This window comes from Afipia dichlorophenoxyacetatis (assembly GCF_055386385.1).
In genome coordinates, this window is sequence record NZ_AP029250.1 from 1,479,141 (window position 1) to 1,709,826 (window position 230,686).

Consider the following 230,686-nt stretch of genomic DNA (forward strand, 5'->3'; position numbering starts at 1 on the left):
TCAACGAGACCCTTGCGTTCGAGCTTACCGCCTTCACTGATGGGGCGGGTGACGGACGGAATATCCGCAATGCTGGCGGGCGGATACAGCAGGCCGTTGGATGGCACACCAAGCCCGGTGGCGTTGGCGACAGCGGTGCATTCGATCGACGGCTTTGAGCCATCGAGAAAGCTGTTGAACATTTTTGGATTCAGCCCGCCGCGCTGCGCCTGCTCGGGTGTGAGGCCATAGTTCTCCCAGACCGTTTCCGGCGTGGAATCGCAGAAATGCGGAAGCCATTTATGTCCGCGTCCGGCGGCGACCACGGGAAAGCCGCAGGTGCGAGCCCAATCGACCAGACCGCAGATCAGCGCCGGCTGGTCGCCGAAGGCCTGGGAGTAGATCACGCCGGCCTCGCTGGCTTTGCGTGCGAGCAGCGGGCCGCAAAATGCATCGGCTTCCACAGTCACGTTCACGACGTGCTTGCCGTTAGCAAAAGCCTTCAGGCAGTGATCGACAGCCGCGATCGGATGGCCGGTGCACTCAACGATCACGTCGATGGCCGGATGCTGCACGAGGGCCTGCCAATCATCTCCGATGTGCGTGGTGCGGGTTTTGATGGCGTCATCAATCGAGATTGCAGCGAATTGCGGTGCTGTCCAGCCCACGCGTGCGAGGTTCGCGCGCGCTCCGTCCGGTGACAGATCGGCGATGCCGGCAAGATGAACACCCGGCGTTCGCGGGATTTGCGCCAGATACATCGAGCCGAATTTGCCCGCACCGATGAGGCCGACAGTAATCGGTTTGCCCTGGCTCTCGCGTTGTTGGAGCTTCGCGTAAAGGCTCATCGGGCTTCCCTTCCTGTTATCTGCTCGCCAGCTTCAGCGGCTTCCTCGGCACAGTAGTCTTATGCATTGGGAATCCAATCGTTAGATTCCGAGATAAGCGCTGCGGACCCGGTCATTGGTTTTCAGGTCCGCGCTGTCGGCACTCAGCACGACGCGCCCGGACTCGAGCACATAGCCGCGGGTTGCGACCGAGAGAGCGAGCGCGGTATTTTGCTCGACCAGCAGGATCGCGGTCCCGGCCTTGTTGATCGATGCGAAGGTCTCGTGAAGCTCATCGACGATCTTGGGCGCCAATCCGTGGCTCGGCTCATCGAGCAGCAACAGCTTCGGGGACATCATCAGGGCGCGCGATAGCACCAGCATTTGCTGTTCGCCGCCGGACAGCGTTCCGGCGAACTGTGACAAGCGCTCCCGAAGCCTTGGAAACATTATCAGCATCTGCTCGCGGCGCTGCCCGAGATCTTGCGCCTGTCGTGTCGAGAACCCGCCGAGCATGAGATTCTCCTCGACCGTCATGCCCGGAAACACGTGACGGCCTTCCGGTACATGGGCGACGCCGAGGCCTGGGATCTCGTGCGCGCTCATTTGCCGCAAGTTGTGGCCATCGAAAACGATGTCGCCGCTGGAATTTGGAACAAGCCCTGAAATGGACCGGAGCAGCGTGCTCTTTCCGGCAGTGTTCGCACCGATGACGCAGACGAATTCGCCTGGATTGATGTCGATATTGATGTCGTGAAGCACGTTGCCGGCGTCATATCCGGCGGAGAAGTTCTTGATCTGGAGCAAAGGTGTCATGGCGCCGCGCCCTCGGCGAAGGATTTTCCGAGATAGGCAGCGACCACTTCCGGATGCCGGGCGACCTCGGCGGGAGCGCCTTCCGCGATGATCTTCCCGAAATTCAGAACGATGATGCGGTCACACAGCGACATGATGGCGCGCATGTGATGCTCGATGATGACGACCGTCAGGCCTTCGCTCCGCAGGGTGCGTACGAGGTTCATGAAGTCGTCCATCTCGGCGTGGTTTAGCGCGGCCATAGCTTCGTCGAGCAGCAGGGCTTTCGGCTCGGTGCATAGCGCGCGGGCAACTTCGACGCGAGCCCGCTCCGGGAAAGACAGATCCCTGGCGATCTTATCTGCGATGGACAGCATGCCGACGCGTTCGAGGCAGGTCTTGGCGAGATCGCGCGCATGCGGAATGTCATGCCGCATCAATCCGCCGATCAGCACATTGTCGAGCACCGTCTCCTCAAGAAACAGGGCGACGTTCTGAAATGTCTTCACCATTCCAGCCGCGGCGATGCGATGCGGCTTGAGGCCGACGATATCCTTGCCATCGAAGATAATCCGGCCGGATGTGGGCTTGTGCAGCCCCACCAGATGGCTGAACAGCGTGGTTTTGCCGGCGCCGTTCGGGCCGATCACGCCGACGATCTCGCTCTGATTAATAGACAAGCTAACATCCGACAGCGCGCGGAGGCCGCCGAAGTTCTTGGTGAGGTCCTTGGTCTGCAGGAGAGGGGCCGTCATGCCGCTTTCCTCCGCGACAGCTTCGTCATGATCGTCTTGCCGAGAGCGATTAGGCCGCGCGGCTCGAGCAGGATCACTGCGATGAGAAGCAGGCCGTACACGACCTGCGAGACACCGGCAGCTTTATTGGACAGCAATGAATTAGTCAGTTCTTCAAAGGGAATAATGAAGAACGCGCCGATGATCGGTCCCGCGACCGTACCGACGCCACCTATGATGGCGATGAGGGCCGCGCGGACCGAGATGGACGCGAGGCCAAAGGCGGTATCCGGATCGAAGAAGAACTGGAACTGGGCGTAAAGCGTGCCGAGGCTTGCGGTGAGTGCGCCGGATACAACGGCCGCGATGACCTTTGTTCCAGAGGTGTCGATACCGATCGTCTCGGCGGCATCGACATTTTCGCGAATGGCGCGAAGCCGATAGCCGATCTTGCTGGATCGAATCGCCATGAACGTCAGTGTCACCACCACAAGCGCGCCCAGCATGATCCAGAAATAGGGACGCGGGGTCTTGAACTGAAGCATCAGGAGCGAGTCCGGCCTGAACGGCACTGAGAGGCCGACCGGGCCGCCGGTGACGCTGCTCCACGAGTTGGCGATGACACGCATGACCTCGGCGAAGGCGAGGGTCGCCAGTGCGAAATAATGTCCGCGCAGCCGCATGGTCGGCAGTGCGATCAGCAGCGCCATGATGCCTCCGATGATCGCGGCAGCGATCATGCCAAGCCATGGCGAGATGCCGAAGTTGATCAACAGGAGTGTCGATGTATAGGCGCCGGTCCCGAAGAATGCAGCATGGCCGAGGGAAACCTGTCGCGCGAGGCCGCCGACGATGTTCCAAGCTTGCGCCAGCGCTGCAAATAGCAACGTGATGCACAGCACCCGGACGATGTAGCCCTTTGGCGTAAGTAAGAATGGCACACAGGTCGCGGCAGCAACGATGGCGGCTCCGATGAGAAAGCGCTTCACCGCACGTCTCCCAGCAATCCCTGGGGCCGGACAATAAGCACCGCGATAAACACGACGAAAAGAACGAGGTTTTGCAGCTGGATCGGAAAGGCAAGCGCGGACAGGGACTGGATCACGCCGACAGCGAGGCCACCGACCACGGCACCGGCAACCGAGCCTAACCCACCAAGTACGACCACGGTGAACATGAGAATGACGAACTGCCCGCCGACGGTAGGAGATGCGGTGAGATAGGGCAGGATCACAGCTCCGCCGAACGCGGTCAGGCCAACGCCGAGGCCGAACGCCAGCATGTGCATCCGGTCGGCGTTAATGCCCATCAGCGTCGATGCCATGGGATCCTGAGCGGTGGCGCGCATCGCCCGGCCGAACCAGCTCACGCGAAGAAACAGCCACAACGCCGTTCCGCAGACCGCCGACATCAGGAATGCAAAGAGATACGGCACGTTGATGAAAATCGGACCAAGGCTCAGCGACGACGTCTGATACGGCGTGGTCACGGAGCGATAGTTCGACCCGAACATCCACAACGCTGCATTCTCCAGCACGATGAGAAGCCCAACCGTGAGAAAGATTTGGGAAATTTCCGGGGCCTTCAGGAGGCGGCGGAACAGCAGGCGTTGAAGAACGCAGCCGAGGCTAAACACAATGACGAACGACAGTGGTGCGGCCAGCAGCGGATCGAGGCCAAGCCATGCCCACGCGTAGTAGGCAATGAACATCCCGAGCATCAAGAACTCTGCATGTGCAAAGTTCACGATGCCCATGATGCCGAACACGAGGGTGAGACCGATGGAGATCATGGCGTAGACGCCGCCAATCATGATCCCATCGATCAAGGCTTGAATAAAAGCCATCAGAGCGCGCTTCTAATCAGAGCTTCCAGACGGGTTTCGACTTGGCGAACGAATCCGGCCAGACCGTTACGAGGTCCTTACCGTGCCACTGCACCATCACCGGTACAGACAGGACGTTGAGGCCCGTTTTGTCGAACTCGACGGCGCTTCCGGTCATGGCTTTGGTCCAGCCGCCGGTGAACTTGGTGCCATGCAGGACCTTGCGCAGCGCGTCGAGATCGGTCGACTTGGTCATCTCAAGCGCCTGGGCGAGCACATCCACAGCTGCTGCGAACTCCACGGCTTCATGAACCATGAAATAGCCGAAACGTTTGCGGAAGCGCTCGGTTAAGTCAGGCGCGAGATCGTAGGTCGCAGGCGAAATCGACATCACGTTTTCCGCGAACGGGCCAAGGCCCTTCTCAAAATCCGGGATGATGTAGCCCGCGGCGCCGCCGATGGTCGGAATCTCGAGTTTCTGCTGGCGCATGCCACGGACGATCTGAAGACTGTCGTTCAGATACGAGACCGGAAACACGGCTTGTGCGTTCGACGCCCGCAGCTTGTTGATCAACGGCGTCACGTCGGTGATGCCGAGTGGATAGCCTTCGTCCATGACGATTTCAATGCCAGCCGCCTTTGCCCCGGCGCGGAGACCACCTGCCTGCGACGTGCCGTAGGCAGTGTCTTCAAACATGATCGCGATGCGCTCGAGCTTCTGACCGTTCGCTTTGGCGATCTCAATACATCCGTCGAGCTGCGCTTTGCCGAGCACCGAGCCCTTGGCGACGACCTGGAAGATGTTCTCGAAGCCGCGGCCGGTGAGCTGGTCGGAGAAGGATTGTGTAAACAGCGGAATGCCTGCGCGTTCCGTGACTTCCGATACGGCAAGGGTGAGGGCGGATGCAAAGCAGCCGAAGGCCGCAACGATTTCGTTCTGCGAGACGAGGCGCTGGGCAACGCTAGCTGCAGTGGTCGGTGTGGAGGTGGCGTCTGCGACAATCAGATTGAACTTCGCGCCGCCGAGAGCCTTGATGCCGCCGGCCGCATTGATCTCATCGACAACGAGTTCGATGGCATTGCGCGAATTGATGCCGAACTGCGCATTCGCGCCGGAGAGCGGCAATATGGCGCCGATATTGATGGCTTTTCCCTGCGCATGACCGACGCCGGAAAACCCTGACGCCACGGCCAATCCTGCGGCGGAAGCCAGCAGGCTGCGGCGTGTCAGAGCTGTCTCGCTGCCAAATGCGGAATGCGCGTTCTTTTTCGAACCCATTTGAATCCTCCCCTTTGATGTTTTGTTTTTTGTGAGCTTTCACTGAACAGCTTCCGCAGTCAAGCAGATTGACAGATTGTCCGACAAAGACGAAGTTATCGGCATGAGCGAGATGGACCTCAATGTCAGCAGGGAAGCGGTCACGCTGCGCATGCGCGTGGAAGACAAGCTTCGCAGCGCTATTGCCAGCGGCATTTTCAAGCCGGGACAGCGTCTGATCGAGCGTGAATTATGTGAGTTGACCGGTGTTGGGCGCACGTCGATCCGCGAAGCGGTGCGACAACTTGAGGCAGAAGGACTGATCACATCGGTGCCGCATCGCGGTCCGGTGGTGGCGCGAATCTCCGTCGACGAAGCAAAACAACTTTATGCCGTGCGTGCGTTGCTCGAAGGGGCGGCCGGCCGCGCATTTGCGGAAAGGCGCCCGGCGGACATGCTGGCGCAGATGTTTGAGGCGGTGAGCGCACTTGAAGGCGCAGCCAAGGCCGGTGACCGCGATGCTCTTATCAAGGCAAAGACACGTTTTTACGATGCGCTGATGCGGGGATGCGGCAACATCTACATCCAGCAGATGCTGACCAATCTGCATAACCGCGTCACCATGCTGCGTGCGACGTCGATGACGCACCCGGGTCGGTTGCCGAAGAGTCTCAAGGAAATACGCAACATCGCGGAGCTGATCCGCGCGGGTGATGCACTGGGCGCGGAACGCGCGTGCATCGAACATATTCACGCCGCGGCCGCGATCGCGCTCGCGGTGCTCTCGGATACCGAACAAGAATCAAAAACGGAGACTGCGCATGTCCGCAAAACGACCCCGCTCGGAAAAATTTGAAAAAGGCTTGAAGACCCGCACGGCGGTGCTCGGCTCGGACTATGTGGAGAAATCGCTGGCGAGCGCCGATGATTTCAGTTGGTCAATGCAGCAGCTCTCCACGGAATATTGCTGGGATGAGATCTGGAATCGTCCGGGCCTTGATCGCCGCAGCCGCAGCATTCTCAATCTGGGAATGATCGCTGCGCTTAACCGGCCACATGAACTGAAGCTGCATATTCGCGGTGCGATTCAAAACGGTCTCACCAAGGATGAGTTGAAAGAGATCTTCCTTCAGATTGCATGCTACTGCGGCATTCCCGCTGGTATCGACAGTTTCCGGCTGGCGCGCGAAGCTTTCAAGGAGATGGGCATTGACTAAGATCGTCACCCCTCCCGACGTTGTTGTTTTCCTTGGCCTTGGCCAAATGGGCTTGCCCATGGCGAAGCGTTGCCTTGCGGCCGGCTTTGAGGTGCGGGGCGCGGATCCGTCCGCATCGGCGCGCGAAGCTTTTGCCGCAGCTGGCGGAAAGGTGTTTGAGACAGGGCGCGAGGCTGCGAAAGGCGCCCCGCTTCTGATCACCATGCTGCCCGACAGCAAGGTGGTGCGCGAAGCGGTGCTTGGTCCTCAGGGCGTCGCGGACGTGCTGGCAAAGGATGCGCTCATTATCGACATGAGTTCGTCGGTGCCGGTCGAAACCCAGGCGTTGGGTAAGGAATTGGCCGAGCGCGGCATCGGATTGATCGATGCGCCGGTATCCGGTGGCGTTCGTCGAGCCGTTGACGGCACGCTGTCCATTATGGCCGGTGGTGACGCTCAGCTGGTCGAGCGCGCACAGCAAGTGTTGCAGGCGATGGCAAAGTCGGTCTTCGCAACGGGTCCGCTTGGCTCGGGTCACGCGATGAAGGCGCTCAACAACTATGTCTCCGCAGCCGGGCTCGTCGCTGCGTGCGAAGCATTGCTCGTGGGACGGCGATTTGGCCTGCAGCCTGATACGATCATTGATGTTCTCAATGCATCGACCGGCAAGAACAATTCGACCGACGTCAAGATGAAGCAGTTCGTAATTTCGGAAAGCTTTGCGTCCGGGTTCTCGTTGGCCTTGATGGCCAAAGATCTTCGTATTGCTGCTGATCTGTCGAAATTCGTCGGGCTGGATGCGTCGAATGCCGAGACTGTCGCCACAATCTGGGAGCAGGCGAGGGGCGAGCTGGACAAGAACGCGGATCACACCGCGATCTACCGCTACATCGCGTCGGCGGTTGAAGATTAAGGACGGCTGAGTGGCGGACACCGTTGAACATCTGCGGGCGAGATTGACATCTATTCTGGACGATGCGGAATATCAGCGTCTCGGCCCGAGCTTGTCGTTCAACCTTGCTCTTCGGGTGGATGACGCAGACGTCCGGCTGGCGTTCGAGAACGGCCGCTTCGCATTCGTGGATCAGATCAGGCATGCGCAGATCAGCATGAAGGCTGCGGCGGAAGCCTGGGACAGGGTTCTTCAGACTCCGTCACCGCCGACATTCCACTCGTTCACAGCTCTGGATTTCGTGAATCCGGAGTTCAGCATCGAGGCCGAGCCTCTGCTTCTCGCACAGGCGCGTCCAGTGCTGGAAAGGCTTGTCGAGCGCCTCGTTGCAGTACAGCCCACAATGAGCGCATCGCCTCCGAGACGCTTGTCGCAAATTGAAGGGCGATGGCATGAGGTTACGATCCGCGGCGTCCTACACGAGGTTTATGCGGAGACCGCAGGCGAGGGCACGCCGATCCTGTTCCTGCACACGGCTGGAGCGGACTCTCGACAGTTCCTCGCTCAGTTGAGCGATACTGAGTTGGCGCAGCGCTTTCAGATGATCGCACCGGACCTGCCATTTCACGGGCGGTCGATGCCGCCGCGGACATGGAACGGCGGCGACTACAAGCTCGATCTCGCCACCTATCGCGACTGGTGTGTGGCCATCCTCGAACAAATTGTTGGCCGTCGCGCAATCGTTGTCGGTGGTTCCATGGGCGCTGCGATGACCTTGGTCCTTGCAGCAGAGAGGCCGGATCTGTTGCTGGGCGTCGTTGCTGTCGAGCCTCCGCTCTTGTCGAAGGGACGGCGCAATCCCTTTCAGCATCATGTCGCGGTCCACGGAGCGCTACATAATGCAAGCTATGTGCGAGGCCTGATGAGCCCGCTCAGTCCGGAAAGCGATCGCCGCCGCACAGCCTGGATCTACAGCCAGGGAGCGCCCGGCATCTATGGCGGCGATCTTGCATTCTATTCCGACGAATTCGACGGCGGGCTCGTTGCAGGCAGGATCGACGGCAGACGAATGCCGGTTGCGCTGCTTTCCGGTGGTTATGATTATTCGGCAACGCCGGACGACGGCCGCAGGCTCGCAAAGTTCATTCCGGGATCATTCTTCAAGGAGATGCCCGGTCTTGGTCATTTTCCGATGTGCGAGAACCCGGATCTCTTCAGGCCCTATCTGCGGGAAGCGCTCGATCACGTAATGGCCGGAAAGTAGTCGCGGTCTCGTCGTCAGGACAGGTTTCCCTTGATCTTCTTGCAGGGCGTCGACGCGGTCGACGACATCTGAATGATGCGGGAGACCGTTGGTGTGGTGGCCAAATCCCTGCGCGTGAGAAAACGCAGCGTTCCAGCTGGATAAACGTCGCAGAATGCGGACAGCGTCGCCGCGGTTGCCGCGATGCTGTCTTGCTTGGGAATGACCGCGATGCCGCCATCCCTGAGAATATAGGCGTCCTTGACGTTCGAGATCGATGTGGTGGCGATACACATTTTGAACAGGCTTTGGTAACCTTCCGGTGGCAGTAGCAGATCCCCGCCGAGACTGCCGAGCAGATAATCGCGGCTCTTGCTGCAGCTTTCCGCGTGGGCCGTCGAAGCGCCAAGCGAAACCAGAATGACCGTAGCGGCGAGGTATTTCACTCAGTGGCCCATCGATGCAGTTGGTGGCGCAAACTTGGCGTTCAATGATCCGATTGCAGCAGCTCCGTGATCTTCCGACCGTGTGAGACCATAAGTCTCTGCTGCACAACGTTCCCATGACAATGCACGGGCATGTGACGATGCCCCCGCAGCGAGGATCGAGCGGGTGTCACTGTCGTCCACCATCTCCATGATTGCCTCAGTGACCGCTTCAACATTCGGTTCGACAAGCAACCCTGTCTCATCAGAGAGGACGGCGTCGGGAACGCCTCCAATCGCAGTGGCGATGCTGGGCAGACCGCCAGCGCCGGCTTCGAGATACACCAGGCCAAACCCTTCGACGCGACCTGAGGGATCAGGCACGCCGGTCAGACAGAAGAAATCGCTCGCGCCGTAGATGTCACGGATCTGCTCATTGGTCAGCGAGCCGAGCAGATGGATCTCGCAATCAGATTTCTCCACCATCTCGCGCACTTCGGCGACATAGTCGGATTCGCCGTTGGGGCCGATCACCAGCCAAGTGATGCGTTGACGCAATTCCCGCGGCAAGCGCTCCAGCGCCGCCAGCGTCAAATGATGCCCCTTGCGACGGGTCAAGCGGGAAACAGTGACCATGACGATCTTGTCCTGGTCGATGCCGAAAGCTTTGCGCACGTCTTTTCGTCTTCCGCGTGTGCCGAACCAGAAATCCGAGACGCCGAGCGGAATCGCGCTGACGCGCTCTTCATCGATGGCAAATCGCTCGCGGAAGAGCTCACGGGTAAACCTGCTGTTGGCAGCCACTTCGGTTCTTGGACCGAACACGCCCGTTGCGCGAATGGCGGCACGCTTAAGTGGCGTCTGAGTTTCGTTGATTTCGGTGCCGTGAACCGTCATCAGCAACCGAGCATGGGTCCGATGCCGCGCGAGCGCGAGTGGAATGAAGAACGGCCAGTCCGCTGCATGAATGACGTCGAAATCTTCAATCCGGACTTTGCTCTGGGCCAGCAAGATTTTTGCGGGAAGATTCTTCATCGAATGCAGACCGCCGCGAAAACGAACGAGTCGGAAGGGGAGGGCCTGATCTTCCGCAGCTGAATCTTTCGCGTAGTCCGGAGCGATGACTGTGACCCGTGCACCAAGATGGGAGGCGGCAACCGCGATCTCTCGCGCATAAGTTCCGATGCCGCCGGTTGCAGGCGCGAACTCGCTCGTCAACATGAGGATATTCATGGATGACCTCAGTGGATTGGCGGGCTGACCATGCCTCGCATGTTCTGGATTTCCTGGTGATAACGGAATACGCGCGCAAGCTGCGTTCCAGGCGTGAACGTCCTGATGTTGCTTGCGATACGGGACGGCTCCATCTCACCGGTCGCTATGGCGTTGCGCGCATCGATGAAACGATGGGCAAGGCGTTCGACCATGTCCATCCGCGAGTCACTGCGTTGCACCAGAAAACCGCTCTCACCATCGCGAACAGCTGATTCAAGTTGCGGCAGATGCATCGCGACCACGGGACGTCCGACGGCCAACGTTTCGAGTACGAACCGCGGCATACCCTCGAATTCGGAGGTGAGAATGCCGGCGTGCACCGAGGCAATGGTCGCTGCCATACCTGCAGCGTCTTTGAACCCGTGGCGAACGGTAACGTCTTCGATCTTGGCGAATTCCTCAAACCGGTGCGGATCGCTCGTCCCGATATAGTGGAACTCGACACCGCCCGGCATCAGTTGCTTAAGACGACTGATGGTTTCGAACATCAGCGGCGGATCTTTGAACTCGTCCAGCCGGCCTGCAAACACAATCCGAAACGGTCCTGCATCGAGCGCGAGCGGCTGCGGTTTGAAGATGTCCGTGTTGACCCACGTCCACAGCGTGTCGATCTTTTCTTTCTGCCGCGGATAGGTCTTCTGAAGACGTTCGGTGATGAACGGATTGACGCAAAGGAACTTTGCACTCGCGGCCACCGCGAAACGTTCGCCGGCATTGTGAACAAAGGAGTACTTGCGGAGAAGAGAATCCATCTGAAGCTTTGGCGCGCCTTCGCCATGAAGCATCTGGATAAACGGCAGGCGCAGAACGACCGGCAGCCACGAAAACTCCACGCGACGGAGGTCAATGGAGCACCGGCGCTCGCGGATGTGCTTAGAGATTGTGCCAAAATGCCGAAGTAGTGCGATAAAGAACTGCCCGGTGAGGGACGAACGGATCGTGCGCGCGGCTTCGCGCGCCTGTTGGTCGGTGTAGTGAAGAATGGGCAGGAAATCGAAGGTGCGGCCTCGGAATGTGAGTTGGTGAATCTCACCGAGGGTGAGGTCGCCAACAGAATCCACACCTATAAAGAGCAGATCCGTGTCAGTCGGATGGAACGTGATGAAATCACGAATATAGGTTTCCAACCCTCCGACCTTTTGGCCGCGTGGGTCGAATGGATGAATCAAGCAGATCTGATACCTCTGCCGGGCATGCGCTTCATTCCGGGCGCGCTGTGCGAGCGTCAATGTTGAAGTCATGCCGCTTTCCTCATCCGTGCACTTACAATTTGGGGAATGTTGCGGAACACCAGGCTCGGAATCACCGCCATGCATCGTGCGTAGCGCGGCCCCATCCGGCGCGGGTTGCTCACCATGCGCCATGCCCACTCAAGGCCGACCTTCTGTGTGAAAGAAGGAGCGCGAGATTGGGTATTCGCAATGAAATCGAGACCTGCTCCGATGCAGAGCAGGCCGGTCCCCGACAGTTCATCGAGGCAGCGAGCCGAAAATATCTCCTGGCGAGGAGCTCCGAGGGCGACAAAGCAAAGTTTGGCGCCTGAGGCTCGTATTCTTGCGATCGCTTCGTCGGCCTCCTCCGAATACGGATCGAAGTTCGGGCCGGGAGCATATGAGCCGACAACCTCAAGGCCCTTGTATCTCTTCGATAGACGCCTTGCTGCGCGATGAAGCGAGAGATCGCTGGAGCCAAGAAAAAAGACGGGAACTTTTCGCTGTCCCGCTTGCTGGCAAATGGGCGCCACAAGGTCTGCACCGGTTGTTCTGCTGATCCTGGTGCCGGCGAGCCGACCAAGGATCACAATTGGAAAGCCATCGGCGGTCACGAAGCGCGCACGGCGATACGCCGCGCGAAAATCAGGCTGGCGTTGAAGCTGCACAACGTGGTCGAGGTTCAGCGTGCAGACGGAGAAATTCTCTCCTCGTTCAGCGGCCGACACGATTGAAGACACTGCTTCTGGCATCGAGAAGACGTTGATGGAAATTCCATCAACCACGAGATCATCTGTAGGTAGTGTTTGCGGATCCAGCACGTCCATCCCCGTGGCGATTTGGTCGGGTAACACTTGCATAAGATTCCATCGCGTCGCGATGAAATCACATCGAACAATTTCGTGTTCGACGAGAAGCGTCACGAAAACGCACTATTGCGTCGCAACGATGGCGTCGTGCTTGCACAATGATGAAATAAGAAAAGTTGTTCACCCCTCTTGATGGAGATCTGCCATGCATGTGATGCGGACGCGACGACAAGTCATGTCAATGATCGCGGGAGCAACCATCGCAACTCGAAGCAAAATCGTCCGCGCGGCCGCAACTGACAATCTTGGCGCGATTGCCGCATCAAACGGATTTGTCTTTGGTGCTGCTGCAGGTCCCGTGATTGACAAGGATCTCGCGTATCGCGAGCTCTATCAGAAGCATACGCGGATCATCACGACCGACGTCGCCATGAAAATGGGCACGATTGCGCCTATGGATGGGCCGAAGCGTTTCGAAAGCGCGGATCGTTTGTTGCAATTTTGTGCAAGCAATAAGATCCCAATGCGCGGGCACTGCCTCATTTGGAATGAGTGGGTGCCTGCATGGATCAAGAACAAGAGTAGTTCCGAGCGACAGGCATTCTTTGACGGCTACATCGAAGATGTTGTGAGCCGTTACGTCGGGAAACTCCATTCATGGGATGTCGTCAACGAGCCATTCTGGCCGGGACATAAGGCTCCGGGGGGCTATCGCGTGGGGCCCTGGTACGACACATTCGGAACCGACTATATCAAGCGCGCTTTTCAACGCGCAGGAACGGTCGACAAGACAACGAAATTTGTTCTCAACGAAGCGCAGACGGAACGTGACGATGATGTCGGTCGCGCGGTTCGCGAAGGTCTGTTACGTCTCGTCGATGAGTTGAAGCAAGCAGGAGTTCGGCTCGACGCTGTCGGTCTGCAAGGTCACCTTCAGCCACGATATCCCCATGATCCAGCGCGATTTGCTGATTTCGTCCACGCGCTCGCCGAGCGAAAAGTCGACATCTACATCACGGAATTTGACGTTCGGGACGATACCTTCCCGGATGATGTCAAAACCCGCGACGACATGATTGCAGACACGGGAGAGAAATTCCTGACCAATGTCCTGCGCATTCCGGCGGTGAAGATGGTGATCGCGTGGGAGCTCTCCGACAATTATTCCTTCTATACCGACGCCGCTAAGAAGAAAAATCCTCTCGCGGAGCGGCTGCCCCGGCCGTTGCCGTTCGATCAGGATATGAAGCGAAAGCCGCTCTGGTTTGCTATGGCGCGTGCCTTCGAGAATGCGAAGAAAGCGTGACGTCTAGAGATATCCGGTTCTGATTAAATCAGAACCGGAGCTCTCGAAATTGCTCTAGCCAGTTTGTTGCGGACGGGCGCTGAGCAGCTTGAAGATCGACGGTGCATAAAGAATGGCCAAAGTGACCATATAGACACAGGCGCCACCCGCGATGTGGGTGGCAAGCGCGACAAAATTGGCGGCTTCCGGCAGCGTCTGGAGCAACGTGCCCATCGCAACCGTTGCAACGGCGATGCGCACGAGGTGAGTGAGCGGCAACGTCAATCCAAACTTGGTGAAGCCGATCGCGAAGCTCGCAATGGCAGCGCACGCCGCTGCGGCAACTGTTGCAATCGCGCCACCGACAATGCCGGAATACCAAATCGCGGCGAAACTGAGTGCGATGGTGACGGCTGCATCGATGCTTGCGACCACGATCATGAGCCGGGTTCGGCTATGGAGCAGAAACACCTGATCGCCGAAATGCGCGCGCAGATTGCGAATCGCACCCGCAAGGACCGACAGCGGGAGGACGGCAAGCGTGACTTGCTGGAACGGGGCCGCAATGAGCAGGTGAACGATCTCCGCCCGCAGCATGAAGATGCCGACGATGCTTGGTGCAAGAATGGCGATCAGAAGTGCGCTGTTTTCGGAAAGCTGCCGCATCGCGGCTTTGCTGCCGCTTTCTTCCATCTGCTTGACGGCGATGGGAAATGCGGCGGCTGTCACCAGCATCGCGGCCACAGCCGCGGCGCGCTGGCCGAGGCCATATCCGACGGCGAACAGACCAGCCGCGGCGACACCAAGCATGTCGTTGACGATGAAACGCGACGCATTAAGGCCGACCCAGCCAAGCGCCCCCCCGACAATGAGCGGAATGCCGTAGTGCAGCGCGTGCCTGACGATTTCACGGTCGACCGGCCACAGGCTGTGGCCATAACGGATTCTTGGAAGAACGATCAGCGTCGCAACGAGCTGTGCGACAGCATAACCGGCAAGCGGCCATTCGGGATCTTGCCCCAGGAGCTTGATCATCAACAGACCGATGAGAAAGCCGATAGCCGGTCCGATGACCTGCTGAATGGAGTAAACCGCGATCTGCTGCTGCACGCGGGCGCGCTCGCCGATATAGAGATTGAGAGAGCGGGTGATGACATAGGCGACCGTCGCAATAAGAAGCCCGGTGAGAGCATCCGGCGCGATAACCCAAAACAGTATTGCGATAACGGCCGCGCTCTGAATCACGACCGAAGCCAGCAGGATTGCATTTTCAGTCCGGTAGAAACGCTTTGCTTCCTCGCCATTCTGGAACCGGCCGAAAAAGCGCAAGGCATATTGCGACCACCAGGCGAGAAAGCCGATCTGCAGAAGTTCGTGGGTTGCCGTGACCAGGGTGATAATGCCTAGCGTGTGCTCGTTCACCACGTGGGTCCACACCACCATAGCGATGAGCTGAAACAGCGGGCCTATGAGCTGCGCCGGCATATAAAGAAGCGTGTGTCGCAGCAGCATGGTCAGGCTCCCAACCAACGGGATACGCGCGCAGATGCAACACGGCGGATGATCAACAAGGCCAAGACACTGATCACGGTAGTTGTCGCATAGATGATTGCATAGTCGATGACAGCACCGGATTCACGCAGGGAAAAATGGTCTCTCAGGATCATGATCACGAAGATGTGCCAGAGGTAGATGAAGTAACTGCCCGATCCGATCGTCGCCAGGAACTGGCTTCGCGGATGAAGGCCGAGCAGCAGGATGGCAAGAAGCGCGGCATAAGCAAAGAACGCCACCGAATCGTAGTCAGCGGCATCGCCGATGCCAGAAACTCTGACGGCCGCATAGATGATGTATGCGCAGAACGCGGCGACCGCGACGAGAAGCCGGCTGTCCCTTAACGCGAGTCCTGCGCTCGAGATTCCCACAAGCGCACCCAATGCAACGAAGGAAAACCAGAACGGAATATCGCGCAGACGGACTTCCTGTACGAATGATTCTGAGAATCCTTTGTGAAGGAGCAGGGGATCGATATAGCTGCCGGCGACAATTCCGATCAAAATCGCCAGTGACAGCAGAATAGCCAGGCGCGGCTGAGATTGATCAGAACCGGAATCGGAAATACGGAAGACAAGCCAGAGGCAAACCGTGCAGCCGATGTAGACGAAGACATAATAATAGACAAACACATAAGCGAGAACGAAGCGGGCAATGGTTGTCGTGATCCGATGATCCATCGCCGGATTGTGCCAGGCCATATAGATGTAAGCGGCAACGAACGCGATCGCGTACGGGATCAAGGCCGTATTGACCCGCCTCGACAGCACGACGCGCCCTGATAAGGCGGTCAGATAGCCCGACGCGAAGAGAAATATCGGGACACAGGGTCGCAAAGCCGCGTCAACAATTTTTCCCCAGAAAGGGTCTAGCGGCTGCGGCATCGAGTGGATCCCAATCACCATAAGGATCGCGATACCGCGCATGGTGTCGATACCAAGATCGCGGCCAGCGACCCGGGTTTGCGCGTGAGAGTTCTGGATCCAGTCCGCCGAGATTTGAGTCTGCGTGACCGCTGTCATCTCAATCTCTCTTGTTGGAGAGCCGTTGGAGCAGGAATCGCAGGCGTGGCGTTACGGTCGAATACGCCGTTGAGGTATCGGCGCAGCGGCGTCTCAAAAAAATGATAGGACAAGATGCTGGCAACGGCGAGTACCAACACGGCAGCCGGCAGCAGCGCCAGTTTTCCGCCCGGGATTGCGTGCTCCGCGAAGCGTGCGCCAAACGTCAGCACGATGGTCGCGATCGGGATGTGCAGCATGTAGCAGGAATAGGTATAGGCGGCGCCGCGATCGAGATGAAGGCGCGTGAGAAGGCTCGACCGGTGTGCGCTGTCATATTGGACAGCGAAAACGGCTATGGCGTACACCGCAATCAAGCCTGCCATTTCGGGTAGCAGCCAGCCGAACAGAATGAATCCCACAAGTGCGATAACCAGCACACCGGGCACAGCCGGCCAGCGCGCAATCTCGTGGCGATAGAGATAACAAGCGATCCCGAGACTAAATCCCGGGAAGGCTCGGAAGACGCCGCCTTTGTTGATCCATTCCGCCCATGGTCCGGTTCCCGTGGCGGATGCATAGATGGTGTTGGCAAGCATCAGCAGGATGACCAGCGTGGTGACCATTCGTCGTCGCGGTGCGAGCAATAGCGCAACGATCGGAAAGGCCAAATAGCAGAACATTTCTGCCGACAGGGACCAGCTGGGGAAGTTAAATGTCAGCCGCTCTCCATCGAGCGCGTGCAACAGCAGGAGTTGGGCTGGGATGTCGTGCAGGGGATAGCGCGCTGGATTGTCAGTCTTGGCCAATCCAAGATATAGCGCGATAGCGATCACCACATAAAACGCGAGCGTCGCCAGATGCAGCGGATAGATCCGTGCGAGTCTGCGCCAGAGGAAGCGCATCACCGCGCCTGGCGTATCCACCTTCCCAAGATATTGGCTGGCGATCACAAAGCCTGACACCACGAAAAACAGGTCGACAAACAGATTGAGATGCTGGGTGTGGGCAACCATGAAACGGCCGGCGGGATGGTCTTTCACATAGTCGCAATAATGCAGGACGACGACGGCGCAGGCGGCAATGATCCGCAGGCTGTCGAGATTATCCATCGTGTCCTTGTTGGTCTGCAAGAAACGTATCCTGGGTTTCTGTTTCGATCGATGCGGTCAACAAGAACGGAGGGAGAGAGATTTCGAAGGCGATTAGGACACGTTCCGATCGCCATGACTTGTTTGTGCAGAGTGGCTTGCTCGTGCGGATGGACTTGTTTGTGCAGATATCTGTGTCATCTCTGTGGGAGACCGAGACAATCGTCCGATAAGATCGATGACTGTCTTGCGATCCGATGCTGCAAGCGAGTTCCAACGCGAAAGGTTTGTGTCGCCGCGCTCGATATGAGATCGGCGCCAATCGCTAGCGCTAATCGCGTGACAGATTGCGGCAGCGGCCTGGGCAGGATCGGTGGGATCGATGAAAATCCCAGAGTCGCTCAGCACCTCCCGGAAAACAGAGTCATCCGGCGCGACAATGGGAAGACCGGCATATTGGGCTTCGAGTAATGGTAACCCGAGACCTTCTTCGTGCGACGTGCAGATGAAAATATCCGAATCGCGAATGATCTGTTTGACGTGCTCTGTGGATTGGTAACCGTGAAGAACGACGCCGGGGTACTGTTCGAGCGTCTGCCAGTCATCGCTCCAGCCACGGCGGCCGACGATGTCGAGCGTTGCGTTGATAAATCCCTGTTCGCGCAAGGCGGATACGATTTTCGCCGCGGCCACGAAATTCTTGCGCGGCTCAACGGTGCCAAGTGTCACCAGGCGAAGAGATGAGCTTTTGGCCTTTCGTTCGGCCCGGTCACCAGGCTCAAGATCGAAAACATTGCGGACCGGAGGCCGATATAACGTGATCTCAGCATCGGACCGGCAATATTCAAGAAGCTTTCGTTTGGTGTCGGCGGAGTTCACAAAGAAGCGCGGATACTTCTGGACGGCAAGCTTGAAGCGTGGCGCCATATAGAGCTTTGCCCGAACATTTAGATCCTGTCGCCGCGAGATGAGAAAGACGTCGTGAATATAAGGAAGAACGCGCGAAGCGAACGGGCGCAGGAGCGGGCTTGGTGGAAAGCCGGGGCACAACAGGAGGGACGATGAGCTGGCCATACGCCATGGCAAGCCAAATGTCTGAGTCGCGATCATGTCGCTTGTGCCGGTTGCTTCCACCGGAACGATTTCGAGCGGGGCAAGCGAAGCCGATGAGAACAACTCGACGGTGATGCGCTCAAGGCCGGTCACATGGCGCCCCAGGTGCGTATGATCAACGTAAATGGGCATAGGACCTGACCTGACCTTACGTCACCGGCGCAAGCTTGTTCGTGGAACGAAGCTGCGCTGGTCTTATTGCGGATGCCTGCTCTTTCGGCAGCAGGAGTGTGATCAGAATGATGAATTGGGCGAGCTGGATGTTCTTTGATGAAAAGCTCACCGAACTCGCGGCAATCATCAGGATCAGCAGGATGATCGCCCAGATGGCAGGCACCGATCGCTTTATGATCTCAGTAAACAGGCCGATCAGTCCTAAAGTCAGAACGGTCGTGTGAATGATGCCGAACTGGACAATCGACGAAATCCAGAAGTTCTCGATGCCGTAGTTCAGGCCAAGCTGCGACTGCAACGCATTCACCCGCACCGGGTTAGGTCCCAGCAGCAATTCATGCCAATCGAAGTGATTAAGCATGTCGAACGTCGCGAAGCGCGCGAGCGCGCTGCCTTTGTCGGACGAGAAGCGCAGCAGCATTTTATCGAAAATGCCAAGGTCGAGCGCGGCGAATATGACAGCGCCTGCGGCAGCCAAAAGGCACATGGCGCCAATGACAGCGAGAAGCGGGGCCTGGCCGCCACGCAGCATCCGCAACAGTTCTCGTGCGACAAGCAAACCAATGACGGCCAGGACTGTGACCAGCGCCGTGCGGCCGCCAAACGCCATCAATGATCCCAGGCTGAACGCGATCAATGGAAGGCGCACGACAATGGGAGGGCAAAGCGACGGCCGGAGAACGAGCGCAAGAACATAGGCGGCGATGATGCCGGAGGCTGTCAGCGGGTGGCCGAGCAGGGCCGACGAGCGCCATTCGCCAACGACAATAATGTCGCCCAGCGTGAGCGGAATCAGGCGGTGGCCAGAGAAGTACTCATAATAACCGATGATGATGTTGACCATGAGCGTGAGATGCACGGCCCAGACCAACGGCTTCTTCTGCTGCGGTGTCAGTTGCCACATCACAAGGCAAAGCAGGACCGGCAGCAGGAAGGTGTCGATGATCACCGTGAAGGGACGCTCCAGGTGCACGACCTGAATAAAAAGGAAGGCCCAGCATAAAAGGTAGGCGATCAGGAGCTTCGATTCCGAGAACATCCGATCGATTTCTCTTACTGGATTGCCATTGCGGATCAACAGCAGGAAATATGCGAGGCAGGTGAAATAGGTGGTCGGATGCAGCTTTTCGTAGAAGCCACCGCCATTGGTCAGGTAGTGAATCTTCCAATTGGTCAGCATTCCCGCTGAAAGCGTGAATGTCGAAATGACGGCGAGCAGCATCAACCCAATGATCAGAGTATTGATGGACAAGCCGGTTCGTGCTGTTGGCGCATGAAAAGACGCCGGCGGTCGAAATGTGTTCAGCGCGGAGTATTTCACGCGCGGCGGCAACGCGCGTTGATTGCCCGGAAGCACGCGCGCGCGTCCCATGGCTGGCGGATAAGACCTCATTCCGCGGCCCCGGGGGTCAGCGCGGCGGAGCCATAAGGTTTGAGATATGCCGAGCTGCGATAATAGTCGTAGAAGCGTAGACGATTAAGGTCGACGCGAGTCAGAACCGTTCCGAGGATGCGGTCGTACACCGGCCCCAGCAGATTGATGGTGTGGGAGACGACTTCTTCAGGCGTCTGGTCCCAGGCGAGCGCAAGCACGATCCGGTCGGAAAGCTCAGCAAGCGCACGGCCATCCACCAGTGGAACCAGAGGCGGCGAGTCGATGATGATCAGCTCATACCGCTGGCGTAAATGGTCGAGCGTGTCGACGATCTGTTCCGAGAACATGAGCTCGGTAATGATATCGACATCCTTGATGGCCGGTGAGGGCAAAATCGAAAGTCCGGTGCTGCGGTCGAGCAGCAGCGCGCGTTCCAGTGAGACTTGTCCCGTGGCCACTTCAAGCAGTCCGGCATCCGCATGAGGGCACAGTGCGCGGGTCAATGCCGGATTGCGAAGATCGCCGTCAATAAGAAGGGTCTTGATCCCGAGAGTGGCAAGTGACAGCGCGAGGTTCGCAGCCAGCGTTGTCTTTCCTTCGCCATCGAGAGCCGAAGTCACGAGAACGACTTTGATCGGCTGAAGTCTCAACGTGCGCTGGACGGCCAAGCGAACAGAACGAATGGCCTCAGCGAAAAAGGTGCCGGGCTCTTCAAGCGCGTAGCGCATCAGTGGCGGCTGCAGGGCGGGAGGAAGCAATCTGGCGCTGCGGGGATCGTAATGATCGAGCTCGCTATGTCCGCGCTTGGCGCGAGCTGCGAGTTCGCGGGCGCCGATCAACGGCACGGCCGCAAGGGCCGGAACACCGGAAATAGACTCAGCCTGCTCAAGGGTCTTAACGCGCCGGTCGAGATAATCGGCCAGAAAGGCGATTACGCATCCGCCGCCCAGACCCAGCATCAGCGCAAGGCCGAGGATCAGCATCGTCTTGGGCGACGATGGACGGATTGGAATGCTGGCGCGGGTCACGACCCGCGAATCCGGCATCTCCAGGCTTTCCTGAGCCGAGGTTTCTTTGTAGCGGGCGAGATACGATTCATAGAGAGTCCGGTTGGCCTCAGCCTCACGCTGCAACTCGTGCAAACGGACTTGCGCCTGGCCGGACGTTGTCGACACGCCCTGTAGCTGATCCAGACTTTGCTGCAACGACGCTTCCCGCGACTTGGCGACATCATAGTCGTGCTGCGTGCTGTCGACGATGCGCTTGATCTCTTCATTAATCAGGCGCTGGGTGTCCTGCAGCTGGGCCCGGACATTGGTCACCAAAGGATGACGCGGTCCGTATTTGCTGGAGAGATCAGCCACATTCTTCGCGATGTCGGCGTACTGCGTGCGAAGCTTGGTGATCATGTCCGAAGAAATCGCAGCGCTGATGCTGCCGGGATCCGCGCCCGATTTGGCAAGGTCTTTGACCTGATCGCTCTTGGCTCGGGCTTCGGCCGTCTGCACGCGGGCGGCGATCAGCTTGTTGTTGAGATCGGTGATCTGCTGATCGTTGACCGTTACGCCTTGAGCGACAGAAAGATTGTTGTCGGCGCGGAATTTCTCAACCGCCTGTTCCGAGGCGAGGACGCGCGACTTCAATCCTTCGATCTGGCTGTTCAGCCAGCCCGCGGCGATCTTTGTGGCGTCGTACTTGGCGCGAACCTGTTCCTCGAAGTAGCCATCGGCGATGGCGTTGGCGATTTTGGCCGCTTTCTGAGGCGATTCCGAGCTGATATTGATGTCGACAAGGAAGGTCGTTCCCTGTCGCGTGACCTTCATGCGCTTCTGAAGAATTTCAATAGATTTTGCTATTGCAGCATCTTCTGCGCTTGCGCCGGACGAGGGGCCGCTGCTGGCGAACAGCAGCTTGATTGGATAGAGGATCGGATCGAGCAGGCTCGGTTGCGGTATGAATTCCGGATCCGCAGTCAACTTCAGCTTCTCAACGACACGCTGCAGAATCGCGACCGACTGGATGAGAAGAGTCTGGCTCTCGATGGTCGCATCGTCGGTGCCGAAGTTCGTCAGCACCTGCTGATTGTTGGTACTATCAACAACATTCGCCCGTCGCGGATCGACCAGAACCGTTGACGTCGCTGTATACCGCGTCGTCGCGACCACGACATAGGCCAGCGAAAGGGCAAGCAACACTGCCGGCGCTGCTGCCAGAATTCTCCATCTCCGCCGCAGGATGCGGACAAGCTCTCGGAGGTCCACCGTGGGCTGCTGCCAGCCTCCGATGGTTGATCCGATTGGATTGTCTGGGAGTTGATGATCGTAGTCAGAACTGCGCTGTAACATTTATTCCGACCTGATGTTTGTCATAGCTGAAGGTGGGAATATTGCTGTTACGTTCTGAATATCTATGGAAGAGCGAAATCGCTCCGTATCGATTGATGAGATACTTGATGCGTGCGTCGGTCGTGGTGACCTTGTCCGTGCGTGGCTGTCCAAAAAACCGGTCATTCTCATAACCGGCCGCAAGAGAAATAATGACGTTGCGGCGCAGTTCGTAGTCCGCGCCGAGTTGGACGGCGTTTGCCAGGACGCCTGTCGAGCTCGTATCTGACGTTTCCGTGACAAGCTGTTCGGCCTTGAGGTGAACGTCGACAAGAGGTGTCGGGCGCCAGGTCAGCATCGCACGATAAGTCGGCCCCTGGATTGTCCCGATCGTAGGATCGACAAAGCTCTGATTCACGTAACCGCCGCCGATCTCACCACTGATCAGATTAGTAATGCCGATGGTGAGGCCTGTAAGCGCTCGATACCCTTGTGAATCGAGCGGCTGGCCGGGGTTGCCGCGAATGTTACGCTGATTGCCTTCGACGGAAGTAAACCAACCGAGTCTCGACCCGAATGCATAATCGACCCGGCCGTGAACAGTGTAAATCTGACCATCGCGGCTATCCTGATTGATCACGGAGCCATCCTGCGCTCGCGTGGACCCGAAATTGTAGGAATCAATACTCGTGCCAAACGACGTGGTCAGGCGATTGAATTGCTTGCGGATGGTGACATCGCCCGACAGCAAGTCGTACGGCGTCGGCGCGATGGCATTGGCCGGCGAACTGACTGTTCCAACGCCCTCATTGAGATGTGCGACCTGAAAGCTCGTGAGAACCGCGAGATCATGGGCGATATCGAACCAGGAAGCGCCCTTGATGCTGGCATTGGTCTGATTCAGGCTCGAGTTCTCATTATATACAGTCGATTGCGCGTCGAGCTTGAGGTCGATGCCATGTCGCTCCCAGAGCGTATGCGCACGCAAGCTTGGCTCAAAGACCGCAGCAAAGTCAGACTGTTTATTGGTGTTTGATGAGAAGACGTTGCTGTCGAAGAACCCGCCGGAGATCAGCGATGGGTTGAACATCCACGATCCTGCGCGGATTCCCACTGGTTCGTATCCGGGCTGCTGTCGATTTTTCACAGGCATATCCTCGGGTTGAACTTGTTCGCGTACGTTCGGATCGGTCAGGTCCGGCAGCACGTTCGGTTCGAACACCTGCTGCGCGTTCCAGGGTGGCGCGACCTGGTCAGTGGTGGATTGGATCACCTGTGCGTTTGATGGTGACGCTAGGCCGAGCGCAAGAGCAGTCGCTGGCCAGCTTGCGACTCTTAATCCTCGCAGCAGAACGGAATTTGCACCTGCTGCTGATGGTCGTTCTCGCATCAAATCCAACATTACTAACGCAGTACGATTCATTACTCGTCCCTTGCGGGAGGCACATATGTTGGATGGAAACAGCGAACGTCCGATATCTCTCCGTTGCCCCCAAAATCATCACTCTCGCCCATAGAGACAGCAGCGTCGGACTTTTTCTTAATCAGTCGCTTCGTAAATCATCATCATGACTCGTGTGTCTGATTCAGATTTGCATCTTAGAACGCGCGACGTTGCGATTTGTTTCCGCGTTGCAAAACATTACGCATTGCAAAGAGACGAGACTAAGGCGGAACGGACAAGATGAGATGTCACAGCGTTAGCTGTGCGTGAGGAGCACTGTGGCTGCGCGCAGTGTTAGAAGTAGCGTTCCGGAATTCGAATGTTGTCACCCGGAAAAATCAAAACAGGTGCATCAAGTGCGTAGGTCTCTTCCACAGTGCTGCCGGAACGACGCAGATAAACTTTGCTTTCGTTGGCGCGGTATGTGAAGCCGCCGGCGCTTGCGATAGCATCAAGAACCGTCATCCCGACGCGATAAGGATACTCACCGCTCTTCTTGACTTCGCCCAGGATGTAGAAGGGGCGATAGAGCGCAACCTCAACGTTTACGCGCGGATCTTTCACGATGCCCCTTGCAAGAGCGCTCGTAATGGCTCGCTCGAGCTGCTGGGTCGTTAGGCCGGATGCTTTAACGCGGCCCGCGAGCGGAATTGAGACGTATCCATTGCTGTCGACATCATATTCGCCAGTCACGTCGCCCTCGCCGTAAACCTTGACGCGAACTCTGTCCGTAGGGCCGAGGATATAAGTACGTGCAGCCGAGCCCGCTGATACGCCCTTTGTTTGGGCGTTTGCACTTATAAGTATCGCGGATGTGCTGTTGAAGACGACGAGAGCTGCACACAAGGCAAGCGCAGCAGATTTGCGATAACGAAAACACGACATGAACTTCACCCCGCCTGATTAACAACGTCTTTCGCATAACTGATGTCGCGGTCATGCCCCCAGTTTCAGGCGGGATGATGGTCGAGCAAAGGAGGCAAAAGAATGTGAGGTGAGTTCCAGTGTGTTGTTGATGTCGACTTCATGCGTCGAAAGAGTGTCAAACAAGGATCAAAGAATGACGATACGATCACCTTCAATGGCGATGCATGTCAAAACACCTGTTCTCCATGCACCGGTATCGATGTTGATTCTGTTATGCAGAATTTCCGCATGATCGACCGGCGTGTGGCCGTGTACGACGACTTTACCGTGATCGAGTGTTGAGTTGAGGAATTCATCGCGAATCCAGAACAGATCTTCGGTCTGTTGATGAGCAAGGGAAATGCCTGGCCTGATGCCCGCGTGCACGAACAGAAAATCGCCGCATATGAAACTATTGCGAAGGCAGCGGAAGAACAACTCGTGCGTGCGAGGGAACACATGAAGCAGAGCCTGCTGTAAATCGTAAGGCGATGTTTTGAGTTGTGAATAGCCGATCCCGTAGGATGCGAGCGTGTGTAACGCTCCTAATTGTATCCAGTGATCGATGATTGTGGGTTCGTAGAAGAATGTTTCGAGGAACGTCTCATGGTTTCCCCGTAGGCAGATGGCATGCTGCCGCACCATCCGGACTGCAAGTTGATCAATCACGCTTTTCGAGTCGGGGCCTCGATCGATGTAGTCGCCAAGATAGATTTCTTGTGCGTATCTGATTGGCCTGCGTCGAAGGTCGTCATCAATGCGTTCAGTAATTTCGCTCAACAGATCCGCTCGACCATGAATATCGCCAACCGCATAAATGCGTGTATCCGGTGGCGCCGATGCGGATGAAAATCCTTGAAGGTGGGCGGGGCGGGGGTGCATAGGCTCTAGGAGCTGGGGTGAAGCGACTAGACAACGCAAGATGTTGTCTAAAATCAAACTGTCAAAAGATATTTGATGATTGTGGCGGGCAAAGCTGCCGGCTCAATCGATGTCAGAAGAAAATCGCCCGGACTGCGATGATGATGAGGACCCAGGCCGCCACATTCGCGAGGATGAGTCCATTTCTTAGCCGGCGATTGGAACCCTCGGCTGGCAGCGGTGATGGAGGGATGTTCGCACGTTCAGCGATCATCAATGGCTCCGCCGAAGGCTGACGTGACGAAAATGAATCGTCGCGTACCGTGTTATCGATCTTTTGCAGCCTGACAATCATCTGATGGCTCGATAAGAGCTGCGCTCGAATGCTTTGAAAAATGTGCTTACAAGTTCTGGTTTAGTTTTTAGTGAACAGAACTGCCAAAAATTTCATCGCCTGAATGGCGCATTCCTCATCGAACCAAACATGCACCTGTTGGATTCGATAAGCGACTCCAATTTTTGAAGTTGCCACCGTTTCTCATCGTGCATGGCAGCATCAACAAAAGCGCAGCGCATTATTTCAGCAATCGGCGTAACCGCCTTTGATCATGAAGCTATTCTGCGTCGCACAATTGTCGCATCACGACGCGCTATCTATTTGCGCTAACTTTCCTTTTTCACGCCTAAATTCGTACAAAACTTTAGGAAAAGTTTAAGTACGGAGCGCGGATGGCGTCTTACTGGTAATTTGAGCCTCGCTGATGCGAGACAGCGAATTGCTCACGTGAATGCTGATTGCTTCGAATGTGCGTTGAGTTCCATCCGGCCGAATGCCGCAATTCAGCAGAGAGCAAAAGCTATGGCGTCAGTGACAGCCCGGTTTGTTCAGGACAACAACGCATCCTTGTGGAAGGGCTCGCGGTTCATTTCTGTGCGCCCTGTTGAGAACGCGGGTCGCAGCACCGTTTATCGCAACCGCCGCGCTGTCCGGGTCCCTGATGGCGAGCCGGCTTCCTCCGTCGGAAAGCGTATGTTCGATGTTGTTGCCGCTGGTAGCGCATTGCTGTTCTTTGCACCGCTCTTCATCGCAATTGCAGTGGCAATCAAAACCACTTCGCGCGGGCCGGTGTTCTTTCGGCAGAAGCGATACGGCTATCGCAATCAGATGTTCACGATCTACAAATTCCGTTCGATGTACACGTCGCTTGGAGACAGGTCAGGCGTGCAGCAGACGGTGAAGGGTGACGCGCGAATCACGGTCGTGGGTCGAATTCTTCGCAACACAAGCCTCGATGAGATCCCTCAGCTCATCAATGTCGTTAAAGGCGATATGTCCCTCGTCGGCCCGCGCCCGCACGTTCCGGGAATGCTGGCCGCAAATATCATTTATGAAGACCTCGTTCCTTACTACTTCCAGCGCCATGCGGCCCGACCTGGTATTACCGGGCTTGCACAGGTGAGCGGTTGCCGTGGAAGCACGGCAGAGGCTCGCCTTGCAATCGCGCGGATCAACTACGACCTCGACTACATCGAGAAGTGGTCGCTTGGGATGGATATCTCCATCATCGCAAAGACCGTGCGCCGCGAATTCCTGTCCGGCAGCGGGTCCTAAGTCGGACAAACGCATTCAGAGCTGTCTTTTTCTTTCCGAATTTTCCCGAAACTTTGGTCACTATCAGGGAGGACAGCCATGAATGCTGTGCGACAGGCTAAGAACATGCTGAAAGAGGCGTTTCCGTCACTTTGGCTGCAGTGGCATCTCATGCATCGGCCGAAGACGGCGGAAATTGAGTTGTCGTTCCTGCAGAAGATCATTCCGAATGATGCGCTGACGATCGACGTCGGAGCAAATTGCGGGCTTTACACCCGCGAGTTGGCGCGTCTTTCAAAGAACGTTCACGCGTTCGAGCCGTCGCGGCAGATGGCCGATGTGCTGCGGCAAACGTCGTCGGCGAATGTCGAGGTTCACGAGATTGCCCTGTCCGATCGCGAGGGAGAGGCAGAGCTGCTGATTCCTCAAGGAGAGCAGGGATCAATTCACGGCCTTGCGTCTCTTGAACCGCAGGTCGCGCAATCGGCTGAGTCATGCCTGGCCATGAATGTCCCGATGGCACGTCTTGATAACCTCGTTCAGGGCGATGTGGCGTTCGTTAAAGTCGATGTCGAAGGCCACGAACTGAACGTTCTCAATGGCGCAGTTGGATTGATCGAGCGAAGCCGCCCGGTATTTCTGGTTGAAGCGGAGGACCGGCATCGGGAGGGGGCGACAGCCTCCGTTTTCAACTTCTTTGACGACCACGGCTATGACGGCTTTTTTATCGAGGACGGCGACATCATGACTGTTGAGGAGTTCGATGCCAGGATCTTCCAGGATCCGACTTCATTGCTGCCGAACGGCGGTCGCAAAGCAGGTCGCGCCTACATCAACAATTTCTTTTTCTTTCCGGCGAACATGGATGGATTGGCGATTCTGAGCGGCTAGGCACGTCCGCGTTTTTGTTTGTGCGTTAGTATCCCGATTCCGAAGTCCGCATTCCAGGCTTGCTGCACAGATGATGCGGACTTCTGAAGCGCCACACTAGCCGCCTGCGACTGACTTCGCGATCATGCAGTGAATGCCCTTGGAGCCATTCACCGTCTGCGTCACGCGAAGATCAGCGGCAAGGCTGCACAAGGTATAAGCATCCTCGCGGGACAGCTTGGCGGTTTCTCCCAACAGGACAATCATGTCGCGGAGCGCCCGGACCGCGCATTGATCGAGATCGGGGTCCATCGCCATCGTCATATAATGTGTCGGCGTCTCCGCGCGTGGATAGGTAAAACGCAGGTCCTTTCGCACTCGAAATGCGAAGCGCCCCTGCAGCGCAGTTTCGATTGCGGTGACGCAAACCTCGCCGTCGCCCTGAACAGCATGACCGTCTCCGCAGGAGAACAGCGCGCCAGGGACGAAGACGGGAAGATAGAGCTTCGCGCCGGGCACGAGCTCCTTGTTATCGAGGTTTCCTCCCATGGCGCGCGGGACGAGAGAGCTGATCCGGCCCCACGCGGGTGGAGGGGAGACCCCCATCACGCCGAAAAACGGTGAAAGCGGCAGTTCGAGGCCCCACGGCAACTTGCCGACCATGCGCTTCTGATCAAGCGGAATGTTGAGCAGCCGCATTTCGTGGAAATCATCCGGCAGCGTGCCGCTGAGGGGACGGATCATATTCCATCCCCAGTCCGTCAGTAGCTTGATGTCGAGAATTTCAATCTCAAGCACGTCGCCGGGCTCCGCGCCTTCAACTGCGATTGGGCCGGTCAAGATATGACCGGGCAGCATCCGCTCGTTCTTCTCGTGAATTTCATGCATTTCCGGCGGAATGAAAAACTTATTCTTGTCCGGCAGCATGTCCGGACCGCCGCTTACCGTATCGACGGTGACTTCATCGCCGCTTGCGATGGTGAGGACCGGCTTCAGCTTGGATTCGAAAAAGCCCCAGTGGCAGTTTTCTGAGCTGGGGCGAAGGTGATGATGGGCCACGATGAACTTCCGTTGGAGTAAGGGAGGCGAGTTAAGGTCGGGAGGTCGTATAAATCAGACACGCGCTTCTAGCATCGGAGTGTCGACTTTCCGATGTATGCGAAAGGCATGCCATCATTGTTCAACAGGATGACCAGCGCCAGCAAGTGTGATCGCGCGCGCATCCGCATATGTGGCCATCTCGCGCAGGCGAGGTTCGGGGTGCTCTGAAAGCACCGTTGCCATCTCGCGGCAGAGCTCCACATGCGACTGGTCGATGGCGAGACGAAGCCAGGGCAGAGCCTCGTCCAGCCTGCCTTGCTCGATCAAAACTTGAGCATAGCTGTACTGCCCGCGGAAATCGCCGGCTTCAGCCGAGCGGAGAAACCACTGAACGGCCTCGGTCATGTTCTGCGGGCACCCCCAGCCGTTTTCGTAGCAGCGCCCAACCATGTTCAGGGATTTGATGTGCCCTTGCTCGACGGCACTCATAAAAAGGCGAAATGCTTCATTGGTGTCGCGCGCGACGCCTTTGCCTTCGAGCAAGAGGCATCCGAGATTGAAGCGTGCCCAGTCGGACGATTTTGCCGCGGCCTCGCGATAGTGCTCGGCGGCTTTGTCAAAATCGACAGGCGTGCCCCAGCCAAGCTCGTGGCAGCGCCCCAACATATTCATGGCATCGGCACGCTTGCTCCGAGCTGCGATGCCGAACCAGCGAAATGCTGCCTCAGGATCACGGGCGGCCCCAATGCCGTCCAGCAGCATCTGCGCCCAATGAAGTTGTGCATCGATATGGCCGTAAGTGGCCGCCGCATAGATCCACCGTGCGGATTCGATCGGGTCTTTCGAGAGAATCGCCTCCCATTCCTCCTTGCTCAGGCTCTCAAGCTGGCTGAGGTAAATCGTCTCATCGGAATTTTTTTTCAGGCGCTTTCGCTTTGCAAAAAGTTTTGAGGGCAAAGAAAGCATGGATCGGATGAAGCGCATAAGGTTCTTTATCTCAGATCAAGTCAGCCACGCCGACAATGCTTTAACACATTGAGTGTGTGAGCGATTGTCGAAATCCAAGTTCGTGTTTTGCAAATCAGACCACTTGGTCATTCTTTGCTTCTTACGTGGTTCGTTGTCTCCCGTCGCTACTGCATTGCACGATATTTGATGCATTGCCTCTAAACTCACCGTTGGTTGCACAACCTTTCCGCGAGCAGTTAACTAGATAACTGGTAGACTAGTTATGCCGGATTTACTGGAGGGGTTGCTATGGCGATCTTCGGCCGACATCTGTGTCTGTTGCTGCTGTTTGTTTTGTTCAGCGTCCTACCTGCGTCCGCGCAAACCAAAATTCGATATCTGCTGACCTCGCCAACACCGAATGTCGCGGAAGCCGCGCATTCCTCCGTTCCCGACAAACTTGGCTACTGGAAAAACGCCGGGCTGGATGTCGAGGTTAAGCCTTTCGCTGGCTCGACCGGTGCCACGCAGGTGGTGATCTCCGGCAGTGCCGAGTTCACCATGGCAAGTCCTGAGGCATTGCTTGTTGGCCGTCAGGAAGGCGCAAACATCAAGGGTGTCTATAACCACACGCGAGAGTCGATCTATACGATCGCTGTTCTGAAGGACAGTCCGATCAAGAAGCTCGAGGATCTCAAGGGGAAGACGATCGGTGTTGTCAGCCTTTCCAGCGGGGCGACGGCTGTCGCCAAAGCCATGCTGCGCGGTGTCGGCTTCGATCCGGAAAAAGATGTGAAGTGGTTGCCGATCGGCCTCGGCCCGCAATCGGCCAACGCGCTCAAGGCCAATCAGGTCGATGCGATTGCCATGTGGGATTGGGCCTACGCGATCCTCGAAAATTCAGGCTTCCAGTTCAGGCAGTTTGAAACACCGGCGACGTCGAAGCTCCTGGCGCTCATGCTGATCAGCAATGGGGATTTCCTGAAGGCCAATCCCGGCGCGGATATGAAGTTTGCGCAAGGCATTGCCAAGGGCGTGTTGTTCACGTTGACCAATCCTGAGGCCGCCGTACGCATCCACTGGGAGAAGTATCCGGCATCCAAGCCCACGAATATTCCGGAAGAGCAGGCGCTGAAGGAGGCGGTGCACGTGCTCCAGGCACGTCTCGCCAAGTACCGCCTTGAAGGTCGGGCAGATCCCCGCTTTGGCGCGTTTACTCGCGATGAATGGACGGACACCCAGAACTTCTTCTTCGATGTGGGCGTGATCAAGAGCAAGCCTGACGTCGGCGAATACTACACCAACGAGCTTATCGATCAGGTGAATGCCTTCGATAAGGCAGCGATCATCAAGCAGGCGGAATCCTATAAATGAGTGCGTCAATGCGCCCGCTGATTGATGTCTGCGACGTTCAAAAGCAATTCCGCTCCCGGTCAGGGACGCTCCTGCAAGCGCTTTCGGATACGTCGCTCGCCGTTCAGCCCAAGCAGTTCGTTTGCATCGTCGGGCCGTCCGGCTGCGGCAAGAGTACGCTGTTACGGATGATTGCCGGTCTCGAGACGGCGTCGAGTGGGACAATCCTGATCGACGGTGTTCCGGTTTCGAGCCCGCGCCGGGATATCGGGCTGGTGTTTCAAAGCCCGGTCATGCTGCCGTGGCGGACCATCCTCAAGAACGTTCTTGTCCCGGCCGAGGTCATGAAAAGCGATCGGGCAGCATCCCTGCAGCGCGCACACGATCTGCTCAAGCTGGTTGGTCTCGAAGGCTTCGCCGACCGCTATCCGGATGAACTATCGGGCGGTATGCGTCAGCGCGCGGCGATTGCGCGTGCGCTGATGCATGATCCCGAGATTCTGTTGATGGACGAGCCGTTCGGCGCACTGGACGCTCTCACGCGTGAGGCGATGAACCTCGAATTGCTGCGGATCTGGCAGGCGAGCATGAAGACCGTGGTCCTGGTCACGCACTCGATCGAGGAAGCATTGTTGCTCTCCGACAAGGTCGCGGTGTTCGCGCCCCGGCCGGGATATGTCCGCGATTTGCTCGATGTGCCGATCGCGCGGCCGCGATCCGCAGCCTCAAGGTCCGATCCGACTTTCATTCGCCTTGCTGAAAAACTACGCAGCTACTTCGAAGCAGAGACAGCACATGCAGGTTGAGAAGGACAGCGTGAAGAATGCCCGGATGGCGGCGCTGTTCGCCCGATACGCTCCGCCGGTGGTGGGTGGAGCTGTTCTGCTGCTGGCGTGGGAGTTCATCCCAAGGCTGTTGAACATCTCAAAGCTTCTGCTGCCGCCTCCGTCGTCGGTGCTTCGTGCGCTCTGGGTGATCTACGACAGGGGACTCCTGGTCGACAACTTCCTCATCACCCTTGCCGAGGCTCTGTTGGGCTTTGCCATCGGTTCGATTGCGGCAATCTTCTTTGCGTTCATCGTGACGCGTTCTCTCCTTATTGAGCGGACCCTGATGCCTTATCTCGTCGGGCTTCAGGCGCTTCCGAAAGTCGCGCTGGCACCGCTGATCGTGGTCTGGGTAGGTATTGGGATTGAATCGAAGATCCTGATCGCCGCGATCATTTCGTTCTTCCCCGTTCTCATCAACGCCATCGTCGGTTTCTCGACGGTCGAAGCTGAGAAGCTCGATCTGATGCGTTCGCTGGTAGCCTCGAGCTGGCAGAAATTCCGGATCGTGATCTTTCCGAACTCGCTGCCTTTCATTTTTGCCGGTCTGAATGTTGCCATCGTACTCAGCATCACCGGCGCGCTGGTGGGTGAATTCATCGGCGCGGACCGCGGGCTCGGCAACCTGCTGATGCAGCTCAACTATAACATGGACATCTCGGGCATGTTTGCGGTGCTCGTCGTGCTCGCGCTGCTCGGCATCATTCTCTATGCGCTCGTGCGCTTTCTCCACGTTCGTTTCGTGTTCTGGGCCAAGCCGGACAATTTACGTTCCGGTTCAAACTAACTTATTTCCAACTGGAAGGAGTCAATCTTGTCAGAGTCTCTCGTCCGTCTTGAAAAGCACGGTGCCATTTCCATCATCACGCTCGACAACCCTCCGGTGAACGCGGCGTCAACGAAGTTGATGAACGCTCTGCACGCGCGCCTCGATGAAGTCGAGAAAGATAAAGAAGCGCGTTGCGTCATCCTCACCGGTGCAGGCGAAAAGGCATTCTGCGCTGGAGGCGATCTACGGGAAGAAAAGGATTTCGGCAGCCCGGAGGCCTCAAAAGCATTCCGTGCGCTGGGGCGAAAAACGCTTAACCGCCTTGAGCTGTTTCCAATTCCGATCGTGGCGGCGATCCACGGCTATTGCATCGGTGGCGGTACGGCCATCGGATGGGCCTGCGACATTCGCCTCGCTGCGGACAACACAGTCTTCCGCGCCGGTGATGCCTATATCGGAATGGTGCCGAGCTGGGGCATGGGTCTGACGCGGTTGCCGCGTTATGTCGGCCGTAACCGTGCTCTCGACATCCTGCTGCTGGGCCAGGATTTCGATGCGAAGACTGCTTACGACTTCGGCCTGGTCACACGCGTTGTGAAGAAAGAAGACCTTGCGAAGGAGGCCATGAGCGTGGCCGAACGTATTGCCACAGCATCGCCGACGGCGATCAAAGCCACGCGCGATGCTATTGCCTTCAATTCGCGTGAGACCTGGGAAGACATGGTCGAGTTCGAAATCGAGGTTTGTGAGAAGGTCTTTGCCCATCCGGATGCGCATGAGGGACCAAAGGCATTCTCCGAGAAGCGCAAGCCAAAGTTCGGAGCCCTTTGATGGGTATTCAAAGCCTGCTCAGGCCAAAATCAATTGCCATCGTCGGAGCTTCGGAGAAGGTCGGTCCCGGATTCAACGCCGTCAAAGCGCTTGAATTCGTCGGTTACGAAGGCGAGGTCCATTTCGTCAATCCGAAGTCACCGGAACTGTTCGGTCGTCGCACTTACGCGTCGCTGGACGATATCCCGGGAAACGTCGATGCCGTTTTCGTTGCCGTCGGTGCGGATGCGGTCGTCGATGTCGCCAAGCAGGCGGTTCGCAAGGGCGCCGGCGCCATGGCGATCCTGTCGAGCGGCTTCGGCGAGACGGAAGATGGCAAGGTGGCCCAGCAGGCTTTGATCGACGTCGCAGAAGCCAATGACATTGCGGTCTGCGGACCGAATTGCCTTGGCTTGCTGAACTTCGTTGGACGTGCCGCGTTGTTCGGTACGTCCTTGCCGGATGACGTCAAGCGCGGCGGTGTCGCGGCGATCGTTCAGAGCGGCTCTGTGGGCATCGCGTTGCTCAATTCGGCCAGAGGTGTCGGCTTCAGCTACCTGATCACCACGGGGAACGAAGCCGTCACGGCCGCAGCGGACTACATCGACGCGGTGATCGACGATCCGAATGTCACAACGATTCTCGTGTTCGCCGAACAGATCAAGAAGCCTGCAGCGTTCATGAAGGCGCTGCGGCGTGCGCGGGAAGTTGGCAAGCCGGTCATCGTTCTCAAGAGCGGCCGCTCGCAATCGGGCAAGGCCGCTGTGATGGCCCACACCGGTGCCATTGCGGGAAGCGATGAAGCTTGCGACGCGGCGTTGTTAGCCGCAGGCGCGATGCAGGTTCATTCCATCGACGAACTGATTGAGACCGCATTGCTTGCTTCAAGCATTCGTGTGCGCCCGACAGCTACGCAAATTGGTGGATTGTCCCTTTCCGGCGGCGAAATCGCGTTGGTGCTGGACGCCGCTGAAGAGCTCGGCGTGGAGTTTGCTCCGCTTGGTGCGGCGAAGCCGAAGGTGAAAGAGCTGCTTCCGCCATTTGCGCATCTCTCCAATCCATTGGATCTGACCTGGGCTGGACTGTACGACCCCAATGTTGCGCGGGATTGCGCGCACGCCATCGCGTCTCAAGCCGATGTCGGTATGCTCGTTCTGATCCAGGATGCGCCGAGCCGGCTCGGCCTGCAGCAGGCGACCCGCTACTCGAAATTGCTCGACGCAGTCGCAAGCGGTGCGGCGGCGGCGAACACGCCCGTTGTGGCGCTGTCGAACGTCTCGGACCAGCCGCATTCCGCGCTTCAAGAGGTCGCTGACAAGGTAGAGATTCCGTATCTTCGCGGGACGCGGGTGGGGCTCTCCGCAATTTCTCACTATCTCAAGTGGTCGGCGGATTCGGCGCGGGCGCCTGCCGTAGATTCAACGGGGGCAGCACGTCTCGCCAAGTCTGGCCTCGATCTGGTGCCGTCGCATCGGTTGGCGGCGGAGCACGAGGCGCGCGACGTTCTCAAGAGCTACGGCGTCGAAGGACCGCGGGAAACATTCGTCGCCACGGTCGCTGAGGCTGTCGCGGCTGCAGAGGAGATTGGCTTCCCGATCGTGTTGAAGGGACTTGTCGAGAACATGGTTCATAAGTCCGACGCAGGACTTGTGAAAGTTGGCCTCGCGTCGGCTGAAGCTGTGAAAAGCGCAGCCGAAACGATGCTGGTGTCTGCCGCCAAAGTGGAAGGCAAATTCCTCGGCTTCCTGGTTCAGAAGAAAGTCTCGTCGCTTGGTGAGATCTTCATCGGTGCAAGAATGGATGCCGATTTCGGCCCGCTGATCGTGGTTGGTGCCGGCGGAGTTCAGGTTGAACTCTACAAGGACGTCGCCATCCGGCTCGCGCCGATCGACGAGGCGGCGGCGCGGGAAGCGATTGCGTCCACAAAAGTCGCTCAGCTTCTGAGTGGTTTCCGCGGGGCGCCGATGGGTGACATTCAGGCGGTAGCTAAAACGGTGAGTGCGCTGTCGCGGTTCATGGCGGATTTCTCCGATCAGATTCATGAGATCGAGATCAATCCGCTTGCTGTGCTGGAAAAGGGAAAAGGATGTGTTGCGTTGGACTGCGTGCTGATTCCGAAAGGGCACACGCACTAGCGGGACTCGATGCATGATAGGCAACACTCTGAACAACGATCTCGGGAGGGCGGGACTAGCCTATCGCGAGATCAAGCGTCGCATTACCGAGCTGGTTTACAACCCGGGTGACAAATTATCTGAAGTCCGGATTGCCAACGAACTCGGATATGGCCGTTCGCCGGTGCGAACCGCTTTTTCCCGTCTCCAGAGCGAGGGCTGGATCGAGATTTCACCGCAGAGCGGCACTTTCGTTCGTGGTCTCTCTGATAGCGAGATCACGGAAATTCTCGAAACCCGGCTTGTTCTGGAATCTTATCTCGCCGGCCGTGCTGCCAAGAAGATCACGGAAGCCGAACTGGCAACTCTCCAGGCTGCATTTGCTGCCTTTGGTGAAGGGGTCGCCAGTGACAAGCTGGAAGACTATCTTGAGCTCGATCTGCAGTTTCACCTTGCGATCTACAAAGCCGCCGGCAACCAGCTCATTACGGGCATTCTCGTCAACCTGATCGACAAGATCCGCTGGATCCGGCGCGGCAGCGCCAACTCACCTCACCGCATTCAGGATGCGTTTGGCGAGATTCTTGCAGTGTTCAAGGCGCTTGAAGCGCGGAACGAGAAGGCGGCTGCTGCCGGGATGCAGAAACACATCCAGTCAACACTCGATTTCAGAAAACGTGGCGAAATCGCGGATAGCAAGCGTCCTTCGCCAACACCGCAAGAGTCTCCGACAACGCTGAAGAAAATTGCAAGGTCCCAAAAGTAAGGCGCACGATGACGACGCTTCCAAGTACTGCGGAAATCTTCCTTCGATCGCTAGGCCGGCTGGGCGTTGAGTATATTTTCGGCAACGCGGGCACCGATGCGGCGCCAATCATCGAAGCGTATGCACGGAGTCGGACGGATGGCGGCGAGAGTTTGCCTGTTCCTGTTCTGGCAACTCACGAAAATCTCGCGCTGACGATGGCTCATGGCTACGCGATGGTCTCGGGCAAGCTCCCAGCGGCCTTTGTCCATGTGAGCGTAGGTACCGCGAACGCTGTGTGTGCGATCATGAATGCAGCGCGCGAGAGCGTTCCTATTCTGCTCACCGCGGGGAGGACGCCGATATACGAGGACGATCATGTCGGATCGCGTGACTCCTATATCCACTGGGGGCAGGAGATGTTTGATCAGGCATCTTTGCTGCGCGAGTTCGTCAAGTGGGATTACGAACTGCGCGGACCAGCCCAGGTCGAAATGGTTGTGCAGCGGGCCGTGAGCATAGCCATGACCGAGCCACGCGGCCCGGTTTACCTCTCCTTGCCGCGTGAGGTTTTGGCAGAGTCGATGCCTGAAGCATACGACGCTAAAAAGTCTTCCTCGCTTACTCCGGCGCTTCCGTCACGACCATCCGCCGAGGGCGTCAGAGTTGCGGCGGACATCCTCTCCACGGCACAAAAGCCGTTGATCATTGCGGGGAATAGCGGTCGTGATCCAAGCGCAATCCCTGAACTCGTCGCATTCGCGGAAGACTTTCAAATTCCTGTCGTCCAGCATCGCCCCCGCTATATGCAGTTCCCGTCGGGGCATCCAATGAGTCTAGGCTTCGAACCAACGGGCCTCGTGGAGCAAGCGGACGCGGTTCTGGTGCTTGATTGCGACGTGCCGTGGATCCCGAAATTGTCGCCGTTGCGGTCAGATTGTCGTGTCATTCACGCGGGTCCGGATCCGCTGTTTGGCGCAATCCCGATCCGTGGCTTTCAATGCGACCTCGCATTGAGGTCAAACATTGCTGCCCTTCTGATCGATCTGACCTCAGAAATGGAAAAACGTAGCGCCGATCTTTCGGCCCGGCGAACGTGGGTGCAGGAAGAGCGTCAGAAACGGATCGAAAATCGCGCATCCAAACTGGCAAGCGCTCGCGCGATGCACCCGATACATCCCGCCTGGGCCAGCCATTGTATCGAGCAAGTCAAGGGTGATGCGATTGTCATCAATGAATACACACTGATGCTGGATCACTGCAGCTTTAGTGAGCCGGGAAGCTATTTTGGATCGAGCTCCGCTTCAGGTCTGGGTTGGGGCATGGGAGCGGCTCTGGGCGCCAAGCTCGCTGAACCTGACAGTCTCGTCATCGCCACGCTGGGCGATGGCGCTTATCTCTTCGCCAACCCGGTGGCTGGGCATTATGCCTCGCATCAACACAAGCTGCCGGTGCTCTTCGTCGTCTTCAACAATGGGATGTGGGACGCGGTGCGCCAAGCGACGCTGAAGGTCTACCCGGATGGTGTCGCGTCCACCGCTAACACGCACGTATTGACCGAGCTCGACGGCCTACCGGCATTCGAGCAGGTCTGCATCGCGGCAGGAGGATATGGCGAGCGCGTCGAGAATGCTGCGGATCTTCCCGCTGCGCTCGGACGAGCGCTGAATGTGGTGCGAAATGAGAAGCGCCAAGCCTTGCTTAACGTCATCTGCCAACCCCGCTGAAACCGGACACTGCGTGAATGGAGCTGCAATGAAACTGTCGCGTCGCCATTTTCTTGTGTCTGGTGCAGCGCTGCCTTTCGCGGTCCAATCAAAATCTGCCCGGTCAGCAACGACGAAGGTTCGCTATCTTCTGACCTCACCGGTGCCGGACGTGGCATCGGCGGTTCATGCGTCGATTCCGAAACAATTGGGATACTGGAACGCGGCGGGAATCGATGTGGAGGTTGCCCCGTTCAGTGGATCGAGTGGGGCGACCCAGGTCGTGCTCGCCGGCCGCGCAGACTTTACCATGGCGAGTCCAGAGCCGCTGCTGGCCGCTAAACAAGAGGGCGGGGAGCTTCTTGCTGTCTACAACCATACGCGCGAGGCGATCTACGATATCGCCGTAGAGGAATCTTCGCCGATTAAAAAGCTGGAAGACCTCAAGGGCAAAACGATTGGCGTCACGAACCTCAGCAGCGGTGCATATCCGTTCGCGAAAGCGATGCTATCGACAGCCGGTATTGATCCCGACAAAGACGTCAAATGGCTTCCTGTCGGATTGGGGCCACAGACCGCTAACTTTTTGCAATCCAAGCAGGTCGATGCACTTGCCCTATGGGACTATGCTTACGCCGTTCTCGAAAATCTCGGATTCAACTTTCGTCATTTTACGACACCGGAAATGTCATCGCTCCTCTCTTTTATGTTGGTCGGTAACGAAGCTTTCATAGCCAAGAATCCAGAAGCGGCCATGAAGATGGCACAAGGCATCGCGAAGGCCGTGATCTTCACACAGACAAACCCGGAAGCCGCCGTACAGCTACACTGGAAGGCATTTCCAGCTACAAAGCCGACCAACGTTCCGGAAGATGTAGCCCTCAAACACGCTGTACATGTCCTGAATTCGCGGCTCGACAAGTATCGCATCGAAGGCCGAAAGACGCCGAAGTGGGGCTTCTTCGAAAAGGAAGATTGGGAAAACACGCAGAATTTTTATGAGAAGATCGGGCTCATCAAAAAGAAGATCGACGTGAATCTCTATTATACCAATCGCTTCGTTGAGCAGATCGCTGATTTCGATCCCAAAGAGATTGTTGCCAGCGCCAAATCATTCAAGTTGTAAACTTTGCTAAAGGCACCCCTCGCGAACTGCCTCAGACAATGTGTTCCGGGGCGAGTGCGCATTCCGACGTGAGGTCCGTTTCCACCTGGATGGTCGTATGGTGGATGCCGAAATTGTCTCGGAGTTGCCGGCAGATCTCGAATAGAAATGCATCTCCCGGCTGACCGCTGGGCATCACGAGATGACACGTCAACGCGATCTCCGTGGTGCTCATCGGCCAGATGTGAAGATCGTGAATCTGCACAACGCCGGGACGGCGACCGAGATAATCTCGCACGGCCGTGGGATCGATCGCCGCAGGCACCGCGCTGAGCGACATGGCCATGCTCTCGTGCAGCAGGCCCCACGTCCCCCAGACGATGACCACCACGATCACGAGGCTCGTCAGCGGATCGAGCCAGAGCCAACCGGTGGCCATGATCGCAAAGCCGGCAAGGACAACACCGGCTGACACGGCAGCATCAGCAGCCATATGCAGATAGGCCCCGCGGATGTTGAGATCACTCTTGCGTCCCGAAGCAAACAGCCATGCCGTTACGCCGTTGATGACGATGCCCGCTGCCGCGACCGCAATGACGGTCCATTCTGCAACGGGCTCCGGATTGAAGAGGCGCAGCACGGCCTCCCAGGCAATGGCGCCGACAGCCAGCAGCAGAAAGACGGCATTAAAGAGTGCCGCGAGGATCGAGGAGCCACGAAGTCCGTAGGTATAACGCGGCGAAGGCGGCCGTTTGGACAGGATCACGGCAATCCAGGCGACCACCAGTCCAAGCACGTCGGACAAGTTATGGCCGGCATCGGCGATCAAAGCCATCGAGTTGCTGATATAGCCGAAGACCGCCTCGGCCACGACGAAAGCCGTATTGAGGCCTATACCAATGGCAAAGGCCGCGCCGAAATTTGCAGGCGCATGGACGTGGCCGCCCGGACCGTGAGCATGGCCTGCGTGGCTGTGGCCGGCGTGATCATGCGAATGCGTCATCAGCGTTCCCAGGTCTCGGCTAGGTAGAATCATACTCGCCAGATATGTCTTGCCCGCAGAGTGAATACTATCACGCTCATGCAACGGTCTGATCTCGCATGCAGCAGCCGGCATGCTCTAGGGCCATCATGACCGCCGGTTTAGTCATGAAAGATTTGCAATTTACGCGACGTTATTCATTTCCCGTTATGACATGCCCTAAGGCCGGAAAATCCCGGTCATTTTTGTATGCGCGGTTCGTTTGGGGGAATTGCATGGGCTGGTTCAAGGGCGCTGGGGCACCGAAGCAGACAAAGGCGGGCTTCCTTTCAAACATGAGGTTTCGAGCCAAGATCATGCTCGGCTTTGCCGTCGTGCTTGGCATTTCTGCCATCAATATGGGCGTGGCCTATTTCGGCTTTGAACGCATTTCGACTGGCGTACAATCTTACCAGGGCATCGTGGCCGAGACGGACGGCGCACGCGATATCGATCGCGAGCTGACGGCCTATCAGTTGCTGGCCCGCTATTATGCGGTGACCGGTGCAGAGGCGGATGAGAAAGCCGCTCGTGCTGCTGAAGCGCAGCTTGGCAAGGCGATTGAACGGGCGACTAAGGTCGCAAGCGGCGACAACCGCGAAAAGATCCAGCGGCTGTCTGAGAAGTTCAACGAGTTCGCCAAGCTGTTTGCAAACGTCGTTCAGCTCAAGAACGACAATGCCTCCCTGGCATCGAACCAACTGCTGCGCGTTGGAAATACCTTGCGTTACAAGTTTGATGATCTTGGGGACACTGCCGTCCTCGCTGGTCTGGATGTTTTGCAGGCGACGGTGAAAGAACTCGCCACGCAGTCGGCGGCTATCACCGCAGCCGTCAGCAATTTCGTCGCAAGACCCGATAAGGCCGTCGCAAGCAGCGCGGGCGCTCGCATGCAGATGCTCAAGAACAGCATCGGCTCCATGAATGTCGGAGATGACAAGCTTGCGCCGAAGGTCAAGGAGATCGTTGATCAGCTCGGCGCTTACCAGAGCAATTTCGGGAAGTTCGTTCAGAATACGGCGACGATCGATGACCTGACGGCAAAGATGAATGACGCAGCCGCGGCGATCACGCAGGAGGCGCAGACCATCAAGGAAGGACTGCTCGGCCGTCAGACCAAACTCGCAAGCGAATCCGCAGCGGCAGCGCACACGACCGGGAGCTTCGTGACGTATCTCGGTCTTGGTGGTCTTGTTCTCGGCGCAATCCTTGCGATGACGTTGGGCACCGGGATCTCGCGTCCGATGGTTGGCATGTGCGTAGCGATGCGTGAACTGGCAAGCGGCAATTTCGACGTCGTTCTGCCGGGGCTCGGGCGCAAGGATGAGATCGGCGAAATGGCCAGCGCCGTGGAAGAATTCAAGACACGCGCGATCGAGCGCGCGGAACGCGATGCGGCAGAACGCGAAGCCCAAAACAAGGCAGCCAGCGATGTCCGCGGCGCGGAGCTCCGTCGCTTTGCCGACAATTTCGAACAGGCCGTTGGCGGCATTGTGTCGAGCGTATCGTCTTCGGCCAGCCAGCTCGAAGCGTCCGCAACGACGATGACGCGAACGGTCGAAGCTGCTCAGGAATTGTCGGGCAGGGTGGCCGGCGCGTCTGAAGAAGCCTCCGCTAACGTGCAGTCGGTTGCCGCCGCAACGGAGGAACTGTCGGCGTCGGTTCATGAGATCGGTCGGCAGGTCAAGGAATCCAGCCGCATCGCGGCAGATGCGGTGGCGCAGGCCGAGCAGACCGACGCGCGGATCATGAAGCTGTCGCATGCGGCTCAGCAGATCGGCGACGTGGTCAAGCTGATCACAGCCATTGCCGAACAAACCAACCTGCTGGCACTAAACGCAACCATCGAAGCCGCCCGAGCCGGTGAAGCCGGACGCGGCTTTGCGGTGGTGGCGTCGGAAGTAAAATCACTCGCGAGCCAGACTGCGAAAGCAACCGACGAGATTTCCTCTCACATTGCCGGCATGCAGGATGCAACGCAGGAGTCGGTTGCTGCGATCAAGGAAATCGGACAGACGATCGGCCAGATTTCGAAGATTGCAGGCAATATCGCAGCGTCCATCGAGCAGCAAAGCTCGGCCACGCATGAGATATCCAAGAACGTACAGAGCGCCGCTGCTGGGACCCACGAGATCGCCGAGAGCATCTCGGAGGTCAATCGCGGTACGAGCGAAACCGGCATCGCTTCCGGAGAAGTGTTGAATTCGGCCCAGACGCTGTCCGTGGAAAGCACGCGGCTTCGTCAGGAGCTGGATCGCTTCATGGCGAATATCCGCGCCGCCTAAAAATATCGCACCGGGCTTCACGCATGGTGCACCCGGCGTATGCCGGTGGATGCTTCAAAATAAATGTGCTTATACCTGCAACGTCGCCGGTTTCCCGGCGGCGTTTCGGGCGTTCGCGATTTGGCTTCCTAGCCTCTGACTGGCGTCCCTAGTGGAGTGGATTTGACATTCGCTGCGCACCCGGCAGCGAGTCCGTCAAGCGAATGTCAAATCCAAAACTCCACTAGCAATTTATATTTGCTAGTGGTCCTTTGATTCTAACATTCGCAGGGATGCCTGCCGAAACGGGATGCGAATGTTAGAATCGGACCACTAGGAGCGTTTTCGAGGGAGCGAAGTCACATGGATAAAGTCGTCGGTGTTGTCGGCATCGGGATTATGGGCACGGCCATGGCGCGGAATCTGCGCGAGTCGGGCTTCACGGTTGTGGGATATGACCCGGTTCCCGCAGCCTGCGCGCGTTTGCAGGAGATGGGCGGCAAGGTCCTGGGCTCGCCGCGCGCGGTCGCAGAAGCCGCCCCCATCATTTTGATGTCTCTTCCGAATGCGGGGGCGCTGACGGACACGATCAGCGGTACGGACGGCATCGCAGGGGCAACCGGAACTGGCCAGATCGTCATCGAATGCTCGACGCTGCCGATGGATATCAAGCGTGCGGCGCTTGAGGCGATGGAGAAGGGCGGCAAGATCCTGCTCGATTGCCCGATCAGCGGCACGGGCGCGCAGGCCGTCAACAAGGATCTTGTTATTCTCGGCAGTGGTGACAAGGCGGCATTCGACCGTTGCGCAGACGTCTTCACCGGTATGTCGCGCGTTCAGCACTATCTCGGGCCATTCGGCAATGGCAGCGTGATGAAGTACATCGCCAATCATCTGGTCACGATCAACAACGTGGCGGCGGCAGAGGCGATGGTCCTCGGCATGAAGGCCGGGATCGACCCAGGCGTCGTCTACAACACGCTGGCCGACAGCGCCGGGACGTCGCGCATGTTCCAGATGCGCGGACCTTTGATGCGCGATGAAAACTACGACGCGCCAACGGCGACGATCCGGATGCAGCTCAAGGATATTTCGATCATCGATGCTTTCGCGGCCGATCTTGGTTGCGCGTTGCCGGTCTATGCTGCGGCGTCACAGATCTATCACGCCGGGAAAGCCCTTGGACGCAAGGAGCAGGACACCGCTGCCGTCTGTGCTGTGCTCGAGACGATGCACGGCTTCGAGCGCAAGAAGCCTGCGTCGTAGTGCGCAGGTTTCTCATTCAAATCCCACTCTGACTTTATAGCTTATGGAGACAAGCCGATATGGCTGATCTGGCAATCATGGTGGCGCCGAATGGCGCCCGCAAAGGCCATGCCGAACATCCCAATCTTCCGATCACGATTGAAGCCACCGTGAAGGATGCGCTCGAATGCCAGGCTGCCGGCGCGCAAGCCATTCACTTGCACGTGCGCGACGATCAGGGCAAGCACGCGCTCGATGCTTCGCGTTACCTCGCGGCAATAGAAGCGGTGCGGAAAGCGGCGGGGCCGGATTTTCCCATCCAGATCACCACTGAGGCGGTGGGCATGTTCAAGCCGCACGAACAGATCGCGGTGGTCAAGGCTGTGAAGCCGGAGGCCGTCAGCATCGCGACGAAGGAGCTGATTCCTGGGGCAAGCGAAGAGGCCGCGGCCGCAGAGCTCTATCGCTGGGCTTACGACAACAAAATCGCCGTACAGCACATCGTCTACATTCCAAGGGAATTCGATCTTCTGCTTGATCTGATGAAGCGCGGAATCGTGCCGGGAGAACGTCATTCTGTCATCTTTCCGCTCGGACGTTATGCGAGCGATCAGGAAAGCGATCCGGCGGAACTCGTGCCTTTCGTGTCCAGGGTTCAGGACAACGGCGGTGTAGCGCGGTTCGATTGGTGGACCTGCGCTTTCGGCGCCTCGGAAACGGCGTCGCTGGTTGCGACCGCTGCGCTCGGCGGCCACTGCCGCATTGGCTTTGAGAACAGCTTCATCAATTCCGATGGCAGCCGCGCGGCAAGCAATGCTGAACGCATCAAGGACCTGCAGGCAGGGCTCCACAGCATCCGTCGCCCGCGCTCCTCGCGGGCTGACATCATGCGGGTGCTCGGTCGGCCCCAGTAAAGTGAACTAAGTCTTTCCGAAGCTGCTCGAAAATTGAGCTAATGACCGGCGCTGCCCCGCACGAGAATTGTGCGCCGCATCGCCGGTCATTTTGCTTGCATTCCCTCTCATATCGCATTATTTATCAGGTGATAAAATAAGCGGTATCCGCTAACGTCTGGGAGTGCAGATATGAAAGTCCTCGGCTTTAATCATCTGTCCATTGGTGCCAAAGATCTGGAAGAGTCGTCGCGCTTTTATCAGGCCGTGCTGGGCATGGAGCTGATTCCGACGTACAATTTCGGCTTCAAAACCAAGTATCTTCGCTGCGGAAATTTGCAGCTTCATCTGTTTGAACTTGAAGACAGTATTCCAGTTTATCAGCATTTCGCGGTCGACGTGGACGACTTCCATGCGGTTTACGAGAAGGCGAAGGCCCTCGGCGTACTGGATTCCAAGGCTTTCCGTAATCCGGTGAACGAGTTGCCGGATGGTTGCGTGCAGATGTACCTGCGTGATCCCGCAGGCAACCTGCTCGAAGTCGATTGGCCGGACGTGACTACGCTGGATCGGTCGCGTATCTCGGAAATGAAGCTGTTGTCCGAGTTCGCGACGCAGGATGATGAGGGACTGAAGGCGTCTCTTTACCTCGACCGTCCGCACATGAAGCCGGACATCGCGAAGAAGACTACGGCGAGCTGAGGCTGAGGGAGAGATTGATGTCAGGGACCATCCACAAGCTCGATCTCGATCGGCGCGCCAGCGGCCAGGATGCTGCATACGCCGAGATGCTCGAGCGTGCTCACGCCCTTGTTCCGAAGCTGCGTGAACGGGCATCCGTCACCGAAGAGATGCGGCGGTTGCCACCCGAGACCGAACGCGAGCTTCACGAGGCAGGACTGTTCAGGATCCTTCAGCCCAAGCGCGTCGGTGGATCGGAATTCGATTACGTCGCGCTGGTAGATTTCGCTGACGTCATTGCCTTGGCGGATGCCTCGGTGGCCTGGAACCTCGTCAATCTTGCGAGTCATCACTGGATGCTCGGCATGTTTGACAAACGCGCGCAGGACCTGATCTGGAATGAGGACGTCAATGCGCTGATCGCATCGTCTTTCATTTTCCCCGCAGGCCGCGCCAAGAAGGTTGCGGGTGGCTATACCCTTTCCGGGCGCTGGCCGTTCTCGTCGGGCGTGAACTCCAGCACGTGGAATATGCTGGCGGGTATCGTGTCATCCGATGATGACGCGGATGGCGTCGAATACCGCATCTTCCTCCTCAAGCAGGACGATTACAGGATCATCGACACCTGGAATTCGACCGGCCTCAAAGGGACAGGCTCCAACGACGTCGAAGCCAAGGACGTGTTCGTTCCTGATCACATGACGCTGGCGGTGCGGGATGTTGCCGGCGGCCCCACGCCGGGAAGCGCTGTGAACCCCGGTGCGCTCTACGCATTGCCGGTCTTCGCACTGTTCGCCTTCGTCCTGTCCGGAGCGGGTCTCGGCAACGCGCAGGCCTGCCTGGATGATTATATCGACATCGCGAAACATCGGGCCTCGACTTATAACCGTGCGAAGCTCGGCGACCTGCAGACGACGCAGATCAAGATCGCAGAAGCCTCGGCGAAGATCGACGCGGCGCGGATGATCATGCGCCGCACCTGCATCGACGCCATGGCGGATGCGCGCAAGAGCTACATCCCGAAGATGCCCGAGAAGACGCGCTATCGGCGCGACGGCGCCTTCAGTGTTAATCTTTGCACGGAAGCCGTATCACTGCTGTTCGCGGCCAGCGGTGCGCGTGGGCTCTACACGACCGGCGCGCTGCAGCGTCAATTCCGCGATGCGCACGCCATCAACGCGCACATCGCCTTCAGCTTCGACGCCGCAGGCACGAATTACGGCCGCGTGGCGCTTGACCTTCCGTCCGAAAACTTGACGTTGTGAGGAGGGTGGATGGCAGTCAAACCGCAACATCCAACCGAACCCGGCAACGAACTGGCGAGCGATAATTCGTCCATCGATCCCCGGGATTTCCGCAACGCGTTGGGATCTTATGCAACGGGGGTGACGGTGATCACCGCCGCGGCTGAGGATGGCACGCTGGCGGGCCTTACCTGTAACTCCTTTGCATCGGTATCGCTGAACCCGCCGCTGGTGCTGTGGAGCCTTGTGACCTTTTCGCCGAGCATGAGCATTTTCCAGAACGCCAGTCACTTCGCGATCAACGTCCTGGGGGCGTCCCAGCAGGCACTGGCCAAGCAGTTTGCAACTCCTTCCAACGACAAGTTCTCGGGGGTGAGCTGGCGGCCGGGGTTGGGCAATGCGCCGGTGCTGGCCAATGCCGTTGCTACCTTTGAATGCCGTAGTGCCGACCGTTATTACGGGGGCGACCACGTAATTTTTCTTGGTGCTGTCGAAAGCTATGCTTACAACCGTACCGAACCGCTGCTGTTCGCGCAGGGGAGATTCGGGCACTTTGTATCCGAGGCATAACTTCAACGGGTCTTCATGAAAAAGAAATCATCGTCGACGGTTGCGCGTGTCAAACAGAAACGACTGTCGCCTGAGGACCGGCGCCAGGAGTTCGTGCGCAAGGCGACGGAGTTCTTTTCGGAAGAGGGTTTTAACGGCGGCACCCGCGAACTGGCCCGCCGGCTCGGTGTGACCCAACCGCTCCTTTATCGCTACTTCCCGAGCAAGGAAGAGCTGATCAAGGAAGTCTATAACAAGGTCTACCTCGAGCCGCTCGACAGCGGTTGGGAGAAGCTTCTCACTGATCGTTCGCGACCAGTTCGGGATCGGCTGCTGCAGTTCTACGAGAACTACACCAACGTGATCTTCACCCGGAAGTGGCTACGGATCTATCTGTTCTCAGGCTTGAAGGGCCTGGATATCAACCGTTGGTACGTCGGCGTTGTGCGCGACAAGATCCTCACCCGCATCATCAAGGAATGCAGGTTCGAGGCAGGACTCCCAACCCAAGCCAAGCCGTCAGCCGCCGAGCTGGAAATGGCGTGGGTTTTCCACGGCGGTATCTTCTATTACGGCGTACGCCGGTTCATCTACGAGATGCCCGCACTTCAGGAGAAGCACGAGGTCATCGCCAACGCGGTCGACGGCTATCTGGCCTCGTTTCCGCGTGCAAACGGAAACGGGACCAAACGTGTTGCCGCGAAATCAAATCGCCTCAATGCGACCGCTGACCGCTGATTTCTGGATCGCCTCGAACGTTCGTACATTCGCAAGCATCTGCTCGTAAGGCACGGGATACGTTCCCTGACCTTGAGCAGCCCGGGCAAAAGCTTCCAGGTTGTCACGTACGGCCGGGTGCGGCTGATAATACGCCGTTTCCGGAGCCTGATTGCGAAGAACGCGGGTCACGTCCCAACCCGTCGGGTTTTCAGGATGAGTGCGGTCGCGAATTTCCATCCAGCCTTTCGAGCCCAATAGCGCCAAGCGCCCCATGAACGGCGTTGCCAGCACGGCGTTCAGCGTGGCGGTCGCGCCGCTCTGAAAGCCGATGGTGATCGAGAGCGTATCGCCATTGGCGAAGTGACTGCCGAGGGTGGCGAGCCGCGCCCAGACATGGGTCGGCGTGCCGAGCATCGAGATCGAAAGATCGACCAGATGAATGCCGGTGGCGGACAATGGTCCGACCGGATTCACGTCCTTTGACAAGCGCCAATTGTCAGCAGGCAGGCTCAGGAATTTGTCCTGGCTGAAGTTTCCTTCCAGCACGAGCGCGTTGCCGAATTCACCGTCAGCGAGGCGCTTCTGCATCTCGATGACCGCTGGTTCGAAGCGGCGTTCGTGGCCGATGGCAAGCTGCACCTTTGCCTGATGGACGGCGCCGATGGCACGCTCCGCGTCGGCTGCGGTGGTGCACAGCGGCTTTTCGCAAAACACGTGCCGACCGGCTTTCGCCGCGGCTTCGATTTGTCCGGCGTGATGCTCTTGCGGGGTGCACAGGATAACGGCCTCGATATCCTGCCGCGCTAACGCATCTTCAAAACGGGACGCGGTCTCAATGCCAAGTTCTGCAGCTTTGGCCCGCATGGGTTCGAGAGGATCGATGCCCAGCACAGGCTTGATGACGTCGCTGGAGGCGAGGCTGCGGGCAATGGTTTGCCCCCACCAGCCCAGCCCGACGATAGCGGCCCGGATCATGACTTGTTACTCCACGAATTTTTAGATCTTGGCCATCTGGCCACGATACCAGTCGCCGATTTCGCTCGCGGTCATCAGGGCAACGCCCTCATGGCTAACGACGTAGTCGAGTAACTGCTCGAGATATTTGATCCGGTGCGGCACGCCCGTGATGTAAGGGTGGATCGAAATCGCCATGACGCGGGCATTGTCGTTGCCTTCGAGATAGAGCCGGTCGAACTGGTCCATGCTCCGCCGCAGGAATTGATCCGAAGGCATGTGGTGCAGGGCATGCACGACGATGTCGTTGGTCTCGACCGTATAAGGGATCGTGGTGATCGTGCCGTGCGGCGTCGCGATGTCCTGCGGAAGATCGTCGATCACCCAGTCCGCGACATATTCAATACCGTTGAGGCGAAGTAGATCGAGCGTCTCTTCGGTCTCAGTAAGACCAGGGCTTTCCCATGACCGCACCGGCTTGCCTGCGAATTCCGCGATGGTGTCGACGGCGCGCTTGATGGCGTCGCCCTGATTTTCAACCTTGTGCATGGGGCCCTGCAGGAAGCCGTGTCCCATGAACTCAAAGCCTGCATCGCGGGCAGCTTCAGCGACGCGCGGATAGGAGTTGCAGACGTTGCCGTTGATGGCGAGCGTCGTCGGAATGTTTCTGTCGGTCAGCGCCTTCATCTGCCGCCAGAAGCCGGCGCGCATTCCGTATTCATGCCACGACCAGTTCGGCACGTCGGGCAGCAGCGGCTGTCCCATCGGTGGGCTCAACACGGTGCGCGGCATGTTGTTTTCGATCCGCCACTCCTCAACGTTGAGGATGACCCAGACGGCAAGCTTCTTGCCGCCCGGCAGAGTCAATTTGGGACGATCGATGAGGGCTTGATAGGGAACGCGGTCAGAGAGAGCCAAGGGGAAATTCCTGTTTGTTCTTGTCGTTACTCTGCGGCTTTCTGCTTGGGCGAACCGGCATTGACCAGCGGCAGAACCTTCTCCGCCGCGAGGATCATGGATTTGCGTCCAAGATCCCGGTCTTTCCAATCCTTGCCTGCGTAGAGCAGCGTGCCAAATGTGCCGACTTCTTCCTGGAAGGCAAGTATCTGATCCGCGACGCTGTCCGGCGTTCCATAAATGATCAACTTTTCGCAGATCATGTCGAGTGTCACTTCATCGTCAGGTTGATCGCGGCGCGTCTTGAAGAGTTCGATGCGACCGTTCTTTTTCAGTTTTGTGAACAGTGAGCGGTAGTAGTTCACGTACGGACCGTTCGGGTCGAGCGCGTAGGCCTTGGCGGTCGGGGCATCGTCCGCCACGAACACGCTCTTGGCCACGCGCCAATTAGCTGGATCAGCGGCGCGTTTGCCCAGTTCGCAGCCCTCGACATACTTCGGCCAGTGGCTCTTCACCCACGCTGGCATCAGGAAGTTCGCCGAGATCGGGTCCCAGCCGCGAATGGCGGCTTCAGTGACACCCTTGGAGAAGGGCGCGACAGCCGTCACGACAATCGGAGGATGTGGGCGCTGTAGTGGACGCGGGATGTAGCCCTGGCCGATCTCCGGCATCTGCGTCCGCTCGGTCGACACCGTCCAGTACTTGCCCTTCAAGTTATAGGGCGGCTCGCCCGACCAGATGTTGAGCACGTGATTGATGGCTTCAACGAACATTTCGTTGCGGTTGGCGTCAAGGTTGCCGAACAGTTCCGCGTCCGAAAGCAATCCACCGGGGCTGATGCCGAAGATGAAGCGCCCATCGAGCATGTGGTCGAGCATCGCGATATTGGCGGCGATGGCAGCCGGATGCTGGTTCGGCATGTTGACTGTGCCGGTTCCAAGCTTGATTTGCTTGGTGGCTGCAGCGATCCAGGCGAGGAACGTGACACAAGAGGTGATGTTCTCGGCCTTGTCCGTGACGTGTTCGCCGACATAGGCCTCGGTGAAACCCAGCTCGTCCGCCAGCAAGAACGCCTCGCGATCCTCCGCCAGGGTCTGACGCCAGTCCTTGTCGAGGGGGTGGATCGGCATGGTGAAGAAGCCAAGTTTCATAATGCATTTCCCACGTTGAGTGCCTGTTACCCCAAGAGTAGCGATTGTGAGCTATTAGAAAAATGATTATTCCTACTTGTTTGCATTACAAAATTTGATGGGAAAAATGGTCTCTCTGCGCCAAATCAATTCGTTCGTTGCCGTGTACGAGGAAGGCTCGTTCACCTCGGCCGCCGCACGCGAGGGGGCGACGCAGTCCGGGATCTCCCAGCACATCAAGCAGCTCGAGACCGAACTTGCGGTGCTGCTGTTCGAGCGGAACGGCCGTGATGTCGAGCCGACCCTGGCGGGCAAGACCTATTATCGTGAATGCGTCGAGGTGCTGAAGAAGCTCGAGGCCGCGCACCAGAGCGTCGCCATCAATCGAGTCCATGGCGCTATACGGGTCGGCCTGATGCCGACTTTTACCCGATCGATCCTTGCGCCGGCGCTCGATAAATTTCTCAGCACCGCGCCGGGATCGGAGATCAGCGTCACCGAGGCTTATTCCGGTGTCCTGACCGACATGATCCTGAAAGGCGACCTGGACTTTGCGGTGGTGCCCGCTTTCGAGGGCGCGGTCGGCATCTCCCATCGCCTTCTCGCGCGGGACCGGGAGATGTTGGTCCGCGCCAGGAAGGGCAAGCGCAGCCGCCATGATTTAACGCCGGTGAGGTTGTCCGAGGCTGGACCGCTGAAGGTGGTATTGCCGGGCCTGCAGAACACGCGCCGCCGCAATATCGAGACCTACTTCGCCACCAATGGCGTTACCGTCGCGCAGCGGCTGGAGCTCGATGCCATGATGGGCACGCTGCAATTTGTCGCAGCGAGCGATTGGGTCGCAATCCTTCCATTCCTGATGATGGTGTCGGATTTAGATAGCAGCGAATTCGATGTGAGGCCGCTGGAAGATCCGCCTTTCTTTTCCGAGTTCGTTTTGATTGAACCCGCGCGGAAAGTGATGTCGCCGGCCGCGGCACTCTTTGCCGACATCCTGAAAACCGAAGCAGAGCAGGCGCAGCGGATCTTTCGCGAACGCTTTGGCGCGCCTCGTATCTCCCGAAAATAGTGGTCCCCAAAAAAAAGACCGATGGGTCTCTTTTCATGGTGCAATGCGGTAACTTTCAAATTGGTAATTTGTCGCAGAGCATTCATGCAGATAATTTGCTTTGAATCCCTGCGAGTTGCGTCGTGCGGGCAATGCGGCAAAGAGTTTGTTTGTCGTTCGGAATTCATTCATCGTATCGGTGTTTGGAGCCGGATCACGAAATAATCGTTCGATAAACAAGCTTGACCTTTTGGGTCCGGCACCGTCTAATCCGCGCCGAAGCCCTAAGAGTTAAAACGAGGCGAGGGAGGCCTGCCGGAATGAAAGCTTCGGCTTTCAGCTATACGCGTGCATCGAGCGTGACTGACGCTTTGAACTTGCTTGCACAGTATGGTGACGATGCGAAGGTTCTGTCCGGCGGGCAGAGCCTGATGCCGGCGTTGAACCTTCGGCTGTCTGCCCCTGCCTGGATTGTCGATATCGGGGCGATTCCTGAATTGCAGGGCGTTTCCGTGTCCGGTCAGGTCCTGCGGATCGGCGCGCTGACGCGCCATGTCGACATCCTCAAGTCGCACGAGATTGCGCAACACGCGCCGTTGTTGAGCGAAGCCATGGCACATGTCGCCCATCCGGCCATCCGCAACAAGGGCACGCTCGGCGGAAATCTGGCGCACGCCGATCCTGCTTCCGAAATGCCGGCCTGCGTCATCGCGCTCGATGCGACGATCGTGGTTCAGGGACAATCGGGCGAGCGGCGCATTCCCGCGGCGGATTTCTTCACCGGGATTTACGAGACGGTGCTCGCACCGGGTGAGCTGCTTGTTGCGGTCGAAATACCAGTAAAGCGGCCGCATTCCGCGCACTTCTTCCATGAATACGCGCGACGAAAGGGTGATTACGCCATCGTTGGCCTTGGGGCGTCCGCCGTTCTTGATGGAGATCAATTTGCCGAGCTTCGTCTCGGCTTTTTTGCTGTCGGCGAGAAGCCATTGCTCGCGACGGCCTCGAAGCATCTCATCGGCAAGCCGGTGACGCCTGCGGTGCTGGCGGAGGCGCAGTCCGCGCTCGACGACGAGCTTGATCCGCAGGAGGATCAACAGGCGACAGCCGGCATGCGCCGCTACCTTGCCCGTCAACTGATGGCGCGATGCGTCGCGGAGTTGCTCGGTCGTCCGGAACTCAATGCGGGAACCGCCGCATGACAGCTCCGGTGGCGATCTCGCTCACGGTGAATGGCGAGCGCGTTGATGCGCAGGTCCTCCCGCGGCTTAATCTTGCAGATTTTCTGCGCGAGCAGCTCAGTCTCACCGGTACTCATGTCGGCTGCGAACACGGCGTGTGCGGTGCCTGCACCGTTCGCGTCAACGGCGACATCGTGCGCGCCTGTCTGCTGTTGGCCGTGCAGGCTGAAAACGCCACGGTGGAGACGATCGAGGGATTGTCTGACAGCGGCGAGATTGCAGACCTTCAGACCGCGTTTCGCGAGCGCAACGCGCTGCAGTGCGGCTACTGCACGCCGGGCATGTTGATGGCCGCGCAAGATATTCTGGCGCAGAACCTTGATGCTGATCGCGATCAGATTCGGGAGCATCTCTCTGGCAATTACTGCCGCTGTACCGGCTATCATGCGATCGTCGATGCTGTGGAAGCGACGGCGAAGGCGAGAAAGGAGTTGCGTAGATGAGCAATTCCGATCTTCGGCCCGGCCTGTCAGTGCTGGACCGTCCGAATTCCTATATTGGCAAGACCGTTCCGCGGCCCAATCTCGAGCGGTTGACGCAGGGGCGCGGCGAATACGTCAGCGACATGGTGCTGCCGCGGATGGCGCACGTCGTTTATCTGCGCTCGCCGTATGCGCACGCGAAGATCCTTGGTATCGACGCCACTGAGGCAAAGACAATGCCGGGTGTCATCGCGGTGGTGACCGGTGTGGAACTCGCGAAGGTGATTTCGCCGTGGGTCGGTGTTCTCTCGCATCTGAAGGGACTGAAGTCCGCGCCGCAGCATGCCATCGCCGTCGATCGCGCGTGCTGGCAGGGCGAAGCGGTCGCGGCGATCATCGCGACCAGTCGCGCCTTGGCCGAGGACGCCGCTGAACGAGTCGTTGTCGATTATGAAGAGCTGGCGCCGGTTACGAACATGCGCACCGCGCTCGATGCCGAGACGCCGGTGATCCACGATGTGCTCGGCGATAATCTCGCTTTCGAGCGTAACCTTGATGCGGGCACCGTCGATCAGGCTTTCGCGGCTTCGGATGAAGTCCTCGAAGCGGAGTTCGTGTTCGGCCGGCACACCGGCGTGACGCTCGAACCGCGCGCCGTGATTGCTGATTGGAATCCCGGCAGCGAACGCCTGACGATTTATCTCGGCACCCAGGCGCCGCATATGATCCAGAACATCGCCGCGAAGCATCTGGAGCTCGATGAGGCCCAGGTTCGTGTGGTCTGCAAGGACGTCGGCGGGTCGTTCGGCATCAAGGTCCACATCTATGCGGACGAAATGGCGACTTGCGCGCTGTCGAAGCTGCTGCGCCGTCCGATCAAGTTCGTTGCCGACCGTGTCGAGAGCTTCAACACCGACATTCATGCACGCGATCACGTCTGCAAGGGCCGCATCGGCGTCAGCAAGGACGGCACGATCAACGCGTTCGAGATCGATGATCTGACCGGCATCGGTCCGTATTCGATGTATCCTCGCACCAGCGCGATCGAGGCCAATCAGGTCGTCAACCTGGTGGGTGGTCAATATACCACGCCGAACTATCGCGCCCGCGCGCGCGTTGTGTTCCAGAACAAGAATGTCACCTGCCAGTATCGCGCCGTCGGTCATCCGATTGCGTGTTCGGTCACCGAAGGGTTGGTGGATCTTGCCGCGCGGCGGATCGGCATGGATCCTGTTGAAATCCGCCGCCGTAATCTGATCCGCGATGACGCGTATCCCTGCGGTTCGCCCTCGGGCTTGAAGTTCGAGGCGCTTTCGCATCACGCCTCCCTCGACAAGCTGATATCGATGATGGACTACAGCGCGCTGCGGGCCGAGCAAGCTGAGCTGCGCAAGCGTGGCATCTATCGCGGAATTGGATTGGCCAGCTTCATCGAAGTGACCAATCCAAGCGCTGCATTCTATGGTGTCGGTGGTGCGCGCATTTCTTCGCAGGACGGCGTCGCGGTTCGCCTGGATGCGACCGGCCGCGTAATTTGCCAGACCAGCCTCACCGAACAGGGGCAGGGATCAGAATCGCTCACAGCGCAGATCGTCGGCAGTGTGCTCGGCGTCTCGATGGAGCGCGTGCGCGTGATCCTGGGTGATACCGACAACACGCCATACGGCGGCGGCACGTGGGCGTCGCGCGGTGCGGGCATTGGCGGTGAGACAGCGTTGCAGGCCGCCAAGGTGCTGCGCAAGAACATCCTCGATGTGGCTGCGGCCATCCTGCAATCAAAGCCCGAAGCGCTGGATATTGTCGATAATTCGGTGGTCGATGCCGCAGGCGGCCAGCAGCGCATTGAACTGAACGAACTCGCGCGGATCGTCTACTTCCGTCCCGACACCTTGCCGCCCGGTTTCCAGCCCGAATTGATGGCCACGCGCCACTTCGTGCCGCGTGAATATCCGTTCGCTTTCACCAACGGCGTTCAGGCTTCCTACCTTGAGGTCGATGTGCAGTCGGGCTTCGTCAAGCTGTTGAAGCATTGGGTGGTGGAAGACTGTGGCACGATCATCAACCCGCAGCTCGTGGACGAACAGATCCGCGGTGGCGTGGTGCAAGGCCTCGGTGCCGCTCTTTATGAGCACTGTATCTATGACGAGCGCGGCCAGCTGACCAACGCCAACATGGCGGATTATCTTGTGCCGATGGCGGGCGAGATGCCGGACATCGCGGTTGGCCATGTCATTTCCCCGACGCTCGAATCAGAGCTAGGTGCGAAGGGAGCTGGCGAAGCGGGCACGGCTGGCGCTGCAGCGGTGGTGACGAACGGCGTTAACGATGCACTGTCGCCGTTCGGCGTTGAGATCACTGAAATCCCGTTGACACCACGGGTCATTCTGACCGCGCTTGGGCGCATCTGAGAAGTTTCACAGGACAACGAGCAATCACTTACGGAGGAAGAATATATGACGAAAAGAAACGGTTCTAAGCTTATTTCGCGCCGCCGCCTGCTGACGACTGCAAGCGCTGGTGCTGTTCTTGCGGCATCGCCGTTCCGCATCAACCTGCTTCAGGCGCAGGAAGCCACCATCAAGGTCGGCTTCCCCGTGCCGCTGACGGGCCCGTACGGCACCGAGGCGCAGGATCAGGTGCGCGCTGCCGAAGTCGCGATTGCCGAGTTCAACGAAAACGGCGGTCTGAACGGCCGCAAGGCTGAACTTCTGGTCCGTGACGACAAGCTCAATCCAGGTGAAGCCGCGACCCGCACGCTCGAACTGATCGAAAAGGAAAAGGTCAATTTCGTCGTCGGCAGTCTGTCGGCCGCTGTGCAGCTCGCGGTGAACAACATCACCAAAGAGCGCAAGGTTATCTTCAATTCGATCAGCCAGTCCGACACCATCAACGAAGCGTCGGATTTCAGCCGCTATACCTTCCATGAAGCGCTCAACCCGCACCTCACCGCAGGCGCGGTCGGCCGTTACGCGTTCCCGAAGTTTGGCAAGAAGGTTGCGTTCCTCACCGCTGACTACGCCTACGGCCACGAAATGGTCCGTGGCTTCCAGTCCGCAGGCAAGGCCTTCGACGTCGAAACGCTGGTCGACATCCGTCACCCGCTCGGCATGACCGACTTCTCGGCGCTGCTGCCGCGTATCCAGGCGCTCAAGCCTGACATCCTCTGCATCAGCAACTTCGGCCGTGACCAGCAGATCGCGCTGAAGCAGGCCACCGACTTCGGCATGAAGAAGTCGATGAAGATCGTCGCTCCGATCCTGCTCTACACCGGCCGCGTCGCAGCGGGTGCACAGGCGTTCGATGGCGTCATCGGCGGCACCTCGTATTACTGGGGCATCGAAGACAAGATCGCATCGGCGAAGGCGTTCAACGATCGCTTCCGCAAGCTGCATAACGGCAAGGTTCCGTCGGACTACGGTGCGCTCGGTTACGGCGGCGTGCGGACGCTGCTGGAAGGCGCGAAGGCTGCCGGCAGCCTGGACGCGGACAAGGTGATCGAAGCTGTGGAAGCCCTCAAGTACGACTACTACAAGGGCCCGCAGTACTATCGAAAGTGCGACCACCAGTCGGTGCAGTCGGTCCTCATCATCGAGTCGAAGGCGACCCCGCAGAAGGGCGACGCCGACGTGTTCAACGTTATCGAGACCGAAGCTCCGAACGACGCCAACCTGCGTTCGTGCGAAGCGCTGGGTCACAAAGCCTAATACTGAAAGACGCGCGTCCCTCGGGGACGCGCGTTCCATTTGGAGATATCTATGGCCGGCCTGAGTTTTGATCTAATCGCGCTGCAGCTGTTCACGGGAGTGGCGCTCGGTGCGATCTATGTGCTGTTCGCCATTGGCTTGTCGCTGATCTTCGGCATGCTGACCGTGGTGAACTTCGCACACGGTGCGTTTTATATGGTCGGAGCTTACGTCGGCCTCTTCCTTGTTTCGCTGGGCGGCAACTTCTGGCTCTGTCTGGTCACTGTTCCGCTTGTTGTCGGAACGATCGGTCTCGTGGTCGAGCGGTTCCTGATCCGGCCACTGTACGGGCGGGGCATTGACTATCCGTTGCTGCTGACGTTCGGCCTCAGCTACGTGATGGTGGAACTGATCCGCATCGCGTTCGGCAAGAGCGGCTACCCGTTCGACACGCCGGAACTGCTGCAAGGTGCGGTCAACATCGGCGTCGGCTATTTCCCGATGTACCGTTTGTTCATCATCGGCGTTGCCGTTGTCGTGCTGCTCGGGCTCTGGTTGTTCCTTGAGCGCACCAGCTTCGGTCTCATTATCCGTGCCGGCGCCCGCGATCCGCAGATCGTGCGCGTGCTCGGAGTCAACGTCGCTCGGGTCTGGCTGTTTGTGTTCGGTATTGGCACCGGCATCGCCGGGCTGGCAGGGCTGCTCGCGGCCCCGCTGCAGGGCGTCATTCCGGAAATGGGATCGACCATCCTGGCCGAAGCTTTCGTCGTCACCGTGGTCGGCGGCATGGGCTCGATCGGCGGTGCCGTTATCGCGGGCCTTCTTGTCGGCGTGGTCGTCAGCATGACCTCGCTCTTCGCACCGGAAATGGCCAAGGTTTCAATCTTTGCCTTGATGGCAATTGTTCTCCTCATCCGTCCGCAAGGCTTCTTCGGCCGTGCCGGACTCATGAGCTGAGACGAGTATCAGACCATGAACGACGTTTCTCAGACTTTGACGCAACCGAGCGCCGCGCAAGGCAATTGGTTCGAGTTCGCCAAGCGCCACCGCTCGCTGCTGGCCAGCCTCTTCGTGCTGGTGTTCCCGCTGATCATGCCGTTCACCGCGCTGGCGGTGAACATCCTGATCTACGGGCTCTACGCGCTCGGCTTCAACCTGCTGTTCGGTTATCTCGGCCTGCTGTCGTTCGGACACGCAGCCTTGTTCGGCACAGGGGCGTATCTCTGCGGTATTGCGATCGTGCACTTCGCGTTGCCTTGGTACGCAGCGATTGCCATTGGTGTTCTCGGCGGTGCCCTGATGGCGGCCGCTATCGGTGCCCTGGCGATCCGTACGCGTGGCATCTACTTCGCCATGGTGACGATGGCTCTCTCGCAGTGCGTCTACTACCTGTTTTATCAGGCGGTGGACTGGACCGGCGGTGAAAACGGTCTGCGCGGCATCAACGTACGCGATATCAACATCTTCGGCCTGAAGTTCGACTTCATCAATCCGATGACACGTTATTACGTGGTCGCAGCGTTCGTGATCATGGCCTTCTTTGTGCTGTCGCGCATTCTGGCGTCGCCATTCGGCGCCGTCATCGAGGCTGTGCGCGAGAACGAGGCGAGAGCGCGTGCGTCGGGCTACAACGTGATGCTGACCCGTCTCGTCACGTTCATTCTGTCAGGCGCTTTCTGCGGTCTCGCAGGTGCACTGGCGGCATTGCACCTCTCCATCGTTCCGATCGAGATCATGCACTACGAGACCTCCGGCATGGCCGTGATGATGTCACTGTTGGGTGGCATGGGCACGTTCTTTGGTCCCTTCGTCGGCGCAGCGGTGTACCTGCTCCTGGAAAACCTCGTTTCGCTGTGGACTGTGCACTGGCAATTGATCGTCGGCGCGGTCTTCGTGATCTGCGTCCTGTTCTTCCCAGCCGGCATCTGGGGAACCATTTTGAAGCGGATGAAGCAATGACGGCCTCGGCAAATCAATCTTCGCAGGTGATCCTGCGAACCAACGGCGTGAGCAAGTCGTTCGGCAAGTTCAAGGCCCTCTCCAACGTCTCCGCGGAGTTCAACCGCGGAGCCATCACCTCGATCATCGGCCCGAACGGCGCCGGCAAGAGCACCTACTTCAATGTGTTGTCGGGTGCCTTTCCTCCGTCAGCCGGCAAGGTCGAGTTCGAAGGGCGTGACGTCACCAATGTGCCGCAGCATCAGTTCGCGCATATGGGCATCGCCAAGTCGTTCCAGATCACGAACGTGTTTCCGCTTCTGACGACGCGGGAAAATGTCCGTGTCGGCCTGCAGGCGTTTGTCTCGCGTTTCGACATGTGGCGTCCCCGCGCCAAGCTGCCTGGTTTGGTCGAGAAGGCCGATGAGCTGCTTGCACTCGTTGGTCTCTGGGATCGGCGCGAACGGCTCGCCAAGGAATTGGCTCACGGCGAACAGCGCGCGCTGGAAATAGGCATGGCGCTGGCGGCCAATCCCCGGCTGTTGCTGCTGGACGAGCCGACAGCGGGCATGAGCCCCGAAGAAACGCGCGTGATGATGGATCTCATCGTCAAGCTCGCGAAGGAACGAACCGTCATTCTGGTCGAGCACAAAATGAAACTGGTGATGGGAATCAGCGATCGCATCCTGGTTCTTCATCACGGGGAATTGCTTGCACAAGGCACGCCGACCGAAGTACGTCAAAACGACCAGGTCAAGCGCGTCTATCTTGGCCAGCGGGAGCACTGAAGCAATGTTGCGCGTCGAAAACCTCAATGCCTGGTACGGTGCCAGCCATGTGCTTCAGGACATCAACTTCGAAGTCAAACAGGGCGAAATCGTCTGTCTGATCGGCCGCAACGGCGCCGGCAAGACCACGACGCTGCGCTCCATCATCGGCCTGCTCGACAAGACAAGCGGGAAGGTGGAGTTCAAGGGACAGCAGGTGCTGGGCCAGCCCGCCCACATCCGCTTCGGTCTTGGACTTGCCTACGTGCCGGAAGAGCGCCGCATCGTGCAGGGGCTGACCGTGCGCGAGAACCTGCGCCTCGGACTTGTTGCATCGCCTGACAAGAAGAATGAAGCCCGGCTGATCGACGAAATCGCTGAAATCTTTCCGCGTCTGAAGGAGCGTCTCGACCAAGAGGCGGTCACGATGTCCGGCGGCGAGCAGCAGATGCTTGCCATCGCGCGTGCCACGATCGCGAAGCCGAGCCTCATCATGCTCGACGAGCCGTCAGAAGGCATCATGCCGGTGCTCGTCGACGAAATGTTCGAGTTGTTTCGCAAGATGAAGTCGGAAGGCACGACCATTCTTCTGGTGGAGCAAAACGTCGAATTAGCGCTCGGTATCGCCGACCGCGCCTATGTGCTGGATCAGGGCTCTATCGTTCACCATGACACCGCAACGGCGTTGCTTGCCGACGAGGAAGTCAAGGAGCGTTACTGCTCGGTCTGATCAAAATGGGGCGGTTCACGCCGCCTTGCGCCGTTTAAATTATCGTTCGATAAATAAAAGAGGATCGAAAATGAAAGTCGACAGAGCTGCAATCTACGAAGCTGCCAAGAAGCTCTCCAACTGGGGACGCTGGGGTGCCGATGACCAGATCGGAACGCTCAACAACGTTTCGCCCGAAGACGTCATCAACGCCGGCAAGCTGATCAAGAAGGGCAAGGTGTTTGCACTTGGCCTCGACCTGAAGGAACCAATCCAGTCGGGTCTGTTCGGCGGCCGTTGGAACCCTATCCACACCATGCTGGCAACCGGCACCGACGCTGCAGCCGGCAATCAGGACGTTCCGTCGCCATATCTTCGTTACGCGGATGACGCGATCAACATGCCTTGCCAGGCGTCGACCCAGTGGGACGCGCTCTGCCACATCTTCCTCGATGACAAGATGTACAACGGTTACGACGCGAAGCTGGTCGATGCGCGCGGCGCAAAGAAGCTCGGCATCGAACACACACGCAACAAGATGGCCGGCCGTGGCGTTCTGCTCGACATCGCGCGCTTCAAGGGCGTGGAGTCGCTCGATGACGGTTACGCGATCACCAATGCCGACCTCGATGCCTGCGCCAAGGCGCAGGGCGTTGAAATCCGCAAGGGCGACTTCGTCATCGTCCGCACCGGTCATCAGGAGCGCTGCCTGAAGAAGAAGGACTGGAGCGGATACGCCGGCGGCGACGCGCCGGGCTTGGCATTCGAGACCTGCTATTGGGTCCGCGAAAAGGACATTGCTGCGATCTGCACCGACACTTGGGGCTGCGAAGTGCGTCCAAACGAGACCAAAGAGGCCAACCAGCCCTGGCACTGGGTCGTGATCCCGGCCATCGGCATTTCAATGGGCGAAATCTTCTATCTGAAGGAACTGGCCGAAGACTGCGCCCAGGATAAGGTCTACGAATTCTTCTTCACGGCGCCGCCGCTGCATCTGCCGGGTGCCGCTGGTTCGCCGATCAATCCTCAGGCCATCAAGTAATCGCGGAGAACAACAATGGCAAAATTTCTCAAGCGCGGCCGTGACGCCGCACAGCGGGCCGAGGACGACACCAAGGTCCGCAACACAGTGGAAGGTATTCTCGCGGACATCGAGAAGCGTGGCGATGCCATGGTTCGCGAACTGTCGGTGAAGTTCGACCAGTGGGATCGCAAGGACTATCGGCTCACCGACGCCGAGATCAAGGACTGCGTGTCCCAGCTCTCGCAGCGAAACATCGAGGACATCAAGTTCGCGCAGGAGCAGGTGCGCAACTTTGCGCAGCATCAGCGCGAGTCCATGAAGGACATCGAAGTTGAAACGCTGCCGGGCGTCGTGCTTGGCCACAAGAACCTCCCGGTCAACTCGGTTGGTTGCTACGTGCCGGGCGGCAAGTATCCGCTGCTGGCCTCTGCGCATATGTCGGTGATCACCGCCAAGGTGGCGGGCGTTCCGCGCATCATCACCTGCGCACCGCCGTTCCAGGGCAAGCCGGCACCGGCCATCGTCGCCGCTCAGCACCTCGCAGGCGCCGACACGATCTATTGTCTCGGCGGCATCCAGGCGGTTGGCGCCATGGCGCTCGGCACCGAGACCATTGCCCCGGTCGATATGCTCGTCGGTCCGGGCAACGCGTTCGTCGCTGAAGCCAAGCGTCAGCTCTACGGCCGCGTTGGCATCGACCTGTTCGCAGGCCCGACAGAAACGCTGGTCATTGCGGACGAGACTGTCGACGGCGAAATTTGCGCAACCGACCTCTTGGGGCAGGCTGAACACGGCGCGAATTCGCCGGCCATTCTGCTGACCAACTCCGAGAAGCTCGCCCGTGACACCATGGCCGAGATCGAGCGCCTCCTGAAGATCCTGCCGACCGGTGCTGTTGCCGCCAAGGCGTGGGAAGACTACGGCGAAGTCATCGTCTGCGACTCTGAGGAGGAGATGGTGAAGGAAGCGGACCGCATTGCCTCCGAGCACGTGCAGGTCATGACCCGCGATCCAGATTACTTCTTGAAGAACATGACCAACTACGGTGCATTGTTCCTCGGATCGCGCACCAACGTCGCTTACGGCGACAAGGTCATAGGCACCAACCACACGCTGCCAACCAACAAGGCGGCGCGTTACACCGGCGGTTTGTGGGTCGGCAAGTTCCTCAAGACCGTGACCTATCAGCGCGTGTTGACCGACGAAGCATCCGCCAAGATCGGCGAATATTGCTCGCGGCTGTGCATGCTCGAAGGTTTTGTGGGCCATGCTGAACAGGCCAACGTGCGCGTGCGCCGCTACGGTGGACGCAACGTGCCTTACGGGAGTGCTGCGGAATGAGCGCGCAGCCGCTACCGAAAACGCCGGCTTTCCGGCTCGACGGGCGGCGGGCTCTCGTCACGGGGGCGGGCCGAGGAATCGGTCTCGCTGCCGCGGCGGCGCTGGCGGAGGCGGGAGCGCATGTGACGCTCTGCGCCCGCACGGCCAGCGAAGTTGAGGAAGCATCAGAAGCCTTGCGTGCGAAGGACTTCTCGTCCGACGCACTTGCTCTCGACGTCACCGACGTTGCGGCGTTCCGCGCCGCGATCGATGGGCGCGAGGCTTACGACATCTTCGTCAACAACGCCGGCACCAATAAGCCGAATCCGTTCACCGACGTTCCGGTGGAGGATTTCGATCTGGTCATGAACCTCAACGTGCGCGCGGCTTATTTCGCGGCACAATCGATCGCCCGCCGATTGATCGCGGCTGGAAAGCCCGGTTCGATCATCAACATGTCCTCACAGATGGGACATGTAGGGGGCGTGAACCGCTCGCTCTATTGCGCCTCGAAATGGGCAATGGAGGGATTTTCGAAGGCGATGGCGATCGACCTTGCGCCGAAGGGCATCCGCGTCAACACGCTGTGTCCGACCTTCATCGAAACGCCGATGACGAAGCCGTTCTTCGAAAATGCTGCGTTCAAGGAAAGCGTGCTGTCGAAGATCAAGCTCGGCCGCCTCGGCACGGTTGAGGACTTGATGGGCGCGATCGTCTTCCTCGCCAGCGATGCATCGTCGCTGATGACGGGATCATCGCTGGTGATGGACGGCGGCTGGACCGCTGACTGACACTTTAATACTGCGTCACGCCTCTGCTTTAGCCAGAGGCGTGCGCGACTTTTTCAGATTGAGCAGATTTCCGGTCAGGATCAGTGCTGCACCAGCGATGGTCGCGAGATCGAGCCGCTCGGCATACAGCAGCCAGCCGACCGTTGCGCTGAGCGGAACGCGCAGAAAATCCATCGGGACCACCACGGTCGCATCGGCAAAGCGCATCGCTTGCGTCATGCAATAGTGCGAATAGGTGCCGAAAAACGCGATGACGATGATCCACGGCCAGACATGGGCCGAGGGCCAGTGCCAGACATAAAGAGCGGGCAACAGGCCAATGGCCGATTGGATGATCAACATCCAGAAGATGATGACGGCGCCGGAATCGGTTCGGGTCAGTGACTTGACCATGACGACGGAGGCGCCGAAGCCGACCGCCACGGCCAGCATCAACAGTTGCCCCGGGCTGACCTGCGCCGCACCGGGATGCACGATGATCAGCACGCCAATCAGTCCAAGAACGATGGCGAGAATCTTGAACGCATTCAGCCGTTCGCCAAGGAAAGAGACCGCAAGCAGGGCAGTCCAGATCGGCATGGTGAATTCGATGGCGACCACCTGCGCGAGCGGGATTAACGTCAGCGCCAGAAACCAGCCGTATTGCGCGGCGTAGTGAACGATGTTGCGGCCGATATGCATCATCGGACGTGCCGTCTTCATGCTTGCGAAGCCGCCACTCCATCGGATCAGCGGGTAGAGCATAAAAAGGCCGATGACCGATCGCATTTCCATGAGTTGGAAAACATCGAGCTCACGCGTGATCTCGCGGCCGGCCACCATGAGAACCAGCATCGACGTGAGCCAACCGGCCATCCAGGCGGCCGCCTTCACGTTGGAAGGGGGCAGAGTCGTGATGGGGGTCAACGGCGCACCTGCCTTGCGATGCGCAGTGAAGTCGACTGCACGTGGGAGCCGAGAAGCAGAGCCGGGTCGCGGTTCGACAAAGGGGTGAACATATCCGTCGCCGATATCAGGCCCGTCAGGACCACTGGGTTAAACGTTCGGCCTCTCCCGAAACGGAAACAGGCCCCTCATTGTTGAGGGGCCTGCTTACGAAATGTGCATGTCCTCCGCAACCGGAGGTTTTTCGCATCAGCTATCGCGTTTCGCTAGTGTCCCGAATCCAAAGTCCGCCTCATCGTGCAGTGCGCTCCGTAGCGGACTTTGGATTCGAGAGGACACTAGCAAATCTATGATTCTAGTGCGGTTTAGGTTCAGAAGTTCGCTGAAAGGACTCGCAGAAAAATCAGGCGAACTTCTGAACCACCACACCAGTTAGTCGACCTTGTCGATGTTCCAGAACACCGGGGTGGCGGGACCATCGACCACGCCGCTCAGCTCCTTCCGCCAGGCGGAAGGGATCGTGTATTGACCCAGCGGCAGGTAGAACACCTCGTCGTAGGTGTGCTTCTGGATTTCAACGGCCAGCTTCTTCTGTTCGTCGACAGACGTCGCGCGGGCGAACGCATCGCGCAGCTGCTCCATCTTGGCGTCCTCCGGCCAACCGAACCAGCCACCATTCTTGCCCTTGCCGTTGAGCGTGACGTGGACGATCGGATTCAGAATTTCCGGGCCGGCCCAGTTGGTGAAGAACATGTTCCAGCCGCCTTCCTTCGGAGGCTTCTGGCTGGCGCGGCGGGTCACGACGGTTTGCCAGTCGGTGGCTTGCAGGTCGACCTTGAAGCCGGCTTCACGCAGCAACTGAGCGGCGACGACCGGTTGAGCCTTGAGGGTGATGACGTCGGTCGGTCCCATGATCACGACCGGCGTGCCGTCGTAACCGGATTCAGCCAACAGCTTCTTGGCTTCCACCATGCCGTTGCCTTTCACCAGGGACTCGGAGCCAACATCGGTCTCAAATGGGCCGCCGCAGCCGAAAATCGCGCCACAAACTTTGTAATAATCCGGATTACCGACGAGTGCGTCGAGCACATCCTTCTGACGCATCGCCAGTAGGGCCGCGCGCCGCACCTTCACGTTGTCGAAGGGCGGATAGAGGAAGTTCATGCGGCCAAGAGTCTGGTAGCCTAGCTTGCTCAGGACCTTGACCTCGATGTCCTTGTCGTTGGCGAGCGTCGGGAGAAGATCGAAAGACGGATTCTCCATGAAGTCGATGTCGCCGGATTGCAGCGCGTTCATCGCGGTCTGCGCGTCAGGCATGGTCACCCATTCGACGCGATCGACCTTCACCACCTTGCCGCCGGAGGTCCAGTTCGCCGGCTCCTTGCGTGGGACGTAATCCGTGTTCTTGACATAAACGGCTTTCACGCCGGGCTGGAATTCGGATTGTACGAACTTGAAAGGACCGGAGCCGATCTGCTCGGGGATTGGCGTGCCCTTCGGTGTGTCCGCAAGGCGCTTCGGCATCATGAACGGCACGAGCGACGATGGCTTGCCGATCGATTCCAGAACGAGGCTGTAGGGCTCCTTGAGCTTCAGCGTGATGGTCTTTGCATCGGTGGCTTCCAGGCTCGCGGTGAAGTCCATGAGCTTCTGGCCCATGCCGTCGCTTGCGCCCCAGCGCTTCAGCGACGCCACGCAATCTTCCGCGGTGACGGGTGTGCCGTCGTGCCATTTCAGGCCATCGCGAAGGGTGAACGTGTACGTGAGTTTGTCGTCGGAGACTTTCCAGTCCGCCATCTGCGGCTGGACTTTGAAGTTGGAGTCGGTTGCCAGCAACGTGTCATAAACCATGTAACCGTGATCACGTGTAATATACGCAGTTGTGAGCAGCGGATCGATCACGCGCAGATCGGAATGCATGACAGCTGTGATCGTCTTGGTCTTTGCCAGCGCCATTGTTGGAAGCGCTGCCGCCGCGGCGAGAAGAACGCCAGGCAGAACTCGTTTGAGTAGCGCAGTGGAAGCCCATCCACGCGAATTAACCGACATCATGTCTCTCCTGACTTTAAACTCATCATCGGTCGATGATTGCTTGTGCATTCCGACAATTTATTAGGCTTATTAGGCGCCGTTTGACGAACTAAGCCTTTGTCAGCTTGTCGATTTTTGAGACTTGCATCAAGCCGTCGAGCCGTCAATGCGGTTTTCATTTTGACTTAACGACCGAACTTGCATCAGATGCGCTGCCCGCATCTCGTGATGCGGTGAGAACAAGAAACGATGAAGATGAAAAGGAATATCCCTTGATCAATGCAGCCTCACTTCCGTTCGACGTTGAAACGATGTTGCAGGGTCTGCGCCCATGGATTGAGTGCGAAAGCCCGACATGGGATGCGGCGGCTGTGGATCGCATGCTCGCACTTGCAGCACGCGATATGGCGATCGCGGGAGCTTCGATCGAATTCATCGCGGGCCGTCAGGGATTCGGTGGATGTGTCCGTGCACGTTTTCCTCATCCACGGCAGGGCGAGCCCGGTATTCTGATCGCGGGGCATATGGATACGGTGCATCCGGTCGGCACGCTGCAAAAGCTGCCGTGGCGCCGCGAAGGCAACAAGTGTTTCGGCCCCGGCATCCTTGACATGAAGGGGGGAAATTTTATTTCGGTGGAAGCTATCCGTCAGCTTCAGAAAGCGGCGATTGCGACGCCGTTGCCGATCACCGTGCTGTTCACGCCGGATGAGGAAGTCGGCACGCCAAGCACTCGCGACATCATCGAGGCTGAAGCCGCGCGTAATAAATACGTCCTCGTCCCCGAACCTGCGTTCAAGAATGCCGGTGTGACGACGGGTCGCTATGCGATTGCGCGCTTCAATCTGGAAGCCGTCGGCAAGCCGAGCCATGCGGGTGCGACACTTGCAGCGGGACGGTCGGCCATTCGCGAAATGGCAAAGCAAATTCTGACCATTGATGGAATGACGAGCGAAGACTGTACCTTCAGTGTCGGTATCGTTCACGGCGGACAATGGGTGAACTGCGTGTCGTCGGTGTGCCATGGCGAAGCGCTCAGCATGGCGAAGCGTCAGGAAGATCTCGATCGCGGTGTCGAGCGCATGCTCGCGCTGTCCGGTACCTCCAATGATGTCACATTCAACGTGACGCGCGGTGTGACACGTCCGGTCTGGGAGCCGAGTGCCGGCACCATGGCTCTGTACGAGAAGGCGCGCGCGATTGGAAAATCGCTCGGTCTCGACCTGATCCATGGCAGCTCGGGCGGCGGTTCCGACGGCAATTTCACCGGTGCGATGGGAATTCCGACCCTCGACAGCCTGGGTGTTCGCGGCGCCGACTACCACACGCTCAACGAACATATCGAGGTTGATAGTCTCGTAGAGCGCGCCCGCCTGATGGCCGGGCTTCTGTTCACGCTCGACTAAAAAGCCGGCTATTTGAGGCTATTCCGACTAGCGGAATAGCCTGCGGGATCCATCTCTTGTGCCTTGCATGTTTGGCATTGATGCCTTGTGCCCAGACCCCTGAGAAGTCGGGGGGGCTGGCACGGGTCTTGCTGACAATTTGGCAGAGTTCGCAAGCAAAGAGCAGGTGTTAAAGTGGGTGTGGACGGGCAGAGACAAATTCATTGGCCTGGACCACTAGCTGTTCTTATTGTGGTCGAATAACGAAGAGGTCCAATGTTCGGCTATCTTGTCCGCCGCGTACTTGCAGCCATCCCCGTCATGGGCGTGGTTGCGGTGTTTGTGTTCCTGTTGTTGCGTCTGACACCGGGAGATCCCGCCGCCATTATCGCCGGCGATAATGCGACCCCGGAACAGCTTGAGAGAATCCGCACTTCGCTCGGATTGAATGAGCCGATCTACACGCAGTTCATCACCTGGATCGGCAAGGTGCTCCACGGCGATTTCGGCACCTCGCTGATTTCCAACGTTCCGGTCGCGACCATGATCGGGCAACGTATCGAGCCGACCATCAGCATTGCGTTAATGACCATTACGCTCGCGATCATTGTCGCGGTGCCGCTCGGTGTCATTGCCGCATGGAAGCATGGCACCTGGATCGATCGCTTCGTGATGGGCCTTTCCGTTCTCGGCTTCTCCATCCCCGTGTTTGTGGTCGGCTATGTGCTGATCCAGGTTTTCGCCATCGAATTGCGGTGGGTGCCGGTGCAGGGCTTCCGCAGTATCTCGCGCGGGTTCGGACCGTTCTTTGAGCGCGCGATCCTGCCGACGCTTGCGCTGTCGTTCATCTATATTGCGCTGATTGCGCGCATGACGCGGGCGTCGATGCTGGATGTGCTCGGTGAAGACTATGTCCGCACCGCGCGGGCCAAGGGCATCGCGGAGCGTGCAGTATTGCTGAAGCATGCGTTGAGGAATGCGGCCGTTCCCGTCATTACGGTGATCGGTACCGGTTTTGCGCTTTTGATCTCCGGCGTGGTCGTGACGGAAAGCGTCTTCAATCTGCCGGGCATCGGGCGATTGACGGTCGATGCCGTGCTGGCGCGCGACTATCCCGTCATTCAGGCCATGATCCTTTTGACGAGCGGGCTTTACGTTGCGATCAATCTGTTGATCGACGTCGCCTATACAATCCTTGATCCGAGGATCCGTTACTGATGGCGATGGAATCTCTCGAACAGTCCGCGGTCGCTTTTGAAACCCGGAAACCGGGCTCAAAGCTGAAATATCTGACGTCCAGTCCGATTATCGCCGTTGCGACCATCTGTCTGCTGTTGGTGATTGCTTCCGCGATTTTCGCGCCATGGCTTGCGCCACATGATCCGCAGCAGCTTTTGCCGGCATTGCGGCTAAAGCCGCCGAGCGAAACGTTTCCACTCGGCACTGACGCCTATGGCCGAGATTTGTTATCCCGTGTGCTCTATGGCGGCCGTATCTCGCTGGTCATTGGCCTGGGCGCTGCGATCATCAGCATCGCCATTGGCTTGATGATCGGCCTTGTGTCCGGCTTCTTCAAGTGGGTCGACGCGATCGTCATGCGCATCATGGACGGCTTGATGGCGATCCCCAGCATCCTGCTCGCCATCGCGGTGGTGTCGCTGTCCGGCGCAAGTCTCAAGACTGTGTTGATTGCGATCATTATCCCTGAGATTCCACGCGTCGTGCGTCTGGTGCGCTCGGTGGTGCTGTCCGCTCGTGAAGAGCCCTATGTCGAAGCTGCCATCGCCATGGGAACGAGCCTGCCGAAAATCCTGTGGCGGCACGTGATGCCCAACACCATCGCGCCGTTGATCGTGCAGGGGACTTATATCTGCGCATCGGCGATCTTGACCGAAGCGATCCTGTCGTTTCTGGGCGCGGGCATCAGCCCCGAGATCGCGACGTGGGGCAACATCATGGCCGAGGGCCGGGCTTATTTTCAGATCAAGCCGTCTCTCATCTTCTGGCCCGGATTGCTTCTGTCGATTTCCATCCTGTCGATCAATCTGATTGGTGATGCCACACGCGATGCGCTCGACCCGCGTATGAAACAGCGGGAGAGCGGCAAGTGAGTGACGCATCGGGCAAATTGGGCGATGTCGTCCTCGACATCCGCAACCTCGCCGTGGCGCTGAGCAAGAAGCCCGGCAGCCGACGCATTCTTGACGATATCTCGCTGAAAGTGCGCGCAGGCGAGACGGTCTGTCTGGTTGGCGAAAGCGGATCGGGCAAGTCGGTCACCTCGCTGACCACCATGGGATTGCTGCCGAAGAAAACGCTGTTTCCCGTCGGCGGCAGTATCAAGCTCGCAGGCGAGGAAATTCTCATCGCAAGTGACCGGCGTTTACGCCAGCTGCGTGCCACCACCATGGCGATGATCTTTCAGGAGCCGATGACGGCGCTCAATCCTGTCGTCCACGTTGGCCACCAGATCGACGAGGTGCTGCGTACGCATACGTCATACGATGCGAAGGAGAGACGGCGCCGGATTCTCGCGATGATGGAGCAGGTGCGCTTGCCGGACGTCGAGCGCATCTTCGCGTCTTATCCGCATCGCCTGTCCGGTGGCCAGCGCCAGCGCATCATGATCGCGATGGCGTTGATCCTCGAGCCGAAGCTGCTGATCGCGGACGAGCCGACCACAGCGCTTGACGTCACGACGCAGAAGCAGATCCTCTCGCTGATCCGCGATCTTCAGAAGGACCACGGAACGGCGGTGCTCTTCATCACCCACGATATGGGTGTGGTGGCGGAAATCGCCGATCAGGTTGCCGTCATGCGCCACGGCCATATTGTCGAGAGCGGGCCGCTTAAAGACGTGCTTGAGAAGCCGGTGCAGGATTACACCCGCAACTTGTTGTCGTCGGTGCCGAGCCTCGTGCCGCGTCCACCACGCCCGGAAACCGATGCACCGGTGGTGCTGGATACGACAGAGCTCGGAATGGTCTATCGCGAAAAGTCGATGTTCGGCGGTGGCCGCGAGGTGCATGCCGCGCAGGATGTGACGCTGACGCTCCGTAAAGGCCGCACCCTCGGCATTGTCGGCGAAAGCGGCTCGGGCAAATCAACTGTGGCGCGCTGCATCGTCCGTCTGATCGATCCGACATCGGGTGCGATCCGGCTGATGGGGAAAGAAATTTCGTTCCTATCGCGCCGCTTGCTGCAGCCGCACCGCAAGCGCATCCAGATGATCTTCCAGGATCCCTATCGTTCGCTCAATCCGCGGGTCACGGTCGGTGAAACCATTGCGGAGGGGCCGATCAATTTCGGAATGTCGCGCAAGGACGCGCTGAAGCGGGCGGGCGAGTTGCTCGAGCTGGTCGACCTTCCGGCCGACGCGGTGTCGCGTTATCCGCATCAGTTCTCCGGCGGACAGCGGCAGCGCATCGCCATTGCGCGCGCGCTCGCGATGGATCCCGACGTTCTGGTGGCCGATGAAGCAGTGTCCGCGCTCGACGTCTCGGTGCAGGCCCAGGTGCTTGATCTGCTTGACGATGTGCAGAAACGCCTCGGCATCGCCATTCTGTTCATCACGCATGATCTGCGTGTTGCGGCGCAAATTTGCGACGAGGTCATGGTGATGCAGCATGGCAAGATCGTCGAGCAGGGACTGGCGGCGGATATTCTGACCAATCCGCAACAGATATATACGCGGCAATTGTTGGAAGCAGCTCCCGGCAGGGACTGGGACTTTGCCAATTTTCGGCCTATTGTCGGCGCCTCCCTGCCGCAAGGACCATCCGCTTCCGCGATGTGAACTCAGGTAAATATGTCGATGACGCGCATCGCCGTTGGTGGATTTCTCCACGAGACCAATACTTTTGCTCCAACGAAGGCAACGTACCAGGACTTCGTCAACGGCGGCGGTTGGCCCGCCATGTCCAAAGGGGCGGAGCTTTTTAAGGCCACTCACAATATCAATGTCGGCATGTCCGGCTTCGTGGCCGAGGCGGAGAAGGCCGGCTGGGAGATGGTGCCGACGGTCTGGTGCGCTGCAAGCCCGTCGGCGCATGTGCGCGAAGACGCATATGAGCGCGTCGCTTCGATGATCGTGGACGGTATTGCCGCCGCGGGCGATATCGACGGCGTCTATCTCGATCTGCACGGCGCAATGGTCACCGAACATTTCGATGACGGCGAGGGCGAAATCCTTGCTCGCGTACGAAAGGTTATCGGTAAGGATTTGCCGCTGGTGGTCAGCCTCGATCTCCACGCCAATGTCACGCCGGCCATGGTGGAGCATGCGGATGCGCTGATCGCCTACCGCACCTATCCGCATATCGACATGGCCGACACTGGTCGCGCTTCCGCGCGCCACATGGCGTTGCTGCTGGGCTCGCGTCAGCGCTTTGCGAAGGCTTTTCGGCAATTGCCGTTCCTGATCCCGATCAGTTGGCAATGCACCGACATGGAGCCCTGCAAGGGCATCTATCAGAAGCTTGCGGCGATCGAGTCAGAAAATGTCCCGACGCTCTCCTTCGCGCCGGGCTTTCCGGCTGCGGATTTTCCCGATTGTGCGCCTGCGATTTTCGCTTACGGAAAGACCCAGGCCGATGCGGATGCCGCTGCCGATACCGTCGCAGCGCTCGTTGCGTCCCATGAATCGGACTTCGACGGGAAGATTTTCACGCCCGATGAGGGCGTGTGCTACGCCATGGATGTCGCGACACGTGCGAGCAAGCCGATCGTCATTGCGGATACGCAGGACAATCCTGGCGCAGGCGGTGACTCAGATACGACGGGCATGCTCCGCGCGCTGCTCGCCAACGGTGCAACCAAGGCCGCCATGGGTGTGATCGTCGATCCCGCATCGGCTGATGCTGCGCATGCCGCTGGCCAAGGCAAGACGATCACACTCGCGCTGGGTGGGAAGTCCGGTATTCCGGGTGATGCACCGTTCCAAGGCGACTTCGTTGTCGAATCTCTGTCAGACGGGCGCTTCATTGCGCCGGGACCGTACTTCGGCGGCAGCCAGATGGATCTCGGTCCCTCGGCATGTTTGCGCATTGGAGATGTTCGGGTCGTCGTCGGATCGCGCAAGGCGCAGCTTGCCGATCAGGCGATGTTCCGTTTCGTCGGGATCGAGCCGACCGAGCAATCGATCCTCGTCAACAAGAGCTCGGTGCACTTCCGCGCCGATTTCGATCCGATCGCGGAGGAGATTATTGTCTGCGCCGCGCCCGGAGCGATGCCAGCCGATACCGCGGCGTTGCCGTGGACGCGGCTGCGGCCGGATATGCGTATCAAGCCGAATGGTCCGACATTCGGTGACGTCAGCAAAACCTCAAAAACTTGAAACTCAAAAACTGGATTGCTTAGCCCATGCCCAATATCGAATTGATCGACAGCTACGCCGACGAACTCACCGCCATCCGCCGTGATCTTCACGCGCATCCGGAGATCGGATTCGAAGAGAAGCGGACATCGGGCATTGTCGCCGAGAAGCTTCAGCAGTGGGGCATTGAAGTGCATCGCGGCCTCGGGGGCACCGGCGTTGTCGGCATCTTGAAAGGCAAGGGCAACGGCACCAAGCGCGTTGGCCTTCGCGCCGACATGGACGCGCTGCCGATGGAAGAGAATACCAACGTGAAATGGCGATCGACCATTCCCGGCCGCTTCCATGGCTGCGGCCATGATGGCCACACCACCATCTTGCTGGGCACTGCGCGCTATCTTGCCGAAACGCGCAATTTCGACGGCAGCGTGGCTTTCATCTTCCAGCCAGCGGAAGAAGGTCTTGGCGGCGCCCGCGCCATGCTGAAGGATGGCTTGTTCGATAAATTCCCGTGCGACGAAGTTTATGGCATGCACAACGCGCCGGACCTCGATCCGCGTCAGGTCGCGATCTTCCCGGGCCCCGGTATGGCGGGCGCGGATTTCTTCGACATCACCATCACCGGCTATGGCAGCCACGGTGCGATGCCGGAACGGTCGAAAGACCCGGTGGTGATCGCCATGACGCTCGGGCAGGCGCTGCAGTCCATCGTTAGCCGCAATGTCGACCCGCTGCAGTCTGCGGTGCTGTCGATTACGCAGATCCATGCAGGTTCGGCTTATAACGTGATCCCGAACGAGGCGAAGCTTGCGGGCACCGTGCGCGCGTTCTCGGACGACGTTCGCAATCAGATCCGCGATCGCATGCGCACCATTGCAGCGGGCATGGCCGCGGCATTCCAGGTTGAGATCAATGTCGATATCCGTGACATCTTCTCGGTGTTGATCAATCACGAGGAACATTCGGCAGCAGTTGCCGATGTCGCACGCGAAATCGTCGGCAATGAGAACGTGCTGACCGCGTCACGCCCGAAGATGGGTAGCGAGGATTTCGCCGACATGCTGCTCGCCGTGCCGGGCGCTTATCTCTGGCTCGGCCATGAAGGCTCCGTCCCCGTGCACAACCCGGGCTTCATTCTCGACGATGCCATCCTGCCGGTTGGCGCGAGCTTGTTCTCGCGGATCATCGAGACCCGCCTGCCGCTGGCTGCGGCATAATCGGGACCGCGGCTCAATCTAACAACGACGAACCGACGTCCACTCAGTGGGCGTCGGTGATCCGCTGGGCAAGCTGCCGCACAAGCGTCGTCATCCGACCTGATGGCGAACTCAACGCTTCCATGATCGTGAAGTGATTGGCGCCGGGAATTTCTTCATAGACGACCGGTAGCCCATGTCGTGCACGATGCGCCGCGAAATCCGCGGACTGCTTGCGCAGCAGTGGCAGTTCTCCGCTTCCAACGACAATCGCGACAGGCTTGTCCGCGCCGCCGTGCTGCTTCATTGGCGAATTGCGGTCCGCCATGGCTTTGTCGAGGCGCAGCTTCTCGTTCAGATAAGTGTACTGGATGGGCTCCAGGTCATAGATGCCGCTGATCAGCAGCCCGGCCTTGATGCGGGGATGCGCGAGCATCATGGACGACAGGTGCCCGCCAGCAGACCAGCCCGAGACGATTATCCGATCCGAATCACCGCCAAGTGCAGTGAGTTCAGTGGCGAGGAAATCGATGCTGGTACGCACCTCGCTGACAATCTGGTCAAGCGTGGCATCAGGCGCAAGCGTATAGCCTACGAAAGCGACATTGATGCCGTGCGCCATCGGGCCCGCGGCACAGAAGGTGAAACTCTCTTTCGCGCGCGCCTGCCAATAGCCGCCATGAATAAAGACCAGTGTAGGTCCTTTTGCGCCGGCATTCAGAAAGTCGATGCGGTTGCGTTCGCGGGGGCCATAGCGAAGATCGAGATGTTGCGGATGGCTCGCTCGCACCTTGGCTGACTGCAGTTCCCACCCGGCCAGAATGGCGGGTGAGTCTTTCACCGCAAGGCTGTTGTTGAAACCGGCGTCGCGGTCGTCCTGGGAGAGGGAGCGCCAGTCCGGCGCGTCGATGGGTGCACTCATGAGATCATTCCAGGCAAGTGTGTAACTTTAACCAGATGATCGCAGTTACCGTGTGCTGCTGCAACTAGCGGGGGCGCGTTATTACTCACGCAGCGCAGGGATGACGAGAAATGGGATCATGCCGAGGATCACGCTGACCAGCGAGAAAGCCAGCAGGGCATCATAACTGCCGGTGAGATCGTGGATCAGGCCGCCGGCCCATGAGCCCAGAGCCGTGCCCAACCCGCTGCCGATCATGATCGTGCCGAAAATGGTGCCGACGCGCTTGCCGCGAAAGATTTTCATGGCGGTTGCGCTGATCAGCGGACCACGCGAGCCAAGCATGCTGCCGAAGCAGACGACGAAGCCGGTCAGCAACCAGATATTGGGATGCCGCTGCAGCAGCCAGAGCAAGCCGATGCCGATGATCGAGATGGCGTAGCTCAGCAACACCGATCGCCGCCGTCCGATAACACCATCGAGCCAGGTGACAGAGAGCATGCCGAACAGCACGACAACGCCGCTGAAACCCCATGCGGTCGCTGCCTGAAGGGGCTCGAACCCAGCGTCCACCAGATAGGCGACAACCTGCGTGGAAATGGAGAACATGCTGACTGAGGTGAAGAAGAACGTCGAGAACAGCGCCCAGAACGCGTGATGACGCATGGCACTGAGCAGCGTCCAGCCTTCGTCGATCAGGTCCTCGGTCACGGTCTTGCGGAGGGTTGGCGACCCGGCGGAGAACAGTTTCCAGGGCAGCAGCAGCAGCGGTACCAGCAAGACCAATGTCGTGCCGCCGAAGATTTCGTAGACTTTCTGCCAGCCCAGTCTGTCGATCAGCCATTGCGACAGCGGCAACAGGAGCAGGACCCCGGCGCCCATGGCGGAATAGACCACGGCCATGGCGGTGGAGAGTTTGGGGCCGAACCAGCGCCCCAGCATGATCGAGTTGGAGACGTTGCCGAGGCAGGCTGCACCCAATCCAACACAAAGCCCGAGGCTCACCTGAAATTGCCAGAGCCTTTGCGAGTAAGCCGCGGCGAGAAAGGCGCTGCCCAGGAGGAACAGTCCCAACGCATAAACGATACGCGGACCGACATGATCGAATAGCCGGCCCACGAACGGGGCGGCAAGTCCGGTGGTCAGTGCGGCAAGCGAGTAGATCGAAATGACCTGGGCGCGATCCCAGCCGAAACCCTGCGAAATCGGCAGCAGAAATACCGTGAAGGTTTCATTGAGGCCCCGCCCGAGCATGGCGAACACGAAGCAAAGGGCGAGCACATAAAGCGCAATGGTAACGTGCTTTTTTGCGTAGCTCTGCTGGGACATCTGATCCATAGGGATCATGAACCCCAATTCCGATGCAAAGAGCAGGTGCAGTTTGCGAATGCGCCTATGCAGTCAGGTCGGGCTTGCTTCTACCGGCGTCAGAGATGCTTCATGCCGAACTGCTCCAGCAGGGGCAGAAGTTCGTCGCGTGCTCGCCGCCTATGAAGCTGGGCCTGGTTGCATGCCAGTGCCGCGTCGCCGCTTTTGATCGCCGCGACAATCGATTGATGTTCCTTAGTGGATTTGGTCGGCTTGGCGCGCAGACGCAAAGTCATCATGCGGGCGCGGTGCGACTGATCCATGATGGTGTGGACGAGGCGGGCGAGGCGGGCATTGCCGCTGCGGTCGATTAGCAGGCGATGAAAGTTGTCATCGGCGCGCGCCCAGACATCGAGTTCCTCGCGCTGCAGAGCAGCCTTCATCTCGGCGTTGATCGATTCAAGTTCGGTCACGATCGGGCGGCGCAGTGGCGTATCCATCGCCGCGATCAGTTCGGCAGCCATGCCCTCTAGCGCGATGATGACGTCATACACCTCACGCATGTCGTCCGGCGACAGCGCCAGGACCACCACGCCGCGTTTGGGAAGAATGCGGACCAGTCCTTCTTCTTGCAGCCGGATCAGTGCCTCGTGAACCGGGGTTCGGCTCATGCCGAGCCGCAGCGCGATTTCCTGTTCCGATCCCTGATAGCCCGGCGCGAAAACGTTATCGCGAATCGCGTCCTTCATCGCCCGATAGGCATCGGACACGAGCGAAGGCGCCTTGGGGATAAGCGAATCCGGCGATTTCAAACGGTTCATGCCTCACTCCTACCGGAATGCCGCCAAAGCGCAAATTGCCTGCGCTCAATCTTCGGGTTGACATCCGTGCATGCTTCCATGGAAGATCGAGTGTATCAAGGCCGTTGATACGAGGAGCCGGAACCCGGAGCCCTGTTCGGATACGGCGTCTCTCTGCTTACTGATCGGACGGTTCAACGTGAAAACCTATCGAATTGCAGCCATTCCTGGCGATGGCATCGGCTCAGAAGTTATCTCCGCGGGCGTGGAAGCGCTGACCGCGTGCGCCAAGCGCGATGGCGGCTTCGCCTTTACTTTTGACCATTTCGATTGGGGATCGGAGCGCTACAAGAAGACCGGCGCGTTCATGCCCGAGAACGGGCGTGACCTGATCAAGAACCATGATGCGATTCTGTTTGGTTCAGCGGGTGCGCCGGACGTGCCGGACCATGTGACGCTGTGGGGATTGCGGCTTGCGATCTGCCAGCCATTCGACCAGTACGCCAACGTGCGCCCGACGCGCATCTTGCCGGGCATCACCAGCCCGCTCCGCAACGTGTCCGGTCCGGAGCTCGACTGGGTGATCGTGCGCGAGAATTCGGAAGGTGAATATGCCGGCGTTGGCGGCCGGGTGCATCGCGGATTACCCGAAGAGGTTGCGACCGATGTGTCGATGTTCACACGGGCAGGTGTTGCGCGCGTCATGCGCTTTGCGTTTGCTTTGGCACGGTCGCGCCCGCGCAAGTTTCTGACCGTCGTCACCAAGTCCAACGCGCAGCGCCACGCCATGGTGATGTGGGATGAGATCGCAGCAGAAGTTGCGACCGAATTCCCCGACGTCACCTGGGACAAGATGCTGGTCGATGCCATGACCATGCGTATGACGCTCAAGCCCGAGACTCTGGATACGATTGTCGCCACCAATCTGCACGCGGACATTTTGTCGGATCTCGCCGCTGCATTGGCAGGATCGCTTGGCATCGCACCGACCGCCAATCTCAATCCTGAGCGGCAGTTTCCATCAATGTTCGAGCCTATTCACGGCTCAGCCTTCGACATCATCGGCAAGGGTATCGCCAATCCGATCGGCACGTTCTGGTCGAGCGTGATGATGCTGGAACATCTCGGCGAGAAATCCGCTGCGGACCGCTTGATGCGCGCGATCGAGCGCGTGACGGCGGACAAATCCCTGCACACGCCGGATCTCGGCGGCAAGGCGCGAACGGCAGACGTCACAAAGGCGGTGTGCGACGCGTTGGCTGGAGACAACCAAGAAAACTAATTCGGAGGAGGAACGCGATGCGGAAGTGGTTTGTCGGACTCTCACTGACTGTTGCGGCAACGTTGTTGTGCGTTGCTAGTATCAGGCCGGCAACGGCGCAGGACTTCCCATCGCGTCCCATCACTTTGATTGTCCCGTCCGCAGCGGGCGGGCCGACAGACGCTGTATCCCGGTTGGTTGCAGAGTCGATGAGCCGGACGCTGGGTCAGCAGATCGTGGTCGAGAATGTCGGTGGTGCGGGTGGCACGATCGGTATGACGCGTGTCGCGAAATCGCCCGCCGACGGTTACATGGTGACGGTCTGGCATATCGCGCAGGCGACAGCTCCGTCGCTCTACGACAATCTCCGCTATAATGTGATCGACGATTTCGACTCTATCGGGCGTATCGCCGATGTGCCGATGACCATCGTGGGCAAGACTGGCCTCGAGGCCAAGGATGCCAAGGAGCTGATCGCCTGGATCAAGCAGAAGAAGATGGCCGTCACGTATGCGCACGCCGGCATCGGTTCAGCGTCGCATCTCTGCACACTCATGCTGATGAGTGCGATCGACACCCAGATGACTGGATTGTCCTATCGCGGTACCGGACCCGCGATGACCGATCTTCTCGGCGGTCAATTCGATGTGATGTGTGACCAGACCACGACGACAACGGCGCAGATCAAGGAAGGCAAGATCAAGGGCTACGCCGCAACGACCAAGGAACGGCTCAAGGTGCTGCCGGAACTGCCGACCCTCGATGAAGTCGGCCTTAAGGGGTTTGAGGTGACGGCTTGGCATGCGATGTGGGCGCCGAAGGGATTGCCGCCGGACGTCCATAAGAAGCTTAGCGACGCACTGAAGGCTGCGTTGAAGGACCCAAAGGTGATCGAGCGCCTCGCGGCGCTGGGTACGGAGCCGGTGAAGCCGGAGCAAGCAGGGCCGGAAGCATTGGCCGCACACCTCAAGGCCGAGGTGGCAAAGTGGGCGCCGGTAATTCAAGCCGCGGGCGTCAAGGCGAATTGAACTTATCGCCTACTGTAATCACGCAGATGAGCTAGCCGCACCTGCAATTGTCGGATATGCGGACGGTGTTAAGGTGTGGCCCATCAACAGGGCTCTAAGTTTGGAGAACGTCATGAGCGGCGAAAGCGAACAATTCAAAAAAGGTCTGGCTGTCCGACGGGACGTTCTGGGCGCGGAATATGTCGACGGCAGCATCGCCAAGGCCGACGATTTCATGATGGCGTTCCAGAACATCACCACGGAGTGGTGCTGGGGCTATGCCTGGACGCGTCCAGGTCTCGATCTGAAGACGCGCAGCATGCTCAATCTCGCCATGCTGACCGCGCTGAGCAAGCCGGCTGAACTGCGCCTGCACGTCAAGGGTGCGCTGAAGAACGGCGTCACCGTGGAAGAGATCAAGGAAATCCTGCTGCACGCCACGGTGTACAGCGGTATTCCTTCGGGTCTCGAAGCCTTCAAGGCCGCGCACGAAGTGCTCAAAGCCGAAGGCGCGATTAAGTAAAGACGTCTTGAAATAACAATGGCGCGGTGGAAACGCCGCGCCTTTTTGTTTTTTGATCTAGGCCGCGAGGAACTTAAACGCCGAGATAAACTTGGCGGATGTGTTCGTCCCCGGCGAGTTCGCTCGACTTGCCTTCACGGATGGTGCGGCCGTGCTCCAGCACGTAAACGCGATCGGTGATGCGCAATGTTGAGACGGCGTCCTGTTCGACAATCAGGATCGCCGTGCCGTCCTTCCGGATCTGCTGGATTGAATCGAAGATCAGCCCCTTCAGGCGCGGCGCGATACCGACCGACGGCTCATCGAGCAGCAACAGCTCCGGGCGCCCCATCAAAGCGCGGCCGATTGCCACCATCTGCTGCTCACCGCCTGACAGCGTGCTCGACTGCTGCCATTGCCGTTCGCGAAGAACGGGAAACAACGTGAACACACGTTCGAGATCGGCGTCGATCTCGGCGTTGTTTTTGCGCAGATAGGCGCCGAGCTGCAGGTTTTTCAGTACCGAGAGCTCGGAGAACAGCTTGCGTCCTTCCGGACAGTGGCAGATGCCGCGCGCCACCACATCGTAAGGCGCGACGCCATCCAACGTCTGTCCCTTGAACATCAGCGTACCCTGCGAAGGGATCGTGCGCGAGATCGCTTTCAGTAGCGTGGTTTTACCCGCACCGTTAGGGCCCAGAACGCCGACGAGTTCGCCTTTGTCGACCTTGATCGAGACGGACTCGATGGCAAGCGCTTTGCCGTAGCTGGCGCGGAGGTTGGACACCTCAAGCAGGGGCATGGGCGTCCTCCGTCTTTCCGATATAGGCTTCGATCACCTTCGGGTTTTTCACGATCTCTGCTGGTGGCGCGATGTCGATGACCTCGCCGAAGTTCATGGCGATGACGCGCGAGACCAGCGCCATGAACTCGCGCAGCTTGTGTTCGATCAGCAGGATCGTGAGGTGCTCCTCGCGATGCAGCCGCTTGATCAGTTGCGCAAGCGGTTCAATCTCGCTGCTGCCGAGGCCGGCGAAAGGTTCGTCCAGCAGCAACAGATCGGGTCGTGTCGCCAGCGCGCGCGCGATTTCAAGTCGCCGCAAGTCGCCGTAGGGGAGTGTCTCCACCGGCTCGCGGTCGCGGCCGCCGAGCCCAACCTGTTCGAGAAGGTGCCGTGCGCGTTCTTCCTTGTCCGTGTCGTTGTGCGCGCGCGGCGAGAGACAGGCCACGAGAACGTTCTCGAGAAGGTTCATGCCGACGAACGGACGGGTGAGCTGAAACGTTCGCGCCATGCCGCGATTGACGATCTTGTAGGGCGCGAGGCCGGCGAGCGGTTCACCGTTGAACTGGATGGTCCCCGAGGTGGGCGCCATGAATCCGGTCAACAGGTTGAATAGCGTGGTCTTGCCGGCGCCATTGGGGCCGAGAATGCCGGTCAGCTCGCCTTTTTCCAGCGTGAAGGTCACGCCTTTGACCGCGGTAAGGCCGCCGAAGCGCTTGGTGACGTCGTTGACTTCGAGACGCGCTGTCATCGGAAACGCTCCGTCATGCGGCGCCAGAGCGGAGCGATCAGTCCGTTCGGCAGGAAGAATAGGATGAAGATCAGCGTCAGCGTGTAGATCCAGAGACGATACTCGCCGAACCCGCGCAACATCTCGGTGAGCAACGTCAGCAGGATCGCCGCTACAGCCGCGCCATAGATCGAGCCGATACCGCCGACATAGACCATGATGATGACGGTGATCGACACCACGACGGAGAACAGCGGCGGGCTGACCTGGAGCTGGTAGTGTGCATAGAGCGCACCGCCGAGCCCCGCGAAGGCCGCGCTGATCATCAGCGACGCGATCTTGTAGAACGTCACGTTGATGCCGGCTGCCTGACAGGTGGCCTCATCGCCGCGGATCGCGCGGAGCAACAGGCCCCAGTGCGAATGCGCCAGCAGCATCAGAACGATCACCGTGACCACAAGGATCGCGAGCACAAACCAGTAGTAGTGCAGGGGTGAGGTCATCAGCGGATCGAGCCCGTACAGGCCTTCCTCGCCGCCGGTGTATTCCCAGAAGATCAGGCAGAGCCGTTGCAGGATCGCCGAGGCCGAAAGCATCGCCAAAGCGAAGTAAGGCCCGCGTAGGCGTAGCGTCGGGAAGCCGACGATCAGGCTGAACAGCACAGCGATGACGACCGCGAACGGCAGGCTGTACCAGGGGTTTGTAAACCAGATGGTCGCCATGAAACCTGCGGTGTACGCGCCAGCACCGATGAAGAGCGAGTGTCCGAAGTTTTCACGGCCGGTCAGGCCGGACATGAAATCCCAGCTTGAGGCCCAGATTCCGTAGATGACGCAGACGGTGAGCACGCCGGTGAGATAGCTGCTCGAGATGAACACCGGAGCCAGCGCGAGGATCGCCACGACAACGATGCCACCGGCGATATCGATCATTGAAATGTTGCGCATGTCAGAACGCCGCCCGCCGACCGAGAATTCCGGACGGTCTGATCATGAGGGTGATGACGACCGCGACCAGCGACACCAGTTCGGTCCACGATGTGGAGATGAGGTAGGCCACGATGGTCTCGGAGTAACCAAGAATGAGTGCGGCGATGATGCTGCCCGGGATCGATCCGAGGCCGCCGACGATGACGATGGCAAAAGCCTTCACCATCGGCAGCAGGCCCATGGTCGGCTGCACGGTGAGGAACGGCGACACCAGGACACCGGCAAGAGCGGCAGTGCCGGCGGAGATCGCCATCACGATGGAGAAAATGCGGTTGGTCGGAATACCCATATATTGCGCGGCTTCCGGATCCTGCGACACGGCGAGAATTGCCGCACCTAGTCGCGTGCGCTGGATGAACAGCCACAAGATCAGCAGAACCAGAACACCTGCAACGAGTGCTAGCAACCTCTGACCGCCGATGTCGACGCCGCCGATCGAAACCTTGTCGGCTACGAAAGACGGGACGTTGCGGTACTCGGAGCCGAAGATGATAAACAGCGCCTGTTCAACCGCGAGCGAGACGGCCAGCGTGATCATCAGCACCGCCAACTGCGAGTGCCGCAGCGGCCGTACCAAAAAGCGCTCCATCAGCACGCCGAACAGCGCGACCAGTAACACCGCGATCGGGGCTGCGAGGAACAGCGGCACATTGAGGAGGGAGGTCAGCACATAGGCTGCATACGCGCCGAGCGCATAGAAAGAGCCGTGTGCGAGATTGAGGATTCGGGCGACACCGAAGATCAGGGTGAAGCCGACCGCGAGCATCGCATAGATTGCGCTCGAAACCGCGCCGTAAATCAGAATTTGAAGCATGTCCGCCTGCTGTGCTCGCCCGGCCGGTGAAAACCGGGCATCGAAGCTCAGCGGCCGGTATGGTGTTTACCGGCCGCACATTGCATCGCGACGATAGAGCTCAGTTGCTCATCCAGGGCGGGGGAATCATCTTCCCCGTCTCGGACTCCTTCGGCCACACGACCACGCGCTGGCCATCCTTCTGCCACTGCACGAACAGCAGGTTCTGCAGGCCGGGGCCTGTCTTCACGTCGTGCATTTCGTCGAACACCATCTTGCCGGCGATACCGGTGTGGTCGGTCTTCTCCAGCTCCTTGATGACCGCGTCCGGCTCGATCGAATTGGCGCGCTTCACAGCATCGGCATAGACGTAGACCGCGTCATAGGCGCCGATACCGGTGTAAACCGGGGCGGTGCCGTAACGCTTCACGAATTCATCCCAGAACGGAATGGTCTTTTCCGTCAGCGCAGCGCGGATTGCGAACAGTCCGACGGTCTCGGCATTCGCCTTGCCGCCGACGCGGGTGAAGAAGTCCGCATCCTGGCTCTTCACGTCGATGCCGCCGATCGGAACGGGTACCTGCGCGTCATGCCATTGCTTCACGAAGATGTCGGAGGAGGCATGCGACAGAATCACGATCAGATATTGCGCACCGCTTTCCTTGACTTTGGCGAACAGCGGCGAGAAGTCCGAGGTTGAGGTGTCGAAGAACTCCGCCATCTTCACGTCGGTGCCGCCGTCGGTGGCGCCCTTCTTCAGGATCGGAACGAGATCCTGCACCCACTTGGCGTTCTCGCCGACGATGGCGATCTTGGTGAGCTTCATCTCGCCTTTCAGCTTGCCGTTGATGAAATCCACCAGCGCGCGGGCTTGGTGCGCGGCGTTTATCGGGAAGGCGCGGAAGATATATTTGTAGTTGTTGTAGTCCGCCTTCACCTTCGCGGTGATCGCGGGCGATGCCGCGCCAACGCCGATGTAGATCGTCTTTGCTGCCGAGATGTGCGGCAACTGAGCGAGGGTGACGCCGCTGGTGTAGCCGCCGATCAGCACGTTCACCTTGTCGTCGGCGGTCAGCTTCTTGATCGCCGCGATGCCTTGTTCCGGATTCTCGGTCTCGTCTGCGACCACGATCTCGAGCTTGCGTCCGAGCACGCCGCCCTTGGCGTTGATTTCCTCAATCGCCAGTTTCGCGGCGTTTTGCGTATCGCGCCCGACCTGAAGCTGGATCGATGTCGGAATGCCGATCTTGATCGGAGCTTGTTGGGCAAATGCTGGAGCAGCGATAGTCCCTGCGCCTACGATACTGGCAGCCGCCAGTACCCTCAGAAATGAGTTCATTGACGTTCCTCCTGAAATGCATCTGGGTCGTTGCCCGATGCTTATTATTTGCTTTGACAGACTGCCTAAGGAGACGAGAGCAAGTCAAGAAAAGATCGGATGAATGCGCCAAGGCGTCGCGCGCGAATGCACACGTTTAACTGCCTTTCAGGAGCAGCTTTGTGATCGCGTTAAAAATGCTGCGTCGCCGTAATGTTGCGTTTCAAACGCATTCGCTTCCGAGATGGGCACAGAACCGGGACGTAAAATCCGGCTCATTATTATTTCGCTTCTGACGTTTCCGACGGTTGATTATTACCGGAACAGGTGGTTTGACAGGCACCGAAACATGTTGATGCGCGGCATAGGCTTCTGATCAGGAAGCAATAAGAACAATGCCGATCAAGGAGGAAGCCTCATGACGATTTCACGCAGAACCTTGCTCAAAACCTCGGCCGCGGTCACCGCGATGGCAGGCGTCGGTGCCCCATTCGTGGCGCGTGCCCAGCAGGCCGAGTTCAATTACAAGTTTGCGAACAACCTTCCCGACACGCACCCGATCAACGTCCGGGGCCGGGAGATGGCCGAGGCGATCAGGAAGGAAACCAACGGCCGCGTCGACGTGCAGCTTTTTCCGAGCAGCCAGCTTGGCTCCGACACGGATACGCTGAGCCAGCTCCGCTCGGGCGGTGTGGAGTTCTTCACGCTGTCGGGCCTCATTCTCTCGACGTTGGTTCCGGCCGCTTCGATATCCGGCATCGGTTTTGCGTTCCCCGATTATCCGGCGGTGTGGAAGGCGATGGACGGCGACCTCGGTGCCTATATCCGTGGCCAGATCAACAAGGCCAATCTGGTGGTGATGGAGAAGATCTGGGACAACGGCTTCCGTCAGACCACCTCGTCCACCAAGCCCATCGCTACTCCCGCGGACTTCAAGGGCTTCAAGATCCGCGTGCCGGTGTCGCCGCTCTGGACCTCGATGTTCAAGGCGTTCGATGCATCGCCGGCCTCCATCAACTTCAACGAGGTCTATTCGGCGCTGCAGACCAAGATCGTCGAGGGCCAGGAGAATCCGCTGGCACTGATCGCGACCGCAAAGCTCTACGAGGTGCAGAAGTATTGCTCGCTGACCAACCACATGTGGGATGGCTATTGGTTCCTTGCCAATCGCCGTGCGTGGGAACGCATTCCGGCGGACATCCGTCCCATCGTCGAGAAGAACATCAATGCGGCCGGCGTGAAGGCCCGCGAAGACACCGAGAAGCTCAACGCCAACCTGCAGACTGAGCTCACCACAAAAGGCTTCGTGTTCAACAAGCCGGACCTTCAACCGTTCCGCGAGAAGCTGCGCCAGGCCGGCTTCTATGCCGAGTGGAAGAAGAACTACGGTGAGGAGGCCTGGGCCATCCTCGAAAAGAACGCTGGCAAGCTGACGTAATCGCCGGTCATGAGCGAAGCCAGAGTTGCGCATCCGGGTGACGTGGCGGCGAACGGGGACAGCGTGGCTGTTCCCCTGACGTCGCTTGGGCGGATCGAAGGCATTCTCGGCCTGCTGGTCGAGATCCCGGCGGCGCTACTGGTGGTTGCCGAAATCGTTATCCTGTTCGCGGGCGTGGTGTCGCGGTATGTCTTTCGCAGCCCGTTGATCTGGTCCGACGAACTGGCCTCGATCCTCTTTCTCTGGCTTGCGATGTTCGGCGCGGTGGTGGCGTTCCGCCGCGCGGAGCACATGCGCATGACGGCGGTGGTGGCGAAGTGCTCGCCATCGATGCGCGCGTTTCTCGGCGTGGTCGGCACCTGTGCTGCGCTTGCGTTTCTTTTGATGATTGCCATGCCTGCCTACGAATATGCGTATGAGGAAAGCTTCATCACCACGCCCGCGCTGCAGATCCCGAATTCGTGGCGCGCCTCGGCGCTGCCCATCGGCATCGGCTTCATGGTGTTGTTTGCTCTCCTGCGGCTCGCTCGTGAGCCGGACAAGAAGCGCGTGCTGCTGGCGGTGGTGACCGTTGGCGCCATCATTGCAGCGTTCTGGTTCATGCAGCCGGTGCTGCGGCCACTCGGCAATCTCAACCTCGTTATCTTCTTTGTCGGGCTGGTGGCGCTCTGCGTCTTCGCTGGTGTGCCGATTGCCTTTGCGTTCGGACTGGCGATCTTCAGCTATCTCGTGCTGACGACGCACACGCCGCCGATGGTGCTGGTCGGGCGCATGGACGAAGGTATGAGCCACCTCATTCTGTTGGCCGTGCCGCTGTTCGTCTTCCTTGGCCTGCTGATCGAGATGACGGGCATGGCACGGGCCATGGTCGCATTTCTCGCGAGCCTGCTCGGCCATGTGAGGGGCGGTCTCCACTATGTGCTGATCGGCGCGATGTATCTTGTCTCCGGCATCTCCGGCTCCAAGGCGGCAGACATGGCGGCTGTCGCGCCGGTGCTGTTTCCCGAAATGAAAGAGCGCGGTGCCAAGCCCGGCGATCTGGTCGCATTGCTGTCGGCCACCGGTGCGCAGACCGAAACCATTCCGCCGAGCCTCGTGCTGATTACGATCGGCTCGGTGACGGGCGTCTCGATCGCAGCGCTGTTCACCGGCGGTCTGCTGCCGGGCCTTGTGCTGGCGGCAACGCTGTCCGCACTGGTGTGGTGGCGCTATCGTGGTGAGGATCTCAGCCACGTCGAACGCGCGACGCCGAAGCAGATCCTGCGCACCTTCGTCATCGCGCTTCCGGCACTTGCATTGCCGTTCGTGATCCGCGCCGCGGTGGTCGAAGGCATTGCGACCGCGACGGAGGTCTCAACCATTGGCATCGTGTTCGCGATCTTTGCTGGCCTGCTGATCTATCGTCAGTTCGACTGGGGCAGGTTGATCCCGATGCTGATCGAGACGGCGTGCCTCTCGGGCGCGATCCTCTTGATCATCGGCACCGCCACCGGCATGGCGTGGGGCTTGACCCAATCGGGCTTCTCGCGTGCGTTGGCATCCGCCATGACGGGTCTTCCCGGCGGCCCCGCGAGTTTCATCGCGGTTTCCATCGTCGCCTTCATGATCCTCGGCAGTGTGCTTGAGGGCATTCCGGCCATCGTGCTGTTCGGCCCTCTGCTGTTTCCGATCGCACAGGCCGTTGGCGTGCATGAGGTGCACTATGCGATGATCGTCATTCTCGCTATGGGGATCGGCCTGTTCGCACCACCATTTGGCGTCGGATACTACGCTGCGTGCGCCATCGGCCGTGTCGATCCGGCGGAAGGCATCAAGCCGATCTGGGGCTACCTGCTGTCTTTGCTGATCGGGTTGATTGTCGTTGCCGCATTCCCGTGGATCTCGATCGGCTTCCTGCGCCAATAAGGGGGCACTGTACGTTGGTTACGGTGTCTGCATCTGTTCAGCCATGAAGGCTTCAAAGCGCGGATCGCCCACGTGCGCAATGTTGACGCGCATCGCCGGGCGCGATGGTGAACCATCCGGGCTGAACGCCGATCCCGGTGCCAAGAGAATGCTGCGTTCGGCAGCAATACGCGAGAGCTGCTTGTCGTCGATGTGCTCGGGCAATTCGCACCACATATAGAAACCGCCGCGCGGCTGGCCGAACACCTGCAGCTTTTGCCGTGACAGGCTGTCGTAAGCCTGCCGCGTCGCAGCCTCGATACGGCCGGTCAGGCGCTTCAGGTGGCCGCGATAGCGCCCGCTGGAGATCAGATCGGTGATGATCTGTTCGATGTAACCCGAACTGTTGGCGCGCGTGATCATCTTGAGATCGGCGAGGGCGCCGACAATGTCGGCGCGCGCGGCGATATATCCGGAGCGCAGACTCGCCGACAATGTCTTGGCGAAGGTGCCGACATAGATCACGCGGTCGAGCTGGTCGAGCGCCGCAAGACGCGGGCTGGTCACCGGAAGAACATCGGCAAACGGATCGGAATCCACGATCATCAGATTGTGCTCAGTGGCGATCCGCATCAGGCGATACGCCACCGGAAGCGTGATCGAACAGCCGGTCGGATTATGCGCCAGCGACTGCGTGAAGAAGACGCGCGCGCCGGTGCGCGCGGCTTGTGCTGCGAGGCCGTCGAGGTCTGGTCCGTCGGGCGTACGGCGCACGCCGATGAGTTGAGCCTTGGCGAGACGCAACTTGCCGAACAGCGGATAGTAGCCGGGATTGTCGACGAGCACGGGATCGCCGGGCTCGATGAAATGGCGCACGATCATATCGAGCGCATCATTGGCGCCTTGGGTGAGAAGCACCTGCTGCGGCTCGACGTTGATCGAGCGTTCTGCCAGCATCACCGCGATGCGTTCGCGCAGCGAGGGCAGCCCATAGGGACTGCCGTAGCTTTCGGGCAGGGTGCGCTTGCCGGGGCGGCTGACCGGCTTCAGGTAGGGACCGACTTCCGAGCCTTCCATCCACGCGGCCGGCGGGCGGCCATCGCCGACCCGCACCTCATAGCGCTTCTCCAGTTGCTCGCGCAGCAGCCACACGCTGTCCACCGCTTCAACCTTTGTGGGCGTGATGTTCTCGGCACGCTTGGGCCGGTGCACCGAGACATAGAAGCCCGAGCCTGGCCGGCTCTCGATCTGTCCTGATGCCACCAGACGCTCGTAGGCCTCCACGATGGTGTTCTTGGAAACACCGAAGACCGTTGAGGCCGTGCGGATCGACGACAGCCGCTCGCCAGGACGAATGAGCCCGCGCTCAATGCGCTCGATGATCGTCGTGACCACGGTTTCGACCCGGGATCGGGAGTGGTCGGTGTGGATCTGATGAACTGTACCCATGAGATGGATGGTACGGACCTTCCTGAAAATGTGCAAAGCGTTCCTTGTGCGTACCCCTCGCTTCATACAGTTTGGCGGCCGGACAGCCCCGCAGAGGGCTTGGAAGAACCTGGGTTCCGGAGACGCATATGACTGAGCTAAAGCACGGGGCAAACCGCAGTTCGCGGATCGGCGGTTTCCACCGCAAATCGCCGCAGGAGCGGCTCGATCTCGTAGCGGCCTTCGCCGGCCTCGATCAGGACACCGTCAGTCATCTCGCCAACATGGGCAACCTGTCGCCGCAGCTCGCCGACAAGATGATCGAGAACGTCATCGGCACGATGAACATCCCGATCGGCATCGCCACCAATGTGCGTGTAGACGGCGAAGATGTGCTCATTCCGATGGCGACTGAAGAGAGCTCGGTGGTTGCGGCGGTTTGTAATGCTGCGCGCCAGAACTACGCGACCGGTTTCACGACCTCGGTCTCCGGAACGCTGATGATCGCGCAGGTGCAGGCCGTCGATGTGGCGGACCCGCATGCGGCGCGGCTGCGTCTTCTCGACAAGCGCGACGATATCAAGGCGATCTGCGATGCCTGCGATCCGCTGCTGGTTAAGCTTGGCGGCGGCTTCCGCGATATCGAGGTCCGCCTGCTCGACACCCTCGGCGGCACCATGGTGATCACGCACCTGATCGTGGACACGCGCGACGCCATGGGTGCGAACGCTGTGAACACGATGGCGGAAAAGATCGCGCCGCATATCGCCACATGGAGCGGCGGGCGGGTGTTTCTGCGCATCCTGTCCAATCTCGCGGACAAGCGCGTCGCCCGCGCGCACACAGTGTGGAAGCTGGATGATATCGGCGGCGCCAACGTGCGCGACGGCATCATCAGCGCCTATCAATTCGCGGAAGCTGATCCCTATCGCGCGGCCACTCACAATAAGGGCATCATGAATGGCATCAGCGCCGTCATTCTTGCCACCGGCAATGACACCCGAGCGGTGGAAGCAGGCGCGCATGCCTATGCAGCGCGTAGCGGCCGTTACAGCAGTCTGACGCGTTATGAGATCAACAGGGACGGCGATCTCAGTGCGTCGATCGAACTGCCGCTGGCAGTTGGTTTGATCGGCGGCGCGACCAAGATCCATCCCACCGCGCAGGCGTGCCTGAAGATTCTCGGCGTCACCACGGCTGAGCGGCTTGCACGCATCATCGCGGCTGTTGGCCTCGCGCAGAATTTCTCCGCGCTCAAGGCGCTGGCAACTGTCGGCATCCAGTCGGGCCACATGGCATTGCATGCACAGAATATCGCGATCATGGCCGGTGCCGTCGGCGATGAAGTCGAAGCCGTCGCGAAAGTGCTGGTGGAGAGCAAAACTGTCCGCATCGACGTGGCGCAGGAGGTTCTGGCGAAGCTGCGAGGTTAGGAACGCTTTCAAGTCTAACAAACAGAAAAATTCAAACGGGAGGACAACATGCTTTTCAAATCAAGAGCGCAATTGTTGGCGGGGGCTGCCGCGCTGCTGTTGCTGATCAACCCTGCTCAGGCTGAAATTCCAAACAACACCATCAAGCTCGGCGTGCTGACGGACCTCAGCGGCTTTGCAGCCGACTCGACCGGGCCGGGATCTGTGGTCGCCGCGAAGCTCGCCATCGAGGATTTCAAAGCCGAGAAGCCCGATCTGAAGGTTGAGCTCATTCAGGCGGACCATCAGAACAAGGCGGACATCGGTGCGTCTCTCGCGCGGCGTTGGGTCGACATCGAGAAGGTCGATGCCATTCTCGACGTACCGTTCTCTTCGGTCGCACTTGCGGTGCAGGAAGTGGTGCGCGGATCGAAGACCGCATTCATCGCGTCAGGTCCCGGCACCTCGCTGCTCACCGGCGAGAAGTGCTCGCCAAACACTGTGCACTGGACCTACGACACCTGGGCGCTTGCGCACGGCACGGCGTTGGCTTTGCTTCGGGCCAAGAAGGACACGTGGTTCTTCCTCACGGCTGACTATGCGTTCGGTCATGCGCTGGAGAAAGACGCGGCTGACGTTGTGAAGGCCGATAACGGCAAGATCCTCGGTAGCGTGCGCCATCCGACCGGCACTTCGGATTTCTCGTCGTTCCTGCTGCAGGCACAGTCGAGCAAGGCGAAGATCGTCGCGCTCGCCAATGCGGTAGGCGACACGGTGAATTCTGTGAAGCAGGCCTCCGAATTCGGTTTGCAGAAAGGCGGGCAGGAGCTTGCAGCGCTGCTGATGCAGGTCTCTGACGTCAATGCGATCGGACTGCAGGATGCAAAGGGGCTGTACCTGACGGAGGGTTTCTACTGGGACAGCAATGACGGCACGCGGAAGTTTGCTGACCGCTTCGCAGCTCAAATGAACGGCAAGCGTCCGACGGCCAACCAGGCCGGGGTCTACGCGGGCACGTTGCACTATCTGCGCGCGGCAGCGGCTGCGAATACGTCAGACGCTCAGGCTGTGGTCGCCAAGATGAAAGAGATGCCTTCAAAGGACCCGCTGTTCGGGGAAGGCCTCGTTCGGCAGGACGGCCGCCACATCCACAACATGTATCTCTTCCAGGTGAAGACGCCGGCCGAGTCCAAGGGGCCATGGGACTTCTACAAGTTGGTGGAAACGATCCCGGCGAAGGAAGCCTTCCGCCCAATCGAAGAAGGCAACTGCCCCCTGGTCAAGAAATGAACCGAGCCGGGAGGCCAACGGAGTGACCCGCCGGCCTCAGGGTTAACCAAAGTGATGGTATTTTCTTTCTCCTGCCGTGCGAGCGGCGGGAGAAAATTTCTCCTTTAGAACGAAATTCTGGAATGCAGAACGGTTCTAACCTGAGAGCATAACGCAGGCGCGGTATCTCATTGACCCTAAAAGAATATTCTACTATCTGAGGCTCGTCATGAACGTAGCCAACGTCTGCGCCCACTAAGGGCTAATCAGCAAAATTCTTTGGCTAGAGAAATTTTGCGTGAGGCATGTTTGCCCGGCATCCGGTCAATCATGCCGCCGCCAATCGCGAGCATGGGACGGTAATGAGCAATTTCAATCAGGAAACAGTACTGAGCGTCCATCATTGGACGGACAATCTGTTCAGCTTCACCACCACACGGGATTCATCGTTCCGCTTCCGCAATGGCGAGTTCACGATGATTGGCCTCAAGGTCAACGAGAAGCCGCTGCTACGGGCTTACAGCGTTGCCAGCGCCAACTATGAAGAGAACCTGGAATTCTTCTCGATCAAGGTTCAGGACGGTCCGCTGACGTCGCGCCTCCAGCACCTGAAGGAAGGCGATGAGATCATCGTCAGCCGCAAGGCCACCGGCACGCTGGTGATCGACAACCTGAAGAGCGGTCGCAACCTCTACCTGATCGGCACGGGCACCGGCCTGGCGCCATTCCTCAGCGTCATCAAGGATCCGGAGACCTACGAGCGTTTCGAAAAGGTCGTCCTGCTTCATGGCTGCCGCCGCGTCGCCGAGCTCGCCTATGGCGAGCTGATCACCGAGAAGCTCCCGCAGGACGAGATGATCGGCGAGATGGTGAGCTCTCAGCTCATCTACTATCCGACCGTGACGCGCGATCCGTTCCGCAACCGCGGCCGAATCACCGACCTGATCAACTCAGGCAAGCTGTTTGAAGATATCTCGCTGCCGAGCCTGGAAGCCGACAAGGACCGCGTCATGATCTGCGGCAGCCCGGCGCTGCTTCAAGACACCAAGGATCTGCTCGAGGAGCGTGGCTTCGTTGAAGGCAACCACGGTGAGCCGGCCGACTTCGTGGTCGAGAAGGCATTCGCCGAGCGCTGATCGCGGCACTGCTCGTTTCTTACTGGTAAAAAAATAACGGCTGAGAATTCTCAGCCGTTATTTTTTTGTGCCGATCAGAGGGAGTGCGGCGAGGATTATTCCGCCGCTTCCGACACCGGATCCTGTTTGATCGCCGGCGGTTGGCCATGCGAGCCCTTGCCGCGGCCCTTGCCCGACAGGAAGTTCGAGAGCTTGTCGAGATAGAGATAGACAACCGGCGTCGTGAACAGCGTCAGCGCCTGGCTAACCACAAGACCACCGACCATCGCGTAGCCGAGCGGCTGACGGATTTCCGAGCCGGTGCCGGTGCCGAGCATCAGCGGTACGCCGCCGAGCAGGGCGGCCATCGTCGTCATCATGATCGGACGGAAGCGGATAAGCGCAGCCTTCCGGATCGCTTCTTCCGGCTCCAGACCTTCGTCACGCTCCGCCGCAATGGCGAAGTCGACGAGCATAATGCCGTTCTTCTTCACGATGCCGATCAGCAGGACGATGCCGATGAGGCCGATCAGACTGAAATCGAACCCGAACAGCATCAGCATCGCCAAAGCGCCCACGCCGGCCGATGGCAGGGTCGAGATGATGGTGAGCGGATGGATGTAGCTTTCGTAGAGAATGCCCAGGATCAGGTACACGACGATCAGCGCCGCGAGGATGAGCAGCGGGACGGTGCCGAGCGACTGTTGGAACGCCTGCGCCGTGCCCTGGAAGCTGCTGTTGACCGTTGGCGGAACGCCGAGATCGGAGACGGCTTTCTGAATGGCATCGGTGGCCTGTCCAAGCGCAACGCCCTGCGCGAGGTTGAAGCTGATCGTCGTCGCCGGGAATTGTCCCTGGTGGCTGATCGACAGCGGTCGCACGGGAACGGTGGTCCACTTTGCGAAAGTCGACAGCGGAACCTGGTCACCGGTCGTCGGTGATTTCACGTAGATCTTGTTCAGCGTGTCCACGTCGCCTTGCAGCTCAGGCAGGATTTCCAGGATCACGTGGTAGCTGTTCACCTGAGTAAAGTACTGCGTGACCTGCCGCTGGCCGAACGCATCGTTGAGCGTATCATCGATCAGCTGCGGCTGGATGCCATAGCGTGACGCGGTGTCGCGATCGATGGTCAGCGTCAGCGTGGTGCCGGCCGTCTGCTGGTCGGTTGCCACGTCACGCAGCTCCGGCAGCGTCTTCACCTTTTCGAGGATCTTGGGCGCCCAGGTGTTCAACTCGTCAAGGTTGGCGTCCTGCAGGGTGTATTCGAACTGGGTACGCGTTGCGCGGCCACCGAGGCGTACGTCCTGCGCGGCCTGAAGGAAGACGCGTGCGCCAACGAGACTGTCGAACTGCGGCCGTAACCGCGCGATGATCTGCTGCGCGCTCACATCACGCTCGTCGCGCGGCTTTAGCGTGATGTACATGCGTCCGTTGTTCAATGCATTACCGCCACCACCGATGGCCATGGCAATGCTGGCCACCGCAGGATCTTTTTGGATGATCGCCCCGATTTGCTCCTGAAGACGCGACATTTCCTTGAAGGAAATATCCTGTCCGCCTTCGGTGATGCCGGTAATGAGGCCGACGTCCTGCTGCGGGAAGAAGCCCTTCGGAATGATCACGAAGAGATAGCAGGACAGAGCGATGGTGGCGAAGAACGTGCACAACGTCACAAAACGCCAGCGAAGAACGAAGTCGAGGCCACGTTCATAGACCGCTAGCATGCCGTCGAAGAAGCGCTCACTCATCTGATAGAGCTTGCCGTGCTGGGCGTCGCCGGTGTGCGCCTTTAGGAAGCGCGACGCCATCATCGGCGTGAGCGTTAACGACACGATCAGCGAGACGAAAATCGTCATTGCAAGCGTCACGGCGAATTCGCGGAACAAGCGGCCGATGATGCCACCCATCAGCAAGAGCGGAATGAGCACGGCGACCAGCGAAATACTGATCGAGACGATGGTGAAGCCGATCTCGCCCGCGCCCTTGAGCGCTGCCGCGAACGGCTCTTCGCCTTCTTCGATGTAGCGGCTGATGTTTTCGAGCACGACAATCGCGTCGTCGACCACGAAGCCGACTGAAATCGTCAGGGCCATCAACGACAGGTTGTCGAGCGAATAGCCGAACGCCCACATCAGCGCGCAGGCGCCCAAAAGTGCGAGTGGAACCGTGACGCTGGGAATGATCGTGGCCCAGACGCTTCGCAGGAAGACGAAGATCACCATGACCACCAGGGCGATGGTGAGGAGCAACGTAAACTGAACGTCCTCGACCGCTGCGCGAATGGTTTGCGTACGATCGCTCAACACTCCGACCTTGATCGAGGGTGGGATCGCCGCAACCAGGCGCGGCAGTTGCGCTTTGATCTTGTCGACAGTGTCGATAACGTTGGCGCCGGGCTGTTTAAACACCACGAGGAATACGCCGCGCTTGCCGTCCGCCCATGCCGCCTGCTTGGCGTCTTCAGGACCGGCGATAGCCTGGCCGATATCGCGGATGCGCAGCGGACCGCCGTTGCGATAGGCGATGATCACGTCGTTCCAGTCATTGGACTTTGGCAACTGGTCGTTGGCGTAGATCGTGTAGCTGCGCGTGGTGCCGTCGACGTTGCCCTTCGGGCTGTCGACGGTGGTAATCGCGATCTGGTTGCGAACATCCTCAAGCGAAATGCCCTTGGCGACCAGTTTCGCAGGATCGATCTGGATGCGGATCGCAGGCTTCTGCTGGCCGCCGATGGTGACCTGGGCAACGCCGGAAATCTGACTGATCTGCTGCGCCATTTGCGTGTCGGCGTAGTCGTCGACATCGATCAGGGGCAACGTGTCGGAAGTCACCGACAGCAGCAGGATGGGCGAATCCGCCGGGTTCACCTTGCGATAGGTCGGCGGGCTTGGGAGCGTTTTCGGAAGCTGACCGCCTGCTGCGTTGATCCCGCCTTGAACGTCGTTGGCGGCACCATCGATGCTGCGGTTGAGATCAAACTGAATGGTGACGGATGTCGATCCCAGCGAACTGGTCGACGTCATCTGCGCGACGCCGGGGATCTGCGCGAACTGCCGTTCCAGCGGCTGCGCCACCGACGATGCCATGGTTTCCGGGCTCGCACCGGGAAGGCTGGCGGAAACCTGGATGGTCGGGAAGTCGACCTGCGGCAGCGGCGCCACCGGCAGCATCGGATAAGCGACAAGGCCGACAAATAGAATCCCCGCCATCAGCAGGGAGGTCGCGATGGGAAGTCGGATAAAGGGAGCCGAAATGCCGCCGTTGCTCATGACTTAGTCCGCCTTCACCGATGTTTGCCCGGAACTTGCGACAGTGGTTGTCAGCAGGGATCCCGGCTGAACGCGGTATTGGCCGCTCGTAATGACATGCTCACCGAGCTTCAATCCGCTCTCGACGAGAGTTCGGCCCTCAGTGGATTGTCCGACCTTGACCTCACGAAGTTCGGCCTTATTGCCGTCGCCGACTGCGTAAACGTACAACCCCTTCGGGCTATGCTGGATAGCGTCATCAGGGATCACGACCGCGTCCTTAACAGTATTGACCAGGAGCCGCGTCGAGACCGACAGACCCGGCCACAAGGCGTGATTCTTGTTGGCAAACTCTGCCTTGAGGCGGATTGTTCCGCTCGTGGTATCGACCTGATTGTTGATGAGCGACAAAGTTCCATCGGACAGTACCTTGCGTCCGTCTGTCGTCAGCGCTGTGACCTGCAGTTCATGCTGGCTAAGCGCCTGCTTGATTTCCGGGAGCTGGGTTTCAGGCGCAGTGAAGATCACGGAGATCGGTTCGATCTGAGCGATAGTCACGATACCGGTCTGCGTTGCCGCATTGACAATATTGCCGACGTCGACTTGGCGAATACCAGTCACGCCAGAGATCGGGGCCCTGATGCTCGCGTAGTCGAGCTGCGTGCGTGCATTGAAGATGGCCGCGTCGTCAGCCGCGAGCTGTGCCGTGATCTGCTGTACGTTTGTCGTCTGGGTGTCGACGGTCTGCTTCGTCGCGAACTCGCCGAGCTTGGTGGAGCGCTGCAGGTCGAGCTTGGCGTTGCCGAGGCCCGCTTCATCCTGGTTCTTCTTCGCGATCGCTTGATCGAGTGCGGCCTGGAAGGGGCGGGGATCGATCTGAGCGATCAAGTCGCCCTTATTAACGAACTGACCTTCCTTGAAGTTGATCGTGTCGATCTGTCCGTCGACACGGGTTCGCACGGTGACGGTGTTGAAGCCTTGCACGGTTCCAAGTCCCGTGAGGTAGACAGGGAAGTCAGCCTTGGAAACCTGTGCGACGGTCACCGGGACGGTCTGCGCGGCGGCCTTCGGTTTGTCGTCCTTGTGCTTCGGCCAGACAGCATAGCCGCCGACAGCGACAACGGCTGCCAAGCCGAAATAACCCATAAAAGAAATGCGACCCTTTGCCATGCCTAACCCAATTGCTTTTCCGACAACGTACCCAATATGTCTTTTATAGTTGATAAGCGTGCAAATAGTATGCAGGCTCACCATTAATTGTTTGAAAGGTCTCGGATAGCCGGATCATGAGCCTGGATCTCAAGCGGCAGTTTGTTGCGCAACTTATTGAAAGTTCGAGACTCTTGCGCAACTATATCGACCACCGCGCCAAAGGGCGTGGGACCACGCGCGCCCAGTGGATAGTACTCTTCCGATTGCGGCAGCAGGAGGGGTTATCTCAGGTCGATCTCGCAGATGTGCTTGAGCTTCAGCCGATTTCGCTGGTCCGCTTGCTGGACCGTCTCGTCGAGTCGCAGCTGCTGGAGCGCAGGCCAGACCCGAATGATCGGCGCGCCAATCGGCTGTTCCTGACCCCGAAGGGCCGTCAACTGGTCGACGACCTCGATAGCCTGCGCGACGACATCGCGAGCGATGTGCTGCACGGCGTTTCAGAAAGTGCCATTGAATCAGGGCTGGAGACGCTCGCTGCGGTTAAGTCGCACGTCAAGGGAGGCACGGAACCTGCCCCCGAAGTCGAGCATCAATCCAAAGTTCGGCGTAACCGGGCAAAGGCCTGAAGACAGGTTTCTGGCTGGTCCCGACATATCGGATCGCGAGATAGGATTTGTCACAGTCGTCCCGTGAACATGAGGGCGTGACGAGAATCTCACACTTCGCTTTTGCAGTGCACAAAGCCGTGCAACCCAGTGGTGGTGTCATTCAACCTTCAAGGTAAACGGTCATTAAAGACGCCTCTCATTTATAAAGGGGGCGTTAATGAGTGATATTTCGATCAATCAAGTCGACGGCGGGATTATTGAACCCGCGTCCAAGCCAAACCTCGATAAAGGCTTCAACCCGCTGACAATGCTGATTTTCTTCGGCATCCTCGCAGCCGGACTGCTCTTTGTCGCCTACAGCATCTACGAAGACGTCGAAGCCACAGGTGTGAAGACCACCACGTTTCTTCCTTACATCCTGCTCTTCGTTGCCCTGCTGATCGCCCTCGGCTTTGAATTCGTCAACGGCTTCCACGATACCGCCAACGCGGTTGCAACCGTCATTTACACCCATTCGCTTCCGGCGGAAGTCGCCGTGATGTGGTCCGGCTTTTTCAACTTTCTCGGCGTTCTCCTTTCGACTGGCGCGGTCGCATTCGGCATCGTCTCGTTGCTGCCCGTTGAGCTGATCCTGCAGGTCGGCAGCAGCGCCGGTTTCGCGATGGTGTTCGCGCTGTTGATCGCCGCCATCGTCTGGAATCTCGGCACTTGGTACTTCGGTCTGCCGGCGTCCAGCTCGCATACGCTGATCGGTTCGATCATCGGTGTCGGCGTCGCCAACGCGCTGATGCGCGGCCGCGACGGCACCTCAGGCGTTGACTGGAGCAAGGCCACCGAAATTGGCTACGCATTGCTGCTGTCGCCGCTGGTTGGTTTCGTCTGTGCCGCGATTCTTTTGGTCGTGCTGAAGTTCGTCATTCGCAATCCGGCGCTTTACGCTGCGCCCGATGGTAACAAAGCGCCGCCGCTGTGGATCCGCGGTCTGCTGATCCTGACCTGCACCGGCGTCAGTTTCGCGCATGGTTCGAACGATGGTCAGAAGGGCATGGGCCTGATCATGCTGATCCTGATCGGCACCGTTCCGACGGCATATGCGCTGAACCGCACGTTGCCTGCTCAAATGGTGCAGCAGTTCCAGCAGACCTCGGAAGCGGCCTCGAAGGTGATCTCCGCCAAGGGCGCCGGCCACAGCATCATCGGTGATCCGCGCCCGGCTGTGACGCAGTACGTGTCGCTGCACACGATCAACGAAGGCACGTATCCGTCGCTGGCCGTGCTGGTGAAGGATGTTGGCGATCAAGTGCAGAAGTACGGTTCGTTCAACAAGGTGCCTGCCGAAGCCGTCGGCAACACCCGTAACGACATGTACCTGACGTCTGAAGCGCTTCGCTTCCTGATGAAGGACAAGGAAAGCGAACTCAACAAGGAAGAGATCGCCACCCTGAACGCGTACAAGGGCTCGCTCGATGCCGCCACGAAGTTCATCCCGACCTGGGTGAAGGTCGCGGTCGCTCTCGCGCTCGGTCTCGGCACTATGATCGGCTGGAAGCGTATCGTTGTGACGGTCGGCGAGAAGATCGGCAAGACCCACCTGACCTACGCGCAGGGTGCGTCGGCTGAACTCGTTGCCGCGGCGACGATCGGTGCTGCCGACATGTTCGGCTTGCCGGTTTCGACCACGCACGTGCTGTCGTCCGGCGTGGCTGGCACGATGGCCGCGAGCGGCTCGGGCCTGCAGATGTCCACCATCCGCAACATGGTCATGGCTTGGGTACTGACGCTTCCGGCAGCGATCGCGCTGTCGGCGGGTCTGTACTTCGTGTTCTCGCACCTGTTCTGATCCGACAGCGGGCGCAATTGCCGCGCCCACTGTTCGCAGTTCAGCGAATACTCTCAATGCCCGCGCCATTGGCGCGGGCATTTTGTTTTCCGGGCATCTTGTTTTCACGGTGTGATGAGGATTGCGGAGACCATCATCCACGATGGCGCGCAACGGTGACCGCGCATGACAGGTCAACGTCAAGCGTGTCGATTGTTGGGATATTCTGAAAAGAGGAAGCCCGCTGTGGAGACTTGTTGATCAAGCCAGCTATCGCTCGGCTTGCTGAAGAGGCTTCTTATGTGCCGGCTTATGTTGCTGCGGCGGTTGGAAGAGGTCGTGCACTGTCGTTGTGATCTTTGCCCATCCGCATGACAGCGCATCGGCTTTGCACACGGCTTCCTTGCGGGCACGGGGAGGCGCAGTCGCAGGGCGAGGTTTGGGTGTTGGTGAGGCGATCGCAGCAACACTCTTCGGCGGAGAGAGGATGGCCTTCGGCAGCTCAATCGGTTCGGGCGGTTGAGCCACCGCAGCGACAACCGCTTCGTGCCGGCGGTCTTCCAGGTAGCCAAGATACTCCTGGTCCATCTTCTTCAACTCTTCCGGCGTTGGATTCGGACCAGCGATATCGAAGCTGCGGTTCTGCATAAAGTCGAAATACGCATAGCCACCGCCGGGCTTACGGCGACCCGCGAACTTGGCGTCGCAGTCGGAAAGAATCTTCGCCTTGTCCTGCTTGCTGAGGCCGGGTTGCTCCGCGCTGGTGGCGCAGTCCTCATAATCCTTTGGCGCGTAAATCTTCCACCATTCAGCGCGTGATTGCGTCGGAGAGAACGCAAGGCACAGGCCGAATAAAACAGTCAGCGATGCTGTCGTACGCGAATGAATCACTGGTGGAACCCTCATGCGGCGCATCGTATTTCCAGGGGTGAGTCCTCGCAACCGCCTTGATTTTTCCCTGTGGATTGCGGGAGATAGCAGGGCCCGCCGCACTGGGAACACGTTTTCGCGCGCCAATTTTTGATTGTTGAGTCGTTTTGGATCCGGAGGCATGCTGAGATTTCAGGCGAAGCAACTTCCGCGAGAGCAGCGCGCCGGAACCTGTAACTGGGGGATTTACGCGAGACTACTCCCGTACCGTGATGATTGTATGAGGCTTGAATGACCTCCGCTCAGGTTTTCCTGATTTCGTTCGCGGCGATGAGCATTGGAATTGCGTTCGGCAGATTGCTTCGCTCTCTTGTGCCGAATGGGCAACTCGATACGGAATCCAAGGAAGTCATCAAACTCGGTACGGGACTTGTCGGGACGTTGGCTGCCCTTGTGCTCGGTCTGATGACGGCGTCGGCCAAAACATCTTACGACACGCAGAACACCAATGTCAGAACGCTCGCAGCACAGCTGATCCTCGTGGATCAGTTGATGGTGCAATACGGTCCTGAGGCGGATGATCTTCGCCGCTTCACACGTGAGGCGGTCAATACGATGGTCGACAGGATCTGGCAGGAAGGGGCGCGCTCGTCCACGCAGGTTTCGCCATTTTCGTCGAGTCAAGTTGGTGGAAAATTCTATTCTGCGATCGACGCGTTGTCGCCGAAGAATGATGAGCAGCGGGCGTTGAAGTCGCGGATCATCGACACGAGCTTTGAGATCGCGCGTGTCCGGCTCGCGATCTTCACGCGTCTCGACAGCTCAATTCCAATACCGTTTCTCATCGTGCTGATAATTTGGGTGACGGTGATCTTCGCGAGCTTTGGCCTGTTCGCCGAGCAGAGTACGTTGGTGTTCGCGGCATTGCTGGTGTTCGCACTCTCGGTTTCCAGTAGCCTGTTTCTTATCATCGAGATGACGCATCCCTTTTCGGGTCTGATGCAGATACCGAAGGAGTATCTCAAAGATGTGCTTCCTGCGCTGAGCACTTGATGGGGTTGCGAGGGAAAGATCACTCTTCGCAAAATGCTCGGCGTGGGTTTGACCAGCCGGTTGCAAACGCCCAACCGCAATCAGGTCAATTCAGACAGAAGCCAACCCGATCAGCGCGTTGGAGCGCTGATCGGGTTTGGGCCGTGTCTTATCTCTGCAGAATTTAGTAGTCCCGCTCGCGATGCACGTCGTGCACCACGATGCCCATGCCGTCCTCCGGAATAGCCAGCCAGTCGCGGCGCTTCAGCGTGCGGCGGGTGTCTTCAAGGCCGCTCGCCCAGTGTTCGCGCATCGAAGTCGCTGAAAATTCGTGATCCTTGGAATCACCCTCGTAGGATTTCTGCTGATAGATCATCTGCAGGATAGTGATTTCCGGCAGGTCGGCGAACTTGTCGCGCAGCATGCGCTCATGGTCCGACAGCTGATCTTCGGGAATCTTCACAAGCGCCTTGTAGAAGTCGGCCTTCAGGTTGTTCATGCGCTTGTAGACGTCGGTGTTATAGCGCGTGCGTGAGGAATACATGATGTCCTTGTGCCGGGCCATCACCTCCTGAATGTCACGTGGCAGCACGCCGCGGGCATTGAACAGGTCCACTTGAAACACCAGCGAATTCTTCTTGTCTTCCTGGTCGAGCAGATGTTGTAGCGGCGTGTTGGACACGATGCCGCCGTCCCAGAAATGATCGGTGCCGATCTTCACCATGGGCAGGGCAGGCGGCAGCGCGCCGCTCGCCATGACGTGTTCTGGCTCGATGATTTCTTTCTTGTTGTCGAAGTAGAGGAAGTTTCCGGTCAGCACGTTCACGGCGCCGACGGCAAAATGCATCTTGCGTGAATTGATCAAATCAAAATCGACGAGCTCGAGCAGCGTCTCACGCAGCGGAGCAGTGTCGTAATAGCTGGTAGCGGTCTTTGCGCCGGCTGCGCTGAACCAGGGATTGACGTCGTGCGGCTTGAAGAAGCCGGGCTGGCCCAGCGTGGTGGTCAGGAACGAACTCGTGAGGTTACGTGCCTTGCGATAGACGTCGCCGTCCGGCGTGTAGTGCCACACTTTGCGGCTGGTGATGCGATCCCAGAACGTGCGCAGCCGTTCAAGGCGCCGCTCCGGCGGGTTGCCTGCGATGATCGCGGAGTTGATCGCGCCGATGGAGACGCCGCACACCCAGTCCGGCTCCATGCCGTCTTCGTGCAGCGCCTGGTAGACGCCGGCCTGATAAGCACCGAGTGCGCCACCGCCCTGTAGGACCAGCGCGACGCGGTCGCAGCGGTCTGGCCGCCAGCCAGGAGTTATGAAGGTGTCGGTATCAGGTGTACGCGCGTCCATGACTTTTGCCCCACTGCTCTTTGGTCTTCCGGTATCCGGTTCAGCCTCAGATTCCAGACAGGCGGTGACGCTGTCGTGACAGACGCGGTTTGCGGCGCGCTCGGCGGGCCATTTTCATGGCGATGATTAAAGGATTTGGGCGCTTGTCATCGGCATGAAGGAATTGTCTCACATCGCTGTCAAAGAGCCCCGCTAGCTGTCGTGCATTAAAAGTTACCGCTCCTTAACCGCGCTGCCGGTTGCGGAGAGGGGTCCCGATTTCGGCAGCCAGCCCAGAGTGGTCGATTAGCATGTTGTCCGGAAAATCCGCCATCGTCACAGGTTCAACCAGCGGCATCGGCCTTGGCATTGCGCGCGGCCTTGCGGCCAGTGGCGTCAACATCATGCTGAACGGCTTCGGCAATGCGGATGAGATCGAAGCAATCCGCTCCGACCTCGCGGGGGAGCACAACATCAAGGTGCTCTACAGCCCCGCCGACATGACCAAGCCGCAGGACATCGCCGACATGGTCACGCAGGCGGAGAATGAATTCGGCTCCGTCGACATCATGGTCAATAATGCAGGCATCCAGTACGTCGCGCCGATCGAGGAATTCCCGATCGAGAAGTGGGATGCGATCCTCGCGATCAACCTCTCCAGTGCCTTCCACACGACTCGTTTGGCTTTGCCCGCGATGAAGAAGAACTCATGGGGCCGCGTCGTGAATATCGCTTCGGCGCACGCACTGGTGGCCTCGCCATTCAAATCGGCCTACGTGTCGGCCAAGCACGGTATCGCTGGTCTCACCAAGACTGCGGCCCTCGAAGTCGCCGAGCAGGGCATCACCGTCAATGCGGTGTGTCCCGGCTACGTCATGACGCCACTGGTTGAGAAGCAGATCCCCGAGCAGGCCAAGGCGCGTGGCATCACCGAGCAGCAGGTGATTTCCGATGTGTTGCTCGCGGCGCAGCCGACCAAGCGTTTCGTCACCGTGGAAGAATTGGCCGCGGTGGTGACGTTCCTCTGCACTGACAACGCCAAATCCATCACCGGCATCACGCTGCCTGTTGACGGCGGCTGGACTGCTCACTGAAAAGGAAAAGCCCGATGCGCAAGGAAGACGTTCTCAGACTTCCCTCGATGCCGGCCGCCGGTCCCAGCTACCCTGCAGGGCCGTACCGTTTCATCGACCGTGAATTCCTGGTCATCACCTACGAGACCGATCCTGATCTGATCCGCGCCGGCCTGCCTGAGCCGCTGGAGCCGATCGATCAGCCCATCGTGCATTATGAATGGATCAAGATGCCGGATTCCTCCGGCTTCGGTTGCTACACGGAGTCGGGGCTTGTCATTCCCGCCCGTCTGCACGGCGAGGAAGTGAATTTCGTTTCCCAGATGTATCTCGATGATGATCCGCCGATCGCGGCGGGCCGTGAGATCTGGGGCTTCCCCAAGAAGTACGCTCATCCGAAGTTGGACATCGTGAAGGACACGCTCACCGGCACGCTGGAATATGCCGGGCAGCAAGTGGCCCTGGGCACCATGGCTTACAAGCACGGCGCGATGGCACACAACGGCGAAGAGACGCTCAAGACGCTGTCGAAGACCCAGATCAATCTCAAGCTGATCCCCGGCGTCGACGGACGTGCCGAGGTCGCCCAACTGGTCGCGATCAATCTCACGGACATCACCGTGAAGGGCTCATGGTTCGGGCCGGGCCGTCTGCATCTTGTCCCGCACGTGAATGCGCCGGTCGCCGATTTTCCGGTTCGCCGCGTGATTGGCGCGAAGCATTTCGTGGCCGACCTGACGCTGCCCTACGGCCGCGTGGTGCACGACTACAACAAAGAGGCGGCCGATCTCGCCGAAGCCGCTGAATAAGGCGGCCTGACATCTGGCTGTAACGGAAGTGTCGTCATATTGGCCGGTATCCGGGTGGTATGGCGGCATCCATCCGATGTGTCATGAGTTCTGACTGGGGCAGGCTGTGCAAGCGGAAGCATTAAGTACGTCGAACGTATCGATCGACCATTCGGCGTCTTCTGCCGTGATTCCGGGGCTGGTCTGGGCATTTCGCATTCATGCCGATGGTCGCTCCGAACCGCTCGATATCGAGCAGCCGGTCGACATTCGCGGCGACGGCCTGCTGTGGCTGCACTTCAATCTGGCTGACATCCGCGCCGAGCAATGGATTGCCACGTCGGCCCTCGATCTGCCAGGCCCGGCCAAAGCCCTGTTCCTGTCGAAGGACAATTTCCAGCAGATGCACACGGCCGATGACACCGTTTACGGCGTCATCTCGGATCTGTTGCGCGCCATCGACCGCGTCACCGAAGAAACCGGCTATCTGCGTTTTATCATGACCGAGCGGCTGCTGTTCAGCGGCCGTTACCAAGCCTTGTGCTCTGTCGATGCCACGCGCCGCATCTTGGAAAGCGGGCATCGCATCGGAAGCGTTGCGGAACTGTTCGAAACCATTGTCGAGTATGTCGCCGAGACCATGGAACGCGTTGCCGACCGTGTCGAGCAGGATCTCGACGGGATCGAGGAGCGGGTGTTGTCCGATGACACAGTCGACATGCGCAAGGATCTCGGCCGCTTGCGGCGGACTTGCGTGCGGCTGCATCGTCAGTTGTCGGGCCTGCGCTTCACTTTCCACCGTCTCGAAGAGAAAGGCGATGAGGTGTTGAAGCCGGCCGTGCGGTTGCGGGCGGGGAAGCTTGCGCAGCGGCTCGATGCGCTGGATCACACGATTGTCGAGATGCGTGAGCGCAGCCGCCTGCTTCAGGAAGAACTGCAGCTCAAGATGGAGGAGCAGAGCAACAAGAGCCTGCACTTGCTGTCGGTGCTGACTGCACTGTTGCTGCCGCCGACTTTGATCACCGGCATCTTCGGTATGAATACCAAGGGCCTGCCGCTGACCGATGTCGATTCCGGATTCTTGTGGGCAGGCGCCATGATCATCGGATCGTCGGCCGCTGCCTACTACATCATGAAACGCCTCGGGATCATGAGATAATCCGGGGCGGTTGTGCAGAGTCGATTACTCAAATCGCTGCGAACTATCGCCGCCGTTGCTGCCGCGTTGATAGGAGCGCAGCAGGTTGCATCGGCCGCTGATCTTCCGATCTCGGATGTGAAGAAGAACGCGGCCAAGACGAAAAGCCCGCGCGAGATTCTGGCTGATTGGGGCATCCAGTTCAGCGCAACCTATATCGCCGAAGTGTTCGGCAATCCGACCGGCGGTATGCGTCGGGGCACGATCTACACCGGGCGCCTCGATCTCGGCATGGATGTCGATCTTGAGAAGGTGATCGGCTGGACTGGTGCGACGTTCCACGCCAACATGTACCAGATCCACGGGCAGGGATTGTCGAGCGACTATGTCGGCAACCTGATGCTGGTCAGCGGTGTCGAGGCGCTACCGGCCACGCGCCTTTATGAGCTGTGGATCGAACAGTCGCTGTTCGATGGCAAATTGCTGGTGAAGGTCGGGCAGCAGGCGTCGGATGTCGAATTCTTCGACAGCAAGTACGACGACATCTTCACCAATTCCGCACTGGGGTGGCCCGGCATCACCGGCATCAATCTTCTTGCAGGCGGACCATCGCCGCCGCTCGCCGTGCCCGGTGTTCGCGTCAAAGCACAGCTGTCGGACAGCATTACGGCTTATGCCGCGATCTTTGATGGTGATGCCGCGCCGCCGGACAGCCCACTGGACCCACAGCTCGCCAATCCACATGGCGTTCTGTTCCGTGTCAACGACCCAGCCTGGATGATCGGGCAGCTCAAATACAAGTTCGATCTTGGCGAGGGCAAACTGCCGGGGACGATCACCGGCGGCGCGTGGAAGCACTTCGGTGAATTCAACGATATGCGTTATGCGGTCGGCGGGCTTTTGCTGGCCGATCCCGCAGGCTCGGGCGAGCCGCAGAAGCTGCGCGGCAATCAGGGTATCTTTGGCGTCTATGAGCAGATGTTTGCGCGTGCGACATCGAGCCCGGACAAGGGAGCCGCCTTCTTTATTCGTTCGTCGATTAGTCCATCCGACCGCAACTTGATCAGCTTCTACCTCGATGGCGGCTTCCTGTTCACCGGTTTCAGCGATGCGCGGCCCAACGACAAGATCGGCGTCGCAATGACTTATGCGAAGATTTCGGACGCGGCACGCCAGGCTGATCGCGATACGAATATGTTTACGGGTATCACAAGTCCGGTGCGCGATTACGAGGCCGTCTTTGAATTGACCTATGGGGCGGAAGTCCAGAACAATTGGACAGTGCAGCCAGTCTTCCAATACGTCTTCCATCCGGGCGGTGGCATCGTCGACCCCAACGATCCGACCCAAACCCATCGTATCAAGGATGCGGCGGTGTTGGGCTTCCGCTCGACGATCACTTACTGAACGGCCTTAGCTCCGGCGTGACGATTATCTCCTGGGCACGCCTGCGGTCACCAGGCCATCGCTCAGCCGTTCCATGAAGGCAGGTGTGAACGGCCACGCATCGCGCGCGGTGCTCACCGTGAGATCCTTGTCCTTGTGCAGAAGTTTGAGCGCGCAACGCCGCGCTTCGTCCCGCGCGCCCGCATGGACTGCGGCCGCTACGAGCACGCGTTCAGCCCAGAACGATTCCGGCCCGGCCGCCATGCCATCCTGAATCCATTTGATGGCGCGGTCATAGCGCCCCGCGTTGAAATGGGCGCAGCCGATGCCGATGAAGACCAGATGGCGCACCGGCTCGAATGGCATCAGGCGCAGCGTGATTTGAAGTTCGCGCAGCGCGGCGCTGTCGTCTCCAAGATAGCCTGACAGCCAACCACGCCGCAGCCACGCCCATGGTGACCACGGCTCGATCGTCAAGGAACGTTCGATCAGCTGGTCGGCTGCGCTGAGTTTGCGGTTGAGCGTCAGCGCACCGCTACACAAGCTCAGCACCAGCGCATCATGCGGGGCGAGCTGTCCCGCTTCGTCGGCGAATTTTTGCGACTGCGCGCGATCAAGCTGCGAGGTGCTGTTGAAGTTGTGCGCCGCGCGCTGGCCCCAGCACCAGGCTGCAATCGCTTTCGGCAATGCATAGTGCGGCGCGAGCTCTTGCGCCTGTTCGGCGTCTTCCAGCGCCGCACTGCAGGATTGCGGTCCCACCATGAAGGCTGAGCCCAAGGCTCGCCAGCTCAGGCGCATCGCTTCATCGACGATATCGTCATTGCCTGCCATCTGTCCGCGAACGGATTTGAGCGTGTCCGATGGCAGTTCGCCGAATTGCTCGCGGTAGTGCGCGGAAAAGCGGCCAAGCTGATTGAACCCGTTGGCGGTGGCAATGTCGGTCACGTTCGCACTGGTGTCAGCGGATAACAGTTGTTGTCGCGCGCGTGCCAGCCGCATGCGCCGCACCCAGCCCAATGGGGTGGTGCCGAGGTAAAGTCTGAAGTGCGCTTCCAGCGTGCGCGGCCGCACACCGGCGACCGTCGCGAGTGTCTCGAGCTGGATGGGTTCGTCGAGCCGACTGGCCAACCAATGCAGGGCATGGGCAACGCTCGCTGGCAACGCATGCCGCACGTGCAGCGTTGCGTCCTCGGCTCCCGCGAACGTGTCTGACTTCACACTCATGGCTCGCCTCCAATCCAGAATTGGGATCGGCGCAACCGGCGCTCAGGTCAAAAATTCGATGCGGATTCTGCACCATCTGGCGGAAACTGCATAGCAGCACAAACAGCTCCGCGTCAGGGTGCCACATGCCGCGTAGGCGGGCTTTACAACTCTGAACAACTCTTAGGGAGCGAGTGCCATGACAATGACCATGACCGCAGTTCCACCCGGACCGGATTTTGCCGTTGTTAAGACGCGCCAGCATGGTGCGTGGTCGTCTGGCGATTATGCAGTGGTTGGTACAACCTTGCAGATCGTCGGTGAAGACTTGTGCGAAGCGATTGATTTACGCGCGGGAAAGCGTGTGCTTGACGTCGCGGCCGGTAACGGAAATGTGTCGCTGGCTGCCGCGAGGCGCTGGTGCGACGTGACGTCGACGGACTATGTGCCTGCGCTGCTCGAGCGCGGCAAGGCACGCGCCGCCGCCGAGGGCTTGACCATTGCGTTCCAGGAGGCCGACGCGGAGGCGTTGCCGTTCAAAGACGCAAGCTTCGATGTGGTGGTGTCCACTTTCGGTGTGATGTTCACGCCCGATCAGGACAAGGCAGCCTCAGAGATGCTGCGCGTGTGCAAGCCGAAGGGCAGGATTGGTCTCGCGAACTGGACGCCGCAGGGCTTTATCGGGCAGGTTTTCAAGACGCTCGGTCAATATCTGCCGCCGCCGGCAGGCGTCAAATCGCCGGCGTTGTGGGGGACCCGCGAGCGGCTCACAGAACTGTTCGGCAACGGCGCGGCATCGATCCAGGCCCAGCCACGTCACTTCGCATTCCGCTATCGTTCGCCCGAGCATTTCCTTGATGTGTTCAGGACCTATTACGGTCCGACGCTCAAGGCATTTGCCGCGCTCGATGAAACCAAGCAGCGTAGTTTGCATGATGATCTGATCGCGTTGATCGGGCGTTTGAACACGGCCGACGACGGAACCATTGTGGTGCCGAGCGAGTATCTTCAGGTTGTGATCGTGAAGAAGTGATCAAGATCATATTCGGACAAGAGAAGCCCGCCGATTGAGGCGGGCTTTCCATTTGTGCGTCTAATGGTGCACAGGTTTGTGTGCCGAGACGACCATTGCAGGCATTGGAACGGCAAAACCGCCGTCGTGCTCGAAGCTCAAAATCATCTTGCGCAAATAGTGTTTGATATTCTCAAGATTCGCTGGATTCTGCCGGTTGAGAACAGCCGCCGCGCGCACGGTGCCGGAGGAGATCGCCTCGACGAAAGCTTCGGGCGAAGGTACGCGCCAGACCAGCGGAATCTCTGTCCCGGAAATGTCCTTGAATCCGGCGCGGCTGAGCATATCCGAAGCAGTTTTCACATCGCCATAGCTGAAGAAATTGGGTCCCGGAGGCAATCCGACATCGAGCGAGCCGTGTTCACGGATAGCATCGTAGACCATCGATATGCCGATGCACTTGCTCGCCTCACACCATGACGCATAAGCAAACCGTCCGTCCGGCTTGAGCACGCGGAATGATTCCGCTGCGGCTCTGTGTGGGTGCGGGACATGAGGCATGCCGAACGAATTGACGACCGCATCGAACTGCTTTTCGGCGAAGGGAAGTGCCTCGGCATCGCCTTCAATGAATCTGATGTGTGGATAGGTCTGTCTCGCAAGGCGAACTTGAGCCGCCGAGAAATCCAGTCCGATCGCCTCGGTGCTCATCTTGTGCGCGGCGGCCGCGACGTAACCCGCGCCGCACGCCACGTCGAGCACCTTGTCGCCGGCCTTCAGCTTCACGGCCTGGAGCAGGCTGGGGATGCAGCCTGCTGTCACCTCGCCGAGATGCTGGTGATACGAAGTGACAATGGCATCCTTGTTCCAGCCAGTGTGTTCGAAATCCCAGAACGTGTCGGGTGCGATCATGGCATCAGCCCCCCATTGCGTTTCCTCAGTTGGCAAAGAGGCAAGTGCGAGAAGCTCTCGCGAACATATAAAGCGCAAAGCTACGCGCGGTAGTCCCGCCCTAACGGATCGTGACGTTAATTTTCCGGGACACGACCGGCGGATCGAACGGGTAATGCTTGGCATCGCCGAGCACCAGTTGCAGCGTGTACTTCCCGGGCGGTAGTTCGATGCGCGCCTCAGTCTGGCCGGCGCCGAAATGCATGTGGGACTTGTCCTGCGGAATGGGCTCATTGGGATTGAGCGGTTCGTTGACATTGATCAGGAGATGATGGTGGCCGGCATTGGCGAAAGTATCGCCCGCGTGGGTGACGCCCATGTTGCGCAACCCGAAGCGGCACCAGAACGCGCCTTTGATGACCGCACCATCCTGCGGCCAGACGAAATAGAGATAGGCATCCTTCGCCGCCGGCGTTTGCTGCGCGTGAGCTGCAAAGGACAGCAATGTTAGCGTCGTCGAGAGCGCGATGATCCGGATGATGCCCATTGCTGTCACTTCCCTTACGGCTTGTCCTCACGAGATAGGGCGACCCGAAATCCATGGGTCGGATAGCGCACCACGGCGTCGTAACGGTCGCGGCTTGCGGGGCGGGTTGAGCGGGCGTCATTACGCCACGAGCCCGATCTGATCACGCGTGAGGTACAATCGCCGTCGGCGGTCCATGCCGAACCGTCGGAAGGGGCACCCTGGTAATTTTTATGCCAGCAATCCTCGACCCACTGATCGACGCCGCCGCCCATGTCGTGCAGGCCAAATGGATTCGGCTTGAGGCTTCCGACTTTTAATGGTTGCTCGCCGGCAGCCGCGTCGAGGCAATTCTTGCAATTGACTATTCCGTTTCGAAATTGATCGCCCCACCAGTAAGTGGTCTGCGTGCCGCCGCGCGCGGCGTATTCCCATTCGGCCTCACTCGGCAGCCGGTAGGGCTTCTGGGTCTCCTTGGAGAGCCAGGTGACGAATTGCTTGGCGTCGTTCCAGCTCACATCTGTGATCGGCGCGTCGTCGCGGCCTGTAGCGGTGAACGAGCATGCCTTAGCTTCGGCGCAATTGTTCCACTCGCGAACCGTGATCGGCGTTTTGCTGATTGCAAGCGGCTTCACCGATACGCGATGGATCGGTCGCTCGGAGAGATCGTCATTGCTGCCCATGGAGAAGCTGCCGCCGGACAGCGGCACCATGTCCGGCTCATTCGTCTTCGCTGCAACGGGCGGAGGTGTGATCGCCGCTGGCGCAGCGGCCACTGCTGGTGGCGCCTTGGGAGCCGCTTGCGGCGCGGGGGCGGCTTGAGTGGGTTTAGCTTGCGACAATGGAGGTGTTACGGTGATCGCGGGCGCCTTTGCCACGTCTTGCGGAGGTGCTGCTGGCGGGGCTGTCGGAGTTGGCGTGGCGGAAGGCGCTTTAGTTGTCTCTGCTGGAGCAGGGATCGGCGCCGGCGATGGGGCGGCCGGTACGGGCACTGTGACCGGCGCGGGTGCGCGGCTTGCGATCAGATGATCGCGGGGCTTGATCACGAAGTACCAGAACGCGCCGGCTGCAACGGACAGCAGCACAACAGTGGCGGCAACGAGCATCGCCGCGAGTGGCCGTATCCGGTTTTCGATCAGCGCCGATGGATCGGGAAGCACCCGATAGACCCGCACGGGATCGGTGATGTTCTTGACCTGCTTGTCGCCGAGCGACTGATAGCCGCAAACGAGCTTGTGTTTGACCTGCTCGTAGATGCCGCCGGAAATGAAGATCTGTCCCGGGCTGGCAATGCCTTCGAGACGGGAAGCGACGTTGACGCCATCGCCATAGACATCCTCGCTCTCGACAATCACGTCGCCAAGATTGACACCGATGCGGTAGACGATCCAGTTCTCGCGCGGCTGCGATGCATTGCGTCCCACCATGCTCTGCTGGATGACGATGGCGCAGCGCACCGCTTCGACCGGGCTATCGAAAATCGCAATGAAGCCGTCGCCTGTGGTTTTCACCAGCCGGCCGTGATGTTCCAGGATAGTCGGTTCGACGAGGTCGCGTTCGATCCGCTTGACGCGCGCGTAAGTTCCGTCTTCGTCGAGCTGCATGAGGCGGCTGTAGCCTGCGATATCACCCGCAATGATCGCCGCCAGCCGGCGCGAGGATGGATCATGCGGATGCTCCCCGTCATTCCCAGTTCGGAAGTGGTGGATTTCGCCGCGCATTGTCGAGCGCCTCGCTGATCGGAACTCGCAATTGACAAGCGAGCGATCATTTATTGTTCCGTGCGATGCACGGCCGGCAAACAAAAGGCTACGCCGAATGGGCGATCCAGACAATTACCTCATATGGTCGATAGGACAGGAAGACTGTCACGTACATTTACACGTTGAACAATCAAACGTGCTTAAGTGCCCAATGTCCGATGACTGTGAACTGGGACGCACCATCGCTCTGACGGAGCAGTGCGAGGTGTTCGACGGTAACTGAGCTAAGAGCAAGAGCAGCGAAGCGTTTCTGCAGGACTTCCAGCACGCTGTCGCGCCGCTCAACCGGGAGTGATCCGGTGAGTGTCATGTGGAAGCGAAATTCCTCGAACACGTAAGGATAGCCCCAGCGGTCGAGATACGCGATCTGCTGCTCCGTCAGAGCAGAAACATTGCGCCGAGCGCGATCCTCTGGTGTCAACGGCGCGCGGAAGTCGTCGAACGTCGTCACGCAGTCGGCGGCGAATGTCTGCAGGTCAGGTGAAGGCGCATTCGGCACGATGGCGATGAAACTGCCGATGGCGCGAACAACCGGCGTGATCACCGGGATGGTGTGGGGCTTTTGGATGAACGCCTCGATCGCCGAGATGAGTTCATTCTCGGTCTTGCCGGGTGCCAGCGTGATCGGTGCTTTCAGTGTGGCATGAAAGCCGTACTTGCGCGGATCGACGGTGATCTGCTTCCAGTCCGCGATCTGTGCTTCGATCCCGTCAGCGAAAGGCAGCGCCTTTCCCGTGAAGGCATCATAGCCGAGCACACCCGCGCCGAAGCGATAAAGCGCGCTGTCGGCTGAGGGGACGAAGTAGATGGCGTAACGGGGATACTGCGGCATGCGATGATTTAATTATCGAAGCTTTCAGGCTGGTTCAACCCTGCGTGCAGGAGACATGGTTGTCGTTGTCATCCGCTGTGGTTCGGTGAGGTACGCGAGCTGTCCGCCTGCAATCACGGCAACGATGCGAGGCCGTAGCGCCTCCTGCGCATCGACCAAGATAATGTCGGCGCGCTTGCCGGACGCGATGTCGCCGCGATCATGCAGGCCGGTTGCGGCAGCCGGTGCTCCCGAAACAAGCGACCAGGCCTGGGGCAACGGCACAATCCTGTCGGCTGCGAGGCGGAACGCGGCGAGCAGTGGCGCCGGATAATAGTAGTCCGAGGCGAGGATGGAGCAGAGGCCTTTGTTCACCATCTCGGCGGCGCTGGTCCAGCCAGTGTGGCTGCCGCCGCGCACCACATTCGGCGCACCGAACACGGTAAAGTCACCGCCGTCGATAGCAGCGCGCGCGGTCTCTTCATTGATCGGGAATTCCGCGATATCGATACCGAGTCCGCGGAAGTTCGCGCGTTGCTTCGGCGATTCATCGTCGTGAGAGAGCAACGGCACATCGTTGTCCCGGGCAATGGCGGCCAGCCGTTCGATCGATGCCGGCACGTCGTCCGCACGTTTCATGACCCGGTCGACCAGCGCATCGAATTCGCCTTCGCTGAGGCCTGATCGTTCGACCATGCGCGCACGCTTCTTCGGATTGCTCATCGACGCCGTGGTCATGTGCATGTGATCGTTGAAGGCGAGCAAGCTGACGCGTCCCGTCGCCATCCACTCAGCGATCATCGGCTCGGCATCAAGGTTGAATGTCTCCTGCCGCAGGTGGAAGCGTGTGTCGGCTGCGAAGCGCGGACGCAGGTCTTCGATGGCGTCGACAAGACGATGAGCATTCTCGGTGCCGCGCAGGCCTGGCTCCCACGACCATGTAGCGGCATGAAAAACGGTGGTCATGCCGTTGGCGATGGCTTGCCGGTCACTGTCCATCAGCGCGACATCGATCGGGAAATCGACGCCAGGGCGCGGCATCATCTGCCGCTCGAAAGCGTCGCCATGCATGTCCACGATACCAGGGAGCGCGATCAGACCGCGGCTGTCGATACGCAGCGAAGCGGGTTCGGCGCGTGACGATGTTTCCGAAATGAGGCCATCCGCCACATGGATGGTCGCATCATCCACAAATCCGTTGCCGATCAGCGTCTGTCCGCCTTCGATCAAGATGTCCGTCATGCTTCGTCCGATCCCGCGTTATGTTGTCGCGTTGTTGTATTTTTCAATAAAGGCTTCCACCGGCAGCTTCCGGAAATCCGGCAGCGCGGTGCGAAGCTGGTCATGGGTCCAATCCCACCATGCCAGCGCCATCAGTTGCTCTTCGACCCGTTCAGAGAAGCGCCGGCGAATCGGCTTGGCGGGATTACCCCCGACGATTGTATAGGCCGGCACATCCTTGGTGACGACCGCGCCTGCGGCGACCACGGCACCAGTGCCGATGTTGCGGCCGGGCAGGACGATGGCGCCGTGACCGATCCACACATCGTGGCCAAATGTCACATGATGGCTCCGCCGCCAGTCGAAGAACTCCGCGTCGTCCGTTTCGCCCGGAAAATAGGCACTCGCGCGGTAGGTGAAGTGAGCTTGCGTCGCGCGATGCATGGGATGGTTGCCGGGATTGATCCGCGTCATCGCCGCGATCGAGCAGAACTTGCCGATGGTAGCATAGGCAATCTGACTATCGTTCACGACATAGGAATAATCGCCGAGCGTAACTTCAAGAAGTGTTGTTCGTGCGCCGATTTCGCAATAAGCGCCCGCCTTGCTGTCGCGTAGTGTTGCAGTCGGGTCGATGAAAGGTTGGACGGAAAGTGTCTTGCCAGCCATAGGCGGTCAAATCTCGCAGTGAGGTGATGCGGGAATGAGGGTGTGTGTAGTGTCTTCGGTGTGTTTCGTGACAATGTCATGAACATTAAGTGACGGCAAATCTCTTCTGCGCTGCACACAGAAGTGCGCGGGAACAATCTGCGCTGTCACACAACTGTAGAATACGCACGTTAGCGGTGGGGCTCTGTTAAGGACGGAGCCGACGAATGCTTGTAGTGGACGGATTGACGTGCCGGTTTGGTACGAAGACGGCCGTTGACAATGCGTCTTTCTCGATTGAGCCCGGACGTTTCGTTGGTGTCATCGGCCGTTCGGGTGCCGGTAAGTCCACCTTGCTGCGTATGATCAACCGTCTGGAGCAGCCGACCAGCGGACGCATCACGTTCGAAGGCGTCGATGTGACCGCGCTGAAGGGCCAAGAGCTGCGCCGCTGGCGCGCACGTTCGGCGATGATTTTCCAGCAGTTCAATCTGGTTGGCCGTCTAGATGTCCTGACCAACGTGTTGATGGGGCGCCTTGCAGGCGTGCCGCTGTGGCGCTCGATGAGCCAGATGTGGGCGCAGGACGACAAGGCGGTTGCCATCTCCGCACTCGAACAATTCGACATGATGCCGATGGCGGCGCAGCGCGCCGATCAACTCTCTGGTGGGCAGCAGCAGCGTGTGGCGATCGCGCGCGCGCTTGTCCAGCAGCCGGACATCATTCTGGCGGACGAGCCAATCGCCTCGCTTGATCCCCGCAATACCCGCATCGTGATGGACTCGTTGCTGCGTATCAACAAGCACTTCGGCATCACGGTGATGTGCAATCTCCATTCGCTCGATCTGGCACGGACGTATTGCGACCGCCTGATCGGCATGTCTGCGGGCCGTGTGGTGTTTGATGGCGTGCCTGCGATGCTCACGGACTCAATCGCCCGCGAGCTTTACGACCTTGAGGCCGGCGAAGTGATGGACGAAGCGCCGGATTTCGTACCCGGAGAATTGGCGCCCGCGCTCGGAAGTGTCGCGGCTGCCTGATCTTTCTGCCGAAACTATCTGACGACACAACAGGGGGACTTTATGTTCAATCGTCGTACTATTCTTGCCGGCGCGGCCGCGCTTGCGTTCACCGCGACCGCAGCTTCCGCCCAGGACTGGAAAGCCAAGTATCCTGAACTCAACTTCGCTGTTGTTCCTGCCGAGAACGCCTCGGGCGTGACCGAGCGCTGGGCACCGTTCATTGCATATCTCAGCAAGGAACTCGGCGTGAAGGTGAACCTCCGCATCGCCAACGACTATGCTGCGGTGATCGAAGGTCAGCGCAACGGCAACATCCACATTGCTAGCTACGGCTCGGCTTCGTTCTCGCGCGCTCGTCTCACCGGTGTGAAGACCGAAGCTTTCGCCAACGACCGCAACATCGACGGCAGCACCGGCTACTATTCGATGTTCTTCGTGCTGGCGAAGAGCCCCTACAAGAGCATCGACGACCTGAAGGGCAAGAACCTCGGCCTCGTCGATCCGAACTCGACCTCGGGTAACAACGTGCCGCGCTTCGAGCTGAACAAGATGAATATCGGCGATGCTGAATCCTATTTCAGCAAGGTCGTGTTCACCGGCAGCCATGAGAACGCGCTGCTGGCGCTTTCTCAGGGCACGGTCGATGTCGCCGCCAACCAGTGGACCGCTGAAAACGACTCGACGCTGCAGCAAATGCTCACCAAGGGCATGCTGAAGAATGCCGACGGCTCTGCGATGAAGAAGGAAGACTTCCGCATCATCCACAAGTCGGCTGCGATCCTGAACGGACCATACGCCGTGCTCGAAGACATGCCGGCAGACCTGAAGGCCGCGATCGAGAAAGCGTTCTTCGATGCGCCGACCAAGGACAAGGCTGCGTTCGAGCGTCTATCGGATGGCCAGAAGCAGGGCTTCGCTCAGGCCAAGACGGCGGATTGGAACGACACCATCGAACTGATCAAGTTCGTCGACAGCCTTCGCAAGAAGAAGGGCTCCTGATTGGAGCAGGGGCTGGACCGCGTGTGCGGTCCAGCCTTTCCTTACGCTCATAGAGCAATCCGGCTTTGACCGTCAGTCTCACCAGCTATCCGCCCCAACAGATCGCGGCGCTTGAAGCCGCGTATAACGCGTCGGTTTCGCGCAAGCGTGTCCGTTTCTTGATCGGGCTTGTGGTCTTCGTGGTGCTGCTGATGATTGCTGCTCTGGGCGCCGAAGTCGCGCCGGAGACACTGGTTGAGAAAATCGGTAATTTCGTCGGCTATTTCGACCGTATTCTGCATCTCGACAGTGGCGCGCGGGTTTGGACCGATCCAGCCGAATGGTTCTGGGGCTGGAAGGGCTGGCTCAAGCTGCTCGCGGAAACGCTGTTGCTGAGCTATGTCGGCACCACCATCGGTGCACTTGGTGCACTGTGTCTGAATTTTTTCGCAGCCGCCAACACGTCGCCGCATCCGATGGTGCGTTTCGTGACGTGCCGCTTTCTTGAATTCTGTCGCACTGTTCCGAGCATCGTGTTCGCGCTGATCTTCGTTATCGCTTTTGGTCTCGGACCGATGGCCGGTGTGCTGGCGATTGCGATCCACTGCATCGGGGCGCTTGGCAAGCTCTATTACGAGATCGTCGAGAATATCGATATGAAGCCGCTGGAAGGCGTGCGCTCGACGGGTGCGAACTGGCTCTCTTGCATTCGTTTTGCGGTCTTGCCGCAGGTGATGCCGGGCTTTGCCAGCTACACGCTGCTGCGCTTCGAGATCAATGTGCGCGAAGCGTCCATCATGGGTTTTGTCGGTGCGGGCGGCATCGGGCAAGAACTCGTGGTCGCGGTGCGTAAGTTCTTTTATTCGGACGTCAGCGCGATCCTGGTGATGATCATCGTCACCGTGTTCATTATCGACATCCTCACCGGCTGGCTGCGCGGCCGCCTGCTCGGCACGGGAGCGCGCACATGATCGCGGCCGATCGCAGCACGGCGGAGCTCGCGGCGCAGTACCCTGATCTGTTCCACGGATCGAATGCGGGCCGCGTGAAGGCGCTTATCATTGCGGCAGCGGCCATTGCTCTGTTTTTCTTCGGCTGCTGGTATCTGGAGATTTCGATCCACCGTCTGGTGACCGGATTCAAGCAGCTCGGCTGGTTCGTCATGCTGATGATCCCGCCCGATCCGGGCACATCGTTTCCGACATATCTCCATGCCATGGGAGAGACGCTGTCGATCGCGTTTCTCGGCACGCTGCTGGCGGCACTGATGGCGCTTCCCGTCAGTCTGTTGGCGGCGAAGAACGTCATCCCGTCCATCTTCCTGCGTTTTCCCGTGCGGCGCTTTCTGGATTCGATCCGCGGTATCGATACGTTGATCTGGGCGCTGGTGTGGATCAACGTGGTCGGGCTTGGCCCATTCGCAGGCGTACTGGCCATCGCGACGTCGGATTTCGGCGCGTTCGGCAAACTATTCTCGGAGGCGATCGAAGGCGCCGACCGCAAGCAGGTCGAAGGTATTCGTGCAGCGGGCGGCAGCAAGATGCATGAGATTCGCTTCGGGCTGTTGCCGCAGGTGCTGCCGGTGCTTGCCGGCCAAATTCTCTATTACATCGAATCCAACACGCGCTCGGCCACGATCATCGGCATCGTCGGCGCGGGCGGCATCGGCCTGCAACTGGCTGAACAGATCCGTGTGCTGGAATGGCAGAAGGTCTCGACGCTGATTCTCATGATCCTCGTCGCGGTTGCAGCAATCGATTTTGTCTCGACCCGGCTGCGCCGCGCGATCATCGGCCGGGCAGGAGAAGCCCGGCACTAATCTTTGTCACTAATTTTCGATGACGAACTGAACGCGTTCAGCGGCGAAACGCGAGCGTGATATGATCAATGGCTTGCCGTTCATTTCCGTATCGAGCTTTTCAACGACGAGGACCGGACGGCCGAGCGCGAGATCGAGACGCGCGGCGTCGGCGGCTTCGGCAATGGCCGCAGTGATGTTGGTCCACTCGCGGCGATAGTCGCGGATGCCGTAATGTTCCAGCACCTTGGTGATGGATTGCAGTTTTCCGTAAAGCTTGGCGCCATCAGGAAAGCGGTCCGCTTCGACCCATGCGGAGCCGACGCAAATTGGCATCCGGTCTGCTGTGCGCAGTGCATCGATCCGCAGCAAGGGTGCGCCGGTCTTGAGCCCTAAGTGTTTGGCGAGATCCTGCGGCGCATCTTCGATCGATGCATTCAGCAACTTGCCGCTGGCCTCATGTCCGCCCGCGCTGACGATCTCGGAAAAGCGTGTGCGCGAGCGCAGCGGATAGGCGATGCGCGGGGCTTCGACATAGGTACCGCTGCCGCGTTCGGCGCGCACCAGCCCACGTTCGGCGAGCGCAGCCAGCGCGCGGCGCACGGTGTGGCGGTTGACCCGATGGAGTTCCGCGATTTCGGTTTCGCCCGGCAGCTTGGAGTCGCGCGGATAGGTTCCATCGGCAATCGATTGCTCGATGGAATCTGCCACGCGCCGCCACAGCGCAACGCCGGTGCTGGTTTCAGTCAGACTCATGGATGCAACTGCCCCTCGCGGAGTGAGAGTCGCAACATACCGAAAATCATGCCGTCGTCACCAGATTGTCATAGCGCTGCGTTACGAAGTTGTCTATTAACATAGACAACTTGGAATCAGCAAGCTGGACATCATGACCCGACCGGAAATCAGTCCGCAGCAAACCCAACGTCAGCAGGCCATGGCCGTGCTGGCGCATATACCGACGGAGCGGATCGCTGCGTGTCTGGGCGAGGTCGATGTTCCGCCACATGAATCCCTGCGTCAGCCGGAGAATGGCCTTGTCATGGTACGTGGCCGGATTGGCGGCGACGGCGCGCCGTTCAATCTCGGTGAAGCCTCGGTGTCGCGCGCGGCGGTGCGTCTCTCCTCTGGCGAAGTCGGCTTCGGCTATGTGCTGGGACGAGACGGCGAGAAGGCGCGGCTGATCGCGCTGTGTGATGCGCTGATCCAGAGCGATGCCTTCAAAGAACGCGTCGAAGCAAAGGTCGTGGCGCCGCTACGCGAGGAACTGGCGAAGGCCCGTGTGCAGCAGGATGCTGAGACGGCTGCCACACGGGTCGATTTCTACACACTGGTGCGAGGCGAGGGTTGAGATCATGACACTTGCCACTCTTCAGTCCGGCCTTGGGACAGGCTTCGCTAACCCGGTACAATCATCGCAGACAGTGTTCCGCACCGTGATGAATGCCATGGCGCGGCCGGGGTCGGTTCATACGATTGCGGAAGAGGTCAAAGCACCCTCGCTGATGATGCCAGCGACCGCCGCAGTGGCGCTAGCGCTGTTCGATCACGATACGCCTATCTGGCTCGACCCGGCTTTCGCAACCGAGGCCGACATGGCGTCGTGGCTGCGCTTCCAGACCGGGGCACCGCTGACGTCTGATGCGTCGCAAGCCGCTTTCGCGTTGATCGCGAAGGGTTCGGCGTTGCCGGATTTTCAAGTGTTTGCACCGGGTACGCCGGAATATCCCGACCGCTCAACCACGCTGGTGGTTCAGGTGGAGACGCTGACCGCGGGCGACGAGTTCACGTTCAGCGGACCGGGCATTCAAGGCACATCGAAATTGCGGGCGGACGCACTGCCGCAGGATTTCGTCGCGCGCATGCAGGCCAATCGCGCGCTATTTCCGTTGGGCGTCGATCTGCTGCTGGTCAGCGGTGGCGATCTCGTCGCGCTGCCGCGCAGCACCCACGTTGCCGCGAAGGAGGTCTGAGACATGTACGTTGCAGTCAAAGGCGGCGAACGCGCCATCGAGAATGCACATCGGCTGATGGCGCATGAGCGCCGCGGCGATCCAGCGGTGCCGGATTTGTCGCTGGCGCAAATTTCAGAGCAGCTCACTCTCGCGGTCGATCGCGTGATGACGGAAGGTTCGCTCTACGACCGCGAGCTCGCAGCGCTTGCGATCAAGCAGGCGCGCGGTGACCTGATCGAGGCGATCTTCCTGCTGCGCGCATTTCGCGCCACGTTGCCGCGGTTCGGTATCACCGAACCGCTCGACACCGCCGACATGCAGGTGCGCCGCCGGGTATCGTCGACCTTCAAGGATATTCCAGGCGGACAGATTCTCGGCCCGACCTTCGACTACACGCATCGTCTGCTTGATCCGGCACTCGCGGCGGGTGAAGCCGTCGCCGAGCCAGCGCAGGGCACACCAAGCAACGAGTCGATGCCGCGCGTCACCGATATTCTCGGTGCGGATGGCCTGATTGAACCCTCTCCAAAGGAAGATCCGGATCAGCCGGTGGGGGATCTCACGCGGGAGCCACTCAGCTTCCCGGCGGATCGCGATCTGCGCTTGCAGAACCTTGCCCGCGGCGACGAGGGTTTTCTGCTCGCACTCGGTTATGCGACGCAGCGCGGCTTCGGCCGCACGCACCCGTTCGCTGGTGAAATTCGTTTTGGCGATGTCGAGGTTGAGTTCTTTGCCGAAGAAGTCGGCTTCGCCGTGCCGCTCGGTTCGATCGAACTGACCGAATGCCAGATGGTGAACCAGTTCAAGGGCTCCGCTACGGAAGCGCCGTGCTTCACCCGTGGCTACGGCCTCGCTTTCGGGCAGAGCGAGCGCAAGACCATGTCGATGGCGCTGGTGGATCGCTCACTGCGGGCACGTGAGCTTGGCGAAGAGGTTCGTGCGCCGACGCAGGACGAGGAATTCGTCATGTCGCATTCGGACAACGTGCAGGCCACAGGCTTTGTCGAACACCTCAAACTGCCGCACTACGTCGACTTCCAGTCCGAACTCGGACTGCTGCGCAAATTGCGCAAGGAATTCGAAGCGGCGAAAGACAGCGACAATACCCTTGCGGAGGCCGCCGAATGAACGCGCCGGTTTATAACTTCGCCTATCTCGACGAACAGACCAAGCGGATGATCCGTCGCGCGATCCTGAAGGCGATCGCGATCCCCGGCTATCAGGTGCCGTTCGCGAGCCGCGAAATGCCGATGCCTTACGGCTGGGGCACCGGCGGCGTGCAGGTGACTGCGGCCATTCTTGGCGCGGACGACACGCTTAAAGTCATCGACCAAGGTTCCGACGACACCACCAATGCAATCTCGATCCGCAAGTTCTTCGAGAAGACGGCGGGTGTCGCGACCACGACGGTGACGTCCGACGCCAGCGTGATCCAGACGCGGCATCGAATCCCAGAGACGACGCTGTCCGAGGATCAGGTGCTAGTCTATCAGGTGCCGATCCCCGAGCCGCTGCGCTTTCTCGAGCCACGCGAGACCGAGACGCGCCGCATGCATGCGCTCGGCGAGTACGGGCTGATGCATGTGAAGCTCTATGAAGACATCGCGCGCCACGGCCACATCGCGACCACCTATGCCTATCCGGTGAAGGTCAACGACCGCTATGTGATGGACCCATCGCCAACGCCGAAGTTCGACAATCCGAAGATGGATGATTGCGCAGCGCTGCAACTGTTCGGCGCGGGGCGCGAGAAGCGCATCTATGCAATCCCGCCTCATACCAAGGTGCGCTCGCTGGATTTCGAGGATCATCCGTTTGAAACCTATCGCTTCAGCGCGCCATGCGCGCTGTGCGGATCGACAGAATCTTATCTCGACGAAGTCGTGGTCGATGACAAAGGCGGACGAATGTTCGTCTGCTCCGATACGGATTATTGCGAAACACGCCGTGCGGACGGCCATCAGGGCGCGGGCTTCGGCGCCGACCATCAGGTGACATGATGCGCGACGACGATCAGCCACTTCTCATCTGCGAGAACCTGAGCAAGTCCTATGGCCGTCACCTCGGCTGCCGCAACGTCTCGTTCGAACTGTATCCAGGCGAAGTGCTGGCCATTGTTGGCGAGTCCGGCTCGGGCAAGTCGACGCTGCTGCAGATGCTGTCGACACAGTTGGAGCCGAGCGGCGGCCGGGTGCTCTATCGGATGCGCGACGGTGTTACCCGTGATCTTGCGACCCTTGGCGAAGCCGAGCGGCGGTTCCTGTTCCGGACAGACTGGGGGTTCGTCCACCAAGATCCCGCCATGGGTCTGCGCATGGCGGTCTCGGCCGGTGCCAATGTCGGCGAACGGCTGATGGCAGTCGGCTGGAATCACTACGGCAATATTCGCGACACCGCGTCGTCGTGGCTCGAACGGGTTGAGATTCCGACCGGCCGCATCGATGACGCACCGAAAACTTATTCCGGCGGCATGCGGCAGCGCCTGCAGATTGCGCGCAACCTCGTCACCGAGCCGCGTCTGGTGTTCATGGACGAACCGACCGGCGGCCTCGACGTATCAGTACAGGCGCGATTGCTCGATCTGGTGCGCGGGCTGGTCAACGAGCTCGGCCTTGCGGTCGTGATCGTGACGCACGATCTCGCGGTGGCGCGGCTGTTGTCGCACCGGGTGATGGTGATGAAGGGCGGTGAGGTGATCGAGACCGGTCTGACCGATCAGGTGCTCGACGATCCGCACCAGCCTTATACCCAGCTTCTCGTTTCCTCTATCCTGCCGGCGTGAGGTGCAGATGTCTCCGATGATCGAAATCTCCGGCGCGGCCAAGACTTTCACCATGCACCTGCAGAACGGCGTACGGTTGCCGGTCATTTCCGGCGTGTCGATGCATGTAAATTCTGGTGAATGCGTCGTGTTGGCTGGTCCTTCGGGCACGGGCAAGTCGTCAATCCTGAAGATGATTTTCGGCAACTACCGCTGCGATCAGGGCCGTATTGCCGTGCGTCACGCTGACAATATGATCGATATCGCGAGTGCCGAGCCGCGCGACATATTGCGCGTCCGCAGGCACACCATCGGCTATGTCAGCCAGTTTCTGCGCGCTGTGCCGCGGGTGGCGACGATCGATGTGGTGGCGGAGCCTCTGATTGCGAATGGCGTTGCGCGTGACGACGCCAAGGCCCGTGCCGGCGCACTGCTGCGCCGCTTGAATATTGCCGAGCGGCTCTGGGCGCTGCCGCCCTCGACCTTCTCCGGCGGTGAGCAGCAGCGCGTCAACATCGCGCGCGGCTTCATCTCGGATATGCCGATCCTGTTGCTGGACGAGCCGACGGCATCGCTCGATGCAACCAATCGCCAGATCGTGGTCGATCTGGTCGGAGAAAAGAAAGCCCGCGGCGTCGCCATGGTGGCGATCGTGCACGATGACGACGTGCGCAATCTGATCGCGGATCGAATTGTCGACGTGACGTCGTTCGCGGCGGCGGCATAAAAGGGGGAAGCATGAGTTCCGAACAAAACGAAACAATTCTCAGTAACGCCCGGGTGGTGCTGCACGACCGCGTTATCGAACGCGGGTGGGTAGCGATCGCGGGCGGCAAGATCGCGGAAATAGGCGAGGGCAACGCGCCCGGACGCGGCGAAGACATGGGCGGCGATCTCGTCATGCCGGGCCTGATCGAGCTGCACACGGATCATCTCGAGGCGCACTACATGCCACGCCCGAAGGTTTATTGGGATTCGGTTGCGGCCGTTGTTTCCTACGATGGCCAGCTTGCCACCAGTGGCATCACGACGGTTCTCGATTCGTTACGTCTCTGGAGCGAAGAAGGCGTCGAGGGGGTTGACGGCCAGGCGAATGTTCTGGCGACGGCGATCAGTAACGCGCGCGAAGCCAATTTGCTGCGCGCCGATCACTTCCTGCATCTGCGCTGTGAAATTCCGACACCTCGCGTCGTCGAAGAGGCCAAGGAGTTGATCGAGCGTCCGGATATTCGGCTGATGTCGTTGATGGATCACACACCAGGACAGCGCCAGTTCCGCGATGAGGGCAAGCTGCGCGATTATTATCGCGGCAAGACCGGCGGTCTCACCGATGCGCAGCTCGATGTGATGTTTGCGCAGCGCCTGGAATACCAGAAGAAATACGCGACGAAGAATATGCGCGACATCGTCGCATTGGCGCATCACCACAACGTCCCGCTCGCCAGCCACGACGATACCACGGAGGAGAACGTCGGCGACGCGATCCGCGATCGCGTGTCGGTGGCTGAATTCCCGACTACGATGGAAGCCGCGCGCGGGCTGCATCAGGCGGGCGTCCGCGTGCTGATGGGGGCGCCGAACGTCGTGCGCGGCGGATCGCACTCCGGCAACATCGCTGCGGTCGATCTCGCCCGTGAAGGGTTGCTCGACATCATGTCGTCGGACTACGTGCCCTCGAGCTTGCTGATGGCGGCGATGCAATTGCCGAAGCATGCCCCGGTGATTGATCTTGCCGCGGCAGTGCGAACCGTCACCAAGACGGCGGCGGAAGCCGTCGGACTGAACGACCGGGGAGAGATTGTTGCGGGCAAGCGTGCTGACGTGATCCGCGTGCATATGGCGAAGGATCTGCCTGTGGTGCGCAGCGTCTGGCGTGAAGGGAACCGGGTCGCATGATCGATACAGCCACACTTTCTGATCAGCGCGCGGGCCTGATCGGCCCCGGCCGTCTCGTTCTCGTTGTCGGCCCGAGCGGTGCTGGCAAGGATACGCTCATTGGGCTTGCGCAGGCGGCCTGTGCGGACGATCCCGGCGTCGTGTTTCCGCAGCGCGTGGTGACACGTGAAGCGTCTTCATCCGAGAACAATGCCGCCGTCAGCCCGATGATGTTCGGGCAGATGCTCGCGCACGGTGAATTTGCCTTCCAATGGGAGGCGCACGGTCTGCGCTATGGCGTGCCGCGGTCGATCGTCGAGGATATCCGGGGCGGTCGCGCGGTGGTGGTCAATGTCTCGCGGACCATCGTCGAACTCGCGCGCCGGTCCTATACCGATGTCACAGTGGTCTCGATCACCGCACCGCCGGACATTCTGGCTCAGCGCATCGCTGACCGCGGCCGCAGCAGCGATGGCCAGGTCGAGGGCCGGATCCGGCGTACGGTCGTTTCCGCCGAGCCGGATGTCGTCATCAACAATATTGGGCCCGCCAAGGATCATGCCGCCCAATTGTTGCGGACCATTCGGGGGCATTAGCAGGTGACGTGGTGAGTGACACGACTGTTCGGGCTGGCCAGTGCCATTGCGGCGCGGTGCGCTTCGAGGTGACGCTTAGCGACGGCTTCAACTCGATCCGCCGCTGCACTTGCTCTTACTGCCGAATGCGAGGCGCCGTCATGGTCATGGCGGAAATGGGTGCGATCAAGGTCCTGCAGGGCGAGGATGCGCTTACAAGCTACCGCTTCCATACCGGATCAGCGCAGCACTTCTTCTGTTCTCGCTGCGGAATCTACACGCATCATCAACGACGATCGAACCAGAACCTGTATGCCGTAAATGTGGCTTGCCTGGACGGGGTAAGCCCTTTCGATTTCTCTGAGGTGCCCGTCACGGACGGCGTCAATCATACGAACGACACCGGTCAACCCACGCGTCGGTCAGGCACCCTCCGCTTCATCCCGGCTGACTAACGGTTGCTGTCGGGCGACGACCACATCCCAGGTCGTTCAAGGACGTGCGCTGGGAGAGTTGCGGCGCAGGGTTGTCTCTCCGATCTTCTGCATTAACCAGCCATTAACCATAATTGGGGCAGGTTGCGGTTCAGGTTCCTGGGGAGCGGGCAACCAACCTATGTCGATCGAAACCCTTACGACGGGTCTTGATGCTGCGCGCACCAAGATCGCGAACACTATTAAAGGCGCTGCAAGCGCCACCGGCGCGAGCTTCGAATATCTCGTCTCAGCGGCGAAGATGGAGTCGAATCTCGACCCGACCGCACAGGCGTCGACATCGTCGGCGCGTGGGCTTTATCAATTTATCGAGCAGACCTGGCTCGGCACCGTCAAAGAGGCGGGCTCTGCGTTTGGATTCGGCAAATATGCCGACGCCATTACGAAGTCGCCGTCCGGCACCTACTCCGTCAACGATCCTAACGCGCGCAACGAAATCCTGAAACTGCGCGACGATCCAGCCGCGAACGCCGCCATGGCGGGCGTGCTGACGCAGTCCAACAGCTTCAAGCTCACCGGCGCGATCGGCCGCAGGCCGACCGACGGCGAACTCTATATGGCGCATTTCATGGGCGTCGGCGGCGCGTCCAAGCTGATCAGCAGCGCGCAGGACAATCCGTATGCATCGGCCCCTGCGATGTTCCCGAATGCCGCGGCCGCAAATCGCTCGATCTTCTACAATCGTGACGGCAGCGCGCGAAGTGTCTCGCAGGTCTATTCGGTGCTGACATCGCGTTATGATAGCGCGGCGAATTCGCAGACGGCGCGCATGGCCATGGCGTCGGCCGGCGAGGTGCCGGGGCAATCGCGCACGGGGAACGTGCCGGATAACGCCGCGTTCCTCGCGAACTTCCCGCAGGCGCGTACAGCTCAGTCATCACCCCAGGTCGAAGAACTGCAGACACCGATCTCGCCGACCTTCCGCTCGCTATTTCAGGCGGGAACGCGGCCCGAACCGGTATCGAACACCGTCCGAGAGCTGTGGGGCAACAAGGCCACGGCCAGCAACGCGGGAACGCCGAACGATCCGCCCAAGGACGACGGGCCGCGGGGTATCGGCCTGTTCAGCGATCCGACTGGGCGTTATAGCGGCTGATTTTTTTCCCCGGTTGTGGACTTTTCCTTCGCATTCCATGCGAGGGTTTCCCGCGCGCGTCCGAAGCATCTATTCTTATTCGACTTTCGACGCGGGGAAGATGGTCGCTGCGCGCGCACATCTCCGCAAATGATTGCCGGAGGCTTCTCTTGAGCTTCGCGTTCGTGCTTGCCGTGGGCTTGGTTGCCGGTGTGATCAGCGGCATCATCGGCACTGGCTCATCGATCATGCTGCTGCCTGTGCTCGTCTACGAGTTCGGGCCGAAGGAAGCCGTGCCGATCATGGCGATCGCTTCCATCATGGCGAACCTGTCGCGCATCCTGGCATGGTGGCGCGAGGTCGATTGGCGCGCAGCCGGCGCTTATATGGTGACAGGCGCTCCAGCTGCGGCGCTCGGCGCGCGAACGTTGCTCGCTTTGCCGTCGCACGTCGTCGATGCCGCTATCGGCATCTTCCTGATCGGTGCGATTCCGCTACGGCGCTGGTTTGTTGCGCGCGGTTTCGTGCTGTCATTCTGGCACTTGGCCATTATCGGTGCTGTCGTAGGTTACATCACAGGTATTGTTGCGTCGACCGGTCCGATCACAATTCCGATCTTCATGTCGTTCGGTCTGATCAAAGGTGCGTTGCTCGGCACGGAAGCAGCGGGTTCGCTTGCGCTTTACACCAGCAAGGCGCTGACGTTTCAACGTTTCGATGCGATGCCTCCTGCGACAGTGTTCAAAGGTCTGATCGCCGGATCATCATTGATGGCGGGCGCTTTCATCGCCAAGCGTTTCGTGATGCGGCTCGATGCGGAATCGTTTCGCATCCTGATGGAAGGCATGATGCTGGTGGCAGGGTTGTCCATGCTTTGGACCGCGTTTCATCACTGATCCGCCCGTTAATAAAACCTCAATAAACACAGCCGTTTATGGTGAACCGTTTATTAAGTGTCATGGTTTACAGTTTCTGACAGTTGGCATCGAGCCCCGATGCCTTACAGGTTGCGTAAGCCGGTCCCATGATTGTTCGGCAGTTTATTAGTTGGGTTCGTACTGCTCCCGCAGGGGAGCGCGCAGAGGCAACGCGGGCATTGGCCCGGGCCTGGTTGATCTCCGATCTTTCGGACGATGACCGCGCCGCCGCCGAAGGTGCGTTGCTGATGCTTCTCGACGATGCATCGCCGCTTGTCCGCAAAGCGATGGCAGAAATTTTCGCCCGCTCGGCCGATGCGCCACCGGCGATCGTCGCAGCACTTGCAGTGGACCAGGCGTCTGTCGCAGTGCCGATCCTCGAACATTCACCGTTGTTGTTCGATGCCGACCTGGTCGACATCGTGGCGACGGGCAATTGCGAAATTCAATGCGCCATCGCGCGCCGCGCCGACCTTCCACCGTCGGTCTGTGCTGCGATTGCGGAAGTCGGTAGCCCGTCATCGGCGCTCGAATTGATCGAGAATCCACGTGCGGAGCTCGTGGCTTTCTCGCTGGAGCGCATTGTGGAGCGTCACGGACATTTCGCGGCCATCCGCGAGTCACTTCTGGATCTGCCCGATCTTCCCGTGAAGCTCCGGTTGATCCTTGCGGAGAAGCTCTCCAACACTCTGGCTCATTTCGTCACGGCGCGTGACTGGATGAGCGAGGATCGCGCCCGGCGCGTTACCAGCGAGGCGCTGGAGCGTTCGACCATCAACATCGCCTCGCATACGCGCGGTGCAGACATGGTCGCCCTGGTCAGCCACCTGCGTGCGGCCGGTCAACTCAATGCGGCCTTGATCTTGCGTGCGCTGTTGTCCGGCAATTTCGAGCTATTCCAGGAAGCGCTGGTGCAATTATCGAGTCTGCCGCGCCACCGCGTCGCAGCACTGGTTTACGATCGCGGCGGTGCAAGCCTGAATGCTTTGCTCGCTAAGGCTCGCTTGCCGCAATCAACTTTCGCAGCCTTCCGTGTCGCACTCGAGGCCAGTCACGAGGTTGGCTACATCGGCACTGTCAATGGCGCCACACGTCTGCGGCGGCGCATGGTCGAACGCGTGCTGACGCAGTGCGAGACAGCTCCTACGCCGGAGACGGAACCGCTGCTGATCATGCTGCGGCGCTTCGCCACGGAATCGGCGCGTGATGAAGCACGAATGTTCTGCGACGAACTTTTGGCTGACGACTTCGTCAACATGCTGGATGCGCACGCGACGGTTGACGCCATCGGGCGAAGCGACCGGTTCGATGCATATGACAATGAGCTGATCGCAGCCTGAACCTATTTAACGAACTTTACTGACTCAAATGCCCGGGCTCCGTCCCGGGCATTTTTTTAAAGCCGGTCATTTCACTACGGCGGGTTACCGGGCTTGACGGACAAAAGCAAAACCGCCCGGGCCAATCACGGCGCGGGCGGTTTGCTGGTTTCTACGTCGAAATCCGCTATTACTCGGTCGGCGCGATGCTCGGCGCCAGTACGGCTTCGAGATGTTCGGGGCGATCCTGGTTGACGGCAATGAGATATTCATCGGCGACGCTGCGCAGGCGCTTGCTGAGTTCGTCTGCCGTTTCCGCCTTGCCTTCGTCGCGGCGCTTCTGCTCGCGGAAGATCGCCAGGATGGCGTTGATGTGATGTGTAATGATCTCTTCGGGGACTTTCGCGAGATCCGGTGCGTGTTCGATAATCCGGGTCAGGCTCTCCGCGGCTGCAGCAGCCGTGGGATAGCCGAAAGTTGCAGAGTGGCCCTTGATGTCGTGGGCGGCGCGGAACATTTCGTCCTGCCGCTCCTTGTTCAAGCCGTCACGTTTGATCGCAGCATGGGCTTCATGGAGCCGGTCGCATTCGATACGCATCCACTCCTTGAACTCGCCGGAGAGGTCGGCAAGGGCCTGCTCGGCGCGGGCGACCGGATCATCGAAATCCTTGTCCTCCACATAGTGCACCATGGCACGCAGTGGGTTCGGTTGGGTAATAACAAGATGGTCGCTGAAAGTCTCGACGTTAATATCTGAAGGCTTCTTCGGGGCCATAGTGTTTCCTAGCCGGGGGCGCGCGCTTTATCGAGCAATGAAGGCTGCTGGACAACTTCAACTTGGCCGCCACTTCGCCGCTCAACACCGATGTAGGTCGTGTTGGAGTTGCGGCGGCGGTCCGGACCAAAGTAGTTCTTGGTCTTGATAAAGGGGCGCGGGTTGGCCACGCAATTCAGAATGCGCTGATAAAAGCCTTTCGCGGAGATCGGCTTGACTAGGAATTCCGTGACGCCGGCATCGCGAGCGATCATGACGCGGCGCTTTTCCGAGTGCCCCGTTAGCATGATGATCGGGGCGTAGGGATTTCCCGCGCCTTCCGGCTGCCGGATCATCTGTGCCAGTTCGAGGCCGTCGAAGATCGGCATCGACCAATCCGAGATCACGATGTCCGGGATATAGTGAGTGAACATTTCGAGGGCGGTCGCGCCATCCTCAGCTTCGTACACTTCGCGTGCGCCGAACGAATGCAGCAGCGTGCGGATGATCCGCCGCATGTGCGGGTTGTCGTCGCAGACAAGGAAACGGAGTTTGTTGAAATCGATGCGAAACATGCAGGAAACCCGATGATACACCCAAAAGGGAGTGCACCTTGCGTTAACTGTAGTACGCCGGTCTTAACGAATGGTTATCCATGCGCCGACAAATTGCCGGCGAATTTTCAGAAGCTAAACTGTTCACGCAGGATGCGTTCTTCGAGGCTGTGCCCGGGATCGAACAGCATACGGATCGAAATTGTCCGATCGGCTATGATCTCCACACGGCAGACATCACGCGCCTCGTCATGATCTGCCACCGCAGCGACAGGGCGTTTCTCGCTCTCGAGGACTTCGAAAACGACAAAGGCTGTGTTGGGCAGGAGCGCGCCGCGCCAGCGACGAGGGCGGAAGGCGCTGATCGGTGTCAGAGCCAGCAACGCGGCATTGATCGGTAGAATGGGACCTTGCGCGGATAGATTGTAGGCGGTCGAGCCGGCAGGGGTCGCCAACAGGATTCCGTCCGCAGCCAACTCGGCCATGCGCTCGCGCTCATCCACGAGAATCCGCAAGCGGGCGGCCTGATGGGTCTGGCGAAACAGCGCGACTTCATTAATGGCGTGATGGATATGCACCTTGCCATGCACGTCGGTCGCTCGCATCAGCAGCGGATTGATGACCGTGAGCTTTGCGGCTTCCAGCCGGTCGATCAGCGAATGCGCGCTGAACTCGTTCATCAGAAAGCCAACAGTGCCGCGATGCATGCCATAGATCGGAATGCCCGAGCGCATGTGCTGGTGCAGGGTTTGCAGCATCAGGCCGTCGCCGCCAAGCGCCACCACCACGTCGGCGTCGTCCGGCGCGTGGTTGCCGTAAATCCCGATGAGCTGCGCAAGCGCCTGCTGGGCTTCCGCGCTGGGGCCCGCCACAAAGGCAATCCGCTCATATTTCTTTGGCGTGGTCATCTGCCGCCGTCAGCCTCGAGCCGTCCTCTACACCCATTAAGGGGCGCAGGCCTCGTCTATACGAGGTTTCCCGGCCTTGTCGAGGCAGCAGCGGGGGATGGTGAGCAGCTCTGCGCGCGAAAATGGTAAAGACGGACGTGTGACAGGCGTGAATTAACCAAAAAGGGACCCGGGAGCCGGGTCCCTTCTGTTTGGAGGAAATCTCAGTAGACAGAACCGGGTTTGCTGCTCGCCAGCGCCGCGGCCAGGTTGCGGTAGTCCTCGTTGTCCTTGCCGGCGAGTTCTTCGATCTTCTTCAGGTGATACTCTGCGCGATCGCGGTGGCCCTGTTCGACCTGCCACAGACCATAATATTGCCAGGTTCGGACGTGGTTCGGATCGGCGGCGAGCGCGCGCTCGTACCATTCCTTCGACTGCTCGTATTGGCCGAGCTTGCGGTAGGAATAGCCGATCAAATTAGCAACGTCGGCGCGGTCATCATGGTCGAGTGCCCTGAGTTGGGGGATGGCAGCCGCATAGTCGTGCTGTTCGTAGATCGTTGAGTACGCTGCACGATATCCAGAAATGAAAGCCGGATCATCTACAGACGATCTTTTGTCGCTTTTCTTTGACTTCGAGCCCTTCGAGTCGGACTTGGTGTCCGATGACGGAGGAGGCGAGGGCGTGTCGCCGCCCGCGGCGAGCGCCCGGTCGAGCACGGGCGCTCCCATGAAGGCCGCAAGAAAAAATGCCAAGGATATTTGTCTGATCGCTGAACCGCTCATGACGAGCCTCCGAGAATAATGAGGCGCGGTGGTGCACCCCATTCGATTTTTAAACACCCGCTTGCGGCAAACATTCCGCGCACGGGGGTCAGCTAACATAACGAAAATGTCATCCAGATGAACGTCAGCCATCAAGCGGCTTCAGGTTGAGTTCAGCGCACGGCCACTAGTCTTGTTCCCATGATCGAACCCCGGTCATCGACCGGCCCCGCCCCTCGATCACATGAACAGGAGACGACCATGTTGAAGACGATTTCCGCCGCTCTGGTTGCGGCTTCGATGCTTGCTGCACCGGCGATGGCGACGACCGTCGTTAAGACCGGACACGGCGCGATCACGAAGAAGGTGGTGATCAAGCCGTCAGTTGCCAACGCGCAGGCGCACTTCGTCAAGAAGACCCATCACCATCGTCATCATGCTCACAAGCGTGTGGTCGTCGTGAAGAAGAAGTTCTGAGATTTCAGAACCGATATTTCCTGAGCGCTGCTATGCAACGCCCCCGCATCGAAGCGGCTCTCGGGAAAGAAGACCGGCCTGTGATCATCGCCCAAACGATGACCGCAGGCCGAGCTTGTAGTGTCGTCAGGGGACGATCGGTGCGCTGGCGAAGCGAACGCCGCCGATCACGCTGAAGCCGGGACGCAAGAAACCGTCCGGGTTGACGTATTGCTCGTTGAGCAGGTTGTCGATCCGCGCGAAGGCCGTCACGCCCTCAGCCACTTTGTAGTTCGCGGCCAGATTGACGAGAGTGTAGCCAGGCGTGATGAGCCTTGCGCCAGTGAAGCGGTCCACATCGGCGAAGCTGCTGAAGCTGATGGCCGTTGCCGACAATGTGAGGTCGTCGATCGGGGTCCAGATCGCCGTATAGCTCATTTTATTGCGCGGCCGCCGCACTAGCTCCAGACCGGTCTGGGCGTCAATCGCATCGGTGTAGGTGTGGTCAAAGCGGACCTTGAAGCGGTCGTTGAAGGTGATCGCCGCAAACGTTTCGAAACCGGATGTCTTGGCGGCTCCGATGTTCTGGTTCTTGAAGAACGGGTCGGTCGGATCGGCAATGATCAGATTCGTAATGTTGTTATTGAAGTAGGTCGTTCCGAACCGTACGCGGTCGTTGGCGATCGGTTGCTCGAAGCCGACATCGTAGCCGCGGCTTTCTTCCGGCTTCAGGTTCGGATTGTTGCTGTTGAAGGTGTTGTCATAGAGTTGGGTCAAAGATGGAGCCTTGAAGCCTGTGCCGTAAGTTGCCTTCAGCTTCGTCTCCGTACCCGGTACAATGTAAGCAGGTGCGATGCGATAGGTCGTATGATCGCCGAAGGCATCGTTGTCGTCGATGCGGACGTTGCTCACTACAAAGAAGCGGTCGGCGAATTGCGATTGCAATTCGATATACGCGCCACGGTTCCCATTTTCCTTTGTTGAAACCGTGTTCGAGTCGAAGCGCTCGATCTGGTATTCGCTGCCGACAACGAGCGTTTGACCCGGCATGAAGTTCGCAACGCTGCGCCAGTCATACTGGTTGCGCTCGCCGTTATTGGTCGAGAATTGGGCCGGCAAGAAGGTGGTGAAGTCGAGCCCGTAGGGATCGAAGTTATTACGCCGCTGCACATTGAAATTGGCGCCGAAATAGTTCTTCCAACGGCCGTCGAATGCGGAGACGACAGCTTCACTGCGTGTAAACAGCTGCGTCGAAGCCGTACGGCTTTGCTGATCCGCCGGGAAGGAGAATGTTGGATCCGAGCCCGTGAAGCCGAGAAGAGCTTCGGTGTACCGGCCCGTGAAGTTCAGGGCGAGATTTTCCGAAACATCGACACCGACTTTGGTCGAGAATGTCTTGTTGTCGTAGTTATTGGTGAAGCGCTTCTGGCCGGAGGGCAGCAACTCCAAAGGCGTGACTTGCGCGCCCGCCGTATGGAATTGCTCGACATTGAAGTTGTAACTGACGGGTCCCTGAGAGCCGCTGACGCCGCCGGAACTGTTGATGGTGCCGAAGCTGCCCCCTTCGACCCGCGCTCTGACAGTGGCCGGGCCTTTTCCACTTTTTGTGGTGATCGAGATCACGCCACCGATCGCATCGGAGCCGTACAGGCCGCTTTGCGGGCCGCGCAGAACTTCGATCCGGTCGATGTCACCAGTCAGCAGGTTGCCGAGGTCGAAATTCCCGGTAGGGTTGCTCGGATCGCCGACGTCGATGCCGTCGATGAAAATTTTCGTGTGATTGGAGTTCGTGCCGCGCATGAAGACCGACGTCTGGCCACCAGGACCGCCGTTTTGCACGACGTTGAGGCCGGGCACCGCCTGCAATGCGTCGACAACGGTACGGCGCTGATCGCGCTCGATGTCGGCCGCGGTGATCACTGTGATCGAGCTGGCGATCTGGCTGACTGGTGTCGGTACGGTCGTTGGTGATGTAACAGTGAGCGTCGGAAGCGCGTTTGCGTCCTGCGCAAGGGCAGGGCTCGTTGCCACGGCGCCTGCGACGCACGCGGCGAGCGGAAGTGCAAGCCTTGCCGTGGTGGAAAGATATTTCGAAAGAAGAGTCACGTTGTTGCCCCGTCGATGCCTTGAATCGCGGAGCCGGTGACAACACGCGCAGACACGATAAGGCGCGGCATGCAAACGCTGCCGGATGTCTCGTCGTGACTGAGGACGCGGGCCATTGGCCGAACCTCCGCAACAGTTACGCCAAGTCACCGCTGCGGAACGCCGCTCCTTCGCACGCCCCGTACGAGGGAAGGATGACCGGTACAGGCAGGTCTCCTGGCTCGCGGATCATCGCCGTTGTCCGCCTTCCCAAGCCTCAAGCGAGTGGCCATGGCTCAGTGGCATTGTGGACAACGGCTCACCGCTGACAGTTGCGGGGGCAGCTTCGGAATAGCCGCGAATTGGTGTTTGCGTTATGTTGCGAACAACCGCACGGCGGCACCGAATTCCCTATTCGCCAGCTCACGCTGGCACCTGTGCCGTGGTTGCAATCAAGCTGCCGGAGCCTGCCTTGTCAATGCCACAATGTCCAAGAAACCCAAGGCGTTGGACTTCAGCACAATGAGTTGCAATCCGGTGACATACACAAAGCAGGTGGGATTGTTGCTGCTGGCCGCCGCGCTGGTAGGTTGTACGTGGGCGGGCGGCAATGACGGGCTGTCATACACCGCCGATCGTGGCATCGAGAATCAGCCGTATCCCACCAATTATCGTTCCGAGCTGCTGGCGTTTCTGCGCACCTATCTGAACGATCCGCGTGGCGTAGGCGATGCCGCTATCGCGCAACCGGCCCAGCGCAAGGTGGGCGGACGGCTGCGTTACGTGACCTGCCTGCGCTACAGCATGCGTAAGGCGGATGGCACTTACACGCCTGCGAAGGAGCGCGCGGCGCTCTACATCGATGGCCGGCTCGATCGCATGATCGAGGAGGTCGACGATATTTGCGCGGGGTCGACCTACGCCGCATTTCCGGAGATGGAAAAGCTGACTCCCTGACCTAGTGTCCCGATTCCAAAGTTCGCTGCACCGCGCGGCGAGTTCCGGAGCGAACTTTGGATTTCGAAAGGACACTAGCAGTTTACGATTCTAGTGTGGTGGTTCAGAAGTTCGCCGGAAGGACTCGCAGGGAATATCGGGCGAACTTCTGAACCACCACACTAGTGGTTACGGCGCGCCAGGTGGAACCGGCTGCCGCCACCGGCTGTTACAATTCATGCCGGAATTCACTTTGCTGTTGATCGAACGATTGGCTGTTAGGCGATGGGCCTCGTGCGTCTTGCGGTTGTGATGTTTGCCTGCGAGATTCGCGGTCTCCATGCAGCAGAGGATGCGGCATGACATTGAAGTCGACAGGCCGATTGGTTCTGTGCCTGCTCCTGTGCCTCGGAGTGGGCGTCATTCAATCGATCGTCACACGACCTGAAATCCCGACCTGGTATGCGGAGCTGGCAAAGCCCACCTGGACGCCGCCGCCGATCGCGTTTCCGGTGGTGTGGACTGTTCTCTACATCCTGATGGCCGTCAGCCTGTGGCGGCTATGGGACAGGGCTCCGCCGTCGCGGGCGAGGCTGATCGCCATCGGATGGTTCTTTTTGCAGCTTGGGCTCAACGCCGCCTGGTCGCCGGTGTTCTTTGGCTGGCACGGCATCCAGACGGCGCTCGCGATTATCGTGGCGCTGCTCATCGCCATCGCGATGACGATTCTCTCAAGCTCGCGTGTGGACCACCCCTCGGCGTGGCTGCTGGTGCCGTATCTGATCTGGGTCGGCTATGCGACCACGATCAACGCCGGGGTGGTGGCCATGAACGATTTCAGCTCATGAGAAATGCTGCACGATCGCCTCGGATGCACGCCGCCAGGCGCGAACGTTCTCGACTTCAAGCGGGACCGGCTCGGAAGCCACGCGAACGACGACGAGTTCGCTCGCCGGATCGATAAAGACCCATTGGCCATGGATGCCCACGCAGGCCAGCGTGCGCCGCTTTCTGTCGATTTGGTAGAACTTGCTGCGGTAGGCAGCGTCCGCGAACAGTTCGACGAATTCACCGCGCGACCATGCGGCAGGATCGCCGTTATCGTTGATATCGTCGATCCACCAGCCGGGCACCACTTGCCGGCCGCCCGCAACACCGCGTTGCCGGATCATCTCGCCGAAGCGGGCGAGATCGCGCACCCCGACGCAAATGCCGCCAGCGGCACGCATCGCGCCTTCCGAATCGAGGGTGATGTAGGCATCGGTCTCCGCGCCCAGCGGCGTCCAGAGGTATTCACCGAGCAGATCGGAAAGGGCGCGGCCCGCCGCGCGCTCATAGACCCAGCCGAGCATGTCGGTGTTGGTCGAAACGTAGTGAAATGTTTCGCCGTGCTTCTTGCCGTCCGCCTTCTGAGTGGCAAGGAACGCACGCAGCGGCATGAAATCTTGCCCCGGCTTGACGACATCCCAGCCCACTGCGCGGCGATAACGTGCCACGTCGCCGTTCGGATCGTTGTAATCTTCCGTGAACGTGATGCCGACCGACATGTCGAGCAGGTGGCGCACGGTGCAACTGCCGTAAACGGACGCGGATACTTCCGGCACATAATCGCTGACCGGGCGATTCGGGTTTAGCAGTCCCTTGTCAACGAGAATTCCGCCGAGCGCACCGCAAATCGATTTGCTGACAGAGAACACGATGTGCGGCGTTGTCGCGTCCATGCCCTGCGAATACCACTCAGCGGCGATGCGTCCGCGGCGAAGCACGAGAAAGCCTTTGGTGTAGGTGTTGCGCAATGCCTCGCGCAGCGTGGTCGAGCCTTGCGCGCCGTTGAACGCCACGTGTCCAATCTCGGAGAGGTCATATTCAAGTGGCGTAGGATTCTTGGACGCGGCGATATTCGCCGTCGGCATGATGCGGCGGACGTTGTGGTAGCTCCAGTTGTTGTAGGGCTGCGTGCGCCAGTTCGCGAGCGTGACCAGCTTGTCTTGCGCAGGCGGGAATTCGTTCATCAGACTCTTGACGGTCGTTGGGGCGTTCATCGTGCTTGCTTGCTCTTTTGTTGAGACGAGATTTCAATTTGCGGAAGTCACGCGTTGAAAACGCGCATCTGCATTCTGCGATTAAATCGGCGCAAGGCAACAGACATTGCATCATGTGTGAGGGCCGGAATCGGCAGAGAATCGGACTCGGAAAGCCAAAAACGGCAAGAGGCTCGGAGAAAAACAATGTGCGAGACTCTTAAGCTGTGCATGGTTCAAATCAGGCCATGACAAACGATGATTCTCGAGAGAGCGAATCGGGTGCGATGAACACGCTGTTGGTGATGACCCTGACCATTGCGGCCGCGGTCAACGCCTGGTGCCTGTACATCTATCTTTGATTGCTTGAGGAGCAGAACGCTCCAGTGTCCCGATTCTGAAGTTCGCGCAGGCTTGCGGCTTGCTCAGACGCGGACTTTAAAATCGAAGGGACATTCGTAAACCCAATTGCAGTGCCGCTTTCGGATTTGAAGTTCTTTATCGGGTTACGCGCGCTATACTGGATAGCAGCGGCCGGGCTCGACATCTGTCAGGCCCAGCCGCTTTACTCAACGCAACGCTACGCGTCGATTATTGGTAGTCAGAGTATTTGAACGCGGGCAGCGCCTTGAGCTGTTCCTTGGTGCCGCTCATCATTGCGTGGTCGGGATACCAGTTGTCCTTGCTGCTATCCTTGCTGGCTGCCGTCGATGACATCCCACCGCCAGCCGCGCCTGTTGTCGTTGTCGACGAACCGGTGGTCGGTGTGCTCGACGATGAAGCCGAGCGGATCGGCTCGTCCACAAATTTGAGCTTGTCCATGCTGACCGCGATGTCGTGCTGGCCGACGCCGAGGAAGCCACCAACACCAATAACCACCGCGTTGACCTTGCCGGACTTGTCCAACAGGATTTCGCTGATGTCGCCGAGCTTTTCGTTGGACTCGTTATAGACGTCGAGGCCCATGAGCTTCGATGCGCGCCAGTTGCCCTTCAAGTTCTGCTGCACACTCGTCGATGACGATGAAGCGCTCGGCGAAGTTGAAGCGGTGCTGTCTTGAGCAAATGCAGCACCACCAATCAGCGCGGTGCCCACCAGAGCCGTCGCTACATATTTCGCAATCATCGGAGATCCTCCTTCCAATATATCTATTGAAATGGAAGAACCCGAAGTTGCGGCTTATGTTCCGGGAACTGAGGTGGAACGAACGGCTGGGGTCAATTTAGAAGACTGCGTCGCGAGCGATCGCACGGAAGCGGAATTTCACCGCTCTCGATGGCGGCGTGCAGGTTCGACAATTCCATTTCGAGATATTCGTTAGCGGCCAGAAGTGCCTTCAGCGCGCCGCGAATGTCTCCGTCACACTGAGCGATGACGTCGTCGAGTGCATTCTCATAACGGTCTTCCGGGAAGTTCTGGAAACTCATGATGTCCCTCGCTTTGTGATGCGTGGAATTCGTGGATACAAACTGAGGCCTCAATGGTGACGGAGCCTTAACGGATCCATGAGTCGGTCAGTTGTCCTCGTTATTCACAGGTAAATTGATCAAAAGGCCGAGCCTCACGGTTCGGGATCGCTCTCGAAACCCGGAGCACACACCTTAGATCCATGGAACCCGCCGTTTTGTGACTGTTCCATGAAGCTTCATCAGCCTTTCGAACCTCGTTGCCAGTCGACCCGCGAGTTCCATAGGGACGAGGTGCTCGCTCAGGTCGAGGCAGCCCGGCGTTAACGATGGGCGTCGCACCGCGCTTGCGAACCAAGTGATTCAATCTTGAAGAAACTGGTGATGTTTCTGGTTCGGAATGCCGCACCAAGCTTCCGCATGCCGCCGTGTTTCAGGCTTGAGGTTTACGCGGCGCGGGTATTCAATTCCCTCAGCTCTAAACGCCCCTCCTGGACAAGGATGTGGTGATGGCTTCGGTCTCGAAGGATTCCGACCTTAGAGAAGGAACGCGCCCGCACCGCCGGCGTGACGAGCTGATCGTATTTCTCATCATCGCAGCCTTCATCTGGCCCGTCGTCGCTGTTGGCGTTGTCGGCGGATACGGCTTTCTGGTTTGGATGTCACAACTGGTGTTGGGGCCGCCGGGCCCTCCGCATTGAGAGGCGATCATGGACTCGCAAGAGATCTCGCGGCGTAATTTCCTGACGGGCAGCGTGCGGTCGTCCGACACGGTGCACATCTCAAGCGCCGTCGTCTCGGTGCTTCCGCATCGCCGCAATGCCGTGCTGCAGGCGCTTGCCGCGCTTCCAGAGGTTGAGGTGCATCAAAGCAATGCGTCGAAGATCGTGATCGTGCTTGAGGGCCCCGATAGCGGCGCCCTCGGTGCGCGGCTCGCAGAGATCTCATCGTGGAGCGGCGTGCTGTCCGCGAACATGGTTTTCGAACAGACGGAGCGTGCCGCCGACCTTGAGGAGTGACAAATGACGTTGTCTCGCCGAGACGTTCTCAAGGCACAGGCCGCTGCCATTGCCGCGGCCGCAGCAAACATCAGTCTTCCGGCCGCCGCACAGCCGATCGCGCAAGGCATCGGATCAATCGAGATCAAATGGTCGAAAGCGCCGTGCCGTTTTTGCGGAACAGGATGCGGTGTGATGGTGGGCGTGAAGGGCGACAGGGTGGTCGCGACCCACGGCGATACACTGGCGGAGGTCAATCGCGGACTAAACTGCATCAAGGGATATTTTCTCTCCAAGATCATGTACGGCGAAGATCGGCTGACGACGCCGCTGATGCGAAAGAAGGGCGGCGTCTACGATAAGTCCGGTGAACTGACACCCGTGAGTTGGGACGAGGCTCTTGGTGTGATGGCGGCGCAGGCCAAGAAGGTGCTGAGGGAGAAGGGGCCGACCGCGCTCGGCATGTTCGGCTCCGGACAATGGACGATCTGGGAAGGCTACGCGGCCACGAAACTGATGCGCGCGGGTTTCCGCTCCAACAATCTGGATCCGAACGCGCGTCACTGCATGGCGTCGGCAGCCTATGCGTTCATGCGCACCTTCGGCGCCGACGAGCCGATGGGGTGCTATGACGACTTCGAGGCCGCAGACGCCTTCGTGCTGTGGGGCTCGAACATGGCGGAGATGCATCCCATTCTCTGGACGCGTCTGACGGATCGCCGTCTCAGCCATCCGCATGTGAAGGTCGCGGTGCTCTCCACGTTCACAAACCGGAGTTCCGATCTCGCTGACATTCCGATCGTGTTCAAGCCGGGGACGGATCTCGCCATCCTCAACTACATCGCCAATCACATCATCTCTACGGGGCGGGTGAATCAGGACTTCGTCACCAAGCACACCAGCTTTGTGAAAGGCGCGGTGGACATCGGCTATGGGCGGCGCCCCGACGATCCGATGGAAACGAAAGCCAAGGGCGCAGCCAATCCGGGCGCGACGCAGCCCATCGACTTCGACGCTTACGCAAAGTTCGTCAAGGACTACTCGCTGGAGAAAGTCTCAGCGCTGTCCGGTGTGGAGCGCGGCTTTCTGCAAGAGCTGGCGGAGCTTTACGCCGATCCGTCACGCAAGGTGATGTCGCTCTGGACCATGGGCTTCAATCAGCACGTCCGCGGCGTCTGGGCCAATCAGCTTGTCTACAATCTGCATCTGCTCACCGGGAAAATTTCGGAGCCGGGGAATTCGCCATTCTCGCTCACCGGGCAACCCTCTGCATGCGGCACCGCGCGCGAGGTGGGCACGTTCGCGCATCGACTTCCAGCGGATATGACCGTCACCAATCCCGCGCACCGCAAGCACGCGGAAGAGATCTGGCGCGTCCCGTCAGGTCTGATCCCGGAGAAGCCAGGCTATCACGCGGTCGAGCAGGACCGCATGCTGCATGATGGAAAGCTCAATTTCTATTGGGTGCAGGTCAATAACAACGTGCAGGCGGCGCCCAACAACAGCAATGAGACTTATCCGGGCTACCGCAACCCCGACAACTTTATCGTGGTGTCAGATGTCTATCCGACAGTGACGGCGATGTCCGCCGATGTCGTACTGCCGGCCGCCATGTGGGTGGAGAAGGAAGGCGGCTATGGCAATGCCGAGCGCCGCACGCACTTCTGGCACCAGCTGGTGAAGGCGCCGGGCGATGCGCGTTCCGATCTGTGGCAGATGATGGAGTTCTCCAAACGCTTCACCACAGATGAGGTGTGGCCGCAGGACATTCTCGACGCCAATCCGAACTATCGCGGCAAGACGCTGTTCGAGGTTTTGTATCGTAATGGAAATGTCGATCGATTTCCGCTCAGCCAGACATCGCCGGACTACGAGAATTTCGAATCCAAAATGTTCGGCTTCTATGTGCAGAAGGGATTGTTTGAGGAGTATGCATCGTTTGGGCGTGGCCACGGCCATGACCTCGCGCCGTTCGACAGGTATCACGAGGTGCGCGGGCTGCGCTGGCCTGTGGTCGACGGCAAGGAAACACGCTGGCGCTATCGCGAGGGATTGGACCCTTACGTCAAGCCGGGCAAAGGGATCGAGTTTTACGGGAACCCGGACGGCAAGGCGAAAATCATCGCCGTGCCTTACGAGCCGCCGGCGGAATCTCCCGATAAGGAATTCGATATCTGGCTCGTGACCGGACGCGTGCTCGAGCACTGGCATTCCGGCTCCATGACCATGCGGGTGCCCGAACTCTACAAGGCGTTTCCCGGCGCGCGCTGTTTCATGCATGCGGAGGACGCGCGCGAGCGCGGCATCAATCAGGGCGCCGAGATCAGGCTGGCATCGCGGCGCGGCGAAATCCGGACGCGTGTCGACATCCGCGGCCGCAATCACATGCCGCGCGGCGTCGTTTTCGTGCCGTGGTTTGACGCCAGCCAGCTCATCAACAAGGCCACACTCGACGCGACGGATCCGATTTCAAAACAGACGGATTTCAAGAAATGCGCGGTCAAGATCATTCCGGTGTGAGGACTTTGCTTGGAGCCGCGTTGAGCGGCGCTCTTGTCGTTGCTGCTGGGGCACTCTACGCCCAGGGCGCACTCGAGATCGTGCCACGTCTGACGGGCGCAAATCCCCCGATGAGCGAGATTCCAACACCGCCGCTCGCCCGTCCGATCACTGACGACAAACGTGTCATGCGGAATTACCCGGAGCAGCCGCCCGTCATTCCGCACTCGATCGACAACTATCAGCTCACGCTGAAGACCAACCGGTGTCTCGATTGTCACCGTCGGCAATTCACCGAAGGTTCGGGCGCGCCGATGATCAGCGTGACGCACTTCATGGACCGCGACGGCCAGGTGCTCGCCGACGTCACGCCGCGCCGGTATTTCTGCACGGAATGTCATGTCCAGCAGACGGACGCCGCGCCGCTGGTGCCGAATGATTTCCAGGACATGCTTCTCGTGCGGGAGCCAAAGTAGTGAGCAAGTGGCAGTGAGCGGATGAGGGGCAGATGATAGCCAGACTGAAGTCCTTGCTGCTGTGGTTCTGGCATATTGCGAGCCGGCCCAGCACATATTTCAGTCTGGGATTTCTCACGCTCGGCGGTTTCATCTGCGGCGTTCTGTTCTGGGGAGCCTTCAACACGGCACTGGAAATCACCAACACTGAGAAGTTCTGCACCTCATGCCATGAGATGCACGACAATGTGTTTCAGGAATTGCAGCGGACCGTTCACTTCTCGAACCGCTCAGGCGTTCGCGCCACCTGTCCCGATTGCCACGTTCCTCATGACTGGACGGACAAGATCGCGCGCAAGATGCAGGCCTCAAAGGAAGTCTGGGGCAAGATCTTCGGCACTATTTCGACGCGGAAGAAATTTCTCGACCACCGGCTTGAGCTTGCCAAGCACGAATGGGCACGGCTGAAGGCGAACGACTCGCTCGAATGCCGGAATTGCCACTCCGCGATGGCGATGGATTTCACCAAGCAGACAAACCGCGCCGCGGAAATCCACACGCGCTATCTGCTCTCGGGCCAACGCACCTGCATCGATTGCCACAAAGGCATCGCGCATGAATTGCCTGATATGACCGGCGTGGAGCCGGGGTGGAGCGCGCCGCCGGAGCTCCGGCAAAGTTTCCACGATCCGGACATCAAGTCGCTGCTGGAGTATCTGGCTTCGACGAGGCTGTAGGGTGCCGTCGGGGGGCCTGATTGCTGCTGCGGGGCCTGTCCTGGGTGTGAACGCGATCTTTCCGACCATCCATCTAGTCCTCAACTGGGCGCAAACGGTTCAGCCGGTTCCGGAAAATGGAAGTTCCCAAAATGGCAACACGGGTCTTGTCCCGAGGCGGCGGCGCTGGTAGCTGTTCGCGTGCGCCGGTTTAGCTCAGCGGTAGAGCAGCGGTTTTGTAAACCGAAGGTCGGGAGTTCAATCCTCTCAACCGGCACCAATGAAATCAACGCCTTACGCTGATTTTTCTTTTTAAACCGCTGCTCCTGTGCCTGTTTTTGTGCTCGCAGGACGACGCTGCCGCTTGGGGCAGATCACTTCAATAGCGGGTCAAGGAAACGTATGTGTTCCCGTACGAAGACGGGACGTAAATGTCCTCCATCCGAGAACTTCGGTTCGCCAGCTCCGAAGATTGGCGCACAGCTGTTTTCGGCGCCGCATACGTTGGGAAATGGATCGAGGAGGACCGCTCCGGTGCGCTCAGCGATCGCGCGAAGATTATCGTCCGCGGTTGAATGGGCGGCTCGTAATTCTGCGATGGAAACGGGCTTGTCAAAATCCGGAGCGATTCGAAAACCGGTGAGACTACGCGTCACCATCTCTCGGGGGTCGAAGCGCGGATGAGATCCCGGTAGCCCTAGCACCAGATAAACCTTGGCTCCGTACCCCTGCAGCGTGCGGACATAATCTTCGAGATTGGCATAGAATGCGCTCATGCCTTCAGATGTGTCTAAAGGCAACTGCCTGCCTTCTCGTTCAATGGATTCCTTTTTGAGTCTGTAAGCGCCCCATACCGCGCCCAGCACGACTGACTGCACGTTCTCTCGCTGCACCAGATCGGCCAAAAGACTGGGCAGGACGACGCAGCGCGAAGAGTTGTCAAATCCCGGTACCGGTGCGCAGGCAGGAAGAGTCATGAAATAAGTGTTAGCCGCGAGCCTTCCTTCGTCAGCCAATTGCTTCGCTCTGGGCGCGTAGTGTTGCATCAGGCTGTCGCCGGCCAACACCACTTTGCGATCGCCATGTCCCAGACGAGATATCAAAATTGTGTCTTGCTCTGACACCTCCATGCCTCTGGTAGGCTCGTAGATAGGATCCAACTTGGCAGCGCTGATCTTGCGGATGTCGAGGCCGCCTGGATGTGGCGGGAAGCGCTCGGGGAAGCCCTTATTGACCCATACCACTAGCCCGCATGCACCCAAGACCGCCATGCAGACAGCGGTGATGACAGTGCGGCGATGGCGATGCGCACCAAAACGGATAGGACGCTCGATAAAGCGGTAGGTCATCCAAGCCAGGAGAACGCTTGATGCCACCAGCGCGATGGCCATCAATGGCGTCAGCGGCTTTTCCATGCGAACGATGAGTGCATAAGAGATCAACGGCCAATGCCAAAGGTAGAGTGGATAGCTGATAAGACCCACGAAAACGGCGGCACGATTGGAGAAGACAACCCGATTCACCGTAGCCTCAGGCCCGGCTGCAAGCACCGCGATCGCGCCAGCCACCGGTAGCAGGGCCGGCCAACCGGGGAAGGGCATCGCGGCGGTGAACAGCGCGACCGAGGCCAACAGGGCGGCCAACCCAACCCACGCGAGCCAGGACCGGGCTTTCGGCGTCAATGGAATCTCCCGCCGCCAAGCCAGTCCTGCTCCGGCGAGGAGCTCCCAGAACCTGGAGAACGGCGAATAGAAGTCAGCGGAGATGCTGGTCACTGACAGAGCGATGTTAGTCGCGAAGGACATCAAGAATAGTGCGCAAAGCAGTTGTCCAATCGGTGCCTTGATCCGGAAAGCCATCCACAGCAGCGCCGGCCAGAGGATGTAGAACTGTTCCTCGACGCCCAAGGACCAAAGATGCAAAAGCGGCTTTAGGTTGGCTGCCGTATCGAAATAACCGGTCTCGCTCCACAGCGCGACATTGGAGAGAAAGCTCGCGCCAAAGAACACATGCTTTCCCAACTGCGCCAACTCGAACGGCAGCAGGGCGATGAAACCGTAAGCCAAGACAACGGCGAGACATACCGCGAGCGCTGGGAAGATCCGCCGGATGCGCCGTCCATAGAATGTTGTGAGCGAAAAACGGCTTTCGGTCATTTCGCTGAACAGGATCGACGAAATGAGAAAGCCAGAAATGACAAAGAAGACGTCCACGCCCACAAAGCCGCCGCGTATGACATTCGGGAAGGCGTGATAAAAAACCACCGAAAGCACGGCAAAGGCCCGCAGCCCGTCGATGTCGGGGCGATAAGTGTCAGTTGCGGGGGAAAACCAATTCGAAGATGTCACGCTTCAAAGGGTGCCCAGAGTGACGATTCGGCGCGCCTTCTCTTGTTCGATTATGATTTCCATTTTCCCTCCTTATTCGCGAACGGGAAACGAAGTGTGCCTGATTCACCGTTCATGCGGCGCCTCGCGCACATAGAAAGGTGCCTAAAATTTGCATAAATGCTGGGTTCCTGGTGATTTGTGGGTCTAGCTTAGCTCTAAAGCAGTGCTTTTTGTAAACAGAAGGTCGAGGCTTCGATCCTTTAAACCGGCACCACGTTTCCCGATTTTATTCCTGAGGACGACGAACTCACCGCGCGTGTCTTCGCGGCCAATGCCCCGCCCGCAACCAGCCGTTAACCTCAACTTTCCAAAACCTTATCGCAATTCTTAAACGTTGAACCTCCGCCAAGGCTTGCGCATTAGCGTTACCGGACGAAGTGGGCCTGCCTTTAACCCCTGCCGCGCAGGGCTGGATTAGGGTTGGCCGTCATTTGAGAGGCTGCCTGGTATGCGCGTGACAATGACTTTGGCGATTTTGCTCGGAACGATGGCATCGGCCATGGCTGACAGCGGTGCGGTCATCGCAATTCCCGGCCGGCCGGGTGTCCCTGTGATGATCAATGGCCGGGATGTGTCCTACGGTGTCCTCGAATACGAGTGGGGTCTCGCGCATCACTTCAAGCCGCAGACCATCGTCTATGGCGGCTGGGATGAATACATCCCGCCGGAAGTTGGACATTATTATCCGAGCGCGGGCCGGACGCCGGGCTATGGCCGGCTGGAAATTGAGCCGCCCGCCAATCGCCGTTTGCCGCAGCCGGCCGAGAGCTATCATCAGTCGTGGTCGGCGAGATCGCCGCAGCCTGCGCAGCAGAATATTCCGTATAATCCGCCCCCGGTGATCCTCGCACCGCAGATCGGTGGAGGTCGCGGCCAGGGCGGATTTCAGCAGTTCCGAAATTAAACATCGCGAGTGTCCCGATTCCGAAGCTCGTATCATCCCGCGGCACCTTCGTTTGCGAACTTCGGAATCGAAGGACACTCGCAACTTATGGATCTAGTGTGGCTTTGGTTCAGAAGTCCGCATTCCAGGCTCGCCGCACAAATGATGCGGACCTCTAAACCGCCACACTAGTCAACAGCGAGTTTCAAACAGGAGAGTGGTATGCGTCAGAAGATTGCGGGGTTGTTCGCAGGCGTCGTCCTGGCGGCGACCATGTCGGCGGCGCCCGTTCAGGCCTGTACGGCGCTCGAGCCATGCGGCGGCTATGGCAACGGCTACGGCTATGGAGACGAGTATAGCTACGGCTATAGTGAGCGCGAGCGCCTGCCGGATCCGAGCGCGGGATTTCCTTATCAGAGCCCGCAATACTACTACGTCAATCAGGGGCCGACCTACACCGGACCGGGCAACTATGCTCCGTTCCCGACCTACCAGGAACGTGCGGTGAGCGGCTGGCAGGCCTACAGCCGTCCTTACTACTACGGCTACAACGGCGGGCCTTACGCCAACGCGAGCCATCACTATTATGACGGCGCACCGGGCGTCAGCGGACCTGTGGTCTACACCTATCGCTGGGGCCGCCGGCACTACGCGCATCGCGGCTATCGCCGCGCGCCGAAGTACTATTACACGACGCGCACCGGCGTTCGTTATGGGCACGCCGGCCGGCGTGTTTATCCGCAGTTCCGCCAGTCGCCGACCGACAGCCTGGCGCAGGGTGCACGCATTCCGATGAAGCCGCACCACTACAAGTTCTGATCGCTCGCGATCCTTAAAACGAACAACGCCCGCTCCTGAGCGGGCGTTTTCTTTTTTAGATGTAAACGTTTCAGCTCATGAGGCCGAGGCGCGTGCTGCCGATGTAAAGCGCAAGCGCTGCGGCGTTCGAGACGTTGAGGCTCTTGATCGCGCCGGGCATGTCCATGCGCGCAACCACCTTGCAGGTCTGGCGCGTCAACTGCCGCAGGCCCTTGCCTTCAGCGCCGAGCACCAGTGCGAGCGGCGCCTGCAGCGCGACGCCCGCGAGATTTTCGGTGCCTTCGCTGTCGAGGCCAACGGTCATGAAGCCGAGGTTGTTCATCTCTGTCAGTGCCCGCGCCAGATTTTGCACACTGACGATGGGAACGAGTTCAAGCGCGCCGGACGCGGATTTCGCCAGCACGCCGGTGGCTTCGGGGCTATGCCGTGCCGTAGTCACGATCGCTTTTACGTCGAAGGCTGCGGCCGAGCGCAGGATCGCGCCGACATTGTGCGGATCTGTGATCTGGTCGAGCACCAGCACGATGCCTTCGCGCGGGAGGGTGTCGAGATCGGGCGAGGGCAGGGGATCCGTCTCCGCCAGCAGGCCCTGATGGACGGCATCCGGGCTCAGGCGCCGATCGATTTCCTGCGGCCGGACCATCTCCGGCGCGACGCGAGTGTCGATGTTCTCTTCCGCGAGTCGTCGGGCGGCATTCTCGGTGAGGAACAATTTGCGGATGCGGCGGGCGGGGTTCGCCAGCGCAGCCGTCACGGTGTGCCAGCCATAAAGAATGACCGGGCCATCGGCCTTGTCGTCGCGGTCGCGCCAGGCCGGCCGGCCGCCTGGACCTCGGTCCTTGCTACGGTCCTTACCGCGGCCCTGCGGGTTTGCGCCCCGAAAGCGCGGTTTTCGCGTGGAATCGCTCATGCCGCGCTTGTCCCACGAGCTTGGAATAATGGCAATTTCCGGCTTGGGGCCCGGCGTGAAAATGCCGTCATAATTATCCTCGCCTTGGTTGACTTTACCCCACCGCATCGCCCATAAACGCGCCGACCGGGTGCCCGACTTCGGGCTCGCTTTTACCGTCATTCATGGCCGTCCAGCCGCCCAGTTCGGGTGCGCGAAGGGCCGACGACGTTAAGCGGGGGAGTGTCCCGAGTGGCAAAGGGAGCTGACTGTAAATCAGCCGCCGTATGGCTTCGAAGGTTCGAGTCCTTCTTCCCCCACCATCTTGAAAACGCTCGCGGAATTGATTTTCCGCGGGCGTTTTTATTTGCGCGCGTCTGATCTCGCCTGATCCAGGAACGGTTACCTGTCTGATCCGTTGCCGCTAGGCACCTACGGAGGATCATCATGAAGATCGCAGCAGTCGCTTTCGCGCTCACGCTCGCATGGATGATCGGCCCATTGGCACACGCGTCCGCCGATGAGCCGGGATCGGACTGGATGCCGCGCGAGCAGATCAGACAAAAATTGTTAGAGGCGGGCTACACCGAGATCACCGAACTCGAAGCCGACGATGGCCATTGGGAAGGCGAAGGTGTGAAGGGCGGCAAGCGAGTGGAATTTCATCTCGATCCGAACTCCGGCGCCGTTCTGTCTGAAAAGGTGAAGAAGTCCGACAAGGAGTGAGTGGAGCCGTTGACTCTTAGTGTTGTAGCGAGGTCGATACTCTCGCCTCGAATGCGAGACGATGCCTCGATCCATCGATCAACTTCCTCGCTCGTCGTCACATTGTTCTTCGCTCGTCCACCACGTGCGACAAGTGAACCAGCACGCAGCAACTTTCTTCGCGCAGTGGTCGGAAAAAACATCGCGCGCGCGTGATCGCGAACTGACTTGCTCTGCTTCATCGCTGCACGATCAGTTTTCTTTGCTTGATGCGTTCATGCGAGATGCTCCGCTACGGAAGAAGGATGCGCACCATCCAATGTTTCGAACGCTGTGACTAGAATTGCAGCGGTTTTCATCTGTAGTTCTAGAACTAAACTTCCATTTGAGAGAGCAGCGCTCCGAATCGCAAATGGAATTGTTCTCTGTGCGAACGGATTATTTTTCTCTCTTCGCAATTATCTTCAGTGAGTCTCGCACTGCGAAATTTGAGGCAGTGTTGATGTATCAGCACGTCGCGTTGTGAACAGAAAATCTCGTCAACTCACGACTCGTTCAACGTGGTTAAGAATTCGTCACCAAGTTGTTACGCGTGCCCCCTATACGATGCAACCAAGCGACGGACATGCGTCTCAACAGGCGCGCGTGCGTATTTGGGGGCGCGCCTGCGCCATTGATTGAAAGCTGTTTAGCTATCTCCGTCCCGCATGTGTCGGATGAGGTGGCGGGCTGGAGTTTGACGACGATGATGACAACGGCGGTTCCGTTCTCTCACCGACACCATACGATCCAATCTGAGACTTGGCCGCGCGTTCTGCCGGTTTATTCAATTCACTAATCTTGCAAGCTTCTCGTTGCCCGGCTTTTTGATCGGGCAGCGTCTCGCCACACCAAACGTTCATCGCTTCGCTTTTGAAGCCACCCTTTTGCACGTCTGAATTTCTGGAGATTTTCCATGGCTGCCAATCTCACCGCAGGTTCGATCGCTTTCACCGGTTACAACGGCGACGGCAACGACAATCTTTCCTTTGTCGCTCTGACCAATATTGCCTCTGGTACGGTGATCAACTTCACGGACAATGCCTGGAACGGAACGAGCTTCTCATCTTCCGAGAGCGTGTTTCAGTGGACGGCAACGAGTGATGTCGCCGCCGGCACGATCATCGACATCGACAATATTGGCAGCGGAACATTGGGCACCAATGTAGGCAGCGTAAAATTCACAAATACGACCAACACCGGCCTATCGAACGATAGCGAAGTTGTTTACGCATTTACCGGAACGACTGCTGCACCGACATTCTTGGCTGCAATTTCAAACGTTGGCTATGGTACGAGCGATGGCAATCTCAACAACACGGGCCTAGTTGCCGGTGCAACCGCTGTGAGTTTCACGGGCGGCCTCGATATCATGGCATATAATGGCGCGCGGACGGGGCAGGCGGATTTCTCAAGCTATCTAAATCTCATCAACAATTCGGCGAACTGGATTACGCAGGACGGCAGTGGCAATCAGAGCGCAGACGGAACGGCGCCGAATGCTCCATTTGCAACCACTCCGTTCACTGCCAACGCGCCCGCGGCCCAGAGCATTTCGTTCTCGCCAACAAGCGTTTCCGTCACTGAGGGCGACAACGGCACGAAGACGATGACCTTCACTGTCACCCGCAGCGGAGACACGACGGGTGCGATCTCGTTCTCTGGCACCTTCGACAAGGGCACGACAGACGCTGCCGATTTCGGCGGCACTCTGCCGTCTTCGATGTTCAACGGCACGATCGCAGCAGGCGCGACCTCAGCCACCGTCACGGTCACAATCTCCGGCGACACGACTCCTGAGCCGTCCGAATCCTTTACGCTGACGCTCACCTCTGCCAGCAATCCGAGCGCGACTGTCACGATCGGCACAGCGGCGGCCACCGGCACCATCGCTAACGATGATGGCGGCACGGTTGTGTCGAGCAACGCGTCGTCGCTGACGATTGGAAACAACGACCACGTCACGATCCTGAGCAACGTGACCGTGTCCGGTTCGACCGCCGTGACATGGACCGGCGGTGGCACGGCGCCAGGCGCCATTCTCGACAACTTCGGCAATATCTCGGGAAGCACCCGCGCGATTTCGACCAGCGGCTCCAGCGGCGGAAACCTGACGATCGACAACGAATCCGGAGCAACGATTCAAGCCGTCAAGGACGCGATCAAGATTTCGAATCTTCAGGGGACCGTTACTGGAACTCTGACCATCGTCAACGATGGAATGATCAAGTCGACCGGGACAGGTAATAATGCCGGCCAGGCGCTCGACCTCGATGATAACTCGTCGCCCAACGCTCATACGATCATCACCAACAACGCGACCGGCGTGATCCAAGCGGCCGATGCTGACGCCATCCGTGGTGGGATTAACGCTACGATTAACAACTACGGTCAGATCGTCAGCCACAACGGCAGCAGCTCGTCAGACGGCAATGATGCCATCGACTTCCAGACGCGGTCGGGCGGTGTCGTCAACAACTATGAAGGTGGTTTGATCGATGGTGCGCGTCACGGCATTACCGGTGATGCCCCGATCAACGTCAGCAACAACGGAACGATTTCGGGCGAAAGCGGCTCCGGCATCAACCTGGATACGGCTTCGACCACCACGACCGTCGTTGTCAACTCTGCGAAGGGAGTGATCGTTGGCCATGCCGTGAATGGAGCCGACGCTGATGGCGTTGATGTTGACGGTCTGGTGAACATCGACAATTTTGGAACCATCAAGGCGGTTGGCTTGACCACCGATGGTCTGAACGAAGCCCTCGCCGTCGGTGGCGGTACGATCCACAACGAAGTCGGTGGCGTGATCGTCAGCGACCAGCGCGCCATCACCGTCGATGACAGCAACGACGGCAGCGCCTTTGCGGCAACGACCATTACCAATGAAGGCACTATTCAGGGCGGCAACGGCGAAGCGATTTCGATCACCGGCACTTTCGCCGATACCATCACCAACAAGGGTGTCATTGACGGCAGCGTATTCACCGACGGCGGCAACGATACTTTCGACGCCTACACCGGCTCCTCGACTTCTGGTCTGATCGACCTCGGCTCCGGCAACGACACGGTACACCTGCTGGGCAACGGCGCCGGTACATTCGGCGAGACCGCCAATGTCGAGACGCTGGACGTCGATGCCGGCACGTGGACCGTGGACGGCACCGAGGACTACAATGCGATCAACATCGCGGCCGGTGCGGCGATGGTCAGCCAGATCTCGGTCGAACACAGCATGGCCATCACGGTCGGCGGCTCGCTCACCGTTGCGGATGACCGCGCCATCACTGCTGACGATGGCCTCGACGACGGCTCGACGCTGACCGTCAATGTCTTGAAGGGCGGCAGCATTACCTCGGGTGATGACGCGATCCGGATCAAGGGCAATTTCAAGGACGGCACTGTCAGCATCGACAACGCCGGCACCATCACGGCCAACGGCGGCCAGGCGATTGACCTGAGCGATGTGACCGCGAAGAGCACCGCGATCACCATCACCAACGAAGCCGGCGGCATCATCATGGCGATTGATGCCGACGCGGTTCGCGGCGGCGGCAACACCACCATTGAGAACTTCGGTGCCATCTCCTCTGTATTTGCCAGCAAGGACCTCAACGACGCCATCGACTTCCAGGATGACGGCAACGGCACGGTCCATAATCATGCCGGCGGCACCATCATCGGTGCGCACCACGGCATCACCGGGTCGCAGGGCATCACCGTCATCAACGACGCAAATGGCACGATCATCGGCCAGAGCGGCAGCGCGGTGAACATCGACAACGATGTGACCAGCATTGTGACAGTGACCAACTACGGCACCATGCTCGGCATGGCCAATCCGGACCAGGACGATAGCGACGGCGACGCGGTTGACGTCGACGGCCTGCTGAATCTGGACAATTATGGCCAGATCCGCGGCTTGGGAGCCAACGGCACTCACAAGGGCGGCGCCAACGTCTCCGAAGGCATTGCGGCCGGCGGCGGCACCATCAACAACTACGCGGGTGCAACGATCTACGGCTATGGCCGTGCGATCCAGGTCGACGACTCCGCCAATGGTGCAGCGCTGGCTGCAACCACGATCTATAACGAGGGCATTATCCAGGGTGACGGCCACGGTCCGGAGAACTTCGAGCCGGGTTCGGATGCCGGCATCAACCTCATAGACCGTGAAGCGATCGACATCCTCGGGACCTTCGGCGATACCATCACCAACAAGGGACAGATTATCGGCGGCATCTTCACCGACGGCGGCAGCGACACCTTCGACGCCTATGTTGGCTCGAGTGTCACCGGCAAGATCGATCTTGGTGACGGCAACGACACGGTCGATCTGTTCGCAACCGATGGCAGCGCTGCCACAGGCATCCTCGGTGCCGTGGTCAACGCCGAAAACCTGGTCGTCGAGAGCGGCACATGGGCCGTCACCGACGCTTCGTCCTTCAGCAATATCGATGTGAAGGGCGGCGCCAAGATCCGGAACGTTCAGGGGACAGCCGATCCATTGGCGCTCACCGGCAGCCAGCATCTCACGGTTGAGCAGGGGGGCTCTGTTGAATCCTACGCTATCGGCTTTGATACTGACGGCAATCCGGAGGAAGTGCCCGGAACGTCGCTTCTGCTGAAGGGGGATCTGAACGCGGTCATCGACAACTCCGGCACGATCAAGGGTATCGCCGAAGTCGGGACGATGGACGACGTGATCTTCGTGCCTCCTACCGGCAACGTGACCATCAACAACCATGAGACCGGGGTTATTTCCGGTGGCATCGTTCTGGTCGGCGTGACAACCACGATCGACAACTCAGGCGAAATTATCGGTGCTGACGACAACAACACCATTGCGATCAACGCCAGCTCTGCCGGCACAGCCACCACGATCGTCAATCACGCCGGTGGCTTGATCACCACACGCGCAGACCAGAACGTCATTCAGGCCGGCGCCGGGAATATCATCGACAACGCGGGCACGATCCGCAGCATGGACGATTACACGGACAGCGATGGCAATCTGATTGCAGGCAAGGACGCCATTGCTTTCAAGAACTCCACAGGTGGTGGTTCGGTGCACAACGAGGATGGTGGGCTCATCGAAGGCTCGCATCACGCGGTGTCCGGTAAGGGCGCGCTGACCGTCATCAATGATGAAGGCGGCACGATGATCGGCCGCAATGGTTCGGCGGTGAACGTCGACAACAAGCCAGGTGTCGCAAACACGGTCTTCGTGACCAACCACGGCACCATGCTCGGCCAGTCGATGGGCTATGACGATAGCGACGGCGACGCGGTCGATGTCGACGCCCTGGTGAAGCTTGATAACTACGGTACGATCCGTGGCGAAGGTGCCAATGGCACCCACAACGGCGGCGCCAACGTCTCCGAAGGCGTGGCGATCGGCGGCGGCGTGATCAACAACTACGCTGGCGCGACGATCTACGGTTATGGCCGTGCCATTCAAGTGGACGACTCCGCCAACGGACCGGCGCTGGCCGCGACCACGATCTACAACGAAGGCACCATCCAGGGTGACGGTCACGGTCCGCAGAACTTCGAACCGGGTTCGGATGCCGGCATCGTCATCGCAGGCCGCGAAGCGATCGACATCCTCGGCAGCTTCGCCGACACGATCACCAACACGGCGACCGGCAAGATCATTGGCGGCATCTTCACCGATGGCGGCAACGACACCCTGAGCAACGCCGGCAGCATCACCGCGATGGCGGGATCGGCGGTGAACATGGGGGACGGCGACGACACCGTGACCAATACCGGCATCATCACTGGCGCGGTATTGCTCGGCGCGGGCGACGACACATTCAACGAATATGTCGGCTCCACGTCGGGTCAGATCGATGGCGGTGACGGCAACGACACGGTCAATCTCTATGCCACCGCTGGTGTCACAGCGACTGGTCTGATGAGCAAGATGGTCAATGTCGAGAATCTGAACGTCGTCAGCGGCACATGGAGCAATCCAGCCGCTTTCGTAGGTGGCACGTCTCCGATCACTGGCGTGACGAACGTCACGGTCGATACCGGAGCAACCCTGGTGGGAAGTTCGATCAGCGGTGCGAAGAGCGTGACTATCCAGCAGGGTGGAACTGTCACATCCGGGACCGGCGCTGCGATGGTGGCGTTCGCAATCAACGGTGGCACGCTCGATAACTCGGGCACGATGACCGGCAATAGCACGAGTGATGTTGGCGGAACACTGACCGTCAACGGGTTCGCGGTGACCATCACCAACGAAGCCACCGGAGTCATGAGCACTAATGCCGCCGCGGTGAGCTTGACTTCTGGCGCCAGCATTGGCGGTACCGTTGATCTCGAAAACTACGGCATGATCGCATCAACCGGGGGCGTTGGTGTCGATTTCCGCAGCGTTAATTCCAGCACGATCACGATCAACAACCATCAGGGCGGCTCTATCAAGGGAGTCTCCACCGGGCTCTCCATCGGCAACGCGACATCGACAACGACCGTCAATAACGATGGCCTGATCGAAACGACCGCTGCTGCTGGAAAGAAAGACGACGCCATCTCGATCTCCGCGGGTACAGCGACCATTCACAATGGTGCGACCGGTGACATCGAGGGCAGCCGTCACGCCATCACCGGTCCGGGCGGCATCACCGTCATCAACGATGAAGGTGGTTTGATCGTCGGTCACAACGGCTCTGCCGTGAACATGGACAACAGTTCCGATCCATCGCAGACGGCCTTCATCACCAACCACGGCACGATGTTGGGTGACTCGGCCAACATCGCTGACAGCGATGGCGATGCGATCGACGTCGACGGTCTGTTGCAACTCGACAACTACGGCTCGGTCCGGGGTGAGGGTGCCAACGGCTATCACGGCGGAACCGCAGCTATCGACGCCAACATCTCCGAGGGTGTCGCAATCGGTGGCGGTTCGATTCACAACTACGAAGGTGGCGAGATCTACGGCTATGGCCGTGCGATCGAAGTCGATGACTCGAGCAATGGCGGTGCGCCTGCAGCGGTCACCATCATCAACGACGGCACGATCCAGGGCGATGGCCATGGTCCGACCGGAGTTGCCGATGCGGATGCCGCGACGATGCAGGCCAAGATCAACGGTGCGGAGGCGATCGACACTATCGGCAGCCAGGCCGACACGATCACCAACACCGCGACCGGCAAGATCATTGGCGGTATTTTCACCGATGGTGGCAACGACACCCTGAGCAACGCCGGCAGCATCACCGCGATGGCGGGATCGGCGGTGAACATGGGCGACGGCGACGACACCGTCACCAATACCGGCATCATCACTGGCACAGTGTTGCTCGGCGCGGGCGACGACGTGTTCAACGATTATGCCGGCTCGACCGCAGGCACGATCGACGGCGGTGACGGCGTTGACACGATCAACGCCTACGCCGCGGCAGACAGTTCCGTGGTCGGTATTGTCGGTTCGTCCACCAACGTCGAGACCCTGAACATCGTCAGCGGCAGCTGGAAGCTCGGCAACGGCTTCTCCGGTGCGAACATCGAAGTGGAGAATGGTGCGACGATCACCAGCGGTTCGGCGGCGACAGCCATGGGCCTGACCGGCGGTCAGACCCTGACGGTCGATCAGGGCGGCTTGGTGCAGGGCACCAAGTTCGCAATTGGTATCAGTGGGGGCGATGTTGATGCCGTTGTCATCAATAGCGGCACTATCGACGTCACGTCCACGCCTGGCACCAAGGCCGATGCGATTACGCTGAACGGCGCGACCGCGACGATCCACAACACCTCGACCGGTGTGATCGAAGGCGCCCGTCACGCCATCACCGGTCCGATCGGCATCCACGTCATCAACGACGCGGGCGGCCTGATCGTCGGTGATAACGGCTCGGCGGTGAACATGGACAACAGCGAGACGGAAGATCACGCTGCCTTCGTCACCAACTACGGCACAATGCTGGGTAAGTCGGCCAACATCAGCGATAGCGACGGTGATGCTGTTGACGTCGATGGCATCCTTCATCTCGACAACTACGGCTCGATCCGCGGTGAAGGCGCTAACGGCTATCACGATGGTGAAGCCAACGTGTCCGAAGGCGTGGCAATCGGCGGCGGCACGATCCACAACTACGAAGGCGGTGAGATCTACGGTTACGGTCGTGCGATCCAGGTCGACAACTCCAGCAATGGCCCGGCGTTGGTGGCGACTACAATCATTAACGACGGCACCATCCAGGGTGACGGCAATGGTCCGACGGGTGTCGCTCAGCAGGATGCGGATGCGATGCAGGCCAGGATCGATGGCCGCGAGGCGATCGACATCCTCGGCAGCTTCGCCGATACGATCACCAACACCGCGACCGGTAAGATCATTGGCGGTATCTTCACCGATGGCGGCAACGACATCTTGAACAACGCGGGCCTGATCGACGGCAAGGTCGATATGGGTGCGGGCGACGATCAGGTGAATCTGACCGGCAACTCGCAGATTACCGGCACCATCGTCCTTGGTGACGGCAACGACGTGCTGACGGATGTCGTCAGCTCCACCAGCGCCATCACCGTGGATGCTGGTGCGGGCAACGATATCCTCACCGGCGGCGGTGGTAACGACACGCTGATCGGTGGCACGGGATCGGATACCTTCAACTACTTCGCCGGTGACGGAAACGACACGATCGTCGAAGGAGCGGGTAACGCGGGTGACTTCGATACGCTGAACCTGAGCGATTTCAACATCAGCGACGTGACGCTGGCGCGGCACGGTGAGGATCTTGTCATCACCACGAAGGACGGCAGCACGATTGTCGTTTCCGATCAGTTCGATGATGGTGGTGTTGAAAACATCGTCTTCAAAGACGGCAGCATTGATCGCAACGGCGTCGTCGACGCGACCAACCATGCTCCGACGGTCGATGCGACGACCCACGTCACGAGCGACGAAGATCACACCACCTCCGGTGCGATCGCTGCGACGGATGCGGATGGCGATAAGCTCACCTACACGCTGGTGGACGACGGTGCTACGCATCACGGTTCATTCGTCCTCATGAAGGATGGTACGTGGAACTATGCGCCGGACCAGGACTTCAACGGCCACGACAGCTTCGTTGTCGCGGTCAGCGATGGCCATGCGACGGTGCAGACAACGATCGATGTGACCATCAATCCGGTCAACGACGCGCCGGTCGCCACGAACGATGTGGGGCAGGTCGGTGAGCATGACGTGGCGACGTTCGATCTGGTCGCCAACGACAAGGACGTGGAGGACGGTCACCCGACCCTCAAGGGCTTCAGCATTGATAGCGTGGACGGCATCGACCTGAGCAAGGACGCTGCCGCCAACGCTTTCCACATTGTGGACGGCAAGCTGCAGTTCGATGGCGGAGATATCTTCGGCGCCCTCAACGACGGAGATCAGGCTCACGTCAGCATCACCTACACCGCCGAGGACAGCAACGGTGCGCAGACGACGGGCGAGTTCATGCTCACCGTCAATGGCGTGACCGACATGCATGTGATCAACGGAACCAATGGGCCGGATGTGCTGTTCGACACCGCTGGCGACGATCACATCATCGGTGGCGATGGAGCTGACGTGATCTTCACCGCTTCCGGCTCGGATATCGTCGATGCAGGGGCTGGTAATGACACCGTGATGGCGCTGACCGGCAATGCAACGGTCAACGGCGGCGACGGCAATGACACCATTGTCGGCGGCTCCGGCAACACGGTGCTCAACGGCGATGCCGGCAACGACACGATCACCGGCGGTTCCGGCAATGAGGTGCTCAACGGCGGTGCCGGGAATGACACATTGATCTCCAACAGCGGCAATGATCGGCTCGTCGGTGGACAGGGCAACGACCTGCTCATCGGAGGAACCGGCAGTGATACATTCGTCTTCAAGCCGGGCGATGGTCAGGACACCGTGGCCAACTTCAAGGCTGATGGGCCAGTTCACGATGTGATCGAGGTTGACTCGCACTCATTCGCGAACTTCGACGCTCTGATGGCTGCCGTCCACGATACGGCTACGGGAGTTCAGCTCCAGTATACCGACGGATCGACGCTGACCCTGAGCGGGATCACCAAGGCTCACCTCACTGTGGATGATTTCCACTTCGCCTAAGGAAGTCGATAAATCAGATGTGGAAATGAGGCGTCGAAAGACGCCTCATTTTTCCTTGTCAGAGGACTGTTACAATTCTGATCTATGTCACTCGATAGAGAAGCATGAGTTTTCATGTTGCGTTTATTGGTGTTGCCCGGTGTGTTGCGTAAGCAGCGTCGCCAGGCCTTTTTGTGTTTGGCCACGCCATGGTTTATCGAAATATGTCTGATGCGCCTGCGCGTGGCTCTTCGGCTCCTTCCGCAAAAACGGAACTAGGGCGGGCTCTGTCCGCATGCCGCAGTGCGTTCGTTACATTCGGTTTGTTCAGCGCGGTTCTCAATATCCTCGCGCTGACGGGCTCGCTGTTCATGCTCGAAGTGTACGACCGCGTGATCCCGAGCCGGAGCGTGCCGACCCTTGTGGGCCTTCTGTCGCTCGTGGTCGTGCTCTACCTTTTTCAGGGTCTGCTTGATGCGATCCGCGGACGGCTCTTGAGCCGGATCGCAATGCGCCTCGATGCGATGTTGACCGAGCGGGTCTATCGGCTGGTGGTGCGATTGCCGTTGCAAGCGCCGTCCGGTGGCGAAGGCATTCAGCCCGTCCGTGATCTCGATACGATCCGCAGCTATCTCTCGGGCCGCGGACCGACAGCCCTGTTCGATATCCCGTGGCTGCCGTTCTATCTTGCCATCTGTTTCGCATTCCACGTCTGGATTGGCGTGACGGTTCTCGTTGGTGCGATCATCCTGGTCGCGTTGACCCTGGTCACCGACATGTATTCCAAGAACGCCGTGCGGGAAGCCACGGAAGCCGGTGCCCAGCGCTCGCGTCTTGCGGAGCTGAGCCGCCGGAATGCCGAGGTGATCACGGCGCTTGGCATGACGGATCGCCTGCATCAACGCTGGCAGTCCATGAATCGCAGCTATGTGGTGAAGCAGTTGAAGGCGAGCGACGTCACGGATGGCCTCGGCTCGATGAGTAAAATCTTCCGTATGCTGCTGCAGTCCGTTGTGCTGGCGGTTGGCGCCTATCTCGTCATCAACCAGCAGGCGACGGCCGGTATCATCATTGCGTCATCCATTCTTTCGGCGCGCGCGCTTGCGCCGGTCGATCTTGCGATTTCCCAGTGGAAGGCTCTCGTCGCTGCGCGTCAGGCGCGGCTGCGCTTGGAAAAGCTGTTCAACACGCTGCCGGTCACTCCCGAGCCGACGCCGCTTCCGGCTCCTTCGAGCATGGTCTCTGTCGAAGGTGTGACAGTCACGCCACCGCAGTCGACGCGGGCGATCGTCCAGGACATCACGTTCATGCTGAAAAGCGGTAGCGGTCTTGGAATCATCGGTCCAAGTGCATCGGGCAAGTCGTCCTTGATCCGTGCTCTCATCGGCGTGTGGCCGACGGCACGCGGCAGCGTACGGCTCGATGCCGCCGCGCTTGATCAGTGGTCACCGGAGAGCCGCGGGCGTTACATCGGCTTCTTGCCGCAGAGTGTCGAACTGATTGAAGGCACAGTCGGAGAGAACATCGCGCGTTTCGATCCGCACGCAGATCCCGCGACTGTTGTCAGCGCCGCAAAGGCTGCGGGCGTTCACGAACTGATCGTGCGCCTGCCCCAAGGGTACGACACGCCTGTGGGCGAGCAGGGACGCAATCTATCGGGTGGCCAGCAGCAGCGCATCGCGCTTGCGCGTGCGCTTTACGGTGACCCCTTCCTTCTCGTGCTCGACGAACCGAATTCAAACCTCGATTCCGAAGGCGATGAAGCTTTGACGCAAGCCATCCTCGGCGTTCGTGCGCGCGGCGGTATCGTCATCGTTGTTGCGCATCGTCCGAGTGCGTTGGGTGGTGTGGATTACGTGCTGGCGCTGAACAATGGCCGCCAGCAAGGCTTTGGTCCGAAGGATGAGGTGTTGTCGCAGATCCTGCGGCGCGATGCTTCCCCGATGCCGGGTAAGGTCGTCGCGGTTGCGGGAGGACAGCGATGAGTTCCACAGCAATTGCGGCTGAATTCGACCCGGTCCGGTCGATCCGCTCACATACGCTCATCGGTGCCGTCGGCCTGCTGCTGGTCGTTGGTGGTTTCGGTGGCTGGGCTGCGACCACGGATATATCCGGCGCGCTGATCGCGCCGGGCTCGATCGTCGTCGATTCCAGCGTCAAGAAAGTCCAGCATCCGACCGGCGGTGTCGTCGGTGCGCTCAATGTCCGCAACGGCGACTATGTCCATGCCGGCGACATTCTGGTGCGTCTCGATGAAACGACGCTGCGCGCCAACCTCAGCATTGTCGTGAACGGACTGAACGAACTGTACGCGCGCGCGGCGCGGCTCGAAAGCGAGCGCGACGGCCTCGATCAGGTTCATAAGGCACCTGAATTTGAAGGCCGGGAATCCGATCCTTACGTCATGAAGGTCGTGGAAGGAGAGCGGCGGCTGTTCGAGATGCGTCGCACGGCGCGAACCGGCCAGAAGGAGCAGCTTCAGGAACGCATCGTTCAGCTGAACGAGGAAGTGAAAGGGCTCGAAGCGCAGCAGGCGTCCAAGGGCCAGGAAATTGATCTCATTCAACGTGAACTCGCTGGCGTATCCGAGCTGTGGGATAAGAAATTGATCCAGCTCACGCGTTTGACGTCGCTGGAGCGTGAGGCGGCCCGGCTCGGCGGCGAGCGCGCCCAATTGATCGCGTCGATCGCGCAGTCGCGCGGCAAGGTGGCTGAAATCAACCTGCAGATCCTGAATATCGACCAGACTCTCGCCAGCGATGTCGCGAAAGAGCTGCGCGAGGTCGATGGCAAGGTTGGTGAGTTCAGCGAACGCAAGGTTGCGGCCGAAGACCAGCTGAAGCGGATCGATATCCGGGCGCCTCAGGACGGGACGGTGCACGAACTCACGGTTCACACCGTCGGTGGCGTGGTTGGTCCCGGCGAGCAGATGATGCTCATTGTGCCGTCGCATGACCTTCTTGCCGTCGAAGCCAAGGTCGCACCGCAAGATATCGATCAGCTGGTCTTGGGGCAGGCGGCGTCGCTGCGTTTCTCGGCCTTCAATGCTCGGACCACGCCGCAGATCGACGGAATCGTCAATCGGGTTTCTGCCGACACCACCACCGACCAAAGAACAGGGCAATCCTACTACACGGTCCGTATCGGCATCCCGCCGTCGGAGATCGAACGCCTTGGCGAGGTGAAGATCGTTCCCGGCATGGTCGTGGAGTCGTTCATCAAGACCAGCGATAGGACGGTGCTGTCCTATCTTATCAAACCGCTCGCCGATCAGATCTCGCGCGCGTTCAGGGAGAGGTGAGGCTGCCGCGCGCGGCGTCACTAAGGTGGCCGTGTCAGGAGGCGAGGTGCATCATAGCGCTTGCCGGGCCGCCTGGTGTTTGGCACGCTCCTGGTGTGATGGTTCATTGATCAATCGATTTTGAGGCAGGAATGACCAAACCGATTTTCAAGACCCTTTCGGCGCTTGCGTTTGTTGCAGCTGTTGCCGGCTCTACCGATGCGATGGCTTTCGGTGAAGAGCCGTACTGGCCGGGCATCGGCCGTGAACCGGCAATTGAATCGGGCTGCTGGCGCTGGAATTGGCAGCAGCATAGCTGGTACGAGCACTGCCCGGTCTATGTTCAGCCAAAGGCCTACATGTATCCGCGCTCGTCACGGGTGGTGTTGCGTACCCGCGGATAAGCCGCCTTCGCATCTTCCCGATGAGTCGCCGGGGTAGCCCTACGGCCCATAGCCGATTCGCGCGGCACAGGGCGCCGGCGCGACAAGCTGCGGGCGAGGGAATTCTCAACCAGCGCAAACCTTAAGAGGTGACTCTCAACGAGCGCAAATCTTGAGAGGGGAGACCCGAGAGCGAAATCGGATAGTTGGGGATGAGTCAGAATGAGGCGCCGGCTAGCGCGTCATTTGCATGTCTCGATAACGCCGGATCGGTCGCTCAGGACCGCTGGACGGCGCAGGCCACCGAGCTGTTATTGCCGAAATTGACCGAGGCATTTTCACGCCAGCCGTCGATCCAGAAGCCCTTGCCGGCATAGCGATAACCGACGCCCATGGGCACTAGCCGCACATAGATGGACCGGCGCGGCCCGGTGTGGACTGACGCAGTCACCAACTCGCCCGCCACGCTCACCGCGATTGGGCAAATTGGGTATTCACGGCCATTTTCGCAGGTCAGGACGATGTCGGAGCAGCTTCTCGCGCTGGCTCCCGGGGACATCATCAACCCCATGTCGGCGGCCCCGGCCGTTAGCGTGCTTACCGCGAGCATTGTCGCCGAAACAGCGGAAGCCCTGAAAACATTCAAAAATCTGGCGCGCATGCTGTCCCCGAAAAACTAAAAAATTAATTTCATTAACCAAGCAAGAGTCGGCAGCGGCGTCAATGCCCGCGGGAACTCCGGATCAAAGGAATGACCACCGTGGCGATTTAACCACAGTGAAAAGACATCCTTCATTCACCATGCCGGTTCCTTGACCTGCAACCTCCAGTAAGGGAAAGATCATTCTTAAGAAGCCGTTAACGACCCCGTTCGGGGTTTATTCTTTTTGAATTTTTATTTGAGGCATTGGCATGAACGGACCTTTTCAGGTTGCTCAAGCGAACGTTGCAACTCAGACCTCGGGCAGACCTCCAGCACGGATCGTCAAAGTTACGAAGCCCTTCGGCGACCAGTCAGTGGTCGTGCCGCTGAGCTACGACGGAAGCGTCAAAGCCGATCTCTCATCTATCGCCGGCGAGAACATCACGCTGGTGCATATCGGCGAGAAGCTGATCATCCTGTTCGACAACAAGTCGACGGTCACGCTCGAGCCCTTCTTCGATTCAAACGGCACACCGCTGAGCGGAGTTACGGTTGAGGTTTCGCCGGGCCGCGATCTCACCGGTACCGAATTCGCCGCGCTCTTCCCCGTCACTGAAGACCGTTCAATCCTGCCGGCGGCAGGTGATGGCAACGGCCCGGGCGCGCAGGCGTCGGGTGCGAACTTCACCAGCGTCGGCGTCGATCCGCTCGCTGCGCCCAATCCACTTGATCTGCTCGGCCAGGAAGATCTCCCGAACTTCAACATCAACACGGTTCTCCGACAGAACGATTTCATCAATGGCATTCCGTCCGCCTTGCGGAATGACGTTGTTGCGCTCGACGAAGATGAAATCCCCGGCGTGTTCGGTAACCCAGGCGGACCGGGCGATATCAACGCTCCGTCTACTTTCAGCGGTACGCTGGGTCACGATTTCGGCCTGGATGGTGCTGGCAGCATCAGCTTCGCTGCAATGAATGGCGTGCAGCAGGTGATCAACGGTATTACCGTGACCTTCACCTGGAATGACGCGACTCACACGCTGACCGCGAATGACGGCAGCGGCGATGTGTTCAAGGTTGTCATCACCAATCCGGCTGACGGCGACTATACCGTCACGCTGCTAAGCCCGTTGCACCACCACACGGACGCGTTGGCCGACAACACGGAAGCCAGCGACACTTTCAACCTCACCTATACGGTGACGGATTCGAACAACACCACGGCGACCGGAACGCTCACTCTCGCAATCAATGACGATACGCCGGAGGCGCATGACAGCAAGCCGACCGACACAACCGTCGTCATCGGCGAAGGTGAGGGACGGGAAGGAAACGGAGAAGTCGTCACGCAGTTCGCGACCATCGACGACGAAGGTCAGCTGCACGGTAATTTGGGCGGCAATGGCGATGACGCGGGCGCGGCGACCTCCGTATCCGGCAAGCTTGACATCGCACCGGGCGCTGACGGTCTGAAGGCCGTTTCGTTCACAGGCCTCGACGGCCAACCGCACGTCACGGTGACCGCTGACGACAAGTCGAATCCGGCGCTGCAGGTGATCTTCGTCGATCCGCAGACAGGGATCGCTGGCACGCCGGAGAACGTGACGCTCGTTTGGCACCCCGACGGCAATGGTGGCGGCACGCTGATCGGCATTAGCGCTCATTTCTCGGAAAACAATCCGGCGTTCACGCTGACCGTCGATTCCCAGGGCAACTATACGTTCGATGTCCATGCGCCGTTCGCGCAGCCGCTGACCAACGACGGCTCCGAAGGCAGCACGCAGATCGGATGGGAAGACAACATCCACGTCCAGTTCACCTACACCGCGACCGACGGTGACGGCGACAAGTCGTCCGCCACGCTGACGTTCAACATCGATGACGACACTCCGACAGTTGTCGTCAACACTGTTCAGCAGGGCGGCGATGAACAGGGGGCCCACCCGCTGCTCGTGTCGCTCGATGAATCGATCGGCGGCGACCGCGGCTCTCTGCAATCGCCGACTGACGGCGCCAGCGACGACACAGGCAACACACATCCAGATCCGACCGGCCACAATCCGATCGGCCAGATGTCGACCGCTGCCGGTGAAGGCGAGAGCCTTGGTGGCCTGCAGTCGTTGTTCAGTGTCGAGACGCACGCGGGCGCGGACGGCGAGAAGTCGATCACCTATTCCTATGCGCTCAATCTGACTGGCGAAGGTGCAGCGAGCGGCGGCATCGCGACCACACTCAAGGTCACGGATCCAACCCATAAATATGGGGACGATACGGTCTACCTCGTGAAGGTGAGCGACACCGAGATCGTCGGTTATGTCGGCAACCATCTGGATGCCAATGGCCATAACGACGGCGCGATCGCGATCCGTATCACGTTGACGGACGCGAGCGACCTCTCCGGCGGTCAGCTTGTGGTTCAGCAGTACATGCCGATCGACCAAGGTGCCGCCGATCGTGACGCGAACGACCCCAGCGGCGACAATAACAACTTTGATTCCCAGCAATTGCTCCAATTGGTTGGCGGTGACGCTAGCCTTGGCGTGACGCTGACGACCACCATCACCGATGGTGACGGTGACAAGGCGACCGACTCTGCGACGGTTGTGCTTGCCAACAACGATACCGGCAGCATCGGCTTCCAGGACGATGGTCCGGCGCCGCTGGCGATTTCGGCTGCAAACGGCGCGGCCAATGGCCTGTTCTTCGACGGCTTCGCGCCGAACAACGACCAGTGGGGCACCGGCAGCGGCGTCAACACCACCGGCACCGCAGGCGCATGGCATATCACTGCGTCAGATCACGACGGCGCGTCGAACGTGCAGCTTGAGCGCGTGGGCGACGGCTACCGCGGCGCGGACAGCCCGACCGACAGCGTCATGGTCGACATGGAAGCGACCCCGGGCAATCTGAAGCTCACGCAGGCCATCGGCGGTCTCAGCGAAGGTGAAGTTTATCACCTGACATTCGAAATCGGTGCAGCGGCTGACGCTGCAGACGGCAGCGCGAAGCTTGCGGTGTTCTGGAACGGCGTCCAGGTCGGCGAGTACACGCCGCATTCGGGCGTAATGCAGACCATCGCGATCGATGTCACCGCAGGCAGCGGCGACAACCAGCTGACCTTCGAGGAAATCGGCACCGCCGGCGACAACACCGGCACCTTCCTCGCCAACGTCAAGCTGGGCGGCGTCGTCATCATCGATGAAACCCACGGTATCGACCCAGGCAGCGATGATGTTGCGGCCTCCCAGGTCAGTGCGCTGTTTGACTCTGTCCAAGGTTTGAAGGGTTCCGATCCCGATATGGGTGGTGAGCCGCAATATGCGCAAGGCAAGCATCCGGTCATCGTGCTTGGCACGCCGGATTACGGCACCGACGGTGCCGCCGCCACGAATCCGATTCAAGTTGGGCTCACCGTTTCGTCCGCAGGCGTGGATTCCGGCCTGACCACGACCGCCGGACAGCACATCTACCTGTTCGAGGAGAACGGCCTGATCGTTGGTCGCTACGATGCGGATGGCGATGCCGGCCATACGCCGGAAACGGCGGCTTTTGCGTTGAGCATCGATCAGAACGGCAACCTGTCGATCGTGCAGTACGTCTCGTTGCATCAGCCGGACACCAATAGCAACGATGAAGGCGTCTCCCTGAAATCGGGCACGGTGCTTGCCACCGTTACGGTGACGGATGGCGACGGCGACCACACCACCAGCAGCGCGGATATTTCGGGCAGCGTTCTCTTCGAGGACGACGGTCCCTCGGTCAATCCTGCTCAGAACAGCTCACTGCGCGACTGGACGCTGGACGAAGACGTGCTGCCGACCGGCAACGACGCGTACGACAATCCGGCCGACACCAACGATTACACCGTGCTCAGTGACAAGCCGCTCGGCGTCAATTGGGGCGCCGACGGCGCGAAGGTGCTGACCATCACGGCAACGGATGCTGAGCATCCGACCATCGTTGTCACCGACAAGAATGGCACCCCGGTTGAGGGAGGTCTGACTTCGGGCGGCGTCGCGCTGAGCTATGAGATCACGACCAATCCGGACGGTGGTCAGACGCTGATCGCGTACAAGGGTGATCCGTCGCACGTCATCTTCACGCTGACGCTTGACCCGGATGCAGATCCATCGGGCGCCTTCTCGTTCGAACTGAAGGGACCGCTCGATCACCCGACTGGCGATGGCCAGAACACGCTCAACCTGAATTTCGGTTTCACTGCGACGGACGGCGACGGCGACACCACGTCGTCATCGGTCACGATCCGCGTCACCGACGACGTTCCGGTGGTGACCTCTAACGGCCAGCGCGACTGGACCGTTGATGAAGACGTGTTGGCCCATGGCAATGACCAGTACGACAATCCGACCGACACCAATGACTACACGGTGCTCAGCAACAAGGACCTTGGCGTCAGCTGGGGCTCGGACGGCGCCAAGGCGCTGACCTTTGCGCAAACGGATTCGACGCATCCGACCATCACCGTCACCGATCAGAACGGAACACCGGTTACGCATGCTCTGACATCGGGCGGCGTCGCGCTCACCTATGAGATCACGACGAATCCGGACGGCGGCCAGACCCTGATCGCGTATAAGGGTGACCCATCACACGTGATCTTCACGCTGACGCTCGATCCGGATGCTGGCACCTCGGGCACGTTCTCGTTTGAACTGAAGGGACCGCTCGACCATCCGAATGGTGGCGGCGAAAATACACTCAACCTGAACTTCGGCTTCACCGCGACCGATGGCGATGGCGACACTGCGTCGTCCTCGATCACGATCCGTGTCACCGATGATATTCCTGTCGTTACGGGCGAAGTCATCAGCCGCACCGTCGCTGAAAACGACATCGACACCGCATGGTCGCACGGCACCAGCCCGAACGACGGTAGTGCCGATGGATCGACGACGGAAAACTCCACTGGCGCGGCGATTGTAACCGGCTCGCTCGCAGGGCTGGTCTCTGGCGGCTCCGATCTGCCTGGCACGTTCGGATTCACCAATAACGCCAAGGACATTCTCACCAGCCTGCACCTGTTCTCGAAGCAGACTGCAACGGGCGACGGTCAGAACGGCAAGGAACTGATTTATCAGACTTCAAACGGTCCTGCCGGCTCGCACGAGATTATCATCACCGGCTATGAGCCCAATCCGCAGGGCAATCCGGTTTTCTCACTGACGCTGAACACAGAGACCGGCGCTTACGAGTTCCGTCTCTACGATGAACTCATTCATATGCCGGGTGATGGCGACGACCTGCGCTCGGGCCAGCCTGACGGCAATGGCGTTCAGCACAGCATCCCGGACGTCGATCTCGGATCGATCATCACCTACACCGACAAGGACGGCGATACCGTCAATCTGGGCGGCAAGTTCACGGTGACGATCGCCGACGACAAGCCGCAGGCTCATATCGACCTGACCGGTTACTCCGTTGTAGTCGACGAAAGCGGTGGCAACAACGCGGACAACACCTCGGCAAACAGCGTCCGGAGTCTGTTTGCAGCGCTCGAATCCACCAAGGTGAACGGGAAGTACATTGTCGGAGAAGATCCGGATGTGTTCGGCGGCAATAACACGGACAACAACGGCAGCACGCCAGGCAGGGGCGCGATCGCCTACGCACACAGCGACGGCGCCGTGGTCAGCGACCATTCAACGATCGGTGCGGATGCTCCGGCCTATCCGCATCAGTATGCGTTGAGCATTGTTGGCGGTGCGGATTCCGGCCTCCAAGTGACCGATGGCAGCCATATCCTTCTGTCGATGAACGGCGGCTTGATCATCGGCACGGTCCAGGGCGGCCAGTTCGACGGCAAGGTGGCTTTCGCCATCGCGATCGGCTCCGATGGTGAGGTGAGCGTCGCGCAGTATCTGTCGATCCGGCACGATGACCGCGGCGACTCGAACGAGTCCAACGACAACGGCTCGCATAACTCAGATGCGCAGCCTTACGAGAGCTCAAATCCGATTCAGCAGTCGCTCGACGGCAAGATCGCCGTGACGCTGACGGTGACGGATTCCGATGGCGATCAGTCGACGGACACCGTCAATATCGGCAAGCAGATCACGTTCCTCGATGATGGCCCGAGCGTCGGGTCCAACAAGACCGTGGCGCTTGAAGATGACGATCTTCCAGGCGGCAACGAGGGTGGTCCGGGTGACGACAGCGCGCCACAAAACGATCACGGCACCTTGTCGCATGACTATGGCGCGGATGGTGCCGGCAGCACGAAGCTGACCGGTGTCGATCTGCCGTCCGGCATGGGCTTCTCGGAGTCCGTCTCCAGCGATGGACTGACGATCACGATCAAGCAGAACGGCATCGACGTTCTGAAGATCGAGCTCACCGACGCGACCCATGGCGAATACAAGGTCACGCAGCTTCACGCCATCGACCATCCGAGCCTCGATGGGAAGCCTGGCGACAACACCGAGAATAACGTCGAATTCACGGTCAAGTATGGCGTCACCGACGGCGATGGCGACACCGCCAATGGCAGCCTGACGATCAATGTCGATGACGACATGCCGGAGCCGAACTTCGTGCTGAAGTCGGGCACGCTCGTCACCATCGACGAGACGCCGGGCCTGCAGAACGACGACACCAACAATTCGTTCCCGGTCACCGTCAGCAACCATGGCACGCCGGGCGAAGGCTCGACTTTCGTAACCACCGTGGCGCAGAGCCACGGCGCGATTGTCTCCGTCACCCCGAACTACGGCGCTGATGGCCCCGCAGCCAACGGCGGCACGGTGTTCACCATCGACGTTTCCAGCAACGGTGCGTTCAGCGGCCTTTACACCACTGATGGCTCGCACGCGATCAAGCTGTTCGAGGTCAGCCCGAACCTGATCGTCGGTCGTTACGACACCCACGATGGCAACGTCTCGTCCAGCGATCCGGCGGCATTCGCGATCTACATCGACCCGACCACCGGTGTGATGTCGGTCGAGCAGTATGTCCCGATCAAGCATGATGATCGTGGCGACTTCGACGAGAGCAACGACAACGGTTCCAACAACAACGACGCTTCGCCGAACGACAATCCGAATCCGGTTCAGCAGTCGATCATCGACGGCGCCGTGAAGGTCACGGTCACCGTGACGGATGGCGATGGTGACTCCGTCGACCAGACCTACAACATCGGCAATAAGATCACGTTCGAAGACGATGGTCCGTCGATCATGATCACCGCGTCTGACAATAACAGCGTTCAGCTTACGACGCATGACGCCGACACCGTCGGCAACGCAAGCGATCAAGCGGTCTCGACGGCGAACTTCGGCGGCGTGTTCACCACCACGACGTCCTACGGTGCCGACGGCGCCGGCAGCACCAACCTGACCTACAAGCTGGCGATTACGGCGAATGGGGGGAATGGCGCTGACTCGCATCTCGATAGCCAAGGCAAGTCGATTTATCTCTACAGCGACGGTCACGGCGGCATCGTCGGCTCGACTTCGCAGAACGGAAATATCAGCGACAGCAACACGATCTTCAAGCTGACAGTCGACAACAATGGCGTCGTCACGTTGACGCAGTACGCCCAGATCGACCATCCGATCAGCCAGGATCCGTCCGCCAGTGGCACGCCGTTCGACGATCAGTACGCGGTGCTGGGCAACAATTTGATTTCGCTCACACGCGATGGATCGATCACCGACGGTGACGGTGACACCGCAAAGTCCAGCGCGACCATCGATCTCGGCGGCAATATCCGCTTCGCCGATGATGGTCCGACGGCTTCGGCAGAAACGCGAACCGTCGCGGAACACGCGTCGATCACCGGCACGCTGCATTTCGACGGCGGTGGGGATGGCGCGACCGTTACGCACATCGGTGGTGTCAAACTGGACTTCGGCAGCAATGGCTACTCGCAGTCCATCGACATCGGACCCGGAATCATCAAGGTGAAGGCGGACGGGTCGTATATCTTCACTGCAGACAATTCCGTGGACAACACCAACGGCGCAGTGGTCGCTCACACGACGTTTACTGTGACCGATCGCGACGGCGATACATCGACGGCGAACATCGATATTTCCGTAACCGATGCGAACGTCCCGACGGGCGGTACAGCCCATGCCGCGGTAGATGACGATGGTCTGACCGGCGGCAACCCGAACAGCACCGACGGTGATCTCAACGCCAATACCAACGATAAGCCCACTGACGTCAGCGAAGCCACCTTCACCGGCAAGCTCGCGGGCAGCATGGGCGGCGATGGTCCCGGCGCGTTCAGCTTCGAAAACCTCTCAAGTGCCCATATCGGCCAGGAGAACGTAAAGTTCACCTGGGTAAATAACGTTCTGACGGCGACGGTGTCCGGCGGTGAGCGCGATGGCTTGGCACTGTTCACGGTGGATGTGAATCCCACCACCGGCGACTATCAGGTGACGTTACTGCACAATATTCTGCATTCGGGGGGCAATGACGCTGAAAACGGCGACATCCTCGTGCAGTTGTCCTACACGATCACCGACAGCGATGGTTCGCACGCCACGGGCACTCTGGAAATCACGTTCGACGATGATGCGCCGACGGCGGCGTCGGCGAGCGCGGTGACGGTCGATGAGGATGGCCTGAAGGTTTCGAACGGCGATTCCGTGACCGGCAACAACGATGCCCAGCCGGGTGACGTCACTGTGCCGAACAATGATCATCAGGATGGCACCGGCGACGGCAATGAAGCCACGGCGACCGGCAAGCTCAACATCAACTGGGGCGCGGACCGCGACGACGCCAATGACAGCTACAGCGACGCAACTGGATTCACCCAGGATGGCGTCGGCCGCAGCCTGACCTTCACAAACACCACGGTCGGCATCACCGGCGGGACGCTCACCTCGCATGGCGACGCGATTACGTTCAATTGGTCGCAAGATCACACCAAGCTGATAGGCACGGCGACGCATGGCGGTGTAACGCGCACCGTCATCGAGGTGACGCTGTCTGACGATGGCACCGGCGCGTTCCATGTCGCCCTCCACGACGCGCTCGACCACACGGCGGGCGGCAACGAGAATGACATCTCGCTGACCTTCAACTACACCGCGACCGATTCCGATGGCGATCAGGCCACAGGCACCTTCACGGTCAACGTCAATGACGATGTGCCGGTGTTGACCGATACGAACAAGATCACTTCGTCCGTGAACGAAGCCGATATGTTTGTCGTGAAGACCGTGGAGACTCACAACCTCAATTTCAGCACGACCGGATTGAGCGCAGCGCATCTGACTGCCAGTGGCGGAACGGGTGCTGTGGCTGTCAACGGCGTCCTGCAGGGCCCGGACGCGCCTGTGGGTGCAAAGACGCTGGTTTTGACTGCAGATACCGGCACGACCTTCGCCCTGAACAGCATCGCTCTGGGCCTTTTTGGGAGTGTCGGTCCTTCGGGCATTGTGCTTAAGGGGTATGACGCGAACGGAAACCTTGTCGCCACGGTAACGTTCAACGCTGACCACGTCGGCTCTGTGGGGGCGGCGGTTACGAGCGTCTTCGATGGCTCAGCGGATCCGATATTCCATGACGCTCAGATTTCGAAGCTCGAAATTATCCCGCCCGCAGGGTTCTCCGGCCGGGTGGTGGTCGACAATCTGAACGTGACGGAAACCGTCACGACCGTGACCAGCGAACCGCACATGGTGGAGACGAGCGTCGATCTGACGTCGCTGGTGTCCGTCGGCGCGGATTCGCCCGGCACGTGGTCGGTTTCGCCGTTTGCCTCGCAGCAGCTCCATTTCACCCAAGGCGCGAACGTCGCTCCGCCGACTTACAACGGCACGCCGATCACGCTGTCCTCGTCGGACGGTCACACGATCACCGGCATGGCGGGCAACGAGAAGATCTTCACGCTGACCATCACAAGCGATGGCCACGCCACGTTCGATCTGTTCAAGCCGATCGACGGCGGCACGCTGCGTTCGATCGACTTCTCGCAGTTCGTCACGGTGACGGATTCCGACGGAGATCATCTGACGCTGCAGAACGGCGATTTCGTCATCAACGTCCAGTCTACCGATCATCAGCCCACGATTTCGGCCTCGTCGATTTCCGTCAGCGAAGCCGGTTTGCCGGCCCATGACGGCATGCCTGCCGGCAGCGGCGAGATCGCCGACGGCAACGCGACCAACGACAGTGATGGTAGCGAACGGCATCAGGGAACGATTACAATCGCGCAGGGTGATACGCCGACGGTCGTGACGATCAACGGAACGACCGTGGCTATCGGTTCTGCTGGTATCGACATCGCCGGCGTCTATGGCACGCTGCACATCGACAGCGTCACAGCGACATCGATCAACTACACCTACACGCTGACGAAGAATGCGTCGGACGACGCCGCGCATGATGACTTCGCCATCAAGGTAACGGATTCCGACGGCGAGCAAGCGACCAAGACGCTCTCCATCAACATCACCGACGATACGCCGACGGCGCATGATGACAGCGCCAATCAGGCGAACGAGAACGCGCCTGTGATGGTGAACGTGTTCGCTAACGACGTGCAGGGCGCCGATGGCGTGGACCTCGCGACGAAGGTGAGCTTGGTGGCAGGGTCGCTGACGGGTGGCCACGGACAAGTGGTCTACAACGGTGACGGCACCTTTACCTATACGCCGGCAGCGGGCGAAGAAGGCACGGTCACGTTCAAGTACCAGATCGTCGATGGCGACGGTGATCCGTCCGTCGCGACGGTGACGATCAATCTCCTGCCAGACTCGGTGCCGACCATCAGCGTTGCGGCGGGTTCGGACACCAGCGTCAACGAGGCGGGGCTGCCGGCTCGCGGCAATGAGCCTGCGGGTTCGGGCGAGTTCGCAGCCAGCGGCGGTACGGGCAACGGCGATAAGAGCGAGACGGCAACCGGCTCGCTTGCGATCACGACGGGTCACGATACGATCGGTCATCTCTCCATAACCGACATTCACGGCACGCAGATTGACGTGACCAGCGGCGGGACGGTGGAGGGCGCTTATGGCACCCTGACGATTACCGGCACGCCTGCGACGGGCTACACCTACTCCTACACCCTCGCGGACAACGCGGTTGGCAATGCCACCCATGAAGACTTCGCGATCAAGGTCGAGGATTCGGACGGCTCGCCGGCGTCGACGACACTAAGCGTCGGCATCGTGAACGACGTCCCGGTCGCGCATGATGACAGCGCCAATCAGGCAAACGAGAACGCGCCTGTGACGGTGAACGTGTTCGCCAACGACGTGCAGGGCGCTGATGGCGTGAACCTCGCGACGAAGGTGAGCCTGGTAGCTGGAACGCTGTCGGGCCACGGAGATCTAGTCTACAACAGTGACGGTACCTTTACCTACACGCCGGCTGCAGGCGAGGAAGGGACGGTCACGTTCAAGTACCAGATCGTCGATGGCGACGGCGATTCGTCCGTAGCGAATGTTACGATCGAGTTGCAGCACGACTCTGTGCCGACCATCGCGATTGCCGATGGTTCGGACACCAGCGTCAACGAGGCGGGTCTGCCGGCGCGCGGCAACGAGCCTGCGGGTTCGGGCGAGTTCGCCGCCAGCGGCGGCACAGGCAACGGCGATAAGAGCGAGACGGCGACCGGCTCGCTGGCGATCACGACGGGGCACGACACGATCGGTCATCTCTACGTGACCGACATTCATGGCACGCAGCGTGACGTCACCAATGGCGGGACGGTGGAGGGCGCTTATGGCACCCTGACGATCACCGGCACGCCTGCGACGGGCTACAGCTACTCCTACACTCTCGCGGACAACACGGTTGGCGATGCCACCCATGAAGACTTCGCGATCAAGGTTGAGGATTCGGATGGCTCGCCTGCGTCGACCACGCTGAGCATCGGCATCGTGGACGATGTGTCGGTCGCGCACGATGACACCAACAGCATGGGTACGGCGGCATCCGGCGCCGAAGTTGCGGGCAATGTGATCGCCGGCACCATCGCCAGCGGTTCGGGCACGGGCGGCCCCGATGTGCAGGGCGCGGATGGCGCACATGTCGGCGGGCTTTCCTACAACGGTGCCTCGGTGGCCGAAAGCGGCGGCAGTTTCACGGTCGCAGGCGCGCACGGCACGCTGGTGCTGCATGAGGATGGAAGCTACACCTACACCCGCACGTCCGGAGCGGCCGGCACCGATACGTTTACCTACACGCTGACCGATGGTGACAATGACGTCAGCAATCCGGCGACGCTGACGATCACGCTGGCCGATACCGGCGGGCTCATCGTCGGCTCCAACCAGGCCGACACTTCGGCTGCTCCTCACAATGACACGAGCTACGACCACTTTGTGCCGAATGGTCCGGCCGGCACGGACGGTGCGCTGATCGGCGGCGCCGGCAACGACATCATCGCTGGTGATCCGGGTGCGACGCCGACCGTCGGCAAGGGCGCCAGCGCCAACTTCGTCCTGGTCCTGGACACGACCCAGAGCCTGACGTCGTCGCAGATGGCCGCGATGCAGAATGCGGTTGCTGCGCTGCTCAGCAGCCTGTCGACATCGGGCGCCGACAATGTGCGTGTGAGTCTCTTTGCCTTCGGCGGCGGCTACAAGGAGCTTGGCACGTTCGATATCGTGAAGAACGGCACTGTTGATCCGACCATCTTGCAGCAGGCACTCGACGTCGCGCACGACAAGAACGGTCAGGGTCTGCATATCGGTGCGGATCCGGGTAGCGGGACCAATTACTCCAGCGGTCTTGATGCCGCGCTCGACTACATCAATCCCGGCACTAACAGCAACGATCCCGTGTCCCACGCCCCGCTGACCGGTGCGTCGGTGAACAAGGTGATCTTCGTCTCCGATGGCGAACCGACAACGGATGCGACCCAGTCGCAGATCAATGCGATCGGCACTGCCGGCTACACGATCGAGGCGGTGGGTCTGGGGGTTAGTGGCAACCAGAGCGCTATCAATGCGCTCAATAACATTGACAGCCAGCATCAGTACACCAATGTCCAGAACCCCAGCGACCTGACGAGCGTTATCGGCAGCCTCGCCGGCAGCGGCACTGTACAGTCCGTGGCGGGCGGCGATGTCATCAACGGGGGAACGGGGAACGACATCATCTATGGCGATGTCATGAACACTGACGCGCTGGCCATCGCCAAGGGTCTTGCAACCACCTATCCGGCCGGATCGGGCTGGGCGGTGTTCGCGGCGCTTGAAAGCGGCAACTCCGGTTGGACCCGTGCCGACACGCTCGCATACATCAAGGACCATGCGGCGGATCTGGCCAAGGAAAGCGGCCGCAGCGGCGGCGATGACCAGATCACCGCTGGCATGGGTAACGACGTCATCTACGCCCAGGAAGGTAACGACAAGATCTACTACACGGTCGGTGATGGCAACGACATCGTCGACGGCGGTTCGGGCTCGGATGAGTTGCACATCGCCACGAGCAGTGCTCCCGTTACGATCACGATCGGTGCAGCGACTGGCGGCACCGACATCATCTCAACCGACGGTGTTGCCCATACTGACATCGTGGCAACCATCGTCAGCGGTGGAAACACCTCCACCATTCGTATGGACAGCATCGAGGACATCTATATCGACCTCGGCTCCGGTGGTGGAACGGTCAAGTATGTCGGCTCGCTCGCCGGAACGGCGCTCGATACCTCGACCGTTCATGTCACGGGTGGCGCTTCGGCCGACACTCTCGATTTGACTGCCCGCTCCGATGGCGACAACCACCACGTCGAGTTCGACGGCGGCGCCAGCACAGATACCGCGAAGCTTGATTTCAAGGTGAGTGAGATCACCGCGATCCACAGCACCGGTAACAACGAAGTCGAGATCACGCATAACGGGATCACCGACACCTTCACCAATGTCGAGAACTTCGTGTTCGAGGGTGAGTCGTCGGGCTCGGTGACCAAGACGTTGTCGGAGGTGCAAGCTATCGACCTCACGCCGCCGGCGGCACCGACCATCACCAGTGTCGTCGACAACTATCCGTCGGGCAGCGTGACCATCGCGACTGGCGGTCTGACCAACGATGCGACGCCGACGATTTCGGGCACCGCCGAAATCGGTTCAACCGTGACGATCTACGATGGTGGCACGGCAATCGGCACGGCGTTGGCCGATGGCACCACCGGTGCATGGACCTTCACGCCGGCTTCGCTCAATGACGGCAGCCATACGTTTACTGCCAAGGCCACCGACGCCGCCAACAACACAGGCGTCGCGTCGAGCGGCTACGCGGTGATCATCGATACCGAAGCACCTGCGGCGCCGACCATTTCGGTGTCCGACAATGCTTCGCCGGTCATAGGTACGGTGACGACTGGCTCCACCAACGACACGACGCCGACGGTGACCGTCAGCGCCGTATCCGGCTCCACTGTCATTCTCTATGACAATGGAACGCAGGTCGCGACCGGTACGGCGACAGGCGGAACGTTCACGTATACGCCCGCGCTATTGGACGGCTCGACGCACAGCTACACGGCGACGGCAACGGATGCAGCGGGCAATGTGAGCACAATCTCGTCGCCGTATTCGCTGACCATCGATACGACGGCTCCGGTGGTTTCCAACCTGGTCGTGAGCGAAACCGGCATCAGCTTCGATGTGTCGGAGACGGTAACGGTGGCAGGTCCTGCCGGTTTGGCCACCTCTTCGAACGGCACTCACCTCACGCTGACGCCGACGGCGCAGTCCTCGGCCCAATCGGGCACGGTGACCATCACCGATGCTGCCGGAAATGCGACCAACGTGATCGGCGTCTATGTCGGGACGGACGGCACCAACGGTACCTCAGGCAATCCGATACAGGCTCCGCTCTCCAGCGGTTCCAACGTCATGTACGGTTTCGGTGGAAACGACTTCCTGACCGGCGGCAGTGGCGTGGACCACATCTTCGGCGGTGTCGGCAACGACACCATCGATGGAAATGGCGGTGCGGATGTGCTCTCGGGCGGCGCGGGCACCGATAACTTCCAACTCGCCAATAACGACTGGGTGGCCGGTGAGACGATCGATGGCGGAGCTGACAGCGACACCATCACGCTCACCAACCAAACGACAGTCAACTTCATCACGGGTACGATCAGCAACGTCGAAACGCTGATCGGCAGCTCGTCGAGCGATACGGTGACCATGTCGGCGCAGCAGTTCGCCGGCTTCTCCACCATCAACCTCGGCGGCGGCAGCAACGACTCGCTGACCGTGAACGTGAGCGGGACCGCGGATATTTCCGCGCTCGGAACGCCCACGATTACGAGCGTTGAGACGGTGAAGGCCACCGGTTCCGCCGGTGACGACAGCTTGACCCTTAATGCCCAGCAGTTCGCGGCATTGAAGTCCATCGATCTCGTTAGCGGGACCGATACACTGACGATCGCAGTAGCCGGAACGGCGGATATCTCCGCTGTTACCACAACGGTCAGCCATGTCGACACCTTCAAGGTGATGGGCTCGGCTGCGGACGACACGCTGACGCTGACCGGCGACCAGATGGCCGACCTGACATCGGTCAACCTTGACGGTGGCAGCAACGATACGCTGAAGCTCACCAGCAGCTTCACCGATACGAGCGACGCTCAGCTCCAGAACGTTGAAAACGTGACGCTGACAGCCGCTGCTACGCTGAATCTGTCGCATCAGTCCGAGGACCTGATCATCACGGGCTCGTCGGGCAACGACATCATCACAGGTGGGTCGGGCGACGACACGATCACCGGCGGCGGCGGTAAGGACACGCTCAGCGGTGGCGACGGCAACGACACGTTCAATCTCGCCAACAACGATTTTGCGAATAATGCGTCGATTGCCGGCGGCAATGGCACCGACACGATCGTCCTTACCAATGCGACGGTGGTTAATTTCACGGCTGGTACGCTCAGCGGTGTGGAAGCACTGACGGGCAGCGCCGGCGGTGATACGGTCACGGTGAGTGGCTCACTGTCTGGCTTCAGCTCGATCAATCTGGGCGACGGCACCGATACGCTGAAGCTCACCGGCAGCTTCACTGACAGCAGTGATAACCAGCTCGCAAATATTGAGAACGTGACGCTGACAGGAGGCACCACGCTGAATCTGTCGCATCAATCCGAGAACCTGATCATCACGGGCTCGTCGGGTGACGACACAATCACTGGCGGCTCGGGCAACGATACGATCACCGGTAGTTCGGGTAACGACACCCTGATTGGTGGGGCCGGTAACGATACGCTCATTGGCGGTGCTGGCGCTGATACGCTCACCGGTGGTGCGGGTAGCGATACCTTCGTGATTGCTGCAGGCGATTCTACGCCGGTTACGGCAGCCGCGGCTACCGGCAGTAACAAGAACGAACATGGGACTGTGTCTGGCTACGATGTCATCACTGATTGGGGAAGCGGGAGTACGGCGGATAAGCTCGACTTCAGTGTCGCGCCGGTTCTGGCAACCACGGGCAATGTAAATGGCGTCAATTCGTCATTGACGATTGGCGGCAGCACGGTGGACTCGCATTCCGTCAGTGCCACCACCGGCATGGCAACCTTCTTTGATGGCGATGGCGATTCACTTTCGGTGACTTCGGCCTCGAATGTTGCCGCGGTCGTCCAGTATCTGATGAAAACGGATATAGGCGCTGCCGGTGCGACGCTTGCGTTCGTTGCCAATGGGGATACTTACATCTACCAGCAGACGACGACCAATGCTGGTGGCACCTTGGTTGAATTGGACGGCGTCACAATTACAAACGTGAAGACACTGATCGGAGCGGCTGTCGATCCGATCGTTCTCGATCTAGACCACAACGGCTTTGGATTCACGTCCCAGGCCAACGGTGTTCAGTTCGACATCAACCACGACGGCAGTCACGATCAGGTGGCCTGGACCAAGGGGCAGGACGGTCTGCTCGCGCTTGACGTCAATGGCAACGGTAAGATCGACAACGGTAGCGAGTTGTTCACGCCGAACTTCGCGGGTGGACATTTCGCGGATGGTCTTGCCGCGCTGGCCAGCCTCGATAGCAACCACGACGGTGTGATCGACAGCAAGGATCAGGCGTTTGCTGAACTGTCGGTTTGGCAGGATACGAACCACGACGGCGTGACCGACGCAGGCGAACTTCATTCGCTGGCAAGCCTTGGCATTATGAGCGTCAATCTCGATGCCACGCCGGGAGCGGGCGCCATCGACGGTCAGTCGGTGGCTGCCAACGGCACGTTCACTTACGCCGATGGTTCCAAGGGCTCGTTCGTCGAAGTCGATTTCGATGCCTCGCTCGGAGGATCGGGCGATCAGGGCGGCCATACCCTGTCCGGTACCAATGGTGTGGCGGATACCTTCGCCCTGCCGGCCACAGTCGCGGGTCATGCCGACACGATCGTCAACTTCAACAGTGCGGATGGTGACAAGCTCGATCTCTCTGCGCTGCTGGATCAGGTGTTCAAGTCATCGTCGGATGTCGACAAGTTCGTGCACCTCGAACAATCTGGCGGCAATGTCGTCGTTCAGGTCGATGCGACGGGGCAGGGCAATTTCGCTGGCGGGTCGCATGACGTGGCCGTCCTTGCGGGTGGCGTCAGCCACGGAGATATTATCAATGCGACATTCGCAGGCACGGAGCACCAGCTTCACCTGACGACCTGATCGCAACCGCCATAAGATCAAAAGCCCGCCGGATCGTTTCCGGCGGGCTTTTTCTTTAAAGCGTCGTAAAATTTCTAGTCGCTGCGTCTCGAACGTCGCGGGCGAATATTCTTGATCATCTGTCAGGGCGGATCAGATTTCCCGCCACGGAGGTTCGCTGATCAGGATTGTGATGCGCTGCGTTTCGGCGCGTACCCCCGGATATCTCACTTCGATTGTCATGACGTCGACGCCCGTGAAGCCGGGCTTCGAACGATAGAATGCAACGCGTCCGGGGACTTCCAACGGAGCGCAGTGCTTGTAATTTGTTCCGCTGATCCGTCCCCGTTTAACGGTGACCGTGCCATGGGTGGGCTTTGAAATAACGCGGATAGCGGGCAGCGGTCCCGACGTGCAATCCGGCTCGATGTTAATGTAAACTCCGATGCGGATGTCCTTCCCGGGCTGGCCCTTCGCCATGCGTTCCACGACGTCCTGAGCGACAGCGTTTGTGCTGATCCCTGCAAGAAACAGCCAGACCGCCAGGCAATGCGCGGCAAGTTTGATCAATTCACGTCGTGGCCGTGCGAAAACACGAACCGTGTCAGTTGGCATTGCACGGCCTCCCTTATGACTTTGATCAATAACTTCAAAAATCGCGCAGCTTCTAAAAATTGCACCAAAGCATAGCATGGTGCGGTATGGCTGACATGGCCAGAGCTTGCAGATTTATCGATCGGCGGCGGTCGTCGTGGGAAGGTGCGCAAAACAAAAGAGCCCGGCGGACTGGGCTCTTTTCGATATCGAGAGAGACGGTTGGCGATCGAACGCTTACAGAAACAGGGGAATCGCCGCCGCGCCTGAATCCAGGTTGAGCGTGGTCTCCGGCTTGCCGAACTCGGTGTCCTCGATGCTGGAGGGCTGCACCGATACGTCGCCCACGGCATCGGCACCGAAGCTATCTGCTGCCGGCGCAACCGTCTCGTCGCCGTCCTGCGTCTGCTGGCTCAGGTAAGGCGAGGCAAACATGTTTACGCCGTTGTGGTCGAGTTCGACCAACGGGGTGAAATGTTGAAGCTCGCTGTCGGCGGAGAGCGCCGCATAACGATTGTCTAGCATCGTCCACGCGCCGTCGATGCGCACCGCAAGAACAGCGTGGTCTTCACGCACCGCGCGATCGCGCACCAGGAGCACGCGCAGATCCTGCTCGGCAACGCCGGCTTCACGCAGCAGCACGTATTTGGCAATTGCGTAGTCTTCGCAGTCGCCGCGGCCGCTGCTGAGCGACGACAGCGGTGACGACCAGACGTCGATTGTGGCGTGCTGGATGAGATCGCTCGTATAACGGATCGCAGTATTGATCAGCCGGTTGGCGGTCTCGATGCGTGCTTTGCCCTCGCGGCTGCGCACATCGTCCACCATCAATGTAAATCGCCGCGCCGCTTCGCTGCATGTAGCGCCATCGGTTTTGCAATTCGCTGCCTCGCGCAGATCGGCTGCGATGTCGTTCTGGACACCACGCCATTTCCGCCACAGCACGCCTTCCGGCGCGCGGAACGTGAACAGGCCGAACGGCTCGTTTGTCGTCGTTGGGCGCTCCACGGTGATCACATCGACCGGCGCATCGGATACGACGTCATCGCTGGTGACGGAGGCAAGCCGGACGGGCTGAGCGGGAGGCGCCTTGCCGTCCAGCTTCGCTAGAACGCTATTGATTGAGAAGAACTTTGCGCCGTTGGACTGCGTGCGCACGGGCTCAGGCGCAAGCGGCGCCATCATTGAGGGCGTGATCAGATCGTCAAAGATGTATTTCCGTGGCTTGGCTTTCGCCGCAGCCTCGGCCGGCATCGCCGCATTGGCGATCAATGTGAGGCAGGCAATAGCCCCGATGGCGCAGTGCGCCCGTGAAACAAACGACATAATAACGCCCCTGTATCCCGGGTCTGTCGGTCGGCTTTGGGGCCGATCCCGTCCCGTATGATGGGGCGATCATGGGGGTGTGGAACTATAACGGCGTTAAACGGCGTTCACTGTTGCGGCTATCTTGCGGGCTAAGGGAAAGCGCACCACAACACAAAGCGTGGCGATTGAGCCAAATTGTTTTGAAGCGTGTAACGGCACGTTAACGCTGACAAAGTGTGAAGATGTCGGCGTGCAGATCGCGAGCGTCTTATCGCTCGCGCAATGCTTCCTCGCGCAGCATACGCGCGGGTTTCACCAGATAGTCGAGCACGGATTTCGATCCGGTGAGAACTTCGACCGTGGTGACCATGCCCGGGATGATCGGCAGCGGATGTTCCGTGGTGCCGAGGTGGTTCTTATCGGTGCGGACGATGACCCGGTAGAACGCTTCGTTCTTCTCACCTCCGCCACCGCCGCGCTCTTTATCGTCGACAATGGCGTCGGCACTGATGCGTTCGACCTTGCCCTTGAGCGAGCCAAAGACCGAGGAGTCGTAAGCCGTTACCTTGACGACAGCATCTTGCCCGGCTCGGATGAACGCGATGTCCTGCGGCTTGATGCGGCCTTCGACCAGTAGGGTGTCGTCGAGCGGAACGATGTCCATCACGTTCGCGCCGGGCTGCACCACGGCGCCGATGGTCGTCACGTTCAGCTTGTTGACGATGCCGTGTACCGGCGAGCGCAGGTCGGTGCGGAACACGCGATCCTTCGCAGCCTTGATGTTCTCATCTAGCACCGCAAGATCGCCGCGGGACTTGGCGAGATCTTCGTCTGCCTGGGCGCGGAGCGTGGTCTTGGCGTTCTCGAGGCGTGACTGCGCTTCCTGGATGGCGGCATTGGCCTTGGCCTTTGACGCCTTGATGACTTCGATCTGTCCGCGCATTTCGCTGGCCTGGCGGTCGACGCGCAGCATTTCGATTTCCGGCACCACCTTCTGCTGGAACAGATTGCGGGTGAGATCGACTTCGCGCTGCAGAAGCTTCAGCGTTTCGGTGAGCTTCACCTCAGTGGCGCTGTATTCATCGAGTTCGCGGCGGCGCTGGGTTTCCTGCTGCGCGACCACGTCGATGTCCTGCGCGAGTTTGCGCGCGCGGGCGTCGTACAGACTTTTTTCGGCTGCAACAGCTTTAGGTGCGGCCTTATCCAGTTCGTCGGGGAATACGAGCTTATCCTTGCCGGCCGCCTCGGTCTCGAGCCGAACCACGCGTGCTGCCATGGCCGCGCGACGTTCACGGATTTCGCCAAATTCGGACGCGAACTTGGTGTCCTCGATCCGCATCAAGGTTTGGCCCTGGCTCACGATGGCGCCTTCATCCACCAGGATCGCGCCCACGATACCGCCTTCCAGCGACTGCACGACTTGAATCTGGCGGGTGGGGATGACGCGTCCGTTGCCGCGCTTCACCTCGTCGAGGATGGCGAAGTGCGCCCAGATCAGGCCGACCAGGAAAAGCGCCAGCGTGCATATCAAGATGAGACGCGACGTGCGAGGCGTGCGCAGCTCGACCGCCGCGCGGATGTCGTTGGCGAAGGCGAAATCAGACTGCTGCATTGGTTTTCACAGTCGGGGCTTCGAATTTGACGGGCTCGTTGCGCTTGGCGCCGGCCTGCAGCGACGCCAGAATAGCTTCGCGTGGGCCGTCAGCAACCAGCTTGCCTTTCTCGAATACGAGAATGCGGTTGACCAGCGAGAGCAGGGACGGGCGGTGCGTCGATACGATGATGGTCATGTCCGATTTCGCGAGGCCCTTCAGCCGCTCAAGGAATTCGGTTTCGCTGCGCACGTCGAAATGCGCGGTCGGTTCGTCCATGAACATGATCTTCGGCTTGCGGATCATCGCGCGTGCAAGACCGATGGCCTGCTTCTGGCCGCCGGAGAGGCTGCGGCCGCCTTCGGCCACCGGCATGTCGTAACCGAGCGGATGACCGGCGATGAACTGCTCCACGCCAGAAAGCTTGGCCGCCTCGATGACTTCCTCATCGGTGGCGGATGGTTTGCCGATCGTGATGTTTTCGCGCAGCTTGCCGAAGAAGAGATCGGTGTCCTGCATCACGAAGCCGATACCGGCGCGCAGATCGGCGGGATCGTATTGCCGCGCCTCGATGCCGTCGACTGCAATGCCGCCTTCGGTCGGGTCATAGAAGCCGGTCAGCAGCCGGCCGACGGTGGTCTTGCCCGAGCCGACGCGGCCGATGATCGCCACTCGTTCGCCCGGAGTAATCGTGAAGGAGACGCTATCGAGCGCTTTTTCCTTGGAATTGGGATAGCTGAAGCTGACCTTATCGAAGGTGATCGCGCCATGCTCGATCTTGCGCGAGACGTAAGAGCGTCCCGGTGGCCGCTCGCGCTCGAGGCCCATCAGGCGATCGATCGAGCGCAGCGAACTGATGGTTTGCGTTGCGCGGGTAATCAGAGAGGCAAGGCTGGAGATCGGCGCCAGCACGCGGCCGGACAGCATGTTGGCGGCGATCAACGAACCCATGGTGATCTTGCCGTCGAGGATCAGGAACACGCCGATCACCACCAGCAACATGCTGGTGATCTGCTGGGCGGAACTGGTGATGGTGAGCGCCAGCGACGACCAGAAATGCACGTTCTCGCCGGAGCGCGCGGTGGCGGCGACTGAGCGTTCCCATGCTGTCTGCATGCGGGACTCGGCACCGGTGGCGCGGACGGTTTCGATACCCGAAAGGGATTCGATCAGGACGCCATGGCGTGCGGAGGATTCCGCCTGCAGTTGCTTCATGGCACGCTCGAGCGGCCGCTGCAGCAGGAAGCCGGTGCCGATCACGATCGGCAGCATCAGCAGTGGAATCCAGGCCAGCGGACCCGCGATGATGAACAATACGATGATGAAGATCAGCGCGAAGAATAGGTCGGTGGCCGCGATCACGGTGCCCGAAGTGAAGAACTCGCGCACGGAGTCGAAATCCCGCATCTGGTTGGCGAGAATGCCGACCGATGTTGGCCGGTTCGCCATCTTCACCGCAAGGATGTGCTCGAAGATGTCGGCGGCGAGCACCACGTCGATCTTCTTGCCGGTGAGATCGACGATCCGGCTGCGCACCACGCGGATGACGAAGTCAAAGACGATCGCGAGGCTGAGACCGATGGCCAGTGCAACGAGGGAGGGGATCGCACCGTTGGGCACGACGCGGTCGTAGACGTTCATCGTGAATAGTGGCGCCGCCAGCGCCAGCATGTTGACGAGAAGTGCGGCCAGGGCGACGTGCGTGTAGTTCGAGCCGAAGCGGCGCACCACAGACCAGAACCAGTGGGTGCGCGGCAGGTCGCCGGAGGCCACGGTTCGCGCATCGGTGGTGGCGAGCGGTTTGACCAGGAAGAGGTAGCCTGAATAGCGCGGGGCGAGTTCCGCCAGTGGCAGGCTTCGCGGGACCTGCGGATTGCTTGGATCGACGACCTGCGCGATCTGCGTCATCTCGTCGATCTTCTTGAAGATCAGCGGTATGCCGTCCTTCATCACCAGCAGGGCGGGCAGGACCAGTGCGGGAATATCCGCCAGCGCACGCTTGGCGGGAGCGATCTCAAGCCCGGCGCGCAGGCCGGCGCGTTCGACAAGCGATGCGGAGAGGCGACCGTCGATGATCGGAAGTCCTGCGATCAACGCTTCGCGGCTGATCGCTCGGCCATGATGGGCGGCGAGATAGATCAGCGCATCGGCAAGCGGATCACGCTGGCTGTCGAGACGCTCGCGCGCGTCGGCGTTGGGGACGTCACGATGTGTTGCCGCACTGGGATTCACTGGGCTCGCTCTGGCTTATAATTTTACTCAAATACACTCATAGCGCAGCGCACATGGCCGCAGCATGAAACCTTTTGGTAAGCCTAATGCCGATCGCGGAACCGTAACGAGTACGGCTCCGCGTGATGCCCCGCGCCGACTGCCGGCACGGCTGTTAAGGTAAATATGCTTGTCAGTGGGTCGCGGAAGCCTGCGCTTTCGAGACCGGCCACGTCGTCGTATTTGCAAACCAACCGTTGACGTCGGTCAGGCTGTTCCAGCGTTCGTCGAAACGGCCTGGCGCTCCGGGCGCATTACCATTGGCCGCATAATTCAAGGCAGGGACCGGCTCGGCGTGCACAGGCACCTGCATCGGCTCAGGTCCGGAAACGGGCGTATGCAGGATGATCGGCGGGAGCTTGGTCGGGAGAATGTCGAACGGCTCGGCGAGCGGCGTGGCATCAGCCGGAGGCGGCGCCTTCACATACTGAATCAATCCGCCCATTGCCGCGAGCAACTGATAGTCGGCAAACACGGCGACGTTCTGGGTCGAGATCACCGAGACAAGACCGTTGAACAACTGGTTCTGGGCGTTCAGCAAGTCCACCAGCGAGCGCTGACCGAGTTCGTATTCCTTCTGGTAGGATACGATGACCTTGCGGTCCGATGCTATCTGGCGATTCAGGGCTGAGATGCGGTCCGCGGTCAGGGTGCGCGCGGCCCAGGCCTTGTCGATGGATTCCACCGCGGAGCGCTGCAGACGCGCATGCTTCATGGTTTCCTCGATATAGCGCTCAGCCATTTCCGTGCGCTTCCAGGTGTCTTGGCCGCCGCGGAAGATATCCCAGCTCACGACGACCTTGCCGCTGACGTCGTCGCGCTTGCCGACATAGCCGTTGGCGTCGATGCCGGACGATGCGCTGCCTTCGAGATAGACGTTGGGGACGAACGCGCCCGACGTGCTCTTGAAGGCATACTTCGCGGCACGGGCGTCCTGGTCCGCGGCCTGGATCGTCGGATTGAACTTCAATGCGACCGCGAGCGATTCATCCTTGGTCTTCGGCAATCCCGGCAGACGGTTGGGCTGGCGGAGATTGAACGGCTCGAGACCGACAGCATTGCGATACTTGGCGCGGGCTTCATCAAGATTCTGGCGGAAGCCGGCGAGGGTGGCGATCGCGTTTTCGACGCGCTCACGGGTCTGTTCGAGGTCGCCTTCACCGGCACGGCCACCGTTGAACCGAGCCTGAACGTTCTTGAACAGATTTTCGTGAACCCGCACGTTGTCTTCGGCAATCACGATAAGGCGCTGATAGCGCACGACATCGACGTAAGCTTCGGCTGCATCCAGCGCGAGCAATTCGGTCCGCTCATGAACGCGCGCAGCGGCGGCATCCACGCGTGCAGACTGGCGCCAGATCTCATTGATCGACGACAAGCCGTCGAACACCAACTGGCGAGCGACAACGGAGACATCCCGGCCGTTGCGCCATTGACCGTTCCCCAGCGGGGCAGGCACCACCTGTTGGTTGAACATTTCGGGGCCCACGCGGCCTTGGAGGCGAACCTGGGGCAAAAGCGTGCCCTGTTGCTGTCGCAATTCAGACTCGGTCGCACGGCGGTTTGCGGCCGCTTCACCTACGCCGGGATTGGTCTTGATGGCCTGTTGGAGGGCGTCGTTGATTGAAAAAGCGGTCTGACTGAATGCGTTCTCGGGGATCAAATAGCTGAGAAGCAACGCAGGGATAGCGTAGGCCAATGTTCGCATTTGATAAAAGTCCCAACCGCAAAAACTTAAGAATTCAGTAACGATCGGGCTTGAGTAGCAGACCTCGCAACATAGTGAAATGGTGGCTTTTTCGAGTCTTGGGAAATGTGGCACTTGGGTCACATTTTTGACCCGATTGGGTTAATGCGCACCCTAAAATTGGTGTCTAAATACCTTTATTCGTCACGTTGTTGCAACACGCAACAGTTGTGACGACGCGGCGCACCACATCCAGGGAACAAGTTTGCGCTGGGTGAGACTTAGACCGCGAGCACGCGTGGAGCCTGCCTGCGAAGCGGGTAAGAATCAGGGCGGTTGGCCAAATGAAAGCCCGCCTTCCGGGAGAGGAAAGCGGGCGAAAGGGGCAGCAAGCGCGGCCCAAAGAACGATTGATGGGCGGGGGTCGGCTGCTCAGTAAGAGTGGTGGTGCCGGCGCTTCTTCTTTTTCACCGGCCGCGGCTGGTCGTTGTACCCGTAGCCGTATTGGCCGTATCCCTGCCCCTGCTGCTGGAAGGCGATGATGGGATTGAGTTGGCAATAGGCGCGCCGGCCGGAGGCGCTCGCCATGCATTGTCCATAGGTGTCATAATAACAAGTGCCGGGCCCGGCCGCGAAGGCTTCGACCAGGCAATAGCGATAAATTCTGGCCGCCTCTGCCGGGGACGAGCTGAACGCATAAGCGCCCGCCATAGCCATCAAAGCCCAAATTGCATTGCGCATCACATTCTCCGCGAAGGGATTGACGTCAAAGGTGAAACCCCGCCGTCTGAAACTTAGTTCCGGAATGTTGAACACTATCCCGTTATTGTATCGTTAGTGTTGAGACCCGCGGAAGGCCATGCTACTGCTCGCCGCGTCGCGGGTGTAGCTCAATGGTAGAGCAGCAGCCTTCCAAGCTGAATACGAGGGTTCGATTCCCTTCACCCGCTCCATCACAAGCTACTCAAGCTTGTGCCGCAGCATTGACAGATAGGCACTTTCTGCTCGCGTTCCGCTACGGGGGCGGTCAACGTGGAATGCGATTCCCATCGCAGGAGATTGAGCAGATGGATGATGCAGACAAGCTAAGCCTTACTGAGATGCGCAAGCGTAAATTCGCACATCAGATCGGCAAGGATGTCTCGACCGATGGGAATGGAGCGGTCGCCGATAGCTATTTTGAGGACTATTCTGCCAATCAGAGTTATGAAGACATTTTCGGTGCTGCCTTTAATGCGAAATATCTTGTTGACCTGATTAAAGCTGTTTGGGGTACGGAGACGCCCTATAAGTTGCTTGACTGCGGCAGCGCAAACGGCCTGACCCTTGAGGAATTCGATAAACTAGGCGTGGAAGCTTGGGGCATCGAAAATAGTGCGTACATACATTCGAAAACTCCGGAAGAGTGGCGCAAGCGAAACCTGCTCGGCGATGTGCGCAAAATGCCGTTCGAGGACGGATCGTTCGACTTCGTTTATGAAACGTGCCTTCCTTACCTTCCCGAAGAACAGATCGATCAAGCGATAAAAGAGTTGTTTCGGGTCTGTCGTGTGGGAGTTTTATTCCACGGTACGACGACTGACATGACTGAGGAAGTGATTGACGACTACGAATTATTTGCAGGCTTAAAGACCTTTTGGACATTTTCAGAGTGGTCCGACGCTTTCGTCCGCAACGGCTTCCAGCTCGCTGTTTCCAATTCAGCTGTGATCGATGAGCTTTGGCGCATCGAACAGGAGGCTGATGAGGATGACTGGGACTGGTATCCGAACAAGGAAAGCATGCGATATAGCTTTTTCACCAAGCCGTAGATCGCACTGACTCTTAAACTTACTTAGACGGCAATCGCCTTGCGCACGTTGTCACTTCCGGCGCTGGCCGTGAAAATGAAGCAGCGCTGTAAATCGGCGCTATCTCGCAACAGCGTGCCGAACCTGATGGCTGATCAGCGCTTGCGCACGAACTCGGTGCGCAAGACCAGGCCTTTGATCGCATCGTGGCGGCAGTCGATTTCTTCCGGGTTGTCTGTAAGCCGGATCGACCTGATAACCGTTCCCTGCTTGAGTGTCTGGCCGGCGCCCTTGACCTTGAGGTCCTTGATCAGGACAACGGAGTCTCCGTCTGTGAGCGCGTTGCCGGATGCGTCGCGAACCTCAGCGGCTTTGGCTTTCTCCGCGGCGATTTCAGAAGCGGGCCGCCACTCGCCGGTGGTCTCATCATAGACGTAGTCGTCGTTCTGGTCGTTCATATCCATCCTGCATTGTGTCTCGTTACGCTGTGATGTGTCGTACTGGCAGCGGCAGCGAGGAGCTGACGAGAGCCTCTATCTTGGATGTTGCGCCGACGCAAACTTAGCTACGTGTCCTATGGACGGTGCCGCGAAAAATCAGACATTAGACAGCGACTTGTCGTGAACGCCAATCTTGGTGGTTGCGTCTACTGCAACGAAGGACACTCGCGGCGCGACGCGAGGCTTTGAGCATTGGGGAGCTTGGCATGGTTCGATTGGCATTGGCGGGACTTGCGATGCTGGCGCTCGAGGGCGCGGCCTCGGCGGAGACGGACAACGGCCCCGCGCTGGTTGATCTCTTCGCCAAGATCTGCGCGCCGCGGCCGGCGTTGCCAAGCGAAATGGAGCGCATCGCGTCAGGCATGGGATTCGTCAGCACGAACGGAGCGATCTCGGCTGATATGGAGCGCGGGCCTCGGATCGACATTATCTATTTTGCAAGATCGACGAAGGGGGGCGAGAAAAGCCTGTCCGCCTATTTCGAAGGTCCTGTGGATGGTCCGACCGTCGTATGCACGCTGTCGACCGTCGGCGTGTCGGCCGATACTCTGCCGGGTCTCATCGCAAAATCATTGAATGCCCACGACCGAACCGAGAAGGCGGTCGCTGACAACAATCGACTGCAGGTGAACTGGCGTGCAGGCGAAGCGGGGAGTGACGACACGCTCGAAATGTCAGCGTGGCGAGATCCGCAGCGGCGCGCATCGATCACATTGACGTATCGCAGCCTGAAGCGGTGAAAGAGTTCGGCAGAAGAAAAGAGAACGAGCCTGCCCCAATTCAAATTATCGCCATCGCCGCGTGGCACTTCGTTTTCCGAGAGGGATGGCGACCAACGCCATTTTGGCGGTAGGATTAATCAGAAACGCCAAGAGGAGGACGTCGAGTTGATTAAGCAGGCCTCTGGCCGTCATTTTGCTCGGGAGTCATACCTGAAAAAATCGAAGCGATCGCAGCGGGGGGCGTGACAGTCGAATATGGATCTCCGACAACTCCGATATTTCGTCTTCGTCGCAGACCTGCACAGCATCGCGCGGGCGTCCACTCACCTCGGCGTTGCGGCGCCGGCGCTCAGCCGGTCGATTGCCGCGCTTGAAGAGGAGTTGCATACGCCGCTCTTCGACCGGGACGGTCGGGGCATGCGTCTCACGCGCGCGGGTGAGCTTCTGCACCGCAGCGCTTCGCAGATCCTCCGGGATGTTGAACTGGTACGCCAGGAGGTCATGGCGGAAGGCAAGCACCTGACGGGTGATGTGATTATTGGCGCAACACCATCCGTTATAGCGATGGCGGGACCGGCACTCATCAATAGATGCCGGGAGGAATTGCCGCGCGTAAGACCGCGTTTCATTGAGGGGTACAGCGGATATCTGCAGAACTGGGTCCTGACCGGTTCAATCGACCTGGCACTGGTCAACGGCCTCCAGCCGGACAGCCCCCGTCTGATCAGCGAATGCCTCGCTGTCGAGCGTCTATTTGCGTTTGGACCACCAGGCGCATTCGGCGTCACGCCGTCCACAGTAAGCCTGGCCGATCTACTCCGCGCGCCTCTTCTTTTGCCGTCGGCGCAAAATCCGATCAGAAGTCTGCTCGACACCGCGGCGGCAAGTCTTGGTCTGTCCGTCTCGATCGCGCTGGAGACGGACTCGGTGACGCTTTTGAAGGATCTCGTCCGGCAAGGGCTTGCTCCCGCTGTCCTGCCTTTCGGAGCGGTGAAGCACGAGTTCGAGGCAGGCACGTTGAGTATTTGCCCGATTGTCGATCCCGAGATCCGCAGTGATTTGAATTTGATTTATTTGGCCGATCGGCCTCCGACGCGCGTCGCTTCCGAGGTGATCAGGCAATTTCTGGAAATCTTGCGTGGTATCGCCTCGAGCGATGAAAGACACGGCTTCGTTGAGATCGGAGATCGTGCCGCGAGTAAGCGTGCAGCCCGTCCGCTTAAAGCTGAATTGCCTAAACGGTAATTCGAGCGTCACCGCATTGTCGCTAATCCTACCAAATCCTGAATTTGGAGGAGCGGATGCGTTTAGGCGCCGATATTGGGGGAACATTCACAGACATCGTCCTCGTCGACGACACGACCGGACTGTTTCGTCTTGGCAAGGTCTTAACGACGCCAGATCAGCCGGATAACGGCGTCATCAACGGCATCAAGCAGGTCATCGATGGCGATGCGGGCGACGTATCGCATGTCGTCCACGGGACGACGCTCTTTACCAACGCCCTGATCGAGCGGAAGGGGGCTCTCACCGCTCTCGTCACGACCCGCGGCTTCCGCGATGCCATCGAGATCGCTCGTGAGCACCGCTACGACATGTACGACCTCCGGCTGCGGCGCCCCGCTCCGATCGCGCGCCGCCGCCATAGGTTCGAGGTTTCCGAGCGCATTCTGTCAGATGGTACGATTCGCCAAGCGCCGAACGTGGAAGAGATCGAGCGCATTGCCGAGGAAATGCGCAGCATCGGCATCGAGGCGATCGCGGTCAGCCTGATCAACGCTTATGTTCGTCCCGATCACGAGCGCATTGTTGGTCGGATCCTGCAGGAAAAGCTGCCGGGCGTCGCGATCACGCTGTCGAGCGACATTGCGCCCGAAATCAGGGAGTTTGAACGATCCACGACGGCTCTCTGCAACGTTTACGTGAAGAGCATCGCCGAGAAATATCTGACCCGCCTTGAAAAGCGTACGCGTGACGAGCTGGGTGACGCCGCCGGTCTCTACGTCATGCAGTCGAACGGTGGCCTTCTCACCGCCAGTCAAGCCATCGAGGCACCCATCCGCCTCGTTGAATCGGGACCCGCGGCCGGCGCTCTGGCGGCTGCGCATTATGCCAAGTCGCTCGGGCTTCCCGACATCCTTTCCTTCGATATGGGCGGGACCACCGCCAAGGCCTGCCTCATCGTCGACGGCGAGCCTTTGCTGGCGCCCGAGTTCGAGGTCGATCGCCAATATCTGTTCAAGAAGGGAAGTGGTCTTCCGGTCAAGGTTCCCGTCATCGAGATGATCGAGATCGGCACCGGTGGCGGCTCCATCGCGCAAATCGATGCGCTGGGTCGTCTCAAGGTCGGACCTCATAGTGCGGGCTCCGTGCCCGGGCCCGCCTGCTACGGAGCAGGTGGACAAAAGCCAACGGTCACGGATGCGGATCTGCTGCTCGGTTATCTCAACGCAGGATTCTTCCTCGGCGGCGACATGAAGCTCGATAGCGCCGCCGCGGAACGCGCGATCACGGAACAGGTCGGGGAGCCGCTGAAGCTCGACACGATTGCGGCCGCCTGGGGCATTCACCAGCTCGCGAATGAAGCCATGGCTTCCGCAGCGCGAATCCACGCGATCGAGCGCGGGCGCACGATTTCCCAGTTCCCGATGTTTGCGTTCGGTGGCGCGGGGCCGGTTCACGCCTATGGCGTCGCTCGTGTTCTGAAGCTTCCCAAGATCATCTATCCCTTCGGAGCAGGCGTCATGTCGGCGGTTGGCTTCCTTACGGCGCCACTGGCGTTCGACTTCGTTCGATCGAACCCGGCGCGGCTCGAACAAATGGATTGGCCGGAGGTCAACCGTGTTTTGACCGAGATGGAAGAAGAGGGACGCAACCGTCTCGCCCAATCAATGGGCGACGAGGAAGTCTCGTTCCGCCGTTGGGCCGATATGCGTTATCGGAAGCAAGGCTTCGACATTCGCGTTCCAATTCCCGGCGGCGAGCTCGGACCGGACAGCATTGCAGAGATTACTGCGTCGTTCGAACGAGTCTATGTCGAGCTCTACGGGCATACCGTACCCAACACGCCGATCGATGTGATGTCCTGGCGTGTGGTGGCAGCCGGGCCCAAGCCTGACTTCAGACTGCCGGTCAACCTTTCGAAGTCGGATAATCCGCGCAAAGGCTCGAGGAAGATCTACGTCCCCGACGCAGGTCTCATCGATGTCCCGGTCTATGACCGCTACCGGCTTGGGGCTGGCGACCGGCTGCAGGGACCGGCTGTGATCGAAGAACGTGAATCGACCGTCGTGGTCAACGGACCCGGCGAAATCAGTGTCGATCAGAATCGCAATCTCATTGTCGACCTCGAGGTAGCCCGATGAGCGCTAAGGAATTGGATCCCATCACGCTCGATATCATGTGGGGGCGGCTCATCGCTGCCGTGAACGAGCAGGCGGCGGCCCTGATGCGTTCATCCTTTACGTCCATCGTTCGCGACGCTGAGGATCTCTCGGCCTGTGTTTTCGATCGTCGCGGCCGAATGGTGGCCCAATCGGTCACGGGCTCGCCCGGGCACATCAATTCGATGGCGACCGGCATGCAGCATATCTTGAAGACGTTTCCGGTCGATACGCTTCGTCCCGGTGACGTCATCATCACGAATGACCCGTGGATCACGGTCTCACAACTTCACGACATCACGATCGCGACGCCTGTTTTCCATAAGGGACGCGTGGTCGCGTTGTTCGCGAATTGCTGCCACGCGCTCGACATCGGCGGGCGTGGCCTCTCGTGCGACGCCCGCTCGGTATTTGAAGAGGGTCTCTTCATCCCGATCATCAAGCTGCATTCGCAAGGGGAACCGGTCGACGCCGTCTATCGGCTTATCGCCGCCAACGTGCGGACGCCTGACGAGGTGATCGGCGATATCCACGCGCAGATTACCGCGAACGAAGTCGGCGCGAAGCAGCTCAAGTCCTTCCTTGACGAATTTGATCTCGCGGATATCGAGGGGGTCGCTGATGCCATCATTTCGCGCACCGAGCGGGCGATGAGGGCGGCCATTGCAGCGTTGCCGAACGGTTCGCATCCCTTCAAAATTACGATCGACGGGTTTGACAAGCCGATCGAGCTCCATACGAGGGTCACCATCAAGGACGACGAGGTGATCGTCGATTATGAAGGATCTTCGTCTACGGTTGATCTCGGCATCAACGTTGGCTTCAACTATACCGTCGCTTATACGACCTATGGCGTGAAATGCGCGATCGCGCCGGACGTGCCCAATAACGCTGGGTCGTTCACGCCGATACGCACGATCGCCCCCGTCGGCTCGATCCTTAACGCACAGCATCCCGCGGCGGTCGCCGGCCGTCACACAGTCGGTCACTTCCTCCCGTCCAGCATCATGGGCGCATTGTCGGGAATCCTACCGGACAAGGTGATGGCCCCCGGAGCCGACAGCCTCTGGAATACGCATATCAGCGGCTTCGACAAGCGCGACGACCGCTTCTTCTCCTACACCTGGTTCTCGACCGGTGGTACGGGCGCGTTGAAAGGTCTCGATGGACTCTCAGCAACATCCTATCCGAGTGGCGTCGCGGGTGTGCCGGTCGAAATCATCGAGGCGTTGACCCCTCTGGTCGTGCGGCAAAGGGCACTTCGACCCGACTCCGGCGGTGCCGGCGAGCATCGTGGCGGTTTGGGCCAGACCATGGAAGTCGAGGTGCTGACCGAGAAGCCTTATCTCTTCTCGGGTATGTACGATCGCTGCCAGCATCCCGCGCCGGGCCTGTACGAAGGAAAGTCGGGCGCAACCGGGTCGGTCAGCAGCTCGAATGGCGAGGAAGTCCGGCCGAAACTTAGCCGCATGTTGCCGCCCGATACTGTCCTGACCCTTTCACTGCCCGGTGGCGGTGGGTTCGGCGACGTAAAACGTCGCAGCCGCGAGGCAATCTTCGATGACGTTCTTGATGGTTACGTTACGCCGGAAGCGGCGCAGCGCGACTACGGCTTTGAATACAACCCCTCTCAGAAACAGCGTCGGAGCGCCTGATGCCCATCCAATCGCGTTTTGTCCTGATTGCTTCAATGGACGTTGATCCCGCGTACGAAGCCCTCTTCAACGAGGTCTACGATAGCGAGCATGCTCCATATCTCCTGAAGGTGCCTGGCGTTCTCAGCGTTACGCGCGTCAAGGGGGTGCCCTTCGCATTCGCCATTGCCAATGACATCAAGGACATGCCGGCGCCAGCGCCGATCTACACGGCGATCTACGAGATCGAGCATCCTGACGTCCTGAAAAGCGCCGAATGGGCGAACGCCGTCGAAGCCGGCCGATGGCCGGAAGAGGTGCGTCCGCATACGCGGAGCAGGCATCACGCCGTGTATCAGACGCAATCGGTCTTCCTGTAAGGCGGTGCTCAATTCCAACTCAACGTCGTGATGCCGCCGGGGGTGTCAATGACGAGCCAATCACTTGATAATCCCAGGAGGTGAGGATGACGACGAGTGTGGACACAACGTTGACGCCAGACCTTGAGACGGCCGGCCCATCAAAAGCAGGGAAGATGGGACGGCTCGCTCTTGCGAGCATGATCGGCACGTCACTCGAGTGGTACGAGTTCGTGATCTATAACTCGATGGCGGCGCTCATCTTCAACAAGCTCTTTTTTCCGTCATTTGATCCGATTGTCGGTACGATCCTCGCTTTTTCAACTTATGCCGTTGGTTATGTCTCAAGGCCCATCGGTGGCATCATCTTTGGTCGCCTCGGCGATAAGATCGGTCGGCGCGCCGTACTCGTCTATACGCTCGCACTCATGGGCGTCACGACGCTATCGATGGGATTAATCCCGACCTACGCGAGCATCGGAGTCGCTGCCCCGCTGCTCTTGGTTGCGCTCCGAATGGTTCAGGGCATCGCCCTCGGCGGTGAATGGGCTGGTGCGATCCTGCTTTCGGTGGAGCACGGCAATGCGCGAAACCGCGGTCTCAATTCGTCTTGGACGCAAATAGGGCCCTCGGCCGGAACCCTTCTGGCTGCCGGAGCCATCGCCATCACCACCACGTTGCTGAGTGAAGTTGATTTTCTCGCTTGGGGCTGGCGTCTTCCATTCCTCGCGAGCACGGTACTCGTGATCTTCGGCTTTTGGATCCGCTGGAGCGTCGAGGAAAGTCCGCATTTCAGCCAGCTCCAGGCCGATCATAAGACGACGAAGGCTCCTATCGCCGAGGTGATGAGCTCGCATGGGCGCAATCTTCTGATCGCCGGTAGCGTGCGCATTGGATCCGACGTCGTCTACGGGCTCCTGACGGTTTTTACATTGACGTACGTGACCCAGGCGCTCGGTCTATCGCGAACGTTGGCGCTGACCGCTGTGCTGATCGGGTCGGGTGTCCATGCCGTCTCAATCCCGCTCCTTGCTGCGCTCTCGGACCGTATCGGCCGGCGCACCGTATATGGCGCGGGCGCTCTGGCATCCATCGCTGGTAGCTTTGCTTTCTTCGGTCTGCTGGATACGAAGTCGCCTGCCGTCATCATTGTTTCGATCTCGATTGGCATGATCTTTCAGGCCGCGATGTTCGGGCCACAGGGCGCATTCATAACTGAACAATTCCCCGCCCGCGTCCGCTACACCGGGTCGTCGCTGGCCTATACCTTTGCCGGTGTCCTTGGTGGCGGGTTCGCGCCGTTGATCTTTACGACTTTGCTGCGGGAATATCCCGGCACCTATGCCATCCCGGCCTACGTAACAGGCGCGTTGATTGTCACGTTGATTGCGTTGTTCGCAGCGACAGAAAAAGCCGGTCGCGAGATCGATTAGAGTTGGAATGGATGAGCCATGAACATCAGAATCGAAAGCGCGCGAGCGCTAAAAGTAACTCCCGCCGTGATCGAAGCTTTCAGAGATGCTCCCACCTCGATCATCAGCGACAACCTTGATCGTCTGGCCGGCATGGTTGGGCTAAGACCCTTCCATCGGTCGGGACGCATGGTCGGCACAGCCCTCACTGTTAAGACGCGGCCTGGCGACAACCTCGCCATCCATAGGGCGCTTGAGCTTGTCGGACCTGGCGATGTCATCGTCGTGGATGGCGGCGGCGATGAAACGCGGGCGCTGGTCGGCGAGATCATGAAAAATATTGCTGAGACGCGCGGTGCGGCCGGCTACGTGATTGACGGTGCCATCCGCGACGTCGCGTCATTTCAGACGTCGGACTTTCCGTGCTTCGCGCGGGGCGTCATCCATCGGGGACCGTACAAAAACGGGCCGGGTGCGATCAACGTGCCCGTTTCGGTCGGAGGAACGGTCGTGGAGCCCGGCGATATCGTCGTGGGCGATGAAGACGGTGTGGTCTCGTTTTCGCCTTGGGCCGCCGAAACGCTCATCGAAGGCATTCGCGCTCAGATCCTGCGCGAGGAACAGACATTGGAGGCGATCCGCGAGGGACGTTACGAAGGATCTTACGGACGATAACGATTTAAAGAATGTGAGGAAGACATGACAAGCCAGAGATCGGAATTCCATAACCTTGACACGCCGGATGACGGACTGCTGCGGGAGCTCGCGCCAGGTTTGACCACGCGCATCTTCTCAGGCGAACACGCCATGCTTTCGGTCGTCATTATTGAACCGAACGCCGAGGGCAAGCTCCACCATCACCCTGAAGAACAGTGGGGTGTCCTGCTCGAGGGCACAGCGATCCGCGTACAGGGGGACGAGGAAATTCCGGTTCGCAAGGGAGATTTCTGGCGTACGCCCGGAAATGTCCCGCATACCATGCGCGCGGGACCCGAAGGCGCCCGCGTTCTCGATATCTTCAGCCCCCCTCGGCCCGAATACAAGAAGGCGGGATCGGGCTTCGGAGGCTAGGCAAAGATCAAGGGGCCGGATTGGATCGGCCCCTTTTTTTATGTCGAGCCTTTCTAGGCGCCCTTCCAGTCGTTCTTCATACTGATGACGCTGGGGTCCGATGCGCTGGGAGCGATCGAGCGAACCGATCGGGCGCGTCTGGAAGAACTCGATCGCTGGCATGCGATGAGCCAGTCGGCGGATTATACGGCGGGTTGACGAGGTCCGCAGAAGGCGTCGCTTTACGCGATCGCCTCCAGCCCGCACCAGTCGGCGATGAAAAGCGCCATTGTCGTGGTGATCCGCTTGAGAGAGGCGAGGCTGACACGTTCATCAAACCCGTGAATATTCTCGGAGTACGGCCCGTAGCAAAGCGCCGGGATCTTGTCGTAAAGCGCATAGACCCGCGTATCGAGATAGCCGGCGGTCATGAAGCTTTGGAGCGGCTTACCTGTTGCAGCGAGATGTGCGTGAGCGAGCGTGGTCTCGGCTTCCGAGCCGGGTTCAAGCACGTAGCCCTCGGTATGGAAGCCATGAAAGGTGACAGTTGGCGGGATGTTCGAGAGGAATGGATCGGAGAGCGCGAATTTAGCGACGCGGTCTCGGATCTCACGCGCGGCGTCCTCAGCTGTCCAGCCGGGATAAATCGATATGCGGCAGCCTATTCGACACCATGCGGGGACGGATGACTCCCAGTCTCCACCTTCGATCTTTCCGATGTTCAGATTGATCGGATGTTCTTCGCTTTCGAAGTGAGGGCGGCCTTCCTTCTTGGCGTTCCAGTCGGCTTCGATTTTGCGCAACTCTCCGATGACCCGATACGCGGCGTCGATGGCGTTCGCACCGGTGCCCATTTCCCGGACGTGGACAGGGAGCCCGCGGACTTCCACCTGAAACCACACGACGCCGGTATTGGCGCGCACCAGCTTTTCGTCCTCAGGTTCGGGGATAAGCACAGCGTCGGCTTTGTATCCGCGTAAATGTGTCATCAGCGCGCCGTTGCCGGTCGACTCTTCTTCCACCACGGACTGGACATAAACGGTGGCGGCCGGCTGAAAACCTATTCTGCGCAAAGCATCCAATGCATGGAGATTGGCTGCGTGACCGGCTTTCATGTCCGCGCCGCCGCGACCATAAAGCCAATCGCCCTCGACGACGGGATCGAACGGCGAATGCGTCCACAGGCTATCGGGTCCAGCAGGAACGACGTCCACATGGGCCTGCAGAATGAGGGATCGCCCTGTCTCGTTGCGTGGCCGGTGGGTGCCGACAACGATCGGCGCACGCGAGTGATCCTTCGAGAACGGTGAGCCACCAGGATGCCGTTCGATGGCGTCCTGGTCCATGTCGAACCGCTCCATTGCATAGTCTCGGCTTCGCAATTCGCTGAAAACCCGATCTTGAATGACATACTCATCACCGCGCACCGATCGAAGCCTGATCAGGTCCTGGGTGTAAGCGATTTGCTCGTCGAAGCCGCGTTCGACGGAAGCGATGATTTTGTCGCGAAGGGACTGGTCGAGTGCCATTGCCGGATATCCTGTGAATGGACCCGGAGTTTGTATCCATCGAGCAGTAGTGTCAACTAATGAACAATAGTATCACAGGTTGACACTTTCTACCGAAGCGCTATGACGTGCTTAGGGACATTGAAAGTTCAGTTCGCTCTGAGGACATCCGAGGCATTCATGGAAAACGAAAAGCCGCCGGCACGTCGTTCGCAGGCTCGGACGGTCGCTGAAAAGCCTGGCGTTCCCATGGTGCGTGCGCTGGATCGCGGCGTGGCTCTCTTGAGGGCCTTCGATATCTCAAAGCCGCGCCAGACACTCACCGAATTAGCCAAGAGCGCCGGGCTCGATAAAGGCACAGCGCGAAGGCTGCTTCATACACTGGAGAAGGCCGGGCTGATCGATCACGACGGCCTGACCGGCCTTTACTCCCTGGGCATCGGCGTTCTTGAACTCGCCTCTTCTGTCGAGACCGGTCGGGAATTGCGCGAGATTGCCGCGCCCTACATGAGTGAGCTGTCTGAGCAGACGGGTACGACCGCTTATCTTTGGATTCATCACGAAGGTCACGCGCTCTGTGTCGAGCGCGTGCGCGCGTCGATACCGAATGTCGATGCGGCATGGTTCACTGTCGGCTCCCGAGCGCCCTTGAACAGCGGCGGCGGCCCCAGAGCGCTTCTGGGCTTCGTTTCACCGGAAGAGCTGAAACACGCACTGTCGCTGGAGCTGATAAAGCGGACTGCGAAAAGTCAGACGAACACTAAGTCCCTTGCGCGAGAGGCTGCACAGATCCGGCAGCGGGGATGGGAGCTTGCCGTCGATGATTTTGTCGTCGGCCTTGCCGCTCTTGGCGTACCAATTTTCGACCGAAAGGGGCGGCTTGTTGGCAGCCTCAGCATTACGACGTTGACGGCTCAGTTGGTTCAGAACGGCAAGCCGCGATTTCTTGACCTTCTGCTGAAATCAGCCACCGAGATCGGATCGAAGATCCTTAGCAGGGCTTGACGTTGGAATATTTCGTCCCGCCCTTATTCGCAAATGAACCTTATCGGCAATCCTTGCGACCCATGCTCAATATCCGATGGCGATGGAGCGCATTGTGAGCAGTAAATGGCCTAAACTCATGTTGATGAGTGCCGCGACCGCGGCGTGGCTGATTTATGACATGGCGACCGCGACCGCGACCGAGGCGCCACGGGCGGCCGTCGCCTACATGCAATACGCTTTCCTTGCGATGGCCGTGATTGGATTTTTCGGCTCCTTGCTGAGCTACGTCTCAGAGAAGTAAAACGTCACTTCGCGCGGCGACTACTGACTGCCCTCAAACCTAACCGGACAATTTTGATGAAGCTTTCTTCTGTTTTTGCATTCACGTGCCTGATGTTGACTGCGGCCAATTTCGCCCACGCGGCGGAACGGCAGGACTGCAATGTCAACGTCGACATTACCGACACCGATCCGAAGGGCACCAATGTTAGAGCTGCGCCTAGCGGCGCGGTCATCGCCACACTCAAGAACACGGCGGCAGACGGCTGGATCGATGTGCACATCACCGGCCAAGTCGGTGACTGGTATGAGATCGATCGCGCAAAACAGATTGACGTCGAGGTTGACCCGAAGATCATTTTTCAAGGCAAAGGCTATCTGCACAAGAGCGTTCTTGGCGTGAGCGGCATGGAGAATGGCGCCGCTATCTACACTGATCACAATATCAAGAGCAGTCCGGTCGATCCTCACGCCGCCGGCGATCAACAGGTGGATTTGCTCGGCTGCTGGGGCGATTTTCTTAAAGTGCACGTCAAGAAGGGCACCGGCTGGACAACAGGCGTTTGCACCAACATGCTCACGACCTGCTCGTGATCGTTGTGTTTTGAAATGAGCTTGAAAATGAAATCGTTCGCCGTTGCTCTCTGCATGGGTTTGGCCGTCACGCCTGCGTTCGCTGCCGATTACGACGCGACGGAAAAATCACCGCTCTATGAAATTCATCTGCATGTGCCAGCGACGGCGATGAAGATCGGCGCGCTCAAGGAAAAGATCCTGGCGCTGTACAAGGCCGATGCCGATCCGGCGAAGGGCGATGCCAAGGACGATCAGGAGGGCAATCCGAGCTTCCAGCCCTATCAGATCGATATGACCTGGCGCGTCACATTCGAGAATGATGCGATGCTGAGTCTATCGGCTGAAACAACTGCCGACACCGGCGCCGCTCATCCCGGCGACACGTTTCAGACGCTGGTCTGGGACAAGAAAGCCGATCAGGCCGTGACCATCGACGCGCTGTTTCCGCCGGATCAAACCAAGGCCGCACTGACCGCGATTTCTGACGCGGCCATCAAGGCCTGGACGAAGATCTATATCCAGCGCAGCGATCAGAAGCCGGAAGCGTACGTAGCCAAAACCGGCATCGGGGCCGATCCGGAGAAGCTCAAGACCTACGCGCTAACCTACGCAAAAGGAGAGACGACCGCCAACGGCATCGTCCTGCTTTATGGTTCGGGGCAGATCTGGCCGAATGTGCTCGGCGATTTTCGCCTCTCAGTGCCGGCATCCGTGTTCGCGAAATACTTGAAGCCGCAATGGAAGGCGGTGTTCAACGCGGGATGAGCGGAGGCCCCAGATGCGTTGGTGGTCCAGATACGCCTGACGCGCTGGTTGTTGCTATTTGCTTGTTGTGCCCAGGCTTCTCTGAGAAGGCTGTTGAGCTGGGAGAGCACCGAGAAATGCTTTGGCCACCGTGGCGGCGTTGTCCGACGCCAGGTGTTCGAGCTCCTTCTCGGTGTTTTCACCGGCATCGCCGCCGGCCAGATCTGACAACCCGCGGAAGGCTATAAAGGGGATATCGTTCATAGAGGCCACGTGGGCGACTGGCGCGCTTTCTTCGTCAACCGAGTTGGCCTTGAAGGTATTATAGATCCACTTGCGAAACTTGGCATTGTCAACAAAGGCCGGGCCGGAAACGCCGGCGCCCCCGATCACGACACGGGGGTGTGTCACATTGCAGACATCGTGTTTGAGGCAGGGCTTTAGTTCGACTTTCGCCGCGACCGAACCTGCGGTCTCCAGCATGACCGGATCAACGTCAAACCAGAAGCGCTTTTCCGGTTCGCTCTGACCAGGATGTGCAATTTGTACCGCGTGGGGAAAGATCATGCCGTAATTCGGTAGTGTTTTGCCGAGCCATTTCGGTATTGACCAGCCCGTCGCGGTCTTCCGGACAAAAACAGATTCAAGATATTCAGACCAACGATCGGCCACAACGACATCTCCCGCTGAAAGGCTGGGGTTGATACCGCCCGCAATTCCTGAAAAGACGATGTGCGTGATGGTGAAATGATCAATTGCGCTCTGCGTGGTCATCGCAGCGTTGACCTCGGACTCGCCGCTCAGGAAAAGAACGACATCCTTACCCTCGAGCTTGCCGACGATGTAGGTCACATCAGCTATGACCTCCGTCCGTGTCTCGCGCGTTGCATCCTTGAGCGCGAGCCATTCGGGGGTGTATGACGAAATGACGGCGATCCGGGGCGTGGGGTCCACCAGTTCAGCGGCAGCCGCGCGATCCTTTAGCGGCGTCAATGAAGCCAGCAACAGTGGAACGAGCCGCAAAACATTTCGCCGCCTCGGTCGACAAGTGGGCCTTTTACGATCCGATCTCGACGATATTTTCCTCATCAAGCGCTCCGAAGAAGTTCGGAGGCAGCGTGAAGCGGTTATGTTCGGCTTTGATGACGCACGTGACGTAATATGTTGCGTTTGTAACGTACCTCATCGAACGGTCGACGTGAATGGGTGTTGACTGCACCACCACCTCCGGCTGTCACTATCCGCTATTCCGCAATCCCGCCGAGATGCCGTTGATGGTGAGCTGAATGCCGCGTAGCACCTGTTCATCGGTGCTGTGCGAGCGATGCGCCTGCAGCAACTCCACCTGAACGTGATTGAGCGGATCGAGATAAGGGAAGCGGTTGCGGATGGAGCGCTCCAGCAGCGGATTGCCCTGCAACAGGCGATCGTGCCCCATGATCGTCAACAATAGTTCGATGGAATCCTGCCACTCGGCGCGAATGCGTCCGAAGATCGCCGCGCGCAGCTTCTCGTCTGGAACGAGATCCGCATAGCGTGAGGCAATCGCGATGCTGCTCTTGGACAGAACCATATCCATGTTCGACAGCAGCGTCTGAAAGAACGGCCACTCGGTGTAAAGCTCGCGCAGAAAGGCCATGCCCTTGTCGGGATGCTTTGCGACCCACGTTTTGACTGCACTGCCGAAGCCGAACCAGCCCGGCAACATCAGGCGGCATTGCGCCCAGCTGAACACCCAGGGAATCGCGCGCAGATCCTCGATCTTGCGTGTCTTGGTGCGCGACGCGGGACGGCTGCCGATATTCAGCGTCGAAATCTCGGTGATGACCGTGGACGCCCAGAAGTAATCCTCGAAGCCATCGGTCTCGTAAACCAGATCGCGATAGGCGGAGAAGGCGAGGTTGGACAATTCTTCCATCGCCGCAATGTAGTCCGCGCGCGGCGCGGGGTGTTTCGGCTGCAGCAGGCTTGCTTCCAGTGTCGCGGCAGCCAGAATTTCCAGATTGTGGCGTCCGACCTCGGCGTTTGAATATTTGCTCGAGATGATTTCGCCTTGTTCGGTGATGCGGATTTGCCCGTTCACCGCGCCGCCCGGTTGGGCGAGGATCGCGTCATAGCTCGGGCCACCGCCACGGCCGACCGAACCGCCACGTCCATGGAACAGGCGCAGCCGCACGCCATGCCGCTCGAACACCTCGACGAGATTGATTTCGGCCTTGTAGAGCTCCCAACCCGAAGTGACGAAGCCGCCGTCCTTGTTGCTGTCCGAATAGCCGAGCATCACTTCCTGAATGCCGCCGCGGCTGTCGACGAGGCGCCTGTATTCGGGAAGTGAAAACAGCCTGTCCATGATCGCGCCGCAGTTGCGCAGATCATCGATGGTCTCGAACAGCGGCACAATGTTGAGGCGGCTGCTGCCATCGGACGATACAAGGCCCGCTTCCTTCAATAGCACGGCGATTTCGAGCAAGTCAGACACGCCCTTCGTCATCGAGACGATGCACTGGCGAATGACATCGCTGCCAAACACGGCATGCGCTTCCGCCGCTGTCCTCAAGACGGCTAGCTCTTTGGCGGTCTCTTCGCCATAGGAGACGAAAGGCGAGGCGAGCGGGCGGCCGGTGTTGAGCTCCCGCGTCAGCAGGGCAATGCGCGCCTCTTCGGACAACTCTTGATAACGCGTTCCCGGCGCGACCGCCTCGAACAGTTCGGCAATGGTGCGCTCGTGAACAGCGGAGTTTTGCCGCATATCGAGCGAGGCGAGATGAAAGCCGAAACAATCCACGGCGCGGCGCAGATGCCGCAGCCGTCCGCGCGCAATCACGAGTGAGTTGTTGGCGACGAGGGATGCATGCAGCGCGTCCAGATCATGCCGCAGCTCCGAAGGTTCGGCATAGGGCGGAGCTTCGCCAACCGGAGGTCGGTTGGTTTCGATGCCAATTGTACGTGCCGTCGCTGCCAGTCTTGCATAGATGCCTGAGACCGCGAGACGATACGGCTCTCCCTTGCGGTGAGGCGATGGATCGGGGGACTGCGCCGCAAGCGCCATCACCTCCGGCGAGGCGCCGGCGAGGTGCGCGGCCATTGAGAGTTCCGAGCCGAGCGCATGCAGCTCATCGAAGTAAAAGCCGAAGATGCGTGAACTTTGCATCTGCAGGGTGCCGCGCATCATCTCTGCTGTGACGAACGGATTGCCGTCACGGTCGCCGCCGATCCAGCTTCCCATGCGCAGGAACGTTGCAAGTTCGGGCACATCGTTCCCGCCTGCTTTAGCGTCCTCCGCAAGACGGTCTTCCAGCGCGCAGTGCAGACGCGGCACTTCGCGCAGGAAGGTGTAGTCATAAAACGACAGGCCGTTGGCGACTTCGTCAAGCACGGTCAGCTTGGTCCGCCGCAGCAGATTGGTCTGCCATAGCGTCACGACCGCGCGGCGTAGTTGCTCGTCGCTCGCGGCGATCTCATCCGCAGTCATCTGAATGCGCTCGCGCATATCGAGCACGGATGCGATTTCCATTTCGCGATCGATGGTGCTCTTGCGGCGGACTTCCGTGGGATGTGCCGTCAGGACGGGGCTGACGAGGGCTTCGACGAAGAAGGCTCGTAGTTCATCTTTTCCGACACCGGCTTGCTTGGCGCGCGCCAATGCGCAGGCCAGCGTTCCGGAATCCGGCGCAGCGCCTGACATGGTGAGCGTGCGCTGCTGGCGGATGTTGTTTTGATCTTCCGCAATATTGGCGAGATGGGAGAAATAGCTGAACGCGCGCACGATGCGCACGGTTTCGGCAATGGACATGCCGTCGAGAATGTTCTCCAATTCTCGACGCGCCTGCTTGTCGTCATCACGATGGAAGCGGATGGACGTTTGCCGGATCCGTTCGACGAGGTCAAAAACCTCAGACCCTTCCTGTTCCCGCACAGTATCGCCGAGAATGCGCCCGAGACGGCGAATATCTGCTCTCAGCAGGGCATCGTCATGAGCGAACGAGGTTTCGCTGTCATCGTGCCTGATGTCGTTGGAAGATGTATCGAGGGACATGAGCCATCCGCTTGCGCGATTCTGAGTGAAAAGTGACCGGCGGGTGTATTCAGTCGCAATTCTCGCGTGCGTGCAAGCATAGTCATGCGGAACAATCCGTATCGCGCGATAGGGATTTCCGATCAGGTGGCGATATCACTGTTTGGCGCGGCAACCATCGAGAAACAACGCGACACATCGGCGGATGCGCGCCTCGATTTGCGAACGTGACGGCAACGGCACGTTGCCGAAGATCGCAGCGCGCTGCGGTTCGGCAATCGCCATTCCAACCAGCATGCCGGCGGTTTCTTCAACATCGGTGAGTGTGATTAGCCCACGGCTCTGTTGCACGCGCAGCCAGTCGGCAAGTGTCGCGCCGGTTCGTCTGATGCCGTTTCTGTAGAACACACCAGCTGCATCTGACGCCTTGCCGGTCTCCTGCAGCACCATGCGCTGGAGCGACACGACTTCCTCGGCCAAGGCCAGATCGGCAACAGCCATCAAAGCCGCAAAGAGCGCGTCATCAATGCTCGCACGGTCCGTGGCGTGCAGGTTGACGTCTGACAGGAAGCGTTCGAGCCGGTCCGTCACCATGCCTTCGAACAGCTCGGCCTTGTTGGGGATGAGGCGATAGAGCGTCTTAGTCGAAACCCCGGCCCGGCGGGCGACAGCCTCGATGCTGGTCGCCGCGTAGCCTTTGTCGGCAAATTCCCCGCGCGCGGCCTCATAGATAACCTGACGTGTTTCATCATCGGGCCGGACCTGGGGCCGGCCGCGGCAGCGTTTCTCGTCGGTGGGTTCGTTTCGAGCCATGCTTTTATATGATGCCTGTCATTTGCTTGACAGTGTCAAGATAGGGGGTATTTTGGAAAATATCAAGTTTCCTAATTGCTGCCAATTGCCCCAGGAGCGACGCCATGACCGTCCATTCCACAGCATTCGAGATCGAACAGCCGGTTCCCGTCAGTGAAGCCGTCAAGGATGTACCCCCAGCGGCGTTCAGCCGGGACGGCAAGGCGGACGCGGGCAAGGCTGAAAAGGCCGTCGGCGCGAAGGGCAGAAAGGCCGGTCTTCGCAAGACATTACTTATGGGTGCGGCACTAGTCGCCCTGACAGGAGCGGCCTGGTACGGCTGGAACTACTGGACCGTCGGGCAGTATCTCGTGTCAACGGACGATGCGTATGTCAAAGCCGACAACACGACCATCGCGCCGAAGGTGTCGGGTTATCTCAGCAATGTGCTGGTCGGCGACAACGAGCAGGTCAAGGCCGGCCAGGTGCTCGCACGGATCGACAACCGCGACTACGACGTGGCGCTGGATCAAGCTAAAGCCGATGTCGCAGCGGCCCAAGCGGCGCTGACGAGCAAGCGGGCTCAGCTCGAGGTTCAGCAGACGGTGGTCAACGCCGCGAAGGCGACCATCGACGTCGATAATGCCGCCGTGATGTTCGCCGCGCAGGAGAACAAGCGTTACACAGATCTTGCAAGCACCGGTTTCGGCAGCGTGCAGAATGCGCAGCAGGCCCAGTCCCGCATTGCCAGCGCGCAGGCCACCGTACAGCGCGACACCGCAAACCTCGCATCCGCCGAGAAGCAGATCGATCTGTTGAAGGCGGAGATCACGCAGGCGACTGCCGCCGTCACACGCGCCATCGCTCTTCAACATCAGGCCGAGCTCAATCTCGGCTACACGGCAATCGTGTCGCCGATCGACGGTGTCGTCGGCAACCGCACCCTGCGTGTCGGCCAGTACGTGCAGGCCGGCACACAATTGATGTCGGTGGTACCGGTGGCCAGCGCCTATATCGTCGCGAACTTCAAGGAGACCCAGCTCACGGACGTTCGCAAGGGACAGGCAGTCGACATCGACGTCGACATGTTCCCGGGCCATGTAGTCCACGGCCATGTGGACAGCATCGCGCCGGCCAGCGGTCAGGAGTTCGCATTGCTGCCGCCGGACAACGCCACCGGCAACTTCACCAAGGTGGTGCAGCGCATTCCCGTGAAGATCGTGCTCGACAGTCACAACGCCAATGTCGACCTGCGACCCGGTATGTCGGTGATCCCGACCATCGAAACGCGCTCGACGCCGCGCACCGTCGAGGCGAACGCCGCAGCATCGGTGAATGCCCGTTGAGGATCGTGTCATGTCGGATACCACGCTCTCATTCCCTGCGGCCTCTGCGCCCTCCGGACGTGTAGCCGCTGATCCAAACCGCGCCAGCGCCACCACATGGATCGCCGTTCTCGCCGCAATGATCGGCTCGTTCATGGCGATCTTGAACATCCAGATCACCAACGCTTCGCTGCTCAACATCGAGGGCGGCATCGGCACCGGCGTCGACAACGGCTCGTGGATCTCAACGTCGTACCTGATCGGTGAGATCGTCGTGATCCCGCTCACTGATTACCTCAGCCGCGTTTTCTCCTTCCGTCGCTACATGCTGGCGAGCGCTGCATTTTTCGCGACCTTCTCGGTCGCCTGTGCCTTTGCGCACGACCTGCCGACGATGATCGTCCTGCGCGGCCTGCAGGGATTCGCCGGCGGCGTGTTGATCCCGATGGCATTTACGCTGGTGCTGACCAAGCTGCCGAAGCCGCAGCAGCCGATCGGTCTTGCGATCTTTGCGCTCTCCGTCACCTTCGCACCGGCCATTGGTCCTACCATCGGCGGTTATCTGACCGAGAATTACGGCTGGCAGACCATCTTTTACGTCAACGTGTTGCCGACCATCGTCATGCTCACCGCGCTTTATGCAACGCTGGAGCGCAAGCCGATGCAGCTTAATCTCCTGCGGGAAGGCGACTGGGCCGGCATCGTCACCATGGCGATCGGATTGTCCGCGTTCCAGACTGTACTGGAAGAAGGCAACAAGGACGACTGGTTCTCGTCGCCGTTCATCGTGCGGCTTGCGCTGATCGCGCTGGTCAGCCTGTCATTGTTCGTCTGGATCGAACTCACGGTCGAGAAGCCGCTGATCCGTCTACGGCTGCTGAAGGGACGAAATTTCGGCTTCGGCACCATTGCGATGACGACGCTGGGCTTCGCGTTGTTCGGCTCGGTCTATATCCTGCCGCAGTATCTCGGCCAGGCGCAGGGCTACAACTCCGAGCAGATTGGCTCCGTGCTCGCATGGACCGGACTGCCGCAGCTCCTTTTGATCCCGTTGGTGCCGAAGCTGATGCAACGGTTCGACACGCGCTACATCGCGTTTACCGGGCTGATGATTTTTGCCTACAGCTGCTTCATGAACATAACGATGTCGCCAGACTATTCCGGCGATCAGCTCTGGATTCCCAATATCGTGCGCGCCATCGGCCAGGCGATGGTGCTGACGCCGCTGACGTCGGTCACGACGGGCGATATCGCTCCGCAGGACGTCGCCGCGGCATCCGGCATCAGCAACATGTTCCGCAATCTCGGCGGCGCCATCGGCACCGCGGTGCTCGCCACCGTGATCACCAAGCGGGAGCAGTTTCACTCCAACATCATCGGCCAGTCCGTCAATCTCGGCCGCGAGGAAGTGCGTGACCGAATTGCCCAAATGACGAACTACTTTATGGCCCATGGCGTGCCGGACCCGGCCGCTGCCCATCAGCAGGCTGTCATCTCGCTCGGCAAGGCCGTGAAGCGGCAGGCCCTGGTGATGGGCTTCAGCGATACGTTCGCGGTGATCGGGGTCGTGCTCGTGCTTGCGGCCATCGCGGTGCTGTTCACACGCAAGGTCAAGCCGGGCGGTGGCGGAGGGGCGCACTGATAATCAGCAACAGCAAGATCGCTGTGACGCGTCGGGAGGCAATCAAGTTGCCTCCCGTTTTTGTTAAGGCGCGCGCCGCTGCGCGCTTTTCATGCGCTCGCGATGCGCAGTTTGTTTCGCGCGGTTGCCGCAGATCCCCATGCTGCACCATCGTCGCGCATGGCCACGGGTGTGATCGGCAAACATCAACGTGCAGGCATGTCCTTCACACGCTTTGACATGGGCGAAGTCTTCATCGCAGACGAATTTTGCCAGCTGTTCGCCGATCGGCAGCAGCAAGGACTCCGCTGAGCGCCAGCGCCGTGCCTCTCGCAATTCAAGACCACTCGAACCATCCTCGTGAGAATGCGTCACGATCTGGCTGAAGCGCTCGTCGCGTTCGAGCAGGCGGGTGAGGGGCCCAAGCTCCTGCAGAGCTTTTGCCGGTAGCGATTTTCCTTTGTGGTCTTTAACGAACGTCCTGAACCACTCCCGCAGCGAGCGCGCTTGAGCAGCGACGCTGTCGAGTTCCCCTGGGAGCGTCTGGTCGCGGAAGGTCTTGAGCACATCCGGTGGCACAAGCTCAGCCTGTTCCAGCCAGTCCGCAAAGCCTTCACCGTCACGGATCCAGTCCACCGGCGTGTCGACAGGTGTTGCGATCGAATTCAGAAAATCGAGTGCCATTGCGTCGGCGATGAAAACCGCGGCTGGCCGTTTACTGTTCATCCAACCTTCTCCCAACAAGAAATCTCTTCTTTCCATAAGTAACCTCTCAAAAGGCTATTGACAAGTTATCTTCGCGTCTGTAACCATCAAATTACGGTTTGAGAGGTTACGGGTGGTCTCGGTGAAATCCGAGCCCGATTGTTCGAGGAAGAGGCTTATGTCCGAGAGAGACGCAGCGGTCGTGTTTGCCCATGGAGCATGGATGGTGCGCAGGCGGTCGCGGAACACCGCGCTGATTTTCCTTGCTGCGATGTCGTGCGCAATCATAGCGCAGTGGCTCGGTTTTGCTTTGGTCGGCTGCGGGTTGTTCTCTTACCTCGCGCCTGAACTGAGTTTTCTTCACTTCGCCAACAAACCCCAGACCTGAACAGCGCTGCTGCGCGCCGGGCAGGAGACGTGTGTCCTACGTCAGTAACCTCTTCGAATAAAAATTATCGGTTATCAAAAAGGAGTTAAGCTATGACTGCCATCACCTATCGCTCTGCTGACGTCGACGGCGTGAAGATCTTCTATCGCCAGGCGGGCAATCCCGAAAAGCCGGTCCTGTTGTTGCTGCATGGCTTTCCGAGCGCGAGCCACATGTTCCGTGATCTCATCCCGTTGCTGGCGGATCACTTTCATCTCGTTGCGCCTGATCTGCCGGGCTTCGGGCAATCCGACATGCCGGACCGGAAGATTTTCGCTTACACGTTCGACCACATCGCTTATGTCATCGGCCGTTTCACCGAAGTGATTGGGCTCAAGAAGTTCGCGATCTACGTGTTCGACTACGGTGCGCCGACAGGCTTCCGCATCGCCATGGATCATCCGGAACGCGTCACCGGCATCATCTCGCAGAACGGCAATGCCTATGAAGAGGGCTTGAGCGACGGATGGAATCCGATCCGCGCTTATTGGAATGAACCCTCGCAAGCCAACCGCGATGCGCTACGCATGATGCTTCAGCCGGAGACGACCCGCTGGCAATACGTGCACGGCGTGACCGACGAGGCGCGTGTGTCGCCCGATGGTATCGCGCTCGATAACTTCTATCTTGCGCGGCCGGGGATGGATGAGGTCCAGCTCGATCTGTTCGGTGATTACAAGAGCAACGTCGCGCTCTATCCGAACTTCCAGAACTATTTCCGCACCCACAGGCCGCGCTTCCTTGCGATATGGGGCAAGAACGATCCGTTCTTCCTGCCGCCCGGCGCCGAGGCTTTCAAGCGCGATATCCCGAATGCGGTGGTGCGCTTCCTCGACACCGGTCACTTCGCGCTGGAGACCCACGCCAGCGAGATCGCAGCCGCAATCCGCGAAGTCTTCGCACACTGATCAACGAAACCAAACAATCTGCAGTCTTCAGGAGAAATGAAAATGTCGAAGTCAGTTGCCATCGTCACCGGAGCCAGCCAGGGAATCGGCCGCGCCACTGCCATCCGTCTTGCGAAGGACTTTTCCGCGATCACGCTCGCTGCGCGTGGAAAGGACAAGCTTGCGGAAACGGCAGCTGCGGTGAAGGCCGCTGGCGCTGAGCCGCTTGTCATCGATCTCGATCTTGCGGACGTTTCGGCGCCAAAGAAGGTGGTCGATCAAACGCTCGCCAAATTCGGACAGATTGATGCGCTGCTCAACATCGCGGGCGCTGTGCCCCAGATTGACCTGTTCGAGATGACGGACGAGCAGTGGAATGGTGGCATGGAACTTAAACTCCACGGCGCACGGCGCTTGGCGATTGCTGCCTGGCCTGAGTTAAAGAAAGCCAAGGGTGCGGTGGTGTTCATGTCGGGTAATTCTGCACAGTTCCCGAAGGCGCCTTATGCGGCGGTTGGTACGATTAACGCGGCGATCGTTGCGCTCGCCAAGGCATTCTCGGATGGGGGCATCACGGACGGTGTGCAGGTGAACAGCGTACTGCCGGGGCCGGTGATGACTGGACGCCGCAAGTCTTATCTCGAGCATTGGGCGCCGCTTCACAACATGACCGTTGAAGAAGCGACCAAGAAGTTTCCGCAGGATGCCGGGATCGCACGTTACGGCGAGCCGGAGGAAATCGCCGAGCTGATGGCGTTTCTCGTCTCGCCCGCAGCGCGCTGGATGACGGGAACGACGCTGCGCATGGATGGCGGCGAAGTGAAATCGATCTAATCCACCAAGACCCTCCAGAGTAGGACGCCCGCCGGACTCATCTGGCGGGCGTTTTGATTGATCACGTATGATTTTGTCCCGATTGCCGCCGTGTTTGCGCTATACCGATCACGGAATACGCGGAGTCGACGGCGATGGCGGATCAACAAAGCCCTGTTGCGTTCTGGCGCGCCGATGATCTCGGGGCGGACATGCTACGTGGGCGTTTCGCAGGCTTCTCCTACGATACGCATTCACACGACACCGCATGCTTCGCCCTGATCACGGAGGGTGCGATCCGTATCCGCATGCGTGAAGGTGAATTCACCGCGCGCAAGGGCGACCTCTACGCGATCAACGCCGATGAAATCCACGCAGGTTGGCCGGTTGATCCGGCAGGCTGGAGTCAGCGCACCATCTATGTCGATCTCGATCTGCTGCGCGGGAAGATCAGCGATGGAGGTGCTGTACGTCCTTCTCCGTCGGTCCGTGGGCCGATTATCCGCGACCGCGAATTGATCAGCGCGTTCACGGCGCTTCATGCGCTCTCGGAAACCGGCGGTCCAAGACTCGCGCGTGATGAACGCTATCTGCGCTTCACGAAGCGGCTGTTCGACCGCCACGTCAACGATGCGCCGGATGCGAGCGCTGTCGGCCAGGAAAGCCGTGCTGTGCGTCTCGCGCGGGATTATCTCGATTCACATCTCGATGAACGCGTCAGCCTCAGCGATATCGCCGATGCAACTGACTTGTCGCCTTACCGGCTTTACCGCGCGTTCGAAAGCGAGACCGGGATGACGCCGCATGCCTATCAGCGTCAGGCCCGTATCCGTCTCGCGCTGCAATTGTTGCGCAAGGGTGAGGAGCTTGCCGTCACGGCGATGCTCGCAGGCTTCGCCGATCAGGCGCACTTCACGCGGCACTTCCGCAGCCGCATGGGTATCACGCCTGGGGCTTATCAGGCCGCCGTCCGCAGCAGGCGCTAGTCAGGGCATCAGGCGACGCGTTCTTTGAGAAGACTGTATTTTCCGACGATCTTGCCGACGTCTTTGCGCGGGCCGTAGACGCCAACGCCGACATAGGACAGCGCATCGGTTTCGCACTCCGCAACCGCTGCACCGAATGCTCGATAGTCGGTGGTCTGCTGGCCCTGAACCGGAAAATCGATCACATCAAGTTTGCGCGCTAAAGCCTTGGCGCGGATGCCGGGCAGGTCGGCCGCCGACGCGCCAAGCACCGTGATGCCGATCGGGATGAGGCCGGGATGCACTGCGCCGGATTTATCGATCAGGTCGGCGCCCGCCAGGTGGGGCCGCAGCTTGCCGATGGTCAATGCGATGACCGCCGCGGCATTGGCCGCCCGGCCAACGGGCAGGCTGTCATCGATGACGATGACGCAACGGCCGGGATCGTTCTGGTCTTCACTGTCGAACATGAGGGTCTTTCGGAACGTGATTGGGGCGAACGCCATCGTCTCGCGCGCAGGGCTCCGCGCGCGATCCGACCACGTTGATCTTGTGGAGTATGGAACCGCGACGATCCGGTTTTGTCTTGAACGCTATTGCAGATGGGGTCACGAGGAATTCAGCACGGCGTGTTAAGACGCACTGCCAGAATGAAAGAATGGTCATGTTGTCGAACCGATCGATGCCGAATACCTGCGTTATCCCGGAGCTTGCCTATCCTGATGTCGATGAGGCGATCGACTGGCTATGTCGAGTTTATGGCTTCACGCTACGCCTGCGGATCGGCAATCATCGCGCGCAGCTCAATGTCGGAAACGGCGCGATCGTCGTGACCGAGCGTCGCGATGGATCGTCGAATTCCGCAGACCTGTCGTTCGCCGTCATGATCCGTCTGGAGGACGTGGATCGCCACTATCAGCATGCGTTGCGGCATGGTGCGGACATTCTGCAAGAGCCTGCCGACTATCCCTACGGGGAACGGCAGTACGTCACGCGAGATTTATGCGGCTATCGCTGGACCTTCTCGCAGACGGTCGCTGATGTCGATCCCGCAAGTTGGGGAGGCAGTTTGATCTAACATCGTTTTGCGATGAATGTGTCGGCACCCGCGTCCATAAACCTCCGTATATTCGTTGTTTGCGATTTTCATCTCACGGAAAAGCTTGAGCCTTATGCAAGCTTTCGTCATCTCCTGCGGGCGAAGTTGTGGTAGCGCTTGGCGCAACGACAAAAACGATTCACGGGAGGCTATCGATGACGAAGCGGACTTTCACCCGGACACGCCGGGACATTTTGCGCGGTGGCGCGCTTGGAGCGGCGGCGGTTCTTGCAGACCGCGCGGGGCTGGGGACCAAGGCGTTCGCCGCCGATGGCTCTCCCGAAATCATCATGGACGGACATGTCCACATCACCAACCGGATTTATTGGGAGGGCATCGACCCATGGACGCCGACGCAGCAGGGCTGGGATTTCGCCCGGGCGCGCGCAGCGGGCGTCAATTGCATCATCGATAACCTCGGGCCCTACGGCTACTGGAATTACAACTACACGCCGAAGCAGTTTCTTCGCTTGATGGACACGCTGCTGCGGTTCTCGGAGAAGCACTCCGACAAGATGGCGATTGCGCTGAGCCCAGACGATGCACGGCGCATCGTCGGCAGCGGACGTATGGCGGTTTTCATCGGCTGCGAATCCGGTTTCGACCATGAGGGCGATGCCGACGTGCTGGATGCGTTCTATCGGTTGGGTCTGCGCTCGGTTCAGTTCACGACGCAGTCGGGCTTCAATTCTTACAGCGACAGTGCGCTGGCGCCGTTCCAGGGCGGCGAGAAGCCCGACCATTACAACGGCATCAACGACCAGGGCCGCAAGCTTGTCACGCAGATGAACAGCCTTGGCATTCTGATCGATATCGCCCACGCCACCGAGGCGGCTCAGACCCAGCTCATTCAGGCTAGCCGGGCGCCGGTGGTGGCAAGCCATGAAACTATCAAGGCTGTGTCCGGTGCCGGACTCTCCGACGATGTGGTGAAGGCTCTGGCGGCGAAGGGCGGACTGGTCGGCATTCACGGCGGCGCGGCCGTCGTGAGCAAGAGCTATCGGCAGTGGATGGCGTCAAACCCGGAGGGCGCGAAGAATGCCAGCAAGGCGGTGTTCGGGATGCTCGGCTTTCAGCCGTCCGTCACGCGTCCGCCAGGTGATCACGGCGAATTCATCGCGCACATGGACACCGAATTCCGCGAGAAGTGGAAAGCACTGGCGGAATGGAAGGAAGACCCCAGTGCCGTGCTGCCGACGGTGGATGAGTACGTCGCGCACATTGAGTACGTGATTAAACTGGTCGGCGCGGATCACGTGGCCATCGGCCTCGACATGGTGAACGGCCGCACCTCGATCCCGGCTGATCCGACCGGCTACACCGATCTGATCGCCGCGATCCGCAAGCTCACCACGCCGGAAAACGCCCGCAAGATTCTCGGCGAGAACTGGATGCGGGTGTTCGGTCAGGCGAAGGCCACTTAAAAAGGCGACTTAGAAGAAAAGTTGGCTAGCGTCGAGCTGAGGCGCTTTCAATGGCTTTCGCGTTGTCCGTGCCCTGCGGTGCGGGCAACGCGATGGTCGCGATGCCATCAATATAAGATGTATCCATCTGAAAGGCGGAATCCGTCATCGCCGGTGCAGGCGCTGCATGTGTCCTTGTAGATGAGTGCGCGACTGTAGACGAGTGCGCGATCAGTCCGGCAGTCAAAAGCGCCAGCATGAAGATGCCTGCGAATTCGTGAATGGTCGGCGGCGTCATTGAGAGCTCCTTTTTTGGCCTGCGGACCCTTCTTGGTCGCAGGCCGCAGCGGCGCGGTTCAACGCGCGTTCAGGTTTGACGGCTCACGATCCAGGAGGAAGACTGCGTCGCGATTCTGAAATGGATATTCAAATGCAAAGGCTATTTTACGGTCTTATTATTACGACAGTAACGATCGGCACAGCTCACGCTCAGAATTGCCAGCGTGTCGGTAACCAGACCTATTGCGACAACGGCCTCTCAGGCCAGCATGTCGGGAATACGACCTTCTGGAACGATGGTGTTTCCTCGCAGCGCGTGGGCGGCACCACCTACAACAGTGACGGCGCCAGCTCGCAGGACGTCGGAAACCAGACCTACTACAATGACGGCACGTCATCGCGGCGCGTCGGCAACACCACCTATTTCAGCGACGGCCGCCAGTGCCAGCAGGTCGGCAACCAAACGTACTGCAACTAATGTCCTGATTCTGAGGTTTGCACAGGCTTGCCTCGCGGCTCCCACAGGGAGCGCGCGGGCAGTTTCAAGGCTTCATGTTCGACGTGACCACGGTTGCGACGTCGGAATAGACGCCGACCAATGGGCCGAGGAATTTGTGAAGCGCGTTCTTCGAGATCAGCGTGTCGTGCATCGCGAGATAGTCGATGCCGGTGGTCATGAAGCACACCACGGCATCGTGAGGGGTCTCGACGATCGGTTCGCCCTTCACGTTGAATGAGGTGTTGATCAGCACCGGCACCCCGGTGAGCGCCTCGAATTCCTTCAGCAACCGGTACAGCATCGGATTGGTCTCCTCGCGCACGGTCTGCACGCGCGCGGTGCCGTCCACATGCACGATCGCGGGAATTTTATCGCGCCATGCCGGATACACGTTCTTCGCGATCAGCATGAAGGGTGAATCTTCGTCGCCTTCGAAGATTTCGTTGGCGCGTTCATAAAGCACGATCGGTGCGAAGGGGCGGAATGGCTGGCGGTGCTTCACGCGGCTGTTGAGGATGTCTTTCATCTCCGGCTTGCGCGGATCGGCGATCAGGCTGCGATTGCCGAGCGCACGCGGGCCGAACTCGGAGCGATCCTGAAACCAGCCGATCACTTTTTGGTCGGCGAGCAGCTTCGCGGTGTCGCGGCAGATGTTGTCGCTCTTCACTTGGGTGGTCTGGATGCGGGTGAGCGGGCGCTGGCTTGCGTCATGGACCTCCCGGTCGGAATATTTCCGCCCGACATAGGAATGGGTCATGACGAAGTTGCGCTTCTGCTTCAGCACTTCGAGATAGCCGTAAAGCGCGCAGCCGATTGCGATGCCATCATCGCCGGCGGCCGGCTGAATCCAGACATTGTCGAAACCGGCTTCGCGCGCCACGCGACCGTTGGCGACGCAGTTGAGCGCGACACCACCTGCGATGCAGAGATTCTTCGCGCCGGTCTTTTCGCGCAGCCAGTTGGCGCGCGCGAGCAGCACGTTCTCGGTGTCGTCCTGCACGCGCCAGGCGAGATCTTCCCAGTGCTTCATGGACGGGCTGGTTTCCCATTTCTCGTCGCCGCCCATGATGTAGGGGCGGTTGAGCTCCTGGCTCCAGCGCGGAACGATCAGCTTCTCGCCCTGCATCTCCATGGTCGACTTGACGCGGTTCGGCCGCCCATAAGGCGCAAGGCCCATCAACTCGCCGCACTTATTCCAGTCGCCGAACACATAAGTCGAGGCGCGGCTGTAGAGCGCGCCGAGGCCAGGCATGTTGTAGAATTCATCGCTGAGAAAGCCACGGTCCGGCTCCATCCAGACTTTCTTCATGCACTCGAGCGTCGTACCGCTAAATTTGTAATAGCTCTCGGACTCACGTGCTAACGCTGAGCCGAAATCTTCCGCGGGGTAGGGTTCGGAGACGTCCGAGCGGTAGCTGCCCACGCCGTCCACGATCATCACCACGCCATCCTCGAACGGTGAGGCGGCAAAGGCGCTGTAAGCATGCGCCAGATGGTGAGAGATCGACACCACTTTATCTGAGTGCGATAGATATAATGGGTGCTTCTTCGCTTCAGATCGCTCGAATTCGGGCAGGAAGCCCGGCAGGTCCTGATAAACGAGACGCTGCTCCATCTCCGGGACAGGAAGGATGTAGCAGTTGCGCACCACCAGATCGATGTCGTCCATGGTGATGCCCTCGGCATCCAGGCAGTAATCGATCACTTCCTTGTAAAAGCCACTCGCATGCTTTTCACGGGTGATCCGCTCCTTGGCGATCGCGAACGCGATCTCGCCATCCCGCAGCAGGCAGGCGCTCACATCATGGTCGTAGGTGTTCAGGCCGAGGACATAGGTATGTTTCTTAGACATTGACGATCTTCTGAAAGGAGCATTCGGAGCGGATTGAGTCATCGCGCATTGGTGAAATGCGGAAGGCAGGATGGTGGCCGGTTGGCGAGGAGCGCCAGCATAGTGCGAGGTCATATGAACGCAATGTTACGGCACGAGATGAATGAGCGTTCATGAAGCCTCTCATAAACCAACTGTAATCATTCGGTCGCTTGACCGGAGGTATAGGTTCACCATAGTCTGCCGCCCGGATGACGGACTCGGCACATTTCGATGATGCCGGGTTCTTTTTTGAATCGCCTGATTGGGACAGCAGGTTCACAGGTCGCAGGCGGGAAGTGCTGAGCAGGTGCTTTCCCGCAAATGGGAGATCCTAAATGGCTCAGAAGACAGGTAAGCCTCGCAGCTTTTTGACACGTGTATTGGCTGCGATGGCCTTGGTTGCAGTTTACGGCGTCAGCCTCATCGGCACTTCGGCAGTTCTGCTGTCCGCAACATCGACATCTGCAGAAGCGTGGGGCCGCGGTGGCGGACGTGGCTGGGGCCGCGGTGGTGGTTGGGGCCGCGGTTGGGGCCGTGGACGCGGCTACGGCTTCTACGTCGCGCCTCCGGTCCGTGGCTGCTACTGGAGCCGCCGCTGGCATCGGACCGTCTGCCCGTATTGATATCTGTCTTGCCCGAGCGGCTTAGTCGCGCGGGCTGACTGTCAAAGTGATGACGAGGTGCACCGGGTTTCCGTCGCACCTCGTTTTCGTTTGTGACCGCTGTGTATGGCGCGTGCGTCCCGCGAACGCATCTGTTCAACCATATGAGTGTGCGAGCGCACGCTGAAATGCCGCTCAGTTCTTCCGCTGTCCCGCCGCGCGCACGCTTAGGTGCTGAGCCATTGCGCCGTCTCCGACGAGCGCATCGGTCGCGACCGCGACAATCCGGCGGATGATGTCGTCGGTGTTGCTGGTGTCGCACAAGCCGCCGGACAATTTGCGCAAACGCTCATTGTCGGTCACGGTCTGGCGGATCATCGCCAAGGCGAAGTGCAAGCCCCAATAGATATCGACCTCTTCGCGATCGGGCAGGGCGTTGCGCAACGCCGTCGCGAAACGCTGAAGGTGACGGAATTCGCGGTCGACGATCTTTTTGATCGGCGGCACAGTCTCGACGGAGGCACGGGTGAGGAAGCGCGCCGCTGCCGATCGCTGCCGATCTGGACTGAGACACCATCGCAGTGGCGGGCCAACCAGCGCGCGCAGAATGGCATCGACACTCGCTTTGCCGCCGCCGGCTTCTTCCGCGGCTTTCAGTTCGGCGAAGCGTTCACGGTTCAGCACTGTGGTGCGGCTGACGAACAGATCCGCCAGCAACTCATCCTTCGAGCCGAAGTGATAGTTCACCGCCGCGAGGTTGACCCCTGCCGCAGCCACGATATCGCGCATCGTCACTTCGCCAAAGCTGCGCTCCGCCCACAGCGTTTCGGCGGCGGTCAGGATGGCGGTTTTCGTATGATCGCTCGGCATTCGGGCCAATTGGTAAGAGGGTGTTTCGCGTAGCGGAATTCAAATCAAACATTTGTTTGGATGGCGCCTTGTAATTCAAACAAATGTATGAAATCAACCTAGCAGCAAGATTATCGTGCGGCAAGGCTGTTGCTGCGATCCGTTCACGTCAGCAAGGCTGACGTTCTTCTCTGGATGTGGACAGCCGGCCGACAGTGTTGCAAGACGATTTCCAATTAACAACAGTGAGGACGTCCCATGGACTTTACGATGTCGGATCGCCAGCGCGAGTGGCTGGAACGCGTGACCAACTTCATGAACACCCATGTGCGGCCGGCTGTTCCGACCTACAAGGAACAGGACGCGCAGGGCGACCGCTGGAAAGTCATTCCGGTCCTCGAAGACCTGAAGAAGAAGGCGAAGGCCGAAGGTCTCTGGAATATGTTCATGCCGCCGTCGTCGCACGAAGACGACGAATTCCGCGGTGCGGGACTGAGCAACCTTGAATACGCGCTGCTCTCCGAGCAGATGGGCCGCATCTCCTGGGCGTCCGAAGTGTTCAACTGCTCCGCGCCGGACACCGGCAACATGGAAGTGCTGATGCGCTACGGCACCAAGGAGCACAAGCGGAAGTGGTTGCGTCCGCTGATGGACGGCGAAATCCGCTCCGCGTTCCTGATGACCGAGCCCGCAGTGGCATCGTCGGATGCGACGAACATCGAAACCCGTATCGAGCGTGACGGCGATCATTACGTGATCAACGGCCGCAAGTGGTGGTCGTCGGGTGTCGGCGATCCGCGCTGCAAGATCGCGATCCTGATGGGCAAGACCGATTTCAACGCCGCGAGGCACCAGCAGCAGTCGCAAATTCTGGTGCCGCTCGACACCAAGGGCATCACGGTCGAGAAGATGCTCCCGGTGTTCGGTTTTGATGACGCGCCGCACGGCCACGCCCAGGTCAAGCTCGAGAACGTCCGCGTTCCGGCCAGCAACATCCTGCTCGGCGAAGGCCGCGGCTTCGAGATCGCGCAGGGCCGCCTTGGTCCGGGCCGCATCCATCACTGCATGCGCACCATCGGCAAGGCCGAAGAAGCGCTGGAGAAGATGGTGAAGCGCCTGTCGTCGCGCACCGCGTTCGGCAAGAAGATCATCGAGCATTCGGTGTGGGAGCAGCGCATCGGCGAAGCCCGCACCGACATCGAGATGAACCGTCTGCTCTGCCTCAAGGCTGCTGACATGATGGACAAGGTCGGCAACAAGAGCGCTCAGCTCGAAATCGCGATGATCAAAGTCGCGGCGCCGAACATGGCACTCAAGATCATTGATCAGGCGATCCAGGCATACGGCGGCGCCGGTGTGTCGGACGAAGCGGGTCTCGCCAAGGACTACGCAGGCATTCGTACGCTGCGGCTTGCGGACGGCCCGGATGAAGTTCACAATCGCGCCATCGCGCGGCTTGAACTTCGCAAATACGCGAACGCACCCGCCAAATAATCAACTGAAACGGGTAGAAGAATGGGTCTAGGGGTAAGGGACGACGCCGACTTTTCCGGCACCAAGCCGGTCGAGGAGCGTCATCGTATCGACGAAGCAAGTCTGGCGCGCTGGATGAGCGAACATGTCGAAGGTTTTGCGGGACCGCTCACGGTCTCGCAATTCAAGGGCGGTCAGTCGAACCCGACGTATCGCCTCGATACTCCAAAGACCTCTTACGTGATGCGGCGTAAGCCGTTCGGCAAATTGTTGCCGTCGGCTCACGCCGTCGATCGCGAGTTCAAGGTGATCGCAGCCCTACACAAGCAGGGCTTTCCGGTGGCGCGCGCTTATGCGCTCTGCATGGATGACACCGTGATCGGCGCGGCCTTCTACATCATGTCGATGGAAGAGGGCCGCGTATTCTGGAATCCTCAGTTGCCGAACCTTGCGGCCGACGAGCGGCGCGCGGTGTTCACGTCGAAGATCGAAACGCTGGCGAAGCTGCACAGCTACGAGCCTGAGAAGATTGGTCTCGGTGACTTCGGCAAGCCGGGCAATTATTTCGCGCGGCAGGTCGATCGCTGGACCAAGCAGTATCGTGCATCCGAGACCGACGTCATCCCGGAAATGGACAAGCTGATTGAGTGGCTGCCGAAGACGGTGCCGCAACAGACGCGCGTCTCCATCGTGCATGGTGACTACCGGCTCGACAACATGATCTTCCACGCGGATAAGCCGCAGGTGAAGGCTGTGCTCGATTGGGAACTGTCCACGCTCGGTGATCCGATGGCGGATTTCGCGTATCTGTTGATGCAGTGGGTGATGCCGGGCCTCGATGGTGCGGACCTCAAGGCGCTCAACATTCCGACCATGAAAGAGGCCGAGGCGATCTACTGCAAGGCGGCCAACGTGCCGCCGATCGAAAACCTCAACTGGTATTTCGCCTATAACCTGTTCCGCCTCGCCGGCATCGTGCAGGGCATCGCCAAGCGTATTGTCGATGGCACGGCAGCGAATGCCAAGGCGCAGGAATCCGCTGCGCGGCGCATTCCGCTGGCGCAGGCGTCATGGAAATACGCGCAGCTCGCCGGCGCAAGCTGACACGCACACACGCGATCGGGCAGGGCGCGGCATCACGCGCCCAAGCCATCTTATAGAGCTATCCTCATAAAAACGCTCGGGAGAACGTCATGTCAGGAGAACGGCTGGGCCGCCTCGAAGGCAAGTCCGTCATCATCACCGGCGCGGGCAGCGGCATCGGCCGCGCAGCGTCGCTCATGTTCACCAAGGAAGGCGCGAAGCTGATCGCGGTGGACAAGACCGAAGGCGTCAAAGAAACCCTCGAGGAGGTGCGCAAGGCGGGCGGCACCGCGGAAGCCATGATGCTGGACGCAGGCTCTGAAGACGATGTGAAGGCTTACATCGCCAAGGCGATCTCCACTTACGGCAAGCTCGATGCAATTTGGGCCAATGCCGGCATCAGCGGCGGTCTCGTGCCGCTGTCGGAGCAGACGCCGGAACACTGGGCCGAAATCTTGCGCGTCAACCTGATCGGCCCGTTCCTCGCTGTGAAACATTCCATGCCGCATCTGGTTGGGCAGGGCCACGGTGCGATTGTCTGCACTGCATCGGTCGCGGGCCTGAAGTCCGGCGCGAGCGGCCATCCTTATGCCGCCAGCAAGGCGGGCGTCATCAGCCTGGTCCAGACCACGGCTTATTCTCTCTCAGGCACCGGCGTCCGCATCAATGCAGTGTGCCCCGGACTGATCGAGACCGGTATGACCAAACGAATTTTCGACGGCGCGAAAGAGCGCGGCACTGAAGGCAAGATCGGCCAGCTTAATCCGCTCAAGCGCGCAGGCCAGCCGCACGAGATCGCGGCGATGGCGCTGTTCCTCGCCAGCGATGAAGCGTCCTACGTCAACGGCCAGGCGTTCCCGGTCGATGGCGGCCTCACTGCCTCGATGCCTTACGCCGGCAAACCGATCTGATCTAGTACCGCCGATTTGAAGTCCCTGCATCAGTTGTGGCTGACACGTTCAGGGACTTCAAATCGAAAGCGGTACTAGAAAAATAAAGTTGCTAGTACCCTTTGCTTTCCGAAGTTCGCAAAGCGGGTGCTGCGACGTATTACGAACTTCGGAAAGCGGGTACTAGGCATGTCGAGCCCCAGCGGAAAACCATTCGTCGCCCAACACGCAGTGCCTGCGGGCGTCACATCGACCCGCTGGTGGTGGGTGCGGCACGCACCAGTGCGCGAGGACGGCGGCAATATCTACGGGCAGGCCGATCTCGGCTGCGATTGCAGCGACAGGGCGGTGTTCGCAGGCGTCGCGAAGTTCCTGCCGAAGAATGCAGTATGGTATGCGAGCAACCTCAAGCGCACGCATCAGACGGCGGAAGCGATCTGGGCCGCGGGCCTGAACCCGCCGGCTGAGATGATCAAGGACAAAGCCTTCGCCGAACAAGATCTCGGCGAATGGCAGGGCAAGAATCGCGCGGCGTTCTTTGCCGCCCGTCCGGCGTCGATTGCGAGCTACTGGTTCGCGCCCGCCCATGAACGTGCACCGGGCGGCGAGAGCTTCAACGACCTGTCGGATCGCGCAGTCGCGGCGATCAAGCGCGTCAACGCCGAGCATGCGGGCAAGGATGTCGTTTGCGTCGCCCATGGCGGGACGATCAAGGCAGCGATCGCATTCGCGCTGGGGCTGGACGCTGGGGCTGGCTTTGCCTTCACCATCGACAATTGTTCGGTGACGCGGCTGGACCATCTCGCGAGCGACGGCCACAGCGGCTGGCGCGTACCGATGATCAATCAGCAGCCGTGGATCGCAAGTCCCGCGCACGATGCCATGCATCAGCCTGCCGGGCCGGAAGTCGCGACCAAGCTCGGATAATCAAAACTGTCGGCGCAATAGCCGAAATACATTTCAGGGAGAGAAACGCATGACCTTGTTCGATCTGACCGGCAAAGTTGCCGTTGTCACCGGCTCGACCCGCGGCATCGGCCGCGCCATCGCCGAGCGCATGGTGGAGCACGGCGCCAGGGTCGTCATCTCGTCACGCAAGCAGGATGTCTGCGATCAGGTGTCGAAGGAGATCAACGAGCAGTACGGCAAGGGCAAGACCATCGCGATTGCCGCCAACATCTCCAGCAAGGAAAACCTGCAGAACCTTGTCGACGAGAGCAACCGCGCCTTTGGCAAGATCGACGTGCTGGTCTGCAACGCGGCGTCGAATCCGTACTACGGCCCGATGGCAGACATCTCCGATGACCAGTTCAGCAAGATCCTGAGCAACAACATCATCGCCAACAACTGGCTGATCAGCATGGTGGTGCCGCAGATGATCGAGCGCAAGGACGGTTCGATCATTATCGTTTCGTCCATCGGCGGCTTGAAGGGCTCGACCACCATCGGCGCGTACTGCGTCTCGAAAGCGGCCGACATGCAGCTCGCGCGCAATCTCGCCTGCGAATATGGCAAGCACAACATCCGCGTGAACTGCATCGCGCCCGGCCTGATCAAGACCGATTTCGCCAAGGCGCTGTGGGACAACCCCGAAACGCTGAAGAACTCGACCGCGCGTTCGCCGCTGCTGCGCATCGGCATTCCGGACGAAATCGCAGGTGCAGCCGTGTTCCTCGGCTCCGCCGCTGGCAATTTTATGACTGGCCAGTCGATGGTGATCGACGGCGGGGCGACCATCAGCTGAGGCGGCTCGCGATCAGCACCCCGGCTTCTCTCGGCTTTTCAGATCTATTGCGCCGCGGCAGATGTCACTGTCGCGGCGCTTTGATTTTGCGATAATGACGCAACGGCAGATGTTCCTTTGCTCGCGCAATGTGCCGAATGCTTACGTCAGAAACAGTAAGCACGCACCAGCCAACGCCAGCGGAGCCATACATATCGCGCCCAGCACCAGCGGCGCCGTATCGACCTCGGTCTCAGTGTTCCCAGTTGTGTGATCTGACTTGTCTTCGCGCATGTGACCTCCAGATGATCTAAAGCGTCGGCGCGGCGTACGTTCCTGCGTTAAGCGCATGCGCAACCCGAAAAAATGTCGAAGCGGGTCAAGGAGTGTCAGGAACGATCAAGCTGGTTTCTGTTTTTCCCAGCAGTGGAAAGGAAAACAAATGTGGAAATCATCATTGGCGATCTCGGCGTTCGTCGCGTCCTTGGCTGCGTTGTCGTCTCCGGCTGCGGCACAGGACTATCCGTTCTGTCTGCGCACGAGCGATGAAGCAGGGCCGGGAACGTGTTATTATCGAAGCTACGCGCAATGCAACGCAGCGGCGTCAGGGATTAATGCCTACTGCTATCGCAATCCGCGGATGGCTTACGGTTCCTATGATCGGCCGATGCGCTACGTGCCGGGACCGGGCATTCCGGGAAATCCCTATCCGGGCTACGGGATTCCGGGAAATCTCTATGCAGGCGGGGGCCCTTACGGGGCCAATCAGGCAACCAATGGCCCGAAAGCCAGCAACGAGATTGCCGGCGGCCGCTAGCCGGGCGACATAGGCGCGATCCTAATTGACTGCGACACCGCTCGCCAGCGAATGACTTACGAGCGGTTCCTCCCGTCGATGTACCGAGCCCCTATAAACCAGTTGGCTCCGGCCAGAGCCGCGTACGACAGGACGATCAAAGAAAGTGCGGCCGGAAGCGACAACAGGTTTCGATAATGGGCCTGATGGATGACAACGCCGATCGAAAGCCATGACGCATTGGTGATCCACCAGGATGCGACGCTCAACGCCCGAAGGCGAAGATTGGGGGCCCGGGCGCCGGAGCGAAATACGGCCAGCACCAGCGTCCCAATCCAGATGACAATCAAAGTGGGTACCGAGTCCGACAGGTCCATAGCTGCGCCCGAATTGATCATAGCTTTGTCGCGCGATTGCGCGCGCCGGTTCGATCCCGCTTGAGAGCAAAGGAGAGGGCAGCGATCAGGCCTTCGCGTGTGGCCGAATAGAGACGATGACTTCAAATCGTGGAAAACATCGTCCTGTCCTAACCGCGTTGCCGACCAGTCCAAGCCGCGCGTGGCGATCAACTGTATCGATATGAGTCCAGACTCACACCGGTATGATGACGATGAAATTTGCAGCGCGGCTTTCTCCAGTGGTGACGATCTTGGCCGCTGTCACGACAGCACACGCCGCCGACGTTGGCACGCGAACCTATGCCAAGGCACCGATGATCGATCCGGCGTACAACTGGGCCGGATACTATGCCGGTGTGAACGCAGGTTATGGATGGAGCAATGATTCTGTCCACATCGCCGGTACTCCCAACTTTGACGCATTTGTTGGGCTGGCGATCGATCCGGTGATTGCAAGCAACGCAAAGGGCGCTCTTGGCGGTGTTCAGGC

196 protein-coding genes, 3 tRNA genes and 1 riboswitch (2 of these 200 only partly in view) are annotated in these 230,686 nt (G+C 59.4%); of the genes, 121 read left to right on the forward strand and 78 right to left on the reverse strand.

All coding sequences use genetic code 11. The features are described 5' to 3' along the window. From ACZ5C3_RS06855 to ACZ5C3_RS06880, 6 genes are all read right to left on the reverse strand, one after another. Nucleotides 1–827 carry the 5' portion of an NAD(P)H-dependent oxidoreductase gene (locus ACZ5C3_RS06855; protein WP_464036318.1) on the reverse strand. Its footprint begins 535 nt before the window's first position, so the window shows 827 of its 1,362 coding nt (coding positions 1–827); it begins with the start codon at nucleotides 825–827; its stop codon lies off the left edge, out of view. 81 nt (nucleotides 828–908) lie between these two features. After that, entirely contained in the window at nucleotides 909–1,622 is a 714-nt protein-coding gene (locus ACZ5C3_RS06860; protein WP_464036320.1) for an ABC transporter ATP-binding protein, read from the reverse strand. Then, on the reverse strand, nucleotides 1,619–2,356 hold the full coding sequence (locus ACZ5C3_RS06865; protein ID WP_464036321.1) for an ABC transporter ATP-binding protein: 738 nt from the start codon (nucleotides 2,354–2,356) through the stop codon (nucleotides 1,619–1,621). The genes ACZ5C3_RS06860 and ACZ5C3_RS06865 overlap by 4 nt, the downstream gene beginning before the upstream one ends. Beyond that, the gene (locus ACZ5C3_RS06870) at nucleotides 2,353–3,324 is read right to left on the reverse strand and encodes a branched-chain amino acid ABC transporter permease (RefSeq protein ID WP_464036323.1); all 972 of its coding nucleotides are present in this window, start codon (nucleotides 3,322–3,324) and stop codon (nucleotides 2,353–2,355) included. Before ACZ5C3_RS06870 ends, ACZ5C3_RS06865 begins: the two co-directional genes overlap by 4 nt. Further along, nucleotides 3,321–4,181, reverse strand: coding sequence for a branched-chain amino acid ABC transporter permease (locus tag ACZ5C3_RS06875; RefSeq protein ID WP_464036325.1), 861 nt, complete (start codon nucleotides 4,179–4,181; stop codon nucleotides 3,321–3,323). Before ACZ5C3_RS06875 ends, ACZ5C3_RS06870 begins: the two co-directional genes overlap by 4 nt. 16 nt (nucleotides 4,182–4,197) lie before the next feature. Further along, entirely contained in the window at nucleotides 4,198–5,439 is a 1,242-nt protein-coding gene (locus ACZ5C3_RS06880; RefSeq protein ID WP_464036326.1) for an ABC transporter substrate-binding protein, read from the reverse strand. A 103-nt stretch (nucleotides 5,440–5,542) separates the two neighbouring features. Between ACZ5C3_RS06880 and ACZ5C3_RS06885 the strand changes: the two genes are divergently transcribed. The 4 genes from ACZ5C3_RS06885 to ACZ5C3_RS06900 are packed head-to-tail and all read left to right on the forward strand — an operon-like array spanning nucleotide 5,543 to nucleotide 8,770. Beyond that, nucleotides 5,543–6,274, forward strand: a complete 732-nt coding sequence (locus tag ACZ5C3_RS06885) for a GntR family transcriptional regulator (protein WP_464038277.1) — start codon at nucleotides 5,543–5,545, stop codon at nucleotides 6,272–6,274. Further along, nucleotides 6,240–6,635, forward strand: a complete 396-nt coding sequence (locus ACZ5C3_RS06890; protein WP_464036327.1) for a carboxymuconolactone decarboxylase family protein — start codon at nucleotides 6,240–6,242, stop codon at nucleotides 6,633–6,635. Before ACZ5C3_RS06885 ends, ACZ5C3_RS06890 begins: the two co-directional genes overlap by 35 nt. 1 nt (nucleotide 6,636) lies before the next feature. Continuing rightward, nucleotides 6,637–7,527: an NAD(P)-dependent oxidoreductase gene (locus tag ACZ5C3_RS06895; protein WP_464038278.1), complete on the forward strand. Its 891-nt coding sequence runs from the start codon at nucleotides 6,637–6,639 to the stop codon at nucleotides 7,525–7,527. Nucleotides 7,528–7,537: 10 nt separating this feature from the next. Further along, nucleotides 7,538–8,770: an alpha/beta fold hydrolase gene (locus ACZ5C3_RS06900; RefSeq protein WP_464036329.1), complete on the forward strand. Its 1,233-nt coding sequence runs from the start codon at nucleotides 7,538–7,540 to the stop codon at nucleotides 8,768–8,770. A gap of 14 nt (nucleotides 8,771–8,784) precedes the next feature. Here the strand turns inward: ACZ5C3_RS06900 and ACZ5C3_RS06905 are convergent, their stop codons facing one another. From ACZ5C3_RS06905 to ACZ5C3_RS06920, 4 genes are read right to left on the reverse strand one after another with little or no spacing between them, the layout of a single operon-like run. Continuing rightward, the gene (locus ACZ5C3_RS06905; RefSeq protein ID WP_464036331.1) at nucleotides 8,785–9,195 is read right to left on the reverse strand and encodes a hypothetical protein; all 411 of its coding nucleotides are present in this window, start codon (nucleotides 9,193–9,195) and stop codon (nucleotides 8,785–8,787) included. Further along, entirely contained in the window at nucleotides 9,196–10,407 is a 1,212-nt protein-coding gene (locus tag ACZ5C3_RS06910; RefSeq protein ID WP_464036332.1) for a glycosyltransferase family 4 protein, read from the reverse strand. A gap of 8 nt (nucleotides 10,408–10,415) precedes the next feature. Next, on the reverse strand, nucleotides 10,416–11,690 hold the full coding sequence (locus ACZ5C3_RS06915; protein WP_464036334.1) for a glycosyltransferase: 1,275 nt from the start codon (nucleotides 11,688–11,690) through the stop codon (nucleotides 10,416–10,418). Next, entirely contained in the window at nucleotides 11,687–12,520 is an 834-nt protein-coding gene (locus ACZ5C3_RS06920; RefSeq protein WP_464036336.1) for a WecB/TagA/CpsF family glycosyltransferase, read from the reverse strand. Before ACZ5C3_RS06920 ends, ACZ5C3_RS06915 begins: the two co-directional genes overlap by 4 nt. Nucleotides 12,521–12,704: 184 nt before the next feature. Here ACZ5C3_RS06920 and ACZ5C3_RS06925 point away from each other — a divergent pair, with 184 nt between their 5' ends. Beyond that, nucleotides 12,705–13,775, forward strand: coding sequence for an endo-1,4-beta-xylanase (locus ACZ5C3_RS06925; protein ID WP_464036337.1), 1,071 nt, complete (start codon nucleotides 12,705–12,707; stop codon nucleotides 13,773–13,775). A gap of 54 nt (nucleotides 13,776–13,829) precedes the next feature. Here the strand turns inward: ACZ5C3_RS06925 and ACZ5C3_RS06930 are convergent, their stop codons facing one another. The 9 genes from ACZ5C3_RS06930 to ACZ5C3_RS06970 form a co-directional block, all read right to left on the reverse strand. Next, nucleotides 13,830–15,266: a lipopolysaccharide biosynthesis protein gene (locus ACZ5C3_RS06930; RefSeq protein ID WP_464044612.1), complete on the reverse strand. Its 1,437-nt coding sequence runs from the start codon at nucleotides 15,264–15,266 to the stop codon at nucleotides 13,830–13,832. A 2-nt stretch (nucleotides 15,267–15,268) separates the two neighbouring features. Beyond that, the gene (locus tag ACZ5C3_RS06935; RefSeq protein WP_464036342.1) at nucleotides 15,269–16,330 is read right to left on the reverse strand and encodes an acyltransferase family protein; all 1,062 of its coding nucleotides are present in this window, start codon (nucleotides 16,328–16,330) and stop codon (nucleotides 15,269–15,271) included. Beyond that, nucleotides 16,327–17,442: an acyltransferase family protein gene (locus tag ACZ5C3_RS06940; protein ID WP_464036344.1), complete on the reverse strand. Its 1,116-nt coding sequence runs from the start codon at nucleotides 17,440–17,442 to the stop codon at nucleotides 16,327–16,329. Before ACZ5C3_RS06940 ends, ACZ5C3_RS06935 begins: the two co-directional genes overlap by 4 nt. A 72-nt stretch (nucleotides 17,443–17,514) precedes the next feature. Then, the gene (locus tag ACZ5C3_RS06945; RefSeq protein ID WP_464036345.1) at nucleotides 17,515–18,645 is read right to left on the reverse strand and encodes a glycosyltransferase; all 1,131 of its coding nucleotides are present in this window, start codon (nucleotides 18,643–18,645) and stop codon (nucleotides 17,515–17,517) included. A gap of 16 nt (nucleotides 18,646–18,661) precedes the next feature. Further along, nucleotides 18,662–20,080 (reverse strand): VpsF family polysaccharide biosynthesis protein, encoded by a 1,419-nt coding sequence (locus tag ACZ5C3_RS06950; RefSeq protein ID WP_464044613.1) that lies wholly within the window; start codon nucleotides 20,078–20,080, stop codon nucleotides 18,662–18,664. Continuing rightward, nucleotides 20,077–22,407, reverse strand: a complete 2,331-nt coding sequence (locus ACZ5C3_RS06955; protein ID WP_464036349.1) for a Wzz/FepE/Etk N-terminal domain-containing protein — start codon at nucleotides 22,405–22,407, stop codon at nucleotides 20,077–20,079. Before ACZ5C3_RS06955 ends, ACZ5C3_RS06950 begins: the two co-directional genes overlap by 4 nt. Further along, nucleotides 22,388–23,776, reverse strand: coding sequence for an outer membrane beta-barrel protein (locus tag ACZ5C3_RS06960; protein ID WP_464036351.1), 1,389 nt, complete (start codon nucleotides 23,774–23,776; stop codon nucleotides 22,388–22,390). The genes ACZ5C3_RS06955 and ACZ5C3_RS06960 overlap by 20 nt, the downstream gene beginning before the upstream one ends. Nucleotides 23,777–24,124: 348 nt before the next feature. After that, a complete protein-coding gene (locus ACZ5C3_RS06965) occupies nucleotides 24,125–24,715 on the reverse strand; it encodes a polysaccharide biosynthesis/export family protein (protein ID WP_464036352.1) in 591 nt (196 codons plus the stop codon). A gap of 168 nt (nucleotides 24,716–24,883) precedes the next feature. After that, nucleotides 24,884–25,618, reverse strand: a complete 735-nt coding sequence (locus ACZ5C3_RS06970; protein ID WP_464044614.1) for a metallophosphoesterase — start codon at nucleotides 25,616–25,618, stop codon at nucleotides 24,884–24,886. An 838-nt stretch (nucleotides 25,619–26,456) separates the two neighbouring features. On the opposite strand from ACZ5C3_RS06970, the gene ACZ5C3_RS06975 reads away from it, so the two are divergent. Both ACZ5C3_RS06975 and ACZ5C3_RS06980 read left to right on the forward strand, forming a co-directional pair. Beyond that, nucleotides 26,457–27,209, forward strand: a complete 753-nt coding sequence (locus tag ACZ5C3_RS06975) for a sugar transferase (protein WP_464036355.1) — start codon at nucleotides 26,457–26,459, stop codon at nucleotides 27,207–27,209. Between the two features lie 78 nt (nucleotides 27,210–27,287). Then, nucleotides 27,288–28,079 carry an FkbM family methyltransferase gene (locus ACZ5C3_RS06980; protein WP_464036357.1) on the forward strand — a complete coding sequence of 264 codons (792 nt, stop codon included), beginning with the start codon at nucleotides 27,288–27,290 and terminating at the stop codon, nucleotides 28,077–28,079. A 96-nt stretch (nucleotides 28,080–28,175) separates the two neighbouring features. Here the strand turns inward: ACZ5C3_RS06980 and ACZ5C3_RS06985 are convergent, their stop codons facing one another. Further along, nucleotides 28,176–29,117, reverse strand: coding sequence for an acetamidase/formamidase family protein (locus ACZ5C3_RS06985; RefSeq protein ID WP_464036359.1), 942 nt, complete (start codon nucleotides 29,115–29,117; stop codon nucleotides 28,176–28,178). 114 nt (nucleotides 29,118–29,231) lie between these two features. Then, nucleotides 29,232–30,065, reverse strand: coding sequence for a tetratricopeptide repeat protein (locus tag ACZ5C3_RS06990; protein ID WP_464036361.1), 834 nt, complete (start codon nucleotides 30,063–30,065; stop codon nucleotides 29,232–29,234). Between the two features lie 291 nt (nucleotides 30,066–30,356). Between ACZ5C3_RS06990 and ACZ5C3_RS06995 the strand changes: the two genes are divergently transcribed. From ACZ5C3_RS06995 to ACZ5C3_RS07030, 8 genes are read left to right on the forward strand one after another with little or no spacing between them, the layout of a single operon-like run. Beyond that, entirely contained in the window at nucleotides 30,357–31,421 is a 1,065-nt protein-coding gene (locus tag ACZ5C3_RS06995) for an ABC transporter substrate-binding protein (protein WP_464036363.1), read from the forward strand. Further along, the gene (locus ACZ5C3_RS07000; RefSeq protein WP_464036365.1) at nucleotides 31,418–32,206 is read left to right on the forward strand and encodes an ABC transporter ATP-binding protein; all 789 of its coding nucleotides are present in this window, start codon (nucleotides 31,418–31,420) and stop codon (nucleotides 32,204–32,206) included. Before ACZ5C3_RS06995 ends, ACZ5C3_RS07000 begins: the two co-directional genes overlap by 4 nt. Continuing rightward, nucleotides 32,196–33,014: an ABC transporter permease gene (locus tag ACZ5C3_RS07005; protein WP_464036367.1), complete on the forward strand. Its 819-nt coding sequence runs from the start codon at nucleotides 32,196–32,198 to the stop codon at nucleotides 33,012–33,014. The genes ACZ5C3_RS07000 and ACZ5C3_RS07005 overlap by 11 nt, the downstream gene beginning before the upstream one ends. Before the next feature lie 27 nt (nucleotides 33,015–33,041). Continuing rightward, nucleotides 33,042–33,827 carry an enoyl-CoA hydratase/isomerase family protein gene (locus tag ACZ5C3_RS07010; RefSeq protein ID WP_464044615.1) on the forward strand — a complete coding sequence of 262 codons (786 nt, stop codon included), beginning with the start codon at nucleotides 33,042–33,044 and terminating at the stop codon, nucleotides 33,825–33,827. After that, the gene (locus ACZ5C3_RS07015; RefSeq protein WP_464036371.1) at nucleotides 33,827–35,941 is read left to right on the forward strand and encodes an acetate--CoA ligase family protein; all 2,115 of its coding nucleotides are present in this window, start codon (nucleotides 33,827–33,829) and stop codon (nucleotides 35,939–35,941) included. Before ACZ5C3_RS07010 ends, ACZ5C3_RS07015 begins: the two co-directional genes overlap by 1 nt. A gap of 13 nt (nucleotides 35,942–35,954) precedes the next feature. Further along, complete coding sequence (locus ACZ5C3_RS07020; RefSeq protein ID WP_464036372.1) at nucleotides 35,955–36,686, forward strand: GntR family transcriptional regulator; 732 nt, start codon at nucleotides 35,955–35,957, stop codon at nucleotides 36,684–36,686. 8 nt (nucleotides 36,687–36,694) lie between these two features. After that, the gene (locus ACZ5C3_RS07025) at nucleotides 36,695–38,392 is read left to right on the forward strand and encodes a thiamine pyrophosphate-requiring protein (RefSeq protein WP_464036374.1); all 1,698 of its coding nucleotides are present in this window, start codon (nucleotides 36,695–36,697) and stop codon (nucleotides 38,390–38,392) included. A 28-nt stretch (nucleotides 38,393–38,420) separates the two neighbouring features. After that, complete coding sequence (locus tag ACZ5C3_RS07030) at nucleotides 38,421–39,497, forward strand: ABC transporter substrate-binding protein (RefSeq protein ID WP_464036376.1); 1,077 nt, start codon at nucleotides 38,421–38,423, stop codon at nucleotides 39,495–39,497. 31 nt (nucleotides 39,498–39,528) lie between these two features. Here the strand turns inward: ACZ5C3_RS07030 and ACZ5C3_RS07035 are convergent, their stop codons facing one another. After that, nucleotides 39,529–40,479: a cation diffusion facilitator family transporter gene (locus ACZ5C3_RS07035; protein ID WP_464036377.1), complete on the reverse strand. Its 951-nt coding sequence runs from the start codon at nucleotides 40,477–40,479 to the stop codon at nucleotides 39,529–39,531. Nucleotides 40,480–40,733: 254 nt separating this feature from the next. Here ACZ5C3_RS07035 and ACZ5C3_RS07040 point away from each other — a divergent pair, with 254 nt between their 5' ends. From ACZ5C3_RS07040 to ACZ5C3_RS07070, 7 genes are all read left to right on the forward strand, one after another. Continuing rightward, a complete protein-coding gene (locus tag ACZ5C3_RS07040) occupies nucleotides 40,734–42,782 on the forward strand; it encodes a methyl-accepting chemotaxis protein (RefSeq protein ID WP_464036378.1) in 2,049 nt (682 codons plus the stop codon). A gap of 342 nt (nucleotides 42,783–43,124) precedes the next feature. Then, nucleotides 43,125–44,027 carry an NAD(P)-dependent oxidoreductase gene (locus ACZ5C3_RS07045; protein ID WP_464036380.1) on the forward strand — a complete coding sequence of 301 codons (903 nt, stop codon included), beginning with the start codon at nucleotides 43,125–43,127 and terminating at the stop codon, nucleotides 44,025–44,027. 59 nt (nucleotides 44,028–44,086) lie between these two features. Further along, complete coding sequence (locus ACZ5C3_RS07050) at nucleotides 44,087–44,920, forward strand: beta-keto acid cleavage family enzyme (RefSeq protein ID WP_464036382.1); 834 nt, start codon at nucleotides 44,087–44,089, stop codon at nucleotides 44,918–44,920. A 171-nt stretch (nucleotides 44,921–45,091) separates the two neighbouring features. Continuing rightward, nucleotides 45,092–45,601 carry a VOC family protein gene (locus tag ACZ5C3_RS07055; protein WP_464036384.1) on the forward strand — a complete coding sequence of 170 codons (510 nt, stop codon included), beginning with the start codon at nucleotides 45,092–45,094 and terminating at the stop codon, nucleotides 45,599–45,601. Between the two features lie 17 nt (nucleotides 45,602–45,618). Further along, the gene (locus ACZ5C3_RS07060) at nucleotides 45,619–46,845 is read left to right on the forward strand and encodes an acyl-CoA dehydrogenase family protein (protein ID WP_464036386.1); all 1,227 of its coding nucleotides are present in this window, start codon (nucleotides 45,619–45,621) and stop codon (nucleotides 46,843–46,845) included. Between the two features lie 9 nt (nucleotides 46,846–46,854). Further along, a complete protein-coding gene (locus ACZ5C3_RS07065) occupies nucleotides 46,855–47,394 on the forward strand; it encodes a flavin reductase family protein (protein ID WP_464036388.1) in 540 nt (179 codons plus the stop codon). Between the two features lie 15 nt (nucleotides 47,395–47,409). Continuing rightward, the gene (locus ACZ5C3_RS07070; RefSeq protein ID WP_464036389.1) at nucleotides 47,410–48,111 is read left to right on the forward strand and encodes a TetR/AcrR family transcriptional regulator; all 702 of its coding nucleotides are present in this window, start codon (nucleotides 47,410–47,412) and stop codon (nucleotides 48,109–48,111) included. Here ACZ5C3_RS07070 and ACZ5C3_RS07075 read toward each other — a convergent pair. Genes ACZ5C3_RS07075 through ACZ5C3_RS07085 form a run of 3 tightly spaced genes read right to left on the reverse strand, consistent with a single transcriptional unit; the run spans nucleotide 48,079 to nucleotide 51,095 of the window. Further along, nucleotides 48,079–49,068: a Gfo/Idh/MocA family protein gene (locus ACZ5C3_RS07075; protein ID WP_464036391.1), complete on the reverse strand. Its 990-nt coding sequence runs from the start codon at nucleotides 49,066–49,068 to the stop codon at nucleotides 48,079–48,081. The genes ACZ5C3_RS07070 and ACZ5C3_RS07075 overlap by 33 nt on opposite strands. 21 nt (nucleotides 49,069–49,089) lie before the next feature. After that, nucleotides 49,090–49,965 (reverse strand): polysaccharide deacetylase family protein, encoded by an 876-nt coding sequence (locus tag ACZ5C3_RS07080; protein ID WP_464036393.1) that lies wholly within the window; start codon nucleotides 49,963–49,965, stop codon nucleotides 49,090–49,092. A 26-nt stretch (nucleotides 49,966–49,991) separates the two neighbouring features. Beyond that, complete coding sequence (locus tag ACZ5C3_RS07085) at nucleotides 49,992–51,095, reverse strand: LLM class flavin-dependent oxidoreductase (RefSeq protein WP_464036395.1); 1,104 nt, start codon at nucleotides 51,093–51,095, stop codon at nucleotides 49,992–49,994. A gap of 106 nt (nucleotides 51,096–51,201) precedes the next feature. Between ACZ5C3_RS07085 and ACZ5C3_RS07090 the strand changes: the two genes are divergently transcribed. From ACZ5C3_RS07090 to ACZ5C3_RS07145, 12 genes are all read left to right on the forward strand, one after another. Beyond that, entirely contained in the window at nucleotides 51,202–52,143 is a 942-nt protein-coding gene (locus tag ACZ5C3_RS07090; protein WP_464036397.1) for a LysR family transcriptional regulator, read from the forward strand. A 299-nt stretch (nucleotides 52,144–52,442) separates the two neighbouring features. Next, nucleotides 52,443–53,324, forward strand: coding sequence for an FAD binding domain-containing protein (locus ACZ5C3_RS07095; RefSeq protein WP_464036398.1), 882 nt, complete (start codon nucleotides 52,443–52,445; stop codon nucleotides 53,322–53,324). Next, nucleotides 53,321–53,806: a (2Fe-2S)-binding protein gene (locus tag ACZ5C3_RS07100; RefSeq protein WP_464036400.1), complete on the forward strand. Its 486-nt coding sequence runs from the start codon at nucleotides 53,321–53,323 to the stop codon at nucleotides 53,804–53,806. The genes ACZ5C3_RS07095 and ACZ5C3_RS07100 overlap by 4 nt, the downstream gene beginning before the upstream one ends. Then, complete coding sequence (locus ACZ5C3_RS07105; RefSeq protein WP_464036402.1) at nucleotides 53,803–56,193, forward strand: xanthine dehydrogenase family protein molybdopterin-binding subunit; 2,391 nt, start codon at nucleotides 53,803–53,805, stop codon at nucleotides 56,191–56,193. Before ACZ5C3_RS07100 ends, ACZ5C3_RS07105 begins: the two co-directional genes overlap by 4 nt. A gap of 45 nt (nucleotides 56,194–56,238) precedes the next feature. Then, nucleotides 56,239–57,489: an ABC transporter substrate-binding protein gene (locus ACZ5C3_RS07110; RefSeq protein ID WP_464036404.1), complete on the forward strand. Its 1,251-nt coding sequence runs from the start codon at nucleotides 56,239–56,241 to the stop codon at nucleotides 57,487–57,489. A 51-nt stretch (nucleotides 57,490–57,540) separates the two neighbouring features. Further along, a complete protein-coding gene (locus ACZ5C3_RS07115; RefSeq protein WP_464036405.1) occupies nucleotides 57,541–58,425 on the forward strand; it encodes a branched-chain amino acid ABC transporter permease in 885 nt (294 codons plus the stop codon). A 15-nt stretch (nucleotides 58,426–58,440) separates the two neighbouring features. Beyond that, nucleotides 58,441–59,427 (forward strand): branched-chain amino acid ABC transporter permease, encoded by a 987-nt coding sequence (locus ACZ5C3_RS07120; protein WP_464036407.1) that lies wholly within the window; start codon nucleotides 58,441–58,443, stop codon nucleotides 59,425–59,427. Next, nucleotides 59,424–60,194 (forward strand): ABC transporter ATP-binding protein, encoded by a 771-nt coding sequence (locus ACZ5C3_RS07125; protein WP_464036409.1) that lies wholly within the window; start codon nucleotides 59,424–59,426, stop codon nucleotides 60,192–60,194. The genes ACZ5C3_RS07120 and ACZ5C3_RS07125 overlap by 4 nt, the downstream gene beginning before the upstream one ends. A 4-nt stretch (nucleotides 60,195–60,198) precedes the next feature. Further along, nucleotides 60,199–60,903, forward strand: a complete 705-nt coding sequence (locus ACZ5C3_RS07130) for an ABC transporter ATP-binding protein (protein WP_464036411.1) — start codon at nucleotides 60,199–60,201, stop codon at nucleotides 60,901–60,903. A 70-nt stretch (nucleotides 60,904–60,973) separates the two neighbouring features. Beyond that, nucleotides 60,974–61,924, forward strand: a complete 951-nt coding sequence (locus tag ACZ5C3_RS07135; protein ID WP_464036413.1) for a cyclase family protein — start codon at nucleotides 60,974–60,976, stop codon at nucleotides 61,922–61,924. 15 nt (nucleotides 61,925–61,939) lie between these two features. After that, nucleotides 61,940–63,247 carry a histidinol dehydrogenase gene (gene hisD / locus ACZ5C3_RS07140; protein WP_464036415.1) on the forward strand — a complete coding sequence of 436 codons (1,308 nt, stop codon included), beginning with the start codon at nucleotides 61,940–61,942 and terminating at the stop codon, nucleotides 63,245–63,247. After that, nucleotides 63,244–64,017: an SDR family NAD(P)-dependent oxidoreductase gene (locus ACZ5C3_RS07145; RefSeq protein ID WP_464036417.1), complete on the forward strand. Its 774-nt coding sequence runs from the start codon at nucleotides 63,244–63,246 to the stop codon at nucleotides 64,015–64,017. The genes hisD and ACZ5C3_RS07145 overlap by 4 nt, the downstream gene beginning before the upstream one ends. A 15-nt stretch (nucleotides 64,018–64,032) precedes the next feature. Here the strand turns inward: ACZ5C3_RS07145 and ACZ5C3_RS07150 are convergent, their stop codons facing one another. Together ACZ5C3_RS07150 and ACZ5C3_RS07155 are read right to left on the reverse strand one after the other, a co-directional pair. Beyond that, nucleotides 64,033–64,872 (reverse strand): DMT family transporter, encoded by an 840-nt coding sequence (locus ACZ5C3_RS07150; RefSeq protein ID WP_464036419.1) that lies wholly within the window; start codon nucleotides 64,870–64,872, stop codon nucleotides 64,033–64,035. Between the two features lie 462 nt (nucleotides 64,873–65,334). Continuing rightward, nucleotides 65,335–66,951, reverse strand: coding sequence for an ABC transporter substrate-binding protein (locus ACZ5C3_RS07155; protein ID WP_464036421.1), 1,617 nt, complete (start codon nucleotides 66,949–66,951; stop codon nucleotides 65,335–65,337). A 257-nt stretch (nucleotides 66,952–67,208) separates the two neighbouring features. Between ACZ5C3_RS07155 and ACZ5C3_RS07160 the strand changes: the two genes are divergently transcribed. The 6 genes from ACZ5C3_RS07160 (at nucleotide 67,209) to ACZ5C3_RS07185 (ending at nucleotide 74,849) form a co-directional block, all read left to right on the forward strand. Beyond that, entirely contained in the window at nucleotides 67,209–68,339 is a 1,131-nt protein-coding gene (locus ACZ5C3_RS07160) for a M20/M25/M40 family metallo-hydrolase (protein ID WP_464038279.1), read from the forward strand. 255 nt (nucleotides 68,340–68,594) lie between these two features. Next, on the forward strand, nucleotides 68,595–69,536 hold the full coding sequence (locus tag ACZ5C3_RS07165) for an ABC transporter permease (protein WP_464036422.1): 942 nt from the start codon (nucleotides 68,595–68,597) through the stop codon (nucleotides 69,534–69,536). A 5-nt stretch (nucleotides 69,537–69,541) separates the two neighbouring features. Then, on the forward strand, nucleotides 69,542–70,429 hold the full coding sequence (locus tag ACZ5C3_RS07170) for an ABC transporter permease (protein ID WP_464038280.1): 888 nt from the start codon (nucleotides 69,542–69,544) through the stop codon (nucleotides 70,427–70,429). After that, nucleotides 70,426–72,114 carry an ABC transporter ATP-binding protein gene (locus ACZ5C3_RS07175; RefSeq protein ID WP_464036424.1) on the forward strand — a complete coding sequence of 563 codons (1,689 nt, stop codon included), beginning with the start codon at nucleotides 70,426–70,428 and terminating at the stop codon, nucleotides 72,112–72,114. Before ACZ5C3_RS07170 ends, ACZ5C3_RS07175 begins: the two co-directional genes overlap by 4 nt. 18 nt (nucleotides 72,115–72,132) lie before the next feature. Further along, complete coding sequence (locus tag ACZ5C3_RS07180; RefSeq protein WP_464036426.1) at nucleotides 72,133–73,653, forward strand: M81 family metallopeptidase; 1,521 nt, start codon at nucleotides 72,133–72,135, stop codon at nucleotides 73,651–73,653. Between the two features lie 26 nt (nucleotides 73,654–73,679). Continuing rightward, a complete protein-coding gene (locus ACZ5C3_RS07185) occupies nucleotides 73,680–74,849 on the forward strand; it encodes a M20 aminoacylase family protein (protein ID WP_464036428.1) in 1,170 nt (389 codons plus the stop codon). 43 nt (nucleotides 74,850–74,892) lie between these two features. Here ACZ5C3_RS07185 and ACZ5C3_RS07190 read toward each other — a convergent pair whose 3' ends face one another. From ACZ5C3_RS07190 to ACZ5C3_RS07200, 3 genes are all read right to left on the reverse strand, one after another. Continuing rightward, the gene (locus ACZ5C3_RS07190; protein WP_464036429.1) at nucleotides 74,893–75,750 is read right to left on the reverse strand and encodes an alpha/beta hydrolase; all 858 of its coding nucleotides are present in this window, start codon (nucleotides 75,748–75,750) and stop codon (nucleotides 74,893–74,895) included. Nucleotides 75,751–75,831: 81 nt separating this feature from the next. After that, on the reverse strand, nucleotides 75,832–77,076 hold the full coding sequence (locus ACZ5C3_RS07195; RefSeq protein WP_464036431.1) for an MFS transporter: 1,245 nt from the start codon (nucleotides 77,074–77,076) through the stop codon (nucleotides 75,832–75,834). Between the two features lie 80 nt (nucleotides 77,077–77,156). Next, nucleotides 77,157–77,858 carry a GntR family transcriptional regulator gene (locus ACZ5C3_RS07200; RefSeq protein ID WP_464036433.1) on the reverse strand — a complete coding sequence of 234 codons (702 nt, stop codon included), beginning with the start codon at nucleotides 77,856–77,858 and terminating at the stop codon, nucleotides 77,157–77,159. A gap of 178 nt (nucleotides 77,859–78,036) precedes the next feature. Between ACZ5C3_RS07200 and ACZ5C3_RS07205 the strand changes: the two genes are divergently transcribed. From ACZ5C3_RS07205 to ACZ5C3_RS07215, 3 genes are all read left to right on the forward strand, one after another. Beyond that, nucleotides 78,037–79,119, forward strand: coding sequence for a tartrate dehydrogenase (locus tag ACZ5C3_RS07205; RefSeq protein ID WP_464036434.1), 1,083 nt, complete (start codon nucleotides 78,037–78,039; stop codon nucleotides 79,117–79,119). 17 nt (nucleotides 79,120–79,136) lie between these two features. Next, entirely contained in the window at nucleotides 79,137–80,126 is a 990-nt protein-coding gene (locus ACZ5C3_RS07210; RefSeq protein WP_464036435.1) for a tripartite tricarboxylate transporter substrate-binding protein, read from the forward strand. Nucleotides 80,127–80,238: 112 nt separating this feature from the next. Further along, on the forward strand, nucleotides 80,239–80,628 hold the full coding sequence (locus tag ACZ5C3_RS07215) for a carboxymuconolactone decarboxylase family protein (protein ID WP_464036437.1): 390 nt from the start codon (nucleotides 80,239–80,241) through the stop codon (nucleotides 80,626–80,628). 73 nt (nucleotides 80,629–80,701) lie between these two features. Here the strand turns inward: ACZ5C3_RS07215 and ACZ5C3_RS07220 are convergent, their stop codons facing one another. The 5 genes from ACZ5C3_RS07220 to ACZ5C3_RS07240 form a co-directional block, all read right to left on the reverse strand. Continuing rightward, nucleotides 80,702–81,409 carry an ABC transporter ATP-binding protein gene (locus ACZ5C3_RS07220; protein ID WP_464036439.1) on the reverse strand — a complete coding sequence of 236 codons (708 nt, stop codon included), beginning with the start codon at nucleotides 81,407–81,409 and terminating at the stop codon, nucleotides 80,702–80,704. Continuing rightward, a complete protein-coding gene (locus tag ACZ5C3_RS07225) occupies nucleotides 81,396–82,139 on the reverse strand; it encodes an ABC transporter ATP-binding protein (RefSeq protein ID WP_464036440.1) in 744 nt (247 codons plus the stop codon). Before ACZ5C3_RS07225 ends, ACZ5C3_RS07220 begins: the two co-directional genes overlap by 14 nt. Continuing rightward, the gene (locus ACZ5C3_RS07230) at nucleotides 82,136–83,065 is read right to left on the reverse strand and encodes a branched-chain amino acid ABC transporter permease (protein WP_464036442.1); all 930 of its coding nucleotides are present in this window, start codon (nucleotides 83,063–83,065) and stop codon (nucleotides 82,136–82,138) included. The genes ACZ5C3_RS07225 and ACZ5C3_RS07230 overlap by 4 nt, the downstream gene beginning before the upstream one ends. A 1-nt stretch (nucleotide 83,066) precedes the next feature. Further along, nucleotides 83,067–83,921, reverse strand: a complete 855-nt coding sequence (locus ACZ5C3_RS07235; protein ID WP_464036444.1) for a branched-chain amino acid ABC transporter permease — start codon at nucleotides 83,919–83,921, stop codon at nucleotides 83,067–83,069. Nucleotides 83,922–84,021: 100 nt separating this feature from the next. Next, nucleotides 84,022–85,239, reverse strand: coding sequence for an ABC transporter substrate-binding protein (locus ACZ5C3_RS07240; protein WP_464036445.1), 1,218 nt, complete (start codon nucleotides 85,237–85,239; stop codon nucleotides 84,022–84,024). Nucleotides 85,240–85,636: 397 nt separating this feature from the next. Between ACZ5C3_RS07240 and ACZ5C3_RS07245 the strand changes: the two genes are divergently transcribed. Beyond that, complete coding sequence (locus ACZ5C3_RS07245; RefSeq protein WP_464036447.1) at nucleotides 85,637–86,656, forward strand: TRAP transporter substrate-binding protein; 1,020 nt, start codon at nucleotides 85,637–85,639, stop codon at nucleotides 86,654–86,656. Nucleotides 86,657–86,665: 9 nt separating this feature from the next. Further along, the gene (locus ACZ5C3_RS07250) at nucleotides 86,666–88,561 is read left to right on the forward strand and encodes a TRAP transporter large permease (protein ID WP_464036449.1); all 1,896 of its coding nucleotides are present in this window, start codon (nucleotides 86,666–86,668) and stop codon (nucleotides 88,559–88,561) included. A gap of 18 nt (nucleotides 88,562–88,579) precedes the next feature. Here ACZ5C3_RS07250 and ACZ5C3_RS07255 read toward each other — a convergent pair whose 3' ends face one another. Beyond that, nucleotides 88,580–89,989, reverse strand: a complete 1,410-nt coding sequence (locus ACZ5C3_RS07255; RefSeq protein WP_464036450.1) for an aminotransferase-like domain-containing protein — start codon at nucleotides 89,987–89,989, stop codon at nucleotides 88,580–88,582. A 128-nt stretch (nucleotides 89,990–90,117) separates the two neighbouring features. Here ACZ5C3_RS07255 and ACZ5C3_RS07260 point away from each other — a divergent pair, with 128 nt between their 5' ends. The 3 genes from ACZ5C3_RS07260 to ACZ5C3_RS07270 all read left to right on the forward strand — a co-directional run bounded on the left by ACZ5C3_RS07260 (nucleotide 90,118) and on the right by ACZ5C3_RS07270 (nucleotide 93,785). After that, nucleotides 90,118–91,401, forward strand: coding sequence for a hydroxymethylglutaryl-CoA reductase, degradative (locus ACZ5C3_RS07260; protein WP_464036452.1), 1,284 nt, complete (start codon nucleotides 90,118–90,120; stop codon nucleotides 91,399–91,401). A gap of 48 nt (nucleotides 91,402–91,449) precedes the next feature. After that, the gene (locus ACZ5C3_RS07265; protein ID WP_464036453.1) at nucleotides 91,450–92,670 is read left to right on the forward strand and encodes an ABC transporter substrate-binding protein; all 1,221 of its coding nucleotides are present in this window, start codon (nucleotides 91,450–91,452) and stop codon (nucleotides 92,668–92,670) included. 341 nt (nucleotides 92,671–93,011) lie between these two features. Further along, the gene (locus ACZ5C3_RS07270) at nucleotides 93,012–93,785 is read left to right on the forward strand and encodes a ferredoxin--NADP reductase (RefSeq protein WP_464036454.1); all 774 of its coding nucleotides are present in this window, start codon (nucleotides 93,012–93,014) and stop codon (nucleotides 93,783–93,785) included. Nucleotides 93,786–93,880: 95 nt separating this feature from the next. Here the strand turns inward: ACZ5C3_RS07270 and ACZ5C3_RS07275 are convergent, their stop codons facing one another. Together ACZ5C3_RS07275 and ACZ5C3_RS07280 are read right to left on the reverse strand one after the other, a co-directional pair. Then, a complete protein-coding gene (locus ACZ5C3_RS07275; protein WP_464044616.1) occupies nucleotides 93,881–97,033 on the reverse strand; it encodes a multidrug efflux RND transporter permease subunit in 3,153 nt (1,050 codons plus the stop codon). 3 nt (nucleotides 97,034–97,036) lie between these two features. Continuing rightward, complete coding sequence (locus ACZ5C3_RS07280) at nucleotides 97,037–98,182, reverse strand: efflux RND transporter periplasmic adaptor subunit (RefSeq protein WP_464036456.1); 1,146 nt, start codon at nucleotides 98,180–98,182, stop codon at nucleotides 97,037–97,039. A gap of 116 nt (nucleotides 98,183–98,298) precedes the next feature. Between ACZ5C3_RS07280 and ACZ5C3_RS07285 the strand changes: the two genes are divergently transcribed. Then, nucleotides 98,299–98,790, forward strand: coding sequence for a MarR family winged helix-turn-helix transcriptional regulator (locus ACZ5C3_RS07285; protein ID WP_464036458.1), 492 nt, complete (start codon nucleotides 98,299–98,301; stop codon nucleotides 98,788–98,790). Between the two features lie 199 nt (nucleotides 98,791–98,989). Next, on the forward strand, nucleotides 98,990–100,612 hold the full coding sequence (locus ACZ5C3_RS07290) for an inorganic phosphate transporter (RefSeq protein WP_464036460.1): 1,623 nt from the start codon (nucleotides 98,990–98,992) through the stop codon (nucleotides 100,610–100,612). 249 nt (nucleotides 100,613–100,861) lie between these two features. Here ACZ5C3_RS07290 and ACZ5C3_RS07295 read toward each other — a convergent pair whose 3' ends face one another. Continuing rightward, nucleotides 100,862–101,497 carry a hypothetical protein gene (locus ACZ5C3_RS07295; protein WP_464036462.1) on the reverse strand — a complete coding sequence of 212 codons (636 nt, stop codon included), beginning with the start codon at nucleotides 101,495–101,497 and terminating at the stop codon, nucleotides 100,862–100,864. A 255-nt stretch (nucleotides 101,498–101,752) separates the two neighbouring features. On the opposite strand from ACZ5C3_RS07295, the gene ACZ5C3_RS07300 reads away from it, so the two are divergent. Next, nucleotides 101,753–102,514 (forward strand): bestrophin-like domain, encoded by a 762-nt coding sequence (locus ACZ5C3_RS07300; RefSeq protein ID WP_464036464.1) that lies wholly within the window; start codon nucleotides 101,753–101,755, stop codon nucleotides 102,512–102,514. A 163-nt stretch (nucleotides 102,515–102,677) separates the two neighbouring features. Here ACZ5C3_RS07300 and ACZ5C3_RS07305 read toward each other — a convergent pair whose 3' ends face one another. After that, entirely contained in the window at nucleotides 102,678–103,838 is a 1,161-nt protein-coding gene (locus ACZ5C3_RS07305) for a patatin-like phospholipase family protein (protein WP_464036466.1), read from the reverse strand. Nucleotides 103,839–104,128: 290 nt separating this feature from the next. Between ACZ5C3_RS07305 and ACZ5C3_RS07310 the strand changes: the two genes are divergently transcribed. From ACZ5C3_RS07310 to ACZ5C3_RS07325, 4 genes are all read left to right on the forward strand, one after another. Further along, nucleotides 104,129–104,911 carry a 3-hydroxybutyrate dehydrogenase gene (locus ACZ5C3_RS07310; protein ID WP_464036467.1) on the forward strand — a complete coding sequence of 261 codons (783 nt, stop codon included), beginning with the start codon at nucleotides 104,129–104,131 and terminating at the stop codon, nucleotides 104,909–104,911. 14 nt (nucleotides 104,912–104,925) lie between these two features. Further along, nucleotides 104,926–105,699 carry an acetoacetate decarboxylase gene (locus ACZ5C3_RS07315; protein WP_464036469.1) on the forward strand — a complete coding sequence of 258 codons (774 nt, stop codon included), beginning with the start codon at nucleotides 104,926–104,928 and terminating at the stop codon, nucleotides 105,697–105,699. 106 nt (nucleotides 105,700–105,805) lie between these two features. Further along, a complete protein-coding gene (locus tag ACZ5C3_RS07320) occupies nucleotides 105,806–106,837 on the forward strand; it encodes a transporter (RefSeq protein ID WP_464036471.1) in 1,032 nt (343 codons plus the stop codon). A 12-nt stretch (nucleotides 106,838–106,849) separates the two neighbouring features. After that, nucleotides 106,850–108,223, forward strand: a complete 1,374-nt coding sequence (locus ACZ5C3_RS07325; RefSeq protein WP_464036473.1) for a carbohydrate porin — start codon at nucleotides 106,850–106,852, stop codon at nucleotides 108,221–108,223. Between the two features lie 24 nt (nucleotides 108,224–108,247). On the opposite strand, the gene ACZ5C3_RS07330 is transcribed toward ACZ5C3_RS07325, so the two are convergent. After that, nucleotides 108,248–109,426, reverse strand: a complete 1,179-nt coding sequence (locus ACZ5C3_RS07330; RefSeq protein WP_464036475.1) for a tetratricopeptide repeat protein — start codon at nucleotides 109,424–109,426, stop codon at nucleotides 108,248–108,250. Nucleotides 109,427–109,610: 184 nt separating this feature from the next. Here ACZ5C3_RS07330 and ACZ5C3_RS07335 point away from each other — a divergent pair, with 184 nt between their 5' ends. After that, nucleotides 109,611–110,438, forward strand: coding sequence for a class I SAM-dependent methyltransferase (locus tag ACZ5C3_RS07335; RefSeq protein WP_464038281.1), 828 nt, complete (start codon nucleotides 109,611–109,613; stop codon nucleotides 110,436–110,438). Nucleotides 110,439–110,498: 60 nt separating this feature from the next. On the opposite strand, the gene ACZ5C3_RS07340 is transcribed toward ACZ5C3_RS07335, so the two are convergent. The 6 genes from ACZ5C3_RS07340 to ACZ5C3_RS07365 form a co-directional block, all read right to left on the reverse strand. Beyond that, nucleotides 110,499–111,329, reverse strand: coding sequence for a class I SAM-dependent methyltransferase (locus tag ACZ5C3_RS07340; RefSeq protein WP_464044617.1), 831 nt, complete (start codon nucleotides 111,327–111,329; stop codon nucleotides 110,499–110,501). A 100-nt stretch (nucleotides 111,330–111,429) separates the two neighbouring features. After that, nucleotides 111,430–111,855, reverse strand: a complete 426-nt coding sequence (locus ACZ5C3_RS07345; RefSeq protein WP_464036478.1) for a DUF4399 domain-containing protein — start codon at nucleotides 111,853–111,855, stop codon at nucleotides 111,430–111,432. Between the two features lie 14 nt (nucleotides 111,856–111,869). Then, nucleotides 111,870–113,555, reverse strand: coding sequence for an SUMF1/EgtB/PvdO family nonheme iron enzyme (locus tag ACZ5C3_RS07350; protein WP_464036480.1), 1,686 nt, complete (start codon nucleotides 113,553–113,555; stop codon nucleotides 111,870–111,872). Between the two features lie 172 nt (nucleotides 113,556–113,727). Beyond that, nucleotides 113,728–114,429, reverse strand: coding sequence for a DUF1045 domain-containing protein (locus ACZ5C3_RS07355; RefSeq protein WP_464036482.1), 702 nt, complete (start codon nucleotides 114,427–114,429; stop codon nucleotides 113,728–113,730). A gap of 24 nt (nucleotides 114,430–114,453) precedes the next feature. Then, nucleotides 114,454–115,650 carry an alpha-D-ribose 1-methylphosphonate 5-triphosphate diphosphatase gene (locus tag ACZ5C3_RS07360; protein WP_464036484.1) on the reverse strand — a complete coding sequence of 399 codons (1,197 nt, stop codon included), beginning with the start codon at nucleotides 115,648–115,650 and terminating at the stop codon, nucleotides 114,454–114,456. A gap of 18 nt (nucleotides 115,651–115,668) precedes the next feature. Then, on the reverse strand, nucleotides 115,669–116,298 hold the full coding sequence (locus tag ACZ5C3_RS07365) for an LbetaH domain-containing protein (RefSeq protein ID WP_464036485.1): 630 nt from the start codon (nucleotides 116,296–116,298) through the stop codon (nucleotides 115,669–115,671). Between the two features lie 206 nt (nucleotides 116,299–116,504). Between ACZ5C3_RS07365 and phnC the strand changes: the two genes are divergently transcribed. The 4 genes from phnC to phnE (ACZ5C3_RS07385) all read left to right on the forward strand — a co-directional run bounded on the left by phnC (nucleotide 116,505) and on the right by phnE (ACZ5C3_RS07385) (nucleotide 120,096). After that, the gene (gene phnC / locus ACZ5C3_RS07370; RefSeq protein WP_464036487.1) at nucleotides 116,505–117,317 is read left to right on the forward strand and encodes a phosphonate ABC transporter ATP-binding protein; all 813 of its coding nucleotides are present in this window, start codon (nucleotides 116,505–116,507) and stop codon (nucleotides 117,315–117,317) included. Nucleotides 117,318–117,359: 42 nt separating this feature from the next. Next, nucleotides 117,360–118,298, forward strand: coding sequence for a phosphonate ABC transporter substrate-binding protein (gene phnD, locus ACZ5C3_RS07375; RefSeq protein WP_464036489.1), 939 nt, complete (start codon nucleotides 117,360–117,362; stop codon nucleotides 118,296–118,298). A gap of 65 nt (nucleotides 118,299–118,363) precedes the next feature. Next, a complete protein-coding gene (gene phnE / locus ACZ5C3_RS07380) occupies nucleotides 118,364–119,248 on the forward strand; it encodes a phosphonate ABC transporter, permease protein PhnE (protein ID WP_464036491.1) in 885 nt (294 codons plus the stop codon). Further along, complete coding sequence (gene phnE / locus ACZ5C3_RS07385; RefSeq protein ID WP_464036493.1) at nucleotides 119,245–120,096, forward strand: phosphonate ABC transporter, permease protein PhnE; 852 nt, start codon at nucleotides 119,245–119,247, stop codon at nucleotides 120,094–120,096. The genes phnE (ACZ5C3_RS07380) and phnE (ACZ5C3_RS07385) overlap by 4 nt, the downstream gene beginning before the upstream one ends. 9 nt (nucleotides 120,097–120,105) lie before the next feature. On the opposite strand, the gene phnF is transcribed toward phnE (ACZ5C3_RS07385), so the two are convergent. Next, nucleotides 120,106–120,831, reverse strand: coding sequence for a phosphonate metabolism transcriptional regulator PhnF (gene phnF, locus ACZ5C3_RS07390; protein WP_464036495.1), 726 nt, complete (start codon nucleotides 120,829–120,831; stop codon nucleotides 120,106–120,108). Between the two features lie 133 nt (nucleotides 120,832–120,964). On the opposite strand from phnF, the gene phnG reads away from it, so the two are divergent. The 12 genes from phnG (at nucleotide 120,965) to ACZ5C3_RS07450 (ending at nucleotide 131,067) form a co-directional block, all read left to right on the forward strand. Next, nucleotides 120,965–121,426, forward strand: coding sequence for a phosphonate C-P lyase system protein PhnG (gene phnG / locus ACZ5C3_RS07395; protein WP_464036497.1), 462 nt, complete (start codon nucleotides 120,965–120,967; stop codon nucleotides 121,424–121,426). Between the two features lie 4 nt (nucleotides 121,427–121,430). Further along, entirely contained in the window at nucleotides 121,431–122,048 is a 618-nt protein-coding gene (gene phnH / locus ACZ5C3_RS07400; protein WP_464036498.1) for a phosphonate C-P lyase system protein PhnH, read from the forward strand. 3 nt (nucleotides 122,049–122,051) lie between these two features. Beyond that, on the forward strand, nucleotides 122,052–123,158 hold the full coding sequence (locus tag ACZ5C3_RS07405; RefSeq protein WP_464036499.1) for a carbon-phosphorus lyase complex subunit: 1,107 nt from the start codon (nucleotides 122,052–122,054) through the stop codon (nucleotides 123,156–123,158). Beyond that, nucleotides 123,155–124,030 (forward strand): alpha-D-ribose 1-methylphosphonate 5-phosphate C-P-lyase PhnJ, encoded by an 876-nt coding sequence (locus ACZ5C3_RS07410; protein ID WP_464036501.1) that lies wholly within the window; start codon nucleotides 123,155–123,157, stop codon nucleotides 124,028–124,030. The genes ACZ5C3_RS07405 and ACZ5C3_RS07410 overlap by 4 nt, the downstream gene beginning before the upstream one ends. Next, nucleotides 124,030–124,812, forward strand: a complete 783-nt coding sequence (phnK, locus tag ACZ5C3_RS07415) for a phosphonate C-P lyase system protein PhnK (protein ID WP_464036503.1) — start codon at nucleotides 124,030–124,032, stop codon at nucleotides 124,810–124,812. Before ACZ5C3_RS07410 ends, phnK begins: the two co-directional genes overlap by 1 nt. A gap of 7 nt (nucleotides 124,813–124,819) precedes the next feature. Then, nucleotides 124,820–125,518 carry a phosphonate C-P lyase system protein PhnL gene (gene phnL, locus ACZ5C3_RS07420; protein WP_464044618.1) on the forward strand — a complete coding sequence of 233 codons (699 nt, stop codon included), beginning with the start codon at nucleotides 124,820–124,822 and terminating at the stop codon, nucleotides 125,516–125,518. An 11-nt stretch (nucleotides 125,519–125,529) separates the two neighbouring features. Next, on the forward strand, nucleotides 125,530–126,687 hold the full coding sequence (locus ACZ5C3_RS07425; protein ID WP_464036505.1) for an alpha-D-ribose 1-methylphosphonate 5-triphosphate diphosphatase: 1,158 nt from the start codon (nucleotides 125,530–125,532) through the stop codon (nucleotides 126,685–126,687). Further along, nucleotides 126,684–127,262, forward strand: a complete 579-nt coding sequence (gene phnN, locus ACZ5C3_RS07430; RefSeq protein WP_464036507.1) for a phosphonate metabolism protein/1,5-bisphosphokinase (PRPP-forming) PhnN — start codon at nucleotides 126,684–126,686, stop codon at nucleotides 127,260–127,262. The genes ACZ5C3_RS07425 and phnN overlap by 4 nt, the downstream gene beginning before the upstream one ends. A gap of 8 nt (nucleotides 127,263–127,270) precedes the next feature. Next, nucleotides 127,271–127,696, forward strand: coding sequence for a GFA family protein (locus tag ACZ5C3_RS07435; RefSeq protein WP_464036508.1), 426 nt, complete (start codon nucleotides 127,271–127,273; stop codon nucleotides 127,694–127,696). Nucleotides 127,697–127,856: 160 nt separating this feature from the next. Beyond that, nucleotides 127,857–128,831, forward strand: coding sequence for a lytic transglycosylase domain-containing protein (locus ACZ5C3_RS07440; RefSeq protein WP_464036510.1), 975 nt, complete (start codon nucleotides 127,857–127,859; stop codon nucleotides 128,829–128,831). Nucleotides 128,832–128,980: 149 nt separating this feature from the next. Beyond that, nucleotides 128,981–129,706 carry a sulfite exporter TauE/SafE family protein gene (locus ACZ5C3_RS07445; protein ID WP_464036512.1) on the forward strand — a complete coding sequence of 242 codons (726 nt, stop codon included), beginning with the start codon at nucleotides 128,981–128,983 and terminating at the stop codon, nucleotides 129,704–129,706. Between the two features lie 128 nt (nucleotides 129,707–129,834). Next, on the forward strand, nucleotides 129,835–131,067 hold the full coding sequence (locus ACZ5C3_RS07450; RefSeq protein WP_464036514.1) for a DUF2336 domain-containing protein: 1,233 nt from the start codon (nucleotides 129,835–129,837) through the stop codon (nucleotides 131,065–131,067). A 169-nt stretch (nucleotides 131,068–131,236) separates the two neighbouring features. Here the strand turns inward: ACZ5C3_RS07450 and ACZ5C3_RS07455 are convergent, their stop codons facing one another. The 4 genes from ACZ5C3_RS07455 to ACZ5C3_RS07470 form a co-directional block, all read right to left on the reverse strand. Then, on the reverse strand, nucleotides 131,237–131,821 hold the full coding sequence (locus tag ACZ5C3_RS07455; protein WP_464036515.1) for an Hpt domain-containing protein: 585 nt from the start codon (nucleotides 131,819–131,821) through the stop codon (nucleotides 131,237–131,239). A gap of 8 nt (nucleotides 131,822–131,829) precedes the next feature. Continuing rightward, entirely contained in the window at nucleotides 131,830–132,375 is a 546-nt protein-coding gene (locus ACZ5C3_RS07460) for a response regulator (protein ID WP_464036517.1), read from the reverse strand. Nucleotides 132,376–132,482: 107 nt separating this feature from the next. Then, nucleotides 132,483–133,262, reverse strand: coding sequence for an NAD kinase (locus ACZ5C3_RS07465; protein ID WP_464036519.1), 780 nt, complete (start codon nucleotides 133,260–133,262; stop codon nucleotides 132,483–132,485). Nucleotides 133,263–133,465: 203 nt separating this feature from the next. After that, a complete protein-coding gene (locus ACZ5C3_RS07470) occupies nucleotides 133,466–134,026 on the reverse strand; it encodes a tetratricopeptide repeat protein (RefSeq protein ID WP_464036520.1) in 561 nt (186 codons plus the stop codon). A 240-nt stretch (nucleotides 134,027–134,266) separates the two neighbouring features. On the opposite strand from ACZ5C3_RS07470, the gene ACZ5C3_RS07475 reads away from it, so the two are divergent. Continuing rightward, nucleotides 134,267–134,482: a His-rich protein BRANT gene (locus ACZ5C3_RS07475; protein ID WP_464036521.1), complete on the forward strand. Its 216-nt coding sequence runs from the start codon at nucleotides 134,267–134,269 to the stop codon at nucleotides 134,480–134,482. A gap of 126 nt (nucleotides 134,483–134,608) precedes the next feature. Here ACZ5C3_RS07475 and ACZ5C3_RS07480 read toward each other — a convergent pair whose 3' ends face one another. Continuing rightward, the gene (locus ACZ5C3_RS07480; protein ID WP_464036523.1) at nucleotides 134,609–136,567 is read right to left on the reverse strand and encodes a TonB-dependent receptor plug domain-containing protein; all 1,959 of its coding nucleotides are present in this window, start codon (nucleotides 136,565–136,567) and stop codon (nucleotides 134,609–134,611) included. Nucleotides 136,568–136,756: 189 nt separating this feature from the next. After that, nucleotides 136,757–137,000: riboswitch (cobalamin riboswitch) on the reverse strand. A 32-nt stretch (nucleotides 137,001–137,032) separates the two neighbouring features. On the opposite strand from ACZ5C3_RS07480, the gene ACZ5C3_RS07485 reads away from it, so the two are divergent. Together ACZ5C3_RS07485 and ACZ5C3_RS07490 are read left to right on the forward strand one after the other, a co-directional pair. Continuing rightward, a complete protein-coding gene (locus ACZ5C3_RS07485; protein ID WP_464044619.1) occupies nucleotides 137,033–137,503 on the forward strand; it encodes a hypothetical protein in 471 nt (156 codons plus the stop codon). Between the two features lie 338 nt (nucleotides 137,504–137,841). Next, nucleotides 137,842–138,330 (forward strand): TspO/MBR family protein, encoded by a 489-nt coding sequence (locus tag ACZ5C3_RS07490; RefSeq protein ID WP_464036527.1) that lies wholly within the window; start codon nucleotides 137,842–137,844, stop codon nucleotides 138,328–138,330. Here the strand turns inward: ACZ5C3_RS07490 and ACZ5C3_RS07495 are convergent. From ACZ5C3_RS07495 to ACZ5C3_RS07505, 3 genes are all read right to left on the reverse strand, one after another. Then, nucleotides 138,325–139,524: a serine hydrolase domain-containing protein gene (locus tag ACZ5C3_RS07495; protein WP_464036529.1), complete on the reverse strand. Its 1,200-nt coding sequence runs from the start codon at nucleotides 139,522–139,524 to the stop codon at nucleotides 138,325–138,327. The genes ACZ5C3_RS07490 and ACZ5C3_RS07495 overlap by 6 nt on opposite strands. Nucleotides 139,525–140,094: 570 nt before the next feature. Further along, complete coding sequence (locus tag ACZ5C3_RS07500; protein WP_464036531.1) at nucleotides 140,095–140,628, reverse strand: PRC-barrel domain-containing protein; 534 nt, start codon at nucleotides 140,626–140,628, stop codon at nucleotides 140,095–140,097. Between the two features lie 92 nt (nucleotides 140,629–140,720). Continuing rightward, complete coding sequence (locus tag ACZ5C3_RS07505) at nucleotides 140,721–140,930, reverse strand: hypothetical protein (RefSeq protein WP_464036532.1); 210 nt, start codon at nucleotides 140,928–140,930, stop codon at nucleotides 140,721–140,723. 488 nt (nucleotides 140,931–141,418) lie between these two features. Here ACZ5C3_RS07505 and napE point away from each other — a divergent pair, with 488 nt between their 5' ends. From napE to ACZ5C3_RS07535, 6 genes are all read left to right on the forward strand, one after another. Next, complete coding sequence (napE, locus tag ACZ5C3_RS07510) at nucleotides 141,419–141,610, forward strand: periplasmic nitrate reductase, NapE protein (RefSeq protein WP_464036534.1); 192 nt, start codon at nucleotides 141,419–141,421, stop codon at nucleotides 141,608–141,610. A gap of 9 nt (nucleotides 141,611–141,619) precedes the next feature. Then, complete coding sequence (locus ACZ5C3_RS07515) at nucleotides 141,620–141,928, forward strand: chaperone NapD (RefSeq protein ID WP_464036536.1); 309 nt, start codon at nucleotides 141,620–141,622, stop codon at nucleotides 141,926–141,928. 3 nt (nucleotides 141,929–141,931) lie between these two features. After that, entirely contained in the window at nucleotides 141,932–144,427 is a 2,496-nt protein-coding gene (gene napA, locus ACZ5C3_RS07520) for a periplasmic nitrate reductase subunit alpha (protein ID WP_464036538.1), read from the forward strand. Next, complete coding sequence (locus ACZ5C3_RS07525) at nucleotides 144,400–144,882, forward strand: nitrate reductase cytochrome c-type subunit (RefSeq protein WP_464036540.1); 483 nt, start codon at nucleotides 144,400–144,402, stop codon at nucleotides 144,880–144,882. Before napA ends, ACZ5C3_RS07525 begins: the two co-directional genes overlap by 28 nt. A 35-nt stretch (nucleotides 144,883–144,917) precedes the next feature. Beyond that, a complete protein-coding gene (locus ACZ5C3_RS07530) occupies nucleotides 144,918–145,598 on the forward strand; it encodes a cytochrome c3 family protein (protein ID WP_464038282.1) in 681 nt (226 codons plus the stop codon). Between the two features lie 184 nt (nucleotides 145,599–145,782). After that, nucleotides 145,783–145,857 (forward strand) — tRNA-Thr (locus tag ACZ5C3_RS07535). Between the two features lie 94 nt (nucleotides 145,858–145,951). Here the strand turns inward: ACZ5C3_RS07535 and ACZ5C3_RS07540 are convergent. Then, a complete protein-coding gene (locus ACZ5C3_RS07540; protein ID WP_464036541.1) occupies nucleotides 145,952–147,925 on the reverse strand; it encodes an acyltransferase family protein in 1,974 nt (657 codons plus the stop codon). Between the two features lie 490 nt (nucleotides 147,926–148,415). On the opposite strand from ACZ5C3_RS07540, the gene ACZ5C3_RS07545 reads away from it, so the two are divergent. Together ACZ5C3_RS07545 and ACZ5C3_RS07550 are read left to right on the forward strand one after the other, a co-directional pair. Beyond that, the gene (locus tag ACZ5C3_RS07545) at nucleotides 148,416–148,871 is read left to right on the forward strand and encodes a hypothetical protein (RefSeq protein WP_464036542.1); all 456 of its coding nucleotides are present in this window, start codon (nucleotides 148,416–148,418) and stop codon (nucleotides 148,869–148,871) included. Nucleotides 148,872–149,072: 201 nt separating this feature from the next. Continuing rightward, a complete protein-coding gene (locus ACZ5C3_RS07550) occupies nucleotides 149,073–149,669 on the forward strand; it encodes a hypothetical protein (protein WP_464036544.1) in 597 nt (198 codons plus the stop codon). A 70-nt stretch (nucleotides 149,670–149,739) separates the two neighbouring features. On the opposite strand, the gene rlmB is transcribed toward ACZ5C3_RS07550, so the two are convergent. Then, nucleotides 149,740–150,579, reverse strand: a complete 840-nt coding sequence (gene rlmB, locus ACZ5C3_RS07555; protein ID WP_464038283.1) for a 23S rRNA (guanosine(2251)-2'-O)-methyltransferase RlmB — start codon at nucleotides 150,577–150,579, stop codon at nucleotides 149,740–149,742. 216 nt (nucleotides 150,580–150,795) lie between these two features. On the opposite strand from rlmB, the gene ACZ5C3_RS07560 reads away from it, so the two are divergent. The 6 genes from ACZ5C3_RS07560 to ACZ5C3_RS07585 all read left to right on the forward strand — a co-directional run bounded on the left by ACZ5C3_RS07560 (nucleotide 150,796) and on the right by ACZ5C3_RS07585 (nucleotide 165,076). After that, nucleotides 150,796–150,881: transfer RNA gene (locus ACZ5C3_RS07560), tRNA-Tyr, on the forward strand. A gap of 124 nt (nucleotides 150,882–151,005) precedes the next feature. Then, nucleotides 151,006–151,284, forward strand: a complete 279-nt coding sequence (locus tag ACZ5C3_RS07565; protein ID WP_464036546.1) for a PepSY domain-containing protein — start codon at nucleotides 151,006–151,008, stop codon at nucleotides 151,282–151,284. Nucleotides 151,285–152,218: 934 nt separating this feature from the next. After that, nucleotides 152,219–161,413 carry an Ig-like domain-containing protein gene (locus ACZ5C3_RS07570; protein WP_464036547.1) on the forward strand — a complete coding sequence of 3,065 codons (9,195 nt, stop codon included), beginning with the start codon at nucleotides 152,219–152,221 and terminating at the stop codon, nucleotides 161,411–161,413. A 203-nt stretch (nucleotides 161,414–161,616) separates the two neighbouring features. Further along, on the forward strand, nucleotides 161,617–163,377 hold the full coding sequence (locus ACZ5C3_RS07575; protein ID WP_464036548.1) for a type I secretion system permease/ATPase: 1,761 nt from the start codon (nucleotides 161,617–161,619) through the stop codon (nucleotides 163,375–163,377). Next, nucleotides 163,374–164,693 (forward strand): HlyD family type I secretion periplasmic adaptor subunit, encoded by a 1,320-nt coding sequence (locus tag ACZ5C3_RS07580; RefSeq protein ID WP_464036550.1) that lies wholly within the window; start codon nucleotides 163,374–163,376, stop codon nucleotides 164,691–164,693. The genes ACZ5C3_RS07575 and ACZ5C3_RS07580 overlap by 4 nt, the downstream gene beginning before the upstream one ends. A 131-nt stretch (nucleotides 164,694–164,824) precedes the next feature. Next, nucleotides 164,825–165,076, forward strand: coding sequence for a hypothetical protein (locus tag ACZ5C3_RS07585; protein WP_464036552.1), 252 nt, complete (start codon nucleotides 164,825–164,827; stop codon nucleotides 165,074–165,076). Nucleotides 165,077–165,332: 256 nt separating this feature from the next. Here ACZ5C3_RS07585 and ACZ5C3_RS07590 read toward each other — a convergent pair whose 3' ends face one another. Next, complete coding sequence (locus tag ACZ5C3_RS07590; RefSeq protein ID WP_464036554.1) at nucleotides 165,333–165,716, reverse strand: hypothetical protein; 384 nt, start codon at nucleotides 165,714–165,716, stop codon at nucleotides 165,333–165,335. Between the two features lie 251 nt (nucleotides 165,717–165,967). Between ACZ5C3_RS07590 and ACZ5C3_RS07595 the strand changes: the two genes are divergently transcribed. Beyond that, complete coding sequence (locus ACZ5C3_RS07595; protein ID WP_464044620.1) at nucleotides 165,968–183,304, forward strand: T1SS-143 repeat domain-containing protein; 17,337 nt, start codon at nucleotides 165,968–165,970, stop codon at nucleotides 183,302–183,304. Nucleotides 183,305–183,436: 132 nt separating this feature from the next. Here the strand turns inward: ACZ5C3_RS07595 and ACZ5C3_RS07600 are convergent, their stop codons facing one another. From ACZ5C3_RS07600 to ACZ5C3_RS07625, 6 genes are all read right to left on the reverse strand, one after another. Further along, complete coding sequence (locus tag ACZ5C3_RS07600) at nucleotides 183,437–183,898, reverse strand: hypothetical protein (RefSeq protein WP_464036558.1); 462 nt, start codon at nucleotides 183,896–183,898, stop codon at nucleotides 183,437–183,439. Nucleotides 183,899–184,114: 216 nt separating this feature from the next. Further along, nucleotides 184,115–185,203, reverse strand: coding sequence for a transglutaminase-like cysteine peptidase (locus tag ACZ5C3_RS07605; protein WP_464036560.1), 1,089 nt, complete (start codon nucleotides 185,201–185,203; stop codon nucleotides 184,115–184,117). Nucleotides 185,204–185,453: 250 nt separating this feature from the next. Then, the gene (locus tag ACZ5C3_RS07610) at nucleotides 185,454–186,797 is read right to left on the reverse strand and encodes an HlyD family type I secretion periplasmic adaptor subunit (RefSeq protein ID WP_464036563.1); all 1,344 of its coding nucleotides are present in this window, start codon (nucleotides 186,795–186,797) and stop codon (nucleotides 185,454–185,456) included. Then, entirely contained in the window at nucleotides 186,784–189,009 is a 2,226-nt protein-coding gene (locus ACZ5C3_RS07615; protein ID WP_464036565.1) for a type I secretion system permease/ATPase, read from the reverse strand. Before ACZ5C3_RS07615 ends, ACZ5C3_RS07610 begins: the two co-directional genes overlap by 14 nt. 172 nt (nucleotides 189,010–189,181) lie before the next feature. Continuing rightward, nucleotides 189,182–190,756, reverse strand: coding sequence for a TolC family outer membrane protein (locus ACZ5C3_RS07620; RefSeq protein ID WP_464036567.1), 1,575 nt, complete (start codon nucleotides 190,754–190,756; stop codon nucleotides 189,182–189,184). Nucleotides 190,757–191,167: 411 nt separating this feature from the next. Further along, complete coding sequence (locus ACZ5C3_RS07625) at nucleotides 191,168–191,476, reverse strand: DUF3551 domain-containing protein (RefSeq protein ID WP_464036569.1); 309 nt, start codon at nucleotides 191,474–191,476, stop codon at nucleotides 191,168–191,170. A 138-nt stretch (nucleotides 191,477–191,614) separates the two neighbouring features. Between ACZ5C3_RS07625 and ACZ5C3_RS07630 the strand changes: the two genes are divergently transcribed. Then, nucleotides 191,615–191,688: transfer RNA gene (locus ACZ5C3_RS07630), tRNA-Gly, on the forward strand. 114 nt (nucleotides 191,689–191,802) lie between these two features. Continuing rightward, a complete protein-coding gene (locus ACZ5C3_RS07635; protein WP_464036571.1) occupies nucleotides 191,803–192,546 on the forward strand; it encodes a class I SAM-dependent methyltransferase in 744 nt (247 codons plus the stop codon). A 134-nt stretch (nucleotides 192,547–192,680) separates the two neighbouring features. Here ACZ5C3_RS07635 and ACZ5C3_RS07640 read toward each other — a convergent pair whose 3' ends face one another. Further along, the gene (locus ACZ5C3_RS07640) at nucleotides 192,681–192,983 is read right to left on the reverse strand and encodes an alkylphosphonate utilization protein (protein WP_464036573.1); all 303 of its coding nucleotides are present in this window, start codon (nucleotides 192,981–192,983) and stop codon (nucleotides 192,681–192,683) included. A 248-nt stretch (nucleotides 192,984–193,231) separates the two neighbouring features. Between ACZ5C3_RS07640 and ACZ5C3_RS07645 the strand changes: the two genes are divergently transcribed. The 8 genes from ACZ5C3_RS07645 (at nucleotide 193,232) to ACZ5C3_RS07680 (ending at nucleotide 201,606) form a co-directional block, all read left to right on the forward strand. Further along, nucleotides 193,232–193,765, forward strand: a complete 534-nt coding sequence (locus ACZ5C3_RS07645; protein WP_464036575.1) for a hypothetical protein — start codon at nucleotides 193,232–193,234, stop codon at nucleotides 193,763–193,765. Nucleotides 193,766–194,002: 237 nt separating this feature from the next. After that, a complete protein-coding gene (locus ACZ5C3_RS07650) occupies nucleotides 194,003–194,992 on the forward strand; it encodes a LysR family transcriptional regulator (protein ID WP_464036577.1) in 990 nt (329 codons plus the stop codon). A 56-nt stretch (nucleotides 194,993–195,048) separates the two neighbouring features. Next, nucleotides 195,049–197,112: a hydantoinase/oxoprolinase family protein gene (locus ACZ5C3_RS07655; RefSeq protein WP_464044621.1), complete on the forward strand. Its 2,064-nt coding sequence runs from the start codon at nucleotides 195,049–195,051 to the stop codon at nucleotides 197,110–197,112. Next, nucleotides 197,109–198,785 carry a hydantoinase B/oxoprolinase family protein gene (locus ACZ5C3_RS07660; protein WP_464044622.1) on the forward strand — a complete coding sequence of 559 codons (1,677 nt, stop codon included), beginning with the start codon at nucleotides 197,109–197,111 and terminating at the stop codon, nucleotides 198,783–198,785. Before ACZ5C3_RS07655 ends, ACZ5C3_RS07660 begins: the two co-directional genes overlap by 4 nt. Next, nucleotides 198,785–199,144: a hypothetical protein gene (locus tag ACZ5C3_RS07665; protein ID WP_464036581.1), complete on the forward strand. Its 360-nt coding sequence runs from the start codon at nucleotides 198,785–198,787 to the stop codon at nucleotides 199,142–199,144. Before ACZ5C3_RS07660 ends, ACZ5C3_RS07665 begins: the two co-directional genes overlap by 1 nt. An 86-nt stretch (nucleotides 199,145–199,230) precedes the next feature. After that, entirely contained in the window at nucleotides 199,231–200,556 is a 1,326-nt protein-coding gene (locus ACZ5C3_RS07670; RefSeq protein ID WP_464036582.1) for an MFS transporter, read from the forward strand. 18 nt (nucleotides 200,557–200,574) lie between these two features. Next, nucleotides 200,575–201,210 (forward strand): RraA family protein, encoded by a 636-nt coding sequence (locus ACZ5C3_RS07675; protein ID WP_464044623.1) that lies wholly within the window; start codon nucleotides 200,575–200,577, stop codon nucleotides 201,208–201,210. Nucleotides 201,211–201,234: 24 nt separating this feature from the next. After that, on the forward strand, nucleotides 201,235–201,606 hold the full coding sequence (locus ACZ5C3_RS07680) for a cupin domain-containing protein (RefSeq protein ID WP_464036584.1): 372 nt from the start codon (nucleotides 201,235–201,237) through the stop codon (nucleotides 201,604–201,606). 221 nt (nucleotides 201,607–201,827) lie between these two features. On the opposite strand, the gene ACZ5C3_RS07685 is transcribed toward ACZ5C3_RS07680, so the two are convergent. Beyond that, the gene (locus ACZ5C3_RS07685; RefSeq protein WP_464036586.1) at nucleotides 201,828–203,114 is read right to left on the reverse strand and encodes an ArgE/DapE family deacylase; all 1,287 of its coding nucleotides are present in this window, start codon (nucleotides 203,112–203,114) and stop codon (nucleotides 201,828–201,830) included. Nucleotides 203,115–203,273: 159 nt separating this feature from the next. On the opposite strand from ACZ5C3_RS07685, the gene ACZ5C3_RS07690 reads away from it, so the two are divergent. The 4 genes from ACZ5C3_RS07690 (at nucleotide 203,274) to ACZ5C3_RS07705 (ending at nucleotide 205,700) form a co-directional block, all read left to right on the forward strand. Next, nucleotides 203,274–204,098 (forward strand): IclR family transcriptional regulator, encoded by an 825-nt coding sequence (locus ACZ5C3_RS07690; protein ID WP_464036588.1) that lies wholly within the window; start codon nucleotides 203,274–203,276, stop codon nucleotides 204,096–204,098. Between the two features lie 94 nt (nucleotides 204,099–204,192). Continuing rightward, the gene (locus tag ACZ5C3_RS07695) at nucleotides 204,193–204,381 is read left to right on the forward strand and encodes a hypothetical protein (protein WP_464036590.1); all 189 of its coding nucleotides are present in this window, start codon (nucleotides 204,193–204,195) and stop codon (nucleotides 204,379–204,381) included. 56 nt (nucleotides 204,382–204,437) lie between these two features. After that, a complete protein-coding gene (locus ACZ5C3_RS07700; RefSeq protein ID WP_464036592.1) occupies nucleotides 204,438–204,953 on the forward strand; it encodes a hypothetical protein in 516 nt (171 codons plus the stop codon). 27 nt (nucleotides 204,954–204,980) lie between these two features. Then, nucleotides 204,981–205,700 (forward strand): PdaC/SigV domain-containing protein, encoded by a 720-nt coding sequence (locus tag ACZ5C3_RS07705; RefSeq protein ID WP_464036593.1) that lies wholly within the window; start codon nucleotides 204,981–204,983, stop codon nucleotides 205,698–205,700. Between the two features lie 54 nt (nucleotides 205,701–205,754). On the opposite strand, the gene ACZ5C3_RS07710 is transcribed toward ACZ5C3_RS07705, so the two are convergent. From ACZ5C3_RS07710 to ACZ5C3_RS07725, 4 genes are all read right to left on the reverse strand, one after another. Next, on the reverse strand, nucleotides 205,755–206,702 hold the full coding sequence (locus ACZ5C3_RS07710; protein WP_464036595.1) for a 5'-methylthioadenosine/S-adenosylhomocysteine nucleosidase: 948 nt from the start codon (nucleotides 206,700–206,702) through the stop codon (nucleotides 205,755–205,757). Nucleotides 206,703–206,736: 34 nt separating this feature from the next. Next, nucleotides 206,737–206,865: a hypothetical protein gene (locus ACZ5C3_RS07715; RefSeq protein WP_464036597.1), complete on the reverse strand. Its 129-nt coding sequence runs from the start codon at nucleotides 206,863–206,865 to the stop codon at nucleotides 206,737–206,739. Nucleotides 206,866–206,916: 51 nt separating this feature from the next. Further along, nucleotides 206,917–209,715, reverse strand: coding sequence for a phosphoenolpyruvate carboxylase (gene ppc, locus ACZ5C3_RS07720; RefSeq protein WP_464036599.1), 2,799 nt, complete (start codon nucleotides 209,713–209,715; stop codon nucleotides 206,917–206,919). Between the two features lie 135 nt (nucleotides 209,716–209,850). Next, the gene (locus ACZ5C3_RS07725; protein WP_464036601.1) at nucleotides 209,851–210,507 is read right to left on the reverse strand and encodes a TetR/AcrR family transcriptional regulator; all 657 of its coding nucleotides are present in this window, start codon (nucleotides 210,505–210,507) and stop codon (nucleotides 209,851–209,853) included. Between the two features lie 104 nt (nucleotides 210,508–210,611). On the opposite strand from ACZ5C3_RS07725, the gene ACZ5C3_RS07730 reads away from it, so the two are divergent. After that, entirely contained in the window at nucleotides 210,612–211,832 is a 1,221-nt protein-coding gene (locus ACZ5C3_RS07730) for an HlyD family secretion protein (protein WP_464036603.1), read from the forward strand. 10 nt (nucleotides 211,833–211,842) lie between these two features. After that, on the forward strand, nucleotides 211,843–213,453 hold the full coding sequence (locus tag ACZ5C3_RS07735; RefSeq protein WP_464036604.1) for an MDR family MFS transporter: 1,611 nt from the start codon (nucleotides 211,843–211,845) through the stop codon (nucleotides 213,451–213,453). A 63-nt stretch (nucleotides 213,454–213,516) separates the two neighbouring features. Here the strand turns inward: ACZ5C3_RS07735 and ACZ5C3_RS07740 are convergent, their stop codons facing one another. Then, complete coding sequence (locus ACZ5C3_RS07740) at nucleotides 213,517–214,158, reverse strand: CGNR zinc finger domain-containing protein (RefSeq protein ID WP_464036606.1); 642 nt, start codon at nucleotides 214,156–214,158, stop codon at nucleotides 213,517–213,519. A gap of 157 nt (nucleotides 214,159–214,315) precedes the next feature. Here ACZ5C3_RS07740 and ACZ5C3_RS07745 point away from each other — a divergent pair, with 157 nt between their 5' ends. The 4 genes from ACZ5C3_RS07745 to ACZ5C3_RS07760 all read left to right on the forward strand — a co-directional run bounded on the left by ACZ5C3_RS07745 (nucleotide 214,316) and on the right by ACZ5C3_RS07760 (nucleotide 217,250). Beyond that, nucleotides 214,316–214,525, forward strand: a complete 210-nt coding sequence (locus ACZ5C3_RS07745) for a hypothetical protein (RefSeq protein WP_464036608.1) — start codon at nucleotides 214,316–214,318, stop codon at nucleotides 214,523–214,525. Nucleotides 214,526–214,617: 92 nt separating this feature from the next. Continuing rightward, a complete protein-coding gene (locus tag ACZ5C3_RS07750; RefSeq protein ID WP_464044624.1) occupies nucleotides 214,618–215,472 on the forward strand; it encodes an alpha/beta fold hydrolase in 855 nt (284 codons plus the stop codon). Between the two features lie 42 nt (nucleotides 215,473–215,514). Then, nucleotides 215,515–216,285 carry an SDR family oxidoreductase gene (locus tag ACZ5C3_RS07755; RefSeq protein ID WP_464044626.1) on the forward strand — a complete coding sequence of 257 codons (771 nt, stop codon included), beginning with the start codon at nucleotides 215,515–215,517 and terminating at the stop codon, nucleotides 216,283–216,285. Between the two features lie 134 nt (nucleotides 216,286–216,419). Then, a complete protein-coding gene (locus tag ACZ5C3_RS07760; protein WP_464036610.1) occupies nucleotides 216,420–217,250 on the forward strand; it encodes an AraC family transcriptional regulator in 831 nt (276 codons plus the stop codon). 8 nt (nucleotides 217,251–217,258) lie between these two features. Here ACZ5C3_RS07760 and ACZ5C3_RS07765 read toward each other — a convergent pair whose 3' ends face one another. Continuing rightward, nucleotides 217,259–217,699: a DUF2000 domain-containing protein gene (locus ACZ5C3_RS07765; RefSeq protein ID WP_464036612.1), complete on the reverse strand. Its 441-nt coding sequence runs from the start codon at nucleotides 217,697–217,699 to the stop codon at nucleotides 217,259–217,261. A 188-nt stretch (nucleotides 217,700–217,887) separates the two neighbouring features. On the opposite strand from ACZ5C3_RS07765, the gene ACZ5C3_RS07770 reads away from it, so the two are divergent. Together ACZ5C3_RS07770 and ACZ5C3_RS07775 are read left to right on the forward strand one after the other, a co-directional pair. Then, nucleotides 217,888–218,307, forward strand: a complete 420-nt coding sequence (locus tag ACZ5C3_RS07770) for a VOC family protein (RefSeq protein WP_464044627.1) — start codon at nucleotides 217,888–217,890, stop codon at nucleotides 218,305–218,307. A gap of 176 nt (nucleotides 218,308–218,483) precedes the next feature. Beyond that, a complete protein-coding gene (locus ACZ5C3_RS07775) occupies nucleotides 218,484–219,752 on the forward strand; it encodes a dipeptidase (protein WP_464036615.1) in 1,269 nt (422 codons plus the stop codon). A gap of 25 nt (nucleotides 219,753–219,777) precedes the next feature. Here ACZ5C3_RS07775 and ACZ5C3_RS07780 read toward each other — a convergent pair whose 3' ends face one another. Continuing rightward, complete coding sequence (locus tag ACZ5C3_RS07780; protein WP_464036617.1) at nucleotides 219,778–220,029, reverse strand: hypothetical protein; 252 nt, start codon at nucleotides 220,027–220,029, stop codon at nucleotides 219,778–219,780. A 132-nt stretch (nucleotides 220,030–220,161) separates the two neighbouring features. On the opposite strand from ACZ5C3_RS07780, the gene ACZ5C3_RS07785 reads away from it, so the two are divergent. After that, nucleotides 220,162–220,488, forward strand: a complete 327-nt coding sequence (locus tag ACZ5C3_RS07785) for a hypothetical protein (RefSeq protein ID WP_464036619.1) — start codon at nucleotides 220,162–220,164, stop codon at nucleotides 220,486–220,488. A 64-nt stretch (nucleotides 220,489–220,552) separates the two neighbouring features. On the opposite strand, the gene ACZ5C3_RS07790 is transcribed toward ACZ5C3_RS07785, so the two are convergent. Next, complete coding sequence (locus ACZ5C3_RS07790) at nucleotides 220,553–222,361, reverse strand: carbamoyltransferase family protein (RefSeq protein ID WP_464036621.1); 1,809 nt, start codon at nucleotides 222,359–222,361, stop codon at nucleotides 220,553–220,555. A 356-nt stretch (nucleotides 222,362–222,717) separates the two neighbouring features. Here ACZ5C3_RS07790 and ACZ5C3_RS07795 point away from each other — a divergent pair, with 356 nt between their 5' ends. Further along, nucleotides 222,718–223,005, forward strand: coding sequence for a hypothetical protein (locus tag ACZ5C3_RS07795; RefSeq protein WP_464036623.1), 288 nt, complete (start codon nucleotides 222,718–222,720; stop codon nucleotides 223,003–223,005). A gap of 174 nt (nucleotides 223,006–223,179) precedes the next feature. Here the strand turns inward: ACZ5C3_RS07795 and ACZ5C3_RS07800 are convergent, their stop codons facing one another. Then, nucleotides 223,180–223,854 carry a TetR/AcrR family transcriptional regulator gene (locus tag ACZ5C3_RS07800; RefSeq protein WP_464036624.1) on the reverse strand — a complete coding sequence of 225 codons (675 nt, stop codon included), beginning with the start codon at nucleotides 223,852–223,854 and terminating at the stop codon, nucleotides 223,180–223,182. Nucleotides 223,855–224,091: 237 nt separating this feature from the next. Between ACZ5C3_RS07800 and ACZ5C3_RS07805 the strand changes: the two genes are divergently transcribed. The 5 genes from ACZ5C3_RS07805 to ACZ5C3_RS07825 all read left to right on the forward strand — a co-directional run bounded on the left by ACZ5C3_RS07805 (nucleotide 224,092) and on the right by ACZ5C3_RS07825 (nucleotide 229,023). Continuing rightward, nucleotides 224,092–225,327 (forward strand): acyl-CoA dehydrogenase family protein, encoded by a 1,236-nt coding sequence (locus tag ACZ5C3_RS07805; protein ID WP_464044628.1) that lies wholly within the window; start codon nucleotides 224,092–224,094, stop codon nucleotides 225,325–225,327. A 21-nt stretch (nucleotides 225,328–225,348) separates the two neighbouring features. Then, complete coding sequence (locus ACZ5C3_RS07810) at nucleotides 225,349–226,410, forward strand: phosphotransferase family protein (protein ID WP_464036626.1); 1,062 nt, start codon at nucleotides 225,349–225,351, stop codon at nucleotides 226,408–226,410. A 104-nt stretch (nucleotides 226,411–226,514) separates the two neighbouring features. Continuing rightward, nucleotides 226,515–227,300 (forward strand): SDR family NAD(P)-dependent oxidoreductase, encoded by a 786-nt coding sequence (locus tag ACZ5C3_RS07815; RefSeq protein ID WP_464038287.1) that lies wholly within the window; start codon nucleotides 226,515–226,517, stop codon nucleotides 227,298–227,300. Between the two features lie 168 nt (nucleotides 227,301–227,468). Continuing rightward, nucleotides 227,469–228,206, forward strand: coding sequence for a histidine phosphatase family protein (locus ACZ5C3_RS07820; protein WP_464036628.1), 738 nt, complete (start codon nucleotides 227,469–227,471; stop codon nucleotides 228,204–228,206). A gap of 49 nt (nucleotides 228,207–228,255) precedes the next feature. Continuing rightward, on the forward strand, nucleotides 228,256–229,023 hold the full coding sequence (locus tag ACZ5C3_RS07825) for an SDR family NAD(P)-dependent oxidoreductase (RefSeq protein WP_464044629.1): 768 nt from the start codon (nucleotides 228,256–228,258) through the stop codon (nucleotides 229,021–229,023). Nucleotides 229,024–229,164: 141 nt separating this feature from the next. Here the strand turns inward: ACZ5C3_RS07825 and ACZ5C3_RS07830 are convergent, their stop codons facing one another. Continuing rightward, nucleotides 229,165–229,296 carry a hypothetical protein gene (locus tag ACZ5C3_RS07830; RefSeq protein ID WP_464036630.1) on the reverse strand — a complete coding sequence of 44 codons (132 nt, stop codon included), beginning with the start codon at nucleotides 229,294–229,296 and terminating at the stop codon, nucleotides 229,165–229,167. Between the two features lie 148 nt (nucleotides 229,297–229,444). Here ACZ5C3_RS07830 and ACZ5C3_RS07835 point away from each other — a divergent pair, with 148 nt between their 5' ends. Further along, a complete protein-coding gene (locus ACZ5C3_RS07835) occupies nucleotides 229,445–229,819 on the forward strand; it encodes a DUF3551 domain-containing protein (protein WP_464036632.1) in 375 nt (124 codons plus the stop codon). A 56-nt stretch (nucleotides 229,820–229,875) separates the two neighbouring features. Here ACZ5C3_RS07835 and ACZ5C3_RS07840 read toward each other — a convergent pair whose 3' ends face one another. Then, entirely contained in the window at nucleotides 229,876–230,196 is a 321-nt protein-coding gene (locus tag ACZ5C3_RS07840) for a hypothetical protein (RefSeq protein WP_464036634.1), read from the reverse strand. Between the two features lie 212 nt (nucleotides 230,197–230,408). Here ACZ5C3_RS07840 and ACZ5C3_RS07845 point away from each other — a divergent pair, with 212 nt between their 5' ends. Beyond that, nucleotides 230,409–230,686 carry the 5' end (the start) of an outer membrane protein gene (locus tag ACZ5C3_RS07845; protein ID WP_464036636.1) on the forward strand. It continues 550 nt past the right edge of the window, so only the first 278 of its 828 coding nucleotides appear in the window; its start codon is at nucleotides 230,409–230,411; its stop codon lies beyond the right edge, outside the window.

What these genes read in the sequence shown, in the direction of transcription:
- ACZ5C3_RS07585 (WP_464036552.1), top strand. Translation starts at nt 164,825, where the DNA reads ATGACCAAACCGATTTTCAAGACCCTTTCGGCGCTTGCGTTTGTTGCA.
- ACZ5C3_RS07265 (WP_464036453.1), top strand. Translation starts at nt 91,450, where the DNA reads ATGCTTTTCAAATCAAGAGCGCAATTGTTGGCGGGGGCTGCCGCGCTG.
- ACZ5C3_RS07590 (WP_464036554.1), bottom strand. Translation starts at nt 165,716, where the DNA reads ATGCGCGCCAGATTTTTGAATGTTTTCAGGGCTTCCGCTGTTTCGGCG.
- ACZ5C3_RS07500 (WP_464036531.1), bottom strand. Translation starts at nt 140,628, where the DNA reads ATGATTGCGAAATATGTAGCGACGGCTCTGGTGGGCACCGCGCTGATT.
- ACZ5C3_RS07820 (WP_464036628.1), top strand. Translation starts at nt 227,469, where the DNA reads ATGTCGAGCCCCAGCGGAAAACCATTCGTCGCCCAACACGCAGTGCCT.
- ACZ5C3_RS07715 (WP_464036597.1), bottom strand. Translation starts at nt 206,865, where the DNA reads ATGAGGTACGTTACAAACGCAACATATTACGTCACGTGCGTCATCAAA.
- ACZ5C3_RS06945 (WP_464036345.1), bottom strand. Translation starts at nt 18,645, where the DNA reads ATGCCCATTTACGTTGATCATACGCACCTGGGGCGCCATGTGACCGGC.
- ACZ5C3_RS07250 (WP_464036449.1), top strand. Translation starts at nt 86,666, where the DNA reads ATGAGCGAAGCCAGAGTTGCGCATCCGGGTGACGTGGCGGCGAACGGG.
- ACZ5C3_RS07310 (WP_464036467.1), top strand. Translation starts at nt 104,129, where the DNA reads ATGTTGTCCGGAAAATCCGCCATCGTCACAGGTTCAACCAGCGGCATC.
- ACZ5C3_RS07015 (WP_464036371.1), top strand. Translation starts at nt 33,827, where the DNA reads ATGGGTATTCAAAGCCTGCTCAGGCCAAAATCAATTGCCATCGTCGGA.
- ACZ5C3_RS07345 (WP_464036478.1), bottom strand. Translation starts at nt 111,855, where the DNA reads ATGGGCATCATCCGGATCATCGCGCTCTCGACGACGCTAACATTGCTG.
- ACZ5C3_RS07660 (WP_464044622.1), top strand. Translation starts at nt 197,109, where the DNA reads ATGAGCGCTAAGGAATTGGATCCCATCACGCTCGATATCATGTGGGGG.
- ACZ5C3_RS07005 (WP_464036367.1), top strand. Translation starts at nt 32,196, where the DNA reads ATGCAGGTTGAGAAGGACAGCGTGAAGAATGCCCGGATGGCGGCGCTG.
- ACZ5C3_RS06865 (WP_464036321.1), bottom strand. Translation starts at nt 2,356, where the DNA reads ATGACGGCCCCTCTCCTGCAGACCAAGGACCTCACCAAGAACTTCGGC.
- ACZ5C3_RS07740 (WP_464036606.1), bottom strand. Translation starts at nt 214,158, where the DNA reads ATGAACAGTAAACGGCCAGCCGCGGTTTTCATCGCCGACGCAATGGCA.
- ACZ5C3_RS07305 (WP_464036466.1), bottom strand. Translation starts at nt 103,838, where the DNA reads ATGGACGCGCGTACACCTGATACCGACACCTTCATAACTCCTGGCTGG.
- ACZ5C3_RS07800 (WP_464036624.1), bottom strand. Translation starts at nt 223,854, where the DNA reads ATGCCGAGCGATCATACGAAAACCGCCATCCTGACCGCCGCCGAAACG.
- ACZ5C3_RS07280 (WP_464036456.1), bottom strand. Translation starts at nt 98,182, where the DNA reads ATGGCAAAGGGTCGCATTTCTTTTATGGGTTATTTCGGCTTGGCAGCC.
- ACZ5C3_RS07515 (WP_464036536.1), top strand. Translation starts at nt 141,620, where the DNA reads ATGGACTCGCAAGAGATCTCGCGGCGTAATTTCCTGACGGGCAGCGTG.
- ACZ5C3_RS07455 (WP_464036515.1), bottom strand. Translation starts at nt 131,821, where the DNA reads ATGGCCCCGAAGAAGCCTTCAGATATTAACGTCGAGACTTTCAGCGAC.
- ACZ5C3_RS07440 (WP_464036510.1), top strand. Translation starts at nt 127,857, where the DNA reads ATGTCGATCGAAACCCTTACGACGGGTCTTGATGCTGCGCGCACCAAG.
- ACZ5C3_RS07670 (WP_464036582.1), top strand. Translation starts at nt 199,231, where the DNA reads ATGACGACGAGTGTGGACACAACGTTGACGCCAGACCTTGAGACGGCC.
- phnN (WP_464036507.1), top strand. Translation starts at nt 126,684, where the DNA reads ATGATCGATACAGCCACACTTTCTGATCAGCGCGCGGGCCTGATCGGC.
- ACZ5C3_RS07075 (WP_464036391.1), bottom strand. Translation starts at nt 49,068, where the DNA reads ATGATCCGGGCCGCTATCGTCGGGCTGGGCTGGTGGGGGCAAACCATT.
- ACZ5C3_RS07830 (WP_464036630.1), bottom strand. Translation starts at nt 229,296, where the DNA reads ATGCGCGAAGACAAGTCAGATCACACAACTGGGAACACTGAGACCGAG.
- ACZ5C3_RS07675 (WP_464044623.1), top strand. Translation starts at nt 200,575, where the DNA reads ATGAACATCAGAATCGAAAGCGCGCGAGCGCTAAAAGTAACTCCCGCC.
- ACZ5C3_RS07155 (WP_464036421.1), bottom strand. Translation starts at nt 66,951, where the DNA reads ATGTCGGTTAATTCGCGTGGATGGGCTTCCACTGCGCTACTCAAACGA.
- hisD (WP_464036415.1), top strand. Translation starts at nt 61,940, where the DNA reads ATGGCAAAATTTCTCAAGCGCGGCCGTGACGCCGCACAGCGGGCCGAG.
- ACZ5C3_RS07120 (WP_464036407.1), top strand. Translation starts at nt 58,441, where the DNA reads ATGAACGACGTTTCTCAGACTTTGACGCAACCGAGCGCCGCGCAAGGC.
- ACZ5C3_RS07195 (WP_464036431.1), bottom strand. Translation starts at nt 77,076, where the DNA reads ATGATCCCTATGGATCAGATGTCCCAGCAGAGCTACGCAAAAAAGCAC.
- ACZ5C3_RS07775 (WP_464036615.1), top strand. Translation starts at nt 218,484, where the DNA reads ATGACGAAGCGGACTTTCACCCGGACACGCCGGGACATTTTGCGCGGT.
- ACZ5C3_RS07150 (WP_464036419.1), bottom strand. Translation starts at nt 64,872, where the DNA reads ATGGCCGGTTGGCTCACGTCGATGCTGGTTCTCATGGTGGCCGGCCGC.
- ACZ5C3_RS07085 (WP_464036395.1), bottom strand. Translation starts at nt 51,095, where the DNA reads ATGAAACTTGGCTTCTTCACCATGCCGATCCACCCCCTCGACAAGGAC.
- ACZ5C3_RS07805 (WP_464044628.1), top strand. Translation starts at nt 224,092, where the DNA reads ATGGACTTTACGATGTCGGATCGCCAGCGCGAGTGGCTGGAACGCGTG.
- ACZ5C3_RS07785 (WP_464036619.1), top strand. Translation starts at nt 220,162, where the DNA reads ATGCAAAGGCTATTTTACGGTCTTATTATTACGACAGTAACGATCGGC.
- ACZ5C3_RS06885 (WP_464038277.1), top strand. Translation starts at nt 5,543, where the DNA reads ATGAGCGAGATGGACCTCAATGTCAGCAGGGAAGCGGTCACGCTGCGC.
- ACZ5C3_RS07040 (WP_464036378.1), top strand. Translation starts at nt 40,734, where the DNA reads ATGGGCTGGTTCAAGGGCGCTGGGGCACCGAAGCAGACAAAGGCGGGC.
- ACZ5C3_RS07655 (WP_464044621.1), top strand. Translation starts at nt 195,049, where the DNA reads ATGCGTTTAGGCGCCGATATTGGGGGAACATTCACAGACATCGTCCTC.
- ACZ5C3_RS06860 (WP_464036320.1), bottom strand. Translation starts at nt 1,622, where the DNA reads ATGACACCTTTGCTCCAGATCAAGAACTTCTCCGCCGGATATGACGCC.
- ACZ5C3_RS07625 (WP_464036569.1), bottom strand. Translation starts at nt 191,476, where the DNA reads ATGCGCAATGCAATTTGGGCTTTGATGGCTATGGCGGGCGCTTATGCG.
- ACZ5C3_RS07130 (WP_464036411.1), top strand. Translation starts at nt 60,199, where the DNA reads ATGTTGCGCGTCGAAAACCTCAATGCCTGGTACGGTGCCAGCCATGTG.
- phnE (WP_464036493.1), top strand. Translation starts at nt 119,245, where the DNA reads ATGATCGCGGCCGATCGCAGCACGGCGGAGCTCGCGGCGCAGTACCCT.
- ACZ5C3_RS07495 (WP_464036529.1), bottom strand. Translation starts at nt 139,524, where the DNA reads ATGAACGCCCCAACGACCGTCAAGAGTCTGATGAACGAATTCCCGCCT.
- ACZ5C3_RS07180 (WP_464036426.1), top strand. Translation starts at nt 72,133, where the DNA reads ATGACGCGCATCGCCGTTGGTGGATTTCTCCACGAGACCAATACTTTT.
- ACZ5C3_RS07070 (WP_464036389.1), top strand. Translation starts at nt 47,410, where the DNA reads ATGAAAAAGAAATCATCGTCGACGGTTGCGCGTGTCAAACAGAAACGA.
- ACZ5C3_RS07260 (WP_464036452.1), top strand. Translation starts at nt 90,118, where the DNA reads ATGACTGAGCTAAAGCACGGGGCAAACCGCAGTTCGCGGATCGGCGGT.
- ACZ5C3_RS07295 (WP_464036462.1), bottom strand. Translation starts at nt 101,497, where the DNA reads ATGAGGGTTCCACCAGTGATTCATTCGCGTACGACAGCATCGCTGACT.
- ACZ5C3_RS07270 (WP_464036454.1), top strand. Translation starts at nt 93,012, where the DNA reads ATGAGCAATTTCAATCAGGAAACAGTACTGAGCGTCCATCATTGGACG.
- ACZ5C3_RS07050 (WP_464036382.1), top strand. Translation starts at nt 44,087, where the DNA reads ATGGCTGATCTGGCAATCATGGTGGCGCCGAATGGCGCCCGCAAAGGC.
- ACZ5C3_RS07220 (WP_464036439.1), bottom strand. Translation starts at nt 81,409, where the DNA reads ATGCCCCTGCTTGAGGTGTCCAACCTCCGCGCCAGCTACGGCAAAGCG.
- ACZ5C3_RS07135 (WP_464036413.1), top strand. Translation starts at nt 60,974, where the DNA reads ATGAAAGTCGACAGAGCTGCAATCTACGAAGCTGCCAAGAAGCTCTCC.
- ACZ5C3_RS06910 (WP_464036332.1), bottom strand. Translation starts at nt 10,407, where the DNA reads ATGAATATCCTCATGTTGACGAGCGAGTTCGCGCCTGCAACCGGCGGC.
- ACZ5C3_RS07770 (WP_464044627.1), top strand. Translation starts at nt 217,888, where the DNA reads ATGGTCATGTTGTCGAACCGATCGATGCCGAATACCTGCGTTATCCCG.
- ACZ5C3_RS07405 (WP_464036499.1), top strand. Translation starts at nt 122,052, where the DNA reads ATGTACGTTGCAGTCAAAGGCGGCGAACGCGCCATCGAGAATGCACAT.
- ACZ5C3_RS07035 (WP_464036377.1), bottom strand. Translation starts at nt 40,479, where the DNA reads ATGACGCATTCGCATGATCACGCCGGCCACAGCCACGCAGGCCATGCT.
- phnK (WP_464036503.1), top strand. Translation starts at nt 124,030, where the DNA reads ATGCGCGACGACGATCAGCCACTTCTCATCTGCGAGAACCTGAGCAAG.
- ACZ5C3_RS07565 (WP_464036546.1), top strand. Translation starts at nt 151,006, where the DNA reads ATGAAGATCGCAGCAGTCGCTTTCGCGCTCACGCTCGCATGGATGATC.
- ACZ5C3_RS06965 (WP_464036352.1), bottom strand. Translation starts at nt 24,715, where the DNA reads ATGTCGTGTTTTCGTTATCGCAAATCTGCTGCGCTTGCCTTGTGTGCA.
- ACZ5C3_RS07570 (WP_464036547.1), top strand. Translation starts at nt 152,219, where the DNA reads ATGGCTGCCAATCTCACCGCAGGTTCGATCGCTTTCACCGGTTACAAC.
- phnC (WP_464036487.1), top strand. Translation starts at nt 116,505, where the DNA reads ATGCTTGTAGTGGACGGATTGACGTGCCGGTTTGGTACGAAGACGGCC.
- ACZ5C3_RS07255 (WP_464036450.1), bottom strand. Translation starts at nt 89,989, where the DNA reads ATGGGTACAGTTCATCAGATCCACACCGACCACTCCCGATCCCGGGTC.
- ACZ5C3_RS07760 (WP_464036610.1), top strand. Translation starts at nt 216,420, where the DNA reads ATGGCGGATCAACAAAGCCCTGTTGCGTTCTGGCGCGCCGATGATCTC.
- ACZ5C3_RS07640 (WP_464036573.1), bottom strand. Translation starts at nt 192,983, where the DNA reads ATGAACGACCAGAACGACGACTACGTCTATGATGAGACCACCGGCGAG.
- ACZ5C3_RS07235 (WP_464036444.1), bottom strand. Translation starts at nt 83,921, where the DNA reads ATGCTTCAAATTCTGATTTACGGCGCGGTTTCGAGCGCAATCTATGCG.
- ACZ5C3_RS07165 (WP_464036422.1), top strand. Translation starts at nt 68,595, where the DNA reads ATGTTCGGCTATCTTGTCCGCCGCGTACTTGCAGCCATCCCCGTCATG.
- ACZ5C3_RS07610 (WP_464036563.1), bottom strand. Translation starts at nt 186,797, where the DNA reads ATGCAGCAGTCTGATTTCGCCTTCGCCAACGACATCCGCGCGGCGGTC.
- ACZ5C3_RS07600 (WP_464036558.1), bottom strand. Translation starts at nt 183,898, where the DNA reads ATGCCAACTGACACGGTTCGTGTTTTCGCACGGCCACGACGTGAATTG.
- ACZ5C3_RS07285 (WP_464036458.1), top strand. Translation starts at nt 98,299, where the DNA reads ATGAGCCTGGATCTCAAGCGGCAGTTTGTTGCGCAACTTATTGAAAGT.
- ACZ5C3_RS07460 (WP_464036517.1), bottom strand. Translation starts at nt 132,375, where the DNA reads ATGTTTCGCATCGATTTCAACAAACTCCGTTTCCTTGTCTGCGACGAC.
- ACZ5C3_RS07545 (WP_464036542.1), top strand. Translation starts at nt 148,416, where the DNA reads ATGCGCGTGACAATGACTTTGGCGATTTTGCTCGGAACGATGGCATCG.
- ACZ5C3_RS07470 (WP_464036520.1), bottom strand. Translation starts at nt 134,026, where the DNA reads ATGAGCGGTTCAGCGATCAGACAAATATCCTTGGCATTTTTTCTTGCG.
- ACZ5C3_RS06960 (WP_464036351.1), bottom strand. Translation starts at nt 23,776, where the DNA reads ATGCGAGAACGACCATCAGCAGCAGGTGCAAATTCCGTTCTGCTGCGA.
- ACZ5C3_RS07190 (WP_464036429.1), bottom strand. Translation starts at nt 75,750, where the DNA reads ATGAGTGCACCCATCGACGCGCCGGACTGGCGCTCCCTCTCCCAGGAC.
- ACZ5C3_RS07825 (WP_464044629.1), top strand. Translation starts at nt 228,256, where the DNA reads ATGACCTTGTTCGATCTGACCGGCAAAGTTGCCGTTGTCACCGGCTCG.
- ACZ5C3_RS07450 (WP_464036514.1), top strand. Translation starts at nt 129,835, where the DNA reads ATGATTGTTCGGCAGTTTATTAGTTGGGTTCGTACTGCTCCCGCAGGG.
- ACZ5C3_RS07425 (WP_464036505.1), top strand. Translation starts at nt 125,530, where the DNA reads ATGAGTTCCGAACAAAACGAAACAATTCTCAGTAACGCCCGGGTGGTG.
- ACZ5C3_RS07210 (WP_464036435.1), top strand. Translation starts at nt 79,137, where the DNA reads ATGCGGAAGTGGTTTGTCGGACTCTCACTGACTGTTGCGGCAACGTTG.
- ACZ5C3_RS07290 (WP_464036460.1), top strand. Translation starts at nt 98,990, where the DNA reads ATGAGTGATATTTCGATCAATCAAGTCGACGGCGGGATTATTGAACCC.
- ACZ5C3_RS06925 (WP_464036337.1), top strand. Translation starts at nt 12,705, where the DNA reads ATGTCAATGATCGCGGGAGCAACCATCGCAACTCGAAGCAAAATCGTC.
- ACZ5C3_RS07110 (WP_464036404.1), top strand. Translation starts at nt 56,239, where the DNA reads ATGACGAAAAGAAACGGTTCTAAGCTTATTTCGCGCCGCCGCCTGCTG.
- ACZ5C3_RS07090 (WP_464036397.1), top strand. Translation starts at nt 51,202, where the DNA reads ATGGTCTCTCTGCGCCAAATCAATTCGTTCGTTGCCGTGTACGAGGAA.
- rlmB (WP_464038283.1), bottom strand. Translation starts at nt 150,579, where the DNA reads ATGAGCGATTCCACGCGAAAACCGCGCTTTCGGGGCGCAAACCCGCAG.
- ACZ5C3_RS06980 (WP_464036357.1), top strand. Translation starts at nt 27,288, where the DNA reads ATGAATGCTGTGCGACAGGCTAAGAACATGCTGAAAGAGGCGTTTCCG.
- ACZ5C3_RS07355 (WP_464036482.1), bottom strand. Translation starts at nt 114,429, where the DNA reads ATGCCGCAGTATCCCCGTTACGCCATCTACTTCGTCCCCTCAGCCGAC.
- ACZ5C3_RS07765 (WP_464036612.1), bottom strand. Translation starts at nt 217,699, where the DNA reads ATGTTCGACAGTGAAGACCAGAACGATCCCGGCCGTTGCGTCATCGTC.
- ACZ5C3_RS06875 (WP_464036325.1), bottom strand. Translation starts at nt 4,181, where the DNA reads ATGGCTTTTATTCAAGCCTTGATCGATGGGATCATGATTGGCGGCGTC.
- ACZ5C3_RS07475 (WP_464036521.1), top strand. Translation starts at nt 134,267, where the DNA reads ATGTTGAAGACGATTTCCGCCGCTCTGGTTGCGGCTTCGATGCTTGCT.
- ACZ5C3_RS07145 (WP_464036417.1), top strand. Translation starts at nt 63,244, where the DNA reads ATGAGCGCGCAGCCGCTACCGAAAACGCCGGCTTTCCGGCTCGACGGG.
- ACZ5C3_RS06990 (WP_464036361.1), bottom strand. Translation starts at nt 30,065, where the DNA reads ATGCTTTCTTTGCCCTCAAAACTTTTTGCAAAGCGAAAGCGCCTGAAA.
- ACZ5C3_RS07780 (WP_464036617.1), bottom strand. Translation starts at nt 220,029, where the DNA reads ATGACGCCGCCGACCATTCACGAATTCGCAGGCATCTTCATGCTGGCG.
- ACZ5C3_RS07745 (WP_464036608.1), top strand. Translation starts at nt 214,316, where the DNA reads ATGTCCGAGAGAGACGCAGCGGTCGTGTTTGCCCATGGAGCATGGATG.
- ppc (WP_464036599.1), bottom strand. Translation starts at nt 209,715, where the DNA reads ATGTCCCTCGATACATCTTCCAACGACATCAGGCACGATGACAGCGAA.
- ACZ5C3_RS06930 (WP_464044612.1), bottom strand. Translation starts at nt 15,266, where the DNA reads ATGCTGCTGCGACACACGCTTCTTTATATGCCGGCGCAGCTCATAGGC.
- ACZ5C3_RS07835 (WP_464036632.1), top strand. Translation starts at nt 229,445, where the DNA reads ATGTGGAAATCATCATTGGCGATCTCGGCGTTCGTCGCGTCCTTGGCT.
- ACZ5C3_RS07240 (WP_464036445.1), bottom strand. Translation starts at nt 85,239, where the DNA reads ATGAACTCATTTCTGAGGGTACTGGCGGCTGCCAGTATCGTAGGCGCA.
- ACZ5C3_RS06880 (WP_464036326.1), bottom strand. Translation starts at nt 5,439, where the DNA reads ATGGGTTCGAAAAAGAACGCGCATTCCGCATTTGGCAGCGAGACAGCT.
- ACZ5C3_RS07350 (WP_464036480.1), bottom strand. Translation starts at nt 113,555, where the DNA reads ATGCGCGGCGAAATCCACCACTTCCGAACTGGGAATGACGGGGAGCAT.
- ACZ5C3_RS07125 (WP_464036409.1), top strand. Translation starts at nt 59,424, where the DNA reads ATGACGGCCTCGGCAAATCAATCTTCGCAGGTGATCCTGCGAACCAAC.
- ACZ5C3_RS06890 (WP_464036327.1), top strand. Translation starts at nt 6,240, where the DNA reads ATGTCCGCAAAACGACCCCGCTCGGAAAAATTTGAAAAAGGCTTGAAG.
- ACZ5C3_RS07410 (WP_464036501.1), top strand. Translation starts at nt 123,155, where the DNA reads ATGAACGCGCCGGTTTATAACTTCGCCTATCTCGACGAACAGACCAAG.
- ACZ5C3_RS07705 (WP_464036593.1), top strand. Translation starts at nt 204,981, where the DNA reads ATGAAATCGTTCGCCGTTGCTCTCTGCATGGGTTTGGCCGTCACGCCT.
- ACZ5C3_RS07000 (WP_464036365.1), top strand. Translation starts at nt 31,418, where the DNA reads ATGAGTGCGTCAATGCGCCCGCTGATTGATGTCTGCGACGTTCAAAAG.
- ACZ5C3_RS07045 (WP_464036380.1), top strand. Translation starts at nt 43,125, where the DNA reads ATGGATAAAGTCGTCGGTGTTGTCGGCATCGGGATTATGGGCACGGCC.
- ACZ5C3_RS07315 (WP_464036469.1), top strand. Translation starts at nt 104,926, where the DNA reads ATGCGCAAGGAAGACGTTCTCAGACTTCCCTCGATGCCGGCCGCCGGT.
- ACZ5C3_RS07105 (WP_464036402.1), top strand. Translation starts at nt 53,803, where the DNA reads ATGAGCAATTCCGATCTTCGGCCCGGCCTGTCAGTGCTGGACCGTCCG.
- ACZ5C3_RS06975 (WP_464036355.1), top strand. Translation starts at nt 26,457, where the DNA reads ATGGCGTCAGTGACAGCCCGGTTTGTTCAGGACAACAACGCATCCTTG.
- phnF (WP_464036495.1), bottom strand. Translation starts at nt 120,831, where the DNA reads ATGAGTCTGACTGAAACCAGCACCGGCGTTGCGCTGTGGCGGCGCGTG.
- ACZ5C3_RS07685 (WP_464036586.1), bottom strand. Translation starts at nt 203,114, where the DNA reads ATGGCACTCGACCAGTCCCTTCGCGACAAAATCATCGCTTCCGTCGAA.
- ACZ5C3_RS07245 (WP_464036447.1), top strand. Translation starts at nt 85,637, where the DNA reads ATGACGATTTCACGCAGAACCTTGCTCAAAACCTCGGCCGCGGTCACC.
- napE (WP_464036534.1), top strand. Translation starts at nt 141,419, where the DNA reads ATGGCTTCGGTCTCGAAGGATTCCGACCTTAGAGAAGGAACGCGCCCG.
- ACZ5C3_RS07635 (WP_464036571.1), top strand. Translation starts at nt 191,803, where the DNA reads ATGGATGATGCAGACAAGCTAAGCCTTACTGAGATGCGCAAGCGTAAA.
- ACZ5C3_RS07215 (WP_464036437.1), top strand. Translation starts at nt 80,239, where the DNA reads ATGAGCGGCGAAAGCGAACAATTCAAAAAAGGTCTGGCTGTCCGACGG.
- phnL (WP_464044618.1), top strand. Translation starts at nt 124,820, where the DNA reads ATGTCTCCGATGATCGAAATCTCCGGCGCGGCCAAGACTTTCACCATG.
- ACZ5C3_RS07095 (WP_464036398.1), top strand. Translation starts at nt 52,443, where the DNA reads ATGAAAGCTTCGGCTTTCAGCTATACGCGTGCATCGAGCGTGACTGAC.
- ACZ5C3_RS07665 (WP_464036581.1), top strand. Translation starts at nt 198,785, where the DNA reads ATGCCCATCCAATCGCGTTTTGTCCTGATTGCTTCAATGGACGTTGAT.
- ACZ5C3_RS07465 (WP_464036519.1), bottom strand. Translation starts at nt 133,262, where the DNA reads ATGACCACGCCAAAGAAATATGAGCGGATTGCCTTTGTGGCGGGCCCC.
- ACZ5C3_RS07755 (WP_464044626.1), top strand. Translation starts at nt 215,515, where the DNA reads ATGTCGAAGTCAGTTGCCATCGTCACCGGAGCCAGCCAGGGAATCGGC.
- ACZ5C3_RS07230 (WP_464036442.1), bottom strand. Translation starts at nt 83,065, where the DNA reads ATGCGCAACATTTCAATGATCGATATCGCCGGTGGCATCGTTGTCGTG.
- ACZ5C3_RS07680 (WP_464036584.1), top strand. Translation starts at nt 201,235, where the DNA reads ATGACAAGCCAGAGATCGGAATTCCATAACCTTGACACGCCGGATGAC.
- ACZ5C3_RS07185 (WP_464036428.1), top strand. Translation starts at nt 73,680, where the DNA reads ATGCCCAATATCGAATTGATCGACAGCTACGCCGACGAACTCACCGCC.
- ACZ5C3_RS07365 (WP_464036485.1), bottom strand. Translation starts at nt 116,298, where the DNA reads ATGGCTGGCAAGACACTTTCCGTCCAACCTTTCATCGACCCGACTGCA.
- ACZ5C3_RS07525 (WP_464036540.1), top strand. Translation starts at nt 144,400, where the DNA reads ATGCGCGGTCAAGATCATTCCGGTGTGAGGACTTTGCTTGGAGCCGCG.
- phnH (WP_464036498.1), top strand. Translation starts at nt 121,431, where the DNA reads ATGACACTTGCCACTCTTCAGTCCGGCCTTGGGACAGGCTTCGCTAAC.
- phnD (WP_464036489.1), top strand. Translation starts at nt 117,360, where the DNA reads ATGTTCAATCGTCGTACTATTCTTGCCGGCGCGGCCGCGCTTGCGTTC.
- ACZ5C3_RS07730 (WP_464036603.1), top strand. Translation starts at nt 210,612, where the DNA reads ATGACCGTCCATTCCACAGCATTCGAGATCGAACAGCCGGTTCCCGTC.
- ACZ5C3_RS07840 (WP_464036634.1), bottom strand. Translation starts at nt 230,196, where the DNA reads ATGATCAATTCGGGCGCAGCTATGGACCTGTCGGACTCGGTACCCACT.
- ACZ5C3_RS07330 (WP_464036475.1), bottom strand. Translation starts at nt 109,426, where the DNA reads ATGAGTGTGAAGTCAGACACGTTCGCGGGAGCCGAGGACGCAACGCTG.
- ACZ5C3_RS07645 (WP_464036575.1), top strand. Translation starts at nt 193,232, where the DNA reads ATGGTTCGATTGGCATTGGCGGGACTTGCGATGCTGGCGCTCGAGGGC.
- ACZ5C3_RS07490 (WP_464036527.1), top strand. Translation starts at nt 137,842, where the DNA reads ATGACATTGAAGTCGACAGGCCGATTGGTTCTGTGCCTGCTCCTGTGC.
- ACZ5C3_RS07605 (WP_464036560.1), bottom strand. Translation starts at nt 185,203, where the DNA reads ATGTCGTTTGTTTCACGGGCGCACTGCGCCATCGGGGCTATTGCCTGC.
- ACZ5C3_RS07595 (WP_464044620.1), top strand. Translation starts at nt 165,968, where the DNA reads ATGAACGGACCTTTTCAGGTTGCTCAAGCGAACGTTGCAACTCAGACC.
- ACZ5C3_RS06970 (WP_464044614.1), bottom strand. Translation starts at nt 25,618, where the DNA reads ATGCACCCCCGCCCCGCCCACCTTCAAGGATTTTCATCCGCATCGGCG.
- ACZ5C3_RS07055 (WP_464036384.1), top strand. Translation starts at nt 45,092, where the DNA reads ATGAAAGTCCTCGGCTTTAATCATCTGTCCATTGGTGCCAAAGATCTG.
- ACZ5C3_RS07725 (WP_464036601.1), bottom strand. Translation starts at nt 210,507, where the DNA reads ATGGCTCGAAACGAACCCACCGACGAGAAACGCTGCCGCGGCCGGCCC.
- ACZ5C3_RS07340 (WP_464044617.1), bottom strand. Translation starts at nt 111,329, where the DNA reads ATGATCGCACCCGACACGTTCTGGGATTTCGAACACACTGGCTGGAAC.
- ACZ5C3_RS07100 (WP_464036400.1), top strand. Translation starts at nt 53,321, where the DNA reads ATGACAGCTCCGGTGGCGATCTCGCTCACGGTGAATGGCGAGCGCGTT.
- ACZ5C3_RS07225 (WP_464036440.1), bottom strand. Translation starts at nt 82,139, where the DNA reads ATGACAGCGCGTCTCGAAGTCAACGACGTCACCAAGCGCTTCGGCGGC.
- ACZ5C3_RS07750 (WP_464044624.1), top strand. Translation starts at nt 214,618, where the DNA reads ATGACTGCCATCACCTATCGCTCTGCTGACGTCGACGGCGTGAAGATC.
- ACZ5C3_RS07025 (WP_464036374.1), top strand. Translation starts at nt 36,695, where the DNA reads ATGACGACGCTTCCAAGTACTGCGGAAATCTTCCTTCGATCGCTAGGC.
- ACZ5C3_RS06995 (WP_464036363.1), top strand. Translation starts at nt 30,357, where the DNA reads ATGGCGATCTTCGGCCGACATCTGTGTCTGTTGCTGCTGTTTGTTTTG.
- ACZ5C3_RS07200 (WP_464036433.1), bottom strand. Translation starts at nt 77,858, where the DNA reads ATGAACCGTTTGAAATCGCCGGATTCGCTTATCCCCAAGGCGCCTTCG.
- ACZ5C3_RS07065 (WP_464036388.1), top strand. Translation starts at nt 46,855, where the DNA reads ATGGCAGTCAAACCGCAACATCCAACCGAACCCGGCAACGAACTGGCG.
- ACZ5C3_RS07620 (WP_464036567.1), bottom strand. Translation starts at nt 190,756, where the DNA reads ATGCGAACATTGGCCTACGCTATCCCTGCGTTGCTTCTCAGCTATTTG.
- ACZ5C3_RS07580 (WP_464036550.1), top strand. Translation starts at nt 163,374, where the DNA reads ATGAGTTCCACAGCAATTGCGGCTGAATTCGACCCGGTCCGGTCGATC.
- ACZ5C3_RS07060 (WP_464036386.1), top strand. Translation starts at nt 45,619, where the DNA reads ATGTCAGGGACCATCCACAAGCTCGATCTCGATCGGCGCGCCAGCGGC.
- ACZ5C3_RS07790 (WP_464036621.1), bottom strand. Translation starts at nt 222,361, where the DNA reads ATGTCTAAGAAACATACCTATGTCCTCGGCCTGAACACCTACGACCAT.
- ACZ5C3_RS07575 (WP_464036548.1), top strand. Translation starts at nt 161,617, where the DNA reads ATGTCTGATGCGCCTGCGCGTGGCTCTTCGGCTCCTTCCGCAAAAACG.
- ACZ5C3_RS07115 (WP_464036405.1), top strand. Translation starts at nt 57,541, where the DNA reads ATGGCCGGCCTGAGTTTTGATCTAATCGCGCTGCAGCTGTTCACGGGA.
- ACZ5C3_RS07700 (WP_464036592.1), top strand. Translation starts at nt 204,438, where the DNA reads ATGAAGCTTTCTTCTGTTTTTGCATTCACGTGCCTGATGTTGACTGCG.
- ACZ5C3_RS07360 (WP_464036484.1), bottom strand. Translation starts at nt 115,650, where the DNA reads ATGACGGACATCTTGATCGAAGGCGGACAGACGCTGATCGGCAACGGA.
- ACZ5C3_RS06915 (WP_464036334.1), bottom strand. Translation starts at nt 11,690, where the DNA reads ATGACTTCAACATTGACGCTCGCACAGCGCGCCCGGAATGAAGCGCAT.
- ACZ5C3_RS06955 (WP_464036349.1), bottom strand. Translation starts at nt 22,407, where the DNA reads ATGTTACAGCGCAGTTCTGACTACGATCATCAACTCCCAGACAATCCA.
- napA (WP_464036538.1), top strand. Translation starts at nt 141,932, where the DNA reads ATGACGTTGTCTCGCCGAGACGTTCTCAAGGCACAGGCCGCTGCCATT.
- ACZ5C3_RS07335 (WP_464038281.1), top strand. Translation starts at nt 109,611, where the DNA reads ATGACCATGACCGCAGTTCCACCCGGACCGGATTTTGCCGTTGTTAAG.
- ACZ5C3_RS06935 (WP_464036342.1), bottom strand. Translation starts at nt 16,330, where the DNA reads ATGACAGCGGTCACGCAGACTCAAATCTCGGCGGACTGGATCCAGAAC.
- ACZ5C3_RS07795 (WP_464036623.1), top strand. Translation starts at nt 222,718, where the DNA reads ATGGCTCAGAAGACAGGTAAGCCTCGCAGCTTTTTGACACGTGTATTG.
- ACZ5C3_RS07550 (WP_464036544.1), top strand. Translation starts at nt 149,073, where the DNA reads ATGCGTCAGAAGATTGCGGGGTTGTTCGCAGGCGTCGTCCTGGCGGCG.
- ACZ5C3_RS07170 (WP_464038280.1), top strand. Translation starts at nt 69,542, where the DNA reads ATGGAATCTCTCGAACAGTCCGCGGTCGCTTTTGAAACCCGGAAACCG.
- ACZ5C3_RS07505 (WP_464036532.1), bottom strand. Translation starts at nt 140,930, where the DNA reads ATGAGTTTCCAGAACTTCCCGGAAGACCGTTATGAGAATGCACTCGAC.
- ACZ5C3_RS07300 (WP_464036464.1), top strand. Translation starts at nt 101,753, where the DNA reads ATGACCTCCGCTCAGGTTTTCCTGATTTCGTTCGCGGCGATGAGCATT.
- ACZ5C3_RS07690 (WP_464036588.1), top strand. Translation starts at nt 203,274, where the DNA reads ATGGAAAACGAAAAGCCGCCGGCACGTCGTTCGCAGGCTCGGACGGTC.
- ACZ5C3_RS07030 (WP_464036376.1), top strand. Translation starts at nt 38,421, where the DNA reads ATGAAACTGTCGCGTCGCCATTTTCTTGTGTCTGGTGCAGCGCTGCCT.
- ACZ5C3_RS07735 (WP_464036604.1), top strand. Translation starts at nt 211,843, where the DNA reads ATGTCGGATACCACGCTCTCATTCCCTGCGGCCTCTGCGCCCTCCGGA.
- ACZ5C3_RS07810 (WP_464036626.1), top strand. Translation starts at nt 225,349, where the DNA reads ATGGGTCTAGGGGTAAGGGACGACGCCGACTTTTCCGGCACCAAGCCG.
- ACZ5C3_RS07650 (WP_464036577.1), top strand. Translation starts at nt 194,003, where the DNA reads ATGGATCTCCGACAACTCCGATATTTCGTCTTCGTCGCAGACCTGCAC.
- ACZ5C3_RS07020 (WP_464036372.1), top strand. Translation starts at nt 35,955, where the DNA reads ATGATAGGCAACACTCTGAACAACGATCTCGGGAGGGCGGGACTAGCC.
- ACZ5C3_RS06920 (WP_464036336.1), bottom strand. Translation starts at nt 12,520, where the DNA reads ATGCAAGTGTTACCCGACCAAATCGCCACGGGGATGGACGTGCTGGAT.
- ACZ5C3_RS07275 (WP_464044616.1), bottom strand. Translation starts at nt 97,033, where the DNA reads ATGAGCAACGGCGGCATTTCGGCTCCCTTTATCCGACTTCCCATCGCG.
- phnG (WP_464036497.1), top strand. Translation starts at nt 120,965, where the DNA reads ATGACCCGACCGGAAATCAGTCCGCAGCAAACCCAACGTCAGCAGGCC.
- ACZ5C3_RS06950 (WP_464044613.1), bottom strand. Translation starts at nt 20,080, where the DNA reads ATGAGGTCTTATCCGCCAGCCATGGGACGCGCGCGCGTGCTTCCGGGC.
- ACZ5C3_RS07485 (WP_464044619.1), top strand. Translation starts at nt 137,033, where the DNA reads ATGTCCAAGAAACCCAAGGCGTTGGACTTCAGCACAATGAGTTGCAAT.